Below are 164829 nucleotides of genomic sequence, written 5' to 3'. Positions count from 1 at the left end.
GTGCATCGCGGGCTGGCCTACAAGGACGACCGGATCTTCCTGCAACTCGCCGATACCACCGTCGTCGCGCTCGAGGCCGAGACCGGCCGGGTGCTGTGGTCGGTGCGGAACGGCGATCCGGCGAAGGGTGAGACCAATACCGCCGCGGTACTGCCCGTGAAGGACAAGGTCATCGTCGGCCTGTCGGGCGGCGAGTACGGCGCGCGCTGCCACGTCACCGCCTACGACCAGGCGACGGGGCGGCGCCTGTGGCGGGCCTTCGCCACCGGGCCGGACGACGAGATGCTGGTCGATCCCGACAAGACGACGGAACTCGGTCGCCCGATCGGCCGGGATTCGTCGCTGAAGAGCTGGGACGGCGAGCAGTGGAAGACCGGCGGAGGATGCGCCTGGGGCTGGTTCTCCTACGATCCCGAGCTGAACCTCGTCTATTACGGTACCGGCAATCCCTCGACCTGGAATCCGGTCCAGCGCCCGGGCGACAACCGCTGGGCGATGGCGATCGTCGCCCGCGACGCCGATACCGGCATGGCCCGCTGGGTCTACCAGATGACGCCCCACGACCAGTGGGACTATGACGGCGTCAACGAGATGATCCTGACCGAACAGGAGATCGCCGGCCGCAGGCGACGTCTGCTCACCCATTTCGACCGCAACGGCTTCGGCTACACCCTCGACCGGGCCACCGGCGACCTGCTGGTGGCCGAAAAGTTCGATCCGAGCGTGAACTGGGCCAAGCGAATCGAGCTCGATCGCGCCTCGCCGGCTTACGGCCGTCCGGTCGTGGACGAGCGTTACGCGCCGGGGACGACCGGGGAGGACGAGACCGTGTCCGGCATCTGCCCGGGGCGCTCGGCGCCAAGAACCAGCAGCCGGCGGCCTACTCGCCGGCGACCGGCCTGTTCTACGTGCCGACCAACCACATGTGCATGGATTACGAGCCGTTCCACGTCACCTATACGCCGGGCCAGCCCTATGTCGGCGCGACGCTGGCGCTGCACCCGCCCCCGGGCACCGACCGGACCGGCGCCTTCATCGCCTGGGACAACGTTTCAGGCCGGATCGCCTGGTCGATCCCGGAGCCGTTCTCGGTCTGGTCGGGGGCGCTCGCCACCGCCGGCGGGGTGGTGTTCTACGGGACTCTCGAAGGCTACCTGAAGGCCGTCGACGCGAAGACCGGCCGGGAACTCTACCGCTTCAAGACGCCGTCGGGGATCGTCGGCAACGTCACTACCTATCGGCATCGCGGACGGCAATACGTGGCGGTCCTGTCCGGCATCGGCGGCTGGGCCGGGATCGGGCTCGCGGCCGGGCTGACCGATCCGGCCGAGGGGTCGGGCGCCGTCGGGGGCTATGCGGCCTTGTCGCATTATACCGCGGCGGGCGGACAGCTGACGGTGTTCGCCCTGCCGGAGCCCTGACCACCGGTCCCGGCTCGGCCGCGCCTTTCACCGACACTCACCACGGAGGCTCTTCGATGCGGGTGCCGATCGCGCTCCTGTGGCTTCTCGCGGCGCCTTCCGCCTGGGCCCAGACCCCGCCGGCGGCCGACGAGCCGGCGATGGCCGCCTGCCTGTCCGGCCTCGTCGCCCGGGCCAAAGAGCAGGGGGTGACGCCATCCCTGGCGGAGGCGCAGCTGGCCGGGCTCACCCCCGATCCGGACGTGCTGGCCGCGACCCACAGGCAGGCGGAGTTCGAGAAGCCGATCTGGGCCTATCTCGATTCTGCGGTCAGCGCCGAGGCAGTGACCGACGGCCGCGCGAAGCTCGCCGCGGAGGCGAGCCTGCCGGCGATCGAGGCGACCTCCGGCATCGACCGGCACGTGCTGGTGGCGATCTGGGGCATCGAATCGGGCTATGGCGGCGTCCTGAACGATCCCCGCAAGGTGCGGCCGGTCCTGCGCTCGCTGGCCACCCTGGCCTGCTCGGGCGACAGGCGGGTCGCGACCTGGACCGAGGAGCTGGTTGCGGCCCTGCGCATCCTCGACCTCGGCCGCACGGTGCCGGAGCGCCTGACCGGTTCCTGGCCGGCGCGATGGGCCATACCCAGTTCATGCCGACGACTTACCTGCGCCACGCCCTCGACTTCGACGGCGATGGGCGGGCCGACATCTGGACCTCGGCGCCGGACGCGCTCGCCTCGACGGCGCATTATCTGAGGAGCCTGGGGTGGCGCCCCGGCGAGGGCTGGGGCGGCGAGGTCGTGCTGCCGGCGGGCTTCGATCATCGCCTGGCCGACGAGACGACGATGCGGTCCGTTGCGGAGTGGCGCGCGCTCGGGGTGACGCCCGCCGGCCGGACGATCGGGGCCGACACCGACACCGCCCGCCTGGTGCTGCCCGCCGGCGCCCGCGGTCCGGCCTTCCTGCTGCGGCCGAACTTCCAGGCCTTGCTCGGCTACAATGCCGCCTTCTCCTACGCACTGGCGGTGGCGCACCTTGCCGATCGATTGCGCGGGGAGCCGGGCTTCGTGCAAGCCTGGCCCGGGGCGACCGACCCCTCAGCCTCGACGAGCGGCGGGAGATCCAGGCCGCCCTCGAGGCGAAGGGTCATCCGGTCGGCGGCATCGACGGGCGGATCGGGCCGCGCAGCCGGGCGGCGATCCGGGCGTACCAGGCGAATGCCGGGCTGGTGGCGGACGGCTACGCCGATGCCGCGCTGCTCGACCGCCTGCGGGCCGGCCCCTGATTCTCGAGGCCGATCGATTCCCCGCCAACGCACGATTCGGGGCTTCGGTACCAACACTTCAGGAGCGAAGAGCCTGACTCCTGTGGAGAAAAGGTTGTCGACTCCTGAATCGGAGAGCCCCGGGCTTAACGCTTGACTCATCGACCGCTGAGCCGGCCAACCTACGCCGATAAGCTCGGATGAGGCTCGAAAGCGTAGATGTCGAAGGCTGCCGAAGGTCGGATCGTCAGGATGGAGGGAGCGCCGCACGAGCGTGCCTCCGCGCCGTTCGACGCCGTGTTCGCGGCCCATGCCGACGCCTTGACGTGCCAGCTCGCCCGGGTCGGCGAGCGGTTCAGCCCGCCGGCGCCCCGGCGCGAGTTGCGCCGCTTCCCGACCGGTGAGGCGGCGCGGCTGATCGGCATCACCGACGCCTATCTGCGCCAGCTGATCCTGTCCGACGAGGCGCTGGAGCCCGAGAAGGGGCCGGCGGGCCGGCGGCAATTCACCTTGGGCCAGATCAACGACCTGCGCCGGCGCCTCGCGCGGACGCGGCCGGGGTACTTGCGCCACCGCCGGGCCGGGGAGCACCTGCAGGTCGTCGCCGTCACCAACGTCAAGGGCCGGTCGGGCAAGACCACCGCGGCGGCGCATCTGGCGCAATACCTGGCGTTGCAGGGCTTTCGCGTGCTCGCGGTCGATCTCGACCCGCAGGCGGCACTCTCGGGCCTGTTCGGCTGCCGGCCCGGCCTCGATGTCGGGGTAAGCCAGACGCTCTACGGCGCGGTGCGGCGCGACGGGGCCGAGCGCCCGCTGAAGGACATCCTGCGGCACACGCATTTTCCGGGCATCGATCTGGTGCCCGGCCATCTCGAACTGATGGCCTGCGAGCACGGCGCCGCGCTGGAGGGAACGGTCGGCCGCGTCGGCGAGGCGCTGGCGGGCCTCGCCGACGCCTACGACGTGGTGGTGGTCGATTGCGCGGCGCAGCTCGGCGCCCTGACCCTCGGGGCGCTCTGCGCCGCGACCGGCATCCTGGTGACGGTGCAGCCGCAGATGGCGGATCTCGCCGGGATGTCGGGCGCGCTGCGGATGACCGCCGACCTTCTCGGCGCGGTGCGCGACGCCGGGGGAGACGTGCAGCCCGATTTCCTGCGCTACCTCGTCACCCGCTACGAGCCGCATGACGGGCCGCAGACCCAGATCGTCGGTCTGTTGCGGTCGTTGTTCGGCGAGCAGGTGATGACGCATGCGGTGCCGCTCTCGCCCGCGATCGCTGAGGCCGGCGCCTCCGGCCGCACGCTGTACGAGGCGGGCCGCGAGAGTCTTTCGCGGCAGGCCTACGACCGGACGGTCGAGGCGCTGGATGCGGTGAATGCCGAGATTACCGGCGAGATCGCGCGGGCCTGGGGCCGTGTCGCGTGAGCCGTTCCCTCATCCCGGGGTCCCCTCCCGGATGACAGCCGCGACACGCGGCACCTTTTGACCCCGCTTCGGCGGTTTCCCGCAACCCGAACCCAGAAAGGATCGATCCGGCAAAAGAAAAAGGCCCCCGAAGCGACGCCCCGGAAGCCCTTCTCTTTAGTGCCTGGCAGCCTGAGAGAACCCAATCCGGCATAATCTGTCAAGCGTGGCGCCGATTCGGCGAACCCTTTTCTGTTGCCTGACGACAGGCATCCCCATGTCACGGATTCAACCGACGACGCCCTTCGGGCGGCGGCCGTTGTCGCTCGCCATGATGGCGGCGCAGGCGGCGGCGAAAGCGTGCCCGGACGAGGCCGCCAGCCACAAATGGCGCACCTTCCGCAACCTGACCGAGGCCAAGCAGCGCCTCGGGATCGGGGACCGGGCACTCGCCGTACTCTCGGCCCTGCTCAGCTTCCATCCCGAGACCGCTCTGGTGCCGGGGCCCGACCTCGTGGTCTTCCCGTCGAACCGCGAATTGTCGGTGCGCGCCCACGGGCCGTCGCCGACGACGCTGCGGCGGGCGCTGACGCAGCTCGTCGAGGCCGGATTGGTGATCCGCCGCGACAGCCCCAACGGCAAGCGCTACGCGCGGCGCGGCGAGGGCGGGCAGATCGAGCAGGCCTTCGGCTTCGACCTCTCGCCCCTTGTGGCCCGGGCCGGCGAGTTCGAGGCGCTGGCCGGAGAGGTCAGGGCGGCCGCCAGGGCACGGGCGCTCCTGCGGGAGGAGATCTCGCTGCTGCGGCGGGACATCGCCAAGATCGTCGCCTTCGCCCGGGAGACGGGACTGAGCGGGGCGTGGGACGAAATCGAGGCGCAATTGCATGGAGCCGGCTCCATGCCGCCGCGCTCGGCCGGCAACGCGATGCTGGCCGAGGTGGCCGAGGGGCTGCGCGGTTTGCGTGCCGCGGTGGATAAGTGCCTAGCGGAATCGACGGAATTCCGAAAAATGGACGCCTGTGAGTCCCAGGTCGGCTGTCACCATCAGAGTTCAAAACCTGAGTCTTTCCAGAATCTTGAACGGGGTTTGCGGGGACGGGAGGACAAGGTCGCAGCGCCCCTCGCGGAGAGCGTAGTGCCGAACGACCGCGCGTTGCCGCTCGGGCTGGTGCTCGAGGCGTGCCCGGACATCGCAGCTTACGCCCGTCACGGGATCGCCAACTGGCGGGACTTCCTCGGCACGGCCACGGTCGTTCGGGCGAGCCTCGGGATCGGACTGCCTGCGTGGAGCATGGCGGTCGAGGCGATGGGTGAGGAGCAGGCGGCGGTAGTGCTCGCCTGTATCCTGCAGCGTGGGCCGACGATTGCGGCCCCAGGGGCCTATCTGCGCGACCTTGCCGAGAAGGCGCGTGCCGGCCGGTTTTCGGCCTGGCCGATGGTGATGGCGCTATGGCGAATGCGGCAGGAGACCCGAATATCTGCTTCAGCCGTCGCGGGACCGCTCCCCAGATCGACGATTCCGGGGAGGCTGCGAGCGGCCGGCCTCCATGGATGACGGGATGCACGACGATCCCGAAGCGACTGTCTCCTGAAGACGAGCGATGCCGATGACCAGACTGGGGGTAATCCTCACCGTCATTCTCACTGCCATGGCGATCTCGGTCGGCGTGAGCCCGCTCAAAGCGGGGAGTGCAGGCCTCGTCATCAAGGATCCGGTTCCGGCCGAGCTTCGGGAGCGCGTCGCCGATCTGCTGCGGATCATGAGGCCCGCCGATGCCGCCGTGGCGATCGATGCAACCCGGATCATCGACGGCCCTCTCTGGAGTCAATACGGCATGCTGATCCTGCGGGTCGAAGCCGGTTGCCGCGAAGGCCTGTGCATGACGGTCGTGACCCGCGTGAAGAAGAACGGGCTGATCCCGGAAGTGACGCTCAATGCGGGCACCCTGGTCTGGATTGCCGATCACAGCGATCCGCTCTGGGGTGAATCGGCCCACCCGATCCGCTTCAAAGCGGCAGGCTCCACAGGCATCGACCTCTGGAATCGCCACGGCGGCTGGGTCGTCGATGCCTGCGGCGACTGCTTTCTCTCCGCGGAGGAACTGGCGCGGCGTTTCCCGGCGACGCCTTCACCCCCTTCGCCGAGCCCAACCTTCGAGGAGTTCAGACGCTCGCTGGACTTGAATCCGTGACCGTCCCCACCTGCGAGGTCCGCCGCGCCAGCGCGACCGCCTCGCGGATCACATCGGGATCGCCGACCTCGTTCGCGAGGATCAGGACGAGACGGGTCATGAGCGCCGCGCTCTCGGCCTCGTCAAGGTCGCGATGGGCGCTGACCAGGATCTCGTAGACGTCGTCGGCCCGGCCGCGGAAGCCGTCATCCTGCCGGAGCGCCATCACGCGGCCTCCCGGACGGCGGAGGCGGGGCGGCCTGTGGCGCGGGCGACGGCCTGCACGACGGCAACGGGATCGGGGGTCGCGAAGCGGGCCGCCACGTGGGCATCGGGGCGGATCAGGTAGGCGGTGCCGGGCGCGGCATCGTAGCGGGCGGCGGCCAGGCCGTCCGGGTCGTGGACGGTCTCGGCGCCCGGAACGGGGAGGGGACTCACCACGACGAGGCGCAGGCCGAGGCCCGCCAGCGGCGCGAGGTCCGGCAACGGCTCACCGGCGAAGAGCAGGAGCGTGAACGACCCGCCGAGCCGGTCGAGCAGCCAGGCGGGCCGGCCCTCGGCATCGGTGACCGGCGCGTCGGGACAGGTCGTGCCGGGTTCGGGGCCGCCGGAAAACGGGTCTGCATCGGGTGTCTGCAACGACAGGCCGGCGAGGGAGCAGGGCCGCGAGAGGCGTCCGGCATTGAGGAGGGCGCGGGCGAAGGGCGCCTCGGCGGCGAGCGCCAGAACGCCGTCGCGCAAGCCGCGTTCGGCTCCGGTGCGCGGGGTCATGAAGGCGGTGGTGCGGCTCGAATGCAGGATGTTCTCGTCGGCGGCCCGACCGCGCTCCTCGTCGTAGGTGGCGATCAGCGATTCGGGCGCCTCGCCGGCCAGGACCAGGGCGAGCTTCCAGCACAGGTTGTCGGCATCCTGCACGCCGCCATTGCCGCCCGGGCCCCGAACGGGCTCACCACATGGGCGCTGTCGCCGGCGAAGATCACTCGTCCGTGGACGAAGCGCTCGAGCCTCGCGCAGCGGAAGCTGTAGACCGAGCACCATTCGAGAGCCACGGGCGTGTCCGCGCCGACCACCGCCCGCACCCGCGGCATCACCCGGTCGGGCTGCCGTTCCAGTTCGGGATCGGCATCGGGGCCGAGCTGGAAGTCGAGGCGGAAGACGTCGTCGGGCTGGCGGTGCATCAGCGCGCTCTGGCCGGCATGGAAGGTCGGCTCGAACCAGAACAGGCGCTCGGTCGGGAAGCCGGCCTGCATCGTCACGTCGGCGATGAGGAAGCGCTCCTCGAAGCGCTGGCCGGGGAAGGGCAGGCCCATCCGGGTGCGGGTCGGCGACCGGGCGCCGTCGGCGGCGATCACCCAGGCGGCTTCCACCTGGTAGGTGCCGTGCGGAGACTCCACGGTGAGGCGCACGCCGTCGCCGGTCTGGGCGAGGTCGGTGACGGCGTTCTTCCAGCGTAAGGCAATCAGCTCCGGAAAATCCCTGGTCCGGTCGACCAGAAACTCTTCGACGTAATATTGCTGGAGGTTGACGAAGGCCGGGCGCCGGTGCCCGCCCTCGGGCAGGAGGTCGAAGCGGTAGAGCTCCCGCGCGCCGTGGAAGACGCGGCCGGTGTTCCAGGTCACGCCCTTCTCGACCATGCGGCTCCCCACGCCGAGCCGGTCCCAGATCTCCAGGGTGCGCTTGGCCCAGCAGATCGCCCGGCTGCCGGTCGCGACGGTGTCGTCGTCGTCGAGCACCACCACCGGCACCCCGCGGGTCGCGAGATCGATGGCGCAGGTGAGGCCGACCGGCCCGGCACCGATCACCACGACCGGCCGGCGCTGGCTCCCGCCGGTGAGTTCCGGTGGTGCGACGGAGGCATAGCGGGGCGTGCTCATCGGCGGCCTCTCGGCGTTTCCCTCGTTCAGGACGCGCCCGGTTGATCCGGGCGTCGCTCTCTCGTTCGAGCCGGCGGGAGGTCAGCCCTCCAGCGCCCGCCACATCTCGATGTCGCGCTCGGCAGTCCAGATCCGCGGCGTGTCGATGCCCTTGGCCTCGTCGTAGGCGCGGCTGACGTCGAAGGGCATGCAATGCTCGAAGATGACCCAGTGCCCGTATTTGGGCCGCATCTCGGTCATCGCCCGGGTATAGACCGTCTTGAGGTCCTGGCCGGCCGCCACCCCCTCGCGGGCGATGGCGTAGAGGTCGCGCAGGAAGGCGCGGGTGCCCTCCAGGCCCTCGCGGATCCGGTCAGGCGTCGTCAGCGCCTCGCCGCGGCCCGGCACCAGGGCGGCGGGCCCAAGCGCCTCCAGCCGGTCGAGGGTGGCGGGCCAGTCCTGGAAATGCGCGTCGCCGCAATACGGGGTGGCGCCGTATTCGACGAGGTCGCCGGAGAACAGAACCTTCTCCTTCGGCAGCCACGCGATGGTGTCGCCGGCGGTGTGGCCGCGCCCGGCATGGATGATCCGCACCTCGCGCGAGCCGAGCCAGAGGGTCATCTCGCCGTGGAAGGTCAGCGTCGGCCAGGTCAGGCCCGGAATCTCCTCGCGCCCGCGGAACAGCCGCGGGAAGCGCTGGATCTCCGAATCCATGTCCTGCTGCCCGCGCTCGACGATCATCGCCCGGGCGACGTCGCTAGCGATGACGTTGACCCGGTCCGGATAGCCGGCGACGCCGAGCACCCGCACGGCGTGGTAATGCGTCAGCAGCACGTGGCGGATCGGCTTGTCGGTGACCGCGCGAACGCGCCGCACCAGGTCGCCGGCCATGCGCGGGGTGGCGCGGGCGTCGATCACCAGCACCGAATCGTCGCCGACCACGATGCCGGAATTCGGATCGCCCTCGGCGGTGAGCGCGTAGACGCCCGGCGCCAGTTCAGAGAAGGTTTCCTGCTTCTCGGCGAGGTCGCCCTGGCTGGCGAAGCCCTTGCTCATGCGGTTGCCTCCCGTGGCTCTTGTCTGGCCGATGCCATCGTCTTGCCGGTGCCGTTCGAACGCGGCATCGTGCGGCGCGCCTTGAGGCACGCGCGGTGCTTGTTGCACTTGCAACTTGATGTAAGATGTTGCGATCGCAACCGTCAAGGGGCCGCGCCTCGCACCGATGGACCGCCTGAACCTGCTCAGCTTCTCGCCGTTCCGGCTCAACCGGCTCGCCACCGAGTTCAGCCAGGCGCTCGCCGCCGATTACGCGCGGTTCGGCATCGACATTCCGGAATGGCGGGTGCTGGCGACGCTGGGGCAGCATGACGGACCGCGCAGCGCGGCCTACGTCGTGCGCTGCACCCGCACGCACAAGTCGCGGATCAGCCGGGCGGTGAGCCACCTGATGGAACTCGGCCTCGTCGAGCGCCAGGAGGGCGGTGACGACCGGCGCGAGATCATGCTGCACCTCACCGCGCAGGGGCGGGCGACCTATGCCGAGCTGGTGCCGATCCTGCTCGCCCGGGAGGCCCAGCTCCTGTCGGGGTTCGACGAGGCGCAGAGGCGCGATTTCGAGCGGCTGCTGGGTGTGCTGGAGGAGGCGCTCGGGATGGTGCGGTGCCGGGAGGAGTGAGGGAGCCGCAGCGTTCGCGATGGGATCGAGCCACCGAGAGCCTGTTTGACCTCATCGACAATCTTCGTACCCTCCTCGTCATTCCGGGCTCCGCTGCGCGGCCCCGGAATGACACGGCGGGTTCGAGATCCGTAGAGGTCAGTCGAACAGGCTCTGAATGGTATCGAGCGAATGAATCGAGATTTTATATTTTATTTATTTAATAATTGAATATTTCTGAGTCTGTTTGACTCGCGAAATATTTGCGAAATTTATCTGTAACGACCTTTTCCATCCCTCTCGCGACATCATCCTGAGGTACGACTGAGATGAGCCTCGAAGGAGGGCTTTAGAAGTCTTCGCGATACCTGGAGCCCTCCTTCGAGGTCAGTCGATCTTCGATCGACCAACACCTCAGGATGAGGTCGTGTGTGGGAGTAAGTGCTTTAGTCAATCAAACAAGCTCTCATATCCACCGCGTCAAAACCGCCGAGCAAGGCGAACAGGCGCTCGAATCGGAGAAAAAATGCCTTACCCACCGACGACGGCGAGCACCGGCGCATCGGCCCGCGCGACGTAAGCCGTCAGGATCACGAAGACGAGGACCGTGAGCGCGTTCCAGGCCAGGTAGCGGCTGCGGTCGACCAGAGTGCGGGTCTTGACGGCGGCGGGCATGGTCAGGGCTCCTCGGTGAGGGACGAGCGGCGCCGGCCGGTCGAACCGGCAGCGCTGCGTCGCATTCCGGCCATATTCAAGCCCGGCCGTGCCCGACCGTCAATGAACGCGCCTCCCAAAATGGCCGGCAACCGGAGAAGACATGTCTGCGGCAACCCGAGATAGGGGAAGGATCGTCTTCATCCGGCGCTTCTCACCGGGCGGGCCGGAACACGGCCGCATCGGTTCCGTTGCCGCTGACGCAGCGGCGCGCCCTCGCGTCCCGAGACGAGCAAGGTCTTTTTCCCGATGCAGGCGCCGATCCGCTTCGATCCCTCCCTGGAGAGCGTGCAGCCCGACGAAGGGGAGGTGCAGGCGGAGATGATCCGGGTCTTCGAGCGGATCCAGGAGACGACGCTGAAGGATTACGGCCACGCGGTGCGCGGCGTCCACGCCAAGAGCCACGGCCTGCTCACCGGCCGCCTGACGGTGCTGCCGGACCTGCCCGCGCCGCTGGCGCAGGGACTGTTCGCGACGCCCGGCACCTACGAGGCGGTGGTGCGGCTCTCGACCAATCCGGGCGACATCCTGGACGACAGCGTCTCGACGCCCCGCGGCCTCGCCCTGAAGGTGATCGGCGTGCCCGGCGAACGCCTGCCCGGAGCGGGGGGCGACACCCAGGACTTCGTGATGGCGAACGCCCCGGCCTTCACCGCCCCCGATGCGAAGGCCTTCCTGAAGAGCCTGAAGCTCCTCGCCGCCACCACGGACACGCCGCAGGTGTTCAAGAAGGTGTTTTCCGCCGCGCTCCGCGGCGTCGAGACGGCCCTGGAGGCGGTGGGAAGCAAGAGTCCGACGCTGATCGCCCTCGGCGGCCATCCCGAGACGCACATCCTCGGCGAGACCTTCTACAGCCAGGCGCCCCTGCGCTGGGGCGACTACGTCGCCAAGGTCGCGCTCGCTCCGGTCTCGCCGGCCCTCACCGCGCTGACGGGCGCCTCCCTGAACGTCAACGGCAGGCCGAACGGCCTGCGCGAGGCGGTCTCCGGCTTCTTCTCAGGCCATGAGGGCGTGTGGGAGTTGCGCGCCCAGCTCCTCACCGACCGCGCGGCGATGCCGATCGAGGATGCCTCGCAGCCTTGGCCGGAGGCGCTGAGCCCTTATCTTCCGGTCGCCCGGATCACCGTCCCGCCGCAGGAGAGCTGGAGCGACGCGAAGGTCCGCGACCTCGACGACGGCCTCGCCTTCAGCCCGTGGCACGGACTCGCGGCGCACCAGCCCCTCGGCTCGGTGATGCGGGCGCGCCGTGCGGTCTATCCGCGCTCGGCCGGATTCCGGGCGAGTCACAATGGCTGCCCGATTCACGAACCCGCCCGTCCCTGAAGGATGCCCCGATGGTGTTCCCGTCCCTGACCGCCGCCTACGGCGCCGTGCTGGCGCTGCTCTTTGCCGGGCTCTCCGGCTGGGTGATGGCCCGGCGCCTCTCCGCCAACGTCCTGCACGGCGATGGCGGCGACGCCGTGCTGCTGCACCGCGCCCGATCCCAGGCCAACTTCGCCGAATACGTGCCGTTCATCCTGCTCCTCGTCGGCCTGCTCGAGGCGCACGGGGCGAGCCGGGCCCTGGTCCACGGCCTGCTCCTGGTGCTGCTGGTCGGCCGGGTGCTGCACCCGTTCGGCATGACGGCGCCGGCGAACTCGCCCCGCCAATACGCCTGCCGGGGCGGCGGCATCCTGGCGACCTTCGCGGTGCTGATCGTCGCCGCGCTGGCGCTGCTGCTGCGGCTCGCCTGATCCAGGCCGGTTTCGCCGAAGCGGTGACCGGTTCGGCGCGAAGAATTCGCGACACACCAAGAACCTGAGCGGGCGAAGCGTTGGCCCGCCACCGCTAAGTCTGCCGAGGTCTCGTCGCGCCCGGGCCGCCCGCCGGCGTCAGCTCCGCCGGATCGGTGCGCCGCTGCCGGCTTCCGCCGTCACCGCGCCGCCCGCGGCGATCACCCGGCCGCGGCAGAGCACGGTGTCGGGCCAGCCCGTGACCGTGCGGCCGGTATAGGGAGTGAAGCCGGTGCGGTCCTCGACCATCGCGTCCGAGAGGGTGACGCGCCGGGACGGATCCCAGAGGCAGAGATCGGCATCCATCCCCACCGCCACCGAGCCCTTCCCCGTCAGGCCGTAGATCCGGGCCGGCGCCGTCGCGGTGATCTCGACGAACTTCCTCAATCCCAGGCGCCCGCCCGACACCATGGCGTCGAAGAGCAGCGGCAGGCGCATCTGCAGGCCCGGCATGCCGTTGGCGATCTCCTTGAAGGTCGCGCCCGGACCGGCCTTGAGCTTGCCGGTCTCGTCGTAGCGGTAGGGAGCGTGGTCGGAGGAGACGGTCTGGAGGTCGCCGAGATCGAGGGCGCGCCACAGGGCCTCCTGGTCGCGGGCCTCGCGGAGCGGCGGCGAGCACATCCACTTCGCCCCCTCCAGGCCCGGCCGGTCGAGGTCGGATTCGGTGAGGAACAGGTATTGCGGGCAGGTCTCGGCATAGACCTTGGCGCCCTCGCCGCGGGCGCGGCGCAGGATCGCGGCGCCTTCCTCGGTCGAGACGTGGAAGATCATCACCGGCTGGTCGAGGTATTGCGAGAACCGCACCACCCGCTCGAACGCCTCCGATTCCGACAGGCGCGGATGGCTGGCGGCGTGGTATTTCGGCGCCGTCCTGCCCGCCTTCAGCAATTGCCGGCTGGCGAAGGCGATGAGGCCGTGGTTCTCGGCATGCACGCAGACCAGGGCGCCGACCTCTTTTGCCGCCGCCATCAGGTCGAGCAACGCCTCGTCGGCGAGCCGCAGGCGGTCATAGGTCATGAACGCCTTGAGCGAGAGGTGGCCGCCCTGCGCCAGCGCCGGGATGTCCCGGCTCAGGGCCTTCTCGGTCGCATCCGCCACGATGAGGTGGAAGGCGTAGTCGATCACCGCGCCGCGCGTCGCCAGCGCCGCGTAGTCCTCGACCACTTGGCGCAAATCCATCCCGACATGCTGGGCCGCGAAGGCGATGACGCTGGTGGTGCCGCCGAGCGCCGCCGAGCGGGTGGCGCTCTCCCAGGTATCGGCGTTCATCAGCCCGGAGGCCGAGAGCTGCTCGATATGGGCGTGGCTGTCGATCCCGCCCGGCAGCACCAGCTGATCGGTCGCGTCGATCTCCTGCCGTCCCGGGGCGAGGTCGAGGCCGATCGCCGCGATCCGGCCGTCGCGGAGTCCGAGATCGGCGGAGAAGACGTCGCTCGCAGTGGCGACGGTGCCGCCGCGGATCACGGTGTCGAAGGCGGGCTCACTCATACAAACGCTCCTCGTCCGAAACTTGCTAGGCTCAAGGTCTGACACCTCAGGAGGCCACCATGCAGATGACCGATTCGGCGAGCGACCGGCGCATCCTCGTCATCAACCCGAACTCGAACGACGCCGTCACGCGCGGCCTCGAAGGCGCGCTGGCGCCCCTCGCGCGGCCGGGCTTCGCCATCGACTGCCGGACGCTCGCCGAGGGGCCGTTCGGCATCCAGTTGCAGGCCGATGTCGAGCAGGTGGCCCTGCCGCTGCGCGACCTCGTGCGGCGCGAGGCGGCCGACGCCTATGTCATCGCCTGCTATTCCGACCCCGGCCTCCATGTCTGCCGCGAGGCGACCGACCGGCCGGTGCTCGGCATCGCCGAATGCGGCATCCTCACCGCGCTCGCCCGGGCCGACCGGTTCGGCGTGATCGCGGTGGCGAGCCGCTCGATCCCGCGCCACCTGCGGGCCTTGCGCCAGATGGGGGTGAGCGATCGGCTGGCCGGCGAGAGGGCCCTCGAGATGACGGTGGCCGAGACCGCGAGCGGCACCGACACGCTGGCCCGGATGATCGCCGTCGGTCGCGACCTGCGCGACCGGGACGGGGCGGGGGTCATCGTGATGGGCTGCGCCGGCATGGCGGTCCACCGGCGCGGCCTGGAGCGGGAACTCGGCATCCCGGTCATCGACCCGGTCCAGGCCGCGGTGGCGATGGCGATCGGGATCGTGGCGGTCGCCTGACGTCACGCGGGGAGCACCACGCCGGTCTGGGCGGTGATGCGGCCGTAATGCTCGATGCGGCGGTGGCGGGCGAAGTCGAAGATCGTCTCCTTGCCGAACCGGGTCTCGTCGAGATCGCACGGGACGACGAGCACCCCGTCGGCCTCGCCGGGAAGCTCGGCGACGATCTTCCCGTTCGGATCGCAGATCAGGGTGCCGCCGGTGAGGTGGTGGCCATCCTCGTCTCCGGCCTTGGCCACCGCCACCACCCAGGTGGCGTTCTGGTAGGCGCCGGCCTGGACCGAGAGGCGGTGATGGAACAGCCGCTCCTCGATGCCCTCGGCGTTGCGCTGGCTGTTGACCGAGGGCGTGTTGAAGCCGAGCACCACCATCTCGACGCCCTGCAGCCCCATCACCCGGTAGGTCTCGGGCCAGCGCCGGTCGTTGCAGATGCACATGCCGAGGATGCCGTCGAGCATCCGCCAGACCGGGAAGCCGAGATCGCCCGGCTCGAAATAGCGTTTTTCGAGGTGCTGGTGGGTGCGCTCGGGGTCGAACTCGTCGTGGCCGGGCAGGTGGACCTTGCGGTACTTGCCGACGATGGTGCCGTCGCGGTCGACCAGGATCGAGGTGTTGAAGTGCCGGCCCTCCGGCGTCAGCTCGGCATAGCCGAACGACATCGCCATGCCGTGCTCGCGAGCCCGGGCGAAGAGCGGGGCGGTGGCCGGGCCCGGCATCTCGCGCTCGAACCAATGGTCGGCCTCGGCGCGGTTCTCGTGGTACCAGCGCGGGAAGAAGGTGGTGAGCGCCAGTTCCGGATAGACGATCAGGTCGGCGTCCTGGCTCTTGGCCTCGTCCATCAGCGCGATCATCCGGGCGACGACGCTGTCGCGGTCCTCGGCCTTCTGGATCGGCCCGAGCTGGGCGGCGGCGGTGCGGATCATGCGCATGAAGATTCCTTAGAGATCAGAAAGAGTTGGCGGAATGGCGCAGGTAAACCCCTCCCCCCTCTGCGGGGGAGGGTGCCCGGCGGAGCCGGGCGGGAGAGGGGACGCCGCTTCAGGAAATGGCGGAACCGTTCTGAAAGGCGCCGCCTGGAGCATCGTCGCGCTGCCCCTCTCCCGGCCCCCTCCGGGGGCCACCCTCCCCCGCAGAGGGGGGAGGGGGACGCACACGACCGGGGTTCGAAAACCTCACGCCGCCGGCTCCGCCGCCAGTCCCCGCCTCGCGCCCGGCCGGAAATGCGGGATCGCCGCCAGCAACTCCCGCGTGTAGGCGGTGCGCGGCGTGCGGAAGAGATCGCGGCTGACGCCCTCCTCGACCACCCGGCCGCCCTGGAGCACCAGGGTGCGCTCGCACATCATCCGCACCACGTTGAGGTCGTGGCTCACGAACAGGAAGGCGAGGCCGTCCTGCCGGCGCAGGTCGTCGAGGAGGCGGAGCACCCCGGCCTGGACCGAGACGTCGAGGGCCGCCGTCGGCTCGTCGAGGACGAGGAGCCGGGGCTTCACGGCGATCGCCCGGGCGATGCCGATGCGGGCCTTCTGGCCGCCGGAGAGCTGGTGCGGGAACCGGTCGAGGAGGGCGGCGGGCAGGCCCGCCCGCTCGGCGCTCTCGATCACCCGCAGGCGCAAGGCCTCGCCCCGGAGCGACGTCAGGCGCTTCAGCGGATGGGCGATGCAGTCGAAGGCCGAGAAGCGTGGGTTGAGGCTGTCGGTCGGGTCCTGGAACACGATCTGGATCGCGCGCCGGTGGGGCGAGCGGTGGAAGTCGCGGGCGGGAATCGTGCCGATCGATTCGCCATCGAACAGGATCTGTCCGGCGCTGGCATCGAGCAGCCGGCAGATCATCCGCGACGTGGTGCTCTTGCCCGATCCCGATTCGCCGACGAGGCCGAGGCTCTCGCCCTCGCGAAGCGAGAACGATACGTCCTCCACCGCCATGGCGCCGCCGAAGACCTTCCCGAGCCCCTGCACCTCGAGGAGCGGCGGCGTGCCGGGCGTGGCGGCCGGCCGGGGCAGAGCCGGCGGGCGGGGGCCCTCCGGCACGAGGTCGGAGAGCGTCGAGGTCGGGGTCGGCGAGGCGGCGACGAGGCGTTTGGTGTAGGGGTGGCGGGGCGCGGAGAAGAGCGCGTCCGGCTCGCCCTCCTCGACGAGGCGGCCCTGCTCCATCACGGCGATGCGGCCGCAATACTGGGCGGCGAGGCCGAGATCGTGGGTGATGAGGATCATCGCCATGCCGCGCTCGGCGGTGAGCCGGGCGACGAGATCCATCACGGTCTTCTGGGTCGTCACGTCGAGGCCGGTGGTCGGCTCGTCGGCGATCAGCAAGGCCGGGCGGCAGGCGAGCGCGAGCGCGATCATCACCCGCTGGCACATCCCGCCGGAGAGTTCGTGCGGGTAGGCGTCGAGGCGGCGCGCAGCGTCGCGGATGCGCACCGCCTCCAGGCTCTCCAGCGCCCGCTCCCGCGCCTGGGCCTTCGACAGCCCGCCCGCCACCAGCACGTCGGCGAGCTGGCGGCCGATCGGGCGGATCGGGTTCAGCGCCGCCCGCGGGTTCTGGAAGATCATGCCGATCGCCTGGCCGTGCGCCGCCCGCAGGTCCGAGGCCGAGAGCCGGGTCACGTCCTGGCCGCGGAAGCGCACCTGCCCGCCGGTGATGCGCCCGGCCCGGTCGAGGAGGCGCGCCGCCGCGAAGGCGGTGACGGACTTGCCCGAGCCGGATTCGCCGACGAGGCCGAGGCTCTCGCCGGGCGCGACCGCGAGCGAGACGCCGCGCAGGGCCTCGACCGGGCCGCGCCGCGTCGCGAAGGTGACCCGCAGGTCCTCGATCGAGAGAAGGGGAGGCTGCATCAGGTCCGCATCCGGGGATCGAGGATGTCGCGCAGGCCGTCGCCGAGCAGGTTGAAGCACAGCACCGCCAGCATCAGGGCGAGGCCCGGGAAGGCGACGAGCCACCACTTGCCGGTGGTGATGAAGCGCGCACCCTCCGCGACCAGGATGCCCCATTCCGGCGTCGGCGGGCGCACCCCCAAGCCGATGAAGGAGAGACCTGCCGCGTTGAGGATCGCCCAGCCGAGATTGAGCGAGATCTGCACCGCCATGGCGGGGAGCACGTTCGGGAGCAGGAAGCGCAGGACCACCGCGAGATGGCCCTCGCCGCCGGCCCGCGCCGCCTCGACGTAGCCGGCATCGCGCCGCACGTTCACCTCGGCCCGGGCGAAGCGGATGTAGAACGGCAGGTTGATGATCGCGGTGGCGATGACGATGTTCTCGACCCGGTTGCCGAGGGCCGCGACGAGCGCCATCGCCAGGACGAAGAGCGGGAAGGCCATCAGCACGTCGACGAGGCGCCCGACCACCCGGTCGAGCCGGCCGCCGGCATAGCCGCTCACACCCCCGATCACGGCGCCAAGCGCGAAGGAGAGCCCCACCGCCGAGAGCGCGATGGCGAGATCGAGCCGCGTCGCCGCGATGATGCGGCTCAGGACGTCGCGGCCGAGCTGGTCGGTGCCGGCCCAATGCGCGGCGCTCGGCGGCTGGAGCGCCACCGACACGTCGGAGGCGACGGGGTCGTAGGGGGTGAGAAGGGGGCTGAACAGCGCGACGAGGCAGAGCAGAGAGGCGCCTGCCGCCGCGACGGCGGTGAGCGGATTCTCGCGCAGCACGTATCCGGCGTGCCTCAGGGTGCTGGGCGGGGGCGCGAGGGCGGGGGAGACGGCGTTCATCACGACTACTCGATTGAGACGCGCGGGTCGGCGAGGCCGTAGAGCACGTCGACCGTGAGGTTCACGACGACGAACAGGCTCGCCATCAACAGCACGAAGCCCTGGACCGGGGCGTAATCCGAGGCGAGGAGCGCATCGAGCGCGTAGGAGGCGACGCCGGGCCAGGAAAACACCTTTTCCACCAGCACGTTGGCCCCGAGCATGGTGGAGAACACGATGCCCGCGATGGTCAGAACCGGCAGGATCGCGTTGCGCAGCGCATAGGTCACGATCACCCGCCGGCGCGGCAGTCCCAAGGATCGGGCGGTGCGGATGAAGTCGCTGCCGAGCACGCTCAGCATCGCCGCCCGGGTGATGCGGGCGAGCGGCGCCAGCACGAACAACGCCATGGTGAGCGCCGGCAGCACCAACTGACCGGCCGCGGCGCGCCAGCCTTCCCAGTCGCCGACGAGCAGGAAGTCGATCAGCAGGAAGCCGGTGATGTCCGGCGGGCTTGCCGCGAACACGTCGATGCGGCCGGTCGGGTCGGGGGCGACGCCGAGCAGGTAGTAGAAGACGTAGATCAGGAGCAGACCCGACACGAAGGTCGGCACGCAGACCCCGAGCGCGCACAGGAAGCGCACGGCATGGTCCACCGGCGAGCCCGGCCGGAGGGCCGCCGCGATGCCGAGCGGGATCGCGAGCAGGAGCGCGATGACGAGCGCCGTCAGGGTCAGTTCGAGGGAGGCCGGCAGGCGCTGGCGGAGATCCGTCAGCACCGGCTGGCCGGTCGTCATCGAGCGGCCGAGCTGGCCGCGGGCCACGTCGCCGAGATAGCGCACCAGCTGCTCGGGCACCGGCTTGTCGAGGCCCATCTGGCGGCGGATCTCCTCGATCTCCGCCTTGCCGGCATTGGGCCCGGAGGCGAAGAACACCGCCGGGTCGCCGGGCAGCACCCGCATCAGCAGGAAGGTGAAGACCAGGACGCCGAGAAGCGCCGGCAGCGAGGACAGGAAGCGCCGCCCGGTGCGCCGGGCGATGCCGGAGGCGGAGGCCATCCGGCTACTTCCGCGACAGGTCGCGGTAATCGACCTGGCGGTGGAACTGGTAGGTATAGCCCTCGACGGATTGCGCCATCACGGCGTCCTGGTTCGGCTGCCAGATCGGGATCTGCGGCATCAGGGCGAGGTGGCGCTTGTTGAGCGCCCGGGCCTCGTCGTCGTACCGGGCGGGATCACGCTCGAACCGGGCCTTGGCGGCGAGCTCGTTGATCTCGGGATCGTCGATCGAGCTGTAGTTCCAGCGCTGGTTGCCGGTGTAGAAGTTGCGGTAGAAATAATCCGGTGAGGGCAGCCAGGCGACGATGCCCTCGGTGAAGAACGGCAGCTTCTTCTCGCTCACCTGCGTCGACATCTGCGCGTCGGGCAGCTTCTGGATCTCGACCTTGACGCCGATCTTCTCGAGCGATTCGCGGATCAGGGCGGCCATCGGTTCGGCGGTGGCGGCCTGGCCGACATTGAAGCTGAAGGTGGTCGAGAACCCGTCCGGCAGCCCGGCCTTCGCCAGCAGCGCCTTGGCCTTGGCCAGATCGAGCGTCACCGGCTGCATGAAGGGAAAGACCGGCTGCGGGTCGCCCTCGCCCCAGGTCGCGCCGAAAAGCGGCTTGCCGCGGCCGAACAGGGCGGCCTTGAACATCGACTCGTAGGGCAGGGCGTAGGCCAATGCCTGGCGCACCTCGACCTTGTCGAAGGGCGGCATCCTGGTGTTGAAGGAGATCAGCGTCGCCGCGTTGAATTGCGGCGTGGCGATCACCTTGAGCTTAGCCTTCTCCTTCAGCGCCAGCGCGTCGTTGGCCTGGAGGTCGATGACGATGTCGGCGTCGCCCTTCTCGACGAGATTGGCGCGGGTCGCCGGATCGGGGATGGTCTGGGCGATGATGCGCTTGAAGCCGGCGGGCTTGTCCGGCGCGGCGCCTCTCCAGTCGGCATTGCGCTTCAGCACCACCTGCTCGCCGGGCTTGAACACGTCGACGCTGTAGGCGCCGCTGCCGACGGCGTGGTCCTTGAGCCACGCTTGCGCCCAGGGGTCTTCCGCCGTCGCGTGCGACTTCGCGACCTTGGAATTGATGACGATGGCGTAGACGGTGGCGAGGTTCGGCAGGGCCAGCCGGTCGGGCTTCGGCAGCGTGACCTTGAAGGTGTGCGGATCGACCACCGTGAACTGATCGGGGCTGGTCAGCGAGCCGGTGAGGAGCTGCGGCGCGGCGAGCGACTTCGCCGAGACCGCGCGGTCGAGGGACCACTTCACGTCCTCGGCCGTGACCGGGGTGCCGTCCTGGAACTTCGCGTCCTTGCGGAGATGAAAGGTGAGGGTCAGGCCGTCGGGGCTGACCTCGTAGCGCTCGGCCAGTTCGCCGCGCACCGAATCGAGGTCGAACACCCAGTTGTCGCCGAGCTTCTTGCGGCCGAAGGTGACGAGACGGTCATACGTGCTGAGGCTGATCGCGAAGGCCTCGCGGGTGGTGCCCGGCATGGTCGGGTCGAGGGTGTTGACCGCCGCCCCCGTGACGTAGCGCAGGGTCTCGGCCCGGCTCTGGGCTCTCGCCGGCCCGGCCACGACGAGGGCCGTGAGCAGGGCCGCCGCGAGGCCGCCCGTCCGCATGCTGGTCTTCGTCACGCCGGTTCCTTCCCTGCATCCCTGATCGGTCGGCCTTCTTGCAAGGGCCGTTCCAGCGGGTGCCATTCGAGACCAGGGACAGCGTCGAAGCAAGGGCTAACAATCGGCGTCAGCGCAGCACCGCCTGCGGCACGTCGTAGGCCCGGAAGTCGGCCCAGTGCCGGTCGAGATCGGCGGTGAACAGCCCGCGGGTGAGGCCCGAGACGAGGCGCGGCACCGCGGTCGTCATGGCGTTGATCGACGAGCCGGAGGGACCATGGCTCACCGTCGAGGCGATGCCGAACAGGTGGATGTTGCGGATCCACGGCGTCAGGCCGGGCTCGCGCTCGGTGAAGGCGTAATCGTCGCCGAGATACGGATAGGCGGCGAGCCGGTCGTCGCGCTCCTCGGGCGGCGGAGCGTAGCGGTCGCCCCAGGTGGCGATGTTGTGGGCAAGTGCTAACAATTCGGGCCGCGCGGCGTAATCGACGGCGATGCCGGTGGCGGCGATCACGAGGTCGGCGGCCACCGCGCCCTGCGGCGTATCGAGCACGACCGCGCCGCCCTCCATCCGCGTCGCCTGGACGGGGGCGCCGGGGAGGAAGCGGAAATTCGGGTGCCGGGCGCAGCGGTCCCAGGTCGCCTGCGGAAACCCCTCGCGCAGGCCCATCACCGCGCTCATGAAGCGCCAGCGCCAGGCATCGTCGAGGTCGCCGAGATGGCGCAGGAAACCCGCGAAGGTCAGCCAGCGATAGGGCTGCACTACCTGTGCCTCCGCCCGCCGGCACAGCAGGGTCACGGCGGCGGCGCCGGCTTCGAGCGCCGTGGCGGCGTTGTCGAAGGCCGAGGCGCCGGCGCCGATCACCGCGACGCGTTTGCCCGCGAGGCGCGCGAAATCGATCGCGTCGTCGGTGCGGGCGACGCGCTCGGCTGGCAGATCGCCCAGTGCCTCGGGCAAGGCCCAGTGCCCGGCCCCCTCCTGGCCGGTGGCGAGCACCACCTTGCGGGCATGGCGCAGGGTGCCGTCCGACGCCGTCACCGCCAGGAGGTCGCCGGCCGGCGCGATCCCGGTCACGGTCACGCCGTTCTCCACCGGCACGCCGGTGGCCTCGCGCACGAAGGCGAGGTAGGCGGCCCAGTCCTCCCGGGGAATCAGGTCCAGGGCCTCCCAGGCGGCCGCGCCGTAGCGGGCCTCGTGCCAGGACTGGTAGGTGAGTGCCGGCAGCCCGAGATCGGGTCCGGTGAAGTCCTTCGGGCTGCGCAGGGTGCGCATCCGCGCATAGGTGAGCCAGGGGCCCTCCAGCCCTTTTGGCGCCCGGTCGAGCACCAGGATGTTGGTCACCTGCGCGCGCATCAGCCCGAAGGCGATGGCGAGGCCCGATTGCCCGGCTCCGACCACGATCACGTCGTGGGCGGTTTGGCCGTCGGGCCCGGTGCGGGGGTCGAGCCACGGCGCCCGGGGATGGGCGGTGCGGGCGATCTCGTCGCGGACGCGGAGCACAAGAGCGTCGAGGGACATGCGGATCCTTCAGGCGGAGAGCCAGCCGCCCTCCACCGGCAGGGCGGCGCCGGTGGTGAAGGAGGCGGCATCGCTCGCGAGGTACAGGATGGCCCGGGCGACCTCCTCGGGCTGTCCGAGTCGCTTCATCGCGTGCCGGGATTCGGAGGCCGCGCGGGCGGCGGCCGGATCGGCGGCGCGCCGGAAGCTGCGGGCGAGGAGCGGCGTCTCGATCGCGCCCGGCACCACGGCGTTGACCCGGATGCCGTCGCCGGCGAAATCCAGCGCCATGGTGCGGGTGAGGCTGAGCACCGCGCCCTTGGCGGCGATGTAGGCGCTGTTGCCGCGCCCGCCGGCCAGCGCCAGCTGCGAGGCGACCGTGACGATGGCGCCGCCGCCGCGTGCCCGCATCAGGGGGACCGCCTGTCCGGCCCAGAGCCAGGTGCCGCCGACATGGGCGCGGAACACCGCGTCCCAATCGTCGGGCGCGGTGGTCTCGACGGTGCCTCCGACCGAGAAACCCGCCGCCGTCACCAGCACGTCGATGCCGCCGAGGGCCGCGACGATCGCCGCCGCATCCTCCGCCACGGTGGCCGGATCGCCGACATCCGAGGTGCGGGCGAGGCCGCCGATGGCGGCTGCGACGGCCTCTGCCGCCGCGCCGTCCCGGTCGATCACCGCCACCCGGGCACAGGCCTCCGAAAGGATCCGCGCCGTCGCGGCGCCGATGCCGGAGCCGCCCCCCGTCACCACCGCCACCTTGCCGTCGAGCCTCATCGCGGATCCTCCTGGCTATGCCTCTGCCAGGCTAGGAAGGCGTCCGCCGACGCATCGAGCCCGTGCGCCGCCTCCCAGCCGAGTTCGTCGCGCAGGCGTCCGGTGGCGAGCGGCGGCCGGTCGCGGTCGCCGTGGAGCGACACGGTCGGGATCTCGCCGGCTTCCGCGAGACGGCAGACGAAGCCGGGCCGCACGAGGTCCCGGTTCGCCGCCAGCCGCTCGCCCCAGGCCAGGACCGGCCAGACCGCGGGGCTCGACACGTTGTAGAGCGGGTGGGCCAGCCGCTCCGCCGCGATCAGCCGCACGACCGCCTGCGCCGCGTCGGGCGCGTAGAGCCAGTCGCGCCAGCCCGGCCGCGGCAGCACGGCCGGGGTTCCGGCTTGCGCCGCCGCCCAGATCTGCGCCTGCGGGCTCAGGGTGTCGCGCAACGCGGTGTCGCGCTCGAACGGGCCGAACACGGCGCTCAGGCGCACGCTCACCCCGTCGAGGCCCCAATGGCCGCAGAGCCGCGCGAGCACCTTTTCGGAGGCGAACTTGGTGACCGCGTAGAGGCTTTCCGGCCGGGCCGGCAGATCCTCGGACAGCATCGTCGCCGGGACGGCGCCGTAGGCCGCCGCCGAGGACAGGTTCACCACCCGGCGCACGCCGGCTCGCCGGCAGGCCTCGAGGATCGGCACCATCGCGGCGAGATTGACCGCGAGGATCGGGCCCGGATCGGCGGCCTCGCGGGCGGCATCCGCCGTCACCGCGGCGGCGATCACCACGGCGTCGGTGCCCGGCCGGATCGCGGCCGCGAGGGCACCCGGGTCGGTCACGTCGCCGAGATCGACGGAGAGGTCGCCGGGCCGGGCGGCGAGCCGCCGCAGCAGGGCCGCCGGCGGCGGGGCCCGGTCGAGGAGCCGCACGGCCGTGCCGCCCCGGAGCAGGGCCTCGGCGAGGTTCAGCCCGACGAAGCCGGCGCCGCCCAGGATGACGGTGCTCATGCCGGGGGCGCTCCCGCCGCCATCGTTGCGGATGCGTCGTCAGGGTGGGACGATGTCGGCACGTGCGGTCCTCGTGGTCGATCCGTCGCGCCATCATGCACGAAGCGGGCCGGCAAGCCGCATGCAACCTGTGCGTTTGTCACCCGATCGGGCGCGGGGCGGGGCTGCGGAAAACCCCGGACACACCGATCCGCGTCATCCCGGTCGGTGGACGGGGCGTCGCCCGGCTCCAGGACCTGCGCGACGTTTCGCCCGCGGCCGGCTTCACGGGCCGTCGCCTCGCCTCGCCTGCGGAGAGGCAAGGTGGCGGTGCGGCCTGCCGCCGGATTGTCATGAAACCATCACCCGCCCCGGCCAAGAGATTTCCCGACGCAGCCGGCGTGAAATAATCGCGGCCCGCGAACTGTGCGGAACTCCGGCGCCACGGGCTGCTCCAGGCTGGTCACGAACGGCCGGATTCTCGTATACGTTGCGGCCCTGGACAGGGCGCGGCGAGAAGCCGGCGTCGGCAAGGCCGCGCCGCGGAGTTGGGGGGACGGGATATGGTGCAAGACGCGGCCGCACAGGCCGGCCCCGGCCAAGCGGCTCCGGGACCCGGGGAGCTTCCGGCGGCCCGGCCCGATTCCGGCCTCGGCGCGCTCGCCCTCGTCGCCTCGTTCCACCAGATTCCCTGCGAGCCGGCGCAAGTTCGCCACGATCTCGGCCTCGGCCAGAATCCGATGGGCGGCGTCGACATCGTCCGCGGGGCGCGCCGCCTCGGCCTCAAGGGCCGGCTGCTGGAGAAGCAGAAGCCCGCCCGGCTGGAATCCATCCCGCTCCCGGCGATCCTCGAGGTCGAGGACGGCCGCTTCGTCGTCCTCGGCCGTCGCCTCGATGACGGCAAGCTCCGCATCATCGATCCCGTCGCCCGCACCGCCGGCCACGTCGAGGCCGAGGCGTTCCTGCCCCGCTGGACCGGCACCGTCGTGCTCGTCGCGCGCCGGGCCAACCTCCAGACGGCGCTCCACAATTTCGGCCTGAGCTGGTTCGTCCCCTCGATCTGGCGCTACCGCAAGCCGCTCGCCACGGTGCTGGTCGCCTCGCTGTTCATCCAGCTCTGCGCGCTGATCACGCCGATCTTCTTCCAGATCACCATCGACAAGGTGCTGGTCCACCGCGGCTACTCGACCCTGACGCTGGTCGCCGTCGGCCTCGTGGTGCTCGGGCTGTTCCACGTCGTGCTGCAATACTTGCGCGGCTACATCCTCACCCATACTGCGAGCCGGATCGACGTCGAGCTCGGCGCCCGCCTGTTCGACCACCTGATGCGCCTGCCGCTCGGCTATTTCGAGACCCGGCCCGCCGGCCAGACCGTCGCCCGGGTGCGGGAGCTCGAGACGGTGCGCAACTTCCTCACCGGCCAGGCGCTGACCTCGGCGATCGACGTCCCGTTCACGCTGCTGTTCCTCGCCATCCTCTATTTCTACTCGCCGCTGCTGGCGCTGATCGTCACCTTGTCGATCCCGTGCTACATCCTGGTGGCGGTGCTGCTGCGGCCGATCCTGCGCGACAAGACGCTGGAGCGCTTCAACCGCTCGGCCCTGTCGAGCCAGTTCCTGATCGAGTCGGTGGTCGGCATCCACACCGTCAAGGCGCTCGCCGTCGAACCCACGCTGAAGAGCCAGTGGGAGGAGCGGCTCGCCGGATACGTCAAGACCTCGTTCGTCGCCGGCCTCGTCGCCAGCATCGGCCAGAACGCGATCCAGTACATCTCGAAGGTCACGACCGCGCTGGTGCTGTTCTTCGGCGCCTACGCGGTGATGAACGGCGAGATGACCGTCGGCAGCCTGATCGCCTTCAACATGATCATGGGCCAGGTCACCGCGCCGATCCTGCGCCTGTCCCAGCTCTGGCAGGATTTCCAGCAGGTCAAGGTGTCGCTGGAGCGCCTCGCCGACGTACTCAACTGCCCGCCCGAGACCCGGGCGCTGGCCCAGGCCCACCTGCCGCCGGCCAAGGGCCAGGTCACGGTGCGGGGCGTGTCGTTCCGCTACCAGCCCGGCACGCCGGAGGTCCTGAAGGACGTCAGCCTCGACATCCCGGCCGGCCAGGTCATCGGCATCGTCGGCCCGTCGGGCTCCGGCAAATCGACCTTCACCAAGCTGCTCCAGCGCCTCTACACCCCTGAGAAGGGCCAGGTGCTGGTCGACGGGGTCGACATCGCCCAGGTCGATCCGGCCTGGCTGCGGCGCCAGATCGGCGTCGTGCTCCAGGAAAACCTCCTGTTCAACAAGACGGTGTTCGAGAACATCGCGCTGGCCAATCCCGGCCTGTCGCGGGCCCAGGTGATGCAGGTGGCCCGCCTCGCCGGCGCCGACGAGTTCATCAACCGGCTGCCGCTCGGCTACGACACGCCGATCGAGGAGCGCGGCGCCAACCTCTCGGGCGGCCAGCGCCAGCGGCTCGCCATCGCCCGGGCGCTCGCCACCAATCCGCGCATCCTGATCCTCGACGAGGCGACCTCGGCCCTCGACTACGAGAGCGAGCGGATCATCCAGGACAACATGAAGCACATCGTGCGCGGCCGCACCGTCATCATCATCGCCCATCGCCTCGCGGCGGTGCGGATCTGCGACCGGATCATCGCCGTGCAGGACGGCCGCATCGTCGAGGACGGCACCCACCGCGAGCTGGTCGAGCGGCCGGCCTCGCTCTACGGCCGCCTCTGGCGCCTGCAATCCGACCACGGTTCAGCCCAGGGAGAGGCCGCGTGAGCGCCACCCCGCAACCCGCTGCCCCAACCTGCCGGCCCCGCGGCGCGGCGCCCCGCCGCCGGCCCGCTTCAGCCCGCGCGGCCTGTCCGAGCGCGTGCGCCGGCTCGCCGACGACCGCTCCGACCAGGAATTCCTGCCGGCGCATCTCGAGATCCTCGACACCCCGCCCTCGCCCTACGCGGTGGTGTTCACCTGGGTGATGTGCCTGATGTTCGGGGCGGCGCTCGTCTGGAGCATCTTCGCCAGGATCGACATCCACGCGGTCGCCACCGCCCGCATCCAGCCCTCCGGGCGCTCGAAGGTCGTGCAGCCCTTCGACACCGGTAAGGTCCAGACCATCGCGGTCGAGAACGGCAGCCGGGTCCAAGCCGGCGACGTGCTGCTGACCCTCGAGCCGACCGAGGCCGAGGCCGACCTGTCCTCGCGCCAGGGCGACCTCGCGGCCTTGGAGGCCCAGATCGCCCGGCGCCGCGCGACGATCGAGGCGGTGGAGAAGAACCTGCCGACCATCAAGGTGGAGTTCCCGGCCGCGGTGCCCCCGGCGGTGCGCGCCCGCGAGGAGGGCGCGATGCTGGCCGAGATCGGCCAGTACGTCACCACCCGCGAGGCGTTCGAGGCGCAGCTCGCCGAGAAGGCCGCGACGCAGGAGCGCTTCACCGCCAGCATCGCCGCGCGCCAGCGCCTCCAGGCGGTCTTGAGGGAACGCGCCGACATGCGCGAGACCCTGGTGGCCAAGTCCGCAGGCACCCGCGCGGCGGTGATCGACGCGGTGCAGCAAGTCGAGCAGGTCGCGGCCGATCTCGCCTACGACCGCGGGCAACTGACCGAGGCCAAGGCTGCCGCCACCTCGCTCCAGCGCCGCATCACCCAGCTCACCAGCGAGACCGTGGCGCGCCAGTACCAGGCGCTGACGGAAGCGGCGCAGAAGCGCGACGCCTTGGTGCAGGACGTGGTGAAGGCCACGCTCAAGCGCGAGCGCACCCAGCTCAAGGCGCCGATCTCCGGCACGGTGCAGCAGCTCGCCGTGACGACGCTGGGCCAGGTGGTCACCGCCGGCCAGCCCCTAATGGTGGTGGTGCCGACCGACGGGCCGATCGAGGTCGAGGCCCAGGTCCAGAACAAGGATATCGGCTTCATCCTGCCCGACCAGGAGGCGGTGGTGAAGATCGACGCCTTCCCGTTCACCCGCTACGGCTCGATCGAGGGCCGTGTGGTACGGGTCTCGCGCGACGCGGTCGACGACCGCGAGGCCGGCGGCGGCAGCGACGCCCTGTCGGTGGCGCGGGGCCAGGGGCTGAACCCGGTGACGGGCACGCAGAAGACCCAGAACCTGATCTTCCCGGTGACGGTGGCCCTGTCGCAGACCGTCATCAAGGCCGACGGCAAGGACGTGGCGCTGACGCCGGGCATGACCGCGACGGTGGAGATCCGCACCGGGCGGCGGCGGGTGATCGACTATCTGCTGTCGCCGGTACGCGAGACCACCTCGACGGCGGGGCATGAGCGGTGAGGGCGGGGTTCTGAAAGGGACTTGGCGGTCGCCGCGCTGAACCCTCCCCCGCAGAGCGGGCTAGTGGATTCACACTTCTCCTCTGAGAGCTAACCCATTGGGAGCAAAAGCGCTTCCCCTCCCACAAGGGGGAGGGGAGGTGCGCTACCTTCAATGGGGACATCACTCAGACCCGAAATGTGTGAATGCGCTAGCAGCCTGTCGGATTGGTATTTTGCTCTGACGGGCGTGTCGTTTGTGGGGGAGGGGGGCCGTGAGGCCTCAGGCGTGGCACAAGCGGTGGAGGCGGCGGCAGTTGTAGGCGAGGGCGACGATGGTCCATTCACCGGCGACGGGGCCGAGGCCGCGCAGGTGGAAGCGCAGGAAGCCCATGGCGCTCTTGATGATGCCGAAGACAGGTTCCACGGTCTGCTTGCGGCGCTTGTATAGAGCCTGACCATCGGGTGTCTCCAGCTTGGCCTTCATGTCCAGACGCCAGGGCTCCTTGATCTGCCGCTCGGGTTTGACGGCCGGCGGTGGCCGGAAGTCGTAGGGGCGATGCGGCTGGGTGCGCCCGATCGCCACCAAGGGGTCGATGCCGCGGGCCTGCAACTGTTCCACGCCCTCGCGGCTGCCAAAGCCGCAATCGGCCAGCACGGCGGCGGGCAGGCCGAGCGTGGGCTCCATTGCCAGGATGGTCGGGGCCAGGCTCGGCGCGTCCGAGGCGCTGGCGCTCAGGCCGGTGGCCAGGATGAGCTGGGAGCCCTCGGCGCACACCACCGCCTGGGCGTTGTAGGCCTGCCGGTACTCGGCCGTCCTGGAGCGGCGCATCAGCGCCGAGTCGGGATCGGTGAGGTTGCTTTGACGGTCGGCCGGCGGGGTCGGGTCGGGGGGCGACGGCGGTGGGCCGCGCCGGCCCTTGCGGGCGGCATGGGCGGCCTTCTTCTCCTCGTAGGCTGGGCGGGCCGCATCAGCCTCGGCTTGCGCCTGGGCTTCGAGGCGGGCGCAGGCCTCGTCGAGCTTGGCCTTGAGCACGTCGCGTCGGGCCAGTTCGCCAGGGAGGGCCTGGGGATCGGGCTCGGCATCGGCCGCTTCGGCCTGCGCGGTGAGCGCCGCGATGTCGGCGGCGAGCCGCTCGCGCAACGCGACCGCCCGGTCGTAGCGCACGGAACGGATCTTGGAGGCGTTGGCGTCGATCTTGGTGCCGTCGATCGACACCGTGCCCAGGCGCAAAAGCCCGGTCTCGCGGGCCAGCAACAGCACCTGCAGGAACGCCGCCTCGAAGGCTTGCGTGTTGGTCCGGCGGAAGGTGGCGATCGTGTCGTGGTCGGGATGCTGGTTGGCGGCGATGAAGCGCACCGCGATGTCGCGGTAGGTGGCGCGCTCGATGCGACGGGACGAGAACAGGCCGTTGGCGTAGCAATAGATCAGCAGGGCCAGCATCAGGCGGGGATTGTACTGCGGCTTGCCACCGGTGCGGCGGGGGATGGCAAAGCTGTGCAGGGGCACCCGCTCGACGGCGGCGATCACGAAGTGAGCGAGATCGTCGTCGGGGATCCAGGCTTTGAGGTCCGGCGGCAGCAGGAACGGCTGGTCGCGATCGAACGGGAGGAAGTTGGCCATGCCGAAAAGCTAACTCCTTCCGTGACCGATAGAAATCCTTTTGACGACCAGCCTGGCTGCTCATCAACCGGAACTCGGACCAGGCTAACCCGCCGCACCGCCTCGACACGCCCGATCCTGCCCCAGTCGTGAAATCTAGCCCCAACCCGACAGGCTGCTAGGCAGAGCGGGGAGGGTTCATGCTCCCGGCCGTTGCTCCCGCACGTCGCAGCCTATGGCATCCTGTACTGGAGAGTTGCGATCGGCCGCCGCTCTTGGTCATTGATTTCGGCGCGGCATTTCGACGAAGCGGTTCTGCTTCGTCGAAACGCACTCCCGACCGGGCACGCCTCTACAACAACGTCCCCTTCAGGATCACCAGTGCCACCGTGAAGTAGATCACCAGCCCCGACACGTCGACCAGGGTCGCGACGAACGGGGCCGAGGCGGTGGCGGGGTCGAAGCCGACGCGCTGGAGGATGAAGGGCAGCATCGAGCCGGTGAGCGAGCCGAACAGCACGATACCGACGAGCGCCGTGCCGACCGTGGCGGCGACCAGGAACCAGTGCTCGCCGTAATCGTAGAAGCCGAGCTTCTGCCAGATCACGATCCGCACCACGCCGATCGTGCCGAGGATCGCGCCCAGCGTCAGGCCGGCCGGGATCTCGCGGAGCGCCACCCGCCACCAGTCGGAGAGGCGCACCTGGTGGAGCGCCAGCGCCCGGATCAGCAGCGAGGTCGCCTGCGAGCCCGAATTGCCGCCCGAGCTCATGATGAGCGGGATGAACAGGGTCAGGACCAGCGCCTTCTCCAGCTCGCCCTCGAAGCCCTGCATCGCGCTGGCGGTCAGCATCTCGGAGAGGAACAGCACGCAGAGCCAGCCGGCGCGCTTGCGGATCATGGTCAGGAAGTTGATCGACATGTAGGGCTCGTCGAGCGCCTCCATGCCGCCGAAGCGCTGCACGTCCTCGGTCTGCTTCTGGATCATCGCGTCGATGACGTCGTCGACGGTGACGATGCCGACGACGTGGTTCGACGCGTCGACCACCGGGATCGCCAGGAGGTCGTATTTCGAGATCAGGCGGGCCGCCTCGTTGCGGCTGGCATCGGCCGAGACCACCACCGGGCGGCGGTTCGGCGCCACCGACAGGATGGTGTCCTCCGGGTTGCCGGTGATGAGGCGGCGAAGCGGCACCGCCTTGGCGAGCGCCCCGGTGCGCGGATCGAGCACGAAGATCGAGTAGACGGTCTCGCGGGTGCGCTCGACCTTGCGGATGTAGTCGAGGGTCAGCCCCACGGTCCAGGTCGTCGGCACGGCGACGAACTCGGTCGTCATGATCGAGCCGACGCTCTCCTCCGGATAGGCGATGAGCTTGTCCACCGCGCCGCGGGTCTCGGCGTCGAGGCGGGCGCGCAGGTCCGAGCGGCCCGGCTCCTCGATCTCCCGGATCACGTCGGTGACCCGGTCGGCCGACATGCCCGACAGGAACGAGGCGACGCGGTCGCGCGGCAGCATCTCGATGATGTCGGGGGCGCAGTCGAGCTCGGGCTGGTCCAGCACCTCGACGGCGCGGTCGTGCGGCAGGCTGAGCAGGATGGCGGCGGCCACCTCCGGCGCCTCCCGGTTCAGGGACTCGACGATGTCGGGGGCGCTCTCCTCGGCGAGGCGTGCGGCGAGGGCGGCGGGCTCGACGGGGGCGTCGATCACGGTGTCGATCATGGCTCACCTGTTCGGGGTGCTGGCGTCGGCCGGCCGTCCCCGGCCGGTCGCGGTGAGCCGCCGAAAGGCGAAGCGCGCGGGACCTCAGGCCGGAGACGGCAAGGGCGGTCGACTGTGACTGTCGCTCGGCATGGAGGGCGGGGCTGTCCGGGGATGCCCCGGCGCGAGAGCGCGCCGCGGGCGGCCCGTCACTGCGCCGGCCCGCCGGCCGCGTCAAGAGGGGAACCGGGAGCGCGGGATCCGAATTCGTAAGCGGGTATTCACCGGGCCGGAGCCCTTTGGAAACGTTGGGAAACCTTCCAGGATTCCGCGCCGTCACGGGGGCCGTGATGGTCACGACGCGCGTTCGCACCTTCTCGGATTTCGCCGCCTCGGTCGCCCGGGCGGCGGGCCGTCCCGGCACCTTCGCGGCGAGCCTGCTCCTGATCGCGGTCTGGGCGGTGACCGGCCCGCTGTTCCACTACTCGGATACTTGGCAGCTGATCATCAACACCGGCACGACCATCGTGACGTTCCTGATGGTGTTCCTGATCCAGAACACCCAGAATCGCGACGGTGCGGCGATCCAGGCCAAGCTCGACGAGCTGATCCGGGCGAGCGCGGCGCAGAACGCCTATATCGGCATCGAGCACCTGACCGAGGAGGAGCTCGATTCCTTGCGCGCCCGCTGCGAGGCGCGGGCGAGGGACTTCCGGATCACCGACGCGGCCGATGCCGCCGAGGAGAGTGCCAACGCCAAGGCGGCCGCCGCCGCCCGGGCCGCGACGGGAGCGTGAAGGCGCTTCATGCGCAGAGCTGGCGCGAGACCTCGATCTCGCTCGCCATCATCCGGGCGAGGCGCAGGATGTCGGCGATCACGAAGGGCTTGGTGACGAAGATGCTGCCGGGCACCGCCGGGCGGTTCAGGTTCGCGGTGGTCGAGGAATAGATCACCGGCCGGTGCGGCTGCATCTGCCGGTACGCCTCGGCCACGCTCCAGCCGTCGACGAGGCCCGGAAGCCGGATGTCGGTGAGGAGCCAGTCGATCCGGGCGCCGTGCTCCCGCAACAGGGTCAGCGCCGCCTCGCCGCTCGACGCGCTCAAGGTCGCGACGCCGTGCTGCTCGCACAGGGTCACCAGCAGCTCGAGCAGCATGTAGCTGTCCTCGACGATCAGGACGCAGGGCTTGAGGGCCGGCTGGGGCATGCGGGGCGAGGGCGGTGTCGCGGGCATTGCGGGCGAATCTCGATCGTCGGTTCGATGACGGTCGACGGTCCTAGTTAACGAAACGTCAATGGAGGCGGCTGGCGCCGTTGCAGGATTGCAACGCAGCAGCGGCATGCATCGCGGACCGCGTCTCGCGCCGCAGCGTAGCCGTATTTCGACGGTGTCTGGGGCTTGCCCCGCCACCCTGCCGGGGCTCGGCCTCGAAGCGGCGCGGGCCGCGCGGTCCCGCCGAGGGCGTAAGGCCCCGTCAAGCTTGACGGAACCTTCGCTTAACCGCCCGGGGCTATGGACGATGGCGTGTCGTGTTGCGGCGTCCCCGGGCTCTTCGTGCGGGTCGGGTCTTCGCCGGGTGCGGCCCCACGGGGCCGCCAGAGGAGTTTGGTCGATGCCGCTGCCGCTCGCGCCCCTGCGCGCGCTCAAGATCACCGCCGCCCTGGGGCTTGCCCTGTCGATGGCGGCCTGCTCGAGCAACAACGACCTGGCCGACGCCTCGGCGGCCTACGGGGCCGGCGGTGCCGGGGGAGCCGGCGGCTATGGCGGCCGCGGCGGGCCCGCGACGCCGGGCAGCGCCCAGGACTTCGTGGTCAATATCGGCGACCGGGTGTTCTTCGATTCCGATTCGACCGACCTGAACCCGACCGCCATCGCCACCCTCGACAAGCAGGCCCAGTGGCTCCAGCGCTACCCGCGCTACACCTTCCTGATCGAGGGCCATGCCGACGAGCGCGGCACCCGCGAGTACAACTTCTCCCTCGGCGCCCGCCGGTCGCAGGCCGTGCGCGACTACCTCGCCTCCCGGGGCATCGGGTCGAACCGCATGCGCACCGTCTCCTACGGCAAGGAGCGCCCGGTCGCGGTCTGCAACGACATCTCGTGCTGGTCGCAGAACCGCCGCGCGGTCACCGTGCTGGACGGCGGCGCGGGCTCGTGAGGCGAGGGCGGCCCACGCCGCCTCGTTCGTGAGGCAGACGGGACGGCAGGCGCCGTCCCTGTCGGTGTAAGTTGAACGGGACGGCAGGCGCCGTCCCTGTCGGACCAAGGTGAACGGGACGGCCTGCGCCGTCCCTTTTGCCGGGAGCCGCGGCATCTGCTAACCCGCGCTCCCGAGTGCGGACCCGCCGCCTGACCCGAGCCGTGATGCGCCCCGCCATGCTTCGCCGCCTGCTCCTCGCCCCCCTCGCCGTTTCAGGACTGGCCCTCGCCGCCGCATGCCCGGCCGCGGCCCAGGACGCCTCCGAGTTCGTGGTGCGCCTCAACCGGCTGGAGAACCAGTCGCGCCAGATGGCGGGCCAGATCGAATCGCTCCAGTACGAGAACCGCCAGCTCAAGGAGCAGCTGCGCAAGTTCCAGGAGGATGTCGAGTTTCGGTTCCAGGAATCGAAGGGCGGGCAGAAGCCCGCGGCCTCGACCCCGCCGACCAAGCCCCACAAGCGCAGCGACGCCTTCGACCCGTCGCAGAACCCCGATGCGCCGGGTGCGCCCCAGACCCTCGGCGCGACGACCCTCGGCGCGACGACCCCTGCCCAGGCACCCCGCTCGACCGCTCCCGCGACCCCGGGCACCACCGCCGCCCTGGCGCCGCCCCGTGCGGCGATCGAGGAGCCGGCACCCGAATACGGCGAGCCGGTGGACCTGCGCCCGCCGTCCCGCCCGGCCGCCGCCGCGCCGAGCCCGGCGCCGCGTCCCTCCGCCAGCGTCGCGGCCACCGGCAGCGGCGATGCGAAGGCGGATTACGAGGCGGCCTATGCCTACGTGCTCCAGCGCCAGTACGAGCAGGCCGAGATGAGCCTGCGCCAGTTCATCCAGTCGCATCCCCGCGATACCCTGGTGCCGGATGCGACCTACTGGCTCGGCGAGAGCTACCTGCAGCGCAACCGCACCCGCGAGGCGGCCGAGCAGTTCCTGAAGGTTTCGACCGACTACGCCCGCTCGCGCAAGGCGCCGGACGCGATGCTGAAGCTCGGCGCCTCGCTCAACGCCCTCGGCGCCCGCGAGCAGGCCTGCGCCACCCTGGCCGAACTGGAGCGCAAGTTCCCGCAGGCCTCCTCGACGGTGAAGCAGGGGGTCGACCGGGAGCAGCGGCGCGCGCGCTGCGCCGCGTGAGCGGCGGGGCGTGAGCCGCCCGGACGGGCCCGCTCCCGACGAACCCCTCAGTCATACAGAGGGCGCAGCGCTCCTCGAGCCCTGGATCGGACCGAGCTCGACCTGTCGTGGTGCCGTGCTGGCGGTGTCCGGCGGGCCGGATTCGACGGCGCTGATGGGCTGCGCCGCCGATCTCGCGCGGACGATTCCCATGATCGTCGCCACGATCGATCACGGCCTGCGCCCCGCCTCGGCCGAGGAGGCGGCGGGGGTCGCGGGCCTCGCCGCCCGGCTCGGGCTCACCCATCGCATCCTCGCCTGGACCGGCCCCAAACCCGCCGCGCGGCTCCAGGAAGCGGCGAGGGCGGCGCGCTACCGCTTGCTGGCCGGCCTCGCGCGGGAGACGGATGCCGACCTCGTCCTCACCGGCCATACCCTCGACGACCAGGCCGAGACCGTGCTGATGCGCCTCTGCGCCGGGTCCGGTCCCGCCGGCCTCGCCGGGATGGCGCCGTCCCGCGTCCTCGACGGCCTGACCCCCGATGGGCCGACCCTCGGCCGGCCCTTCCTCGGCGTGCCGAAGGCCCGCCTCGTCGCCACCTGCGGCGCCCGCGGCTGGCCGTTCGTGCGCGATCCCTCCAATGCCGATCCGCGCTTCGGCCGGGCGCGCCTGCGGCGCCTCATGCCGCGTCTCGCCGAGGAGGGGCTGACGCCCGAGCGCCTCGCCCGCCTCGCCGGGCGCCTGCGCCGCGACGAGGCCGCCCTGGCGCAGGCCGCCGCGTCGGCCCTCGGCGACCTGCGCCGGCCCCAGCCGGGCGGGGAGGGGCCCCTGACCCTCGACGGGCCCGGCCTCGCGGCGCTGCCGGACGCTTTGGCCCTGAGGGTCGTCGGCCTCGCCGTCGCCTCCCTGCGGGGCGAGGCGGACCAGGGTGGTCCTCGCGCCTATCCGCCGCGGCTGGAGCAACTGGAGCGGATCGTCCTCGGGGAGCTGCTGCCGGCCCTGCGCGGGGGAAAACCATGCCGGCGCACCGTCGCGGGGCTTCTCCTGGCGGCCGGCGGCGGCCGGCTGGCCTTGAGCCCCGCCCCGCCCCGGCGTCCCCCGGCCACGGATCCGGCCTGACCTCCGGAGGGGCGGGCCGGCCCGCGGCGACGCAGGGGCGGGCGATTACTTGGCAAGGCCCGGGTGGGTGCCTACATTGCGCTTCGAGTGCCGGTACCCCCAATCCAGCACGCCCGCCCGGTACCGCGCTCCTCAGGGATTGACTCTTCGATGAACCCCAATTTCCGCAATTTCGCCCTGTGGGTCGTCATCTTCCTGCTGGTGCTGGCCCTCGTGACCCTGTTCCAGAATCCGGGTCACCGCTCGGGCGGCGGGGAGATCGCCTACAGCCAGCTCCTGAACGACGCCGACCAGGGTCGCATCCAGAGCGTGGTCATCTCCGGCCAGGAGGTGAGCGGCACCTATACGAGCGGCGGCACCTTCACGACCTACGCGCCGAACGACCCCTCGCTGGTGTCGAAGCTCCAGGGCAAGGGCGTGACCATCACCGCCCGTCCGCCGTCGGACAACACGCCGTGGTTCATCGCGCTGCTCGTCAACTGGCTGCCGATCCTGGTGTTCATCGGGGCCTGGATCTTCCTGTCGCGCCAGATGCAGTCCGGCGCCGGCCGGGCCATGGGCTTCGGCAAGTCCAAGGCGAAGCTGCTGACCGAGGCCCATGGCCGCGTCACCTTCGAGGACGTGGCGGGCGTCGACGAGGCCAAGGAGGACCTGCAGGAGATCGTCGAGTTCCTGCGCGACCCGCAGAAGTTCCAGCGCCTCGGCGGCCGCATCCCCCGCGGCGTGCTGCTGGTCGGCCCCCCCGGCACCGGCAAGACCCTGATCGCCCGGGCGGTCGCGGGTGAGGCCAACGTGCCGTTCTTCACCATCTCGGGCTCGGACTTCGTCGAGATGTTCGTCGGCGTCGGCGCCAGCCGTGTCCGCGACATGTTCGAGCAGGCGAAGAAGAACGCCCCCTGCATCATCTTCATCGACGAGATCGACGCCGTCGGCCGCCACCGCGGCGCAGGCCTCGGCGGCGGCAACGACGAGCGTGAGCAGACCCTCAACCAGCTCCTCGTCGAGATGGACGGCTTCGAGGCCAACGAGGGCATCATCATCATCGCGGCGACCAACCGCCCCGACGTGCTCGATCCGGCCCTGCTGCGTCCCGGCCGCTTCGACCGCCAGATCATCGTGCCGAACCCCGACGTGATCGGCCGCGAGCGCATCCTGCGCGTCCACGTGCGCAAGGTCCCACTCTCGCCCGACGTCGACCTGAAGGTGATCGCCCGCGGCACCCCCGGCTTCTCGGGCGCCGACCTGATGAACCTCGTCAACGAGGCGGCCCTGCTGGCGGCCCGCCGCGGCAAGCGCATCGTCACGATGCACGAGTTCGAGGACGCCAAGGACAAGGTCATGATGGGCGCCGAGCGGCGCACCCTGGTCATGACCGAGGACGAGAAGCGGCTCACCGCCTACCACGAGGGCGGCCACGCCATCGTCGCCTTCAACGTCCCGGCGACCGATCCCGTCCACAAGGCGACGATCATCCCGCGTGGCCGGGCGCTGGGCATGGTCATGCAGCTGCCGGAGCGCGACAAGCTGTCGATGTCCTTCGAGCAGATGACCTCGCGCCTCGCCATCATGATGGGCGGCCGCGTCGCCGAGGAGATGATCTTCGGCCACGACAAGGTCACCTCCGGCGCCCAGTCGGACATCGAGCAGGCGACGCGGCTCGCCCGCATGATGGTGACCCGCTGGGGCTTCTCGCCTGAGCTCGGCACCGTCGCCTACGGTGAGAACAACGACGAGGTCTTCCTCGGCATGCAGGTCAACCGGCAGCAGAACGTGTCGGAGGCCACCGCCCAGAAGATCGACGCCGAGGTCCGACGCCTGGTCGAGGCCGGCCTCCAGGATGCCCGCCGCATCCTCGAGGAGCGCCGCGCCGATCTCGAGGCCCTGGCCCGCGGCCTGCTCGAATACGAGACCCTGTCGGGCGACGAGATCCGCGGTCTCCTCGACGGCAAGCCCCCGGTGCGCGATGCCGGCGACTACCCGACGAACCCGTCGCGCGGCTCGCCGGTCCCCTCCGCCGGCCGCGGCCGGCCGCGGGAGAACGACGGCGGCTACGAGCCGCAGCCGCAGGCGTGACGAAACGTCGAACGTGATGACGGGGGCGGCGGGAGCGATTCCGCCGCCCCTTTCTGTTGAGGGGTCCTGCGCGCACGCTCTTGCGCGGTGGCCTCAAAATAACCCAGACCGCGAAACACCCTGGACCGACGGGACCCGCATCGGGACCATGTCGGCCGGACGGAGCGGCACCGGCCTTGCGCCGCGTCGCCGGACGGTGGGCCGGACGGCCCGGAACGGCACATGGAGTTCACAGGCGTGCGCAAGTATTTCGGGACCGACGGCATCCGGGGCCGGGCCAACGGCGTCATCACGCCGGAACTCGCGCTCAAGGTGGGACAGGCCGCCGGGCTCGTGTTCCAGCGCGGAGACCACCGCCACCGGGTGGTGATCGGCAAGGATACCCGCCTGTCGGGCTACATGATCGAGACCGCCCTGGTGGCGGGCTTCACCTCGGTCGGGATGGACGTGCTGCTGCTCGGCCCGATGCCGACGCCGGCCGTCGCGATGCTGACCCGGTCGATGCGCGCCGATATCGGGGTGATGATCTCGGCCTCGCACAACCCGTTCGAGGATAACGGCATCAAGATCTTCGGCCCCGACGGGTTCAAGCTCTCCGACGAGGTCGAGCGCGAGATCGAGCGCCTGATCGACACGAGCCTGCACACGAAGCTCGCCGGATCGAACGATCTCGGCCGGGCCAAGCGCATCGAGAGCGTGCATGCGCGCTACATCGAGTTCGCCAAGCGTACGCTCCCGCGCAACCTCACCCTCGACGGATTGCGGGTCGTGGTCGATTGCGCCAACGGCGCCGCCTACCGGGTCGCGCCCGAGACCCTGTGGGAGCTCGGCGCCGAGGTGATCGCCATCGGCACCGAGCCGGACGGCTTCAACATCAACCGCGACGTCGGCTCGACCGCCCCCGAAGCGCTGGTCGGCAAGGTGCGCGAATTGCGCGCCGATATCGGCATCGCGCTCGACGGCGACGCCGACCGGGTCCTGATCGTCGACGAGAAGGGCCAGCGGGTCGACGGCGACCAGCTGATGGCGGTGGTGGCCCGGTCCTGGCAGGAGGACCAGCGGCTGACCAAGAACGGCATCGTCGCCACCATCATGTCGAATCTCGGCCTCGAGCGCTATCTCGGCGGCCTCGGCCTCGGGATGGTCCGCACGGCGGTGGGCGACCGCTACGTCCTCGAGCACATGCGCGAGCACGGCTACAATCTCGGCGGCGAGCAATCCGGCCACATCATCATGTCGGATTACGCCACCACCGGCGACGGGCTGGTGGCGGCGCTCCAGCTCCTCTCGGTGGTGCAGCGCCAGCAGCGTCCGGTGAGCGAGGTCTGCCACTGCTTCGACCCGCTGCCGCAGGTGCTCAAGAACGTGCGCTACGGCGCCGGCGGCGAGCCCCTGCGGCAGGATTCCGTCGTCACCGCCATCGAGGGCGCCCGGCAGCGCTTGGGCGAGGGTGGCCGCCTCGTCATCCGGCCGTCCGGCACCGAGCCGGTGATCCGCGTGATGGCCGAGGGCGACGACCGCGACCTCGTGGTGCAGGTGGTCGACGACGTCGTCGAGGCCCTGCGCAAGGTCGCGGCCTGACCGGAGGGGAGCCGGAACGGAGACCTGCCACGGTCTCCGTTCCGCTGCAGCCGCCACGCGAGCTTTCAGCAAATTTACGCGCAAGAGATGTTTCGTGCGGGCTCACCTCCGCGTGCGCCCGCACGAGCGACGATCCGGATCAATCAAGTGCAACTCTTTCTCAGCCCTAAGGCTTAACGTTAAGCACGGGTTTACCGAACCGAGCGACAGTCGTGACGTCTTCTGGAACGGCCGCCCGATCTCCCTCGCGGCCCTCCCCAACAAGGAACCGTCATGGGCCGCCGCAGCAAGCCTCTCGCGCTGGCGCGCATCTTCACGCTCGCTGCGAGCGTGGCAGCGCCGGGCCTCGTCCACGCCGCCGACCTCGATCTCCTGCCGCCTCCGCCCCCGCCTCCGCCGCCGCCGGTGGAAGTCGGCGGCAACTGGTACCTGCGCGGTGATGTCGGCGTCGGCCTCCTCGATCTGCGCAAGACCGTCGTCGAGGACGTCTCGACCCCCGGGTCCCGTACACCTATCGGACGATCCAGGATCAGGTCGGCGACCAAGCCTTCATCGGCATCGGTGCCGGCTACCAGTTCAATCCGTGGCTGCGCTTCGACGTCACCGGCGAATATCGCTCGACGGCGGATTGGCGCTTCGCCGCCGAGGATCTCTCCTACAAGACCCGCGGTGGCTACGACCTGACGACGGGCAAGTTCTCGTCCGTCGTCGGCCTGGCCAACGCCTATGTCGATCTCGGCAGCTGGTACGGCGTCACCCCCTTCATCGGCGCCGGCGTCGGCTTTGCCCACCACATGTTCGGGTCGGTCACCGACCAGGGACTGGGGACCTATGCGGGCGGCTTCGGCTACGGGAAATCGAACGACAAGACGAACTTCGCCTGGGCGGCCCATGCCGGTCTCAGCTACGCCGTCACGTCGAACCTGAAGCTCGAACTCGCCTATCGCTACCTGAACATGGGCGAGGCCGAGACCGGCGTCGTGAGCTGCCTGCCGGCCTGCAACCTGAGGACGGTGTACCGCGCCAAGGAACTCGAGTCGCACGACATCAAGCTCGGCATGCGCTGGATGTTCGGCGCCCCGGTCGTGGCCGCCTACGAGCCGCCGCCGATGATGCCGCTGGTGCGCAAGTACTGATACCAACAGTCGCTGGAAACGACCTTTGGTTCCGTTCTCGAATTTTCATCAAGCCTCTGGCTTTGCGTAGACAATTCGAGATGGCTTAATGGCCCGATGCGTCAGCGTCTTGGGCCATTGGTATGATACGCGACGAGACCAGCCCGGCGCCTGGAGCATTGTCCGACGACGCGGAGACCGGCTCGTCGCAGACGATGCGGCAAAGCAAGACCCTGGGCGGGTGACGCGTCGGCGTGCCGACGCGAGTCCGCCCAGGGCGCCGGAGACACCGGCGCCCGGCCGTTAGGGTTAAGTCGACGCTAAGCTTCTTCCGTTACTTAGAGACATCGGGCCGCTCGGGCCCGCCATCACCCCGACGTGAAGCACGCCCCGGCTGAGGAGCCGAAGGGGCAGGAAAGGGCGCCCCATGGCACGGTTCGGTCACTGCATCCCGGTCGCGGCCCTCGGGCTCGGCCTGCTCGGCGCGCCCGCGCTCGCCGCCGACCTGTTGCCGCCGCCCCCACCACCGCCGCCGCTCCCGGCCCCGGTGGAGGTCGGCTCCGGCTGGTACCTGCGCGGCGACTACACGGCGAGCGACTTCCGCCACCCGAAGGACGACACCCTGCCGGGCACCGAAGGCGCCAAGCTCGTCGGCTTCCGCCTCGGCAACACCGACGGCTATGGCGGCGGCATCGGCTACCGCTTCAACAGTTTCCTGCGCGCCGACGTCACGGTCGACGGGCGCACCCGCAGCCGCTTCCGCGACTATTCCTCGCGGACCAACTTCGTCGAGGGCTTCAATACCGAGGCCGGCAAGCTCGATGTCCTGACCGGCCTGTTCAACGTCTACGTCGATCTCGGCACCTGGTGGGGCTTCACGCCCTATGTCGGCGCGGGTGTCGGCATGGCGAGCAACCGCTTCCACGACGCCTGGACCGGCACCACCTGCTTCACCACCGCCTGCGGCGGCGGCGTCGACGGCGCCTACCGGCTCGGGGCGCAGGGCTTCGACGCCCGCGCCAACCACACCGCGATCGGCCTGGCCTGGGCGGCCATGGCGGGCATCTCCTACGAGATCGGCGCCGGCGTGAGCCTGGATGCCAGCTACCGCTACCTCGAGGTCGGCAAGGCGCGGACCGGCTTCGACGCCTACAACCAGAACACCCGGATCAAGGACATCGCCGCCAACGAGTTCCGGGTCGGCCTGCGCTGGGCCTTCGGCAACGGCCTCGCCCTGCCGGGCCTCGCCGGTTCGGCCTACTGATCGAAGTCGAATTCGCATCATCGAACGCCCGGTGTGCCCGCCACACCGGGCGTTCGACGTTGAGGGGCCGACGTTTCTTCCCCGGTGCCGCAACGGCTTTCGTGAGTGTAACCGATATTTAAGGTTACCAAGACATGATTGAGCCAGTGGCACGGCAGGATTTGCCGATCGACTAGCCGAGGGCGGCCCGGATGCGTTTCGCGAGATTTGGTTTTCTCCTCGGCGGAGTGCTGGCCGGTTTGAGCCTCGCTGCACCGGCGATGGCCGCGGATCTCGATTTCGGCCCCTTGCGCGGCGGCGTCGAGCCGCTCGCCGTTCCCGCGGCGGATGTCTGGGACGGCTTCTATATCGGCGGTCACGGCGGCTGGACGAGCGGCAGCTTCGGCTTCGGCAACGTCTTCAGCGCGCCGGTCGCCCAGAATCTCCGCGCCACCGCGATCGAAGCCACCCTCGGCGCCTCCGGCCTCCTGCACGCCACCGACGCGCGGCGGGACGGGATCGGCTTCGGCGGCTATGCCGGCGTGAACTACCAGATCGACGAGATCGTGGTCGGCGTCGAAGCAGACTACACCCATCTCCGCCTGACCGGCCGCAGCAGCGACGCGATCGGTCGGCAGAAGACCGACGGGACAGGCTACCTCATGGGGGTCGTCCTGTCCGGCGATGCGGCCACGCAGATCACGGATTACGCGACCCTCAGGGGTCGGGTCGGCTACACGGTCGGTGGCTTCATGCCGTTCGTGACCGGCGGCCTTGCCGTCGGCCGTGCGCAGATCTCCGAGACGGTGGCGGTGCAAGGCTTCGAGTACGACCAGGCGACCTACCGCAGCAACCAGGCCCTCGCCGATCCCTCGAAGCGGGTCTTCGTCAATCACTCCGGCTATAAGAACTTCCTCCAGAACGATCCCGGCAACAGCGAGCTCGCCGCGCCCGACATCCTCCGGCGCTCGAAGGAGAAGATCGTCGGCGGCCTCGCGGCGGGGGCGGGCCTCGAATACGCCATCACGCCGAACCTGCTGCTGCGCGCGGAATACCAGTACGTCCTGTTCAGCGACTTCGACGGCCACAAGCTGAACACCAACACCGTGCGGGGCGGCGCGGCGGTGAAGTTCTGATCGCCGCGACATACCGGCCTCACCGACGGGCTTGCGGGGACGCCGCGGCCGCGCCACCCTGACGGGACGCCCGAAAAGAGGCGCGGGTCGGGGGAGGGAAACCGGATGCAGCGTCTGGCCGGCAAGGTCGCCCTGGTGACGGGCGGCGCGCGGGGCATCGGGCTCGCGATCGCGCGGCGCTTCGCCCGCGAGGGCGCGGCGGCGGTGATCCTCGCCGATCTCGACGAGGCCGAGGCCGCGCGCGTCGCGCCGGAGAACCCCGCCTTCCATCCCTGTCCCCTCGACGTGACGCAGGACGTGGACTGGGCCAGGGCCGTCGACCGCACGGTCGCCCGCCACGGCGGCCTCGATGTTCTGGTCAACAATGCCGGGATCGCGGTCGTCGGCTCGATCGAGTCCGTGACCCTGGAGGAATGGCACCGGGTCCAGGCGGTCAACGTCGACGGCACCTTCCTCGGCTGCCGCCACGCGGTCCGGGCGATGAAGCCGCCGGCCGGCCGCGGCGGCGCGATCATCAACCTCTCGTCGGTCTCGGGGCTCGTCGGCGGGCACAACCTCGCCGCCTACAACGCCTCGAAGGGGGCGGTGCGCCTCCTCACCAAGTCGGTCGCCCTGCATTGCGCCCGGCAGAAATATGGGGTGCGCTGCAACTCGATCCATCCCGGCTTCACCGAGACCGACATGCTGCGCGACCTGGCGGCGGGCAGCCGCTACACCCCCGAGGCCCTGTCCGAGCGCCTGCGCGCCTCGGTGCCGCTGGGGCGCAATGCCGCCGCCGAGGAGATCGCGGGGCTCGCCGCCTATCTCGCCTCGGACGAGGCCGGCTTCGTCACCGGTGCCGAGATGGTGATCGACGGCGGCGTCACCGCGCAATAATCTCCGTTCCCCATAAAGTCGGACCTCAGCGGCAGCCCGGGGCCTCTACAGACCGGCGATTCGTCGCTATTTGTATGCGCCGCAGCAAAATCACCGGAGACCTGCCCGATGTCCGCCCAGGCCGCCCCCGCCCCGACCGATCTCGTCACCCTGGCGCAGGAAGCCGGCCTCGCCGCGAAGGCCCTCGCCGCGGACGCCACACGACGCGTCCGCGCCGGCCTCGTCGGCACCGACGGGCGGCTCTCGCCCGATCGCCTGGCGGCCGAGCAGCACGCCGCCCATGGGCTCGCCTGGCTCTCGACCTATGCCGAGGCGATCGTCCAGCTCGGCGCCTATGCGGCGCGCCTCGCCGAACAGGGCCGCCTCGGCGAGACCGAGACGCTGCTGGTGCGCATCGGGCTGGGTGAATATCTGGAGCAGCTCTTCAGCGGCATCCCGATGAGCCAGGGCGAGATGGTGCGCCCGACCTCGTCCCTCGGCCTCAAGGCCCAGGAAGTCGCGCGCCACCGCTCCGAGGCCGTCGAGACCCTGATCGCTGAAGGTAACACCGCCGCGAACCGCGCCGCCCTGGTGCGGCTGATCCGCGAGGGCTCGGGCGCGACGGTCGGCGACAGCGGCCTCGACGAGGACATGGAGGCGATCCGCACCGAGATGCGCCGCTTCGGCCAGGCCGAGGTCGCGCCCCACGCCCATGAATGGCACCTCGAGAACGCCTACATCCCGCTCGAGATCATCGGCCAGATGGCCGAGCTCGGCGTGTTCGGGCTGACCATCCCCGAGGAATATGGCGGCATGGGCCTGCCGAAGATCTCGATGTGCGTGGTCTCGGAGGAGTTGTCGCGGGCCTATATCGGCGTCGGCTCCCTCGGCACCCGCTCGGAGATCGCCGCCGAACTGATCCTGGGGGGAGGCACCGAGGAGCAGAAGCAGCGCTTCCTGCCGAAGATCGCCTCGGGCGAGGTGCTGCCGACCGCGGTCTTCACCGAGCCGAATACCGGCTCCGACCTCGCCTCGCTCCGCACCAAGGCGGTGAAGGAGGGCGACACCTGGCGGATCCACGGCAACAAGACCTGGATCACCCACCCGGTCCGCGCCGACCTGATGACCGTGCTGGTGCGCACCAAGCCCGAGGAGCCGGGCCACAAGGGCCTGTCGCTGCTGCTCGGCGAGAAGCCCCGCGGCACCGACGAGAACCCGTTTCCGGTCGCGGGCCTGTCGGGCGGCGAGATCGAGGTGCTCGGCTATCGCGGCATGAAGGAGTACGAGCTGGCCTTCGACGGGTTCGAGGTGCCGGATGCGAACCTGCTGGGCGGCGTCGAGGGCAAGGGTTTCGCCCAGCTGATGCAGACCTTCGAATCGGCCCGCATCCAGACCGCGGCCCGCGCCGTCGGCGTCGCCCAGTCGGCCCTCGATGTCGGCCTGCGCTACGCCGAGGAGCGGGTGCAGTTCGGCAAGCCGCTGGTCTCGTTCCCGCGGGTCGCCGACAAGCTCGCCATGATGGCGGTCGAGATCGCCATCGCCCGCCAGCTCACCTACTTCGCCGCCCACCAGAAGGACGAGGGCAAGCGCTGCGACCTCGAAGCCGGCATGGCCAAGCTTCTCGGCGCCCGCGTCGCCTGGGCCGCCGCCGACAACGCCCTCCAGATCCATGGCGGCAACGGCTTCGCCCTCGAATACCCGGTGAGCCGCCTGCTCTGCGACGCCCGCATCCTGTCGATCTTCGAGGGCGCGGCCGAGATCCAGGCCCAGGTCATTGCCCGCCGCCTGCTCGAGGTGCAGTGAGCGAGGCCCGATCGGCACCGTGAAACGAGGAACGGCGCGCGGGGCGACCCGCGCGCCGTTCCTCTTTGCGTCCGGCGTTATACCAATGGCCCAAGATGCTGACGCATCGGGCCATTGAGCCATCTCGAATTGTCTATGCCAAGCCAGAGGCTTGACGAAAATTCGAGAACGGAACCAAAGGTCGTTTCCAACGACCGTTGGTATTACTTCGTGATCTTCACCGAGACCGGGTCGCTCGTCGGGAACGTTTCCTCCAGCGCCTCGTCGAGTCGCTCGCTGAGCTTGCTCTGCTGGTTCTCGGGCCGGGCCTTGTCGTCCGGGGAGGCGCCGTCGCGGCGAAAGCCCGGCTGGTCCTGGTTCGGCGTCTTGGTCTCGCTCATGGGTGTCTCCTCGTATCCGGATGATCTGCGCGGCTAACGCGCGGGCCCCGAGCCTGTTTCGTCCGCCGGGCGCTTAACCGGATGCTGGCGCCTTGCCGGGTAGGGTTGTCCGGGTGAGAGGGCCCTTCCGATGCATGTCGGCATCCTGACGAATTTCGCGACGCCGAAGGGCGGCGCCGAGAAGGTCGCGATCGAATCCGCCCGCGGGCTCGCCGAATGCGGCGTCGCCGTCACGCTGATCCACGGGGCCGACGGGCCGGCCGACCCGCTGCTCGATCATCCGGGCATCCGCCGGGTGGGTCTGGGCCTCGTCGACGTGTGGGAGCGGCCGGCCTGGCGCGGCGCGATCGAGGGGATCTGGAACCGCGAGGCGGCGCGGCGCCTCGACGCGGCGCTCGCGGCCCTGCCGGACCGGCCCGACGTGCTGCACCTGCACCAATGGACCCGCTCGCTCTCGCCGGCGATTTTTCCGGTCCTGGCGCGCAGCGGCCTGCCCGTGGCGATCACCCTGCACGACTACTTCCTGCTCTGCCCGAACGGTCTCTATTACCGCTTCGACACAGCCGAGCCCTGCAGCGTGCGCCCGCTCTCGGGCCCCTGCCTCGCGGCCTCCTGCGATCCGCAATCGCGGGTTCACAAGGCGGTGCGGGTGGCGCGCTACGTCGCGCAACGGGCGGCGATCACCCGCACCACCGACTACCGCGCGATCGATCTCGTCCATGTCTCGGACGGCAGCCGGGCGCGGATCGAGCCGATGATGCCGGGCATCGGCTTCCGCCACCACCGCATCGACAACCCGGTCCGGGTCGAGCGCGCCGCCCCGGCCGATCCGGCCGCCGGTGACGCGGTCGCCTTCGTCGGCCGCTTCACCCGGGAGAAGGGCGCCGACCTCGTGGCGCAAGGAGCCCACCGGGCCGGAATACCGTCGCTCTTCATCGGCGACGGGCCGCTCGCCGACGAGCTGCGCGCCGTGCCGGGAACCGAGGTGATCGGCTGGCGCGCCCCGGCGGAGGTCGAGGCGCTGCTGCGCCGCCGCGCCCGGGCCGTGGTGGCGCCGTCACGCTGGCTCGAGACCGGCCCGCTGACGATCTACGAGGCGCTCGCCGCCGGCATCCCGGCCATCGCCTCCGACCGGGCCGGCGCGGCCGAGAAGATCCGGGACGGCGAAACCGGCTTCGTCACCGCCCCCGACCTCGCCGCGCTCGCGCAGGCCTTCGGCCGGCTGAAGGACGACGCCCTGGTCCGCCGGCTCGGAAGGACCGCCCATGCCGCCTACTGGTCCGCCCCGACGACGCTCGCCGCCCATGCGGGCGCGCTCTGCCGCCTCTATGCGGGGATGACGGCTGCGGCCGAGGCGCCATCTTTTCAGCGTAGTGCTGTCATGTGAGAGAGCACCCAGAATCCAGACCGACCTTTCGGAGCCGAATGCCGATGCGCCGCCCGACGACCTCCCTGCTGCTCGCCGCGCTCCTCCTCGGGGTCGCCCGACCGGCGGCCGCGCAGGCCGAGTCGGTTCCGCCGTTCCGCGCTCTCACGGACAACCGGGCCGTGCCTGAGTCGAAGGCGCAGGTGCAGCTCTCCTTCGCGCCGCTGGTCAAGCGCGCGGCGCCGAGCGTCGTCAACGTCTACGGCACCCATGTCGAGAAGCGTGCCGCCAATCGCGGCGCCATGGACGAGTTCCTGCGCCGCTTCTTCGGCGATGCCGGCCCGAACCTGCCGCAGGAGCGGGCGCAGCGGTCGCTGGGCTCGGGCGTGATCGTCGACGCCTCGGGGCTGATCGTCACCAACAACCACGTCATCGAGAACATGAACGAGGTGAAGGTGGCGCTGAACGACCGGCGCGAGTTCGAGGCGCAGATCATCCTGCGCGACCCCCGCACCGATCTGGCGATCCTGAAGATCAAGAGCCCGAGCGGCGGCCTGACGCCGATGGAGATCGGCGATTCCGAGCACCTGCAGGTCGGCGATTTCGTCATCGCCATCGGCAACCCGTTCGGCGTCGGCCAGACGGTGACGCAGGGCATCGTCTCGGCGCTGGCCCGCACCCAGGTCGGCTCGGCCGACTACCAGTTCTTCATCCAGACCGACGCGGCGATCAACCCGGGCAATTCCGGCGGCGCGCTGGTCGATCTCAACGGCGGCCTCGTCGGCATCAACACGGCGATCTACTCGCAGTCGGGCGGCAGCCACGGCATCGGCTTCGCCATCCCCGCCAGTATGGTCAAGGCGGTGGTCGAGACCGCCAAGGGTGGGGCCAAGACGGTGCGCCGGCCCTGGCTCGGCGCCCGGCTCCAGCACGTGACCCCGGACATCGCCGACAGCGTCGGCCTCGACCACCCGACCGGAGTGCTGGTAGCCTCGATGCAGCCGAAGAGCCCGGCCGAGGAGGCGGGGCTGAAGCGCGGCGACGTGGTCCTGGCGGTGGACGGCCAGACCGTCGACGACCCGGAAGCCTTCGGCTACCGCTTCGCGTTGAAAGGCATCAAGGGCGAGACCAAGCTCACGGTCCTGCGCGGCTCCAGCCGCATGACGGTGCCGGTGCGCTTAGGTCCCGCGCCGGAGACGCGGCCCCGCGACACCCTGAAGGTGAAGACCCGCTCGCCCTTCCTCGGCGCCACCGCGGTCAACCTGTCGCCGGCGGTGGTCGAGGACCTGCAGCTCGACCTGCCGGCCCAGTCGCAAGGAGACGGCGTCATCATCGCCGAGGTCGAGGGCGGCAGCCTCGCCAACCGGGCCGGCCTGCAGAAGGGCGACCTCGTGGTGGCGGTGAACGGCGCCCCGGTGACCTCGACCAAGGACCTGGAGCGCATGACCCGCGCCCCGGCCTCGATGTGGGAGGTGACGATCACCCGGGGTGGGCAGCAGCTGACGTCGGTGTTCGGGGGGTAGGGGACCGTAGCGGGGTGATCGCTTCGCGATGCGGAAACTGGCGTCGCCCCGCGCCGCGGGCTCGTGAGACGAAATCCGGAAGTGATCTTCCTGATTTCGTGTGACACCCTCCCCCGTCATCCCGGGTTCTCGCCTGCGGCGAGCCCGGGCTGATGACGTCAAAGGCACCGGACCGGTCTTCCCGATGCCGAAGCGAACGAGAGCGCTTCATGATCGGGCTGCCATCGCGACGCTCTCCAGGGTTTTGATCTCGTCGCATTGCCGACGACGGACCGGTATCCACGTCGTCGGAACATGCTCTAGAACCCGAACGGGTCCGGATACGGCAGCATCCGCCGCCGCACCGGCGTCTCCGGCAGGATCGGGCGGCTGATATCCACCGCAACCAGCCCTTCGACGGCGAGGGCCAGCACCGCCGCGACGCCGTCCTGGGCGTTGATCGCCATGGCGGCGCATTCGACCAGGCGACCGGTGCCGCACTCGTCGAGGTGGTGCAGGATCCGCACCCGGTCGCCGGCCGAGACATGGGTGCGGCGGCAGGCCATGATCAGCCGCACCGTCGAGATCCGCGGCTCGGCCCGCAGGGTCGCGGCACTCTCGATGACGAAGCGGCGGCCGTCCTCGGCCACCACCGGCTCGCCCGCCACGTAGGCCGTGCGGAAGGGGTGCCGCGCGAGATCGCCCTCCGCCACCACGTCGACGAGGAGGCCCGGCTCGTCGGTGCGCGCCTGCTCGAAATCGGCGGCATGCTCCAGAACCGTGTCGCCGAGGGTCAGGCGGACCGGGGCGGTGGCGGCGCGCAGGCGTTCCACCGCCGGGTCGAGGGCCGCGATGGCGAGGAAATCCGCGACCAGGGCCGGGCGCGGAACCGCGGCCACGAGGGCCGCGCCGCGCCGGGGAGCGGCGCTCCGCAAGGCGCCGCGGCGTTGCCCAGGGCGTTCGAGCAGGGTCGCGGAATCGAGGAGGGCAGGGGTGCTCATGCGGGGCTCCGGGGCCAGAGCCGGCGCCGACGCGCCGACACGCTCAAGTTCTAGAGGCTCAGGTCTTTAGGAACATTTAGCGAACTTACCTGCCTGGAGCAACGCCGCGGCAATCGTCGCCGTGTCGATGCGCCGTGACGGGTCGCCGGATCATCTGGGCAGGGTGTCGGCGGGAGCGAGGGTGCGACAAGAACATCATCCCCGGCGGGCCTCTGATCTCGCGTCGCTATCGCGAAAACGCTCGCGCCGCCCCATCTCTCGTGCTATAAGAACAAATGTGGAACCGGCCGATTCCCCCGCCCGTCCGGATCCGCTGTCAGCAGGTGAGATCGATCGAGATGAGCGCAACCACGGACAAGCAGATCGCGGACATCCTCGCCACCTACGGCGAGCCGCTGGCCGGCAACGTCTGGCGCGTGCAGGGCACCGCCGTGATCTACCACAAGGCCCTGGAGCGGATCGCCGTGCAGGCCCGCATCCGCTTCGACGCCCCGGTGATCGTGCGGGCCGAGCGGGACGAGGCGGTGATCCTGGTGACCGGCCACATGCCGGGCCCGAACGGCGACCGCACCGAGTGGTCGATCGGCGAGGCCTTGATCGGCGTGAACTACCGCGTCTCGGGCAAACAGGCGGCCTACGTCTTCGCCATGGCGGAGAAGCGGGCCAAGGACCGGGTCATCCTCAAGCTCGCCGGCCTGCACGGCCTGCTCTATTCCGAGGACGAGGCCGACGAGTTCAAGGCGAGCCGGCCCGACCTGGTGGCGGCGAACCAGTCGCGCCGGCCCGAGCCCGTGCGCGAGCGGCACGATGCCGAAGAGTCCGACCGCGAGGCCGAGGCCGCCAACGATGCCGACGCGCCGCGGGACGAGGCGCCCCGCGCCGAGGCGTCGGAGTCGGAAGCCGACCTCACCGCCCGCATCGACCAGGCGCAGTCGATCAACGCGGTGACCGACCTGATGCTCGCGCCCGAGACGCAAGCGGCGCTCGCCGCGATGCCGCCGGGCCTGCGCGACGAGGTCCGCGAGCACGCCAAGGCCCGGCTCGTCGCTCTGGGCTGGCCGGCCCGCAGCAACGCCAAGTCCCGCAAGGCCGCGGTGGCGTGAGCGGCGCATCGGGATCGATCGAAGGGCCGTCCGTTCGCGCGGGCGGCCCTTTTTCTTGAACCACATCCTCGTGCCTGACCGGATCGTGACCGGCCGCGCGGCGTGTTCGCGCTTGCCCTCACGCGCCCGGCCCGCATGATCGCGCCCCGGCGCCAGAAGGCGTCCGGCACGGGAGGACCAGGATGGCGACGAGCGACGATGCGCGGACCGACGACCTCGAACAGCTCGACGGACTGGTGATCCCGCCCTTCTCCCGGCGCGGCTTCGTGATGACGAGCCTGATGACCGGGCTGACGCTCGCCACCACCCGGGTCGAGGCGCAAGCCATCCGCACCGACGAGACCGGCATCGTCGCCGGCGAGGTTCGGATCCCGGTCGGCGACGGGCCAATGCCGGCCTACCGGGCGATGCCGCAGGGGGCCGGGCCGTTCCCGATCGTCCTCGTGGTCGAGGAGATCTTCGGGGTCCACGACTACATCAAGGACATCTGCCGGCGGCTCGCCAAGGCCGGCTACACCGCGGTGGCGCCGGAGCTGTTCGCCCGCCAGGGCGATGTCTCCAAGATGACCGACGTGCAGGAGATCGTCCGCGAGGTGGTGTCGAAGACGCCGGACGCGCAGGTGATGGCCGATCTCGACGCGACCGCCGCCTGGGCGGCGGCCGAGGCGAAGGGCGATGCGGGCAAGCTCGGCATCACCGGCTGGTGTCGCGGCGGGCGCACCGTGTGGCTCTACGCGGCCCACAGCACCAGCCTGAAGGCCGGCGTCGCCTGGTACGGCAATTTCGGCGGCACCCGCACGGGCATCCAGCCCAGGACCGCCGCCGACGTGATCCCGGAGATCCGCGCGCCGATCCTCGGCCTCTACGGCGGCGCCGATACCGGCATCCCGGTCGCCGACGTCGAGAAGGCGCGCGAGGCGGCCAAGGCGGCGGGCAAGGAGGTCGAGATCGTCGTCTTCCCGGACGCGCCGCACGGCTTCCACGCCGATTATCGCCCGAGCTACCGCAAGGGGCCGGCGGAGGACGGCTGGGGGCGGATGCTGGCGTGGTTCCGCAACCACGGCGTCGCCTGATTCGCCTCCGCGGTCGGGCTGAGCCTTGCATTGCCGCAACACCTCGGAAAGGATGAGCGGAGGGCTCCGGGAGCTATGCAACCAGTGAGCCGCAAGCTCGTTCCCTGCACATGACCGAGTCCAGCGCCGCCGCGAAGACCCAGCCCGTGATCCTGGTCGTCGAGGACGAACCGGAGGAGCGTTTCCTCGCGGCCACGCTGCTGGAGGAAACGGGCTTTCGCGTCATCGAGGCCGAGACCGCCGAGAAGGCGCTCGCGATCCTGCGCGAGCGGGGCGACGAGGTGAACGTCGTCTTCTCGGACGTGCGGACCCCGGGCCAGATCGGCGGGTTCGAGCTGGCCCGGATCATCGGCGTCACCTGGCCGCGGGTCCACGTCCTGCTCACCTCGGGTGATGCCGGCGACCAGCCGAGCGACCTGCGGATGTCGGCCACCTTCATTCCGAAGCCGTGGCGGGCCCTCGACATCCTCACGTTGGTCGAGCAGGCCGCCGGCTATCATACCGGCGGCGCCGCGAGCGACGCGCACTAGGCTCTCACTTCGAAGATCCCGTCGACCTCGACGCTCGCATTGGCCGGCAGGCTGGCGACGCCGATCGCCGTGCGGGCGTGGCGCCCGGCCTCACCGAACAGCTCCGCCATCAGGTCGGAGGCACCGTTGACCGCCTTCGGCACGTCGGGCCAGCCCTGCTCGACCTGCACGAAGCCGCCGAGGCGGTGGCAACGCACCACCCGGTCGAGATCGCCGTCGAGGGCGAGGCTCAAGGACGCCAGCAGGTTGAGCGCGCAGATCCGCGCCGCCTCCTGCCCGGTCGCGATGTCGGTCACCGGCCCGGTGAACCGCACTTCCCCTTCCCATTCGCAGATCTGGCCGGCGAGCCACAGGGTCGAGCCGATGCGCGAGAACGGCAGGAAGGCGCCGCGGGGCTCGGGCACCCGCGGCAGCGCGAGGCCGAGGGCGGCAAGGCGGCGGGCGGGCTCGCCGCGCAGAGGGGAGGGTTGGTTCATCGGGACCTCGCGGGGGATCGGTGGGTTTTCGGTGTCTGATCGATCGTCGACAACAGGATGCGTGTCTCGGCTCCCATACCTTGGAAGAGTACCGCGCAAGTCAGGGGCGGCTCGGTGAACGGCGCACGACATGGGCATGAAGCCCGCTGGCGGAGGTCTCTCCTGTCTGCAACCTCATCCTGAGGTGTGAGCCGATCGGCAATCGGCCGACCCCGAAGGAGGGCTCCAGAAGTCTCCGAGATCTCTGGAGCCCTCCTTCGAGGCGAGCAATGCTCGCGCCTCAGGATGAGGTCGCGGGTGGGACGAGGAGGAGCCGCGGACGAGTCGTCCTGTCGCATCCCGCGTGCCTCGAGAGGCTCCCGAGCTTTCCCTCGTGCGGAGCGATCGAGTCGAACTCGATCAGTAGCGGTTCGACCCGGGAATCGGCGGCGGCACGACGAAGACGCCGCCGGGCACGGGCTGGGGCCCGATCGGCCCATAGGGCGAGGGACCGTAGCGATCGTAACGGTCGTAGCGATCGTACCGGTCCGCCCGGGACCGGTCGTCCCGCCAGCGCCCTTCCGCATCACGGCGGCCGCGATCGTCCCGGTCGCGGCGGCGCGGCATGATCTCGTCGGGGTCGCCGCGCTCCACATCCCGGCGGTCGCGCCGGTCGAAATCCCCGCGGCGGTCGTCGTCGCCGAAGCGCAGGCCGGGATCGCGACGGTCGTCGTACCGCTCGCCGCGCCGGGCGGTCGGGCGGTCGTCGTCCCATTGCGCCGCGGCGGGACAGGCGGAGAAGCCGGCGAGCAGGGCCGCGGCGATCAGGAATCTCATCGGGAGCGTCTTTCGGGCAGGCGACGGGCGTTTTCAGGCGACGGGCTGGCCGTCCCCTTCCGTGTATTCTCGCCACAGCAACACCAACGCCGCCATAACGGCCGGGCCCAGGAACAGGCCCAGGAGCCCGAAACTCTCCACGCCGCCCAGGATTCCGAGCAGGACCCACAGGAACGGCAGCCGGGTGGCACCCCCGATCAGGACCGGACGGACGAAGTGGTCGGCCACGAAGGTGACGACGAGGCCCGCCACCGCCACCACGATCGCCGCGGTGACCCCGCCCTGTGCCGCGGCGAGGAGCGCGGCGAGGCCGAAGGCGACGGGCGCCCCGAACGGGATCATCGCGGCGAGTGCCGTGAAGGCACCGAGCAGGACCGGATGCGGCACCCCGGCGAAGTAGTAGACCAGGCCGAGCAGGAAGCCTTCGCCGAGGCCGACCAGCACCAGCCCGTCGACGGTGCCGTGGACCGAGGCCGCCATCTGCCGCGCCACCCGCTCGCCCCGCGGGCCGAACAGGCGGCGCGCCGCCGAGAGCCCTTGCGCGGCCAGCGCCGGCCCGTCGCGGAACAGGAAGAACAGGGCGAGCAGCGTGAAGCCGAACAGCATCGCCCGGTGGACGATCTGGCTGCCGAAGGTGCGGCCGAACCCGACCAGCGACGAGTGGTTGATCGACTGGTCGACGCGCTTGAGGACCTCGGACGAGCCCTGCGGATGGCTCAGGTTCTCCTGCCACCAGGCCGCGACCTGCGACGCCCCGAACGGCAGGTGCGCGACGAAATCCGGCACCGGCCAGCCCTGCTCCTCGATCTGGCGCCAGAATGCCACCGCGTCGTGCGCCTCCCGCGCCGCCTGGATGGCGACGACGATCAGCGGCACCAGGATCACCAGGGCGACCGCAAGCGTGAGCACGGCCGGCCACAGCAGGTTGTGCTTGCCGGGCGGCTTGATCCGCACCAGCCGCTCGCGCAGGGGCCACAGGGCGATCGCCAGGATCACCGCCCAGACCAGCGCCGGCAGGAAGGGATGCAGCACCCAGACGCCGAGGGCGCCGAGGGCGATCACCAGGGCCGCGCGGGCAAAGGCGGAGGTTCCCGCCGCGGGCGGCGGCGCCGGGGCGGGGGAATGTCCGGGACCGGTCGGGGGCTTCACGTGTTCCATGCCGGCTGTCATCCTTCCCGCGTTGCCGCGGGCGCGTCGTCCGACCTGACCTAGGGCAGGGGGCGCCTGGCGGAAACGCCGCGCGGTTGCCGGCCCGTCCCCCCTCGTGTATGCGGGCCCCTCGACCGGGCCATGCCCGGCGGACCCTTTTCGGGGAGGCGGTTTCGTGGCCGGGGTGCGGGCGGTGCCCGGAGGTCGCGCCGTTCGAGCCAGACCTCAGCAGGAAGACGGCTGCACGTCCATGTCCGACACCTTCGACCGCGTCGCCACCATCATCGCCGACGTCGCCGACATCCCGCGCGAGAAGATCACGCCGGAGAGCCACGCCATCGACGATCTGGGCATCGACAGCCTGGCCTTCCTCGACATCGCCTTCGAGATCGACAAGTCCTTCGGGATCAAGCTGCCCCTCGAGCAGTGGACCCAGGAGGTCAACGAGGGCAAGGTTCCGGCCGAGCAGTACTTCGTGCTGAAGAACCTCTGCGAGCGCATCGACGGCCTGGTGGCCGAGAAGGCCGCCAAGGTCTGAGCCGGGTTTAGGGCGGCCGCCGGGATGCGCCTCGAATATTTCGACATGATCGACCGGGTCGTGAGCCTCGACCGCGCCGAGGGGCGCATCGCGGCGCTCGCCACGGTGCCGGATGCGAGCCCGGTCTTCGAGGGGCATTTCCCCGGCCACCCCCTGGTGCCGGGCGTGCTCCTCACCGAGACGATGGCGCAGGCCTCCGGCTACCTGCTGCTCGCCCGTGCGTCCTTCAGCCACATGCCGTTCCTGATGGGCGTCGACAAGGCACGCTTCCGCTCCTTCGTCGGCCCCGGGGCCGTGCTGGAGGTCGAGGCGAGCCTGGAGCATGACGGCTCGGGCTACGCCGTGACCAAGGCGGCGATCCGCTCCGACGGCAAGCCGATCTGCAACGCCGAATTGCGGTTCCGGACCATGCCGTTCCCGGACGGTCTCGGCGCGCTCATGCGCGAGCGCACCGCCCGCATCGGCCTTCCCGACGGAGCGGATTCGTGACCCGGCCTGTTGTCGTCACGGGCCTCGGGCTCGTCTCCTGCGCGGGCGAGGGCGTCGAGGCGCATCTCTCGGCCTACCGGTCGGCCGAGGCGCCGCGGAGCGATGCCGAGACCTTCGCGCCGTACCCGGTCCACCCGGTCGCGCCGCTCACCCTCGACGGGCAGATCCCGAAAAAATCCGACCAGCGGCAGATGGAGCCGTGGCAGCGGCTCGGCGTCTACGCCGCCGGCCTCGCCCTCGACGCGGCCGGCGCCAAGGCCGATGCGGCCTTGAAGGCCGCCATGCACCTCGTCGTGGCGGCGGGCGGCGGCGAGCGCGACTACGCGGTCGACGGCCAGATCCTCACCGGCCTGCGCCAGGCATCCGATCCGGGCACCTACCTCAACGAGCGCCTGCAGAACGACCTGCGGCCGACGCTGTTCCTCGCCCAGCTCTCGAACCTGCTCGCCGGCAACATCGCCATCGTGCATGGCGTCACCGGGGCCTCGCGCACTTTCATGGGCGAGGAATCGAGCGGCGTGGACGCGTTGCGCATTGCGCAGGCCCGCATCGGCGCCGGCCAGCTCGACATCGTTCTGGTGGGCGGCTCGTACAATGCCGAGCGGGCCGACGTGCTGCTGATCCACGAGATGGGCGGCTACCTCTCTAAACCCGAGTATCGCCCGGTCTTCGAGCGCGGCGACGCGCCCGGCTTCATCCTCGGCTCCGGCGCCGCCTTCCTGGTGCTGGAGGCCGAGGACCATGCCAGGGCCCGCGGCGCCCGGGCGCTCGCCCGGCTCGAGGCGGTGGCGAGCGACCGCACGAAGCGCCGGGACGGCAGCGTGGCGGCGAGCCTGACCGGGCTCTGGGGCCAGGTCGGCGTCACCGACCCCGACGCCGTGATCTCCGCCGCCACCGGCTGCGCCGGCATCACCGGCGAGGAGCGAGACGCATTGACGACCCTGGCGCCGCGGGCGCCGGTCCGGGCGCTCGGCGACCTCACCGGCCACACGCTGGAGGCCGCCGCCCCCTTCGGTGCGGCGCTCGCCGCCGCCCTGGTGGCGTCGGGGGACGCATGCGAGGTCGCCGTCACGACGGTCGGCCACCGCCGGGGCGAGGGCGTGCTGCGCCTCACCAGAGCAGGGGACACCGCATGAGCCGCGACCGCGACGCGATGGGCCGTCCCCTGGTGGCGGTCACCGGCCTCGGCGTGGTGACCTCGCTGGGCCAAGGAGCCGCCGACAACTGGGCGGCGCTGACCTCCGGGCGCTCCGGCATCCACGCCATCACCCGGTTCCCGACCGAGGGGCTTCGCACCCGCATCGCCGGCACGGTCGATTTCATCGCCGCCGACCCGATGGTGGCGCCGCTGCTCTCGCAGCGTTTCGCCGAGGCCGCCGCCGACGAGGCGGTGGCGCAGGCCGGCCTCCCGGGCGATTTCCCGGGCGCCCTGTTCATGGCGGTGCCGCCGGTCGAGATCGAGTGGCCGCAGCGCCAGGCGCTCGCGGAGGCCGCGGCCACCAACGGTGACGTGACCTATGCCGACCTGCTGCGGGCGGCCGCCAGCCGGCGCTTCGACGACTGGCACGACCTGTTCATCTTCGGCACCGTCGCCGATCGCATCGCCGACCGCTTCGGCACCAAGGGCTCGCCGATCTCGCTCTCGACCGCCTGCTCGTCGGGCGCGACCGCGATCCAGCTCGGCGTCGAGGCGATCCGCCGCGGCGAGGTCGAGGCGGCGCTCTGCATCGGCACCGACGGCTCGGTGAACCCGGAATCGCTGATCCGGTTCTCGCTGCTCTCCGCCCTCTCGACCCAGAACGACCCGCCCGAGGCCGCCTCGAAACCCTTCGCCAAGAACCGCGACGGCTTCGTGATGGGCGAGGGCGCCGCCGCGCTGGTGCTGGAGAGCGCAAGCCACGCCCGCGCCCGCGGCGCCAGGATCCTCGGCTACGTGCTCGGCTGCGGCGAGAAGGGCGACGGCTTCCACCGCACCCGCTCGAGCCCCGACGGCGCGCCTGTCGTCGCGGCGATCCGCGCCGCGCTCGACGATGCCGGCCTGCATCCCGACCGGATCGACACGGTGAACGCCCACGGCACCGGCACGCCGGAGAACGACAAGATGGAGGCGATGGGCTGCCTCGCGGTGTTCGGCGAGCGGATGCGCGCGGTGCCGATCTCCTCCAACAAGTCGATGATCGGCCACACGCTCACCGCCGCCGGCGCGGTCGAGGCGGCGTTCTCGCTCCTCACCATCGCCCATGGCCGGGTGCCCCCGACCCTGAACTACGCGATCCCCGATCCGGCGATTCCGCTGGACGTGGTGACGACCGCCCGCGACGTGCCGGTGACGACGGTGCTGTCGAACTCCTTCGGCTTCGGCGGACAGAACACCTGCCTGGTGTTCGGGGCGGAACCCGCGTGAGCGCGCCTGTGCATAACCGCCGCGTCCTCGTCACCGGCGGCGCGCGGGGCCTCGGCGCCGCGATCGTGCGGGCGCTGATGGCGTCCGGCCACGACGTCGACTTCACCTATCGCGGCTCGCAGGCTGCCGCCGAGGCGCTGGCGCTGGAACTCACCGCCCTCCACCCCGAGCAGCGGGTGCGGCCCCACGGCCTCGACCTCGCGGACAAGGCGGCGCTCGACGATTTCTGTAGCCTGATGGAGGGCGAGGGGATCTTCGGTCTCGTCCACAATGCCGGCCAGCCCTGCGACAGCCTCGCCGCCGTGCTCGACCAGGACCGGGCGGAAGCCGCGATGCAGGTCAATTTCTGGTCGCTGACCCGGCTGGCCAAGGCGCTGGTGCGGCCGATGACCCGGGCGAAGGCCGGGCGCATCGTGGCGATCGGCTCGGTGGCGGCGCTCCGGGCCAATCCGGGAAATGCCGCCTATGCGGCGAGCAAGGGCGCGCTGATCGCCTATTGCCGGACGCTGGCGATCGAGTCGGCCCGTCGCGGCGTCACCGTCAACGTGGTGGCCCCGGGCTTCATCGACACCGACATGATGGCACCCTACGCCGCCCACCGCGCCGGGATGGAGAAGCAGATCCCCGCCGGGCGCTTCGCCGCACCGGCGGAGGTGGCCGATCTCGTCGCATTCCTGCTGAGCCCCGGAGCGGGCTACATCACCGGCACGGTGCTGCCGGTAGATGGCGGGCTCACCGCGATGATGGGCATCCATCGCACCTGACGAACCGGATCCATGCGGTACCCCCTCGCGTGCGCCGCCCTGGCGGCGGCCCTCCTCCTCGTTCCGGCGTCGGTCCAGGCGCAGGAATTCGGCCGACTGGAGTTCTTCCGGGTCGAGGGGCTGCCCCCGGGCGACACGCTCAGCATCCGCGAGGCGCCGGACGCCGACTCCCCGGCCCTCGGGCAGGCGCCGCCCCGCGGGCGCCTGCGCGGCTTCGGCTGCACCAACGACACCCCGAGCGGCCTGACCTGGTGCCGGGTGAAGCTCGGGCCGATCGTCGGCTGGGCGCGGCGGCGGTATCTGACGCCGGAGTGACGTCTGTTGTCGTTCCTGGCCCGGCGGTTTACGTCCGGCTGACACGAAGGCGCGGGATACCCTCTCCCGTGTGTTCTTCCGTTTACATGTAGCGCGCCTCCCCTCCCCCCTGTGGGGAGGAGCCGGAGGTGGGGGTGGTGCCGCGTAGAGCGCGAGGTCTCTCCGGCACCACCCCCACCCCTAGCCCCTCCCCACAGGGGGGAGGGGAAGGCGCTCGTCTGACGAAGGACCCCCATGAAAGCCCTCCAGCTCTTCGGCGACCGCGACCTGCGCCTGACCGAGGTCCCCGACCCGGATGCCCCCGGCCCCGGCGAGGTGCAGATCCGGGTCCGCGCCGTCGGCCTCAACTTCATCGACGTCTGGGGCTTTCGCGGCATGGCCTTCGCCAAGCGCAAGCTGCCGCTCACCGTCGGCGCCGAGGCGGCCGGCGAGATCGCGGCCCTCGGCGAGGGCGTGGAGGGTCTCAAGGTCGGCGACAAGGTCGCGCCCTACGGCGCTCTGACCTGCGGCCGATGCCGCGCCTGCCGCAAGGGCCGCGACAACCTCTGCGAGGAGGTCGGCGGCGTGCTCGGCTTCCACGTCGACGGCTTCGCCCGCGAGTTCGTCAACCTGCCGGCCCGCCTCGTGGTGCGGGTGCCCGATTCCGTCAGCTTCACCGATGCCGCCTGCGCGCCGATCGCCTTCGGCACCGTGCAGCACATGCTGTTCGACAACGCCAAGCTCGAGCCCGGCGAGACCATCCTGGTCCATGCCGGCGGATCGGGCATCGGCACCACGGCGATCAAGATGGCGAAGGCGATCGGCTGCACGGTGTTCACCACCGTCGGCGACGATGCCAAGGGCGAGAAGGCCAAGGCCCTCGGCGCCGACCACGTCATCAACTACCGGACCGAGCGCTTCGAGGGCGAGGTGCGCAAGGCCACCAGGCGCAAGGGCGTCGACGTGGTCTTCGAGCATGTCGGGCCGGAGACCTGGAACGGCTCGCTTCTCTGCCTCAAGCGCGGCGGGCGGCTCGTCACCTGCGGGTCGACCTCCGGCGTCTCCACCACCATGAACCTGATGCAGCTGTTCCAGCAGCAATACCGCATCACCGGCTCGTTCGGCTGCCGCATCGCCAACATCCGCGACGCCCTCGACAAGATGGCGGGCGGGATGAATCCGGTGATCGACACGGTGCTGCCGCTCGGCGATTTCGCGCAAGGGCTGGAGCGGCTCGAATCGCGCAAGGTGTTCGGCAAGATGCTGGTGACGCTCTAAAGGCCACATCGGCACGGGAAGTGCGCGGGGATGGCCCGCGCGCCCTTGCGCGAACCCATCCGGCGCGAGAAGAGGCGACGTGCAGGGCGAAGACCAGCTTGCGCGAATTCGCCTGCCTGCCCGTTCTCCCGCCCGGATTGCTTCGTGAGATCATCGTGCTGCGCTTGAAGCTGAGGCTCTACCGCGCCCTGTCCCGCCTCGCCGGCCTGCCGATGGTCTTCGTGATCCGCGCGCTCTTCGCGCTCGCCCGCTGGCTCGGCCCGGTGCGCGCCGCCGCGGCAGGCGCGGCGATCGCCCGGGCGATCGGCCCCCGGCTGCCCTCGCACCGCACCGCGCTCAAGAACCTGCGCCAGTCCTTCCCCGGGAAGGGCGAGGCGGAGATCGCCGCCATCGCGCTGGGCTCCTGGGACAATCTCGGCCGCACCGGCGCCGAATACGCCCATCTCGCCGAGATCTTCGACTACGACCCCGCTGCAGCAGAGGCGGGACGGATCGAGGTCGAGGGCATCGAGCATTTCTTCGGGTTGCGCGACGACGGCAAGCCGGGGCTGATCTTCTCGGCCCATCTCGGCAACTGGGAATTGCCGGCGATCTGCGCCGCCCGGTTCGGCCTGGAGGCGAGCGCGGTGTTCCGTCCACCGAACAGCCCGGCGGCGGCGCAGCTGGTGCAGGAGGTGCGCCGCGCCACGATGGGCGGCCTGACCGCGGCCGGCCCCGGTGCCGCCTTCAAGATGCAGGGCGTCGTGGAGCGCGGCGGCCATCTCGGCATGCTGGTCGACCAGCATTTCACCCGCGGGGTGGTGGTGGATTTCCTCGGCCAGCCGGCGCTGGTGAACCCGCTGCTCGCCAAGCTCGCCCGGCACTACGACTGCCCCGTCCACGGGGTACGGGTGATCCGGCTGCCCGGCGACCGCTTTCGCCTCGAACTGACCCCCGGCCTCGACCTGCCCCGCGACGCGGGCGGTGCCGTCGACGTGCAGGGCGCCATGCAGGCGATGACCGACGTGATCGCCGGATGGGTGCGCGAGCACCCCGAGCAATGGCTTTGGATGCACCGGCGCTGGCGCCCGGCGATGCTGCCGAAATCCGTCTCCCGGGCCCCGGCCGTTCCGGCCTCAAGCTAACGTGACTTCTCTCCGCCGGCCGGCCGGGTGTTGATGACGCATGACGCGCGTAGCCCTCCTCCGCCTGCTCGCCGGCTTGGGTCCGGCCTGGCTCGGCCTCTCGGGGCCGGCGCATGCCGGGGAGGTGCCGCCCCGGGCGGTGGTCGAGCTTTTCACCAGCCAGGGCTGCTCGGCCTGCCCGCCGGCCGACCGGCTGGTCAACGATCTGTCGCGCGATCCGGGCGTGATCGCGCTGACCCTGCCGGTGACCTACTGGGACTATCTCGGCTGGAAGGACACGCTGGCCAGCACCTCGTTCACCGCGCGCCAGCGGGCCTATGCGAGCATGCGCGGCGACCGGCAGGTCTTCACGCCCCAGGTGGTGGTGAACGGCGCCGCGACGGTGGTCGGCTCCGACCGGGCGGCGCTCGAGCGCAGCATCCGCGATCCCGGCACCGCCGCGAGCCTGCCGGTGGCGATCCACAGCGAGATCGACCCGGACCGCATCGTGATCGATGTCGGGCCGGCACCCGAGGCCGGCCGCACCGCCGAAGTCTGGCTGCTGCCCATCGCCCGCTCCCGCGACGTCGCGATCGGGCGGGGGGAGAATCGCGGCCGTACCGTCACCTACCGCAACGTGGTGCGGGGCATGCACCATGTCGGGTCCTGGCGCGGCGCGCCGGCCCATTACGAGGTGCCCCGCACGGCGCTCAACCAGGCCGACGCCGATTCCTACGTCGTCGTGCTCCAGGCCGAGCATAACGGGCCGGGACGCATCCTCGGGGCCGCCAGGGGGCCGGGATTGTAAGAGCTTGGTTGACGTCGGCGCGAGGGATGGCGTTGTGAGCGGGATGAGCGGCACCGGACGAATGCGCCGCCAGAAGGAGACGCGCTGTGACCGGCCCGACCGATAGTCCCGCCTACACCCTGCCCGACCGCAACCACCGGGTACTGCTCGCCCGTCGGCCCGCCGGCATTCCGCAAGCGGACGATTTCAGCCTCGACGCCGTCCCGGTGCCGGAGCCGGGCCCGGGCGAGATCCTGGTGCGCAACCTCTATCTCTCGGTCGATCCGGCCCAGCGCGGCTGGGCCAGCGCCGAGGCCAACTATTCCCAGCCCGTGCCCCTCGGCGGACCGATGCGGGCGCTGGCGGTGGGCGTCGTGGTCCGCTCGAACGCACCCGACGTCACCGAGGGTGAGTTCCTGTACGGCTGGTTCGGCTGGCAGGACTACGCCGCTGTCCCGGTCTCGGCGATCTTCCGGCGCTGCCGCGAAGCGGTGCCGCTCTCGGCCCATGCCGGGCTGCTGGGCCTCAACGGGCTCACCGCCCATCTCGGGCTGACCGAGCTCGGCCGGCCGCGACCGGGGGAGACGGTGCTGGTCTCGACCGCCGCGGGCGCCGTCGGCAGCCTCGTCGGCCAGATCGCCCGCAACCTCGGCTGCCGTCCGCTCGGCCTTACCGGCGACGACGCCAAGGTCGCCCGCTGTCGCGACGCCTACGGCTATGACGCCGCCTGGAACTACCGCACCGACGACTGGGCCGCCGCCCTGCGCGAGGAGGCGCCGGAGGGGGTGAACGTCTATTTCGACAATGTCGGCGGGCCGATTCTCGATACGGCGTTGCGGCGGATGGCCGTCGGTGGCCGGATCGTCCAGTGCGGCACCGCCTCGGTGGCGAGCTGGACCGAGACGCCGACCGGCCCCCGCGTCGAGCGCGAGATCCTGACCCGGCGCCTCGTCTGGAGCGGCTTCGTGGTGCTCGACCACGCGGCGCGGTTCGAGGCGGCCATCGCCGACCTCGCCGGCTGGTATCATGAGGGCCGCATCGCCCTCGACGAGGATATCTCCGAGGGCATCGAGGCCGCCCCCGGCGCGATCGCCTCGCTCTACCGCGGCGAGAACCGCGGCAAGCGGCTCATCTACGTCGGGTGACGGGTCAGTCGACCCACTCGCCCCGGCGCATCAGCGGCTCGGACCGGCCGTCCGGCGTCACCCCGTCGACGTCGACCTCGGCCGAGCCGATCATCCAGTCGATGTGGATCAGGCTGCGGTTGGCGCCGCGTTCGGCCAGCTCCTGCTCGCTGAAAGCCGCGCCGCCGTTCACGAAGCACTTGCTGTAGGCCTGGCCCAAGGCGATGTGGCTCGCGGCGTTCTCGTCGTAGAGGGTGTTGTAGAACAGGAGCCCCGAGGCCGAGATCGGCGAGGAGGCCGGCACCAGCGCGACCTCGCCGAGGCGGCGCGCGCCCTCGTCGGTGTCGATCACCTTGGCCAGCACGTCGGCCCCGGTGCGGGCCCGCGACTCGACGATGCGGCCCTCCTGGAACCGCACCGCGATCCCGTCGATCAGAGTGCCCTGGTAGGACAGGGGCTTCGTCGCGCTGACATGGCCCTGCACCCGCATCTTGTGCGGGGTGGTGAAGACCTCCTCGGTCGGGATGTTGGCGTTGCAGACGATGCCGTTCTTCGCCGTGGTGGCGCCGCCGCACCATTCGTGGTCGTCGGCAAGGCCGACGGTCAGGTCGGTGCCGGGCCCGCGGAAATGCAGGGCGGCGTAGCGGCGGGCGTTGAGCATGGCCGTGCGGTCGCTCAAGCGTCGGTTATGCGCCTCCCAGGCGCCGACCGGATCGGGCCCGTCGACCCGCGAGGCGGCAAAGATCGCGTCCCACAGCCGGGCGACGGCCTGGTCCTCGGGGAGGTCCGGGAACACCGTGCGGGCCCAGGCCGGCGTCGCCGCCGAGACGATGGTCCAGTTGGTGGCGAAGTTGGCGATCTGCTCGAGCGCCGGCATGTAGGCCTTCGACCGGGCACGGTTGGCCCGCGCGACCTTGTCCGGGTCCTGGCCGGCGAGGAGCGACGGGTCGTCGCCCGAGATGGCGAGCCGTGCCGCACCGCTGCGATAGGCCTGCGCCATGCCCTCGTAGAGCCAGCCGGCCGCCTTGTCGAAGGCGTCGTCGTGGCCGTTCTCGAAGCGCGCCAGTGTCGCCTGGTCGTCGGCGAGCAGCGTCGTCACCACCGAGGCGCCGGCCTTGTAGGCCTGGACGGTGATGCGCCGGGCCAGCGGCAGCGCCTCGAGGGGCGCCGTCATCACCAGTTCCTGCCCGGGCCGGAGCCCGAGCCCGACCCTCACGGCGACCTCGGCGAGCCGGTCGAGGCGAGCGTCGAAGTCGGGGGCGTTCGTCATGGTGGGAGTACCTTCGGTTAAAGCGAGCGCGATCTGTCGCGCCACAATCCCAACCACGGCCTCATCCTGAGGTGCCGGAGCGAAGCGGATCCCTCCTTCGAGGCCGCGACGCGGCACCTCAGGATGAGGTCGTGGGTGGGGCGCATCCGGTCATCGGGTCAGATAGTGGGGCGTCACCCCACCCGCGTCCAGGCGATGCCGCCGAGATCCTCCCGGAAGGCGAAGCGGGCGAGGTGCTCGGCCACCACGCCCTGCATCCGGGTCAGCGCCTCCAGGTCCGGCGCCTCGACCCGCAGGGTCAGGCCCTCCGGGTCGGCCTCGGCCGTGAAGCGGCGCCCCTCCCCGAACGGCACCACGCCGCGCTCCGGTGTGAAGGTCGTCTCGGGGAACTTGTGGCTCCAGTGCTTGCACAGCTGGGTGAGATAGCGGCTGCCGTTCTCCGTCTCGACGCGGGCCTGGGCCGCCAGGGTGACGGGATCGCTCATGCGGCCTTCCCCGCGTTCTGGAGCGCCGACCAGATCACCTGCGGCGTCGCCGGCATGTTGATGTGGTGGATGCCGCGGGGACGCAGGGCATCGACGAGGGCGTTCATCACCGAGGGCAGCGAGCCGGCGCAGCCCGCCTCGCCGCAGCCCTTCACCCCGAGCGGATTGGTGGTGGCGGGCACCGCGTGGCTCTCGAAGCTCATCACCGGCGCGTCGGAGGCCCGCGGCAGGCAGTAATCCATGAACGAGCCGGTCACGAGCTGGCCCTGCTCGTCATAGGCCGTGCGCTCCATGAGCGCCTGGCCGATGCCCTGGACCACGCCGCCATGGAGCTGGCCCTCGACCAGCATCGGGTTCACCAGCGTACCGAAATCGTTGACCGTGGTGTAGCGCACCACCGCGGCCACGCCGGTCTCGGGATCGACCTCGACCTCGGCGACGTGGCAGCCGTTCGGGAAGGCCGAGGGCGATTCCTTGTGGGTATGCGCCACGTCGAGGCTTCTGGGGGCGGCCGGGTCGGGCAGGCCGGCCCGCACCCTGGCGGCGAGGTCCAGGAGGGCGATGCCCCGGTCGGTGCCCGCGATGGTGAAGCGGCCGTCGCGGAACTCGATGTCGGCGGGGCCGGCCTCCAGCACCGAAGCGGCGGCCTCGCGGCCCTTGGCGATGACGAGGTCGCCGGCCTCGACCAAAGCCGTGCCGCTCGCCATCAGCGATTTCGAGCCGCCGGTGCCGCCGCCGGCGATGAGCTGGTCGCTGTCGCCCTGGAGCAGGCGGACGCGGTCGACCGGGATGCCGAGGCGGTCGTGCAGCACCTGGGCGAAGGGCGTCAGGTGGCCCTGGCCGTAATCGAGGGTGCCGGTGACGATCGTCACCGTGCCGTCGGTCTCGAAGCGGATGCCGCCCATCTCGTTGGTCGGCGGCGCGGTGATCTCGAGGTAGTCGCCGATGCCGATGCCGCGCAAGCGGCCCCTGGCCTCGCTCTCGGCGCGACGGGCTTCAAACCCGTCCCAGTCGGCGGCCGTCAGCGCCTTGTCGAGCACGGCCGGGAAGTCGCCGCTGTCGTAGGTGAGGCCCGACGGCGCCTTGTAGGGCATGTCGGCCGGGCGGATGTGGTTGCGGCGGCGCAACTCCACCCGATCGAGGTTCATCTCGGCGGCGGCGGTGTCGATCAGCCGCTCGATGAAGTAGTTGCCCTCGGGCCGGCCGGCGCCCCGGTAGGCACCGATCGGGGTGGTGTTGGTGAACAGGCACTCCACCGCCACGTCGTAGACGGGGGTGCGGTACACGCCGACCATGTTGCGGGCGATGTTGACGGTCTGGAACAGCGGCGAGAGCGGGTTGAGATAGGCGCCCATGTTGGCGCGGCCCTTGACCCGGAAGGCGAGGAAGTTGCCTTGCGCGTCCAGCGCCAGATCCGCCGTCACCGCGACGTCGCGGCCGTGATGGTCGGACAGGAAGCTCTCGGAGCGCAGGTCGGTCCACTTCACCGGCCGGCCGAGGCGCTTGGCAGCTTCCAAGAGCGGCAAGTACTCGGGATAGACCGGGGCCTTCATGCCGAACGAGCCGCCGACATTGCCGGTGAGCACCCGCACCTTGTCGCGGGGCAGCCTCAAGACGCCCTCGGCGAGGGAGTTGCGCAGGCCGAACACGCCCTGCGAGCCGACATGCAGGGTGAAGCGGCCCTCTGCCTGATCGTGGACGCCGATGGCCGAGCGCGGCTCCATCGGGTTGATGACGAGGCGGTTGTTGAGGAGATCGAGGGAGGCGACGTGGGCCGCACGCGCGAAGGCGGCCTCGGTCGCCGCCTGGTCGCCGGTGCGGAAATCCAGCGCCAGGTTGCCGGAGGCGTCGTCGTGGAGGAGGGGGGCGCCCTCGGCGGCGGCCTCGTCAGGCGTGGTCACGACGCCCAGATCCTCGATGTCGAGCACCACGGCTTCTGCCGCGTCGCGGGCCTCGGCCAGGGTCTCGGCCACCACCAGGGCGACCGGCTCGCCGACATAGCGCACCTTGTCGATGCTCAGCGAGGGATGGTCCGGCTTGCGCATCGGCGTACCGTCCTGGTTCTTGAACGGCAGGCCGTTGGCGATCGTCCCGTAGCCGTCGAGGTCGGCGGCGGTGATGACCGTGAGCACGCCCGGCATGGCCAAAGCCGCCTGCGGATCGATGCCGCGCAAGGACCCGTGGGCGACCGGGCTGCGCACGAACACGCCGTAGGCCTGGCCGTCGAGGGCGAGATCGTCGGTATAGCGGCCCTCGCCGCGCACCAGCACGGGGTCCTCGGCCCGCGGCACCGGCTGGCCGATGCCGAATTTCTGCGGGGTGGCGAAGTCGCGGGCGTCGGGACGGGCGTTCATGCCGGGGATTCTCCGGGATTCTTGTCGGCTTGAGCTATCAACTCGGGCCGGGCATGCAAGACGCGGGCAGGCAGCCCACCCCGGCGCGCAGGGCACGGCTCGCGTGGTCGCATGGATTTCGGGTTGGACGATCGAGGGCCGAGATCATGACCGAAGAATCCGCCCTCGCGGCGCTCGCCCCGCTCTTCGAGGAGGTGTTCGGCGAGCCGGTCCCGCTCACCCCCGACCTCACCGCCGAGGATGTCGAGGGCTGGGACTCGACCCGGATGATCGAGCTCATCGTGGCGGTCGAGGCGCGCTTCGGCATCAAGCTCACCACCCGGGAGGTCGATGGCCTCCACAGCGTCGGCGACCTCGCGGCGGTGATCGCCCGCAAGGCGCCGCTTTGAGCGCCGACCTTTCCTGGCTGCCGCCGCCGCCGCCGGACTTCGCCGCCCGGATCGGCGAGGCCGAGGCCCTGCCCGACGCGGCGGCCTGGGACGCCCTGGCGGCGCTCGCCCGCACCCGCCTCGATCCGGCCCAGACCGGTCGGCTCGACCGGGCTCTGCAGCGGCGTTTCCCGTCCGGCTCCCCGGCCGGCTCGACCTGGCGCCTCGCGCTCCTCGGCTCCTCGACGCTCGCCCATCTCGCCGCCGGGATCCGGGTCGGGGCCCTGCGCCGCGACCTTCATCTCTCGGTCCACGAGGGGGCCTATGGCCAGTACCATCGGGAGATCGACGGCGAGGCCCTGCGCGCCGTCCGGCCCGATGTCGTGCTGCTCGCTCTCGACGCCGCCGACCTCCTCGGACCGAACGATCCCGATACCGGGGAGGCGGGCCTGACCGGGGCGATCGACCGGCTGAAATCCCTCTGGGCCCGGGCCCGGGCGGCGCATGGCTGCGCCCTCGTCCAGCAGACGCTGCTGCCGGTGGCCCTCCCGCTGATGGGCGGCAACGAGCACCGGATGCCGGGCTCGCTCGCCGCGCGCACCTTGCGCCTCAACGCCGCCCTGCGGGAGGCCGCGGCCGGGGAGGGCGTCGACCTCCTCGCCCTCGACGAGGCGGCGATGCGCCACGGTCTCGACGCCTGGCACGATCCGGCCCTGTGGCTGCGGGCCCGCCAGGCGGTGACGCCGGCGGCCGGCCCCTTTACGGCGACCTCGTCGCACGGCTCGTCGGCGCGCGGCTCGGCCGCTCGGCCAAGGCCCTCGTGCTCGACCTCGACGACACGCTGTGGGGCGGGACGGTCGGCGAGGACGGTCCGGCGGGAATCGTCGTCGGGCAGGGCAGCGCGCTCGGGGAATCCTTCCTCGCGCTCCAGGCTTACGCCCGCGACCTCGCGCGCCGCGGCATCGTGCTCGCGGTGTGCTCGAAGAACGATCCCGAGACGGCCCGGCTCCCCTTCGCCGAGCATCCCGACATGCTGCTGCGCCTGCCCGACTTCGCCGCCTTCGTGGCGAACTGGGACGACAAGGCGACGAACCTCCGGCGCATCGCGCAGGACCTCCGGCTCGGCCTCGACGCGCTGGTCTTCGTCGACGACAACCCGTTCGAGCGCGCGCTCGTGCGCGAGCACCTGCCGATGGTGGCGGTGCCGGAGGTGCCCGACGAGCCGGCCCTCGTCGCCCGCTGCCTCGCCGATGCCGGCTACTTTGAGGCCGTGACCCTGACGGAGGAGGATCGCGGGCGGGCCGGGGCCTATGCGCGGGACGGCGAGCGCCGGGCCCCCGGCACACCGGATTTCGGCCAGACCGACCTTGCCGGCACTCTCGCGGGGCTCGGCATGCGGCTCGTCTGGCGCCGGTTCGACGCGCTCGGGCTCCCGCGCATCGTCCAGCTCGTCAACAAGACCAACCAGTTCAACCTCACCACCCGGCGCCTGCGCGAGGCCGAGGCCGCGGCGCTGATCGACGATCCCGGCGCCGTGACGCTCCAAATGCGCCTCGTCGACCGCCTTGGCGACAACGGCGTGATCGCGGTCGTCATCGGCCGGTTCAGTGGAACCGACCTCGTCGTGGAGACCTGGCTGATGAGCTGCCGGGTGCTCGGGCGGCGGGTCGAGGAAGGCACCCTGGCGGTGCTGGCGGCCGAGGCCGCGCGCCGGGGCGCCCGGCGGCTCGTCGGGCTCTACCGGGCGAGCGGGCGCAACGGGATGGTGGCGGATCTCTATCCGCGCCTCGGCTTTGCCGCCGAGGGGGAGGGACGCTGGGTGCTCGATCTCGCCGGCTACGCGCCGCCCGCGGATCTGCCGATGGCGGTGGAGGCGGGGTGAGGCCCGTCACCCCACCCCCGGCAGGCACCCCTCCGTCACGCGCCAGTTCCGGGTCTCGACCGCGGTGCCGGCGGGGCCCGCGAGGGTCAGGCCGATCGCCGCCTCGGTCTGGCGCTTGCGGGTCTTCGTCGCGGTGTAGATCGTCTGCCAGGTGTCGCGGCAGGCAGGGTCGGCCTCGCGGCGGGCATGCGGCGCGGCGTCGACGAAGGTGAGGGCGGCCCGGGTGCCGGAGAAATCCGGGGCCAGGCGGATCTCCGCCGCGACGACGTGGAGGCGGTTGCCCCGCAAGCCGGAGACCGGGCGGGAGGCGAGGAGCGCTCCGGGTTCGGGCGCGGCGGCGTCGAGGGCGTGGCGGGCGGTCCCGGGCGCCGTGAAGAGGGGCGGGCCGTCCGGCGCCAGGGACGGGGGCTCGACCAGGCTGTGGCGGAGCGCGTAGGCCCGGCCGCAGACCGCGAGCCAGCCGGCGAGGTCGGCATCGGTCGCCGCGGCATAGGGGGCGAAATGCGGCAGCGTGCCCTCCATCAGGCCCTCGCCGCGCCAGACGACCCGGCCGGGCGGAAGCGCGCCGGCCTCGCAGACCCGCAGCAGCGTCACCGGGCCGATCGCCCTCAAGCCCGCGAGGAGGCGGCGCACCGCGCCGTCCGTCTCGCCGGGCGGTCCCTTGCGGACGAGGATCTTCTCGCCCGCCGCGATGTCGGCGAGGAGCCGGTCCTTGAGGTAGTCGACCCGGCGGATCTCCCGGTCGAGGATGTCGGCGGGCATCACGCGGGGCGCCGTGTCGCCGGTATGGTAGGCGAAGCCGTAAGCCCGGCTGTGGCAGAACAGGTAGCCGCCGGCACCGACCCGGACCTCGATGTCGTCCGGCCCGCCATACTGGGAAAACCGCGTCTCGACCGCGTGGGTCAGGTCGGCGATCGGCGCCGAGGAGAGGCGGAACAACCCGAGCGGATCGGTGCCGGCATAGCGCTGGGCGATCCCGAACTCGCAATTGTCGCCGAGGCTCTCGAAGGCGCCGAGCAGGGCGGCCGCGGTGAGGCCCGCCGGGGCCGCGGGAGCGTGACGAAACAGCGAGATCATGAGGCCGCGGCCTTGGCCGGGAATGCCGCCGGCCCGCCCTCCGCCGGGGCCAGCACCTTGCCGGGATTGAGGATCCCGTTCGGGTCGAGGGCGCCCTTGAGCCGGCGCATCAGGTCGAGGGCGACAGGGTCCTTGTAGCGGGTGAGCTCGTCGCGCTTGATCAGCCCGACGCCGTGCTCCGCGGCGATCGAGCCGTCCATGGCGTGAACGATGTCGTGGACGATGCGGTTGAAGCGCGGCCACTCGGCGAGGAAGGCCGCCTTCTCGGCCCCGACCGGCTGGGTCAGGTTGAAGTGGATGTTGCCGTCGCCGAAATGCCCGAAGGCGCAGACCCGCACCCCCGGCAGGGCCGCCTCGCAGGCGGCCGAGGCCCGCTCCAGGAACTCCGCCACCCGGGAGACCGGCACCGAGACGTCGTGCTTGATCGAGCCGCCCTCGTGGCCCTGCATCTCCGACAGGCTCTCGCGCAGGCGCCACAGGGCGGCGCCCTGTGCCTCGCTCTGTGCCAGGACCGCATCCTCGGCGAGACCGGACTCGATCAGGTCGCTCAAGGCGGCCTCCAGCTCCTCATGCGCATCGGGGCCCGGCGAGGAGACCTCGACGAGGGCGTAGGAACGATGGTCGCCGGACAGCGGGCGCACGGCGCCGGGCAGGTGGCGCAACACCACCTCCAGGGGGAAGCGCGGCACGTATTCGAAGGCGGTGAGCCGCGGCCCGAGCCGGTCGCGCAAGGTCCCGAAGGCGTCGAGCGCGGCGCGCGCGGAAGCCAGGCCCAGGAAGGCGGTCGCCTTCGAGACGGGCTTGGGGTGCAGCCGCAGCACGGCGGCCGTGATGATGCCGAGCGTCCCTTCCGAGCCGACGAAGAGGTTCTTGAGGTCGTAGCCGGAATTGTCCTTGCGCAAGGCGCGCAGCCCGTTCCAGACCTGACCGTCCGCCAGCACGACCTCGAGGCCGAGCGTCAGCTCGCGGGCATTGCCGTAGGCGAGCACCGCCGTGCCGCCGGCATTGGTGGCGAGGTTGCCGCCGATCCGGCACGAGCCCTCGGAGGCGAGCGACAGCGGGAACAGCATGCCCGCCGCGTCGGCCGCCGCCTGGACGTTGGCGAGCACGCAGCCGGCCTCGACCGTGATCGTGGCATCCAGCGGATCGACCGCCCGCACCCGGTCGAGGCGAGACAGCGAGATCACCACGCCGCCATACGGCACGCCGCCGCCGACGAGGCCGGTATTGCCGCCATGCGCCACCACCGGCACCCGCGCCGCGGCGCAGGCTCCGACCGCGAAGGCGACCTCCGCGGTGTCGCGCGGGCGCACCACCGCCAGCGCCTCCCCGCGATAGAGGCCGCGGGTCTCGGCGAGGTGGGGGGCGATGTCGGTCGCGGCGGTGAGGACGTGCGCGGGCCCGAGGCGGGCGCTGAGCGTGTCGAGGAGGCTGTGGGTCACGGGGAGCATGATCCTGCTGTCTCGGGCGATGCGCCTGCAGGGGAGGGGGTTCGCGACGGGGCGGGATGGCGCCGTGCGGAACCGCCCTCTAGATACAGGTCGGCCGGGCCCTTTTCCAAGATGCGCGGCCCTTCGCGAAACTTCGCCCGAGACAGCAGGCCCGAGACAGCACCTCATGCTCTCCGTGATCCCGAACCCGCCGCGCACCGCGCTCCCGATCCAAGGCACCGACGACCTGTTTCCCGTGCGCCGGGTCTACTGCGTCGGGCGCAACTACGCCGCCCATGCGCGCGAGATGGGCGCCGACCCGACCCGCGAGCCGCCGTTCTTCTTCATGAAACCCGCCGACGCGCTCCAGGTGGTGGCCGAGGGCGAGACGGTGGAGCATCCCTATCCGCCCAAGACCGGGAACTACCACCACGAGGTCGAGCTGGTGGTGGCGCTCGCCAAGGGCGGCCGCGACATCCCGGTCAACCAAGCTCTCGACCACGTCTACGGTTATGCGGTCGGCCTCGACATGACCCGCCGCGACCTCCAGGACGACGCCAAGGGTTTGCGCCGCCCCTGGGAACTCGGCAAGGCCTCGGATTTCTCGGGTCCGGTCGGCACGCTCAAGCCCGCCTCCGTGATCGGCCACCCGGACAAGGGCGCGATCACCCTCTCCGTCGACGGCGCGGTCCGCCAGAAGGGCGACCTCTCGGACATGATCTGGTCGGTGGCCGAGCAGATCGCCTACCTGTCGACCTTCTTCGTCCTGGAGCCCGGCGACGTGATCTTCGCCGGCACGCCGGAGGGCGTCGGCGCGGTCACCCGCGGCCAGACCATGGTCGGGACGATCGCGGGCGTCGGCGAGATCCGGCTGACGGTGGTCTGACACCGATGGCCCAAGATGCTGACGCATCGGGCCATTGAGCCATCTCGAATTTTCCATGCCAAGCCAGAGACTTGACGAAAATTCGAGAACGGAACCAAAGGTCGTTTCCAATGACCGTTGGTCTGACGCCGTCGCGTCTTCGGACTTGATCCGAAGACGCCGGCTGAGCCCGGAAGGGCGCCGGCGCTGATGCGCCGAACGCCTCGCCATCGACCCGTCGATGGTGAGCACACGGAGACTGAGGAGACTGCGGGATGACGCGCCGACAGGCCCTGCTGATGCGGGGCGCCCACCTCGTCTGGCGCTTCACCCGCGGGATGACCCTCGGGGTGCGCGGGGCGGCGATCGATCCGGAGAACCGGGTCTGCCTCGTGCGCCACACCTACATGCAGGGCTGGCACCTGCCGGGCGGCGGCGTCGAGCCGGGCGAGACCGCCCTCGACGCCATGACCCGGGAATTCCGCGAGGAGACCGGGATCGTCCTCGACGCGGGCGCCACGCCCGCCCTGCACGGCTTCTACTTCAACAACCGCTCCTCGCGGCGCGACCACGTCGCGCTCTACGTCGCCCGTGCCTTCACGGTGCCGGTGCCGAAGCGCCCCGACCGCGAGATCGCCGAAGCCGCCTTCTTCCCCCTCGACGCCCCGCCGCCGGAGACGACCCCGGCGACCCGGGCGCGGCTCACGGAAATCCGCGACGGGCTGCCGCCCGCCGCGACCTGGTAGCGAGTGCCCGAAGCCGGCTCTCCAACCCCTTGCGCTTCCCGGCGGAATGGTGTTTATGCCGCTCATCGGCGCCGCCACGGTGACGCCGACGGAAAACAGCGAGCGGGTGTAGCTCAGGGGTAGAGCACAACCTTGCCAAGGTTGGGGTCGAGGGTTCGAATCCCTTCGCCCGCTCCAGTTTTTCCATGAGGCCGAACGAATTCGAGCGGGTGTAGCTCAGGGGTAGAGCACAACCTTGCCAAGGTTGGGGTCGAGGGTTCGAATCCCTTCGCCCGCTCCAAATTCGATCGGCTCGACAATGTGAGCGGGTGTAGCTCAGGGGTAGAGCACAACCTTGCCAAGGTTGGGGTCGAGGGTTCGAATCCCTTCGCCCGCTCCATGTTGTCCCGCGACGATCAAGCCAGACACAGCATCGAGCGCCGACGAACCGGGCGACGACCTGATCGGACGATCGGGTTCGCGAAACCGGCAGCGAGCCCATCACGGGCTTTGCCCATCCGGCTTGCGAGGACAGATCGGTAGTGCGGAGGCCGGCGCGCCGTCCGCGCGCCGGTCGGGGGCGAACGCCGTCTAGTCCGCCGCCTCGAAGCCCCCGGCCCTGAACGCCTCCGCGCTGCCGGCGAAATCGCCGAGAGCGTGGCGGGCCATGCCCAGGTGATACCAGGACGGGCTGTGGGCCGGTGCCCCGGCCACCGCGGCCTCGAGATAGGGCAGGGCCTCGGTGGCATGACCCATCGTCAGCAGCCACTCGCCGGCCTGGTGCTGCAGATGGGCGTTGCCCGGCTGGTGGCGCAGGGCCCGCCTCATGCAGCCGATCGCCTCGTCGCGCCGGCCGAGGGCCCAGAGGGCGTAACCCTCGAGGGCGAGCAGGAACCGGTCCGGCGGACGCGTCGCGTCCTCGCAGCAGGCGAGCGCACCGGCCGGGTCGCCGGAATGCAGCCGCGCCTCGGCGAGGTTGTGGACGAGGTGGTCGTCCTCGTCGAGGGCCGACGCCTTCTGCGCCGCCTCCAGGGCCTCGGCCCAGTTCCCCATCCGCAGGGCTTGCCGGGCGCGGCGGGTGTGACGCCGGGCCGGGCCGTCGATCTGCGTCTCGAGGAAGGTCTGGCGCCAGCTGCGCAGGTTCCAGTCGCTCAGGGGCTGGGGGGCGTAGAACAGCGCCCGCTCGGCGATCTGCACGATGACGAGGTCGGGTGCCAGATCCGCCACGAGGTCGTCGGGGAGGGCATTCGACGGCGAGATGTAGGTGGTCTCGGCGAAGGTCCGGCTCAGGAACGGCGACAGGAACGACGTGAAGGAATCGCGCACCACGAGGGCGCGTCCGCGCCCGCCGGCGCAGCGATGCTGCTGGAAATTGTATTCCCGGTCGTCGAACGTCTCGACCGTGACCTCGACATCGGGCCCCGTGATCTCCGTCTGCTGGACCAGTCCCTTGCGCTCGGGGCTGACATGGACGCCGAGATCGCCGAAGGACGGCTTGTCGCGGTAGGAGATCCGCTCGGCCGGGATCGGCGTCAGGCCGAGATGCGCCGGAGCCGCCGCGACCAGCGCCCGGTAGACCCGGTAGGCCGCGAAGTTCGTCCAATGCGAATCGACGTCGTAGTAGAGCGGCACCGCGCCCTTCGCCCGGCGCAGCAGCCCGGCTCCGTCGACCGCCCGGATGCCGATCTGCCGCAGGGCCTCGGTAAGGCGCTCGGCGGCGCTCGGACGGTCCTGCGCGCAGCCCTCGGGGAGGAGCTCGTCGTAGATGCTCGCCTTCTCCGGCGCCACCACGACGACGAGGCCGATGTTGCGGGCGGACAGCCGCTCCTGGCGGGCGCGGAACGTCTCGCGCAGGAGCGCCAGGGTGTGGCGCGACCACTCGGTCAGGTCCGCCCCCGCCTGCAGCGGCTGGGCACCGTCGTAGCGCTCGAGGAAGAGGTACCCTTCCCGTCCCTCGACGACCGACAGGTTCGATCCGGCCAACACGCTGTTTCTCCGCCGTGATGCCCGTGAGGGCGTGATTCATGCCGTTGCGAGGGGCACGGGCACGAGGCCCGCGCCCGCTCCCGTCACACGATGTCCGCCTGATCGCCTCGCGATGCGGAAGCCGGCCGCGCTCGCGTATGGTGGGCCGGAGGCTCCACCGGGCGGCGTCTCAGACCCGGGCGCTCGCGATCTCGGCCACCGCGGCGGACAGCTCGCCCACCGTGGCGGTCTCCGCCGCGACGGCCTCGGGAATATGGATGCCGAAGGCATTCTGGATCCGGATCATCAGGACGGTGTGGGACAGGGAGTCCCAGCCGTCGATGTCGTCCGCGACGGTGTCGTCGGTCACGACGTCGACGGGGACGTCGAAGGTCTCGGCGATGATGGCGCGCAGGGCCTCGTTCACGTCTCTCGTCATCTCATCCTCTCGCGGTCGTGTGCTCGGCCCGGTAGCGGGCCAGGTTCTCCGAGCGGCTGATCTTTCCGCTGCTCGTCTTAGTGAGCCAGCCGGGATCGACGAGGTGGACGCTGCGGACCGTCAGCTCGAGACGGTCGAAGATCGCCCGCTTGATGGCACGCTTGAGCGCCTTCCGCGCCGCCTCGTCGACGGTCCGGGTCTCCGCCAGGACGACGACGTCCTCGCTGCCGACCTCCTCGTTCGCCACCCCGACGGCGACCGCCCGCCCCGGCACCACGCCGGCCTCGGCCGACACGACCTCCTCGATGTCGTGGGCGTAGTAGTTGCGGCCGTGGACGATGATCACGTCCTTGATCCGGCCGCTGATGAACAGCTCGCCCCCGTCGATGAAGCCGATGTCGCCGGTGCGGTACCAGCCGTCCGCCAGGGCGGCGGCGGTGGCGGCCGGATCCTCGTAGTAGCCCGAGAACACGATGCTGCCGCGCACCGCGATCTCGCCGACGGGCGCGCCTTCGCCGCCCGGCGCGGCGGCGCCCGCCAGGATCCGGACCTCGACGCCCTCGAGGGGAGGGCCGTTGGAGACCAGGGCGCGCGCCCCCGGATGGTCCGGTGCGACGGCGATGGCACGGCCCTTCGTCCCGAGCGGTTCAGCGGCGTAGAACCGCACCGCCTCGTGCCGGAGCGGGTCCGATTGCGAGACGGCGAAGCCCGTCTCCGCCATGGCGTAGCAGGCGGTCAGTTGCTCGGGCCGGATCCCGAATCCCGCGAAGGCCTCGGCGAAGTCGCGCAGCGACGCGCTCTTCACCGGCTCCGAGCAGCTCACGAACGCGTCCATGCTGTCGAGCCGGTAGCGCCGGCCGCCCGCCTCTTCCCGCGGGACCGTGTTCACGAGGTGGCGGAAGGCGAAGTTCGGCAGCCAGCAATGCGTGCCGCGGAAGCGCTCGATCAGCTCGAACAGGCTCGCCGGCCGCCCGACCCAGGCGAAGGCATCCATCGAGACCACCGCCGCCCCGACCGTCAGCGGGATCAGGAAGGCCGTGAACAGGCCCATGTCGTGGTAGTAGGGCAGCCAGCTCACCACGGTGCTGTCCGGCCCGAGCCCGATCGCCGGGGCGTAGGCCGTCGCCTGGGCCTCGATCTGCCCGAAGGTGAGCTCCACCCCCTTCTTCAGGCCGGTCGTCCCCGAGGAGTGCTGCAGCAGCGCCGTGTCCCCCGGCCCGGGCAGCGGGCCCGGCACAGCCCCGGGATCCCCGGCGGAGAGTTCGTCGATGAGGAGCACCTTCGTGCCGAACCCGGCGCACAGGGCCTCGAGGTCGCCGGCGATCTCCGGGTAGGTGACGATCACCGCCGGGCGGATGCGCCGGATGAGGGCGGCGTGGGATTTCCAGTACAGGACCGGATCCTGCTTGGGCGTCGGGAACGCCATGAAGGACGGCACGAGACCGGCCATCATGGTGCCGAGATAGGCCGGCAGCTGGACCGGGTGGTGCTTGAGGAACAGCAGCACCACCCGCGAGAGCGGGGCCTCCTGCGGGGCCGGGGCCCCGGCGACCGCCCGCGACAGGGTGACGGCGACGCGCTCGGCGAGGGCCTGGACGTCCGCGAAGGTCAGGACGCTGTAGCGCTCGTCCTGATGGTGGATCAGGCACGGCTTGTCCGGCGTGCGGCGCGCATGGCGCGCGAGCCGGTCGAGGAGCGTGGCCGCGGGATCGGTCTGGACCGGCCGGTCGGCCTCGAGGGTGCGCGTGGTCCAGGCCGCGGCCGGGACGGGCGCGCGCGTGACGACGTTCATCGCGGGATCTCCGGTGCTGCGTTCGGGCGGGTGGGATCAGGCGCGGCGCCGCAGAACGGCCATGTCCTGGTAGCCGATCGCGCTCGGGACGATGTCGACGACATCCAGGTGCCGCGACCACACGCTCCGCGTGTACTGCTCGGTATGGTGGGTGTTGCGGTAGTAGGAATCGTCCCCGATCTTGCCGTCGAGGGCCGGGTCGTGCTGGCTGTCGTCGAATCCGCCCTTGGTCCAGGCCCGCCACCAATCCGGGCTGCGGTGCACCGAGGAGTAGGCCGTCGCCGCCGGACCCGCGAAGGTGATGAGCGCGACGCCCTCGGGCTTGAGCAGGCGGGCGATCTCGGCGAGCCAGGCATCCTGCGCCTCGGCCGTGAGATGGGTCATCACGGAGATGCCGAAAATCCCGTCGAACCGGCCCTCCGGCAGGGCCGTCGGCGGCAGGAGCGGCACCGTGACGAACCGGCCGTCGAGGTGGCGGGCGCACCAGCCCGCATTCTCGGCATCGACGTCGGCGCCGGTGATCCGGGCCTCGGGCCAGTTCTGGATGAAGTGCCGGCCCACCCGGCCGTGCCCGCAGCCCCAGTCGAGGATCTCGACCCCGGGCCGGCGCCGGACCCCGTAATGGGCGAACAGGGCTTCGATGGTCCGGAACGTGCCGTAGCCGGTCATCGTCACGCTCTGGTCGGACGACCAGGTCTGGACGCGGGTCAGCTGGTTGGCGTCCCGCGGGAAGCAGATCGCGGAGTCGAGCCGCGACGGGATGGAGACCCGCCGGCGTGCCCGGCGCACCGCCTCCGGCATCGCCTCGAGGCCGTCATCCATGCCCGGATAGGTGAACTCGAACCAGAACGGGTCGCTGCCGGGCCGGCACGCCGGCAGGTCGATCGTCAGGATGAAGCTCGAGAGCTCGCCGTTGGGCCAGTACCAGAAATGATTCCCGATGTCCGGCGCCCGTTGGGGGTAGTCGAACGTGTAGGCCACGCCGTGGTCGAGGCGCACCGAGAGACGGCCGGGGTCGCCGTCGGGCGGCAGGTGGAAGCCCGACACCGTGAGGCGGGCGCCGTCGAACCGCATCCACGGCACCGAGAACATCGGACGGTCGTACACCGCGTGGACGCTCCGCGCGTCGAGCCCGTGGCCGTTGCGGCGCGTGTCCGGGGCGACGTCGAGGTGACCGAGCAGGGCCGCGCCGTCGAGGACCTCCAGCCGGACCGTCCGGTCGGCGGGGACGTTCGGCAGTAACGGCAGGTCGGCCGTGAAGGCACCGCCGGCCGGGTCGGCCGCCACCGGGACCGTCGCCCAATTCACCCCGTCGCAGCGCAGGCCGACCCGGCCCGGGTGATCCGCGCCGGGCGGGAACCGTCCCGTGACGCGGCCGGGCGGCACGGCGGACAGGGAAAGACGATCGGCGTCGGCAAGCGGCGCACGCGCAGCGGATGAGCCAGTCATGGGCCTTCCATCGGTGGTTGCGTGCTTAGGGATTAGTTGTATTTGTTAGGGTGTGCAACCATCAATCGTCGCGCGTCTCGGGACGGGGAGCGGGATCGGAGCGCCGGGCCGGCATCATGTGACCAAATGATCACAACTTGAGATTGTGGTCAGGAAACCGCGAAAAGGTCTGGTGCGCCCCTCCGAATCAGTTGCATACATCGTAAACCACACTCGATGGTTGCAATGACCGGGAGCCTCGTGATGCAGCTTGAGCCTAAGGACGTCTTGGCCACACTGTTTCCCTCTGCCGAGGGACAAGACGTCACGAGCGCCGCGCTCGCGCCGCGGGCACCCGTCGCGGTCGTATCGGCTCCACTGCCCGGGGATGCGAGGGACCTGCAGCAGGGGCGCCGGCGCTACCTGGCGCTCGGCGAGCGGAGCCGTCACGACATCGCGGCCTGCTTCGACAGGGATCTGGCCTCCCGCCGCCTCGGCGGGCTTCCCGCCGGCACCGATCCGCTCGAGGCCTATTTCGCCGCTCCGGCCGGGATGCGTCCGAGCCCGAATCCCTTCTTCGACGAGGAATGGTACCTCGAGGCGAACGGCGATGTGTGCGAGGCGGTCGAGCGGGGAGAGGTCCATTCCGGCTTCGTCCATTTCGTGGACTACGGATTGCGGGAGGGGCGCCCCCCGAACCCGGCCATGGCGCTCTCCCTCGGCGAGGCGCCCCCGGGGTCGCCGCTCGCCGCCTCGGCGTTCGACGCCGAGGCCTACATGGCCCTCTTCCCGGTGGTGCGCCGGTTCATCGACAGCTTCCCGATCGTCGACAGCTTCACCTTCTACCAGCTCTTCGGCCAGCGGATGGGCCACACGCCTCTCAACGCGCACCGCAATGCGGCCGACCTGTTCGAGGCGGTCCTGCTGAACGAGTTCGACCACGCCTACTACGCGGCGACCTACCTGAACGCGGATGCCGGCCCGCACGAGGCGCTGGCGCATTACCGGGATATCGGCGCGCGGAGCGGCAACAACCCGAATCCCGACTTCGACGAAATGTGGTATCGGACCTTCTACGGCGACGTGAACGCGGCGTTCAAGGCCGGGGACATCAAGTCCGGGTACCATCACTACGTCATGAGCGGAAAGAGCGAGCATCGCCGTCCCAAGCATGATTTGAGCTATGCTCTCGAATGCAGGATGGCGGGCGTCACCCAACCGCAACTGATCCAGCGGGCCGAGGATATCGAGCGCCGGATGGAGGCGATTCCCTGCCGGGTGGTGCCGGGCGAGCCCCGGACCTGGTTCTGCCTGCCGACGCTCAACCCCGACATCAGCTTCGGCGGCTACAAGGCCGTGTTCGAGCTGATCAAGGCGACGGCGCGCACCGGCCGCCGGATCGGCATCTTCATCACCGACGACCCGGTCGTCGGCACCGATTACTTCGCCCATCGAGAGCGCGACCGCGAACTCGTCTCCGTCGTGACGCAGGCGGCCTACGTCAACCGCAAGGCCAGCCCGTCGATCAGCATCACGCCCGATGACACCTTCGTCGTCTACTCGGTCTGGGACGGCTACGTGGTCCAGCCCTTCCTGCGCAAGACCTGGGCGAAGCGGTTCCTGCTGCTCGCACAGGAACACGAATCGATCTTCTACGAGTGCGGCTCGACGCGGGCGCTGACCGACGAAGCCTACCGCCTGGACCACGTGCCGCTGTACAACAGCCGCTTCCTGTCGAAGTATTTCCGGGCGCGCGAGATCGGACCGTTCGCCGATGTCGGTTCGGGGCGCGGGCGCACGGCGCCGCGCGAGGGGAGGGACTTCTTCGTCTTCGAGCACGTCCCGACCCGCCTGAAGCTCCAGCCGACCCGCGACCGGGAGACCCGCACCCTCGCGCTCTATGCCCGCCCGGAGATGCATGCGGCGCGCAACCTGTTCGAGCTGGCCTATCTCGCCCTGCGCCGGCTCTGCGCCGAGGGTCTGTTCGACGAAAGGTGGCGGTTCGTCGGCCTGGGCAGCCTGCGCCAGGACCACGTCCTGCCCCTGAGCCCGGGGCACCAGCTCGAGATGGTTCAGAAGATGCCGCTCGAGGCCTATGAGCGTTTCATGGGCAGCATCGACGTCGGCGTCAGCCTGATGCTCGCGCCGCATCCGAGCGTGGTGCCGTTCGAGTTCGCGGCGACCGGCGCCGTCGTGGTCACCAACACGTACGAGAATCGGTCGGAGCGCGACCTGCAGGGTGTCTGTCGCAACATCGTGCCGTGCCAGCCGACGCTCGAAGGCGTCGAGGCGGCTCTCCGGACGGCGGTGATCCGGGCCGAGGACTTCGAGACCCGCGCGCGCCAGCGCCTGGTCCTGCCGGACCTATCCTGGGCCCAGACCTTCGACGGGCTCTTCCTCGACGCGGTCTACGGCTCGCTGACCGGTCACCAGCCGGTACGGATGGCGGCGGAATAGGTCGCCGGGCGGCTTTGCCTCCTCGAGGCGCGCACGAACCTCGAGCCGCCGAGGGCGGGCCGGGGCCCGGCGACCTTCCTCCTGCCCGGGCCGGGAGCGGAGGCTCGTCGCTGCAGCGGGGCCGTATCCCTGGACGGCACCATCGAGCGGGGGCGCACCGTCCGCCCTCGGGTCGATCTGCAACATCGATGACGGGAGGCGCGCGTCCGGCGCCTCCAGCGTCCCGGCTCTCGATAGCGATGGGTACGTCCATGTCGAATGGCGTGAGCAGACGCGTCTTTCTCGCCGGAATAGGCACCCACGGAGACGTGCTGCCGATCATCGCCCTCGGATCGGCGTTGAAGGAGCGTGGTTACCAGGTATACCTCGCGGCACCCGCCCCATTCGAGGCCTTGTCCGTTCGCGCCGGATTGTCGTTTCATGCCATCGGAACCGACATGGATTTCGAGCGCGTGGTCCGCCAATCGGCGTTGTGGCGGCCGATTCGGGGTGCCACCACGATGCTCGAGGCGGTCACGGAGGCGATCGAGCCGACCTATCGCTGGCTGGAGGCCGAGGCTCGGCCCGGAGATCGCCTCGTCGCCTCCACCCTTGCGCTCGGCGCCCGGGTCGCCCAGGAGCGCCTCGGCCTGTCGCTGACCACGCTGCACCTGATGCCGATGCTGGTCGAGAGCCGCTTCGCTCCGCCCCGCCTGCCCGGGCTGCCGCTTCCCCGCCTCCTGCCCGCGGGCTGGCGCCACGCGATCGGCCGCGGCGCCGACCGGTTCGTCCTCGGCCCCGCGGCGCTGCCACCCCTCAACGCCTTCCGCGCCCGCCTCGGCCTCGCCCCGGTCAAGCGCCTGCGCCACTGGTGGCACAGCCCCGAGCGCGTCCTGCTCGCGGTGCCCGACTGGTACGCCCCGCCCCAGGCCGACTGGCCGGCCCAGATCATCCAGCTCGGCTTCCCCCTCGCGGACCTGTTCGGCGACACGCCCGACCTCTCTCCGGACCTCGCCGCCTTCCTGCGGGCGGGCCCGGCACCCCTCGCATTCACCTACGGCTCGGCGATGGCCGGCGCGCACGGATTCTTCGCCACGGCCGTCGCCCTGTGCCGGCGCACGGGCCGGCGCGGCCTCCTCGTCGCCGGCCGGCCCGACGAGATACCGGCCGACCTGGCGCCCGGCATCATGCACGTGCCCTACGCTCCCTTGAGCCGGCTGCTGCCGGACTGCGCCGCCGTGATCCACCATGGCGGGGTCGGCACGGTGGCGCAGGCGCTGGCGGCCGGGTGCCCGCAGCTGATCGTGCCGGTCGCGTTCGACCATGCCGACGAGGCCGAGCGGGTGGTGCGCCTCGGGGTCGGGGCTTCGATGGGGCGTTGGCGGTTCACGCCGCGGCGGGCGGCGCGGGTGGTCGAGGATCTCGTGGGCTCGCGCACGGTGGCCTCCGCTTGCCGCAAGGCCCAGATGCTGATGCGCGCCGAGAGCGGGATCGTGACGATGTGCGAGGCGATATTCGGGAGCCATCATCGGCTCGCATGATTTGCCGTCGTCGGCCCGCTCATTTTCCCCCTATATCGACGAATAGTTCAATATCGCTGCTTTTTAATCTGGAACATCCGAATGCGTGTTCCACGGATTCCGCCGTCGAATAAGTTCATCGAGTGCCGGGTCCCCGGAGCTTGCGGCATGGTCAGGACAATCGAGACGCATCCTGCCTCATCGAGTGAACCGGTGCCCGTCGAGATCGGCAGGAGACGGATCGGTGTCGCCATGGTCCTCCGGGCGCACCGTTCGTCGGCAAGGACCCTGACGGGAAACGTGCGGCATCGGCGCGGCTGCGCAGCGCGGCGAGGATAGCGGTGCCGTGGGCGCCGATTCCAGGATGACAGGAAATGCCGGTGACTCACCCGCCCGTCGATTCCGAGCCGCTCGATCGCGTCGCCCGTGCCATGCACGAACGGGTCCGCGAGCGCATCAGGGCCTGCCCGGCCTGGGAGGATCTGGACATGACCGATCCGTGGCATGCGGGACTGATCCGGCTCGCCTACGACCGGGCCTACGATTTCCTCGCCGGGAGTGGTGGGAGCACGGGCGGCGGGCATGAGGAATGACCGGCCGGCCGGCCCCGCGGCGTCCTGCCATCGCCGCCCCGGGCGGCACGACCGGGACGGGCCTCAGCGCCCGGTGCGGCCTGCCGCGGAAGACCGTCTCGCCCGCTTGCGAGGGACAGCCCGCGCCGGCGCCTGACCGAGGCGCATCCGCAGTTCCTCTCCCGCCGGGTACGGGTGGCCGACGAGGTAGCCCTGCACCTCCGTGCAGCCTTCCGCGCGCGCCATGTCGAACTGTTCCTGGGTCTCGACCCCCTCGGCCGTCACGATCATGCCGAGCCCTCGCCCGAGCGCCGCGACGGCCCGCACGATCGTTGCCGCCTCGACCTCGCTGCTGGTCGAGACGAAGGAGCGGTCGATCTTCAGCTTGTCGAACGGGAACTGGCGCAGGTAGCTCAGGCTGGAATAGCCGGTCCCGAAATCGTCCAGGGCGATATGGACGCCGAGCCCTCGCAGGTCGTGCAGCACCGCACTCGCCCGCTCGTCATCGGCCATCAGCACGCTCTCGGTGATCTCCAGTTCCAGCCGCTCGGCCTCGAGGCGGGAGGCGTCGAGGGCCGCGCGCACGGCCGCGATCAGGCTCCCGTGCCGCACCTGCACGGTCGATACGTTGACGGCGACCCGCACGTGGTCGGGCCAGTGTCGGGCCTCGTGGGTCGCAGCCCGCAGCACCCACTCGCCGAGCGGCACGATCAGGCCCGCTTCCTCGGCCGCCGGTATGAAGTCGCTCGGCGGGACGAGTCCCCGTGACGGATGGTGCCACCGCACCAGCGCTTCGGCCGACACGATGGTCCCGCTCGCGACGTCGAGAATCGGCTGGTAGTGCAGTTCGAATTCGCCGCGCTGGAGCGCACGCCGCAGGTCCATCCCGAGCCTGAGCCGGCTCTCGGCTTCCTCCTCCATGGCGGGTTCGAAGAACCGGAAGGTGTTCCGCCCCGCCGCCTTGGCCCGGTACAGCGCGAGATCGGCATGCTTGAGCAGCGCCTCGGCTTCGTCGCCATGGGCCGGGATGACCGCGATGCCGATGCTGACTCCGACCTCGGCGTCGTGCGTGCCGAGGACGACGGGCGCTTGCACCGCCTCGATCAGGCGCCCGGCGACGAGGGCCGCCCTCTCGGACCCGTTGTTCCCGTCGAGCAGCACGGCGAACTCGTCGCCGCCGACGCGCGCGACGACGTCCTCGCGTCTCAGCGTCGACTTGAGCCTGTGGGCGATCTCCCGCAGCAGGGCATCGCCCGCGAGGTGCCCGAGCGTGTCGTTGACGGCCTTGAACCGATCGAGGTCGAGGCACAGCAACGCGCTCGATCCTCCCCGACGTTCCAGTTCATGCAACTGCCGATCGAGGCATTCGCGAAACAGGAGGCGGTTGGGCAGTTCGGTCAGCCCATCGTGCCCTGCCATCCACGTCACCCGGCTCTCGGCGGCCTTGCGGGCACTGATGTCGATGTGGGTGCCGACGATGCGCAGGGGGGCGCCGGCCGCGTCGTGGGCGACGACCCTGCCGCGCGCCAGGATCCAGGTCCAGCCTCCCTCCCTGTGGCGCAGGCGATACTCGCACTCGAAGGCCGGCGTGCGGCCTTCGAGGTGGTCTCTCATGCGCAGGAGTGCCTGCGGCTTGTCCTCCGGATGCAGCAGATGCACCCAGGTACCCCGGTCGACCCTGAGCTCGCCCGGCACGTAGCCGAGCATCCTGGACCAGTTGTCGGAAATCCAGGCCGCATCGGTGACGATGTCGTAGTCCCACAAGCCGTCGCTGCCGCTGTCGAGAGCCAGGGCCAGGCGCTCCTCGCTCATGCGCAGGGCGGCCTCGCTCGCGCGCAGCTTCTCCTCGGCCCGGAGGCGCTCGGTGTGATCGAGACTGATTCCGGCAATGCGCACAGGTTTCCCCGTCCCGTCGGTGATGACGCGGCCGCGACCGAGCACGCAGCGCTCGCCGCCCTCGCGCAGCGGGACGCGGAACTCGACCCGGTATGCGGAGCAGGTCGCCAGGGCGCGCTCGGCCTCCCGGCGCACCTTCGGCAGGTCGTCCGGGTGGATCGCCGCCGCCCATTCCTCCAGCGTGACGAGCGACGAGCGGTCCTCGGGCAGACCGAGGTGGCGCAGCGACTCGGGCGAGAGATGGGCGGTGTCGTCGGCGAGGTTCCAATCGAACAGACCCGCTCCGGCACAGTCCTGGGCGAGGTGCAGGCGCTCCGCCATGGTCTGCAAGGCTTCCTGCGCCGCAATGCTCTGCCGGGTCGCCTCGTGCAGGCGCAGGTGCCCCACGACGATGCGGGCCAGATCCTGAAGCTGGCGGCACTGCTCGGACGAGAACGAGCGCGGCGCGGTATCCATCACGCAGAGGCTGCCGACACGGATCCCCGGCTCGAGCGCGAGGGGGGCGCCCGCGTAGAAGCGGATCCCATGTCGGCCGGTCACGAGGGGGCTCGCATGCACCCGCGGGTCTTGCAGGGCATCTTCGATGACGAGAACCTCGTCGGAGAGAATGGCGTAGGTGCAGAACGCCGCATCGCGGGGCGTGCCGTCGATATCGAACCCGCATCTGGCCTTGAACCATTGGCTCTCCTCGTCGACGAGGGAGACCACGGCCACCGGCAGGTCGAAGAGGGCCCGGGCGGTGCGGCACACGGCGTCGAAATGCTCCTCGGGTGCGGTTCCGAGGATGTCGAGCGCGCGCAGCGCCTTCAGGCGATCCGTTTCGCGGGACGGCAAGGGGTACACCGCAACGCTCCCAAGACCCTGCACCAGACGCGACGGCGAGATCCGTAGGGCCGTCGACAGCGACGATACGGGTAGCGACAGGTGGTATCAACTACCTGTAGTTGTATGCAGGTTGCGATTGCGTAAAGCCGATCGGGCAATCCGGCTCGGGGACACGATCGGGCGGGGACGTCGCCGGGGTGGTCGACGGCCGTCGCGGCATGCCCGGCCATCGTCCGAGCAGACACCGCGCGGCGCCGCGGCCACCGGCTGGCTCCCCGAGCCTTCTCGGTAAGGACGCCGCCGCTCGGCCCCTCGGATTGGCGAGACCGGTGCCGACTGGAACACTCCGTTCCCGCGGTGATTGTCGCGCTGCGGGCGGACCGCTTCGACCAGGACAGCGTCACCGGCGAGCCGGCCGCGACGGTCGCGGGTTCCGCATCTTGCAAACCAGCGCTCACAGAGGTCGTTCGCATAAGCGACGTTATGGAACAAACTCGGAGACCCGCCTAAGGGCCGGGCCCGGCGCCGAATTTCGGACTTACCCCGGGCGATGTTCGCTTTAAGAAGGATTCCATCCTCGCCCTCTTTCGCGACAGATCCTGCCGATGTCCTGCACTCCGCCCGAAGCCGCCGACTGGGGTCCCCCGGTGATCCGCACCATCGCCATGCCGGCCGACACCAACCCGGCTGGCGACATCTTCGGCGGCTGGCTCATGGCGCAGATGGATCTCGCCGCCGGCAACGTGGCGGCCCGACGCGCGCGGGGGCGTTGCGCCACCATTGCGGTCGAGGGCATGACCTTCTTGCAGCCGGTCGTGGTCGGCGACGAGGTCAGCCTCTACGCGAAGATCGTCGCGGTGGGCCGCTCCTCGATCCGCATCCAGATCGAGGCTTGGCGCCGCGCCCGTGAGAGTGAGGAGACAATCAAGGTCACCCAGGCCCTGTTCACCTTCGTGGCGATCGATGACCATCGCCGGTCGCGCCCGGTGCCCCCGGATTCGCCCGTGCAATCGGCCGTAGTCGAGGGCGCCGGTCCGGCGTGAATCTGGGAGCGCACGATGACCTGCCCCGGCATCGAGGTGCCGGGCGCCGCTGGTCGGACGTGCTCGATATGCAGTCCCGGATTGTGATGGTGCATCATCGGCGCTGACGCGTCAGGCCGAGGATGCACGATGGCAGGATTTCTTCACGGAAGCGGCGAGCGCGCGAGGGCGGGCCGGATGCACCGGTGTGGGTCGCCCGCGCCGACCTCGTGAAACAGGGCTACGAACCGAAGACGGTCCGCCTGCCCTACCGCCTCGATGAGCCCGAGGATGCGCCAATGCTCTCGGCGGCCTGCCTCCGGCTACAGGACGAGATGCTGGAATGGTCGTCCGGCCACGAGCGCGACCCGAATCGCTTCGACGGGACCTTGCTCAGCCGCTCGCGCCGGTACCAGACCGACGAGGCGAGCCCGTTCCACTCGAACATGAAGCACGACACGCGGCGGACGGATCTCAGCACGCCGCGGCTGATCGAGAAGGCCTCCGGCCAACGGGCGCTCGCCCACCTGAAGAATGAGGATTCCCGGCGCTGCTACAACGAGGCGAAGAAGCCGAAGGACCCCGGCGGCCCGGAGCGGATCAGGCGGGCCTCCGGCATCATCAAGAAGCTGCGGGTGCTATTCGCCTACGGCATCATGGATGAGTTGCCGGACTGCCAGCGGCTGCACACCGTGCTGTCGCAGGCCCGGTTCTCGCAGCCGGTTCGGCGGCGCGTCGCGATGCAGCTGGCTCACGCCGAGGCATTTGTCGCCAAGGCACGGGAGATGAGGCACCTATCGCTGGCGCTCGCCACCGCGATCCAGTTCGAGACGGCCTTGCGCCAGCGCGACGTGATCGGCGAGCGGATGCCGATCCCGGATGGAGGCGAGGCGACCGGCATCGTGATCGACGGCCGGCGCTGCCAGAACGGCCTGACCTCGCCGCGGATCTGGTGATTCGCAAAGCCACGACGAAGACGGGAGCGTTCTCCGCCCACGGCCTCACGCTCTGCCCGCTCGTCCTCGATCTGCTCAAGCACGTCCCAGCCGATCGGCGCGTCGGTCCGCTCATCATCCACGAAGCGACGGGCAAGCCTTAAGGCGAGTAGGTCTTCACCCGGGAGCGGCGCAAGGTCGCAAAGGCGGCGGGCATCCCGGATGAGATCCGCAACATGCACGCCCAGGCCGGCGCGGGTCTCGATTCACTGAAGGCCGTGACGGCCCACGCTACGACATCGACCAAGGCCCGCTACGTGCGGGGCGGGCTCGGCAAGTCGCGCGCCGTGGCAGCCTTGCGGCTCAAGCACCGGGCGAGCCAGAACCAGGCCTGAACAGGCATAGAGATCGCGACGGGGAACGTGAGCCCAACGGTAGGGCAGTCCAAGGCCTTGCTCGGCAAGGTCAAAAAGCTGGAGCGGGTGAAGGGAATCGAACCCTCGTATTCAGCTTGGAAGGCTGCTGCTCTACCATTGAGCTACACCCGCGGCAGCTGCCCAGATAGCACGGTCGATCCGCGTTGAGAAGCGGGGCAGACGCCCGGATCGCGCCCTATTCCACCACCAGCTTGTAGGGCAACCCGGCCCGCACCGGCCCGCCCTTGTCGAGCCCGTTGAGGACCTGGAAGCGCTCGAGCGGGCGGTCGACCGCCGTCATGCGCTGGGCCAGGCTCTCGGCGGTGTCGCCGGGGGCGGCGGTGACGATCTGGATGCGCAGGGGCTTGAGGCTGCGCGCCTCCTCCGGCGTCACCAGGGCGATGCTGGACAGCCAGCGGCCGAAGGCGGGCTCCGGATCGGTGGTGCCCCTGGCGGCCATGATCATCCGGAAGGTATTCGTGCCGACCCGCACCGCGGCGAGGCGGAAGAACCACTCCTTGCCCTTCGACACCGCCGTCACGGCCGGGAAGCCGTTCAGCATCCGGTTCTCGAAGCTGCCGGTCTCGATCGCGTCGTTCCAGGTCGCCTTCAGCACCTCCTCGAGGCCCTGGCCGGCATTGGTCTCGACGGCGTCGAACAGGAGGCGGCGATGGCCGTCCGGGGTGGTGCCGAGCACCGCGCGGGCGGTGTTGTCGAGCCCGAATCCCTCCGGCGCCTCGAAGGCGACGCCGAGGCGCGGATGGATGAAGCGACGGCCGCGAATCAGCCCGTCGGCCGGGTTGTCGCCATAGGCGATGCCGTCGATCGCCGCGAGGTAGCGGTTGCGGTCGTCGACCCCGAGGCCGGGGGCGCCGATGCGCCGCGCGGCCTGCGTCACCTGGGTGATGCGCTCGGGCGTGCTCGGATGGGTCGCCAGCATGTCGGGCTCCGAATTGAGCCCCGACCCGGCGCGCAACGCCGTGGTGCGGTTGAGCGCGGTCAGGAAGCGCGAGGCGCCGAACGGGTCGTAGCCGGCGCGCGCCAGCGTGCGCACCCCGGTCTGGTCGGCCTCGAATTCCTGGGTGCGCGAGAAGCGGGCGAGCACGAAGCGGGACTGGTCCTGCAGCAGCGCGCCGGTCGCGGGATCGTTGAGCACGTCGGCCACGACCTTGCTGACGAGTTCGGAGCGGAGCGCCATCTCGGTGCGGGCGCTGGCATGGCGCAGGGTCACGTGGGCGATCTCGTGCGCCAGCACCGCGGCGAGTTCCGAGGTGTCGTCGGCGAGCGCGAGCAGCCCCCGGGTGACGTAGATCCGGCCGGTCGGCAGCGCGAAGGCGTTCACCACCGGCGAATCGAGCAGCGTCACCGCGTAGGTCTCGTCTGGGCGCTCGGTCGCCTTGACCAGGCGGTCGGTCACGTCGCTGACGAGGCGCAACGCCGACGGCGCCTTGTACTCGCCGCCGAACGAGGCCACGAGCTTGGCGTGGTCGGCGTCGTTGGCCGGCCGGTCGCGCCCGGTGGTGCGCGGTGCCTCCGGCGGCACGACGGCCGCCACCGGCGCCAGCGCGCCGGTCTGGTCCGACGTGCAGGCGGCGACGAGCAGGGCCAGGGCGGCGGCCGGCAAGAGTGCGGCCGCAGGCCTGGCAATGGCCGCGCGCCCGGCCGGCTGTGTTCGCGTGAAGGACCACCTCATGGCGATCAGCGCCGCGGCGCCTGCTCCTCGTCCAGCATCTCGATCATCTCGGCCGCGCCGATATCCAGGGTCGGCCCGCGCCACAGCTCGACGATGCCGCGAGCCCGCACGCGCCGCCCCCGAAGCGCCGGAGAAGAGAAACCACGTTCGAGCATGTTCCGCCAAGTGCGTTTCGACACCGTGACCGTAACACCCTCCGTTCCGAAAGGCGCGAAGTTCAGGTAGGTCCTGCGCTCGCGCTCGCCCACGTTGCGCACCCTCCCCTCCACGATCGCGAATCGGCCCACCATCGCGGCAAGCCGCGCCACCTCCTCCGTCGGCACCGGAGGGCTCGCGGCCCACAGCCCCAATCCCCCGCGGCGGGCCGCCGCCTCCAGCGCCAGCAGGCCGGGCCGGCACAGGCTGTCGCCCTCCCCGGCATCGACCGGGACCAGACCGGCCGCCACGAGCCCGCCGGCGAGGTCGACCGGCTCGCCCTCGGAGACGGCGGCGTCGAGGATGACCCGGCCCCAGCGGTCCGGCTCCGGCGCCTCCCGGGTGGCGAGCAGCCGGCCGGCCTGTCCGGCGAGCCAGGCCCGCGCGGCCTCGGCCGCGGCTGGGTCGTCCGGCCAGCGCACCCCGTCGAGCCGCGCCCGCCGCCCGGAGGCGAGGACGAGCTCGCCGCGCGCGGCGACCGCCTCGATCCGGTCCTCTCCGGCGATGCGCCCCCGGCAGGCCGGCGGCTCGCGCCCGCGCGGGCTCGCCGCTCCCGCCGCCCCGGCGAGGAGCAGGAGGCCGACGCAGAGGCCGACCATCGCCGCGATCCGTCCTCTCATGCTGAAAAAGCCCGTGGTGGATGCCGGCCCGCCGGTTCACGGGCGAGGTTGGCGGAAGCGGGCCGGGATGGTAAGAGGCTCGCCGTGGGTCTCCGTAGCTCAGCTGGACAGAGCACAGGTTTCCTAAACCGAATTGGGCGTCGCGAGGGGAAACCGCGCGGCGGATCCGCTCAAAGTCGGGGAAAGCGTCGAGCCGCTCGCGGCCTCACGCCGATCCCGAGCCAAGCCCGGCCGCCAGGCCGGGAAGGTGTAGAGACTAGACGGGCGGCACCTAAGGGCTCTTCGAGGAATCTCGGGGGCCACGGTGAAGGGATAGTCCAGACCACGAACGCCTCGCGGCGGCGGCGAAAGCCGAAGTGGGATGAAACCTGGGGTCGCAGGTTCGAGCCCTGCCGGGGACGCCACGCTTTGCCAAGCCTTCGAGCTGGCTGAAACTCTGCGGGAATCAGCGCCTTGCAGGCCGTCGGTCATACAAACTGGCGGTGCAGACGGCCCTCGGGCTCGATGAACGACCTCCTGCGCGACAGGCCTGGCATCTGCAAGTTCCGGCAGATGATCCCCGCCGAGCCGAGGCCCTTCATGCCCGCCTCGTGGACCGGCAAGGCGAACTGGAAGGATAGACTCCAGACCAGGGACCCGGCCGCCGCCAGGCGAGCCCAGTCCTGCCCCAAGGCCCAGTAGATTTCGAGGGGGCCGAGAGGATCGAGCGCAAGGGTCCCGCCGAGCCCACCTTGCGGCAAGGTGCCGCCCTCCCCCGGTCGCGGAGATCGACGCGGACACCCTATCGGGGCCCTGGAGGAGGACGCGGGGCATCGCAGCGCGGGTGGTTCGCGCCGGCAGCACCAAACTGTCAAACTGAACCGCTCCGGGTTTGTCGGAGGCTGTTTGTCCTGGGTCAGGCGGCCCAGGCTTGGTCGCCGACGTGAGCATGATAGTGCGCTTCGGCCTCGGCGGGAGGGACGTTGCTGATCGGCGCGAGGAGGCGACGGTGGTTGTACCAGTCCACCCACTCCGAGGTAGCGTACTCGACCGCCTGGAGGGAGCGCCATGGGCCGCGCCGGTGGATGGCCTCCACCTTGAACTGGCCGTTAATTGTTTCCGATAAGGCGTTGTCGACGACGCTGCCGATCGACGGCTCGATGCCTGCTCCTGCCAGGCGCTCGGTGTACCGTAGAGCCAAGTAGTGCGAGCCGCGGTCCGAGCGGGGCACCAGCCGCACCACCGTGCATCGCGCGGTCACGATCCCCTCCCGGGCCAGTTGCCGCCCAATCCTGCGCACGCCGTCGACGCAGAAGTTCGCCTCGAACACACGCTGGATCTCGATCATCGATGCGGCGTGGCTGCGGGCACGAACCGGCTGCTTCGCGGGATCGGCATGCCGGTAGGCGGTCGACGGGGCACCCGGCAGATCGGCTCGACCCACCAGACCTCCCGACGATCGTCGAAGAAGCTGATCAGGGCCGCGACCGGCGGTCGAGCTCCGGCTGCCTGTCGTGGTCATGTCGACGCTGATGACGACGTCGGGCACGTTCGCTCCCGGTCTGGCCGCCGAGGTGAATGCGGGGGCTCGCGTCCCGCTCCGCGAGGGTGACGGCGGGTCGGCCGTGCCCGGGCGTTCCATGCAATGGATTGTCGGGCGCGGCACCCGGGCCCGCGGAGGCGCCCGGGTCGTTCATGGCCGTGACGGCGTGGCCGCCGGCCCCGTGGACGGGCTCGACGGGTGCCCGGCGACGGCCCGCGCCTTGGAATGCCGCTCGCCGAAGGCGCGCGGTGGGCTCGGGCCCGGCCCACCGTCGGGAAGCCGTCGGGCGCACACGGCGCTGCGCCCGACGCCCGCGCCCTACCCGTTAATTCCTGTTAAGGTTGAGCCCGTCCCGTCCACCAGCCCCCGGAGACCGTCATGGTGGAGACCGCGAAACTCGAAAAGGCCGAGAAGGAGGGCGGGTGGCTGACCCGGCTCTCCGCCTTCGTCTTCCTGCACACCGAACACGCGATCTACGCGGCTTTGGGTGTGCTCCTGGCCCTCACCGCCGTGATGGCGCTGATCGATGCCGCCGGCATGACCCTCAAGGCGGTGACCGCGGTCGGCGCCGCCGCGCAACTCCTCGACGTGGTCGACCGGCTGCTGTTCCTGCTGATGCTGGTCGAGATCCTGCACACGGTGCGGGTGTCGATGCGCTCCGGCCGGCTGACCTGCGAGCCGTTCCTGATCGTCGGGCTGATCGCCTCGATCCGGCGCGTCCTCGTGCTCACGCTCCAGACCGCCGAGCAGATGCATGCGAGCGAATGGAACGCGCAGAAGGAGGCGCTGTTTCGCGCCTCGATGATCGAGCTCGGCGTCCTCGCCGGGCTGATCCTGGTGATGGTGGTGTCGATCTTCCTGCTCCACCGCGCCCGGGACACCGGCGAGCCGGCCGGGTCCGAGTAGGGCGCGGCTCATCCCACGGTCCGGTGTGCAACCCCCGCCGGCCGCGCGGCATTGATGGGGTTGAGCATGACACAGCCAAAAGGAGGCTCACGATGGGCTTGCTGTTCTTCCTGGTCTTCGTCTGTCCGTGGATCGCGGTGGCGTTCCTGTCCGGCCGCGGTTCGTTCGGGGCGCTGACGAAGCTGAAACCTTACTGAGGACAGCGGTGCGGGATGCCGGCAACCGGCATTCCGCATCAGGTGCCGCGCAGGAACCGGTGCCACCACGAGGGCCGTCCCGCCCCGCTCGCCGGGCCTGCTCTTCGGCCGCCTCCCGCCTCAGGCGGTGGACCAGCGGGTTGCACGCCTCCTGGTCGGCGACATGGGCCGAGGCCGGCCGGTTCGGCAGGCCGTGGCCTGCGCGATAGGCCGCCGCATCGAAATCCGGCGCCGAATCGAGGTCCCGCCGCGCGCCGTGGCGGAGCAGATGCGCGAAGGCATCACGGTTGCGGCCGATCTCAGCGCCGTATCGCGCGAGGTAATGGGCGAGGTCGAAGCGGGCATTGGGCGCGTAGAGCTGGCTGCGGCGATGCGTGAGGTAGTGCCGCAACGGCGAGGTGCCCCGGCGCAGCCGATAGGTGCGCCCGTACCAGGCCGGTTCGAAATACGGAATCGGCCGCAAGCCCGCCCGCTCGCCGACCCGGATGTAGTGGCAGAGCGGGTTCGCGCCTTCGGGATTTCCGTCGAGATACAGGGCCGCGTACCAGCCCGGATCGCAATAGAGGTTCGGTCGCCTTCCCTCGCGGGCGCCGAACCGGCAGAAATGCTCGAGCGGATCGGCGCCGTCGGCGACGACGTCGGGCGATTCGAGCAGGTAGTGGTTGACGTCGAACAGCCCGGAGCGGGCGATGAGGTCGTAATCCCGGGAGGTCGTCATGGTGGATGGCCGGCGGCCTCCTCACGACGCCACGACGGACGCATAGTAATGCGTCGTCTCGAAATGCAGCTCGACCCGCGTGCCGGCGATCCAGTCCGTGGGAGAGAGCGTGTGGCCACGGCAGCGGGTGATGAGGTCGGTCCGCTCGTTGGGGATCGCGACGTGGTCGGTCGGCCACTCGTTGCGGATCCGCACTAGGCTGTAGCCGAGCCCGAGCAGATGCTCGATCACTGCCTTCGAGCTCGATCCGTGCCGGCGCAGGTGATGCTCCTCGATCTCGATGAACAGCACCGGGCGGTCGCGGGCGATGAGGGCCTGCATGCCGGCGAGCGCCGCCGCTTCCGCGCCCTGGATGTCCATCTTGATGAAGGCGATCGGCGGCAGGGGCAGGTCGTCGAGGCGGATCGTGAAGACGAGGTCGCCGCCGTGACCGCCCCGGCCGATCCCGGTATGGCCGATATTGACGGTGCCGCCCGCCGTCAGGGTCGCCTCCAGCGGCTCCATCTCGACCGTGTCGCCGGACCGGTCGGTCACCGCCATCTTGTAGGTGCGGACGTGGTCGCAGCGATTGGCGAGCACGTTCTGCTGCAGTTGCGCGTAGCACAGGCCGAGCGGCTCGAAGGCGTGGATCGAGCCGCGGGGGACGAGGCCGGCGAGCCGGACGGTGTGGTAGCCGAGATTGGCGCCGAGATCGACGACGTGGGAGGCCTCGTCGAGGAACAGGCGGGCGAACTCGATCAGGTGCGGCTCCCACTCGCCGGTCTCGAGGATCGTCCGGCCGATGAAATCCTGCTCCACCACCGTGAAGGTGCCGTGCCGCGCCTGGACCGTGCGGAAGGTCGGGACGAAGCGGGGGCTCGGTGCCGGCGCGGTGAGCCCGTCGACGAGGGACAGCCACTCGGGCACCCGCGCGCGCCAGTCGTAAGCGTGACGGCAATGCGCCTGCTGCGCCGCCGCCCGCTCGGGCCGGCCCTGCCACGGATCGGCCAGTTCCTCGGCCAGGAGAGCGGCGAAGGCGCGGGCATGCTCGGCCGGATCGGCGACGTGAGGATAGAGGCGGGCGAATCCCGCGGTGGTCTCCGGCAGCGCGCCGTGGCTCGGGCAGATCACCCGGCAGCCCGCCGCCATCGCCTCGATGACCGCGAGGCAGGAGGTCTCCGCGAAGGTGTTGGGATAGGCCAGGATGTCGATGTCGGCGAGCGCGGCGCGCAGCTCGGCATTGGGCAGGAGCCCGTGGTAATGCACGTTCGGCAGCGCGGCGGCGCGGGCGTAGAGATCGGCGTAAGGCGCGTCGTCCGCCCCCGGGCCGTAGAGCTTGTGCGACGACCAGACGTGTAGCTCGGCATCCTCGGGCGCGGCCTGCGCCCAGGCGTCCAGCAGCACCGCGAGGCCGCGATAGGGCGTGCTGGTATAGGCGACCTTGAGGGGACGGCGCCGGGCGGGCCCGCGGTCGCGCTCGGGCACCTCGGTGGCGTTGCGCAGGACGAGGCAGCGTTCGGCCGGCAGGCCGAAGGTCGCCAGGAACTGCGCCCGCTGCCATTCCGAGACGAAGACGAAGCGCGCCACGCGGGCGACCCGGGCGGGCTCGCGCATCCAGGCCACGGCCGGCTGGTCGGTGGCGTGATGGACCCAGACCACGAGCGGACGCCCGTCGTCGATCCGGGCCTCGTCGTAGCCGTTCAGGCACAGGGCGATGCGTTCGAGCGCCGGGCCGAGGCGTCGGGACAGGCCCTCGTGCATCAGCTCCGTGCCGCCCTGCGGGCGCGTCGGCAGCCACGGGGCCTTGCGCGACAGGCCCGACCAGAAGCCCGGCAGGTCGCTCGGGCCGATGCCCGGGCGGGTCGTCGACAGGAAGCCGCGCCGGCCCTCGATCGGAACCGGCAGCTTCTCGAGGGCGAAGCGGGCATTGGCGGCGAAGCGCCGGCGCTCGCCCTCCGGCGCCGTCGGGCAGGCGATCAGGTCGAGGCCGGCGGCGAGGCTGTGCCAGTGATGGCCGGCCCAGTAGGCGTTGACCGCGTATTCGTCGCGCAGGCCGTATTCGTAGATCCAGGGCTCGATGAACAGGGCGCCCTCCGGCGGGGGCAGGGACAGGCCCGCCTCGGCGAAGCGGAAGCCCTCCTCGTAGCGCTCGGCGAGGCGGCAGACGTGGCTGGCATAGTGGTGAGCCTCGACCCGGTGCGGGCAGAGCGCGATCGCCCGGCGACAGACCGCCAGGGTGTCGTCCACGGGGCGCCCGAGGCCCGGCATCAGCCGGGCGGCGGCAAGCAGCGCGACGTAGACCTCCTCCTGCCAGTATCCGAGATCCGCCCGCCGCAGGTAGGCGGCCACCGCCTGCGCGTGGGCACCGCAATCGCGGTAGCTCTGGGCGAGGTAGAAGGTGTAGCGGGCGATGAAGAACGGGTCCGTCTCCGTCGCCAGCGCCGCCTCCAGGATCGCGGCGTCGCGCCGGTAGGTCTCGCCGTCGCGGCGGCGGGCGCCGTCGTGGTTGCGCCGCATGGTCAGGTCGATGACGGCGCGGTTCGTCGCTTCCGCACATTCGATGAATTCGTGCAGCACCCCACGGTAGCGCCACGGCAGGGTGTTCTTCACCAGCTGGGTGCGCCGGTAGATCAGCGGGGCGTCCGTGATGGTGACCTCGTAGGCCTCCGCCGTGAGGTCGGGCAGCCCGTAGCCAGGCGGCAGGAGCATCTCGTCGTCGGCGTCGATGACCAGGGTGTAGGTGCCGTGCGGGCGCGCCAGCGCCAGGGCCTCGGAGCGGTTGTGGGCGAAATCGACCCAGGGGCGCTCGACCAGCGCGCCCGGCAGGTCGGCCAGGATTGCCCGCACGAGATCCTGGGTCCCGTCGGTGGAACCGGTATCGACGACGATCCAGTGGTCGATGAGCGGGCGCACCGATTCCAGGCACCGGCGGATCACCGGCGCCTCGTTCTTGACGATCATCGCGAGGCAGACGGTCTGGCCGGACGGGGTCATGCGGGATCCTGGTGACGGGCGGAGGCGCGGGGCGGCGCCGGGGATCGCCGGGAGGGATGACTCGGGCGGGGATGATCCGGGAATGAGTCCGGGACGCGGCCTGGATGGGATCGCCCCCCAGGCTGCCGCGGCCCTGTCACGACGAGGCCCGCGGCGCGCCTGTCGGGGCGCCGCGGGCCGGGTTCGTCGCGGAAGGTCGCGCCGGCCGGGGCCGGCGCGGCGTCCTTAAGCCCGCCGCAAGAGGCGCGCGAGGACCGAGCGCTCGGTCTTGACCTCGCCCTTGGCGGCGAGCCGGGCCCGGACCCGGTCGACGACCGGGCCGTGGAGGACGACCGGCGCGCAGGCCAGCTCCAGGTTCAGCGCCGAGGCGACGAGGTCCGGGTGCAGGGTGACCGGGCCGTCGTGGTTCTCGAAGGTGCCGCGGTTGCCGCAATCGAGGTAGCTCTCGGCGGGCATCCCGTCGGCGACCAGTATGTCGTGAACCGGCAGCTCGACGTGGTGGTAGACCACCTCCGAGCGGTCGAGCTGCGCCACCGACGTGCCGTTGACGAGCACGCCGGCCGGGATCAGCACGTCCTCGACGAAGAGCGCGTGGCCGGGCGAGACGACGAGGTCGCGGTGCGGCAGGCCGGGGCCGAAGGCATGCGCGGCGACCCGGACCGGCTGGGCCCGCTCGGGCTGCGGGTGGCGCCGCAGGTCGAGGTGGCGGTGACCGACCCAAGCGACGGCGACCGTCTCGCCCGAAGCGGTGACGACGGCGTCGCCGGGCCGCAGGGCCTCGACCGGACGCTCACCCTCCGGCGTCAGGATCATCGTTCCGGACGCGAAGCAGATGACCGGACCGGTCGGGCCGGTGGCCCCGGTCGGGCCGTCGGCACCCGTCGGGCCGGTCGCGCCCGTGGCACCCGCGGACCCGGTGGCACCCTGAGCACCCGTCGCGCCCTGGGACCCGGTGGCGCCCGCGGACCCGGTGGCACCCTGGGCCCCCGTTGCGCCCTGGGAGCCGGTGGCACCCGCGGAGCCGGTGGCACCCTGAGCACCCGTCGCGCCCTGGGACCCGGTGGCACCCTGGGCCCCCGTTGCGCCCTGGGAGCCGGTGGCACCCGCGGACCCGGTGGCACCCTGAGCACCCGTCGCGCCCTGGGACCCGGTGGCGCCCGCGGACCCGGTGGCACCCTGGGCCCCCGTTGCGCCCTGGGAGCCGGTGGCACCCTGAGCACCCGTCGCGCCCTGGGACCCGGTGGCGCCCGCGGACCCGGTGGCACCCTGGGCCCCCGTTGCGCCCTGGGAGCCGGTGGCACCCGCGGAGCCGGTGGCACCCTGAGCACCCGTCGCGCCCTGGGAACCGGTGGCACCCTGGGTCCCCGTCGCGCCCTGGGAGCCGGTGGTACCCGGCGCACCTTGCGAGCCGGTCACACCCTGCGCGCCTTGTTCGCCGGTGGCACCCTGGGCGCCAGTGACGCCCTGCGCCCCCGTCGCACCCTGAGCACCCGTCGCGCCCTGGGAACCGGTGGCGCCCTGAGCGCCCGTCGCGCCCTGGGACCCGGTGGCGCCCGCGGACCCGGTGGCACCCTGGGCCCCCGTTGCGCCCTGGGAGCCGGTGGCACCCGCGGACCCTGTGGCACCCTGAGCACCCGTCGCGCCCTGGGAACCGGTGGCGCCCGCGGACCCGGTGGCACCCTGGGCGCCAGTGACGCCCTGCGCCCCCGTCGCACCCTGGGCCCCCGTTGCGCCCTGGGAGCCGGTGGCACCCTGAGCACCCGTCGCGCCCTGGGACCCGGTGGCGCCCGCGGACCCGGTGGCACCCTGGGCCCCCGTTGCGCCCTGGGAGCCGGTGGCACCCGCGGACCCGGTGGCACCCTGGGCACCCGTCGCGCCCTGGGACCCGGTGGCACCCTGGGCACCAGTCGTGCCCTGAGCACCCTGGTCGCCGGTGGCGCCCTGCACGCCCGTCGCGCCCTGCGCGCCCGTGGTCCCTTGGGCACCGGTCACGCCCTGGGCGCCGGTTGCACCCTGAACGCCGGTCGCACCCTGCGCGCCCGTGGTCCCCTGGGCACCGGTCACGCCCTGGGCGCCGGTGGCACCCTGCGCGCCGGTCGCACCCTGAACTCCGGTGGCGCCCTGGGCACCCGTAGTCCCCTGAGCGCCGGTCACGCCCTGGGCACCGGTGGCACCCTGGACGCCGGTCGCTCCTTGGGTGCCGGTGGCGCCCTGGGCACCCGTAGTCCCCTGGGCGCCGGTGACACCCTGGGCACCGGTGGCACCCTGCGCGCCCGTCGCGCCCTGGGTGCCGGTAGCGCCCTGAGCGCCCGTCGTTCCCTGAGCGCCGGTGACACCCTGGACACCGGTGGCACCCTGCGCGCCCGTCGCACCCTGGGTGCCGGTAGCGCCCTGAGCGCCCGTCGTTCCCTGAGCGCCGGTGACACCCTGGGCACCGGTGGCGCCCTGCACGCCCGTCGCACCCTGGGTGCCGGTAGCGCCCTGAGCGCCCGTCGTTCCCTGAGCGCCGGTCACGCCCTGGGCACCGGTGGCGCCCTGCACGCCCGTCGCACCCTGGGTGCCGGTAGCGCCCTGAGCGCCCGTTGTTCCCTGAGCGCCGGTCACGCCCTGGGCGCCGGTCGCGCCTTGCGCGCCGGTTGCGCCCTGGGTGCCGGTCGCACCCTGGGCGCCGGTCGCACCCTGGGCGCCCGTGGTCCCCTGGGCGCCGGTCACGCCCTGGGCACCGGTCACGCCCTGGGCACCGGTCGCACCCTGGGCGCCCGTGGTCCCCTGGGCACCGGTCACGCCCTGGGCACCGGTCACGCCCTGGGCACCGGTCACGCCCTGGGCACCGGTCGCACCCTGGGTGCCGGTGGCGCCCTGCGCGCCGGTCGCACCTTGCGGGCCCTGGTTGAGCACAACCCGGGTGGCGGTCAGGGTTTCGCTATAGTTAGAATTCGTTCCCGTCGATCCTTGACCATCGTTGACGGCGTCGGAAAATTCCACCCCGGTGGCGCCGCTCGCATTCTGAACTGTAAAACGCGTCGCATCTCTAACGGCGACGCCGAACGCTGTTGTATCGTCCGCAATATATTGAAACGAATACGGGAATCTCGTGCCTGGTTGATTGGTGAACTGTCCGTATACAGTCCCAAGATAATTAGAAATAGCTGTCGTGGTAGCATTACCATAATAAAAATTGTACTGTTGGTTGTCGAGTCCACCTGTACCATTCAGAGTAATCAAATACTGAGTCATCGAAATTCTCCTAAATTCATTTACGGTCCGCTCGACAAGCCCCTCCCTCGGCGGGCATGTCCAGTCGCGCGGCATATCGGTCGGCAAAATGCCCGCGGCCACGTCACGGCGAAAGAGAGGAAATGATTTTTCCGCCGCATACGATCGTCAAACCGACCGAAAGTGGCATTTTCGCCATAGTGACGACTGCCTGCCCTGACAAGTTATTCATAGCTGTCACTTGACATGTATTTATCTCTCATAAAAATCAAATAATCACACAATAAATACATATTTTATTTTTTAGAAGCAGATTTATTTCAAGAAAGTAATGATCAATATTACATAAAGAACGAGATTTTTCCCACACGGGTCATCGGGAGCGATGGCGCGTGCGCGACGAGGAGTCCTCGTGCCGGCCCTCTACGGCGGAAGCGTCCCGCTTCCCCTTGCGACAGGACAAGGGCGGGGGATCGCGCGGCACCGCCGAGTGTAACACGCGGCCCACGCCGTTTCCCGAAGGTTCGACATGACGCGAAAACAGACTAGGTATTGTAATATTTTTCTATTCATGTTCTAATCACCTCTCCAGGAAGCTCGTAAAATTTTTTCCAAATGCTGCTTGCAGAGACACATCGTCGTCTATCAGATTCGGCGCTGGGCGATTCGAAATGTGAAAGTGATTCGGTCAAGAATAATCTTTGTGCATTACAGGCCATTAAGGAATTGCGACCTCAGGGGGCGATGACAGGCATGATCTTTACGTTTCATTCAATTTCGCACCGCAGGGCTGCCTGGCACGCATGGACAAGTGCTGAACGTTTAGCGCCAACATGAACTGTTGCTCCTCATCAGCAACATGTATGGCAGCTCTCTCGCCTAAGGCACTTTTGGCTCGCCGAACTTTCAGGGTCGCCCGGCCGTCGGCATGGGCAAGTCGCCGACCAGCAGCGCTGAATACGCTATCGCCTGCGGCCCCGAAACGACGACGCTGACGGCCGCCAATCTGCTGTCCCATGCCCAGTCGGTGGATATAATTCCTTCACCGATCCGCGTGTTCCGTCAGAGCCAACATCCTTCACCGGACGAACAGACATCGAAAAGGTCGCTTGCGGAACCGGTCTCCGGTCGACTAACAGTCGTCGTGCCGAACGAATCACTGATCAGGCCGATTCGGTTCTGCGCGAACGTTGCTGCGGCGCACTCATATCTAAGGAATTTTGCCATGGATCCGATGATTGGAATGATATTCATGATACCTTGGAACTGGGCGCCGCGGAACTATGCGATGTGCCAGGGCCAATCGTTGCAAATTATGCAGTATCAGGCTCTTTACAGCCTGATGGGAAATTCGTTCGGCGGCAACCCCGGTACGACCTTCAATCTGCCTGACCTTCAGGGACGCGCTCCCATCGGCACCGGCGTGTCTCAGGGCAGCAACTTCCCGCTCGCCACGACGACCGGCACCCCGACCACGACGCTCGGGCTCACCAACCTGCCGGTGCATAGCCACGGCGCGACGTTCACGGCGGTTACCGGCAGCCAGACCGTCACCATCCAGCCGCAGGCCGGCACCCTGAAGGTGGCGATCAACGTCGCGTCGACGGTGGCAGGCAATGCGAGTCCCTCGAACACGGCATTGCTGGGGGCGAGCGGGGGTACGAACACGAAGATCTACACCTCCGCCACCGCAACTCCCGCCCCCGCCACGACCCCCCTCGCAGACGGGGCGACGACCGTGACGGGCAATGCCGCGACCGCGGGGCAGACCTTCAGCGTCCCGACCGTCACCGGCGGCACCGTGGCGATCGGCAATGCCGGCGCCGGCCAGCCGTTCACCAACTACCAGCCGTCGCTGGCGATGAGCTTCGTCATCGCGCTGGTCGGCCTCTACCCGGACCGGCCGTGACCGTCGCGCTCGACACCGTCTCGGCGGCGACCTTTGCGGACCTGCTGGGGGACGGCTTCGCGTTGCGGGGCCCGGGCGGTCAGGAACTGGCCGTCACCCTGGCCTCGTGCCGGGAATCCCCCCACTCGACCATGGCGGGCAGCCCGCGCACGGCGTTCTCCCTGGTCTTCGGCTGCCCGGCGGCGGCGGCGGGGCCCTTCCGGGGGGCGATTGCGTGCTGACGCATCCCGCTCTCGGCGAGATCGGGCCGCTCTATGTCGAGCGGATCATGCCCACGGGCGTCCCCCCGGACTCCGCCGCCTACCAGGCGGTCTTCAACTGAACCTCACCGGGCGGCCCCGCAGGCTTCCTGCGCGGGCCGCCCTCTCTTCCGTCCCGACCGGAGACCCGCCGCATGGCCTCCCAGACCGGCTCCATCCCGCTGTTCGGCGGGCTCGGCCTTCGCCCGATCCGACCGAGCGACCAGGACTTCCTGCTCCAGCTCTTCATCGAATCGCGCCCCTGGCTGTCCTGGGCCGACACGGACCGCGACGTGCTGCAGGCGCTCTACGAGCAGCAGTTCCGGACCATGCGGGCGGGGCTGGAGAGCGTGTATCCCGAGCACATGGACTTCATCGTCGAGCGCACCGGCCAGGCGGTCGGGCGCCTCGTCGTCGATCTCGGCTATGCCGACTGGCGCATCTCGGAACTGGCGATCGTCGCGGCGGCCCGCGGCAAGGGCATCGGCACCGACCTGGTGCGCAGCCTGCAGGCGGCGGCCGAGAGCGTGCGCCTGCCGATCACCCTCTCGACGCCGATGGTCGGCGCCACCGACGGGCGCTCCCTCTACGAGCGCCTGGGCTTCCAGGTCACCGCCGTGCGGCCGCCGCATTACGACATGGCCTGGATCCCGGTCTCCCGGCGGGTGGCGCAGGCAGCCGGCGCTTGACATTGCCGGCGCACGGGGAATGGTCGCCCCAGCGCCGCAGGGCACCGCGAGCGGCCGCCAGGAGATGGACCCGATGGACTGGCCCGCCGCTTCCTACCGGGCGCGCCGGCTGGTCCGGGCCCGCCACCGCCTCGTCCCGGAGCCGATCTCCCTCGCGCTGATCGACGCCTTCGCGGCGCAAGGGGCCGTCACGGCGGCGGGGTTGCGGGACTTCGCGCCGGCCGAACTGGTCGCCCCCATCCTGGGCCTCGTGACGACGGCGGTCCACGGCACCGGCCACCTGCCGGCGCGGAACGGCTGGTACCGCCGCGACGAGACCGGCGCTTTCGTCATCGATCCCGGCTTCGCCGTCGCCTGGACGGCCGCCAGGGCCTGCGACGCGCCGCTGCCGGGTGCGGAGCGAACCTGAGAGGCCGGGTCGGACCGACCCGACCCGATCCGCTGGGCTCGACCCGTCGCCCTCCCCGGTCCCGACACGCCGACCGGGAGGGTTCGGCGCGGGATTGCGGGCGGTCTTTGCGGTCCTACCGGGCCTGCTCCGCCGCCGCCGGCGGCTCGCGCTCCACCGTGCGGAACCCTTCCAGCTCGCCGAGATAGCTCCGGGCCCACCAATCCACGTCCTCGCGCGCCATGCGCTCGAACATCGGCTTCCAGCGCTCCACGCGCTCGGCCTTGGGCATGTAGAGGGCGGCGCGGATGGCCTCCGCCACCTCGAACCGGTCGTAGGGGTTGACCAGCAGGGCCTCGGGCATCTGGCGGGCGGAGCCGGCGAACTTCGACAGCACCAGCACGCCCGGATCGTCCTCGCTCTGGGCGGCGACGTATTCCTTGGCGACGAGGTTCATGCCGTCGCGCATCGGCGTCACCACGCCGACCCGGGCGGCGCGGTAGAGCCCCGCCAGCACCGCGCGGGGATAGGCCTTGGTGACGTACTGGATCGGCGTCCAGGACGGTTCGCCGAGCGAGCCGTTGATGTTCCCCAGGACCTCGTTCACGTCGCGGCTGAGCTGCTCGTATTCCGGCACCTCGGTGCGGGATTTCGGGGCGATCTGCAGGAAGACGACGTTGCCGCGCTGGTCGGGGTTGGAGGCGAAGAAGCGCTCCACCGCCTCCATCCGCTCCGGCACGCCCTTCGAGTAGTCGAGCCGGTCGACGCCGATGAGGAGCTTGCGGGTGCGCAGGCCCGCCACCGTGTCGCGCACGGTGCGGTTCATGCCGGCGCGCTCGGCGGCCTGGCGGAAGCCGTCGACGTCGATGCCGATCGGGAAGCTGCGGATGCGGGTGCGGCGCCCGTCGACCATCAGCGAGCCGCCGCCGAGCGGGATCGCCCGCAGCTCGTCGACGAGGTTGCGCGACAGGTTGTGGACGTCGCTGTCGGTCTGGAGGCCGATCAGGTCGTAGTCGGAGACCGCGCGCAGGAGTTCGGTCGAGGCCGGCAGGGTGTTGAACACCTCGCCGGACGGCCAGGGGATGTGGTGGAAGTAGCCGATCGGGTTCGAGACGCCCAGGCCCCTGAGCTCGGAGGCGAGCGGGATCAGATGGTAGTCGTGGACCCAGATCAGGTCGCCCGGCTCGATCAGCCCGGCGAGCGCCTGGGCGAAGATGCGGTTGACGCGCTGGTAGCCGGCATAGTCGGCCCGGGAGAACGCCGCCAGGCCGAGGCGGTAATGCATGATCGGCCAGAGCGCCCGGTTGGCGAAGCCGCTGTAATACTCGCGGTGGTCCTGGGGCGAGAGGTCCATCACCGCGTATTGCACCCGGCCCCGGTCGGCGATCACCGGCTCGGAGGACGGGTTGTCGGTGATCTTGCCGCTCCAGCCGAACCAGAGGCCCTTGTAGGCCGTGAAGGCCTCCTTGAGGGCGACGGCGAGCCCGCCGGCCGCGACCGCCTTGGAGCCCGCATCCGGGACGGCGACGCGATTCGACACGATGATGAGGCGTGACACGGCGGGTATGGACTCCGGCTGCACGGACCTGAGTGCATTGTCCGACGACGTGGGCACCGGTTCGTCGGACAATGCGACACACTTCGAGATCCGGGGCGGGAACGTCGCCGCGTCCATCCACCCCGGACAGAGAAAACGCGCGGTGAGCAAGCGCGATCCGTACGAAATGGTCAACCCTCCCGACGAATCCGGCGTCGTTCGCACCCGCACCGGCTGTGCCCGGCGCTCCACAGGAATCCGTCGAGGAATCCCTCGGCGATTCCTCCCCGGATGAGGCCGGAACCGGGCGCCTTGGCTGCTGTTACTCGCAATATCGTCGCATGTGTCGGCGCGGCGGCCGGTCCGGCCTGCCCGCCGCGCCGACAGAGAATGGAGTGCCCCTGATGAGCGCGGGTTACGAGAACGGACCGCACCGGTCGGACGACCGGGGTGCCCCCGGCGAGCGCCCGGCGGATTGGAACGAGCTGCGCCACGACGTGCGCCAGCTCGGCGACGTCGCGATGGAGCGCGGCTACAGCCTGGTCGAGTCGGCCCGCGAGCAGGTCCACGGCTACGTCGACCGCCGCAAAGGCGACGCCGCCCAGTCGGTCTCCGACCTCGCCCAGGCCCTGCGCGATTCCGGCGGCAAGCTCGACCAGCAGCCGAACGTGAAGGCGTTCTTCGACAGCGCGGCGGAAGGCCTCGAGCAGCTCTCGGGCTCGATCCGCGAGCGCAGCTTCGAGGATTTCTACAGCGAGATCGAGTCGGTGGCCCGGCGCCGGCCCGCCGCCGTCGCGGTGGCGACCTTCCTCACCGGCTTCCTCGCCGCCCGCTTCATCCGCGCCTCGGCCCATCCCGCGCACGTCCTCGACGGGCGCGAGGCCTTCGCCCGCGGGCCGGAAGTGGGTGCCGACCGCGCCCGCGGCACGTCGTACGATCCGTATGCCGCGCGCTCCCGCGACGTTCCGGGCGCCCACAGCGAGCCCGAGACCACCCGGCCCGATCCCTACCGCACCGGCGCGTCCGGCCCGCGCTACTCGGCCTGAAGGAGGACGCCGCGATGGCCGACCCCAATGCCGGCCGCCCGCTCGGCGGCACCGGAGCCCCCGGGAGCATCCAGGGCCTCCTCGGTGATGCCCTGCGCGAGACCACCGATCTCGCCCGCAAGGAGATCGCCCTCTTCCGCACCGAGATGTCGAACAACCTGAGGTCGCTGTTCCTCGGGCTCGGCATGATGGTGGGCGCGGCCGTCTTCGCCGTCGTCGCCCTGCTGGTGCTCACCGACGCCCTGGTGAAGTGGCTCGCCACGGTGGTGAACTCGGAGGCGCTCGCCGCCCTGATCGTCGGGGCGGTGTTCCTGGCGATCGGCATCGGCCTCGCCCTGTGGGGCCGCAGCGCCATGTCCCTGTCCACGCTGACGCCGACCCGCACGACGCGCCAGGTGCGCCAGGATGCGAGGGTCCTGTCCGAGAGGGTGTCGGGATGACCCAGTCGATCAACGAACTCGAGCACGACATCGAGGAGACCCGGGCCCGGCTCGACCGGACCATCGACCAGATCCAGGGCCGGCTCTCCCCGGCCAGCCTCGTCGACGAGATGCTCGGCACGGTGCGGCAATCGCCGGCGAGCGGCCTCTACGACGGGGCGCTGGAGGCGGTGCGGCGCAATCCCGTCCCGGTCATGCTGATCGTCGCCGGCGTCGGCTGGCTGATCCACCGCGTCGCCCGGGAATCGCAGCGCCGCCAGCACCTCGACGCCACGATGAACGGGGCCGAGGCGGTGCCGGTGCTCAAGACCGGCGCGGCCCGGGTCTACGATCCCGACCGGCCGACCGCGCACCCGGCGGCCGACCGCGTCGCCGACGGCCTGCGCATGTGAGGCGGCGCCGGCCGAAGGCCGGCGCCCCTTCGTGAGACCCTTCGATCGGCCCCAAAGGCTCCGCCGGCACTGAAGACGCCGCGAGTCTCGCGCCAAGGAGTACCAGAGTCATGGCAGAGCACACCATCAACCCGGCCAATCCGGGCGCCCCCTCGGCCCACACCCCTGCCACGGGGCCCGAGCGCAACCTGCACCAGGACCACGACACCGTCCGCCGGAACCTCGACGCCGCGCACGATGCCGCCCGCGACGCCGGCGACACCCTCGGCGACAAGGCGGCCCACGCCTCCGAGCGGGTGAGCGAGACGGCCTCCGCCATCGGCGAGCGCATCAGCCAGACCGCCGAGGACCTGCGCGCCAAGGCCGATGCCGCCGCGGACCGGCTCAAGCAGGGCGCCAGCGAGGCGATCGACCGCGCCCACGCCCAGGCGAGCCAGGCCTACGGCGCCGTCGGCGGCCGCAGCTCCGAGACGATCGACCGCGCCCGCGACTGGGCCAGCGACCGGATCGAGACCGGCTCGCAGCGCTATGCCGACCTGCGCGACCGCGGCAGCGAGCGGCTGGCCCAGGGCCAGACCGCCGTCGAGCGCTTCGTGAGCGAGAACCCGGTCCTGGTCGGCGTGGTCGGCCTCGCCGCCGGCATGCTGCTCGGCGCGCTCCTGCCGCGCACCCGCCAGGAAGACCGGGCCGTCGGCCCCTATGCCGACGAGGTCCGCGACCAGGGCCTGCGCTACGCCCGCGAGGCGACCGAGCGCGGCCGTCAATTCGTCGAGACCGCCCTCGACCAGGCCCAGGATGCCGCCGTCGCGGCCGCCAACGCCGCCTCGGACGAGCTGCGCAAGAACCAGCCTGGGACCCACCAGCCCGGGACCCAGCAGCCCGGCACGGCCGAGCCGGGCCGGCAGACGCACTGATCCGGCTTATCCCCGATCACGACCGGCCGGCCCCTCGGGGCCGGCTTTTTCGTTGGCCGCCCTGAACCCACTCCTCGTGTCTCAGAGCCTGTTTGATTGACTCAAGCATTTACTCCCACACACGACCTCATCCTGAGGTGTCAGTCGATTGAACATCGACTGACCTCGAAGGAGGGCTCCAGGGATCGCGAGGACTTCTGGAGCCCTCCTTCGAGGCTCCTTTCAGTCGCACCTCAGGATGAGGTCGCGAGAGGGATGGAAAAGGTCGTTACAGCCGAATTTCGCAACTCAAACAGGCTCTCAGAACTGCTCGATCGAATCCGACAGCTTCGATGCTCGCCGTGTCGTCCCGCAGAGCTGTCCGGTGAAAATCCTATTCAAAATCGAAGTGCGGGATCCCCTCTCCCACACGGGAGAGGGGAGACGCGCCATCTTTTCCCGAATAGCCCCGGAATGACGTGGAGAATTCGAGATCCGCGGAAGCCAATAAACAGGCTCGCACGGAACCGTTTGGACCCGCGGGGCACACGCCGCGTTGTCGGCCATGACCTCCGCCCCCTCCTCCGCTCCCGGCCCCCGCCTCGGCTTCTGCTGCAAGCTCATTCCCGAGGATCCGCCCGGCGGGCACAAGACCCTGAAGGCCGCGAAGGACGCCGCGATGGTGATGAACGTCACCACGGTGACGATCGCGCATTTGCGCCGGCTCGATCCGGCGGCGGCGCGGGAGAAGCTGACGGCCGTCGTCACGCACAACCTCGCGGCGATGGAGCGGCAGGTCGCCTGGGTGGCGGCGCGTCCCCCGTTGGAGCGTCTCCTGCGGCTCGCGAGCTCGATCCTGCCGGGCTACACCCATCCGGAGGTGTGCGGCCTCTATGCCGATCCGGACTTCCGCCGCGCCATCGAGGCCGGGCTGGCCACGGTGGGCGAGGCGGCGCGGGCGGGCGGGGTGCGGCTCAGCATGCATCCCGGCCCGTTCTGCATCCTGGCGAGCCGCAATCCGGCGGCGCTGGAGAACGGCATCGCCGAACTCGACTACCATGCCGAGGTGATGGAGATGATGGGCTATGGCGGCGGGTGGCACCCGCACGGCGCCCACGTCAACATCCATGTCGGAGCCCGCGACCCCGGGGTCGACGCCTTCCGGGAGAACCTCGACAAGGTGAGCCAGGTCGCCCGCGACCTCGTCACGGTCGAGAACGACGAATCGGCCTTCGGCCTCGACGAGGTTTTGCGCCTCGCCGACCGGGTGCCGGTGGTGCTCGACCTGCACCACCACTGGATCCACAGCCGCGGCGGCTACATCGCGCCGGACGATCCCCGCATCGCCCGGGTGATCGAGTCCTGGCGCGGGGTGCGGCCGGTCGGCCATGTCAGCGTCTCGCGCGAGGACGTGCTGCCCGGCCACGATCCGGACGCGCTGCCCGACTTCGCGGCCCTGACGGAGGCCGGCCTCAAGGGCCGAGACCTGGCCGCCCATTCCGACATGATGTGGAACCGGGCGTTCAACGATTACACGGCCCGCCACCTCGCCTGGTGCGACATCGAGGTCGAAGCCAAGTTCAAGAACCTCGCCTCGACCGGTCTGGCGCTGCATGTCGGGCCGGTGCTCTCAGGGATCGCCCCGGCCGTGCCGCCGCTCGCAGCGGAGTAGGACGCTCTCGACGCTGCCGCGTCCTGCCTGTAACGGTGCGGCATGAAATCGGCCGATTGCGACATCCTCGTCGTCCCGGGCTACACCAGTTCCGGGCCGGACCACTGGCAGAGCCGCTGGCAGGAGCGGCTCTCGACCGCCCGCCGGGTGACCCAGGAGAGCTGGGACCATCCCGAGCCGGAGGCGTGGCGCGACGCCGTGATCGCGGCGGTGCAGGCGGCGACCCGGCCGGCGGTGCTGGTGGCCCACAGCCTCGGCGTGATCGCCTGCGTGCAGGCGGCGCCCTACCTGCCGAAGGGCAGCGTCGCCGGCGCCTTCCTGGTCGCGCTGCCCGACGTCGAGCGGCCGGACACGCCGGCTCCCTTGCGCAGCTTCGCGCCGATCCCGCGCGAGCCCCTGGCCTTCCCGTCGGTGCTGGTGACGAGCCGCACCGATCCCTACACCGCCTACGACCGGGCCGGCGAGTTCGCCGCCGCCTGGGGCGCGGAACTGGTCGATGCCGGCGAATCCGGGCATCTCAACGTCGAGAGCGGGCACGGGCCCTGGCCCGAGGGGCTGATGCGCTTCGCCGGCTTCCTGCGCGCGCTCTAGCCGTGGTGCCTTATCTCGACATGGTCGAGCCGGCGACGGCGTCGACCTTTCGCGAGGCCGATTATCTCGCGGCCAATCCGGATCTCGATCTCGCCGTGCGCGAGGGACGGCTCGCCAGCGGCCGGGCGCATTTCGACAAGCATGGCCTTCGCCAGGGACGGCGCCAGAGCCGTATCCCCGAGGGGCTCGACGCCATGCGGGCCGAGAAGCTCGCGCGGCTCGGCCCCCTGGTGCGGGACGACCTGCCGCATCGCCGGATCGGCGAGAAATACGACTTCCTCAGCGAGGAGCTGCGGGCGCTGTCGGGCGCCGAGGACAGCCCGAACGTCTCGCAGAATTCCTATGACGGCCACGTCCACGAACTCATCGCGGCGAATCCCGACGGGTTGATCCTCGATTGCGGCGCCGGCCGGCGCGACCGCTACTACGCCAACGTCGTCAATCTCGAGATCGCCGACTACGACACGACCGACGTGCTCGGCGTCGGCGAGGTGCTGCCGTTCCGCGATGGCAGCTTCGACGGGGTGATCTCGATCGCGGTGCTGGAGCATGTCCGCGACCCCTTCGCCTGCGCCCGCGAGATCGCCCGGGTGCTCAAGCCCGGCGGGAAGCTGGTCTGCGCGGTGCCGTTCCTGCAACCCCTGCACGGCTATCCGCACCACTACTACAACATGACCGGCGAGGGCCTGCGCAACCTGTTCGCCGGCCACCTGGCGGTCGACCACCAATACGTCCCGGCCTCGCTCCTACCGATCTGGAGCCTGACCTGGATGATCCAGTCCTGGGCCGCCGGCCTGCCGCCGGACGTGCGCAAGCGCTTCCTGTCGCGCCGCCTCTCCGACTTCACCGCCGACCCGCTCTCGCTCCTCCAGGAGCCCTACGTGACCCAGCTGAGCGACCAGAAGAACCTGGAACTGGCGAGCGGGACGTACCTGTTCGCGCACAAGGAATAGGGGAGCTTCGGGCGCTCATCCTGCCTGCAAGGGCGAGACGAGCGCAGGCCCTTTCGAGCACCTGTTCGATTGTTCCCGACCGATGTCGAACCCGCCGCGTCGTCCGGGGCGGCGAAGGCGGAGCCCGGAACGACGACAAGAGCGCCAGAACTGTGCAGGCATGTCGGGCAGCCGGAAGGCGGGCGCGGCCCGGCGATCGCGTTCGTCATCCGGCGATCTCCTGCGGCACCGATCGCCGATGCCGCACCGCCTCCACACCATCATCGCATTTTCTAACAGATAAATCCGCATCTCATTAAGCCTGACGGATTAGTCACCAGAATATACTGCAAGTTGCACCGGCGGGATTCTCCATTTCGCTCGGTCATCCGAGTCATGATTCGTTATCCGCGCCCCATTACGGGTTTTAAACGCCCGTGCGTCAGATTTGCCGCTGTCGCAACTCACCGATGGATTGGCGCAAGCGAGCCATGTGGCCGGGATTCAAGTACGTGGCCGCCCTCGTGGCCGGCCTGCCCCTCTGGGGCATTCCCAGCAACGCCGCGTTCGAGCCGCGGACGAACGCTGCGGCGATGCCGCGAAACGACGTGGAGACGCTGCTCTGGCCGTCGGACGCTGCCGGGCCGCGGGCCGACCAGCGCGGCGTCGTGCTGAATCCGGCGGATCTGCGCGACCGGATCGCCGTGGTGGCGTTCGTCGCACCCGATTGCTCGATCGTCTGCGTCACCCGCACCCTCGACCTCGACCGGGTCGCCAAGGCCCTGCCGGAGACGATCCGCGACCGCGCGGTGTTCCTGGCGGTCTCCCTCGACGGCGCGACGGCGGGCGGGGGCGTGACGGCCCTGCGGACCTTCGTCGACGGCACCGTCGGCGCGCAGACGCGATTGCGGTTCCTCGCCGGCGACGCGGCCTGGACCGCGGCGATCACCGCGGCGCTGCGCTACCCGGCAGGTTCGCTGCCCGAACCCCCGCCGCAAGTCCTGGTCTTCGACCGGCGCGGCGGGATCGCGATGAGCTATGGCGGCGACCCGGTCGACCGGCCGCGGCTCGAACGCGACATCCCCCTCCTCGACAGCTTCGCGCAGGGGCTCGACGCTCCAACGCCCGGTTCCGCTCCCCTCTAGGGAGCCGCACGGCCGCGTGGCGGTCGTGACCGTCTCCAAGTCCCTGATTTGACCGCCTCTTCGACGACGAACCGGGATCCGCTTCGTCGGACATTGCTCCAGCCGCCCCAAGCGAAAGCCTCGACCGATGACCGCACCGACCACGGCCGGGCGCCGCCCGCGCCTGCGCGACGCCGCCCTTCTCTCCGCCACCATCCTGAGCGCCGGATTCCTGTCGCCGGCCCGTGCCGCGCAGTTCGGCGTGGTGGTCAAGCAGGTCGCCGACCCGGTCATGGGGAGCGTGCCGCTGCCCGACACCGCGCCGACGATGGGCGTGTTCTCCGGCGTGCAGAACTGGCCGATGAACGCCATCACCCTCGGCCTCCTGCCCAGCGGCAAGGTGGCGTCCTACGGCAGCCCGGGCGGCAACCCGGGCACCCAGGACGGCCGCACCTTCGACATCTGGGATCCCACGCAAGGGATCGGCGCCGGCCACATCACCCTGCCGGGGGTGCCGGGCGTCAACAGCTTCTGCGCCGCCCAGGCCTTCCGGGCCGACGGTTCGCTGCTCATCGCCGGCGGCATCTTCGACAACGGCAACGACAAGGGCAGCGTGCTGCTCAACAATACCGCCACCGGCGTCGGCGGCATCGGCGCCAAGCTCGCCAACGACCGCTACTATTCGACCATGCTGACGCTGCCCAACGGCCAGCAGCTGATCATGGGCGGCTCCTATCCCTACCAGGGCGGCTGGAACGACCCGCAGGGCAGCGTCGACAAGGGCCTGATGACCGGGATGACCCCGGAGATCTACGACGGCAACCAGTGGCGGAGCCTGTTCGGCGCCAAGAGCCGCGACGCGTTCGGCCCCGACAATGAACGCTTCTGGTATCCGCGCGCCTGGGTCGCCCCGAACGGCAAGGTCTTCGGCATCTCCTCCGAGAAGATGTGGTTCCTCGATCCGAGCAACAACGGTTCGGTGAACGTGATGACCTTCAAGGAGGCGCAGCGCAACGCGAGTTCCGCCACCGACGCGCCGAATGTCGGACCCGCCTCCACCGCCGTGATGTTCGAGGCCGGCAAGATCCTCCAGGTCGGCGGGAACGCCTACAGCAACGGCGACGGCTTCCTGTCGAGCAGCCGCGCCTCGGTGATCGACATCAACGGCGCCGCGCCGGCGGTGACCGACACCGCGCCGATGAATTTCGGCCGCGGCTGGGCCAATGCCACCGTCCTGCCCACCGGCCAAGTCGCCGTGACCGGCGGCAGCAAATGGAACGACCGCGGCGACGGCGACATCGTGCTGCAATCCGAGATCTGGGACCCGAAGACCGGCCGCTGGTCGCTCGCGGCCTCGTTGGGCGTCTATCGCGGCTACCACTCGAGCGCGATCCTGATGCAGAACGGGGCCCTGCTCATCGCCGGCGGCGGCGCGCCGGGCCCGGTCAACAACCAGAACGTCGAGGTGTTCTACCCGCCCTACCTGTTCACCACCGTCAACGGCAAGACGGCGCTCGCCCCGCGCCCGCAAATCGTCAGCCTCTCGACCGTGCAGATGCAGCACGGCCAGTCGATGCAGGTCGAGCTCACCTCCCAGAACGGCCTGTCGCAGGTCGTGCTGGTGGGCCTGAGCGCGACAACCCACAGCTTCAACTCGACCCAGCGCCGCTACCCCGCCGCCTTCACGCAAGCCGGCAACGCCGTGACCGTGCAGGCGCCGGCTTCGGCCAACGTCGCGCCTCCCGGCTATTATCAGCTCGTCGCGATCGACCAGAAGGGCGTCCCCTCCCCGGGCGTGATCATCGCCCTCGGGGCCGGCGTCGCCGCGCCGAGCCAGGTCGCGGCGCCCGGCGTGGTCACCTCCGCCGGCGGGCAGGCCGGCGGCGGCACGGGTGGCGGCACGGCCGGGGGCACGGGTGGCGGCACCGGGACCGGAACGGCCGGCGGGACGGGCGGCGTCGGCTCGGCCGTGAGCCTGCAATCGAGCAACTACACCACGAGCTACCTCACCAACGTCAACGGCACCGCGCGCCTCGTCACCCCGGCCAACGCGGGCGACAAGCAGCAGGCCACCTTCCGGATGGTCGCGGGGCTTGCCGGCTCCGGCGTGTCGTTCCAGGCGAGCACGAATGCCAGCCAGTACCTGCGCCACCAGAACTTCCAGCTCTGGCAGCAGCCCAACGACGGCCGCGACCTCTTCAAGCAGGATTCGACCTTCACCCCGCGTGCGCCGCTCGCCGGCAATTGCGGCTGCAACACCGGCACCTGCACGTCCTACGAGGCGGTCAACTGGCCGGGTTACTACCTGCGCCACGCGAACTTCACGTTCTCCATCGCCAAGCCGGATGGCGGTCCCACCTACAACCAGGACGCCTCGTTCTGCGTCGCGCCGCCGGCCGACGGCTCGGGCACCCAGCCGGCCGCGAACGGTCAGTGGACGCCGATCGGTACCGCCGCCTCCCGCGTGTCGGTCGGCGCCGACGGCACCCTCGTCACCCTCAACGCCGACACCAAGGTGCCGTGGCGCTACGTGAGCGACAACGCCTGGACGCCGCTCCCCGGAAATTTCACCGACATCGCGGTGATCAGCGCCACCAGCATCTACGGCGTCGGCACCGATACCAACATCTACCGCTACAACGGCCAGAACTGGACCCAGGTCGGCACCAACGCGAAGTCCATCGCCGCCGCCGACGGCACGATCGTCATCGCCAACGGCAACAACGACATCTGGCTCAAGCAGGCGGACGACAACACGAACGCCTGGCGACAGCTCCCCGGCAAGGCGCTCAGGGTGGCGGTGATGAACCGCAACAGCCTCTGGCACATCGGCCTCGACAACGGGGTCTATCGCGGCGACCAGGGCGGCAACTGGGCCCGCGTCGGGGGCGATGCGGCCGAGATCGCGGCCTCGCCCGACGGCAGCGTCCTGGTGACGAACACCGCCAGCAAGAAGATGTGGCGCAAGACCGGCGACGACACGGTCATGAACTGGACGCAGATCGATCCGAACTTCCAGGCCACGGCCCTGGCGGTCCCGAATGCCCAGCGGGCGATCGTCGTCGGGCTCGATCGCGTCATCTACCGCTGGTAGCGGCGGCCGGGCCCGGCGCCTCGGCGCCGGGCGCGCCTCTCCCTCACGCCCGGCGCCCCCACGCGCCGGGCGTGTCCCGTCGGTTCAGCCCTGCTCCCGCGCCCGCCGGCTCTCATAGGCTTTGAGGTGGGTGTAGGCGGTGGTCAGGTGCGGCCGGGCCCCGTCCGGATCGCCCGAGCGGCCGCGGGCCAGGAGATCGCCGACGATGTGGTCGGCCTCGATCCGGGCGCCCTTCTCGATGTCGCGCAGCATCGAGGCGGTGAAGCGGGACCCCGCCGCCGTCAGGGTACCGCGGCTCGACTCCAGAAACTTCTCCCGCGGCGCGTGGCCGGCGCCGGCCGCGATGCCGCGGCATTCCTCCAGCAAACCGAGCATCAGCTCGGCCCCGCCGGGTGCGGCGACGATGTCGCCGATCGGCGCCCGCATCAGGCAGGTGCCGCAGGCCAGCGTGGCCAGAAAAACCCATTTCTCCCACATCTCGAGCAGGATCCTGTCGCTGAGCCGGGCGGTGAAGCCCGCCCCCTCCATGACGGCGGCGACCCGGCCGATCCGCTCCGAGCGGGTTCCGTCCCGCTCGCCGAAGGTGAGGGCGTGCAGCTCGCTCATCTGCACGATCTCGCCCTCGGACGAGAGCGTCGCCGCGATGGCGCAGGAGCCGCCGAGCACCCGATCGGGCCCGAACCGCGCGTCGAGGGCGTCGAGATGCGCCATCCCGTTGAGGATCGGCAGCACCATCGTGTCCGGCCCGACCGCCGGGGCGACGTCGTCGAGGGCGCCCGCGAGGTCGTAGGCCTTGCAGCTCAGGAGCACGAGGTCGAAGGGACCCGGGATGGTGCCCGCCGTCACGGTCGCGGGCGCCGCGATGCGGACGTCCCCGAGCGGGCTCCTCACCGAGAGGCCGCCCTCGGCGAGCCGCGCCGCCCGCGCTTCGCGGACCAGGAAGGTCACGTCGCGCCCGGCTGCCGCCAGCCGCGCCCCGAAATATCCGCCGGTCGCCCCGGCCCCCACCACGAGCACCCGCATGACGCCCCCCTCCTGTCCCATGGTCAGCCCTGACCTGTTCCGGTGGAGCTTCGCATCGGCGAGGGTTTCGTCCAAGGTGCCGACTGGTCGGACTGGACAAAGGGTTGCGTCGCGTGCGGGGATTGAGGGAGCGGCTGCCGGGATCGCGGGATCTCGCCGGGATCTGGGGCCGGCGCGGGCTGTTCGTGCTCGGTGGCATCGCGGTCGGTGCGGCGGCGGTGCTGATGGCGCACCTGGCCGATGCGGCGCAATCGGCGTTCCGGGCGATACTCGGGATCTCGCCGCTGATCGCCCTCGTCCTCACCCCGCTCGGTTTCGGGCTCGCGGCCCTGCTCGCCCGCACGGTGTTCCCGAACTCCCAGGGCAGCGGCATCCCGCAGGTGATCGCCGCCCGGGACATCGACGACGCCGCCCTGCGTCATCCGCTCGTCTCCCTGCGCACCGCCTTCGGCAAGATCGTGGTGATGACCCTGGGCCTGTTCTGCGGCGCCTCGACCGGGCGCGAGGGGCCGACGGTGCAGGTCGGCGCCGCGCTCCTGGCGGCGGCCGGGCCGCTCGCGCCGGAGCGCCAGCGCGGCCTGCTCCTCGCCGGGGGCGCCGCCGGGGTGGCGGCGGCCTTCAACACGCCGCTCGCCGGCATCGTGTTCGGCATCGAGGAGCTGAGCCGCTCCTACGAGGCCAAGACCTCGAGCCTCATCCTCGGGGCGATCATCGCGGCGGGCCTGACCTCGCTCGCGCTCGTCGGCAACTACACCTATTTCGGCACCACCGCCGACACCCTGCCGCTCACGGCCTGGGCCGTGGTGCCGCTCTGCGGCGTGCTCGGCGGGCTGTCCGGCGGGCTGTTCAGCCGCATCGTCATCGCGGTGTCCTGCGGCGGCCTGCCGGGGGGGCTCGGGCGGTTCGTCTCGAGCCGGCCGGTGATCTTCGCGGTTCTGTGCGGCCTCGGCGTCGCCCTGTGCGGGCTGGCCACCGACGGGCACGTCTACGGCACCGGCTACGAGCAGGCGAAGGCGCTGCTCCACGGCACCGCCGACACCCATCCGCTGTTCGGCCCGCTGAAGTTTCTGGCCACGACCCTGTCATCGATCAGCGGCATCCCGGGCGGGCTGTTCGCCCCGTCGCTGGCGGTGGGCGCAGGCCTCGGTGCCGAGATCGCGCGCCTGTTCGCGGAGGTGCCGGTCGGGGCCGTGGTGCTGGTCGGGATGGTGGCCTACCTGACCGGCGTGCTGCAGGCGCCGATCACCTCGTTCGTCATCGTGTCGGAGATGACGGAGAACCACGGCCTGGTGATTCCGCTGATGGTCACGGCGCTCATCGCCGACGGCACCTCGAAGCTCGTCTGCAAGCACGGGCTCTACCACGCGCTTGCCGAGCCGATGGTCGCGCGCATCACCGGGCGCAAGGCGCATGCGCCGGAGGTGAGCGGGCCGGCGTGAGGGCGGGGACGGGATCACGCGACAGGCGATTCGCCGGCGACATGTCGCACGATCCCACCCGCGACCTCATCCTGAGGTGTCATACCAACGGTCGTTGGAAACGACTTTTGGTTCCGTTCTCGAATTTTCGTCAAGCCTCTGGCTTGGCATAGATAATTCGAGATGGCTCAATGGCCCGATGCGTCAGCATCTTGGGCCATTGGTATCAGTCCATCATCGATGGACCGACCTCGAAGGAGGGCTCCAGCCGTCTCGGCGATCCCTGGAGCCATCCTTCGAGGTCAGCCGATTTTCAATCGGGCGCGATCGGCGATCGCCAACACCTCAGGACGAGGGTGTGGGTGGGACAGACCATGCCGACTTCGCCGACGAGCCTTGATGACACGCGTGGCGGATCTCAGGGTCCGCGACGCGGAAGAAGGACTTCCCGCTCAGAGCGGCGGCATTCCGATCTCTGCGACGCGCGCGTTATGCTCGCGCCAGAGACGCATCATCGTGGCGAACAGGCCCGGCTTGGTCGAAACCGTGGCGGGGGAGAAGGAACGGGTCGCGGCGATCGACGACGAGGAGGCCATGGGTTCGGCTCCGAAGTGGGAGGTGGGGTGGAACTCTGTGGTTCCTGTCCCCGACCATGAGCCTCATGCTGCGTTGCAACAATCAAGAATCTCGCAGTTGCGATATGCGCTCATCGCATGCAACTGGCGCAATCCTGCTGAATTGCCCGCCGATCATGCATCATATGCCTGACTGACGGGCGTAAAGCCCCTTTTCAGAGCTCCTCACCCATCCAGCGCAGTCCGATCGACCTCGGTGGTGACGGTGCCCAGGATCCGGGCGCGGGCATGCTCCAGGGCCTCGCAGGCCTCGGTCAGGGTGCGCAGGGGCGTGCGGCCCCACTCGGTCATCAGCACCACGCCGTCGAGGAGCGGCGCCAGCGCCACGGTGGCGGCGGAGCGGCCGACCGGCGGCAGGTCGACGATCACCACGTCGTAGGCGTCGCACAGGCTGGTCAGCAGCGCCTCCATGGCCGGCGAGCCGAGCCAGTGCGGCGAGGGCAAGGCCTCGTGCGCGAGGACCAGCACGTCGCATCCATCCGTGAGCGCCGTGACGTGGCTGCGCCAGCTCTCGGAGGCCCGGGGGCCGAAGCCGCGCAGCTCCGCGGCGATCCCCTCGCCCGCGCCAGGCTCGCGCGACACCGGGTCGGCGGCATCGGCATCGATCACCAGGACGCGCGCCCCCGCGGCGGCGTAGAGCCGGGCGAGCTCGATCGCCGCGAGCGCTTTGGTGCGTCCGCAGGTGCGCCCCGCCGCCGTGAGGCCGATGCTGCGCAGAGGCGCGGCGTGGTTGGCCGAGGCGAGGGAGAGGCGGGTCCATTGCAGGCCCTCGGCGAGCCCGGCGCAGAGCCGCGCCTCGTCGGTCAGGCCGCGGCGGCGGCGCCCCTCGGGACGGGCCGGGATCCAGCCCAGGCAATCCCGCCCGGTCGCCGCCCGGACCTGGCGCCGGGAGCGGGCGCGCCCGTCGAGGAGCAGGCCCGCGACCCCGATCGCCACGAACAGGCCGGCCCCCGCCACGGCGCCGGCCGGCATGGTCAGCCGCAGGCCCGGATTGGAGCGGAACAGCGGCCGGGTCGCCGCGGTGATGACCCGGGAATCGGCGACCGGCGCGCTCTGGCGCTGCACCGCCTCGGCCAGCACCACCAGCAGGCTCTCATAGACCTTGCGCGAGGTCTCGGCGGCGGATTCGAGTTCCTCCAGCGTGCCGGGCTCGTCATCGACGGGCGCCCGCGGCACCACCTGCGTGCCGGCGCTCGCCACCGGCCCGTCGGATTCGTCGCGCCGGCCGCGGCGGATGCGGTAATTGTGGGTGGCGCGGAATTCCTGCACGGCGCGGATCGCCGTGTTCATCTGGGCCCGGAACCGGTCGACGCGCTCGTTGAGCCAGTCGGTGGCGAAGCGCGAGGCCTCGATCCGCGCCTCCATCTTCTCGCGCAGGAACTGCTCCACCACGGCGTTGACGATGTCGGCCGCCTTCTGCGGATCGCGGGCCGAGAAGGTGATGTCGAGGGCGTAGGCGAGGCCGGCGCGGCGCACGTCGAGCCGGGCCGCGAAGGTGTCGAGCAGGCGCCGTTCCGCCGCGAGGTCCTGATCGGCCTCGGCCTCGGCGCGTCCGGTCGCTCCCTTGACGGCGGCGCGCGCGTGCTCGAACAGCGCGGCCGCGCGGCCCTGGAGGGCGGCGGCCCAGGGCGGGAGCCGGAGCGTCGAGCCGGCGAATTCCGGATCGCGCGCAAGCCCGAGCCGGTCGATCACCATCCGGGCGACCTTCTCGGAGCGCAGGATCGCCACCTGGTTGGCGATCTGGCCGGTATCGATGGCGAAGCGCGCCTCGCCGCCGGGCTCGGCGAAGAGCGGCGGCATCTTGGAATCGATCACCAGCTGCGCCCGGGCGGTGTAGACCGGCGTCGCGGCGAGCGTCGTGAGGGCGCCGAGCGCCGCCCCGGCCAGGGCGCAGGCGAGGATGCGGGCGCGGCGGCGGCGCAGGAACGCGAGGATGTCGCGGACCTCGAGGCTTCGCGTCTCCGGCGGGTCGTCCCGGAGGCGCGGGGCCAGGGACGGGTCGGTCCAGATCGGGTTGTTCAGCAAGATCGCGCTCTCTTCGGCTCGACCGCGGCGGGGGATCAGGGTTCGGCGGCTCCCCCGCGGGCGCTGGTGGCCGCCGCGGGCGGACCGGGATCTCTCGATCCCGCGGATCCGCCCGTGACCCTCGAAGGTGTACGTCCGGCACGCAGCCACCCGGAACGCCGCGGAACGGCGTAGGCGCCGCCCGAGGACGCCCGGGCGGCGGAGGCGGGGTTCACCCCGAACGCGCCTCCCTCCCCCTTTCGGGGCGGGCCGCTCGCCGACGCCTCCGCCGGCTGGTGGAGGTGCCCTCGCCGATGGGAGAGAGCCGACCCGCGCCACCCGCCCCGGGCGGCCGAGGGCGGCGCGCCCCGGCGCCTCCAAAGCCGGTGCTGCGGCGCGGCGCGGCGGCAGCCTAGGCTCGTGTCCGACGCTGCCGACATCCCAGACCGGAGCCCGCCCGATGCCGATCACCGACGTGTCCCTCGACGAGGGCGCCAGCATCACGCATCCGGACCTCGTCGATCTCGCCGGCTGCCGCATCGGGGCCGGCGCCCGGGTCGGGCCGTTCGTGCAGATCCGGCCGGGCAGCCGCGTCGGCGCGCGCTGCAAGGTCTCCTCGCACAGCGTGCTCGGCCCGGCGGTCGAGCTCGGCGAGGGGGTGTTCGTCGGGCATGGCGTGGTGATCGGCGATCAGGAGACCGGTGCTTCGGGCCCGACCCGGATCGGGGCCGGGGCCTCGCTCGGCTCGCGCGCGACCGTGCTGCCCGGCCTCGCCATCGGCCGCGGCGCGATGATCGGCGCCGGCGCCGTCGTCACGGAAGACGTGCCGGATTTCGCCCTGGTGGTCGGCGTGCCCGGCCGGGTCGTCGGCGATGCCCGCGACCGGCGCGGCCTCGAACCGCACGACCCGGCCGGGCGCCTCGACGAGGTGGCGGCCGGCTGATCGCGCGAGGATGCTTCCGACTTCGGCGGAACGACCCGAGCGGCGGATTCGGGGCTCCGCTCCGCGGCTTCAGTTTGACATGGTGCATGTCGACTTCGCGAGAACCTATCCGACAGGTTGTGAGAACTTCAACAGCAGGACGATCGAGCATCCCGACCAACCAACGGGTCAGGATGGGACCGGCGTCACGCCGTTCAGCGCGATGCCGTGTCCAACCCGCAATGCAGCCTCTCCGGCAGGATTGCCCGCCACGCCTCCGCCGGCGGATCGGTGAGGCCGACGAGGACCGCCACCGCCGCCGCGCATTCCTCCGCATCCATGTCACTCAGCAGCTTTTCGATGGTGCCGGGCATGGCCAGTCCCTTCAGGGCGGCGATGCGGGCGACTTGAGCCGGCCCGAACGGGGCGGGCAGCGGGTGGTCGTCATGCGCCGTCGCGAGCATCGGAACGACCGCGTAGATCTCGTCGAGCCGCAAGGCGACCGCGACCGCGTCGAGCCGAAGGACGGCATCCGGCGCCTGGATGAGTTCGTAGCGCCAGCCCGCGTCCTCGCGGTGATAGGCCTCGATCCGGCGCTGGTCCTGGGCGACGAGGACGAAGTGGCGGAGATCGGGCAAGGCTTGGTAGGCGAGCCACTTCCGGCCGCGATCGTACCGCTCGGTCGAGGGCGACAGGACCTCCAGGATCACGGTGGCCGAGGTGACGCCCCGGGTCTCCGGATCGGGCGCGAGATCGCCGCGACACGAGACGAAGACGTCCGGGTAGAACCGCGCCGTGCCGGCGTCGAGCCGCATCGTCTCCCGGAACGACGTGCAGGGGCCGCCGGGCGCGAGGCGCTCCGCGATGAGGCCGTCGAGGCGTCGGGTCAGGGCGTGATGGGCGGTCGAGCCGCTAACCATCATGCGAAAGACATGTCCGTCGATGTATTCGAGGCGTTCTCCCTCCTCCGCCGCCTCGCAGAGGCGGTCGAAGGCGTCGAGGTCGATGAACACGTCGCGCCGCGCCGCGGGCATGTCTTGACTCCGGTGCTGTGAGGCCGGTGCGATCGTAGGCGAGGGCCATGCGGTCCGGGAAGCCCGTCCCGCGCCGGAACGACGACGGCTCAGCGCCGCCCGAACAGCCGTTCCACGTCCGACAGCTTCAACTCGACATAGGTCGGCCGGCCGTGGTTGCACTGGCCGGAGAACGGCGTCGCCTCCATCTCGCGCAGGAGCGCGTTCATCTCCTCCGGCCGCAGGCGGCGGCCGGCCCGGATCGAGCCGTGGCAGCTCATCCGCGACAGGACGGCGTCGAGGCGGCGGGCGAGCGGGTCGGCCCCGCCCTCGGTCAGCGCGTCGACCACGTCGGTGAGGAGGGAGCGCAGCGACCCGCCGGCGAGCGCCGAGGGCACCTCGCGCACCAGCACCGCGCCGTGGCCGAAGGCTTCGAGGACGAGACCGAGATCCTGCAGGGCGTCGGCCGCGTCGGCGAGCCGGTCGGCCTCGACGGGGTCGAGCTCGACCACCTCGGGGATCAGCAGGATCTGGCGGGCGATGCCCCCGCCCTCCCGCTCGCGCTTCAGCCGCTCGTAGACCAGCCGCTCATGGGCGGCGTGCTGGTCGACGATGACGATCCCGTCCCGGGTCTGGGCGACGATGTAGGTCTCGTGCAGCTGGGCCCGCGCGGCGCCGAGGGGATGCTGTTCGGCGAGGCCGGCACCCGCCTCGGGCGGCGGCAGGCGCTGGTCGGCGCTCGGCAGGGCGAGGTCGCCGGCAAACTGCGCCTGGTGCCCCTCGGCAAAGCCCGCGGGCGGTGCCTCGTAGGCGGCCTGGTCCGGCTCCCGCGCACCCCAGGGAGCCTCCCACGACACCTGGCCGAGATCGCCCGCGGCACCCTCTGACCGGCCCGAGCGAGACGGCGCCGTCTCGTCGCGGCGGGCGAACAGGCTCGCGGGCTGCTGGCGCAACGCGGCCGAGGGCATGGTAACGGAGGATATGGAAGCCGAGCCCGGCATCGGCAGCGGCGCCTGCTGCGGCCGCAGGCTCTCGAGGGTGCGGGACGCCACGGTGCCGGAGCTGCGCCCGCCCTCCCGGCGCAGGGCCTCGTGGATCGCGCTGACGATGAGCCCGCGCACCAGCCCCGGATCGCGGAAGCGCACCTCGGTCTTGGCCGGATGGACGTTGACGTCGACGAGGGCCGGATCGCAGGTGAGCGCGAGCGCCAGGACCGGATGACGGTCGGAGGCCATCACGTCGGCATAGGCGCCGCGCACCGCCGAGAGCAGCAACCGGTCGCGCACCGGCCGGCCGTTGACGACGAAGTGGACATGGGTCGCCGCCGCCCGGTGGAAGGTCGGCAGGCCGACATGGCCGTCGAGGGCGAAGGCCTCGCGCTCCAGGCTCAGCGGCGCCGAGTTCTGGCCGAATTCGGGGCCGAGCACGGCGACGAGGCGGCGCAGCCACGAGCCCGCCCCGGTCTCGGCCGGGAAGACGAGGCCCGAGGACGACGAGCCCTCGCCCGTCAGGGTGAAGCGGATCTGCGGATGCGCGACGGCGAGGCGGCGCAGGATTTCGCCCACCGCCGTCGCCTCGGCCCGGTCGGATTTCAGGAATTTCAGCCGCGCCGGGGTGGCGGCGAAGAGGTCGGTCACCTCGATCCGGGTTCCCGGCTGGGCGGCCGCCGGCCGCACCGGGCCCTTGTGGCCGGCATCGACCACGATGACGTGGCCGCTCTCCGCGCCCGGTACCCGCGAGGTGATGGCGAGACGGGCCACCGCGCCGATCGACGGCAGCGCCTCGCCGCGAAAACCCAGGGTCTCGATGCGCTCGAGGTCGCCGTCCGGCAGCTTCGAGGTGGCGTGGCGCTCGACCGCGAGGGCGAGGTCGTCGGGACCCATGCCGCCGCCATCGTCGACGACCCGGATCAGCTTGCGCCCGCCGGCCGCGATCGTCACCGCGATGCTGGCGGCGCCGGCATCGACCGCGTTCTCGACCAGTTCCTTGACCGCCGAGGCCGGCCGCTCGACCACCTCGCCGGCGGCGATGCGGTCGACGAGCACCGGGTCGAGGCGGCGGACTTCCGGCCGTCCGGGAGAGCGCGGCCGTCCGGGGGATGAAAGAGCCATGGACGGAATATAAGGGTTTGCCGGGCCCGCCAGAAGGTGCGGGCGCCCGCGTTTCCACGGGTGGATGCGAGTGATGGCGCACGAGAGCGACGACGTGATGCTTCGCCCCTGCCGGGAGGACGACCTTCCCGCCGTGACGGCGATCTACGCCCATGCGGTGACGACCGGCCGGGCCTCGTTCGAGATCGAGCCGCCGGACGAGGCCGAGATGGGCCGGCGCCGGGCGGCGCTCGTCGCGGGCGGCTACCCCTATCTCGTCGCCGAGCGGGCGGGGATGGTCGTCGCCTACGCCTATGCCGGGCCCTACCGGACCCGGGCGGCCTATCGCGGCACGGTCGAGACCTCCGTCTACGTCCGGCCCGACCAGGCCGGCCGGGGCCTCGGCCGGCGCCTGCTGGCGCGGCTCATCGACGAGGCGACGGCCGCGGATTTTCGCCAGATGGTGGCGGTGATCGGGGATTCGCAAAACGCCGCCTCGATCGCGCTCCATGCCGGCCTCGGCTTCCGGCACGTCGGGGTTCTCGACGCCGTCGGCTGGAAGCACGGCACCTGGCTCGACACCGTGCTGATGCAGCGCGCCCTCGGGCCCGGCGACCGGACGCCTCCGGGGCGATGACACGGTTCGTCTCCACAACCGTCCCGTTTCCCCGGGACAAGGCCGGTCCCGGGTCAGTTACGGGGACTTAACCCTGCCCGTTGTACCGCTCTTAACCATGATGGCCCGCCGGACTGGACGGGCCCGGCGGAGCGGAGCGGCAGGCCCGTGGCGGACGAGCGGCGAACACGCGGACGGGCCGGCCCCGGCCTTCCGGTCCTGGTGCTGGCGGTCTCCCTCGCCGCCGCGGGGCCGGTCCGGGCCCAGGTCGCGGCGCCGGGCCTGGACCAGGGATTCGGGCAAGGTCCGGGCCAGGCGACCGATCCGAACCTGCCCGGCCCGCTTCCGGGCGGCCGGGATCCCGCGACCTTCGCCCTGCGCAATACCAACCCGGCCCTTCCCGGCGCCCTGTCCCGCGGCGTCGGTCGCCCCGGCGGGGCGTCCCGTTTCGTCGCCCGGCCGCGCACCCCGCCGCAGCGGCGGACGCGCCCGCCCACCACCGCCATCACCCGCCAGGCGACCCAAGCGGCCACCGCCGACGATGGGCGCCTGCGCCCGATCGTTCAGCTCCCGGTCTCGGGCGTGCCGGATCTCACCACGGGCGCGCCGCTCCTGCGCCGGCGTACGATCGACCCGCTCGATCCCTACGGCCCCCTCGGCATCCGGCTCGGCGGGCTGACCCTGTTCCCGGCGCTGCAGCAGAGCGTCGGCTACGATTCGAACCCCGACCGCTCGATCTATCGCCGCGGCTCGATGGCGCTGCTGAGCCAGGGCGAGCTGCGGGTCGCGAGCGACTGGTCGTCCCACGCGCTCACCGGCGCGATGCGCTTCGGCTACTTCCTGTACCCCGACAACCCCAACGCCGACCGGCCGGACGGCGACGGCGCGATGCGGCTGCGCCTCGACGTCACGCGCGATACCAAGGTCGACATCGAGGGCCGCTACGCCATCTCGACCCAGCGTGCCGGCAGCCCGGACCTCGCCGCCCAGGTCCGCGACCGGCCTCTCGTCGCCGCCTATGGCGGCACGGTCGGGGTGACGCAGAACTTCAACCGGCTCCAAGTGACGGTGGCGGGCCTGGTCGACCGCCAGACCTTCGAGAACGCGCAGCTCTCCGACGGCACGCTCCTGCGCCAGGACGACCGCAACGCCAACCAGTTCGGCCTGCGCCTGCGCACCGGCTACGAGATCCGCCCCGGCTTCACCCCCTTCGTCGACACCCTGGTCGACACGCGGGTCCACGACTTCGCGGTCGACCAGTCCGGCCTGCGCCGCGATTCCAACGGCGTCACCGTGCGCGCCGGATCGAGCTTCGAGATCAGCCGGCTCCTCGTCGGCGAGGTATCGGGCGGCTACCTGTCGCGCCACTACGCCGACAGCCGCCTGCGCGACGTCACCGGCCCGGTGATCGACGGCTCGGTCACCTGGGCGGCGACCGCGCTGACCTCGCTCCGGATCGGCGCGGCGACCAGCGTGAGCGAGACCATCGTGCCCGGCGCGAGCGGCATCCTCACCCGCACCGCCGTCGCGGAACTCACCCACGACCTGCGCCGCAACCTGCGCCTGACCTTCACCGGCACGCTGATCAACAACGACTACCAGGGCACCAGCATCCGCGAGCAGGGCTACAGCGCCGGCATCAAGCTCGATTACCGCCTCAACCGCTGGCTCGGCGTCCGGGCGAGCTACGCTCGCGAGATGCTGCGCAGCACCGCGATCGGGTCGAGCTATCACTCGGACACGTATCTGGTCGGGGTGCGGGTCAATCCATGACTATGAGGCGGGACCGATCTAATTCGGCCCCGCCTAAAATCCGCCTGCAACTAAGATAAAAAATTTATTCATTAATTTGTTTTATATTTAAGTCATTTTGGAAGCTCGCGATTAAGCGCAATGATTTCCTGGAGACCGAAAATCGCGACACCATCACCCGTATGCACCTTTATGACAGGGAGCTTGCCCGCGGTACTTTTTGCCTCCCGTTCGCGAAGGGCTTCATCGACGGCCGAACGCAGGTTTAGATGATTTGTCGATCTATCGATCCCAAGAGGCACCGTACAAGACGCCTCAAATGATTGCCCAGAAGTTGGCGCAAAGCCGAATGGCGCCCACATCAGGACGATATTGAAATTTCCGCGTTCTGATGTCATATCTTGATTGCCCCCACATGGTGCTGCGAAGCGCTATCTTTATCTAAAATTTAAAAAGCCGATTTGTTCCAAAAGATGTCGTTAAGTCAACTACTAGACCGTTGGGCGAACGCCCCTGCGACACGCACGCCGCGCAACCCGGACCGCCCTCCCCCGGTTTCATGCCATCGAAACCCCGGTCGTCGAGGGAGGGCATGTCCGCGCGATGACGAGAGCCTTCCGGCCCGAGCGCATCTTCCTGGTCACCAGCCTGGTGCTCACCATCGCGGCGGCGGTGGCCATGTACCTGTTGCAGGCGACGACCCTCACCATCGCGGTGGCGCCGCGGGACGGCACCGAGCCGGCGCTGATCCGCGCCTATGCCGACGCCCTGACGAGCACCCACAAGGGGGTGCGCCTGAAGATCCTGCCCTTCGACGACGTGCGCGAGAGCGCCAAGGCCCTGGAGCAAGGAAAGGCCGACCTCGCGGTGGTGCGGCCCGACGTCGATCTGCCGTCGAACGGCCTGACGCTCGCGATCCTGCGCGACCAGGCGATGCTGATCGCCTCGCCGGCGCCGTCGGGCATCACGACCTTCCCGGGGCTGGCCCGCAAGCGCCTCGGCATCGTGGCCCATCGCGACGCCGATCTGTGGCTGCTGAAGAGCCTGATGGGCTATTACGGCCTCACCCTCCAGGAGGGCGGCAGCGGGCCGATCGCCGCCGGCCAGGTGCGGCTGGTGCCGCTCGCGGAGGAGGACCTGGCCGCAGCCTTCGCGCAAAGGCGCATCGACGCCGTCGTGGCGGTGATCGCGCCCGCCGCCCCGATGGCGCTCCGCCTCGTCGGCACGGTCCAGGCGGCGAGCCGGACCCGCAAGGTCGATTTCGTCGGGGTCGAGGACGGGCCGGCGATCATCGAGCGCCTGCCCCGGCTCCAGGCGGTGACGGTGCCGGCCGGGCTGTTCGGCGGCAGCCCGAAGGTGCCCGAGGACGAGGTGAAGACCGTCGGCGCCTCGTACCGGCTGATGGCCAAGGCCTCGATGAGCCGGACCGTGGCGGCGGACGTGACCCAGCACCTGTTCGAACTGCGCTCGCGGCTCTCCGACGCGACGCCGGCCGCCGATTACGTGGCCGCGCCTGCCTACGAGACCACCGCCGAGGCGACGAGCGCGCGGCTGCCGATCCATCCCGGCGCGATCGACTATTACGAGCGCGAGCAGCAGGGCTTCATCGAGCGCTACGGCGACTGGGTCTACCTGCTGGCGGTGCTCGGCGGCGGCTTCGGCTCGGCCCTCGCCTGGCTGCGCCAGCGCCTGCGCCGCCTGCGGCGCGAGCGCATCGACGTGGTGATGGACCGGCTGCTCGAGATCCTGGCCGAGGCGCGCCGGGCGGATGCCGCCGGCCTCGACGCGCTCACCGGCGAGGTCGATACCCTGGCGGCGGATGTCGTGCGCTACACCCGCGAGCGCGAGACCGACACCCGCACCATGGCGGCGGTGATGATCGCGATCGAGACCGCGCGCTCCACCATCGCCGATTGCCGCCGGATGGCCGGAGAGGCGGTGCCGCCGCGGCCCGCCTTCCGGCTCAGCGCCGCCGAATAGTGGCTTACCGCACCATCGCCAGCGGCGCACCCGACTTCGACAGGGCGCCGTCCATGGCGCCCCCGGCCGGGCGCAGGCGTGCCGCGACGGTGCCGCCGGGCTGGTAGAGATAGACCTCGCCGTCGCGGTAGTCCCAGGCGGTGACCTTGGCGAGGTCCTTGTTGGCGCAGCCCGCGGACGAGGCCTTGTAGAGGTCGAGGGCCGGGGTGCTCGCCAGGGTGACGCGGCAGCTCGCGCCGGTCGCGTCCTTGGCGGTCCAGCCGCCGACGACCGCCGAGCGTCCGCCGGTCGACACCACGGGAGCCGGCGGCGGGGCGATCGCGGCCTGCTGCTGCACCGGCGGCGGAGGCGCCGGCTCCGCCATGATCGGGCCGGACGGGTTGGCGACGGCCGGAGCCGCGGAGGCACCCGGGGGCGGCGCCAGGGGCGCCGAGGTCACCGGGCCGGAGGACAGGCCGGGGCCGAGATCCGGCTCCTCGGGCGGCAGCGGCCGGGCCGGGCGGGAGACGGGCCGCGCCGCGGCGTTGAGCCCGGTATCGAACCGCGACGAGGAGCAGGCGCCGGCGCTCGCGGCGAGGGCCAAGGCGGCGACGGTGCAGAGGATCTGACGCGGCATCGAGGGGTCCTGAAAGGGCCTTTGGGCGGATGTCGAGGATCGTTGGTCCCCGGGAAATACGATCCCGCCAAGGCGCGTGCAGGGGTTTCCCCAACGACAAAGGCGCCTGAAGGCGCCTTTTCGAGGGGGTGTGGCCGACAGGACCCAGTCGGCCACCCCGACAAGGTTTTTCGAGGCGAATCAGACCTCGCGGGCCACCATCATCTTCTTGATCTCGGCGATGGCCTTGGCCGGGTTCAGGCCCTTCGGGCAGGTATTGGCGCAGTTCATGATGGTGTGGCAGCGGTAGAGCCGGAACGGGTCGTGCAGCCCGTCGAGGCGCTCGCCGGTATTCTCGTCGCGGCTGTCGATCAGCCAGCGATAGGCCTGGAGCAGGGCCGCCGGGCCGAGGAAGCGGTCGCCGTTCCACCAGTAGCTCGGGCACGAGGTGGTGCAGCAGGCGCACAGGATGCACTCGTAGAGCCCGTCGAGCCGCGCGCGGTCCTCAGGCGTTTGGCGCCACTCCTTCTCGGGCGAGGGCGTCTCGGTCTGCAGCCACGGCTCGATCGCCGCGTGCTGGGCGAAGAACGAGGTCAGGTCCGGCACCAAATCCTTCAGCACCGGCATGTGCGGCAGCGGATAGATCTTGACTTGGGTAGACTTGCAGTCGTCGATGCCGAGCGTGCAGGCCAGCGTGTTCTGCCCCATGATGTTCATGGCGCAGGAGCCGCAGATGCCCTCGCGGCACGAGCGCCGGAAGGTCAGGGTCGGGTCGACCTTGTTCTTGATCCACAGGAGCGCGTCGAGGACCATCGGGCCGCAATCGTCGCGATCGACGTAGTAGGTGTCGATCCGCGGATTGGCGCCGTCATCCTCGTTCCAGCGGTAGATCCGGAACTCCTGGAGATTCTTGGCGCCGGCCGGCTTCGGCCAGGTCTTGCCCTCGGTGTACTGGGAGCCTTTGGGGAGGTTGAACTGGGCCATCTGTCTATGCCTGATCGGTGCGGTCGAGCCCGAGGGGACGCAGTCGCACCCGTCCGGTCTCGATGGTGAGGAGGGCTCCGGAGTGCAGGTCCGCCCGCGCCCCGTCGATCGCGCGGGCGACGAGGGGGCCGACGCGCCCGGGCAGCGTGGATCCCGTGCGGAGCTGGATGACGCTCGGCGCGGTCGCGTCCGACCGCGCCAGGGCGATCCCGAAATCGAGATCGGCCGTCATGACGGCGCGACCGGAGGCTCGCGCCCAATCGATGATGTCGGTGTCGGGCGCGTCCTCCGCACCGACCTCCGACCAGTGGACCGCGTCGTGTCCAAGGCCCTGGAGGTAGGAGACCCAGTCGGGCGTGAGGTTCATGTCGACCACGATCCTCACGCCGCCGGCTCGAGAGCGATCTCGCGCTCCTGCGCCATCCAGGCCGCGTAGCGGAGGGCCTCGAGCACGTCCTCGCGCTCGAGATAGGGATAGGCCGCCAGCAACTCGTCGATGCCGACGCCCTCACCGAGATTTCCGAGGATCATCGCGACCGTCACCCGCTTGCCGCGGATGCAGGCTTTCCCGGCCATGACGGCCGGATCGCGGGTGATCCGGGGGAACTCGGTCATCGATCCCTCCAAGCCGGCCGTCGCGTCGGCCTCAGTACACGCGGGCCTTCGGCTCGATATACGCGATGTCGTTCGACATCGTGTAGGTGTGGACCGGCCGGTAATCGATCGCGACCTTGCGGGCGTCGGGGTCGAGCCAGGCGAGCGTGTGCTTCATCCACTGCTTGTCGTCGCGATCCGGGAAGTCCTCGCGGGCATGCGCGCCGCGCGACTCGGTCCGGTTGGCGGCCGATTCCATGGTGACGACGGCCTGGCCGATCAGGTTGTCGTATTCCAGGGTCTCGAGCAGGTCTGTGTTCCAGACCAGCGAGCGGTCGGTCACCTTCACGTCGTCGGTGCCGGCCCAGACCTTGTTGATCAGGCCCCTGCCCTCCTCCAGCACCTCGCCGGTGCGGAACACGGCGCAGTTGTTCTGCATCGTCTTCTGCATCTCGAGGCGCAGCTCCGCCGTCGGCGTGCCGCCATTGGCGTAGCGGAAGCGGTCGAGGCGGCCGAGCGCCTTGTCGGCGGAATCCTTCGGCAGTTCCGGCAGGCGGCCGCCCTTCTCCACCGTCTCGGCGCAGCGCAGGCCCGCGGCGCGCCCGAACACCACGAGGTCGATGAGCGAGTTCGAGCCCAGGCGGTTGGCGCCGTGGACCGAGACGCAGGCCGCCTCGCCGATCGCCATCAGGCCCGGCACCACGTGGTCCGGGTTGCCGTTCTTGAGGGTGAGCACCTCGCCGTGGAAGTTCGTCGGGATGCCGCCCATGTTGTAGTGGACGGTCGGGATGACCGGGATCGGCTCCTTGGTCACGTCGACGCCGGCGAAGATCTTCGCGCTCTCCGAGATGCCGGGCAGGCGCTCGTGCAGGATCTTCGGGTCGAGGTGGTCGAGGTGAAGGAAGATGTGGTCCTTGTTCTTGCCGACACCGCGGCCGGCGCGGATCTCCATGGTCATGGAGCGGGAGACCACGTCGCGGGAGGCGAGGTCCTTGGCCGAGGGGGCGTAGCGCTCCATGAAGCGCTCACCCTCGGAGTTGGTCAGGTAGCCGCCCTCGCCGCGCGAGCCCTCGGTGATGAGGCAGCCGGCGCCGTAGATGCCGGTCGGGTGGAACTGGACGAACTCCATGTCCTCGAGCGCCAGGCCCGCCCGCAGCACCATGGCGTTGCCGTCGCCGGTGCAGGTATGGGCCGAGGTCGCCGAGAAATAGGCCCGGCCGTAGCCGCCGGTGGCGAGCACCGTCGTGGCGGCCCGGAAGCGGTGGATCTCGCCGGTCGCCTGGTCGATGGCGATGACGCCGCGGCAGCGGCCCTCCTCGTCCATGATCAGGTCAAGGGCGAAATACTCGATGAAGAAGTTGGTCTGCGCCTTCACGGCCTGGCCGTAGAGGGTGTGCAGCATGGCGTGGCCGGTGCGGTCGGCCGCCGCGCAGGTGCGCTGGGCGGTGCCCTTGCCGTAATCGGTGGTCATGCCGCCGAACGGGCGCTGGTAGATCTTGCCCTCGGCGGTGCGCGAGAACGGCACGCCCCAATGCTCGAGCTCGTAGACCGCGGCCGGCGCGTTGCGCACCAGGTACTCGATCGCGTCCTGGTCGCCGAGCCAGTCCGACCCCTTCACGGTGTCGTACATGTGCCAGCGCCAGTCGTCCGGGCCCATGTTGCCGAGCGAGGCCGAGATGCCGCCCTGCGCCGCCACGGTGTGCGAGCGGGTCGGGAACACCTTGGTGATGCAGGCGGTGCGCAGGCCGGCCTGCGAGCAGCCGACGGTGGCCCGCAGGCCGGCGCCGCCGGCGCCGACGATCACGACGTCGAAGGTGTGGTCGATGATGGTGTACGCCTTGCCGTTCTGGGCCGGCGCGGCGGAAGCGGTGGAGGCCATGGGCGAGGTTCCCGTTCTGGCGTGACGCAGTCTGTCGTTACACGAGGACCCGCAGGCTCACGCGCACGATGGCGTAGAGGCAGGCGACCGCGACGACGACGCAGTAGAAGTTGTTGGCGATGACCGCGGCGATGCGCAGGCCCTTGTCGTGGACATAGTCCTCGATGACGATCTGCAAGCCCATCCGCATGTGGTTGGTGACCGACAGGACGCCAAGGATGAGCAGGATCGCCACCAGCGGGTGCGACACCAGGGCGACCGCCGCCGGATAGGGCCGGCCGGCCATCAGGGCAACGATCACCACGAAGGCGAGGACGAGGGGCACGTTCGCGACCGCGGTGACGCGGTGCATCCACCATTCGCGGGTGCCGTGATGCGCCGCACCGAGGCCGCTGATGCGGGCGCGGGCGGTGCGGATCGAGGGACGGGGATCGGCCATCTGTCGTCGTCCTTCTCAGCGCGCCACGAGGGCGACGAGCCAGATCAGCACCGTCAGGGCGGTCGAGCCGATCAGGGTGAAGCGGGCCATCGCGATGCGGGTGCCGGGCTCCATGCCGTGGCCGAAATCCCAGACCAGGTGGCGGATGCCGCCGAGCATGTGGTGCAGCAGGATCCAGGTATAGACGAACAGGATCAGCCGCCCGAGGATCGAGCCGAAGAACCACGCCACCGGGCCGTAGGCGCCGGAGCCGGCCGCCAGCGCCACGAGCCAGAGCGCCAGCAGGGCCGTTCCGCCGTAGAGCGCGACGCCGGTGATGCGGTGGGCCACCGACATCGCCATGGTCCAGGTCCAGCGGTAGATCTGGAGATGGGGCGAGAGCGGTCGAACGACCGGCCTGCCGGCGGGGTTGGTGGGCCTTGCGGTGTCCGCCATGGTGATCCTCGGAAAGTCTCAGGTCTGTACCGGCTCTAAACTGGGTGCCTACCGGCTCCGTCCCGCCAGCGCAACGTGGCCGTCGGTCCAGGCCGGTGACAGACGCGTCGGTCTGTCTCCCTGGAACGCGTCCAATTCGCAATGCGGCTCTCGTTGACCCAGCCTTCGCCGATCGCGAAGGCTGTGGAGGCCCCTGGTCATCGCAGCCCCGCCCGATCTACCTTCGCGGCCGGCGAAACGATCGGCCGGCACCGGGCCTTCGCCCGAGGGAGGGAGCCGCCGCCATGCATTTCGATCTCGTCGATCTGAGCCTGTTTCGCCACGTGGTCGAGGCGGGCTCGATCACCCATGGCGCCGCCCGCGCCAACCTGGCGCTCGCCGCGGCGAGCCACCGCATCCGCAGCATGGAGGCCTCGCTCGGTGCCGCCCTCCTCACCCGGGCGCGGCTCGGCGTCACCCCGACGCCGGCCGGGCGCACCCTCCTGGCCCATGCCCGCCAGATCCTCGGCAATGTCGAGCGGCTGCAAGGCGATCTCGGCGCCTTCGCGGGCGGGGCGGCGGGCCAGATCCGGGTCCTGTCCAACACCAACGCCCTGACCGAATTCCTGCCGGAAGTCCTCTCGGCCTATCTCACCCTGCATCCGGGGGTGAGCGTCGACATCGAGGAGCGGCTGTCCGACGAGATCGTCGGGCTCGTCGCCGAGGGCGCGGCGGATCTCGGCCTCGTCGCCGGCACGGTCGAGACCGGCAGCCTCGAGACCCATCCGTTCCGCCGCGACCGCTTCGTGCTGGTGGTGGCGCGGGACCATCCGCTGGCCGAGCGGGAATCCCTCCCCTTCGCCGAGGTGCTGGGCCACGACCTCGTCGGGCTCGACCGGGCGAGCGCGCTCACCCGCTTCCTCGCGGCCAAGGCCGGGCGCAGCGGCCAGCCCCTGCGCCTGCGGGTGCAGCTGCGCGGCTTCGATGCGGTCTGCCGCCTGGTAGAGTGCCGGGTCGGCCTCGGCATCGTCCCGGAGACGACGGCGCGCCGGGCCGCCCGCACGATGGCGATCGCCATCGTGGCCCTGGAGGATCCGTGGGCGGTGCGCGACCTGACGATCTGCCTGCGCGACCTCGCCGCCCTGCCCCCCTTCGCCCAGGATTTCGTCGCCCACCTGCGGGCGCCGCAAGGGTGAGGGCGCGGAACCGGTGCCGACCTCGAGCGAGGCTCGCGGCGCGTGGAGCAAGGCTCGCGGCGCGTGGAGCAAGGCTCGCGGCGCGTCGCGTAAGGCTGACGGTGGTGCCTTCAGGCCCTGCACACCCGGCCCGTCCTCGGGTAAGAAAGTCGTCATCACGGACCGAATGAACGAGGCGGACGACCCCATCCCATGCAGGACACCGATCGCCCGCACGAGCCCGCCGCCCTGGTCGATGCCGAGGCGCATTCCGCCGGCTTCCGGCAGGTGCGCGAGGCGCGCCGGCTCGAACTGGTGGAGGATTACGTCGAGCTGATCGCCGACCTGATCGGCGATGGCGGCGAGGCGCGCCAGGTCGACATCGCGGCCCGCCTCGGCGTGGCGCAGCCGACGGTGGCCAAGATGCTCAAGCGCCTGGCCGAGGACGGCCTGGTGCAGCAGCGGCCCTACCGGGGCGTGTTCCTCACCGAGGCCGGCCGGGCGCTCGCCGCGGAGGCGCGGGAACGCCACCGCATCGTCGAATCGTTCCTGCTGGCGCTCGGCGTCAGCCCGGACGTGGCGCGGTGCGACGCCGAGGGCATCGAGCACCATGTCAGCGGCGAGACGCTGGAGGCGTTCCGCCGCTTCACCGCCGCCAGGACCGCCGCCTGAGCGGCGGCGGGACGGCGATCCGGGTCAAGCCGCCCGGACGCCCTTGAGGAAGGCGTCGGTCTGCGCGCTCAGCTCGCGGGAGCGGTCCGACACGCCCGCCGAGGCGGCGATCACCCGGGCGGCGGTCTGTCCGGTCTCCTGCGCCGAGGCCGAGACGCCGGCGGTCCCGCTCATCACCTCGCCGGCGCCGTCGGCGGCCTGCGCGACGTTGCGGACGATCTCCTGGGTCGCGGCGTTCTGCTCCTCGACCGCGGCGGCGATCGCCGTCGTAACGGTGCTGATCTCGCGAATCCGCGCGCCGAAGCCGCCGATCGCCGACACCGCCTGCGCGGTCGAATCCTGGATCCGGGCGATCTGCGAGGAGATCTCCTCGGTCGCCTTGGCGGTCTGGTTGGCCAGTTCCTTGACCTCGGCCGCGACGACCGCGAAGCCGCGTCCCGCCTCGCCGGCCCGCGCCGCCTCGATGGTGGCGTTCAAGGCCAGCAGGTTGGTCTGGCCGGCGATGGAGGAGATCAGGCTGACCACGTCGCCGATCTTGCTCACCGCACCGCTTAGCTCCTGCACCAGACGGGCGGTCCCGTCGGCCTCGACCACCGCCGCCTCGGCGAGCGCCGCCGAGCCCTGGACCTGGCGGCCGATCTCGGTGACCGAGCTGCCCAGCTCCTCGGAGGCCGCCGCGACCGTGCCGATGTTGGTCGAGGTCTGCGTGGCGGCGCTCGCCACCGCATTCGAGCGGGCGCTGGTCTGGTCGGCGGTGCCGGCCATGGCGGCGGCCGCCGCCTGCATCTCGGCAGCGGCCTTCGACAGGGTCTCGAACAGGGTCCGGGACTCCTGCGCGAAGTCGGCGACCATCGCGTCGATGCGCTTGGCCCGCGCCTCGTCGTTGGCCTTGGCCTCCATTTCGGGCTGGATGTCGACGATCGAACCGCAGATCCGCAGCGGCATGCCGCTCGCGTCGTAAGCCGCGCCGCCCGTGGCCCGTATCCAGCGCGGCGTCCCGTCCGGCATCACGATCCGGTACTTGACGTCGTAGGCGCCCTGGTTCTTCACGTCTTTGATCGCGGCGGCGAACGCGGTCATGATGTAATCGAGATCGGCGGGATAGATCCGGCTCGACCACGCCTCCAGCGTGTTCGGAAACTCCTCGATCGTCTTGCATCCGAACACGCGCCGCATTTCCGGCGTCCAGGTCACCCGGGTCTTCGGATGGGTGAGATCGCCCTTGAACGGGATCACCTCCCACAGGCCGACGCCGGCCCGCGTCGCGAGCAGTTCGAGAAATCCGTCTTTGCGAGAGAACCGCGTCAGCATGTGATCGTCGTCCGGTCGTTCCTGCAAGGACGATACGATCGACCGGTGAATGATACGTTACGTTAGGAAAACGATCTATTCTCGAAGACCGGAGCCCACCTGCGTGGAACCGGGGTTTCCGGCGCCGCCGAAGCGGCGCCGGCCCGTCCCTCAGCGCGGCATCAGCGCCCAGTAATCGAGGTCGAGGATCACCGACGGGTCGGTGCTCTCGCCGGCCTTGTCCGGATGGGCGGTGCAGGGCTGGTTCTTGGTCGCGATCGTGCGCAGGCGCAGGGCGCCGACATCGCTGCGGCCCGGCAGGTCGGCCACCGCCAGCACCTCGCTCCAGGCATAGACCGTGTCGCCGGCAAACAGCGGCGCGACGTGGCGCCCGGCATTGATGCCCGCGATCGAGAAGGCGTTGCCCAGCCCGTTGAAGCTCAAGGCCCGGGCGAGCGAGATGACGTGGCCGCCATAGATCAGCCGCTTGCCGAAGCGGGTATCCTTGGCCGCGTAGCCGTCGAAATGGACCTTGGCGGTGTTCTGGAACAGCCGGGTGGCGATCTGGTGCTCGGCCTCCTCGACGGTCATGCCGTCGACGTGGTCGATGCGCTCGCCGACCTGGTAGTCGCCGAGGCGATGCGGGCTGCCGGCGAGACCGAGATCGTAGGCCTGCGCGTTCAGGGGCGGCAGGGCGGCGGCCAGGTCCTCCGGCGCCACCGCCTTGGCGAGGCTCGGCACCGCCTCCTCGGCGATTCTAGCCTCGGGTTCGCGCTTGCGCACCAACACCCAGCGGCAATAGCTCAGCACCGCCTCGCCATGGGCATCGTAGCCGGTGGAACGGACATAGACCACGCCGGTCTGGCGGTTCGAGCTCTCCTTGAGGCCGATCACCTCCGAGACCGAATTCAGGGTCTCGCCGGGATAGACCGGGCGCAGGAAGCGGCCTTCCGCGTAGCCGAGATTGGCGACCGCGTTGAGCGAGATGTCCGGCACCGTCTTGCCGAACACGACGTGGAACACCAGCAGGTCGTCGAGGGGGGCCCGAGCGTAGCCGAAGGCCGCCGCGAAGGCGTCGGAGGATTGCACCGCGAAGCGTGGGCCGTAGAGCGCGGTGTAGAGCGCCACGTCGCCGGTGGTGACCGTGCGCGGCGTGGCGTGGCGGATGGTCTCCCCGAGGCGGAAATCCTCGAAGAAACGGCCCGGATTGGTCTTCATCGTCGCCCCTCGTGCGAGCGCTGCGGCGCTCGTGCGAGAGCCTGCCGGATGCGGTGACGCGCCCGGCAGGCTCTGGATGGTATCGGGCCGGCAGAACGGCCGGCCGCCTGCCGGCGATTTGAGGGGTAGTGCCGTCCGACGGTCAAGCCCCGCTCTTGGATGGAGCATAGAGCAGGCCGTCGAGCCGCGCCGCCAGCGCCGGACCGTCGCCGGCGATGCGAAACAGCTTGATCCGGGCGGTGGCCCCGGTGGTGAGTGCAACCGCCGAGGCCGGGAGGCCGAGGGCGCGCCGCAGCACGTCCCGGATCGCCGCGTTGGCGGCACCGTCCTTCGGCGCCGCCCGGACCCGGACCTTCAGCACGGCGGCGCCGTCGTCCCGGATCTCGACGCCGTCGAGGGCGTCGCGTCCGCCGCGCGGGGTGGCCCGCACGCGGACCTCGAGCCCCTGGGGCGTGACCCGCCAGGGCGGGCTCCTCATCGCGGGCCCATCATGGCGGGCGCTACGCCAAGTCTCTACGCCATGCCGGCGAAGAGCTCGAACATCAGGTTGCGCAGGAAGAACAGGCCGAGGACCAGGATGATCGGCGAGATGTCGATGCCGCCGAGGTTGGGCAGGATGCGCCGGATCGGCCGCAGGGCCGGCTCGGTCACCCGGAACAGGAACTCCCCGATCTGCGAGACGATCGGGTTGCGCACGTTGACCACGTTGAAGGCCACCAGCCAGCTCAGGACGGCGCTGGCGATGAGCAGGTACACGTAGAGCGTGATGATGTTGTCGATGAGCCAGAGGATCGAGCGCATGCGTGGTCCGTGCGAGCCCCGGGGCACCCCGCGCGCGATTGCGGCGCGGCGGGCCCACCAAGGGAATTGACAGGCTGAGAAGGGCCGGCCTACAAGGCACCCGCCTCGGACGGGGCTGTAGCTCAGATGGGAGAGCGCCGCAATCGCACTGCGGAGGTCAGGGGTTCGAATCCCCTCAGCTCCACCAGGCCTGCCCAGCGTGCTTAACGCAGGGTTGGCAGGGTGGCGGAGGCAGGTGGTGACGGAGCCACTTGGGTAGTGACATCGCCTCGGCGATATGACATATGCCCGCTTACGGCGGGGCTGTAGCTCAGATGGGAGAGCGCCGCAATCGCACTGCGGAGGTCAGGGGTTCGAATCCCCTCAGCTCCACCAAACTTCCGTTTGGTTGGATCCTGTAATGAATGGATGAGACCGGGGATCGGCTTCGAGCTGCTGCCCGGTTTTGCCATGTCTGGTGTTGAGATTCCGCCGGGGCTGGCGCTTGTTTCCGACGAGATGCGGGACGCCCCGCCGCCCAGACCGGAAACGACTCGAGCCCGCCAGCCGATGCCTCGAGCGGGGAACCGGTCGGGCAGGTGGCGGGGCGGTCCGGTGAGTTGAAGTCGCGCGCCTCCCCTCTCCCGGGTGGGAGAGGGGATCCCGAGCTTGCCGCCGAAGGGATCTTTCCCGGACAGCTGGGTGGCCGAGGAGAGCGGCGACGGCCGGGCCCGTTACCGCCCGCGGTTCTTGCGCTGCTGGCCGAGGCCCGAGCTCTTGGCGAGCTCCGAGCGCTGGGCGGCGTAGGTCGCGGCGACCATCGGATAGTCGTGCGGAAGACCCCACTTCTGGCGGTACTGCTCGGGCGAGAGACCCCGGGTGGTCAGGTGCCGCTTGAGCGACTTGTACGGCTTACCGTCCTCCAGGCTGATGATGTAGTCGGCCGTGACGGTCTTGCGGATCGGGACGGGCGGCGTGGGCTTCTCGGGCTCGGGGGCCGGCGGCGCGGCGACGCGTTCCAGGGAGGCGTGTACGGCGGCGATCAGGCTGCCGAGCTCCCCAACCGGCACCGAGTTCTTCGACACGTAGGCCGACACGATATCGGCCGTGAGCATGACGAGGTCGCCCGGCTCCTGATCGTGAGTATCCACGTCTGACATCATAGGGTTTCCGCTTCGAGAGTGTGGTGGACGGCGGCCTTGCAGCGAGCTGGTCCGGCACCGTGCCGCCATTCGGTGTTCTTGAGGGCCATCCGCGACCCAAGTCCGTCGGCGCGAGCGACCGGCCCCTCAGACTTGGTGGCAAGTCTCATGCCCGCCCGCAAGCTGGTAACAGCAACGCATCGATAAAATCAGGTAGTTTCTGTGGATTTCATGGCGACACAATCAACCGCAATATACCTAAGGTTGCAACTTTCGCACTCTCGTTGCCGATAATTGCATAAAACTCTATCGAGAACCGGTGTCTGAGCAAGGCGCCGCGAGGAGGAATATTGACATCCCCGGAAGCCGCCGGCTGTCGGGGACGCGTCGCGGGGGCGCGATCAGGCCACCCGGTCCGGCTGGCGCGCGGCGGCGTCGTGGCGGGACTGGATCTCGATGAAGACGCGCCGGACCTTGGGGCTCAGGGCCTTCATCCGCCGCTCCAGCTGCCCGACCATCCGCTCGACCTCGCCGCCGCTGAGCCGGTCGTCGATGTCGAGGCTGACATTGACCAGGACGTCGGCGGGACCGAGATGCTGGGTCAGCACCTCGTTGACGTACTCCACCCCCGGCTCGGACCGGACGATCTCGTGCAGGCCGGCGACCAGTTCGGGCTCCGCCGCCTCGCCGACGAGCAGGCCGTGGGTCTCGATCATCAGGAAGATCGCCATGCCGATCAGGATGAGCCCGATGACGATCGAGGCGATGCCGTCGAAGGCGGGCTGCTTCAGGGTCTCGGCCAGGATCACGCCGGTAAGCGCCACGACGAGGCCGGTCAAGGCCGCCACGTCCTCGACCAGCACGGTGAACAGGGCCGGGTCCTTGCTGCGGCGGATCGCGGTGATCGGCGGCCGCTGGCCCTTCTCGCCCCAGAACGCCTTGAGGGCGACGAAGCAGGAATAGCCCTCGGCGGCGACCGCGAAGCCGAGGATCGCGAGGTTCACGTAGAGGCCCGGGACGGTCCGCCCGAAGATCACGGCGTCGGCGGCGGGCTCGGGATGCTGGAGCTTGTGGATGCCCTCGTAGACCGCGAAGGCGCCGCCGCCGAGGAAGATCAGCAGGGCGACCAGGAAGGCATAGAAATAGACCTCCCGGCCGTAGCCGAACGGGAAGCGGGCATCCGCCGGCCGCCGCGCCCGCTTCAGCCCGACGAGGAGCAGGATCTGGTTGGCGGTGTCGACCATCGAGTGGACGCCCTCGGCCAGCATGGCGCTGCTGCCGGTGAAGAAGGCGCCGACGAACTTCGCCGCGGCGATCGCCAGGTTGGCGCCGGCGGCGGTGTAGATCGCGCCGTTGCTCTCATGAGCCATGGGATTGGGCCATGTGTTCGAAAACTCCCGTCGCCCGGCGAGCGTAGCCGCGGCTGACGACAGTAACGCCGCGGGGCGCCGGATGGGTCCGGTACCCCGCGCCCCAATGGTCGGAAGATCAGGCGAGCGGAGATCAGGCCGCGTCGCGCAAGGGGGGCGCCGGGCTATCCAGCCCGAAGTGACCGTAGAGCGCCGCGATACTGTCGGTGAGCAGGCCGTCGAGCGGCGCCAGCACCGCGTCGTCCGGCACCCTGCCCTCGACCCGGGCCGCATGCTCGATCCCGCCCAGATGCGAGGCCAGGGCCGCGGCGCCGACATTGAGGCTCATCGACTTGAGCCCGTGCGCCGCCCGGGCGGCGGCCTGCGCATCGGAGGCCGCCCGCAACGCCGCCAGGCCGTCGGGCCCGTGGCCGGCGAACAGGCCGAGCACCCGCCCGACGAAGGCCGAGCCGGACCCCTCGGCCATCTCGGCGAGCCCGGCGAGGGTATCGGGATCGAGGAGCGCCGCCGGGGCCGCGTCGCGCAGACCGGGAGCCCCGGCCGGATCCGTGGCCGCACCCGTCTCCCCGCCCGTCCCCGATGCTTCCTGTGTTCCGATGCCCGCCGCCAGCGTGCGGGCGAGGTCGGTCAGGGTGAAGGGCTTGGCGAGCACGCCGTCCATCCCGGCCTCGCGCCAGGCCTCCGCGGCAGTGCCGACGACGTGGGCGGTGGCCGCCGCGATGTGGACGCGCGGCCTGCCCTCCGCCGCCTCCCATTGCCGGATCGCCCGGGCGGCGTCGAAGCCGTCGAGCCCCGGCATCGAGCCGTCCATCAGGATCAGGTCGAACCCGCCGTCGCGGGCGGCCTCCAGCGCCTGGAAGCCGTCCTCCACGGTGACGACGGCGGTGACGCCGAGCCGGCCCAGCGCCTCGACCGCGACCTCGCGGTTGACCGGGTTGTCGTCCGCCACCAGCACCCGCGCGGCCGGGAAGCGCGGCAGGGAGGCGACCGGGCCGGCCTCGGCGCCGATGCCCGCGAAGGTCTGCCCCGTCGCCAGGGCCGCGAGCGCCGGGCGCCACTCGCCCTGCACGAGCGGCCAGCGCAGCAGGGCGTCGGCGAGGCCCGAGGACAGGACCGCGGCCCCGCTCGGCTCGCCCATCGGCGCGAGCGCCAGGACCCGGCCGGCCCCGGCCGGACGGCGCCCGGCCTGGGCGAGGTCGCGGGCCTCGACGAGGTGGTGGGCGCCCTCCCCCGTCTCCCCCGGCGCGAAGCCGGCGGCGGCGAGGCCGTCCGTCAGGGCGAGTTCGGTCGCCCGGCCCGACACCGCGACGACAACCGCCGGGATTATCCCGCCCTGGCGCGAGACCGGCTCGGCCGCCGCGACGACGTCGAGGGGGATCTCGGCCCAGAAGGTCGAGCCGCGCCCGACCTCGCTCTCGACCCCAATCCGCCCGCCCATGGCGGCGACGAGCCGCTCGGCGATCGACAGGCCCAGCCCGGTGCCGCCGAAGCGCCGGGTGGTCGAGCCGTCGGCCTGCGAGAAGGCGGAAAAGATCGTCGGCAGGGTCTCGGCCGGGATGCCGATGCCCGTATCCGAGACGCTCAGGCGCAAGGCCCCGCCGCGATCCGCCGTCTCGAGCCGCACCAGGACGTGGCCGGATTCGGTGAACTTGAGGGCGTTGTTGACGAAGTTGCCCAGCACCTGGCCGAGGCGGACCGGATCGCCGTGGATCGCCCGCGGCACGTCCGGCGCGACGATCGCCGCGAGGTCGAGCCCCTTGGCCCGGGCCCGCTCGCCGAACAGGGTGACGACGGTATCGGCGACCTCGGAGGGATCGAGGGCGATGCGCTCCAGGGTGAGCTTGCCGGCCTCGACCTTGGCGAAGTCCAGGATGTCGTTGATGATCGCGAGCAGGCTCTGCCCCGAGCGGGCGATGACCTCGGCGTAGCGGCGCTGGCGCGCCGGCAGATCGGCGGCGGCCAGGAGCTCGGCCATCACCAGCATGCCGTTCATCGGCGTGCGGATCTCGTGGCTCATGGTCGCCAGGAAGGACGACTTGGCGCTGTTGGCCGCCTCGGCCGCTTCCTTGGCCTCGCTGAGGTCGTGGGTGCGGTCGCTCACCTCCTGCTCCAGCCGGCCCTGATGCGCGATCAGGCGGCGGTCGCGCTCGCGCACCGCGTCGATGAGGCCGTTGAAGCTCGTCGCCAGGCGGCCGACCTCGTCGCCGGATTCGGCGACGGCCGGCAGGACGGCATGGCGGGCGTAATCGTGGTTCTCGCGCACCGCATCCATGGTGCGGGCGAGCGCGGTGAGCGGCCGGGTCAGGGCGCGGCCGAGGCGCCAGGCCACCGCCGAGCCGACCGCCATGGCGAGCGCCGCGGTCAGGAGGGCGTTGCGCACCACGCCCCAGAGCCGTCCGACGAGGTCGGCGTTGTCGGCGATCAGGGTGACCTGCCCGACCTTGCGGGCATTCTCCACCACCGGGACGCTGACCTTCACCGTGCGGGTGAGCACCAGGGCCAGCGGACCGATATCCTGCCTGTCGAGATCGAGGTCGTCGGCGAGCCGCAGGCCCGTGCCCTGCTCGGCGAGGGCCGAGCCGTCCGGCCGGGTCAGGCCGGCATAGACGATGCCCCTCACCTGGGCGATCGCCCGCAGGGCCGCATGGGCACCGGCCACGTCGTCGGCGGCCGCCGCCCCGGCGGCGGCGGCGGCGAAGACGCTGGCGAGGTCGCGCAGGGACCGGCGGGTGTCGGAGGCGTAGCGGTCGGTCTCGTGCCAGACGCCGATCGCCGTGCCCGCCGCCAGGGCGACGACCACCGCCCCGAGGACCACCCGGCCGAGACGGGCGGCGAGGCTGCGCCCCGGACGGGAGGGGAGCGGGGGCGCCGCGGGCGCGGCCTCGGCGGGACCCGATTCGAGAGCGGGAGGTCCTTCGGAGGCCGGACGGTCCTCGGACGGCGGAGCCTCGGCGGGCATCCGGCGGCGCGTCAGGCGCAGGCGCCCGCGCAGGCCGGGCCCGGCCGCCTCGGGGTCGACAGCGCTCCCGCCGCGGCGCCACCGGCCGGAGGGAGGAGGCCGGGAGATCGGCTCTTCCGCGACGCGAATGACCTGAGCCCGCAGCACCCGGTTCTGGCCCGGCCCGTGCGGGCCGATCGACTCGTCCGTCATCCTGATGTCACGATCCTGCCGGTGGCCACGACCTCGGCGCCTCAGGCGGCGCGGCTGGCGCCGCGGCCGACGAGGTCCGCCACGGCGTCCCAGCGCGACAGGAAGGCTGCGACCACCGCCGGGTCGAAATGCCCGCCCGCCTCGCGCTGGAGGAAGGCGTGGGTGTCCTCCAGGGTCCAGGCGCGCTTGTAGGGCCGGTCGCTGGTCAGGGCGTCGAACACGTCCGCCACCGCGACGATGCGGCCGGGCAGCGGGATCGCCTCGCCGGCCAGACCCTTCGGGTAGCCCTTGCCGTCCCAGCGCTCGTGGTGGCTCACGGCGATCTCGGCGGCGAGCCGGACCACGTCGGAGGAGCTGTTGGCCAGGATGCGGGCGCCGCGCTCGGCATGGCGCTCCATCTCCAGACGCTCCGCCGGGGTCAGGGGGCCGGGCTTGAGCAGGATCGCGTCGGGGATCGCGATCTTGCCGACGTCGTGCATCGTCGAGGCCAGGCTGATCAGCCGGATCCGATCCGGCGACAGGCCCATCGCCTCGGCGATCAGCGCCGTGTAGTTCGCCACCCGGGCGACGTGGTCGCCGGTATCGGTGTCGCGGTGCTCGGCCGCGCGCATCAGCACGGTGACGATCTCGCGCTCGCGCGCCTCGACGAGGGCGACCGCCGCGGCGACCTCCTGGGCGAGCCGGGCCGATTGGGCGGCCTCGGCCTTGTGGGCGCGGCGCAGCTCCAGCAGGTTGGTGACGCGGGCGCGGATCTCGACCGGGTCGCAGGGCTTGTTGACGAAGTCGGTGGCGCCGGCCTCCAGCGCCGCGCGGCGCAGCGCCCGCTGGTCGAAGCTCGTCACCATCACGATCGGCACGTGGGCGAAGCCCGGCAGCGCCCGCAAGGCCCGGATGACCCCAAGCCCGTCCATCCCCGGCATCTCGTAATCGGTCAGGACGATGCCGACCTCGTCGGCATGCGCCTCGGCGAAGGCGAGGGCGTCGGCCGGCCGCGTGAAGCTCTGCGGCCGGCACCCGACGATCGGCCGCAGCGCCTCGAGCATCAGGAGGTTGTTGAGCTCGGCATCGTCGAGGACGATCGCACGCATGAGGTCTCCTCCGGCGAGAGAGCGCCGCCGCCTCGCGAAGGTGGCGCGGAAATCTTGACAATCCCCTCCCCGAGCCCGGCGTTTTGCGCCGATCGGGCGGGGTTCCCGCCCTCATCTCGGGGGGGCGCGGCGTCTTTCGCTTTGAAACCGGACGCGGTCGGCGCTAGAGCACGTTCCGACGGCCCCTCGCCCGCGAGAGCCGGACAGCCCATGACGGATCCCGGCGCGGCCCTTGCGAACAGGCGCGCCTTCTCACGCAGGACGACGAGACGAACACGATGGCCGGCTTCAAGGACCAGAACTTCAACGATCGGCGGAGCACGTCCGCGGACGCGAAGAAGGCCCTGCTGGAGAAGTTCCGGGCCAAGCCCGCCGCCGACGACCCCGAGGTCCAGGCCCGCCTGGCCGAGCGCCAGAAGATCGCCGAGGCCCGCGCCGCCCGCGCCGCGGAGCGCGAGGCCGCCAAGCAGGCGGAGGCCGAGCGCCTGGCGGCGGAGGCGGCGGAGGCCAAGGCCCGCGCCGAACGCGAGGCGGCCGAGGCCGCGGAGCGCGAGGCGGCCGAGGAAGCGGAGCGCAAGGCCGCCCGCGACGCCCGCTACGCCGCCCGCAAGGCGCGCCGCAAGTAAGAACCCGGCGACCCGCGATTCCCGTTCGGGGATCGCCCCGGTCGTTCCAGCCCCCGTCAGGTGCGGCGCCGCTCGCGGCGCGCGACGCCCGGCGGGGGTTTTTTCGTTTGGGAGACATCGGCCACCATTCCGGGCCCGTCCCGGGAACGCCTTCGTTGGAGATCAGGCGCGGGTTGTCCTCGACGGACGAGCCTGCGAAGCCCTCGAGACATGACAATGGCGCGGGTCCCGCCCCCCCGACGGGAGCGAACACCCAGCGCCTGTCATCGCGAGGACGGCGATGCCCGGACGCCGCCGTCCGGACCTCGTCCTGCTCGCCCCTTCGTCAGGCTCGCCGGTCTCACTCGCCCTTGCGCGGGCGGCCCCGACGGGCCGGAGCCTGATCGCCCGCAGGAGCGGACTCCGCCGCGAGGCGGGCCGCGGCCGCACGGTCGCGGCGGATCTGGCCGAGGCCGAGGCTCTTGGCGAGCTCCGAGCGCTGGGCGGCGTAGGTCGCGGCGACCATCGGATAGTCGTGCGGAAGACCCCACTTCTGGCGGTACTGGTCCGGGGAGAGACCCCGGGTGGTCAGGTGCCGCTTGAGCGACTTGTACGGCTTACCGTCCTCCAGGCTGATGATGTAGTCCGCCGTGACGGTCTTGCGGATCGGGACGGGCGGCGTGGGCTTCTCGGGCTCGGGGGCCGGCGGAGCGGCGACGCGCTCCAGGGAGGCGTGTACGGCGGCGATCAGGCTCGCGAGATCCCCGACCGGCACCGAGTTCTTCGACACGTAGGCCGACACGATATCGGCCGAAAGACTGATCAGTTGCGTGCTCGGCGCCTGGTCGTCATCGCTCATGAAAGCCCCCTTTTTGGAATACTTCTTTGCACATGTCGCCAAAATCCCTAACAGTCAATGAAAAAGTGCGGCCGGAGAGTAGAGGGGATACAACCGGATCGGCTGACACCGGTCCGGATCACAGCCGGTGCTTTCACGGAAAGTTCTGATCCGCCCACAGACGGTTGCAAAAAGGAATATTTGCACAATCTTTGATCTCACGGTTATCTCGAACCGGCGGCCTAAGCCTCCGGCGGCGAAGGGGGATTGCCCCGCCGGGCCGATACGCCGCACTATGAAGAAATAAATACTTGAGGTTGTAGAAAATGCCCGAATGTGCGTCGCGGGCGGCCGGCTTGCCACTCAAGCGACAGGGACGATCGACAACTCGGACGGGTGGATGCCGGAACGACGACTGTGCTCGGCGCCGGTCGCGCACGAAAAAGGGCACCCGCCGCGATCGGCGAGTGCCCTGGCGAGGCGCCCGTGCCGCCAGGCGGCGGCACGAGGCGCGGCGATGATGGAAGGCCGGGATCCGCTTCGCGGGTTACGGCTTGGGCGCGGATTACGGCTTGGGCGCGGCGGCCGGCTTCTGTGCCGCGGCCCATTCGGGGTCCGGCCGCGGGCCGTTCGGCGCGCCGGTCGCTGCGGTGAGCTGGCCGGGCACGACGTCGTTGACGCGCTTCCAGGTCTGGGACCCGCACAGGAAGCCCATCAGGCAGCCGCGGACGTTCAGTTCCCCGGGCTCCTCGGTCCAGATCGAGACGTCGTAGAGCTTGCCGTCGTCGGCGTTGTAGATCTGTCCCTCGTAACGGTTATCCGCGTTGGGCTTGAGCCCCATCATGAGCTGGTGGCCCAGCGACAGGCGGCTGCGCTTCTTGGCGTCGGCGTTCTTGAAGTCGACCCGGGGCTGGCCCTTGTCGTCGTTGGGAACCTTGAGCCACACGGCGTAGCCGCAGATGCGGTCGGCGCGGCCCTGGCACTTCTCGACACGGATGCGGGCCCGGCCGTCCTCGGTCAACCAAGTCCCGCTCGGGTCTTTCGGAGCGGCGAGCGCCGCTCCGGACGACAGGCCGAGGGCCACGAGCGCCCCGGTCAGGACCTTCTTCATACTGCATACCCTCGTCTGGCGGTGCGGCCCGCGCACGACACTTGAGTCCATCGCTGATGCCGCATCGCGCGGCCGGACGCCAGAGGCCGGCCCATTGCGTCGGAATCGTGGGCGGCCGAGGCGGACATGCTGCCTCACGGCGGGATGTCACATGGCCGGCCGCTCTTGCGGCGAGCTAGAGCAGCGACGCCGGTCGGCAATCGCCCGACCGGCGAAACCCGCTCTTTTCGACTGCCGCGACGCGGCGTCCGCTCACCCCCAGGGCTGCCGCATGTTCATGACCGAGCTCCTCGTGATGACCTCCGCCGCCCTCGGCGCGATCGTCATCGTGCTCGCCGCCCGGCCGGGAGCGAGCCTGCCGCGGCTGCCCGGCGCCGCCCGGCGGCCCGCGGGCCGCTGAGACCGCTCCCGCCGCCTCCGGCATCGCGGGGATTCCGGGGAGATTCCGGGATGTTGCGGTGCTTTTTGGTGCGGCGCAGCACGGCGGGAACCCGGAAAGGCTGCTAGACTTCGGAACTGAGGATGATGCCCTCGCGGCACGCCGACACCCGAAGGAGCTGACCCGACCGTGCCGCACGCCTCCGAGCTGATCGCCATCATCGCCCTCGGGCTCGTCTTCGCGTTCGTCGGCGGCATGCTCGCGCAGCGGCTCAAGCTGCCGCCTCTGGTCGGTTACCTGCTCGCCGGCGTCGCGGTCGGGCCGCACACGCCGGGCTTCGTCGGCAACGCGGAACTGGCCGGGCAGCTGGCCGAGATCGGCGTGATCCTGCTGATGTTCGGCGTCGGCCTGCATTTCTCGATCGGCGACCTGATGTCGGTGCGCGCCATCGCGCTGCCCGGCGCCGTGGTGCAGATCGCGGTCGCCACCCTGATGGGGCTGGGCTTGAGCCTCGCCTGGGGCTGGGGCCTCGGGGCGGGCCTCGTCTTCGGCCTCGCCCTCTCGGTCGCCTCGACGGTGGTGCTGCTGCGGGCGCTGGAGGAGCGGGGCCTCCTCGATTCCGACAAGGGCCGCATCGCCGTCGGCTGGCTCATCGTCGAGGATCTGGCGATGGTGCTGGCCCTCGTCCTGCTGCCGGCACTCGCCGGCCCGCTCGGCGGCGAGAGCGCGGGCGCGGCGCACGGGATCGCCGGCGACGGCAACATCTGGCTCACGCTGGGGCTGACGCTTGCCAAGGTGGCGGCCTTCGCCGGGCTGATGCTGGCCGGCGGCCGGCGGGCGGTGCCCTGGCTCCTCGACCAGGCCGCCCGCACCGGCTCGCGCGAGCTGTTCACCCTGGCGGTCCTGGCGCTGGCGCTCGGCATCGCCTACGGCTCGGCCGAATTGTTCGGCGTCTCCTTCGCGCTCGGTGCCTTCTTCGCCGGCATGGTGCTCGCCGAGTCCGACCTCAGCCACCAGGCCGCGGCGGATTCGCTGCCGCTCCAGGACGCCTTCGCGGTCCTGTTCTTCGTCTCGGTCGGCATGCTGTTCGACCCGACGATCCTGCTGCGCGAGCCGCTCGCCGTGCTCGCCACCCTGGCGGTGATCCTGGTCGGCAAGTCGCTCGCCGCGGTCGCCATCGTGCTGGCCTTCCGCCATCCGCTCTCGACGGCGCTGACCATCGCGGCGAGCCTCGCCCAGATCGGCGAGTTCTCGTTCATCCTGGCGAGCCTCGGCATCGGCCTGAAGCTGCTGCCGCCGGAGGGCCGCGACCTGATCCTGGCCGGCTCGCTCCTGTCCATCACCCTCAACCCGCTGATCTTCGCCTCCCTGAGCCGGCTCGCCCACTTCGTCGAGGGCAAGCCGGCCCTCGCCGCCCGGTTCGAGCATCGCGGCGGCCCGGTCGCGGTCGCGACCCATGACAAGGGCCGCGAGGGACACGCGGTGGTGATCGGCTTCGGCCGGGTCGGCGGCGCCATCGGCAAGGCGCTCGCGGCCTGGGAGCTGCCATACGTGGTGGTGGAGCGCGACCGGCGCCGGGTCGAGGAACTGCGCGCTGCGGGCATCGCGACGGTGTTCGGCGATGCCGGGGCGCCCGGCATCCTCGATGCGGCGGATATCGGACGGGCGCGCCTGCTCGTCGTCGCGAGCCCGGACGCCCATCAGGCCCGCCGCCTGATCGAGATCGCCCGCGAGGCCAATCCGGGCATCGACACGGTGGTGCGCACCCACAGCGACGTGGAGCGGCGCAACCTCGAGGAGGAGAAGGTCGGCCTGGTGCTGATGGCCGAGCGCGAGGTCGGCTTCGGCATGGCGCTCTACGCGTTGCGCAGCTTGGGCCTGAGCGAGGGCGAGGCCCGCCTGTTCATCGATTCGAGCCGGGCCGAGAGCCGGGCCGAGCCCGCGGCGGATGCCGAGCCCGAACTCGGCGCCCCGGAACTGCGGCCGCACCGCGAGGCGCCGGCGGAGTCGTGAAGCGGAGGATCATGATTTTCCCCGCTTCATGACCGAACCGCAATCATCCGGCCAGCATCTCGAGATCCCGGCTGCGCCATCCTCCTCCCGTTCGCGAGAGGAGTGGGACGATGCCGCAGCCGCAGAGGGAGCGTCGGGTCGCGCTGATGGTGTGGCACGGTACCCAGGCCGCGCCGGGGCCCTGTGTGATACGCCGCTTCCCGACCCTGCGCGCCGCGCTCGCGGCGGCCGCAGCGGCCGACGATCCCGAAATCCTGCCCTGGATCGTCACCGAGGACGGCGCGGTGCTCAGCCCGCACTGGATCGACGGTCATGCGCCGCGGAGCGTCGCGCGCCCGATTCACCTGCCCGTCTGACGTGCGACCCGAAAACACCCTGGCCTGACAAGACCCTGGCCTGAAACTTGGCCGTGCTGCCGGCTTGCGGCGTTCGGGCGCTCACGCTCGCCTCACCGTCGTGCTATCGTCGTCCGACGAGCACGAATCGCCATGACGAGCCTGCGCAAGACCGCCCCCGCCCGCCCGGCCACGATCGCGGCCGCCACCCACGGCTACGACGCCGCATCCCTCCGGCTGCGCCGCGCCGCCAACGACAACCGGGCGAGCGCAGGCCGCCGTCGCACCCTGACGCTCATTGCAGGCCTCTGGCTCGCCGGGCTGATGGCGGCGGGGGTGGCGCTGTGGCGTACGGGGGGATTCTGAAGGACAGCTCTGGGTGGAAGGGAGCGGCATGTGCCTCTCACCTTCGAGGCTCGCTCTCGCTCACATCTCGGAGTCTGTTTGAGCAGAATTTTCCATGGAAAATTTGAAAGAGGAGGGATCATCTTGCCCTCTAACCTCATCCTGAGGTGTTAGCCGATTGAAAATCGGCTGACCTCGAAGGAGGGCTCCAGGGATCGCAGAGACTTCTGGAAGCCTCCTTCGAGGTCAGTCGATCGAAGATCGACCGACACCTCAGGATGAGGTGGCAGGATAGGGTATCTCACGATCCCTTTCGGCTTCGGTCAGACCGATCCGCTCAAACAGGCTCTCAGGATGAGGTCGAGCGAAGAAGGCCGGAGGCGCAACCAACAAAAAGGCGCGTCCGCCTGACGACATCGAGTCGTCCGACGAACGCGCCGAAACGGGCCGAACCGTCTGGTACGGATCAGCGGGCGCGGTGGTGGCGGTGCATCATGCGGCGCTGCTTCATCATGCGCTTCTTGCGCATGGTCGGCTGCATGGTCGCGCGCGGGGCGGCACCGACGGCCGGCGCGCCACCGGGGGCGCCCATCTCGCGCTGCACGCCGCCGAGCGGACCGCCGGCCTGCGAGCCCGAATTGTTGTAGGGCGAGTTGCCCTGGGCGAAGGCGGGAACGGCGGCGGCGGTGAGGACGGCCGCGACCAGGCAGGAAGTCAGGATCTTCATCGGGCACCTCAAGAAGGGCAGCCCGTCACTCGGGCCGTGCTGAGAAGACGCGCACGGCCGCGTTTGGTTTCATGGCTCCGCTGCAATCGGCGTTCGCGCTGTGGATAAGGGTCCGGCCGGAGGCTGATCCCTCCCGGCCGGACCCGGCCGGCTCACCAGCTGGTGATCACCGCGCCGCCGAACTTGCTCTCGATGAAGGCCTTCACCTCCGGCGAGCGGTAGGACTCGACGAGGGTCTTGACCCAGGGCTTGTCCTTGTCGGCGCTGCGCACCGCGATCACGTTGACGTAGGGCCCCTTGGGATCCTCCTTCAGGATCGCGTCGCCGGGCTTGAGGCCGGCCGCGGTGGCGTAGTTGGTGTTGACCGCCGCCGCATCGACGTCGTCGAGGGAGCGCGGGGTCTGGGCCGCGTCGACCTCGATGATGCGCAGGCGCTTCGGGTTGTCGGTGATGTCGGCGACGCTCGGCTTGAAGCCGACACCCGGCTTCAGCTTCAGGAGCCCCTTGTCCTGGAGCAGCAGCAGGGCGCGGCCGCCATTGGTCGGGTCGTTGGGGATCGCCACCGTGCCGCCCGCCGGCACCGCATCGAAGCTCTTGTGGCGCTTCGAGTAGACGCCCATCGGGAAGTTCACCGTCTGGCCGACGCTCTCGATCTTGTAGCCGCGATCGGCCTTCTGGTTGTCGAGATAGGGCTGGTGCTGGAACGAGTTGGCCTCCAGCTCGCCCGACGACAGGGCCTCGTTCGGCACGACGTAGTCCGAGAACTCGACCACCTGGAGGTCGAGGCCCTTCTTGGCGGCGATCGGCTTGACCGCTTCCAGGATCTGGGCGTGCGGGCCCGGCGTAGCGCCGACGCGCAGGCGCTGGGTCTGGGCGAGCGCCGGCAGGCTGGCGGAGGCGAGGAGGACCGCCAGGGTGAGGGTACGCAGCATCGAATTCACGCTCCGAGGGTAGAAGGAAAACGGGATCAGCCGTGGCGCAGGCGCTTGTTCATGCGCCGCGCCAGCCGGTCGCCGAGGGTCTGGACCAGTTGCACCAGGACGATCAGCACCACCACGACGGCGAGCATCATCTCGGGCATGAAGCGCTGGTAGCCGTAGCGGATGCCGAGATCGCCCAGCCCCCGCCGCCGACGGCGCCGACCATCGCCGAGAAGCCGATCAGCGATACCACCGCCAGGGTGAGACCGAGGACGATGCCGGGCAGGGCCTCGGGGATCAGCACCTTGAGGACGATCTGCAACGGGCTCGCCCCGAAGGCCCGGGCCGCCTCGACGAGGCCGCCATCGACCTCCCGCACCGCGCCCTCGACGAGGCGGGCGATGAACGGGATCGCCGCGATGGTGAGCGGCACGGTGGCGGCGTTGGTGCCGATCGAGGTGCCGGCGATCAGCCGGGTGAACGGGATGATCGCCACCACCAGGATGATGAACGGGGTCGAGCGGGTGGCGTTGACGACGAGGCCGAGCACCCGGTTGAGCCAGGGCGCGGCCAGCAACTCGCCGCGGCCGCTGGTGGCCAGGAACACGCCGAGCGGCAGACCGATCAGCGTGCCGAGCGAGGCCGCCACCGCCACCATCTGCAGCGTATCGATCGTGGCCTGGACGAGGAGGCGGATCAGTTCAGGCGACATGACGCGGGTCCGTAGCGCGGGGGGCGGCGGTCTGCTGCCAGCCGGCGAGGTCGAGGGTGCCGAGCATCTCCACGTCGAGGCCGCGGGCGGCGAGGAAGGCCTGCGTCCGCTCGACGGTCCCCGGCTCGGGCGGAACCCCGACCACCAGGGTGCCGAAGGGGCGGCCGGCGATCTCGTCGACGGTGCCCGAGAGGATGCCGGCCGGGATGCCGGCGTCGCGGGCGAGCTGGGCCAGCACCGGATCGGTGGCGTGCGGCCCCCGGAAGGTGATGCGGAGCACCGCCTGTTTCCCCTCCCCCGCCGTCAGGCCGGGGCTGAGACGCGCGGCGAGCGCCGGCGGCAGGGCGCGGCCGGTCTCCTCGTCGAGGAAGGTGCGGGTGATCGCGGCTTGCGGCCGGGTGAAAACATCGAAGACATCGCCGCTTTCGGCGATGCGCCCGCCATCGAGCACCGCGACCTCGTGGGCGATCGCCCGGATCACCGCCATCTCGTGGGTGATGAGCAGGATCGTCAGGCCGAGCTCCCGGTTGATCCGGCCGAGCAGGTCGAGGATCGAGCGGGTGGTCTCGGGGTCGAGGGCCGAGGTTGCCTCGTCGGAGAGCAGCACCTTCGGGTTGGTGGCGAGCGCCCGGGCGATGCCGACGCGCTGCTTCTGCCCCCCGACAATTCGGCCGGGTAGCGGTCGGCCTGGGGACCGAGCCCGACGAGGTCGAGGAGTTCCGCGACGCGGGCGCGGATCGCGGCCTTGTCGGTGCCCGCCACTTCGAGGGGCAGCGCGACGTTGCCGGCCGCCGTGCGGGCCGAGAGCAGGTTGAAATGCTGGAAGATCATGCCGATGCCGCGGCGCTCAGCCCGCAACGCGGCCTCCGACAGGCTCGAGATCTCGGCGCCGGCCACGATCACCCGGCCGCGGCTCGGCCGCTCCAGCCCGTTGACCAGGCGGATCAGCGTCGACTTGCCGGCGCCCGAGCGGCCGATGACGCCGAGCACCCGGCCGCGCGACACCGAGAGGTCGATATCCTCGAGCGCCGTGACGGCGCCGGCGCCGCGGCGCGCCGTGTAGCTCTTCGCCACGCTCTCCAGCCGGACGAGCGCATCGGGATCGCGGAGCCGGCCGCTCAGGTCCGCCGGCACCGGCACGCGGACGGGGGCCGTCACGGCGCGCGGGTCCGGGCGGGCGGGGAGACGGGAGCGGTCATCGGGGTCCTTCGACGCGTGTCTTGATCCAGGTGTCTGGCCGGCACAAAAACCCGGATGCGGATTTTTTGTCAACCGGAATGTTCTTTTTGAAGAACGGCGCAGGAGAGCAGATCGTTTTTCCCCACCGTTTCCAGGTTCCGGCCTCTCCATCCTCTCTCCACCAGAGGACGAATCGCAAAAAACCGTGCATTCTCCGCGATCTGCCCTTGCCCTCCGGGCGCCCCGCGGACCAGGACGGCACAGATCGCAGGAGCGCGCGATGCGACGGCAACCCTTCGGACGCAACCGACCCGCGGTGCCGGTGATCGGGCAGGGAACCTGGTACCTCGACGAGGGCGAGCCCACCGTGGCCGCCGCCGCCCTGAATCGCGGGCTCGATGTCGGCATGAGCCACGTCGACACCGCCGAGATGTACGGCGAGGCCGAGCCGCTGATCGCCGAGGCGATCGGCGACCGGCGCGACGAGGTCTTTCTCGTCTCGAAGGTTCTGCCCGGCAACGCCTCGCGCCGGGGTACGGTCGAGGCCTGCGAGCGCTCGCTCCGGCGCCTGCGCACCGACCGGCTCGATTGCTACCTGCTGCACTGGCGCGGGCCGCACCCGCTGGCCGAGACCTTCCGGGCCTTCGAGGACCTGGTGCGGGCGGGCAAGATCCTGTCCTGGGGCGTCAGCAACTTCGACGCCGACGACCTCGACGAGGCGCTCTCCGTCGCGGGCCCCGACCGCATCGCCTGCAACCAGGTGCTCTATCACCTGGAGGAGCGGGCGATCGAGCATTCCGTCCTGCCCTGGTGCCGGCGCCACGGCGTCGCGGTGGTGGCCTACAGCCCCTTCGGCCACGACAGCTTCCCGGGGCCGGCGACCCCGGGCGGCCGGGTCCTGGCCGAGATCGCGCAGAGCCATGGCGCCACGCCGCGGCAGGTGGCGCTGGCGGCGCTCACCCGTGGCGACGGCGTCCTGGCGATCCCGAAGGCATCGAGCCCGGCCCATGCCGCCGAGAATGCAGGCGGGGGCAGCCTCGCCCTGAGCGACGCCGACCTCGCCCGGATCGACGCGGCCTTCCCGCGCGGGCCGGAGCCGCGGAATCTGCCGATGCTGTAGGGGTGCCGTCGGCCGCGCCGCGACATGCGGCACCGGTCTGTCATGGCGCGAAAACGGTCCCGTCCCATAGTGTCGTTCCGGGCCGCTCGGCGGAGCCCGGAACGATACTGTCGGTTGAAGGGTCAAAAGGGCTTATCGAGCCGTCCGTCCGAGTCAACTCCTGAGAGCCTGTTTAAGCAGGACTTCTACTCAAGACTTGAGGCGGGCGGGATCGTCCTACCCTCTAACCTCATCCTGAGGTGCGAACGAAGTGAGCCTCGAAGGAGGGCTCCAGGGATCGCCGAGGCTTCTGGAGCCCTCCTTCGAGGTCGGTCGATCTGCGATCGCGTGCGATCTCTGATCGCCAACACCTCAGGATGAGGTGGAAGGGTAGGATATCTCCTAATTCTTCTCAGTTTTTGTCAAATCACTCTGCTCAAACAGGCTCTGAGGCAAATTCTCATGCCACCCCGCGATCCGGGGCCGAACAGGCATGCAGGCTGTCGCGCAGGGCCAGGATCTCGTCGCGCAGGGCCATCAGACGGTCCGCCGGACGGCCGGAGGCGCAGACGATCTCGTCGGGAAACGGCGTCGCCTTCTCGCGCAGGGACGCGCCGGCCTCGGTCAGGCCGATGCGCATGAGCCGCTCGTCCTCCGCGTCGCGGGTCCGCGTCACCAGGCCCGCCGCCTCCAGGCGCTTAAGCAGCGGGGTCAGGGTACCGGAATCGAGGTAAAGGCGCTGCCCGAGGGTCTTCATCGTCTGCCCGTCCTGCTCCCAGAGCAGGAGCAGCACCAGGTATTGCGGATAGGTCAGGCCGATCCGGTCGAGGAGCGGCTTGTAGATCCGGTTGAAGGCATGCGCCGCCGAATAGACCGCAAAGCAGATCTGGTTCGACAGATGCAGGGCATCCACCCGGCCAGGATCGTCCCGGCCAAGATCGTCCCGGCCGGCATCCCGGCTGCCGTTCTCATCGGAAATCCGGGCGGCGGCTTCGCGGCGCGCGTCGGTCTCGGACATGTCCCGCTCCTCAAGGGGCTCCGTCGCGCGGGGCCTGGCCGTGAGCCCCAGGAAGATCCTGCGCCCGCGGCCGTGACGATCATAGCCGCAACGGCGCTCAAAAACAAATTGCGCGCAATGAGATTTCGATCTATGACCGTGGCGCGGCACGAGAGGCCGCCCGATCCGAGGAGAGCCCGATGTCCGTCGACGTGAAGTACACCACCCAGGCCACGGCGAATGGCGGTCGCGACGGTCGCGCCCAGACCCAGGACGGCAGCCTCGACGTCAAGCTGTCGACCCCCAAGGAGCTCGGCGGCGCCGGCGGCGCCGGCAACAACCCCGAGCAGCTCTTCGCGGCCGGCTATGCCGCCTGCTTCCTCGGCGCGATGAAGTTTGTCGGCGGCCAGGAGAAGATCGCCGTCCCGGCCGACACCACCGTGACCGCCAAGGTCGGCATCGGCCCGCGCTCCGAGGGCGGCTTCGGCATCACCACCGACCTGACCATCTCGCTGCCCGGCCTCGACAAGGCGACCGCCGAGACGCTGGTCGAGAAGGCCCACCAGGTCTGCCCGTACTCGAACGCCACCCGCGGCAACGTCGATGTCGGCCTGACCATCGCGTGATCCATCGCAGGCCCGAGAAGGGGCGGCCCGGCCGCCTCCTTCTCGCGCTAGAAGGCAAGGCGCCCCTCCCCCGGAGCGGGCGCCTCCTTCGTTCAGGGCCTATCGAGAACGGCCGCGTCGATCGATCCGGCACATGAGCCGACTTCTCTCGATGTGATCCCGGGGTGTCGTCTTCGCCGAGCCCCGGGACGGCATCGAGGGTGTCAATGTCAGTCCGGCCGGCGCAGGCAGGCGGCTTCCAGCGCCAGGAAGGCGCGGGCCCGGTGCGAAAGGGCTTCGCGCTTCGCCCAGTCGATGCCGTGCTTCTCCTCCGAGGACAGCTCGCCGAAGGTGAGCGGGCTCTCGTCCGGCTTGAACATCGGGTCGTAGCCGAAGCCCTTGTCGCCCCGGGGCGGCCAGACCAGCTCGCCGAACACCCGCCCCTCGAACAGCTCCTCGTGCCCGTCCGGCCAGGCCAGGACCAGGGCCGAGACGAAGTGCGCGCGGCGGTCGGTGGCACCGCGGCTCGTCAGCTCCCGCTCGATGCGCGCCATCGCCCCCGAGAAATCCTTCGAGCCGCCGGACCAGCGGGCCGAGAACAGGCCGGGCGCCCCGTCGAGGGCATCGACGCAGAGCCCCGAATCGTCCGCGAAGGCCGGCAGCCCGGTGGCCTCGGTCGCCGCCCGCGCCTTGATGGCGGCGTTCTCCGAGAACATCGTGCCGGTCTCGTCCGGCTCCGGCAGGTTCAGCTCGCCGGCCGAGACGGCCTCGACGCCGAAGGGCGCCAGCAGCTCGCGCATCTCGCGCAGCTTGCCGGCATTGTGGGTCGCGATCACGACCCGCCCGGTGAGGAGCCGGGCCATCAGGCGATCGCCTGCTTCTGGAGCGCCACCAGGGCGGCGGTGCCGGTCTTGGCCAGCCGCAGGAGGCTCAGGAACTCCTCCTCGGAGAACGGCTTCACCTCGGCCGTGCCCTGCACCTCGACGATGCCGCCCGAGCCGGTGATGACGAAGTTGGCATCGGTCTCGGCGCCGGAATCCTCGGCGTAGTCGAGGTCGAGCACGGGCGTGCCCTTGTGAATGCCGCAGGAGATCGCCGCGACGTGGTCGCGCATCGGATCGACCGAGATGATCGAGCGGCCGCGCATCCAGGTGAAGCACTCGTGCAACGCCACCCAGGCGCCGGTGATCGCCGCCGTGCGGGTGCCGCCATCGGCCTGGAGCACGTCGCAATCGACCACGATCTGGCGCTCGCCCACCGCCGGCAGGTTCACCACGGCGCGCAGGGACCGGCCGATCAGGCGCTGGATCTCCTGGGTGCGCCCGGACGGCTTGCCGGCATTGACCTCGCGCCGGTTGCGGTCGTGGGTGGCACGCGGCAGCATGCTGTACTCGGCGGTGATCCAGCCCTTGCCGGAGCCGCGCAGCCAGGACGGCCCGCGCTCCTCCAGCGAGGCGGTGCACAGCACCTTGGTCTCCCCGAAGGTGACGAGGCAGGAGCCCTCGGCGTAGCGCGAGACGCCCCGCTCCAGCGTGACCTTGCGCAGCTCGTCGGGGGCGCGCTTCGAGGGACGCATGGGCAACTCCTGTCAGGTGCGCCGTGCGCGTCGGCGCGGCGCTTGAGATGTGCGGGGCCGCGCGCTCTTAGGCGCTGGCGCCGGGGGCGGCAAGGGGAAGCCGCCGCCCCGGCGGAGGCCGGCCCCGCGAGGCGCGACGCGGACGTTGTATCGGGGTCCACGACGGCGGCCCGAAGCCTGGCGGCCCTGGAGCTCCTCCCACCCCGACCCGCTCCGGATGCCTCGGGGCGCCGCCGTGGGCATGCGGGCCGGGCGGCCCGTCCCCCACCCTCTTCCGCAAGCGCGGGAATCCCCGCCTCAGCGCCTCAATCCGAGGGGCAGGGCGGCGGGCGGGCGCGAGACCTGCGGGATCGGAGGAACCTGCGGGATCGGAGGGGCGTCGGCGAGGACGGCGCCGATCCCGAGCCAGCTCGTCCGCACGGTCTGCGTCAGGCCTTGAAGGTCCTGGCCATCGATGGTCGCCAGCGGGAAGGAGTCGAGGCCGAGGGAGGCGAACACGTTGGCGCGGGCGTTCTGGACGGCCGCATGGGCGAGGTCGAACTTCACCTCGGCGATCAGGGTGTTCATCTCCTCGCGGATCAGGGTCTGCTCGCTCGTCGAGAGTGCGGCGGCGGAGGCGCGCATCTGCCCCACGATGCGGCGCTGGACGCGGCGGAACGCGGCAGCCGTCTCGTATTCCCGCATGGCGAGCGCGTGGCGGATCCGGCTGACATGGACCTGGGTCATCACCGCCATGGTGACGGCGAGCGCCCGCTTGTCGAGGAGCGCGTCCTGCGCGTCGATGAGGCCGGTCCGCTCGGGGTAGCGGAACACGTTCATGAGGTTCCAGCTCGCGCGGGCGCCCCAGCCGACCCAGCTCGCATTGTAGAGCAGGCGGTTCGAATCGGCGTTCCCGCCGACGATGACGTTGAAGCCGGGCAGCAATTCGAGCAGGGCGGCGGTCGCCTCCCGCCCGTTGATGCGCTGGCGGTAGGCGACCTCGCGGAGTTCCGACCGGTTCTCCAGGGCGACGCGGACGAGGTCGGAATCGGGGACCCCGATCTTCAGGCCGGCCTCGACCCCCTCCATCTCGGCGAGGCGGAACGGCAGGTCGGGCGGAAGGTTCATCAGCGAGGCGAGCTGGCTGCGGGCGACCAGGAGGTCGGCTTCGACGCGCTGGGCCTCGCGCCGGATCTCGATCAGCTCGCGCTCGTAGGTCAGCGCCGTGAGCGGCGAGGTCTGGCGCTCGGCGTAGAGCCGGCGGGCGTCGCCGATCGCCGTCTGAGCGCGCCCCTCGAGGGCGCGCAGGCGGCTCGCGAGCCGCTCGCTCGTGAGCGCGCGCCAATAGGCGGTCCGCACGTCCTCGATGATGCGGCTCACCACCCGGCGGCGGCTCTCCTCGGCGATGAGGACGGCATCGGCGGCCTGCCGCGCGCGCACGTACGACAAGCCGAAATCGAGGATGTTCCAGCTCAAGGACAAGTCGCCGAAGACGAAGTTCTTGTCCTGGCTGTAGGATGGCTCCAGCGACTGGCGCTGGCTCAGCACCGAGATCGAGGAGCTGGCGGCGTAGCTGTCGCGCCCGGCATAGGCGCTGTTGGCGACGAAGTTCGGCAGCATGGAATAGCTGGCGAAGCTCAGCTCGCGCGCGCGCACCGCCGTCTGCATGATCTCGACGCGCTGATCGAGATTGTACTTCAGGGCGCGGGCGAAGGCCTCGTAGAGATCGATGCGCGGTCCCGGCAAAGGCTGGTCGGACCCGACGCGGCGCAGCTTGTCCGCCGCGTAGGCACCGAGTTCAGCCGGCCCGAGCGGCTGGGGCTTCACCGTGCAGCCGACCATCGCCGTGGCCAGAAGCGTGGCTCCGACCAACACGGCGCCGATCCGGCGTCTGCCCCTCCGGCTGCCCGGCCCAACCTGCGCCATGGTTCCCGCTTCCCCTCCGGGCTCAAGCGCACTCGGGAAGCCCCGGGAGACCGCTCTCGCGTCTCCCTACTGTTTCGTTCCGCATGGTAAACGAATCGTCAAAATCCGGCTCCTCGCCGGAGTGCCGTCTCGATCAGCGTGAGATCGGGATGCCCGTCCCGCTCCAGGGATGCGAGCCGGGCCGTGAACATCGGCGCCTCGCCGCGCAGCCCGATCCCGGGTGATTCGGCAGGCGGGCGACCGGCGCCCGGGCGCGCGGGCGCGGTCGCACGGATCTCGCCCGTCTCCACGTCGACGGTCATCGGCCAGCGCACGACGCGGCCATCCCGGAGCGCGATCTCCACCTCGACGGCGACGAGACGGGTTCCGGCCGGGGGACGCCCCCAGAAGCTGCCCCTGCCATCTCCCTCGATCCAGGCCGGCACCGGCGCGCCGTCCGGCCCGAGGAGCCGGACGTTCCCCACCGAGGCGTCGTCGGGCGTCCGGTTGCGCAGGTTGATGACCAGGGTGTCGGGCCGGCGGATCGCCTCGATCGTGAGGTCGCCCCGGCCCGTGACGGTCTCGTCCGTCGACAGGGTGAGGCCGAGGGAGCGGCCGAGATAGGGGCTCGCCGAGAACCAGGGTGCGCGACCGTCCGGCTGGCGTTCGAACCGTTCCCAGGCGAGCCGCCCGATCCGGTCGCCCGCGTCGAGCACCACCGGACGGTCGATGTCGATCGCCGTCCCATGCAGGTCGTCGACGCCGTTGACCGCGGCGACGATCGCTCCCTTCGCCAGGATCGCCTGTCCGACGGAGCCGAGCGGGTCGATCGCGGCGACGGCCTGCAGGACGAAGCCGTCGGCGACGATCCCGGTGTCATGGGCCGGAGCCGGCGGCATCGCCGGAGCGTCGAGAAGGAGCCGGGCGCCGGGAAGCGGGGCGGAGGCCCCGGGGGGCGGCACGAGAACCGGCTTCGCCGCGACCGTGACGGCCACGGTGGCACGCGCGACCCCGCCGCTGCCGTCGCCGACCTCGACCGTGAAGCTGTCGCGGCCGCTGAAGCCGGTTGCGGGGGTGTAGGCATAGGATCCGTCCTCGGCCAGCACGACCGTCCCATTCGCCGGGCCGGCCTGGAGGCGGAAGTCCAGGGGATCGCCGTCGGGATCCGTCGCCACGACCCGCCCCCGGCCGACCTCGCCAGCCGAGATCGCCAGAGCGTCGGCATGGGCGTCCGGGGCGTCGTTGACCGCCACGATGGTCGCCGCGACCGGGACCAGGGTGGAGCCGCCGGTTTCGGTGGAGACCCGCACGGTGAAGCCGTCGGCGCCGTGGAAATCCGTGGCGGGGGTATAGGTGAAGCCGCCGTCGGGACGCAGCGTGACCTGGCCGGAGGCCGGCGCCATCTCGACCGCGAAGGTCGGGGGGGCGTCGCCCGGATCGTCCACGATGATGCGGCCGTCGACGGGCGTGTCCTCGCGGGTCGTCACCGGAGCCGCCGTTGCCTTGGGTGGGGTGTCCTCGGGTGTGGTGTCCTCGGGCAGGGTGTCGATGGACGCGACCGTGAGGCGGACCATGGCCGTCGAGCGGCCGCCATCGGAATCGACGACCGCGTAGGCGAAGGAATCCTCGCCGTGGAACCCGGCCTCCGGCCTGTAGGTGAAGGTGCCGTCCGCCCGCAGGTCGAGCCGTCCGTGCAGCGGACCGGCGACGGGCATCGGATCGACCCGCATGGCGTCGCCGTCGGGATCGGCGTCGTTGTCGAGCACGCGACCTTCGAGAAGGCCGTCCTCGTCGAGGGCCGCCAGGTCGTCGCGGGCGATCGGGGCCGGATTCCCCACCGTGATGGTGAAGCGCGCTGTTGCGGAGGCGCCGGCGGAATCGGTGCCGGTGAGCGTGACCGCGTAGACGCCGCCCGGCACCCGGGTCGACGCGTCGGACGCGAGGGTGCCGGCGATCTCGCCGGTCACCGGATCGATCGCCAGACCCGGCGGCAGGCCGGTCGCCGAGAACGTCAGCACGTCGCCCTCGTCCACGTCGCCAAAGGCGTGTCCCGCCGGGATCGACACCCGCGCGGCATCGCTGTCCGACCGGTCGGCGATGATCGGCGAGGTGCTATCGACCACGGGCGCATCGTCGACCGGGTTCACCCCGACCGCGACCGTGGCCGTGGCGAAGCCGCCATTGCCGTCGGTGATCGTGTAGACGATCGTGTCGGCGCCGTTGAAATCCGGGTCGGGCGTGTAGCGCAGGCTGCCGTCCGGGTTGATCGCGACCGTGCCGTGCCGGGCCGTCACCGAGCCGGCGACCACCGCGAGCGGATCGCCGTCGGGATCGTGGTCGTTGCCGGTCACGTCGATGTCGACCGGCCGGTCCTCGTCGGTCGTGATCACGTCGTCCGCGGCCGACGGCGCAGGGTTCGCGATCGCCCAGGCGAGCGTCCGCGAGACCGCGAGGCCTGACCCGTCGGTGGCGGTGAGCGTCACCGCGTAGGTGGTGCGCCCGGTCGGGCCCGAGGCGTCGTGGCGAATCGTCCCGGCGATCTCGCCGGTGGCCGGATCGATCGCCAGCC

The 164829-nt window shown here is 70.8% G+C and carries 139 protein-coding genes, 6 tRNA genes and 8 pseudogenes (2 of these 153 running past the window's edge); 83 read left to right on the top strand and 70 right to left on the bottom strand.

Features of this window, described 5'->3' with window-relative positions:
* The 6 genes and pseudogenes from F1D61_RS00980 to F1D61_RS00960 all read left to right on the top strand — a co-directional run.
* Positions 1 to 1421: pseudogene (locus tag F1D61_RS00980) on the top strand (methanol/ethanol family PQQ-dependent dehydrogenase) (it extends 342 nt beyond the left edge of the window).
* A 56-nt stretch (positions 1422 to 1477) separates the two neighbouring features.
* A pseudogene (locus F1D61_RS00975) lies at positions 1478 to 2385 on the top strand (lytic murein transglycosylase); the annotation flags it as partial.
* 62 nt (positions 2386 to 2447) lie between these two features.
* Positions 2448 to 2687, top strand: a complete 240-nt coding sequence (locus F1D61_RS33755) for a peptidoglycan-binding domain-containing protein (protein WP_246775910.1) — start codon at positions 2448 to 2450, stop codon at positions 2685 to 2687.
* 198 nt (positions 2688 to 2885) lie between these two features.
* Entirely contained in the window at positions 2886 to 4091 is a 1206-nt protein-coding gene (gene repA / locus F1D61_RS00970; protein WP_246775663.1) for a plasmid partitioning protein RepA, read from the top strand.
* A gap of 256 nt (positions 4092 to 4347) precedes the next feature.
* On the top strand, positions 4348 to 5625 hold the full coding sequence (repC, locus tag F1D61_RS00965; RefSeq protein WP_203158861.1) for a plasmid replication protein RepC: 1278 nt from the start codon (positions 4348 to 4350) through the stop codon (positions 5623 to 5625).
* Positions 5626 to 5677: 52 nt separating this feature from the next.
* Positions 5678 to 6262, top strand: a complete 585-nt coding sequence (locus tag F1D61_RS00960) for a hypothetical protein (protein WP_203156130.1) — start codon at positions 5678 to 5680, stop codon at positions 6260 to 6262.
* Here F1D61_RS00960 and F1D61_RS00955 read toward each other — a convergent pair.
* The 3 genes and pseudogenes from F1D61_RS00955 to F1D61_RS00945 form a co-directional block, all read right to left on the bottom strand.
* A complete protein-coding gene (locus F1D61_RS00955; protein ID WP_203156129.1) occupies positions 6234 to 6467 on the bottom strand; it encodes a DUF2783 domain-containing protein in 234 nt (77 codons plus the stop codon). The genes F1D61_RS00960 and F1D61_RS00955 overlap by 29 nt on opposite strands.
* Positions 6467 to 8115 (bottom strand): annotated as a pseudogene (locus F1D61_RS00950) (FAD-dependent oxidoreductase). The gene F1D61_RS00955 and the pseudogene F1D61_RS00950 overlap by 1 nt, the downstream one beginning before the upstream one ends.
* A gap of 81 nt (positions 8116 to 8196) precedes the next feature.
* Entirely contained in the window at positions 8197 to 9150 is a 954-nt protein-coding gene (locus F1D61_RS00945) for an MBL fold metallo-hydrolase (RefSeq protein WP_203156128.1), read from the bottom strand.
* A 166-nt stretch (positions 9151 to 9316) separates the two neighbouring features.
* Here F1D61_RS00945 and F1D61_RS00940 point away from each other — a divergent pair, with 166 nt between their 5' ends.
* Complete coding sequence (locus F1D61_RS00940; protein WP_203156127.1) at positions 9317 to 9769, top strand: MarR family winged helix-turn-helix transcriptional regulator; 453 nt, start codon at positions 9317 to 9319, stop codon at positions 9767 to 9769.
* Between the two features lie 510 nt (positions 9770 to 10279).
* Here the strand turns inward: F1D61_RS00940 and F1D61_RS00935 are convergent.
* Positions 10280 to 10423, bottom strand: a complete 144-nt coding sequence (locus F1D61_RS00935; protein WP_203156126.1) for a hypothetical protein — start codon at positions 10421 to 10423, stop codon at positions 10280 to 10282.
* Positions 10424 to 10711: 288 nt separating this feature from the next.
* On the opposite strand from F1D61_RS00935, the gene F1D61_RS00930 reads away from it, so the two are divergent.
* Both F1D61_RS00930 and F1D61_RS00925 read left to right on the top strand, forming a co-directional pair.
* Positions 10712 to 11785, top strand: a complete 1074-nt coding sequence (locus F1D61_RS00930) for a catalase family protein (protein ID WP_203156125.1) — start codon at positions 10712 to 10714, stop codon at positions 11783 to 11785.
* Between the two features lie 11 nt (positions 11786 to 11796).
* Entirely contained in the window at positions 11797 to 12195 is a 399-nt protein-coding gene (locus F1D61_RS00925) for an MAPEG family protein (RefSeq protein ID WP_203156124.1), read from the top strand.
* A 138-nt stretch (positions 12196 to 12333) separates the two neighbouring features.
* Here F1D61_RS00925 and hydA read toward each other — a convergent pair whose 3' ends face one another.
* Positions 12334 to 13722 carry a dihydropyrimidinase gene (gene hydA, locus F1D61_RS00920; RefSeq protein WP_203156123.1) on the bottom strand — a complete coding sequence of 463 codons (1389 nt, stop codon included), beginning with the start codon at positions 13720 to 13722 and terminating at the stop codon, positions 12334 to 12336.
* A gap of 59 nt (positions 13723 to 13781) precedes the next feature.
* On the opposite strand from hydA, the gene F1D61_RS00915 reads away from it, so the two are divergent.
* On the top strand, positions 13782 to 14450 hold the full coding sequence (locus F1D61_RS00915) for an aspartate/glutamate racemase family protein (protein WP_246775661.1): 669 nt from the start codon (positions 13782 to 13784) through the stop codon (positions 14448 to 14450).
* Between the two features lie 2 nt (positions 14451 to 14452).
* Here the strand turns inward: F1D61_RS00915 and F1D61_RS00910 are convergent, their stop codons facing one another.
* From F1D61_RS00910 to F1D61_RS00875, 8 genes are all read right to left on the bottom strand, one after another.
* A complete protein-coding gene (locus tag F1D61_RS00910; RefSeq protein ID WP_203156122.1) occupies positions 14453 to 15379 on the bottom strand; it encodes an N-carbamoyl-D-amino-acid hydrolase in 927 nt (308 codons plus the stop codon).
* Between the two features lie 243 nt (positions 15380 to 15622).
* Entirely contained in the window at positions 15623 to 17281 is a 1659-nt protein-coding gene (nikE, locus tag F1D61_RS00905) for a nickel ABC transporter ATP-binding protein NikE (protein WP_203156121.1), read from the bottom strand.
* On the bottom strand, positions 17281 to 18156 hold the full coding sequence (locus F1D61_RS00900) for an ABC transporter permease (protein ID WP_203156120.1): 876 nt from the start codon (positions 18154 to 18156) through the stop codon (positions 17281 to 17283). The genes nikE and F1D61_RS00900 overlap by 1 nt, the downstream gene beginning before the upstream one ends.
* Before the next feature lie 5 nt (positions 18157 to 18161).
* On the bottom strand, positions 18162 to 19193 hold the full coding sequence (locus F1D61_RS00895; RefSeq protein ID WP_203156119.1) for an ABC transporter permease: 1032 nt from the start codon (positions 19191 to 19193) through the stop codon (positions 18162 to 18164).
* A gap of 4 nt (positions 19194 to 19197) precedes the next feature.
* Positions 19198 to 20796 carry an ABC transporter substrate-binding protein gene (locus F1D61_RS00890; RefSeq protein ID WP_203158859.1) on the bottom strand — a complete coding sequence of 533 codons (1599 nt, stop codon included), beginning with the start codon at positions 20794 to 20796 and terminating at the stop codon, positions 19198 to 19200.
* Between the two features lie 124 nt (positions 20797 to 20920).
* Positions 20921 to 22315 carry an NAD(P)-binding domain-containing protein gene (locus F1D61_RS00885; RefSeq protein ID WP_432443281.1) on the bottom strand — a complete coding sequence of 465 codons (1395 nt, stop codon included), beginning with the start codon at positions 22313 to 22315 and terminating at the stop codon, positions 20921 to 20923.
* Between the two features lie 3 nt (positions 22316 to 22318).
* The gene (locus F1D61_RS00880; RefSeq protein WP_203156117.1) at positions 22319 to 23065 is read right to left on the bottom strand and encodes an SDR family oxidoreductase; all 747 of its coding nucleotides are present in this window, start codon (positions 23063 to 23065) and stop codon (positions 22319 to 22321) included.
* The gene (locus F1D61_RS00875) at positions 23062 to 24048 is read right to left on the bottom strand and encodes an NAD-dependent epimerase/dehydratase family protein (RefSeq protein ID WP_203156116.1); all 987 of its coding nucleotides are present in this window, start codon (positions 24046 to 24048) and stop codon (positions 23062 to 23064) included. Before F1D61_RS00875 ends, F1D61_RS00880 begins: the two co-directional genes overlap by 4 nt.
* Before the next feature lie 542 nt (positions 24049 to 24590).
* Here F1D61_RS00875 and F1D61_RS00870 point away from each other — a divergent pair.
* Positions 24591 to 26801 carry a type I secretion system permease/ATPase gene (locus tag F1D61_RS00870; protein WP_203156115.1) on the top strand — a complete coding sequence of 737 codons (2211 nt, stop codon included), beginning with the start codon at positions 24591 to 24593 and terminating at the stop codon, positions 26799 to 26801.
* A gap of 94 nt (positions 26802 to 26895) precedes the next feature.
* Positions 26896 to 28311 carry an HlyD family type I secretion periplasmic adaptor subunit gene (locus F1D61_RS00865; protein ID WP_246775660.1) on the top strand — a complete coding sequence of 472 codons (1416 nt, stop codon included), beginning with the start codon at positions 26896 to 26898 and terminating at the stop codon, positions 28309 to 28311.
* A gap of 261 nt (positions 28312 to 28572) precedes the next feature.
* Here F1D61_RS00865 and F1D61_RS00860 read toward each other — a convergent pair whose 3' ends face one another.
* Positions 28573 to 29913 carry a transposase gene (locus F1D61_RS00860; protein ID WP_203156114.1) on the bottom strand — a complete coding sequence of 447 codons (1341 nt, stop codon included), beginning with the start codon at positions 29911 to 29913 and terminating at the stop codon, positions 28573 to 28575.
* A 331-nt stretch (positions 29914 to 30244) separates the two neighbouring features.
* Entirely contained in the window at positions 30245 to 31612 is a 1368-nt protein-coding gene (gene mgtE, locus F1D61_RS00855) for a magnesium transporter (protein ID WP_203156113.1), read from the bottom strand.
* A gap of 329 nt (positions 31613 to 31941) precedes the next feature.
* Between mgtE and F1D61_RS00850 the strand changes: the two genes are divergently transcribed.
* A complete protein-coding gene (locus F1D61_RS00850; RefSeq protein ID WP_203156112.1) occupies positions 31942 to 32388 on the top strand; it encodes a low affinity iron permease family protein in 447 nt (148 codons plus the stop codon).
* Positions 32389 to 32395: 7 nt separating this feature from the next.
* On the opposite strand, the gene F1D61_RS00845 is transcribed toward F1D61_RS00850, so the two are convergent.
* The gene (locus F1D61_RS00845) at positions 32396 to 32824 is read right to left on the bottom strand and encodes a response regulator (RefSeq protein ID WP_246775659.1); all 429 of its coding nucleotides are present in this window, start codon (positions 32822 to 32824) and stop codon (positions 32396 to 32398) included.
* A 379-nt stretch (positions 32825 to 33203) separates the two neighbouring features.
* On the opposite strand from F1D61_RS00845, the gene pal reads away from it, so the two are divergent.
* From pal to F1D61_RS00795, 10 genes and pseudogenes are all read left to right on the top strand, one after another.
* Positions 33204 to 33749 (top strand): peptidoglycan-associated lipoprotein Pal, encoded by a 546-nt coding sequence (gene pal / locus F1D61_RS00840; RefSeq protein ID WP_203156111.1) that lies wholly within the window; start codon positions 33204 to 33206, stop codon positions 33747 to 33749.
* A gap of 218 nt (positions 33750 to 33967) precedes the next feature.
* Positions 33968 to 34921: a tol-pal system protein YbgF gene (gene ybgF, locus F1D61_RS00835; protein WP_203158856.1), complete on the top strand. Its 954-nt coding sequence runs from the start codon at positions 33968 to 33970 to the stop codon at positions 34919 to 34921.
* 10 nt (positions 34922 to 34931) lie between these two features.
* Positions 34932 to 36020, top strand: coding sequence for a tRNA lysidine(34) synthetase TilS (gene tilS / locus F1D61_RS00830; RefSeq protein ID WP_432443196.1), 1089 nt, complete (start codon positions 34932 to 34934; stop codon positions 36018 to 36020).
* 150 nt (positions 36021 to 36170) lie between these two features.
* Entirely contained in the window at positions 36171 to 38093 is a 1923-nt protein-coding gene (ftsH, locus tag F1D61_RS00825; RefSeq protein ID WP_203156110.1) for an ATP-dependent zinc metalloprotease FtsH, read from the top strand.
* A 237-nt stretch (positions 38094 to 38330) separates the two neighbouring features.
* Complete coding sequence (glmM, locus tag F1D61_RS00820; protein ID WP_203158854.1) at positions 38331 to 39674, top strand: phosphoglucosamine mutase; 1344 nt, start codon at positions 38331 to 38333, stop codon at positions 39672 to 39674.
* 273 nt (positions 39675 to 39947) lie between these two features.
* Positions 39948 to 40810, top strand: a pseudogene (locus tag F1D61_RS00815) (outer membrane protein).
* A gap of 406 nt (positions 40811 to 41216) precedes the next feature.
* Positions 41217 to 42053, top strand: coding sequence for an outer membrane protein (locus tag F1D61_RS00810; protein WP_203156109.1), 837 nt, complete (start codon positions 41217 to 41219; stop codon positions 42051 to 42053).
* A 239-nt stretch (positions 42054 to 42292) separates the two neighbouring features.
* Positions 42293 to 43168: an outer membrane protein gene (locus tag F1D61_RS00805; RefSeq protein ID WP_246775658.1), complete on the top strand. Its 876-nt coding sequence runs from the start codon at positions 42293 to 42295 to the stop codon at positions 43166 to 43168.
* 105 nt (positions 43169 to 43273) lie between these two features.
* Positions 43274 to 44044 carry a glucose 1-dehydrogenase gene (locus F1D61_RS00800; protein ID WP_203156107.1) on the top strand — a complete coding sequence of 257 codons (771 nt, stop codon included), beginning with the start codon at positions 43274 to 43276 and terminating at the stop codon, positions 44042 to 44044.
* Positions 44045 to 44152: 108 nt separating this feature from the next.
* Positions 44153 to 45826 carry an acyl-CoA dehydrogenase family protein gene (locus tag F1D61_RS00795; RefSeq protein WP_203156106.1) on the top strand — a complete coding sequence of 558 codons (1674 nt, stop codon included), beginning with the start codon at positions 44153 to 44155 and terminating at the stop codon, positions 45824 to 45826.
* Between the two features lie 203 nt (positions 45827 to 46029).
* Here the strand turns inward: F1D61_RS00795 and F1D61_RS00790 are convergent, their stop codons facing one another.
* Complete coding sequence (locus F1D61_RS00790) at positions 46030 to 46206, bottom strand: hypothetical protein (protein ID WP_203156105.1); 177 nt, start codon at positions 46204 to 46206, stop codon at positions 46030 to 46032.
* A gap of 130 nt (positions 46207 to 46336) precedes the next feature.
* Between F1D61_RS00790 and F1D61_RS00785 the strand changes: the two genes are divergently transcribed.
* Both F1D61_RS00785 and F1D61_RS00780 read left to right on the top strand, forming a co-directional pair.
* Positions 46337 to 47593: a glycosyltransferase gene (locus F1D61_RS00785; protein ID WP_203156104.1), complete on the top strand. Its 1257-nt coding sequence runs from the start codon at positions 46337 to 46339 to the stop codon at positions 47591 to 47593.
* A gap of 38 nt (positions 47594 to 47631) precedes the next feature.
* Entirely contained in the window at positions 47632 to 49095 is a 1464-nt protein-coding gene (locus F1D61_RS00780) for a DegQ family serine endoprotease (RefSeq protein ID WP_432443195.1), read from the top strand.
* 299 nt (positions 49096 to 49394) lie between these two features.
* Here F1D61_RS00780 and F1D61_RS00775 read toward each other — a convergent pair whose 3' ends face one another.
* Entirely contained in the window at positions 49395 to 50075 is a 681-nt protein-coding gene (locus F1D61_RS00775; protein WP_203156102.1) for a hypothetical protein, read from the bottom strand.
* Between the two features lie 338 nt (positions 50076 to 50413).
* Between F1D61_RS00775 and F1D61_RS00770 the strand changes: the two genes are divergently transcribed.
* From F1D61_RS00770 to F1D61_RS00760, 3 genes are all read left to right on the top strand, one after another.
* Entirely contained in the window at positions 50414 to 51178 is a 765-nt protein-coding gene (locus F1D61_RS00770) for a trna delta -isopentenylpyrophosphate transferase (protein WP_203156101.1), read from the top strand.
* Positions 51179 to 51360: 182 nt separating this feature from the next.
* A complete protein-coding gene (locus tag F1D61_RS00765) occupies positions 51361 to 52251 on the top strand; it encodes a dienelactone hydrolase family protein (protein WP_203156100.1) in 891 nt (296 codons plus the stop codon).
* 110 nt (positions 52252 to 52361) lie between these two features.
* Positions 52362 to 52781, top strand: a complete 420-nt coding sequence (locus F1D61_RS00760) for a response regulator (protein WP_203156099.1) — start codon at positions 52362 to 52364, stop codon at positions 52779 to 52781.
* Here the strand turns inward: F1D61_RS00760 and F1D61_RS00755 are convergent.
* From F1D61_RS00755 to F1D61_RS00745, 3 genes are all read right to left on the bottom strand, one after another.
* Positions 52778 to 53257 carry a RidA family protein gene (locus F1D61_RS00755; RefSeq protein WP_203156098.1) on the bottom strand — a complete coding sequence of 160 codons (480 nt, stop codon included), beginning with the start codon at positions 53255 to 53257 and terminating at the stop codon, positions 52778 to 52780. The genes F1D61_RS00760 and F1D61_RS00755 overlap by 4 nt on opposite strands.
* Positions 53258 to 53656: 399 nt before the next feature.
* Positions 53657 to 54073, bottom strand: coding sequence for a hypothetical protein (locus F1D61_RS00750; protein ID WP_203156097.1), 417 nt, complete (start codon positions 54071 to 54073; stop codon positions 53657 to 53659).
* 33 nt (positions 54074 to 54106) lie between these two features.
* Positions 54107 to 55231 carry an AI-2E family transporter gene (locus tag F1D61_RS00745; protein ID WP_203156096.1) on the bottom strand — a complete coding sequence of 375 codons (1125 nt, stop codon included), beginning with the start codon at positions 55229 to 55231 and terminating at the stop codon, positions 54107 to 54109.
* 241 nt (positions 55232 to 55472) lie between these two features.
* On the opposite strand from F1D61_RS00745, the gene F1D61_RS00740 reads away from it, so the two are divergent.
* From F1D61_RS00740 to F1D61_RS00695, 10 genes are all read left to right on the top strand, one after another.
* The gene (locus F1D61_RS00740) at positions 55473 to 55760 is read left to right on the top strand and encodes an acyl carrier protein (RefSeq protein WP_203156095.1); all 288 of its coding nucleotides are present in this window, start codon (positions 55473 to 55475) and stop codon (positions 55758 to 55760) included.
* A 24-nt stretch (positions 55761 to 55784) separates the two neighbouring features.
* Positions 55785 to 56249 (top strand): 3-hydroxyacyl-ACP dehydratase FabZ family protein, encoded by a 465-nt coding sequence (locus F1D61_RS00735; protein ID WP_203156094.1) that lies wholly within the window; start codon positions 55785 to 55787, stop codon positions 56247 to 56249.
* Positions 56246 to 57385 (top strand): beta-ketoacyl-ACP synthase, encoded by a 1140-nt coding sequence (locus tag F1D61_RS00730; protein WP_203156093.1) that lies wholly within the window; start codon positions 56246 to 56248, stop codon positions 57383 to 57385. Before F1D61_RS00735 ends, F1D61_RS00730 begins: the two co-directional genes overlap by 4 nt.
* Complete coding sequence (locus tag F1D61_RS00725; protein ID WP_203156092.1) at positions 57382 to 58653, top strand: beta-ketoacyl-ACP synthase; 1272 nt, start codon at positions 57382 to 57384, stop codon at positions 58651 to 58653. Before F1D61_RS00730 ends, F1D61_RS00725 begins: the two co-directional genes overlap by 4 nt.
* Positions 58650 to 59417 (top strand): SDR family oxidoreductase, encoded by a 768-nt coding sequence (locus tag F1D61_RS00720; RefSeq protein WP_203156091.1) that lies wholly within the window; start codon positions 58650 to 58652, stop codon positions 59415 to 59417. The genes F1D61_RS00725 and F1D61_RS00720 overlap by 4 nt, the downstream gene beginning before the upstream one ends.
* Positions 59418 to 59429: 12 nt before the next feature.
* On the top strand, positions 59430 to 59732 hold the full coding sequence (locus tag F1D61_RS00715; protein WP_203156090.1) for an SH3 domain-containing protein: 303 nt from the start codon (positions 59430 to 59432) through the stop codon (positions 59730 to 59732).
* Between the two features lie 234 nt (positions 59733 to 59966).
* Positions 59967 to 60989: a zinc-binding dehydrogenase gene (locus F1D61_RS00710; RefSeq protein ID WP_203156089.1), complete on the top strand. Its 1023-nt coding sequence runs from the start codon at positions 59967 to 59969 to the stop codon at positions 60987 to 60989.
* A gap of 155 nt (positions 60990 to 61144) precedes the next feature.
* Positions 61145 to 62113, top strand: coding sequence for a lipid A biosynthesis lauroyl acyltransferase (locus F1D61_RS00705; protein WP_203156088.1), 969 nt, complete (start codon positions 61145 to 61147; stop codon positions 62111 to 62113).
* A 40-nt stretch (positions 62114 to 62153) separates the two neighbouring features.
* The gene (locus F1D61_RS00700; RefSeq protein WP_203156087.1) at positions 62154 to 62900 is read left to right on the top strand and encodes a DUF1223 domain-containing protein; all 747 of its coding nucleotides are present in this window, start codon (positions 62154 to 62156) and stop codon (positions 62898 to 62900) included.
* An 86-nt stretch (positions 62901 to 62986) separates the two neighbouring features.
* A complete protein-coding gene (locus F1D61_RS00695) occupies positions 62987 to 64024 on the top strand; it encodes an NADP-dependent oxidoreductase (RefSeq protein ID WP_203156086.1) in 1038 nt (345 codons plus the stop codon).
* 4 nt (positions 64025 to 64028) lie between these two features.
* Here the strand turns inward: F1D61_RS00695 and F1D61_RS00690 are convergent, their stop codons facing one another.
* The 3 genes from F1D61_RS00690 to F1D61_RS00680 all read right to left on the bottom strand — a co-directional run bounded on the left by F1D61_RS00690 (position 64029) and on the right by F1D61_RS00680 (position 68112).
* Complete coding sequence (locus F1D61_RS00690; protein WP_203156085.1) at positions 64029 to 65273, bottom strand: aminopeptidase; 1245 nt, start codon at positions 65271 to 65273, stop codon at positions 64029 to 64031.
* A gap of 173 nt (positions 65274 to 65446) precedes the next feature.
* Complete coding sequence (locus tag F1D61_RS00685; RefSeq protein WP_203156084.1) at positions 65447 to 65758, bottom strand: DUF2218 domain-containing protein; 312 nt, start codon at positions 65756 to 65758, stop codon at positions 65447 to 65449.
* Positions 65755 to 68112, bottom strand: coding sequence for a xanthine dehydrogenase family protein molybdopterin-binding subunit (locus tag F1D61_RS00680; protein WP_203156083.1), 2358 nt, complete (start codon positions 68110 to 68112; stop codon positions 65755 to 65757). The genes F1D61_RS00685 and F1D61_RS00680 overlap by 4 nt, the downstream gene beginning before the upstream one ends.
* A 146-nt stretch (positions 68113 to 68258) precedes the next feature.
* Here F1D61_RS00680 and F1D61_RS00675 point away from each other — a divergent pair, with 146 nt between their 5' ends.
* The 3 genes and pseudogenes from F1D61_RS00675 (at position 68259) to F1D61_RS00670 (ending at position 70362) form a co-directional block, all read left to right on the top strand.
* Positions 68259 to 68501, top strand: a complete 243-nt coding sequence (locus tag F1D61_RS00675; protein ID WP_203156082.1) for an acyl carrier protein — start codon at positions 68259 to 68261, stop codon at positions 68499 to 68501.
* A pseudogene (locus F1D61_RS35195) lies at positions 68498 to 69169 on the top strand (GDSL-type esterase/lipase family protein); the annotation flags it as partial. The gene F1D61_RS00675 and the pseudogene F1D61_RS35195, both read left to right, overlap by 4 nt.
* A 26-nt stretch (positions 69170 to 69195) precedes the next feature.
* Positions 69196 to 70362 carry an HAD-IIIC family phosphatase gene (locus F1D61_RS00670; protein WP_203156081.1) on the top strand — a complete coding sequence of 389 codons (1167 nt, stop codon included), beginning with the start codon at positions 69196 to 69198 and terminating at the stop codon, positions 70360 to 70362.
* 6 nt (positions 70363 to 70368) lie between these two features.
* On the opposite strand, the gene F1D61_RS00665 is transcribed toward F1D61_RS00670, so the two are convergent.
* Positions 70369 to 71439, bottom strand: coding sequence for a hypothetical protein (locus tag F1D61_RS00665; protein ID WP_203156080.1), 1071 nt, complete (start codon positions 71437 to 71439; stop codon positions 70369 to 70371).
* Entirely contained in the window at positions 71436 to 72890 is a 1455-nt protein-coding gene (locus F1D61_RS00660; protein ID WP_203156079.1) for an FAD-binding oxidoreductase, read from the bottom strand. The genes F1D61_RS00665 and F1D61_RS00660 overlap by 4 nt, the downstream gene beginning before the upstream one ends.
* A 166-nt stretch (positions 72891 to 73056) precedes the next feature.
* Here F1D61_RS00660 and F1D61_RS00655 point away from each other — a divergent pair, with 166 nt between their 5' ends.
* The 5 genes from F1D61_RS00655 to F1D61_RS00635 all read left to right on the top strand — a co-directional run bounded on the left by F1D61_RS00655 (position 73057) and on the right by F1D61_RS00635 (position 74859).
* Positions 73057 to 73755, top strand: a complete 699-nt coding sequence (locus F1D61_RS00655) for a fumarylacetoacetate hydrolase family protein (protein ID WP_203156078.1) — start codon at positions 73057 to 73059, stop codon at positions 73753 to 73755.
* 254 nt (positions 73756 to 74009) lie between these two features.
* Positions 74010 to 74480 carry an NUDIX domain-containing protein gene (locus F1D61_RS00650; RefSeq protein ID WP_203156077.1) on the top strand — a complete coding sequence of 157 codons (471 nt, stop codon included), beginning with the start codon at positions 74010 to 74012 and terminating at the stop codon, positions 74478 to 74480.
* 102 nt (positions 74481 to 74582) lie between these two features.
* A tRNA-Gly gene (locus tag F1D61_RS00645) sits at positions 74583 to 74657 on the top strand.
* Positions 74658 to 74685: 28 nt separating this feature from the next.
* Positions 74686 to 74760: transfer RNA gene (locus tag F1D61_RS00640), tRNA-Gly, on the top strand.
* A gap of 24 nt (positions 74761 to 74784) precedes the next feature.
* A tRNA-Gly gene (locus F1D61_RS00635) sits at positions 74785 to 74859 on the top strand.
* 191 nt (positions 74860 to 75050) lie between these two features.
* On the opposite strand, the gene F1D61_RS00630 is transcribed toward F1D61_RS00635, so the two are convergent.
* The 4 genes from F1D61_RS00630 to F1D61_RS00615 all read right to left on the bottom strand — a co-directional run bounded on the left by F1D61_RS00630 (position 75051) and on the right by F1D61_RS00615 (position 80104).
* Positions 75051 to 76445: an alginate O-acetyltransferase AlgX-related protein gene (locus F1D61_RS00630; RefSeq protein ID WP_203156076.1), complete on the bottom strand. Its 1395-nt coding sequence runs from the start codon at positions 76443 to 76445 to the stop codon at positions 75051 to 75053.
* A gap of 169 nt (positions 76446 to 76614) precedes the next feature.
* Positions 76615 to 76863, bottom strand: coding sequence for an acyl carrier protein (locus F1D61_RS00625; RefSeq protein ID WP_203156075.1), 249 nt, complete (start codon positions 76861 to 76863; stop codon positions 76615 to 76617).
* Between the two features lies 1 nt (position 76864).
* On the bottom strand, positions 76865 to 78655 hold the full coding sequence (locus F1D61_RS00620) for an AMP-binding protein (RefSeq protein WP_203156074.1): 1791 nt from the start codon (positions 78653 to 78655) through the stop codon (positions 76865 to 76867).
* Between the two features lie 36 nt (positions 78656 to 78691).
* Complete coding sequence (locus F1D61_RS00615; RefSeq protein ID WP_203156073.1) at positions 78692 to 80104, bottom strand: class I SAM-dependent methyltransferase; 1413 nt, start codon at positions 80102 to 80104, stop codon at positions 78692 to 78694.
* Between the two features lie 243 nt (positions 80105 to 80347).
* On the opposite strand from F1D61_RS00615, the gene F1D61_RS00610 reads away from it, so the two are divergent.
* From F1D61_RS00610 to F1D61_RS00600, 3 genes are all read left to right on the top strand, one after another.
* The gene (locus tag F1D61_RS00610; protein WP_203156072.1) at positions 80348 to 82540 is read left to right on the top strand and encodes a hypothetical protein; all 2193 of its coding nucleotides are present in this window, start codon (positions 80348 to 80350) and stop codon (positions 82538 to 82540) included.
* 239 nt (positions 82541 to 82779) lie between these two features.
* On the top strand, positions 82780 to 84060 hold the full coding sequence (locus F1D61_RS00605; RefSeq protein ID WP_348649411.1) for a glycosyltransferase: 1281 nt from the start codon (positions 82780 to 82782) through the stop codon (positions 84058 to 84060).
* A 359-nt stretch (positions 84061 to 84419) separates the two neighbouring features.
* On the top strand, positions 84420 to 84632 hold the full coding sequence (locus tag F1D61_RS00600) for a hypothetical protein (protein ID WP_203156070.1): 213 nt from the start codon (positions 84420 to 84422) through the stop codon (positions 84630 to 84632).
* A gap of 63 nt (positions 84633 to 84695) precedes the next feature.
* Here F1D61_RS00600 and F1D61_RS00595 read toward each other — a convergent pair whose 3' ends face one another.
* A complete protein-coding gene (locus F1D61_RS00595; RefSeq protein ID WP_246775657.1) occupies positions 84696 to 87350 on the bottom strand; it encodes a sensor domain-containing phosphodiesterase in 2655 nt (884 codons plus the stop codon).
* 587 nt (positions 87351 to 87937) lie between these two features.
* Here F1D61_RS00595 and F1D61_RS00590 point away from each other — a divergent pair.
* The 3 genes from F1D61_RS00590 to F1D61_RS33745 all read left to right on the top strand — a co-directional run bounded on the left by F1D61_RS00590 (position 87938) and on the right by F1D61_RS33745 (position 89684).
* Positions 87938 to 88375, top strand: coding sequence for an acyl-CoA thioesterase (locus tag F1D61_RS00590; protein ID WP_203156069.1), 438 nt, complete (start codon positions 87938 to 87940; stop codon positions 88373 to 88375).
* 185 nt (positions 88376 to 88560) lie between these two features.
* A complete protein-coding gene (locus F1D61_RS33750; protein WP_246775656.1) occupies positions 88561 to 89310 on the top strand; it encodes a hypothetical protein in 750 nt (249 codons plus the stop codon).
* 215 nt (positions 89311 to 89525) lie between these two features.
* On the top strand, positions 89526 to 89684 hold the full coding sequence (locus F1D61_RS33745; RefSeq protein ID WP_246775655.1) for a hypothetical protein: 159 nt from the start codon (positions 89526 to 89528) through the stop codon (positions 89682 to 89684).
* A 79-nt stretch (positions 89685 to 89763) separates the two neighbouring features.
* Here the strand turns inward: F1D61_RS33745 and F1D61_RS00580 are convergent.
* From F1D61_RS00580 to F1D61_RS00565, 4 genes and pseudogenes are all read right to left on the bottom strand, one after another.
* Positions 89764 to 89837: transfer RNA gene (locus F1D61_RS00580), tRNA-Gly, on the bottom strand.
* 64 nt (positions 89838 to 89901) lie between these two features.
* On the bottom strand, positions 89902 to 91398 hold the full coding sequence (locus tag F1D61_RS00575) for a M48 family metalloprotease (RefSeq protein ID WP_203156068.1): 1497 nt from the start codon (positions 91396 to 91398) through the stop codon (positions 89902 to 89904).
* Between the two features lie 5 nt (positions 91399 to 91403).
* On the bottom strand, positions 91404 to 92213 hold the full coding sequence (locus F1D61_RS00570) for a DNA-binding protein (protein ID WP_246775654.1): 810 nt from the start codon (positions 92211 to 92213) through the stop codon (positions 91404 to 91406).
* Between the two features lie 895 nt (positions 92214 to 93108).
* A pseudogene (locus F1D61_RS00565) lies at positions 93109 to 93695 on the bottom strand (integrase core domain-containing protein); the annotation flags it as partial.
* Positions 93696 to 94113: 418 nt separating this feature from the next.
* Between F1D61_RS00565 and F1D61_RS00560 the strand changes: the two are divergent.
* Positions 94114 to 94641, top strand: a complete 528-nt coding sequence (locus tag F1D61_RS00560; RefSeq protein WP_203156066.1) for a phosphate-starvation-inducible PsiE family protein — start codon at positions 94114 to 94116, stop codon at positions 94639 to 94641.
* An 87-nt stretch (positions 94642 to 94728) separates the two neighbouring features.
* On the opposite strand, the gene F1D61_RS00555 is transcribed toward F1D61_RS00560, so the two are convergent.
* The 3 genes from F1D61_RS00555 to F1D61_RS35190 all read right to left on the bottom strand — a co-directional run bounded on the left by F1D61_RS00555 (position 94729) and on the right by F1D61_RS35190 (position 101766).
* Positions 94729 to 95556, bottom strand: a complete 828-nt coding sequence (locus F1D61_RS00555) for a hypothetical protein (protein ID WP_203156065.1) — start codon at positions 95554 to 95556, stop codon at positions 94729 to 94731.
* Positions 95557 to 95577: 21 nt separating this feature from the next.
* Positions 95578 to 98529 carry an FkbM family methyltransferase gene (locus tag F1D61_RS00550; protein ID WP_203156064.1) on the bottom strand — a complete coding sequence of 984 codons (2952 nt, stop codon included), beginning with the start codon at positions 98527 to 98529 and terminating at the stop codon, positions 95578 to 95580.
* Between the two features lie 225 nt (positions 98530 to 98754).
* Positions 98755 to 101766: a Hint domain-containing protein gene (locus tag F1D61_RS35190; RefSeq protein WP_203156063.1), complete on the bottom strand. Its 3012-nt coding sequence runs from the start codon at positions 101764 to 101766 to the stop codon at positions 98755 to 98757.
* Between the two features lie 907 nt (positions 101767 to 102673).
* On the opposite strand from F1D61_RS35190, the gene F1D61_RS00540 reads away from it, so the two are divergent.
* The 4 genes from F1D61_RS00540 (at position 102674) to F1D61_RS00525 (ending at position 104991) form a co-directional block, all read left to right on the top strand.
* Entirely contained in the window at positions 102674 to 103654 is a 981-nt protein-coding gene (locus F1D61_RS00540; protein WP_203156062.1) for a phage tail protein, read from the top strand.
* Positions 103651 to 103875 carry a DUF6916 family protein gene (locus tag F1D61_RS00535; protein WP_203156061.1) on the top strand — a complete coding sequence of 75 codons (225 nt, stop codon included), beginning with the start codon at positions 103651 to 103653 and terminating at the stop codon, positions 103873 to 103875. Before F1D61_RS00540 ends, F1D61_RS00535 begins: the two co-directional genes overlap by 4 nt.
* 173 nt (positions 103876 to 104048) lie before the next feature.
* A complete protein-coding gene (locus F1D61_RS00530; RefSeq protein ID WP_203156060.1) occupies positions 104049 to 104582 on the top strand; it encodes a GNAT family N-acetyltransferase in 534 nt (177 codons plus the stop codon).
* A 19-nt stretch (positions 104583 to 104601) separates the two neighbouring features.
* Complete coding sequence (locus F1D61_RS00525) at positions 104602 to 104991, top strand: hypothetical protein (RefSeq protein ID WP_203156059.1); 390 nt, start codon at positions 104602 to 104604, stop codon at positions 104989 to 104991.
* 115 nt (positions 104992 to 105106) lie between these two features.
* Here F1D61_RS00525 and F1D61_RS00520 read toward each other — a convergent pair whose 3' ends face one another.
* A complete protein-coding gene (locus F1D61_RS00520) occupies positions 105107 to 106528 on the bottom strand; it encodes an alpha,alpha-trehalose-phosphate synthase (UDP-forming) (RefSeq protein WP_203156058.1) in 1422 nt (473 codons plus the stop codon).
* Positions 106529 to 106911: 383 nt separating this feature from the next.
* Here F1D61_RS00520 and F1D61_RS00515 point away from each other — a divergent pair, with 383 nt between their 5' ends.
* The 9 genes from F1D61_RS00515 (at position 106912) to F1D61_RS00475 (ending at position 116691) form a co-directional block, all read left to right on the top strand.
* The gene (locus F1D61_RS00515; protein ID WP_348649410.1) at positions 106912 to 107553 is read left to right on the top strand and encodes a hypothetical protein; all 642 of its coding nucleotides are present in this window, start codon (positions 106912 to 106914) and stop codon (positions 107551 to 107553) included.
* 14 nt (positions 107554 to 107567) lie between these two features.
* The gene (locus F1D61_RS00510) at positions 107568 to 107993 is read left to right on the top strand and encodes a phage holin family protein (protein WP_203156057.1); all 426 of its coding nucleotides are present in this window, start codon (positions 107568 to 107570) and stop codon (positions 107991 to 107993) included.
* Positions 107990 to 108385: a DUF3618 domain-containing protein gene (locus tag F1D61_RS00505; RefSeq protein WP_203156056.1), complete on the top strand. Its 396-nt coding sequence runs from the start codon at positions 107990 to 107992 to the stop codon at positions 108383 to 108385. The genes F1D61_RS00510 and F1D61_RS00505 overlap by 4 nt, the downstream gene beginning before the upstream one ends.
* A gap of 110 nt (positions 108386 to 108495) precedes the next feature.
* The gene (locus tag F1D61_RS00500) at positions 108496 to 109299 is read left to right on the top strand and encodes a hypothetical protein (protein ID WP_203156055.1); all 804 of its coding nucleotides are present in this window, start codon (positions 108496 to 108498) and stop codon (positions 109297 to 109299) included.
* Between the two features lie 544 nt (positions 109300 to 109843).
* On the top strand, positions 109844 to 110950 hold the full coding sequence (locus tag F1D61_RS00495) for a UV damage endonuclease UvsE (RefSeq protein ID WP_203156054.1): 1107 nt from the start codon (positions 109844 to 109846) through the stop codon (positions 110948 to 110950).
* 42 nt (positions 110951 to 110992) lie between these two features.
* A complete protein-coding gene (locus F1D61_RS00490) occupies positions 110993 to 111541 on the top strand; it encodes an RBBP9/YdeN family alpha/beta hydrolase (RefSeq protein ID WP_203156053.1) in 549 nt (182 codons plus the stop codon).
* A 5-nt stretch (positions 111542 to 111546) separates the two neighbouring features.
* On the top strand, positions 111547 to 112494 hold the full coding sequence (locus F1D61_RS00485; protein ID WP_203156052.1) for a class I SAM-dependent methyltransferase: 948 nt from the start codon (positions 111547 to 111549) through the stop codon (positions 112492 to 112494).
* A 491-nt stretch (positions 112495 to 112985) separates the two neighbouring features.
* Positions 112986 to 113618 (top strand): hypothetical protein, encoded by a 633-nt coding sequence (locus F1D61_RS00480; RefSeq protein WP_203156051.1) that lies wholly within the window; start codon positions 112986 to 112988, stop codon positions 113616 to 113618.
* A gap of 127 nt (positions 113619 to 113745) precedes the next feature.
* A complete protein-coding gene (locus tag F1D61_RS00475; RefSeq protein WP_203156050.1) occupies positions 113746 to 116691 on the top strand; it encodes an AbfB domain-containing protein in 2946 nt (981 codons plus the stop codon).
* An 84-nt stretch (positions 116692 to 116775) separates the two neighbouring features.
* On the opposite strand, the gene panE is transcribed toward F1D61_RS00475, so the two are convergent.
* Positions 116776 to 117714, bottom strand: coding sequence for a 2-dehydropantoate 2-reductase (gene panE / locus F1D61_RS00470; RefSeq protein ID WP_203156049.1), 939 nt, complete (start codon positions 117712 to 117714; stop codon positions 116776 to 116778).
* Between the two features lie 113 nt (positions 117715 to 117827).
* Between panE and F1D61_RS00465 the strand changes: the two genes are divergently transcribed.
* Together F1D61_RS00465 and F1D61_RS00460 are read left to right on the top strand one after the other, a co-directional pair.
* Entirely contained in the window at positions 117828 to 119153 is a 1326-nt protein-coding gene (locus F1D61_RS00465; RefSeq protein ID WP_246775652.1) for a chloride channel protein, read from the top strand.
* 378 nt (positions 119154 to 119531) lie between these two features.
* Positions 119532 to 119900, top strand: a complete 369-nt coding sequence (locus tag F1D61_RS00460) for a hypothetical protein (protein ID WP_203156048.1) — start codon at positions 119532 to 119534, stop codon at positions 119898 to 119900.
* Positions 119901 to 119932: 32 nt separating this feature from the next.
* Here the strand turns inward: F1D61_RS00460 and F1D61_RS00455 are convergent, their stop codons facing one another.
* Entirely contained in the window at positions 119933 to 121792 is a 1860-nt protein-coding gene (locus tag F1D61_RS00455; RefSeq protein ID WP_203156047.1) for a GumC family protein, read from the bottom strand.
* 439 nt (positions 121793 to 122231) lie between these two features.
* Here F1D61_RS00455 and F1D61_RS00450 point away from each other — a divergent pair, with 439 nt between their 5' ends.
* Positions 122232 to 122714: a DapH/DapD/GlmU-related protein gene (locus F1D61_RS00450; protein ID WP_203156046.1), complete on the top strand. Its 483-nt coding sequence runs from the start codon at positions 122232 to 122234 to the stop codon at positions 122712 to 122714.
* A gap of 194 nt (positions 122715 to 122908) precedes the next feature.
* Here the strand turns inward: F1D61_RS00450 and F1D61_RS00445 are convergent, their stop codons facing one another.
* Together F1D61_RS00445 and mutL are read right to left on the bottom strand one after the other, a co-directional pair.
* Complete coding sequence (locus tag F1D61_RS00445; protein ID WP_203156045.1) at positions 122909 to 123727, bottom strand: Uma2 family endonuclease; 819 nt, start codon at positions 123725 to 123727, stop codon at positions 122909 to 122911.
* Positions 123728 to 123816: 89 nt separating this feature from the next.
* On the bottom strand, positions 123817 to 125817 hold the full coding sequence (mutL, locus tag F1D61_RS00440) for a DNA mismatch repair endonuclease MutL (RefSeq protein WP_203156044.1): 2001 nt from the start codon (positions 125815 to 125817) through the stop codon (positions 123817 to 123819).
* A gap of 73 nt (positions 125818 to 125890) precedes the next feature.
* Here mutL and F1D61_RS00435 point away from each other — a divergent pair, with 73 nt between their 5' ends.
* Both F1D61_RS00435 and F1D61_RS00430 read left to right on the top strand, forming a co-directional pair.
* Entirely contained in the window at positions 125891 to 126433 is a 543-nt protein-coding gene (locus F1D61_RS00435; RefSeq protein ID WP_203156043.1) for a GNAT family N-acetyltransferase, read from the top strand.
* 147 nt (positions 126434 to 126580) lie between these two features.
* Positions 126581 to 128185 (top strand): outer membrane beta-barrel protein, encoded by a 1605-nt coding sequence (locus tag F1D61_RS00430; RefSeq protein WP_246775651.1) that lies wholly within the window; start codon positions 126581 to 126583, stop codon positions 128183 to 128185.
* Between the two features lie 92 nt (positions 128186 to 128277).
* On the opposite strand, the gene F1D61_RS00425 is transcribed toward F1D61_RS00430, so the two are convergent.
* Complete coding sequence (locus F1D61_RS00425; protein ID WP_203156042.1) at positions 128278 to 128562, bottom strand: hypothetical protein; 285 nt, start codon at positions 128560 to 128562, stop codon at positions 128278 to 128280.
* 205 nt (positions 128563 to 128767) lie between these two features.
* Between F1D61_RS00425 and F1D61_RS00420 the strand changes: the two genes are divergently transcribed.
* Positions 128768 to 130144: a TAXI family TRAP transporter solute-binding subunit gene (locus tag F1D61_RS00420; protein WP_203156041.1), complete on the top strand. Its 1377-nt coding sequence runs from the start codon at positions 128768 to 128770 to the stop codon at positions 130142 to 130144.
* A gap of 4 nt (positions 130145 to 130148) precedes the next feature.
* Here F1D61_RS00420 and F1D61_RS00415 read toward each other — a convergent pair whose 3' ends face one another.
* The 7 genes from F1D61_RS00415 to sdhC form a co-directional block, all read right to left on the bottom strand.
* Positions 130149 to 130760, bottom strand: coding sequence for an AprI/Inh family metalloprotease inhibitor (locus F1D61_RS00415; RefSeq protein WP_203156040.1), 612 nt, complete (start codon positions 130758 to 130760; stop codon positions 130149 to 130151).
* Between the two features lie 180 nt (positions 130761 to 130940).
* Complete coding sequence (locus F1D61_RS00410) at positions 130941 to 131723, bottom strand: succinate dehydrogenase iron-sulfur subunit (protein WP_203156039.1); 783 nt, start codon at positions 131721 to 131723, stop codon at positions 130941 to 130943.
* A gap of 4 nt (positions 131724 to 131727) precedes the next feature.
* On the bottom strand, positions 131728 to 132108 hold the full coding sequence (locus tag F1D61_RS00405; RefSeq protein ID WP_203156038.1) for a DUF5615 family PIN-like protein: 381 nt from the start codon (positions 132106 to 132108) through the stop codon (positions 131728 to 131730).
* Positions 132105 to 132338, bottom strand: coding sequence for a DUF433 domain-containing protein (locus F1D61_RS00400; protein ID WP_048432913.1), 234 nt, complete (start codon positions 132336 to 132338; stop codon positions 132105 to 132107). Before F1D61_RS00400 ends, F1D61_RS00405 begins: the two co-directional genes overlap by 4 nt.
* Positions 132339 to 132369: 31 nt before the next feature.
* Complete coding sequence (gene sdhA / locus F1D61_RS00395) at positions 132370 to 134196, bottom strand: succinate dehydrogenase flavoprotein subunit (protein WP_203156037.1); 1827 nt, start codon at positions 134194 to 134196, stop codon at positions 132370 to 132372.
* A 37-nt stretch (positions 134197 to 134233) separates the two neighbouring features.
* Complete coding sequence (gene sdhD, locus F1D61_RS00390) at positions 134234 to 134635, bottom strand: succinate dehydrogenase, hydrophobic membrane anchor protein (RefSeq protein WP_203156036.1); 402 nt, start codon at positions 134633 to 134635, stop codon at positions 134234 to 134236.
* A gap of 15 nt (positions 134636 to 134650) precedes the next feature.
* Positions 134651 to 135070, bottom strand: coding sequence for a succinate dehydrogenase, cytochrome b556 subunit (gene sdhC, locus F1D61_RS00385; RefSeq protein WP_203156035.1), 420 nt, complete (start codon positions 135068 to 135070; stop codon positions 134651 to 134653).
* A 284-nt stretch (positions 135071 to 135354) separates the two neighbouring features.
* Here sdhC and F1D61_RS00380 point away from each other — a divergent pair, with 284 nt between their 5' ends.
* A complete protein-coding gene (locus F1D61_RS00380; protein ID WP_203156034.1) occupies positions 135355 to 136245 on the top strand; it encodes a LysR substrate-binding domain-containing protein in 891 nt (296 codons plus the stop codon).
* Between the two features lie 192 nt (positions 136246 to 136437).
* Positions 136438 to 136896, top strand: a complete 459-nt coding sequence (mntR, locus tag F1D61_RS00375) for a manganese-binding transcriptional regulator MntR (RefSeq protein ID WP_203156033.1) — start codon at positions 136438 to 136440, stop codon at positions 136894 to 136896.
* Between the two features lie 24 nt (positions 136897 to 136920).
* Here mntR and F1D61_RS34935 read toward each other — a convergent pair whose 3' ends face one another.
* The 4 genes from F1D61_RS34935 to F1D61_RS00355 form a co-directional block, all read right to left on the bottom strand.
* Positions 136921 to 138207, bottom strand: coding sequence for a methyl-accepting chemotaxis protein (locus tag F1D61_RS34935; protein WP_348649409.1), 1287 nt, complete (start codon positions 138205 to 138207; stop codon positions 136921 to 136923).
* A 150-nt stretch (positions 138208 to 138357) separates the two neighbouring features.
* Entirely contained in the window at positions 138358 to 139572 is a 1215-nt protein-coding gene (locus tag F1D61_RS00365; protein WP_432443194.1) for a MaoC family dehydratase, read from the bottom strand.
* Positions 139547 to 139882 (bottom strand): DUF167 family protein, encoded by a 336-nt coding sequence (locus F1D61_RS00360; protein ID WP_203156031.1) that lies wholly within the window; start codon positions 139880 to 139882, stop codon positions 139547 to 139549. The genes F1D61_RS00365 and F1D61_RS00360 overlap by 26 nt, the downstream gene beginning before the upstream one ends.
* A 35-nt stretch (positions 139883 to 139917) precedes the next feature.
* Entirely contained in the window at positions 139918 to 140205 is a 288-nt protein-coding gene (locus F1D61_RS00355; protein WP_203156030.1) for a YggT family protein, read from the bottom strand.
* Positions 140206 to 140316: 111 nt separating this feature from the next.
* Between F1D61_RS00355 and F1D61_RS00350 the strand changes: the two genes are divergently transcribed.
* Positions 140317 to 140392: transfer RNA gene (locus tag F1D61_RS00350), tRNA-Ala, on the top strand.
* 112 nt (positions 140393 to 140504) lie between these two features.
* Positions 140505 to 140580: transfer RNA gene (locus tag F1D61_RS00345), tRNA-Ala, on the top strand.
* 338 nt (positions 140581 to 140918) lie between these two features.
* On the opposite strand, the gene F1D61_RS00340 is transcribed toward F1D61_RS00345, so the two are convergent.
* From F1D61_RS00340 to F1D61_RS00325, 4 genes are all read right to left on the bottom strand, one after another.
* Positions 140919 to 141344, bottom strand: coding sequence for a MucR family transcriptional regulator (locus F1D61_RS00340; protein WP_203156029.1), 426 nt, complete (start codon positions 141342 to 141344; stop codon positions 140919 to 140921).
* Between the two features lie 383 nt (positions 141345 to 141727).
* The gene (locus F1D61_RS00335; RefSeq protein WP_203156028.1) at positions 141728 to 142696 is read right to left on the bottom strand and encodes a cation diffusion facilitator family transporter; all 969 of its coding nucleotides are present in this window, start codon (positions 142694 to 142696) and stop codon (positions 141728 to 141730) included.
* Between the two features lie 133 nt (positions 142697 to 142829).
* A complete protein-coding gene (locus tag F1D61_RS00330) occupies positions 142830 to 145847 on the bottom strand; it encodes a hybrid sensor histidine kinase/response regulator (protein WP_281437031.1) in 3018 nt (1005 codons plus the stop codon).
* 41 nt (positions 145848 to 145888) lie between these two features.
* On the bottom strand, positions 145889 to 146935 hold the full coding sequence (locus F1D61_RS00325; RefSeq protein WP_203156027.1) for an HD-GYP domain-containing protein: 1047 nt from the start codon (positions 146933 to 146935) through the stop codon (positions 145889 to 145891).
* Between the two features lie 278 nt (positions 146936 to 147213).
* Here F1D61_RS00325 and F1D61_RS00320 point away from each other — a divergent pair, with 278 nt between their 5' ends.
* Positions 147214 to 147561: a DUF6481 family protein gene (locus tag F1D61_RS00320; protein ID WP_203156026.1), complete on the top strand. Its 348-nt coding sequence runs from the start codon at positions 147214 to 147216 to the stop codon at positions 147559 to 147561.
* Between the two features lie 340 nt (positions 147562 to 147901).
* Here the strand turns inward: F1D61_RS00320 and F1D61_RS00315 are convergent, their stop codons facing one another.
* Complete coding sequence (locus F1D61_RS00315; protein ID WP_203156025.1) at positions 147902 to 148399, bottom strand: MucR family transcriptional regulator; 498 nt, start codon at positions 148397 to 148399, stop codon at positions 147902 to 147904.
* A gap of 544 nt (positions 148400 to 148943) precedes the next feature.
* The gene (locus F1D61_RS00310) at positions 148944 to 149489 is read right to left on the bottom strand and encodes a DUF2147 domain-containing protein (RefSeq protein WP_203156024.1); all 546 of its coding nucleotides are present in this window, start codon (positions 149487 to 149489) and stop codon (positions 148944 to 148946) included.
* A 277-nt stretch (positions 149490 to 149766) separates the two neighbouring features.
* Here F1D61_RS00310 and F1D61_RS34745 point away from each other — a divergent pair, with 277 nt between their 5' ends.
* From F1D61_RS34745 to F1D61_RS00295, 4 genes are all read left to right on the top strand, one after another.
* Positions 149767 to 149889, top strand: a complete 123-nt coding sequence (locus F1D61_RS34745; protein WP_281437030.1) for a hypothetical protein — start codon at positions 149767 to 149769, stop codon at positions 149887 to 149889.
* A 168-nt stretch (positions 149890 to 150057) separates the two neighbouring features.
* A complete protein-coding gene (ybaL, locus tag F1D61_RS00305; RefSeq protein ID WP_203156023.1) occupies positions 150058 to 151881 on the top strand; it encodes a YbaL family putative K(+) efflux transporter in 1824 nt (607 codons plus the stop codon).
* Positions 151882 to 151991: 110 nt separating this feature from the next.
* A complete protein-coding gene (locus tag F1D61_RS00300) occupies positions 151992 to 152237 on the top strand; it encodes a hypothetical protein (RefSeq protein ID WP_203156022.1) in 246 nt (81 codons plus the stop codon).
* Positions 152238 to 152369: 132 nt separating this feature from the next.
* Positions 152370 to 152582 carry a hypothetical protein gene (locus tag F1D61_RS00295; protein WP_203156021.1) on the top strand — a complete coding sequence of 71 codons (213 nt, stop codon included), beginning with the start codon at positions 152370 to 152372 and terminating at the stop codon, positions 152580 to 152582.
* A gap of 445 nt (positions 152583 to 153027) precedes the next feature.
* Here F1D61_RS00295 and F1D61_RS00290 read toward each other — a convergent pair whose 3' ends face one another.
* The 4 genes and pseudogenes from F1D61_RS00290 to F1D61_RS00275 form a co-directional block, all read right to left on the bottom strand.
* On the bottom strand, positions 153028 to 153288 hold the full coding sequence (locus F1D61_RS00290) for a hypothetical protein (RefSeq protein ID WP_203156020.1): 261 nt from the start codon (positions 153286 to 153288) through the stop codon (positions 153028 to 153030).
* Between the two features lie 152 nt (positions 153289 to 153440).
* Positions 153441 to 154220 carry a MetQ/NlpA family ABC transporter substrate-binding protein gene (locus F1D61_RS00285; protein WP_203156019.1) on the bottom strand — a complete coding sequence of 260 codons (780 nt, stop codon included), beginning with the start codon at positions 154218 to 154220 and terminating at the stop codon, positions 153441 to 153443.
* Between the two features lie 35 nt (positions 154221 to 154255).
* Positions 154256 to 154920: pseudogene (locus F1D61_RS00280) on the bottom strand (methionine ABC transporter permease).
* Positions 154910 to 156078 (bottom strand): annotated as a pseudogene (locus F1D61_RS00275) (methionine ABC transporter ATP-binding protein). The pseudogenes F1D61_RS00280 and F1D61_RS00275 overlap by 11 nt, the downstream one beginning before the upstream one ends.
* 301 nt (positions 156079 to 156379) lie before the next feature.
* Here F1D61_RS00275 and F1D61_RS00270 point away from each other — a divergent pair.
* Complete coding sequence (locus F1D61_RS00270) at positions 156380 to 157219, top strand: aldo/keto reductase (protein WP_203156018.1); 840 nt, start codon at positions 156380 to 156382, stop codon at positions 157217 to 157219.
* 439 nt (positions 157220 to 157658) lie between these two features.
* Here F1D61_RS00270 and F1D61_RS00265 read toward each other — a convergent pair whose 3' ends face one another.
* Complete coding sequence (locus tag F1D61_RS00265) at positions 157659 to 158216, bottom strand: MarR family winged helix-turn-helix transcriptional regulator (protein ID WP_203156017.1); 558 nt, start codon at positions 158214 to 158216, stop codon at positions 157659 to 157661.
* Between the two features lie 179 nt (positions 158217 to 158395).
* Here F1D61_RS00265 and F1D61_RS00260 point away from each other — a divergent pair, with 179 nt between their 5' ends.
* Positions 158396 to 158821: an organic hydroperoxide resistance protein gene (locus F1D61_RS00260; protein ID WP_203156016.1), complete on the top strand. Its 426-nt coding sequence runs from the start codon at positions 158396 to 158398 to the stop codon at positions 158819 to 158821.
* Positions 158822 to 159030: 209 nt separating this feature from the next.
* On the opposite strand, the gene rdgB is transcribed toward F1D61_RS00260, so the two are convergent.
* The 4 genes from rdgB to F1D61_RS00240 form a co-directional block, all read right to left on the bottom strand.
* Positions 159031 to 159663, bottom strand: coding sequence for an RdgB/HAM1 family non-canonical purine NTP pyrophosphatase (gene rdgB, locus F1D61_RS00255; RefSeq protein ID WP_203156015.1), 633 nt, complete (start codon positions 159661 to 159663; stop codon positions 159031 to 159033).
* Positions 159663 to 160376, bottom strand: coding sequence for a ribonuclease PH (rph, locus tag F1D61_RS00250; protein ID WP_203156014.1), 714 nt, complete (start codon positions 160374 to 160376; stop codon positions 159663 to 159665). The genes rdgB and rph overlap by 1 nt, the downstream gene beginning before the upstream one ends.
* A gap of 297 nt (positions 160377 to 160673) precedes the next feature.
* Entirely contained in the window at positions 160674 to 162230 is a 1557-nt protein-coding gene (locus F1D61_RS00245) for a TolC family protein (protein ID WP_203156013.1), read from the bottom strand.
* 149 nt (positions 162231 to 162379) lie between these two features.
* Positions 162380 to 164829, bottom strand: the end of a protein-coding gene (locus F1D61_RS00240; protein ID WP_203156012.1) for a tandem-95 repeat protein. 11566 nt of this gene lie beyond the right edge of the window; only the last 2450 of its 14016 coding nucleotides appear in the window; the start codon falls outside the window, past its right edge; its stop codon occupies positions 162380 to 162382.

It is taken from the genome of Methylobacterium aquaticum (assembly GCF_016804325.1).
GTDB classification, from domain to species: domain Bacteria; phylum Pseudomonadota; class Alphaproteobacteria; order Rhizobiales; family Beijerinckiaceae; genus Methylobacterium; species Methylobacterium aquaticum_C.
The sequence above is the reverse complement of the archived record's forward strand: the minus strand, read 5'-3'. Positions and strand labels throughout refer to the sequence as shown.

What these genes read in the sequence shown, in the direction of transcription:
- repA (WP_246775663.1), top strand. Translation starts at nt 2,886, where the DNA reads ATGTCGAAGGCTGCCGAAGGTCGGATCGTCAGGATGGAGGGAGCGCCG.
- repC (WP_203158861.1), top strand. Translation starts at nt 4,348, where the DNA reads ATGTCACGGATTCAACCGACGACGCCCTTCGGGCGGCGGCCGTTGTCG.
- F1D61_RS00960 (WP_203156130.1), top strand. Translation starts at nt 5,678, where the DNA reads ATGACCAGACTGGGGGTAATCCTCACCGTCATTCTCACTGCCATGGCG.
- F1D61_RS00955 (WP_203156129.1), bottom strand. Translation starts at nt 6,467, where the DNA reads ATGGCGCTCCGGCAGGATGACGGCTTCCGCGGCCGGGCCGACGACGTC.
- F1D61_RS00945 (WP_203156128.1), bottom strand. Translation starts at nt 9,150, where the DNA reads ATGAGCAAGGGCTTCGCCAGCCAGGGCGACCTCGCCGAGAAGCAGGAA.
- F1D61_RS00940 (WP_203156127.1), top strand. Translation starts at nt 9,317, where the DNA reads ATGGACCGCCTGAACCTGCTCAGCTTCTCGCCGTTCCGGCTCAACCGG.
- F1D61_RS00935 (WP_203156126.1), bottom strand. Translation starts at nt 10,423, where the DNA reads ATGCCCGCCGCCGTCAAGACCCGCACTCTGGTCGACCGCAGCCGCTAC.
- F1D61_RS00930 (WP_203156125.1), top strand. Translation starts at nt 10,712, where the DNA reads ATGCAGGCGCCGATCCGCTTCGATCCCTCCCTGGAGAGCGTGCAGCCC.
- F1D61_RS00925 (WP_203156124.1), top strand. Translation starts at nt 11,797, where the DNA reads ATGGTGTTCCCGTCCCTGACCGCCGCCTACGGCGCCGTGCTGGCGCTG.
- hydA (WP_203156123.1), bottom strand. Translation starts at nt 13,722, where the DNA reads ATGAGTGAGCCCGCCTTCGACACCGTGATCCGCGGCGGCACCGTCGCC.
- F1D61_RS00915 (WP_246775661.1), top strand. Translation starts at nt 13,782, where the DNA reads ATGCAGATGACCGATTCGGCGAGCGACCGGCGCATCCTCGTCATCAAC.
- F1D61_RS00910 (WP_203156122.1), bottom strand. Translation starts at nt 15,379, where the DNA reads ATGCGCATGATCCGCACCGCCGCCGCCCAGCTCGGGCCGATCCAGAAG.
- nikE (WP_203156121.1), bottom strand. Translation starts at nt 17,281, where the DNA reads ATGCAGCCTCCCCTTCTCTCGATCGAGGACCTGCGGGTCACCTTCGCG.
- F1D61_RS00900 (WP_203156120.1), bottom strand. Translation starts at nt 18,156, where the DNA reads ATGAACGCCGTCTCCCCCGCCCTCGCGCCCCCGCCCAGCACCCTGAGG.
- F1D61_RS00895 (WP_203156119.1), bottom strand. Translation starts at nt 19,193, where the DNA reads ATGGCCTCCGCCTCCGGCATCGCCCGGCGCACCGGGCGGCGCTTCCTG.
- F1D61_RS00890 (WP_203158859.1), bottom strand. Translation starts at nt 20,796, where the DNA reads ATGCGGACGGGCGGCCTCGCGGCGGCCCTGCTCACGGCCCTCGTCGTG.
- F1D61_RS00880 (WP_203156117.1), bottom strand. Translation starts at nt 23,065, where the DNA reads ATGAGGCTCGACGGCAAGGTGGCGGTGGTGACGGGGGGCGGCTCCGGC.
- F1D61_RS00875 (WP_203156116.1), bottom strand. Translation starts at nt 24,048, where the DNA reads ATGAGCACCGTCATCCTGGGCGGCGCCGGCTTCGTCGGGCTGAACCTC.
- F1D61_RS00870 (WP_203156115.1), top strand. Translation starts at nt 24,591, where the DNA reads ATGGTGCAAGACGCGGCCGCACAGGCCGGCCCCGGCCAAGCGGCTCCG.
- F1D61_RS00860 (WP_203156114.1), bottom strand. Translation starts at nt 29,913, where the DNA reads ATGGCCAACTTCCTCCCGTTCGATCGCGACCAGCCGTTCCTGCTGCCG.
- mgtE (WP_203156113.1), bottom strand. Translation starts at nt 31,612, where the DNA reads ATGATCGACACCGTGATCGACGCCCCCGTCGAGCCCGCCGCCCTCGCC.
- F1D61_RS00850 (WP_203156112.1), top strand. Translation starts at nt 31,942, where the DNA reads ATGGTCACGACGCGCGTTCGCACCTTCTCGGATTTCGCCGCCTCGGTC.
- F1D61_RS00845 (WP_246775659.1), bottom strand. Translation starts at nt 32,824, where the DNA reads ATGCCCGCGACACCGCCCTCGCCCCGCATGCCCCAGCCGGCCCTCAAG.
- pal (WP_203156111.1), top strand. Translation starts at nt 33,204, where the DNA reads ATGCCGCTGCCGCTCGCGCCCCTGCGCGCGCTCAAGATCACCGCCGCC.
- ybgF (WP_203158856.1), top strand. Translation starts at nt 33,968, where the DNA reads ATGCTTCGCCGCCTGCTCCTCGCCCCCCTCGCCGTTTCAGGACTGGCC.
- ftsH (WP_203156110.1), top strand. Translation starts at nt 36,171, where the DNA reads ATGAACCCCAATTTCCGCAATTTCGCCCTGTGGGTCGTCATCTTCCTG.
- F1D61_RS00810 (WP_203156109.1), top strand. Translation starts at nt 41,217, where the DNA reads ATGGCACGGTTCGGTCACTGCATCCCGGTCGCGGCCCTCGGGCTCGGC.
- F1D61_RS00800 (WP_203156107.1), top strand. Translation starts at nt 43,274, where the DNA reads ATGCAGCGTCTGGCCGGCAAGGTCGCCCTGGTGACGGGCGGCGCGCGG.
- F1D61_RS00795 (WP_203156106.1), top strand. Translation starts at nt 44,153, where the DNA reads ATGTCCGCCCAGGCCGCCCCCGCCCCGACCGATCTCGTCACCCTGGCG.
- F1D61_RS00790 (WP_203156105.1), bottom strand. Translation starts at nt 46,206, where the DNA reads ATGAGCGAGACCAAGACGCCGAACCAGGACCAGCCGGGCTTTCGCCGC.
- F1D61_RS00785 (WP_203156104.1), top strand. Translation starts at nt 46,337, where the DNA reads ATGCATGTCGGCATCCTGACGAATTTCGCGACGCCGAAGGGCGGCGCC.
- F1D61_RS00780 (WP_432443195.1), top strand. Translation starts at nt 47,632, where the DNA reads ATGCCGATGCGCCGCCCGACGACCTCCCTGCTGCTCGCCGCGCTCCTC.
- F1D61_RS00775 (WP_203156102.1), bottom strand. Translation starts at nt 50,075, where the DNA reads ATGAGCACCCCTGCCCTCCTCGATTCCGCGACCCTGCTCGAACGCCCT.
- F1D61_RS00770 (WP_203156101.1), top strand. Translation starts at nt 50,414, where the DNA reads ATGAGCGCAACCACGGACAAGCAGATCGCGGACATCCTCGCCACCTAC.
- F1D61_RS00765 (WP_203156100.1), top strand. Translation starts at nt 51,361, where the DNA reads ATGGCGACGAGCGACGATGCGCGGACCGACGACCTCGAACAGCTCGAC.
- F1D61_RS00760 (WP_203156099.1), top strand. Translation starts at nt 52,362, where the DNA reads ATGACCGAGTCCAGCGCCGCCGCGAAGACCCAGCCCGTGATCCTGGTC.
- F1D61_RS00755 (WP_203156098.1), bottom strand. Translation starts at nt 53,257, where the DNA reads ATGAACCAACCCTCCCCTCTGCGCGGCGAGCCCGCCCGCCGCCTTGCC.
- F1D61_RS00750 (WP_203156097.1), bottom strand. Translation starts at nt 54,073, where the DNA reads ATGAGATTCCTGATCGCCGCGGCCCTGCTCGCCGGCTTCTCCGCCTGT.
- F1D61_RS00745 (WP_203156096.1), bottom strand. Translation starts at nt 55,231, where the DNA reads ATGGAACACGTGAAGCCCCCGACCGGTCCCGGACATTCCCCCGCCCCG.
- F1D61_RS00740 (WP_203156095.1), top strand. Translation starts at nt 55,473, where the DNA reads ATGTCCGACACCTTCGACCGCGTCGCCACCATCATCGCCGACGTCGCC.
- F1D61_RS00735 (WP_203156094.1), top strand. Translation starts at nt 55,785, where the DNA reads ATGCGCCTCGAATATTTCGACATGATCGACCGGGTCGTGAGCCTCGAC.
- F1D61_RS00725 (WP_203156092.1), top strand. Translation starts at nt 57,382, where the DNA reads ATGAGCCGCGACCGCGACGCGATGGGCCGTCCCCTGGTGGCGGTCACC.
- F1D61_RS00715 (WP_203156090.1), top strand. Translation starts at nt 59,430, where the DNA reads ATGCGGTACCCCCTCGCGTGCGCCGCCCTGGCGGCGGCCCTCCTCCTC.
- F1D61_RS00710 (WP_203156089.1), top strand. Translation starts at nt 59,967, where the DNA reads ATGAAAGCCCTCCAGCTCTTCGGCGACCGCGACCTGCGCCTGACCGAG.
- F1D61_RS00700 (WP_203156087.1), top strand. Translation starts at nt 62,154, where the DNA reads ATGACGCGCGTAGCCCTCCTCCGCCTGCTCGCCGGCTTGGGTCCGGCC.
- F1D61_RS00690 (WP_203156085.1), bottom strand. Translation starts at nt 65,273, where the DNA reads ATGACGAACGCCCCCGACTTCGACGCTCGCCTCGACCGGCTCGCCGAG.
- F1D61_RS00685 (WP_203156084.1), bottom strand. Translation starts at nt 65,758, where the DNA reads ATGAGCGATCCCGTCACCCTGGCGGCCCAGGCCCGCGTCGAGACGGAG.
- F1D61_RS00680 (WP_203156083.1), bottom strand. Translation starts at nt 68,112, where the DNA reads ATGAACGCCCGTCCCGACGCCCGCGACTTCGCCACCCCGCAGAAATTC.
- F1D61_RS00675 (WP_203156082.1), top strand. Translation starts at nt 68,259, where the DNA reads ATGACCGAAGAATCCGCCCTCGCGGCGCTCGCCCCGCTCTTCGAGGAG.
- F1D61_RS00665 (WP_203156080.1), bottom strand. Translation starts at nt 71,439, where the DNA reads ATGATCTCGCTGTTTCGTCACGCTCCCGCGGCCCCGGCGGGCCTCACC.
- F1D61_RS00660 (WP_203156079.1), bottom strand. Translation starts at nt 72,890, where the DNA reads ATGCTCCCCGTGACCCACAGCCTCCTCGACACGCTCAGCGCCCGCCTC.
- F1D61_RS00655 (WP_203156078.1), top strand. Translation starts at nt 73,057, where the DNA reads ATGCTCTCCGTGATCCCGAACCCGCCGCGCACCGCGCTCCCGATCCAA.
- F1D61_RS00650 (WP_203156077.1), top strand. Translation starts at nt 74,010, where the DNA reads ATGACGCGCCGACAGGCCCTGCTGATGCGGGGCGCCCACCTCGTCTGG.
- F1D61_RS00625 (WP_203156075.1), bottom strand. Translation starts at nt 76,863, where the DNA reads ATGACGAGAGACGTGAACGAGGCCCTGCGCGCCATCATCGCCGAGACC.
- F1D61_RS00620 (WP_203156074.1), bottom strand. Translation starts at nt 78,655, where the DNA reads ATGAACGTCGTCACGCGCGCGCCCGTCCCGGCCGCGGCCTGGACCACG.
- F1D61_RS00615 (WP_203156073.1), bottom strand. Translation starts at nt 80,104, where the DNA reads ATGACTGGCTCATCCGCTGCGCGTGCGCCGCTTGCCGACGCCGATCGT.
- F1D61_RS00610 (WP_203156072.1), top strand. Translation starts at nt 80,348, where the DNA reads ATGCAGCTTGAGCCTAAGGACGTCTTGGCCACACTGTTTCCCTCTGCC.
- F1D61_RS00605 (WP_348649411.1), top strand. Translation starts at nt 82,780, where the DNA reads ATGGGTACGTCCATGTCGAATGGCGTGAGCAGACGCGTCTTTCTCGCC.
- F1D61_RS00590 (WP_203156069.1), top strand. Translation starts at nt 87,938, where the DNA reads ATGTCCTGCACTCCGCCCGAAGCCGCCGACTGGGGTCCCCCGGTGATC.
- F1D61_RS33745 (WP_246775655.1), top strand. Translation starts at nt 89,526, where the DNA reads ATGCACGCCCAGGCCGGCGCGGGTCTCGATTCACTGAAGGCCGTGACG.
- F1D61_RS00575 (WP_203156068.1), bottom strand. Translation starts at nt 91,398, where the DNA reads ATGAGGTGGTCCTTCACGCGAACACAGCCGGCCGGGCGCGCGGCCATT.
- F1D61_RS00570 (WP_246775654.1), bottom strand. Translation starts at nt 92,213, where the DNA reads ATGAGAGGACGGATCGCGGCGATGGTCGGCCTCTGCGTCGGCCTCCTG.
- F1D61_RS00560 (WP_203156066.1), top strand. Translation starts at nt 94,114, where the DNA reads ATGGTGGAGACCGCGAAACTCGAAAAGGCCGAGAAGGAGGGCGGGTGG.
- F1D61_RS00555 (WP_203156065.1), bottom strand. Translation starts at nt 95,556, where the DNA reads ATGACGACCTCCCGGGATTACGACCTCATCGCCCGCTCCGGGCTGTTC.
- F1D61_RS00550 (WP_203156064.1), bottom strand. Translation starts at nt 98,529, where the DNA reads ATGACCCCGTCCGGCCAGACCGTCTGCCTCGCGATGATCGTCAAGAAC.
- F1D61_RS35190 (WP_203156063.1), bottom strand. Translation starts at nt 101,766, where the DNA reads ATGACTCAGTATTTGATTACTCTGAATGGTACAGGTGGACTCGACAAC.
- F1D61_RS00540 (WP_203156062.1), top strand. Translation starts at nt 102,674, where the DNA reads ATGGGCAAGTCGCCGACCAGCAGCGCTGAATACGCTATCGCCTGCGGC.
- F1D61_RS00530 (WP_203156060.1), top strand. Translation starts at nt 104,049, where the DNA reads ATGGCCTCCCAGACCGGCTCCATCCCGCTGTTCGGCGGGCTCGGCCTT.
- F1D61_RS00525 (WP_203156059.1), top strand. Translation starts at nt 104,602, where the DNA reads ATGGTCGCCCCAGCGCCGCAGGGCACCGCGAGCGGCCGCCAGGAGATG.
- F1D61_RS00515 (WP_348649410.1), top strand. Translation starts at nt 106,912, where the DNA reads ATGAGCGCGGGTTACGAGAACGGACCGCACCGGTCGGACGACCGGGGT.
- F1D61_RS00510 (WP_203156057.1), top strand. Translation starts at nt 107,568, where the DNA reads ATGGCCGACCCCAATGCCGGCCGCCCGCTCGGCGGCACCGGAGCCCCC.
- F1D61_RS00505 (WP_203156056.1), top strand. Translation starts at nt 107,990, where the DNA reads ATGACCCAGTCGATCAACGAACTCGAGCACGACATCGAGGAGACCCGG.
- F1D61_RS00500 (WP_203156055.1), top strand. Translation starts at nt 108,496, where the DNA reads ATGGCAGAGCACACCATCAACCCGGCCAATCCGGGCGCCCCCTCGGCC.
- F1D61_RS00495 (WP_203156054.1), top strand. Translation starts at nt 109,844, where the DNA reads ATGACCTCCGCCCCCTCCTCCGCTCCCGGCCCCCGCCTCGGCTTCTGC.
- F1D61_RS00490 (WP_203156053.1), top strand. Translation starts at nt 110,993, where the DNA reads ATGAAATCGGCCGATTGCGACATCCTCGTCGTCCCGGGCTACACCAGT.
- F1D61_RS00475 (WP_203156050.1), top strand. Translation starts at nt 113,746, where the DNA reads ATGACCGCACCGACCACGGCCGGGCGCCGCCCGCGCCTGCGCGACGCC.
- panE (WP_203156049.1), bottom strand. Translation starts at nt 117,714, where the DNA reads ATGCGGGTGCTCGTGGTGGGGGCCGGGGCGACCGGCGGATATTTCGGG.
- F1D61_RS00460 (WP_203156048.1), top strand. Translation starts at nt 119,532, where the DNA reads ATGACACGCGTGGCGGATCTCAGGGTCCGCGACGCGGAAGAAGGACTT.
- F1D61_RS00450 (WP_203156046.1), top strand. Translation starts at nt 122,232, where the DNA reads ATGCCGATCACCGACGTGTCCCTCGACGAGGGCGCCAGCATCACGCAT.
- F1D61_RS00445 (WP_203156045.1), bottom strand. Translation starts at nt 123,727, where the DNA reads ATGCCCGCGGCGCGGCGCGACGTGTTCATCGACCTCGACGCCTTCGAC.
- mutL (WP_203156044.1), bottom strand. Translation starts at nt 125,817, where the DNA reads ATGGCTCTTTCATCCCCCGGACGGCCGCGCTCTCCCGGACGGCCGGAA.
- F1D61_RS00435 (WP_203156043.1), top strand. Translation starts at nt 125,891, where the DNA reads ATGGCGCACGAGAGCGACGACGTGATGCTTCGCCCCTGCCGGGAGGAC.
- F1D61_RS00425 (WP_203156042.1), bottom strand. Translation starts at nt 128,562, where the DNA reads ATGACATCAGAACGCGGAAATTTCAATATCGTCCTGATGTGGGCGCCA.
- F1D61_RS00420 (WP_203156041.1), top strand. Translation starts at nt 128,768, where the DNA reads ATGACGAGAGCCTTCCGGCCCGAGCGCATCTTCCTGGTCACCAGCCTG.
- F1D61_RS00415 (WP_203156040.1), bottom strand. Translation starts at nt 130,760, where the DNA reads ATGCCGCGTCAGATCCTCTGCACCGTCGCCGCCTTGGCCCTCGCCGCG.
- F1D61_RS00410 (WP_203156039.1), bottom strand. Translation starts at nt 131,723, where the DNA reads ATGGCCCAGTTCAACCTCCCCAAAGGCTCCCAGTACACCGAGGGCAAG.
- F1D61_RS00400 (WP_048432913.1), bottom strand. Translation starts at nt 132,338, where the DNA reads ATGACCGAGTTCCCCCGGATCACCCGCGATCCGGCCGTCATGGCCGGG.
- sdhA (WP_203156037.1), bottom strand. Translation starts at nt 134,196, where the DNA reads ATGGCCTCCACCGCTTCCGCCGCGCCGGCCCAGAACGGCAAGGCGTAC.
- sdhD (WP_203156036.1), bottom strand. Translation starts at nt 134,635, where the DNA reads ATGGCCGATCCCCGTCCCTCGATCCGCACCGCCCGCGCCCGCATCAGC.
- sdhC (WP_203156035.1), bottom strand. Translation starts at nt 135,070, where the DNA reads ATGGCGGACACCGCAAGGCCCACCAACCCCGCCGGCAGGCCGGTCGTT.
- F1D61_RS00380 (WP_203156034.1), top strand. Translation starts at nt 135,355, where the DNA reads ATGCATTTCGATCTCGTCGATCTGAGCCTGTTTCGCCACGTGGTCGAG.
- mntR (WP_203156033.1), top strand. Translation starts at nt 136,438, where the DNA reads ATGCAGGACACCGATCGCCCGCACGAGCCCGCCGCCCTGGTCGATGCC.
- F1D61_RS34935 (WP_348649409.1), bottom strand. Translation starts at nt 138,207, where the DNA reads ATGCTGACGCGGTTCTCTCGCAAAGACGGATTTCTCGAACTGCTCGCG.
- F1D61_RS00365 (WP_432443194.1), bottom strand. Translation starts at nt 139,572, where the DNA reads ATGCTCCATCCAAGAGCGGGGCTTGACCGTCGGACGGCACTACCCCTC.
- F1D61_RS00360 (WP_203156031.1), bottom strand. Translation starts at nt 139,882, where the DNA reads ATGAGGAGCCCGCCCTGGCGGGTCACGCCCCAGGGGCTCGAGGTCCGC.
- F1D61_RS00355 (WP_203156030.1), bottom strand. Translation starts at nt 140,205, where the DNA reads ATGCGCTCGATCCTCTGGCTCATCGACAACATCATCACGCTCTACGTG.
- F1D61_RS00340 (WP_203156029.1), bottom strand. Translation starts at nt 141,344, where the DNA reads ATGTCAGACGTGGATACTCACGATCAGGAGCCGGGCGACCTCGTCATG.
- F1D61_RS00335 (WP_203156028.1), bottom strand. Translation starts at nt 142,696, where the DNA reads ATGGCTCATGAGAGCAACGGCGCGATCTACACCGCCGCCGGCGCCAAC.
- F1D61_RS00330 (WP_281437031.1), bottom strand. Translation starts at nt 145,847, where the DNA reads ATGACGGACGAGTCGATCGGCCCGCACGGGCCGGGCCAGAACCGGGTG.
- F1D61_RS00325 (WP_203156027.1), bottom strand. Translation starts at nt 146,935, where the DNA reads ATGCGTGCGATCGTCCTCGACGATGCCGAGCTCAACAACCTCCTGATG.
- F1D61_RS00320 (WP_203156026.1), top strand. Translation starts at nt 147,214, where the DNA reads ATGGCCGGCTTCAAGGACCAGAACTTCAACGATCGGCGGAGCACGTCC.
- F1D61_RS00315 (WP_203156025.1), bottom strand. Translation starts at nt 148,399, where the DNA reads ATGAGCGATGACGACCAGGCGCCGAGCACGCAACTGATCAGTCTTTCG.
- F1D61_RS00310 (WP_203156024.1), bottom strand. Translation starts at nt 149,489, where the DNA reads ATGAAGAAGGTCCTGACCGGGGCGCTCGTGGCCCTCGGCCTGTCGTCC.
- F1D61_RS34745 (WP_281437030.1), top strand. Translation starts at nt 149,767, where the DNA reads ATGACCGAGCTCCTCGTGATGACCTCCGCCGCCCTCGGCGCGATCGTC.
- F1D61_RS00300 (WP_203156022.1), top strand. Translation starts at nt 151,992, where the DNA reads ATGCCGCAGCCGCAGAGGGAGCGTCGGGTCGCGCTGATGGTGTGGCAC.
- F1D61_RS00295 (WP_203156021.1), top strand. Translation starts at nt 152,370, where the DNA reads ATGACGAGCCTGCGCAAGACCGCCCCCGCCCGCCCGGCCACGATCGCG.
- F1D61_RS00290 (WP_203156020.1), bottom strand. Translation starts at nt 153,288, where the DNA reads ATGAAGATCCTGACTTCCTGCCTGGTCGCGGCCGTCCTCACCGCCGCC.
- F1D61_RS00285 (WP_203156019.1), bottom strand. Translation starts at nt 154,220, where the DNA reads ATGCTGCGTACCCTCACCCTGGCGGTCCTCCTCGCCTCCGCCAGCCTG.
- F1D61_RS00270 (WP_203156018.1), top strand. Translation starts at nt 156,380, where the DNA reads ATGCGACGGCAACCCTTCGGACGCAACCGACCCGCGGTGCCGGTGATC.
- F1D61_RS00265 (WP_203156017.1), bottom strand. Translation starts at nt 158,216, where the DNA reads ATGTCCGAGACCGACGCGCGCCGCGAAGCCGCCGCCCGGATTTCCGAT.
- F1D61_RS00260 (WP_203156016.1), top strand. Translation starts at nt 158,396, where the DNA reads ATGTCCGTCGACGTGAAGTACACCACCCAGGCCACGGCGAATGGCGGT.
- rdgB (WP_203156015.1), bottom strand. Translation starts at nt 159,663, where the DNA reads ATGGCCCGGCTCCTCACCGGGCGGGTCGTGATCGCGACCCACAATGCC.
- rph (WP_203156014.1), bottom strand. Translation starts at nt 160,376, where the DNA reads ATGCGTCCCTCGAAGCGCGCCCCCGACGAGCTGCGCAAGGTCACGCTG.